At 37.4% G+C, this 216393-nt stretch carries 211 protein-coding genes, 5 tRNA genes, 1 riboswitch and 1 other annotated feature; of the genes, 192 read left to right on the plus strand and 24 right to left on the minus strand.

What is annotated here, in order from left to right; genetic code table 11:
* Nucleotides 1-9 precede the first annotated feature (9 nt).
* From LQZ75_RS02960 to LQZ75_RS02985, 6 genes are all read left to right on the plus strand, one after another.
* Nucleotides 10-81, plus strand: a tRNA-Glu gene (locus tag LQZ75_RS02960).
* A 44-nt stretch (nt 82-125) separates the two neighbouring features.
* A tRNA-Ser gene (locus tag LQZ75_RS02965) sits at nt 126-215 on the plus strand.
* 25 nt (nt 216-240) lie between these two features.
* Nucleotides 241-314: transfer RNA gene (locus LQZ75_RS02970), tRNA-Met, on the plus strand.
* A gap of 154 nt (nt 315-468) precedes the next feature.
* On the plus strand, nt 469-981 hold the full coding sequence (locus tag LQZ75_RS02975; protein WP_230096371.1) for a cell wall elongation regulator TseB-like domain-containing protein: 513 nt from the start codon (nt 469-471) through the stop codon (nt 979-981).
* A gap of 123 nt (nt 982-1104) precedes the next feature.
* Nucleotides 1105-2400 carry an asparagine--tRNA ligase gene (asnS, locus tag LQZ75_RS02980; protein ID WP_230096372.1) on the plus strand — a complete coding sequence of 432 codons (1296 nt, stop codon included), beginning with the start codon at nt 1105-1107 and terminating at the stop codon, nt 2398-2400.
* Between the two features lie 99 nt (nt 2401-2499).
* Nucleotides 2500-3210, plus strand: coding sequence for a DnaD domain-containing protein (locus LQZ75_RS02985; RefSeq protein WP_230096373.1), 711 nt, complete (start codon nt 2500-2502; stop codon nt 3208-3210).
* Nucleotides 3211-3249: 39 nt separating this feature from the next.
* Here the strand turns inward: LQZ75_RS02985 and LQZ75_RS02990 are convergent, their stop codons facing one another.
* Nucleotides 3250-4863 carry a gluzincin family metallopeptidase gene (locus tag LQZ75_RS02990; RefSeq protein WP_230096374.1) on the minus strand — a complete coding sequence of 538 codons (1614 nt, stop codon included), beginning with the start codon at nt 4861-4863 and terminating at the stop codon, nt 3250-3252.
* Between the two features lie 168 nt (nt 4864-5031).
* On the opposite strand from LQZ75_RS02990, the gene LQZ75_RS02995 reads away from it, so the two are divergent.
* The 31 genes from LQZ75_RS02995 (at nt 5032) to ileS (ending at nt 37565) form a co-directional block, all read left to right on the plus strand.
* On the plus strand, nt 5032-5580 hold the full coding sequence (locus LQZ75_RS02995) for a GNAT family N-acetyltransferase (RefSeq protein WP_230096375.1): 549 nt from the start codon (nt 5032-5034) through the stop codon (nt 5578-5580).
* Nucleotides 5581-5709: 129 nt separating this feature from the next.
* The gene (gene hrcA / locus LQZ75_RS03000) at nt 5710-6756 is read left to right on the plus strand and encodes a heat-inducible transcriptional repressor HrcA (protein ID WP_230096376.1); all 1047 of its coding nucleotides are present in this window, start codon (nt 5710-5712) and stop codon (nt 6754-6756) included.
* A 10-nt stretch (nt 6757-6766) separates the two neighbouring features.
* A complete protein-coding gene (grpE, locus tag LQZ75_RS03005; protein WP_230096377.1) occupies nt 6767-7351 on the plus strand; it encodes a nucleotide exchange factor GrpE in 585 nt (194 codons plus the stop codon).
* 36 nt (nt 7352-7387) lie between these two features.
* A complete protein-coding gene (dnaK, locus tag LQZ75_RS03010) occupies nt 7388-9214 on the plus strand; it encodes a molecular chaperone DnaK (RefSeq protein ID WP_230096378.1) in 1827 nt (608 codons plus the stop codon).
* A gap of 93 nt (nt 9215-9307) precedes the next feature.
* The gene (gene dnaJ, locus LQZ75_RS03015) at nt 9308-10417 is read left to right on the plus strand and encodes a molecular chaperone DnaJ (protein ID WP_230096379.1); all 1110 of its coding nucleotides are present in this window, start codon (nt 9308-9310) and stop codon (nt 10415-10417) included.
* A 368-nt stretch (nt 10418-10785) separates the two neighbouring features.
* Nucleotides 10786-12132, plus strand: coding sequence for an amino acid permease (locus tag LQZ75_RS03020; RefSeq protein ID WP_230096380.1), 1347 nt, complete (start codon nt 10786-10788; stop codon nt 12130-12132).
* Nucleotides 12133-12231: 99 nt separating this feature from the next.
* Nucleotides 12232-13509 carry a dicarboxylate/amino acid:cation symporter gene (locus LQZ75_RS03025; RefSeq protein WP_230096381.1) on the plus strand — a complete coding sequence of 426 codons (1278 nt, stop codon included), beginning with the start codon at nt 12232-12234 and terminating at the stop codon, nt 13507-13509.
* Between the two features lie 148 nt (nt 13510-13657).
* Nucleotides 13658-14224 carry a 5-formyltetrahydrofolate cyclo-ligase gene (locus tag LQZ75_RS03030; RefSeq protein WP_230096382.1) on the plus strand — a complete coding sequence of 189 codons (567 nt, stop codon included), beginning with the start codon at nt 13658-13660 and terminating at the stop codon, nt 14222-14224.
* A complete protein-coding gene (locus tag LQZ75_RS03035) occupies nt 14208-14876 on the plus strand; it encodes a rhomboid family intramembrane serine protease (protein WP_230096383.1) in 669 nt (222 codons plus the stop codon). Before LQZ75_RS03030 ends, LQZ75_RS03035 begins: the two co-directional genes overlap by 17 nt.
* 17 nt (nt 14877-14893) lie before the next feature.
* Nucleotides 14894-15103 (plus strand): YqgQ family protein, encoded by a 210-nt coding sequence (locus LQZ75_RS03040; RefSeq protein WP_230096384.1) that lies wholly within the window; start codon nt 14894-14896, stop codon nt 15101-15103.
* A gap of 188 nt (nt 15104-15291) precedes the next feature.
* Nucleotides 15292-16320: a zinc-binding alcohol dehydrogenase family protein gene (locus tag LQZ75_RS03045; protein ID WP_230096385.1), complete on the plus strand. Its 1029-nt coding sequence runs from the start codon at nt 15292-15294 to the stop codon at nt 16318-16320.
* 124 nt (nt 16321-16444) lie between these two features.
* The gene (locus tag LQZ75_RS03050; RefSeq protein ID WP_230096386.1) at nt 16445-17428 is read left to right on the plus strand and encodes a mannose/fructose/sorbose PTS transporter subunit IIB; all 984 of its coding nucleotides are present in this window, start codon (nt 16445-16447) and stop codon (nt 17426-17428) included.
* Between the two features lie 57 nt (nt 17429-17485).
* The gene (locus tag LQZ75_RS03055; protein ID WP_230096570.1) at nt 17486-18289 is read left to right on the plus strand and encodes a PTS mannose/fructose/sorbose transporter subunit IIC; all 804 of its coding nucleotides are present in this window, start codon (nt 17486-17488) and stop codon (nt 18287-18289) included.
* Nucleotides 18290-18303: 14 nt separating this feature from the next.
* The gene (locus LQZ75_RS03060; RefSeq protein ID WP_230096387.1) at nt 18304-19242 is read left to right on the plus strand and encodes a PTS system mannose/fructose/sorbose family transporter subunit IID; all 939 of its coding nucleotides are present in this window, start codon (nt 18304-18306) and stop codon (nt 19240-19242) included.
* Between the two features lie 89 nt (nt 19243-19331).
* On the plus strand, nt 19332-19688 hold the full coding sequence (locus tag LQZ75_RS03065; RefSeq protein ID WP_230096388.1) for a DUF956 family protein: 357 nt from the start codon (nt 19332-19334) through the stop codon (nt 19686-19688).
* A 6-nt stretch (nt 19689-19694) separates the two neighbouring features.
* Nucleotides 19695-20771 (plus strand): M24 family metallopeptidase, encoded by a 1077-nt coding sequence (locus tag LQZ75_RS03070; protein ID WP_230096389.1) that lies wholly within the window; start codon nt 19695-19697, stop codon nt 20769-20771.
* A gap of 271 nt (nt 20772-21042) precedes the next feature.
* Nucleotides 21043-23274, plus strand: coding sequence for a RelA/SpoT family protein (locus LQZ75_RS03075; protein WP_230096390.1), 2232 nt, complete (start codon nt 21043-21045; stop codon nt 23272-23274).
* Between the two features lie 107 nt (nt 23275-23381).
* Entirely contained in the window at nt 23382-23828 is a 447-nt protein-coding gene (gene dtd / locus LQZ75_RS03080; protein ID WP_230096391.1) for a D-aminoacyl-tRNA deacylase, read from the plus strand.
* Between the two features lie 23 nt (nt 23829-23851).
* Nucleotides 23852-25654, plus strand: coding sequence for an excinuclease ABC subunit UvrC (uvrC, locus tag LQZ75_RS03085; RefSeq protein WP_230096392.1), 1803 nt, complete (start codon nt 23852-23854; stop codon nt 25652-25654).
* A gap of 55 nt (nt 25655-25709) precedes the next feature.
* The gene (locus LQZ75_RS03090) at nt 25710-26879 is read left to right on the plus strand and encodes an FtsW/RodA/SpoVE family cell cycle protein (RefSeq protein WP_230096393.1); all 1170 of its coding nucleotides are present in this window, start codon (nt 25710-25712) and stop codon (nt 26877-26879) included.
* 11 nt (nt 26880-26890) lie between these two features.
* Nucleotides 26891-27208: a YlbG family protein gene (locus LQZ75_RS03095; RefSeq protein WP_230096394.1), complete on the plus strand. Its 318-nt coding sequence runs from the start codon at nt 26891-26893 to the stop codon at nt 27206-27208.
* A complete protein-coding gene (gene rsmD / locus LQZ75_RS03100) occupies nt 27208-27765 on the plus strand; it encodes a 16S rRNA (guanine(966)-N(2))-methyltransferase RsmD (protein WP_230096395.1) in 558 nt (185 codons plus the stop codon). The genes LQZ75_RS03095 and rsmD overlap by 1 nt, the downstream gene beginning before the upstream one ends.
* A 5-nt stretch (nt 27766-27770) precedes the next feature.
* Nucleotides 27771-28253, plus strand: a complete 483-nt coding sequence (coaD, locus tag LQZ75_RS03105) for a pantetheine-phosphate adenylyltransferase (RefSeq protein ID WP_230096396.1) — start codon at nt 27771-27773, stop codon at nt 28251-28253.
* Nucleotides 28254-28269: 16 nt separating this feature from the next.
* The gene (locus LQZ75_RS03110) at nt 28270-29307 is read left to right on the plus strand and encodes a SepM family pheromone-processing serine protease (RefSeq protein WP_230096397.1); all 1038 of its coding nucleotides are present in this window, start codon (nt 28270-28272) and stop codon (nt 29305-29307) included.
* Between the two features lie 264 nt (nt 29308-29571).
* Entirely contained in the window at nt 29572-30945 is a 1374-nt protein-coding gene (ftsA, locus tag LQZ75_RS03115) for a cell division protein FtsA (RefSeq protein WP_230096398.1), read from the plus strand.
* Nucleotides 30946-30962: 17 nt separating this feature from the next.
* Nucleotides 30963-32219 carry a cell division protein FtsZ gene (gene ftsZ / locus LQZ75_RS03120; protein WP_230096399.1) on the plus strand — a complete coding sequence of 419 codons (1257 nt, stop codon included), beginning with the start codon at nt 30963-30965 and terminating at the stop codon, nt 32217-32219.
* A gap of 17 nt (nt 32220-32236) precedes the next feature.
* The gene (locus LQZ75_RS03125; protein WP_432443439.1) at nt 32237-32683 is read left to right on the plus strand and encodes a cell division protein SepF; all 447 of its coding nucleotides are present in this window, start codon (nt 32237-32239) and stop codon (nt 32681-32683) included.
* An 18-nt stretch (nt 32684-32701) separates the two neighbouring features.
* Nucleotides 32702-32971, plus strand: a complete 270-nt coding sequence (locus LQZ75_RS03130) for a YggT family protein (protein WP_230096401.1) — start codon at nt 32702-32704, stop codon at nt 32969-32971.
* Between the two features lie 24 nt (nt 32972-32995).
* Nucleotides 32996-33793, plus strand: a complete 798-nt coding sequence (locus LQZ75_RS03135) for a YlmH family RNA-binding protein (protein ID WP_230096402.1) — start codon at nt 32996-32998, stop codon at nt 33791-33793.
* A 10-nt stretch (nt 33794-33803) separates the two neighbouring features.
* On the plus strand, nt 33804-34529 hold the full coding sequence (locus tag LQZ75_RS03140; protein WP_230096403.1) for a DivIVA domain-containing protein: 726 nt from the start codon (nt 33804-33806) through the stop codon (nt 34527-34529).
* A gap of 237 nt (nt 34530-34766) precedes the next feature.
* The gene (gene ileS / locus LQZ75_RS03145) at nt 34767-37565 is read left to right on the plus strand and encodes an isoleucine--tRNA ligase (RefSeq protein ID WP_230096404.1); all 2799 of its coding nucleotides are present in this window, start codon (nt 34767-34769) and stop codon (nt 37563-37565) included.
* A gap of 170 nt (nt 37566-37735) precedes the next feature.
* Here the strand turns inward: ileS and LQZ75_RS03150 are convergent.
* Nucleotides 37736-37809, minus strand: a tRNA-Arg gene (locus LQZ75_RS03150).
* Between the two features lie 151 nt (nt 37810-37960).
* Entirely contained in the window at nt 37961-38143 is a 183-nt protein-coding gene (locus LQZ75_RS03155) for a DUF3042 family protein (protein ID WP_230096405.1), read from the minus strand.
* Between the two features lie 111 nt (nt 38144-38254).
* Here LQZ75_RS03155 and LQZ75_RS03160 point away from each other — a divergent pair, with 111 nt between their 5' ends.
* The 5 genes from LQZ75_RS03160 to obgE all read left to right on the plus strand — a co-directional run bounded on the left by LQZ75_RS03160 (nt 38255) and on the right by obgE (nt 43257).
* Complete coding sequence (locus LQZ75_RS03160) at nt 38255-38989, plus strand: glycerophosphodiester phosphodiesterase (protein ID WP_230096406.1); 735 nt, start codon at nt 38255-38257, stop codon at nt 38987-38989.
* Nucleotides 38986-39921, plus strand: coding sequence for a tRNA (adenosine(37)-N6)-dimethylallyltransferase MiaA (gene miaA, locus LQZ75_RS03165; RefSeq protein ID WP_284707358.1), 936 nt, complete (start codon nt 38986-38988; stop codon nt 39919-39921). The genes LQZ75_RS03160 and miaA overlap by 4 nt, the downstream gene beginning before the upstream one ends.
* A gap of 94 nt (nt 39922-40015) precedes the next feature.
* Nucleotides 40016-40369, plus strand: coding sequence for a MerR family transcriptional regulator (locus LQZ75_RS03170; RefSeq protein ID WP_230096407.1), 354 nt, complete (start codon nt 40016-40018; stop codon nt 40367-40369).
* Nucleotides 40370-40371: 2 nt separating this feature from the next.
* On the plus strand, nt 40372-41718 hold the full coding sequence (gene glnA / locus LQZ75_RS03175) for a type I glutamate--ammonia ligase (RefSeq protein ID WP_230096408.1): 1347 nt from the start codon (nt 40372-40374) through the stop codon (nt 41716-41718).
* A gap of 225 nt (nt 41719-41943) precedes the next feature.
* Nucleotides 41944-43257, plus strand: a complete 1314-nt coding sequence (obgE, locus tag LQZ75_RS03180; protein WP_230096409.1) for a GTPase ObgE — start codon at nt 41944-41946, stop codon at nt 43255-43257.
* 97 nt (nt 43258-43354) lie between these two features.
* On the opposite strand, the gene LQZ75_RS03185 is transcribed toward obgE, so the two are convergent.
* Nucleotides 43355-43690 (minus strand): DUF1516 family protein, encoded by a 336-nt coding sequence (locus tag LQZ75_RS03185; protein ID WP_230096410.1) that lies wholly within the window; start codon nt 43688-43690, stop codon nt 43355-43357.
* A 131-nt stretch (nt 43691-43821) separates the two neighbouring features.
* On the opposite strand from LQZ75_RS03185, the gene LQZ75_RS03190 reads away from it, so the two are divergent.
* The 6 genes from LQZ75_RS03190 (at nt 43822) to LQZ75_RS03215 (ending at nt 49336) form a co-directional block, all read left to right on the plus strand.
* Nucleotides 43822-44109, plus strand: coding sequence for a hypothetical protein (locus LQZ75_RS03190; protein WP_230096411.1), 288 nt, complete (start codon nt 43822-43824; stop codon nt 44107-44109).
* 61 nt (nt 44110-44170) lie between these two features.
* Nucleotides 44171-44241: transfer RNA gene (locus tag LQZ75_RS03195), tRNA-Gly, on the plus strand.
* Between the two features lie 261 nt (nt 44242-44502).
* On the plus strand, nt 44503-46194 hold the full coding sequence (argS, locus tag LQZ75_RS03200; RefSeq protein ID WP_230096412.1) for an arginine--tRNA ligase: 1692 nt from the start codon (nt 44503-44505) through the stop codon (nt 46192-46194).
* Nucleotides 46195-46355: 161 nt separating this feature from the next.
* The gene (locus LQZ75_RS03205; RefSeq protein ID WP_230096413.1) at nt 46356-46817 is read left to right on the plus strand and encodes an arginine repressor; all 462 of its coding nucleotides are present in this window, start codon (nt 46356-46358) and stop codon (nt 46815-46817) included.
* A gap of 20 nt (nt 46818-46837) precedes the next feature.
* The gene (locus LQZ75_RS03210) at nt 46838-48928 is read left to right on the plus strand and encodes a transglycosylase domain-containing protein (RefSeq protein ID WP_230096414.1); all 2091 of its coding nucleotides are present in this window, start codon (nt 46838-46840) and stop codon (nt 48926-48928) included.
* 66 nt (nt 48929-48994) lie between these two features.
* Entirely contained in the window at nt 48995-49336 is a 342-nt protein-coding gene (locus tag LQZ75_RS03215; protein WP_230096415.1) for a YlbF family regulator, read from the plus strand.
* 162 nt (nt 49337-49498) lie between these two features.
* On the opposite strand, the gene LQZ75_RS03220 is transcribed toward LQZ75_RS03215, so the two are convergent.
* Entirely contained in the window at nt 49499-50446 is a 948-nt protein-coding gene (locus LQZ75_RS03220; protein ID WP_230096416.1) for a C40 family peptidase, read from the minus strand.
* Nucleotides 50447-50718: 272 nt separating this feature from the next.
* On the opposite strand from LQZ75_RS03220, the gene yidC reads away from it, so the two are divergent.
* From yidC to LQZ75_RS03295, 15 genes are all read left to right on the plus strand, one after another.
* Complete coding sequence (gene yidC, locus LQZ75_RS03225) at nt 50719-51666, plus strand: membrane protein insertase YidC (RefSeq protein ID WP_230096417.1); 948 nt, start codon at nt 50719-50721, stop codon at nt 51664-51666.
* Nucleotides 51667-51772: 106 nt separating this feature from the next.
* On the plus strand, nt 51773-52540 hold the full coding sequence (locus LQZ75_RS03230) for a TrmH family RNA methyltransferase (protein ID WP_230096418.1): 768 nt from the start codon (nt 51773-51775) through the stop codon (nt 52538-52540).
* 215 nt (nt 52541-52755) lie between these two features.
* Complete coding sequence (gntK, locus tag LQZ75_RS03235) at nt 52756-54297, plus strand: gluconokinase (RefSeq protein WP_230096419.1); 1542 nt, start codon at nt 52756-52758, stop codon at nt 54295-54297.
* Between the two features lie 89 nt (nt 54298-54386).
* Complete coding sequence (locus tag LQZ75_RS03240; RefSeq protein ID WP_230096572.1) at nt 54387-54860, plus strand: HD domain-containing protein; 474 nt, start codon at nt 54387-54389, stop codon at nt 54858-54860.
* A gap of 128 nt (nt 54861-54988) precedes the next feature.
* Complete coding sequence (locus LQZ75_RS03245; RefSeq protein ID WP_230096420.1) at nt 54989-55324, plus strand: winged helix-turn-helix transcriptional regulator; 336 nt, start codon at nt 54989-54991, stop codon at nt 55322-55324.
* Between the two features lie 93 nt (nt 55325-55417).
* Nucleotides 55418-55635, plus strand: a binding site (T-box leader).
* Between the two features lie 55 nt (nt 55636-55690).
* Nucleotides 55691-56722 (plus strand): phenylalanine--tRNA ligase subunit alpha, encoded by a 1032-nt coding sequence (gene pheS / locus LQZ75_RS03250; protein WP_230096421.1) that lies wholly within the window; start codon nt 55691-55693, stop codon nt 56720-56722.
* Between the two features lie 14 nt (nt 56723-56736).
* Nucleotides 56737-59160: a phenylalanine--tRNA ligase subunit beta gene (gene pheT, locus LQZ75_RS03255; protein ID WP_230096422.1), complete on the plus strand. Its 2424-nt coding sequence runs from the start codon at nt 56737-56739 to the stop codon at nt 59158-59160.
* Nucleotides 59161-59172: 12 nt separating this feature from the next.
* Nucleotides 59173-60330, plus strand: coding sequence for an endolytic transglycosylase MltG (gene mltG / locus LQZ75_RS03260; protein WP_230096423.1), 1158 nt, complete (start codon nt 59173-59175; stop codon nt 60328-60330).
* Between the two features lie 248 nt (nt 60331-60578).
* Nucleotides 60579-62450 (plus strand): ribonuclease J, encoded by a 1872-nt coding sequence (locus LQZ75_RS03265; RefSeq protein ID WP_230096424.1) that lies wholly within the window; start codon nt 60579-60581, stop codon nt 62448-62450.
* A 70-nt stretch (nt 62451-62520) separates the two neighbouring features.
* A complete protein-coding gene (locus LQZ75_RS03270; protein WP_230096425.1) occupies nt 62521-63432 on the plus strand; it encodes a hypothetical protein in 912 nt (303 codons plus the stop codon).
* Between the two features lie 205 nt (nt 63433-63637).
* Nucleotides 63638-64825: an elongation factor Tu gene (gene tuf, locus LQZ75_RS03275; RefSeq protein WP_230096426.1), complete on the plus strand. Its 1188-nt coding sequence runs from the start codon at nt 63638-63640 to the stop codon at nt 64823-64825.
* Nucleotides 64826-65057: 232 nt separating this feature from the next.
* On the plus strand, nt 65058-66359 hold the full coding sequence (gene tig / locus LQZ75_RS03280; protein WP_230096427.1) for a trigger factor: 1302 nt from the start codon (nt 65058-65060) through the stop codon (nt 66357-66359).
* Nucleotides 66360-66549: 190 nt separating this feature from the next.
* Nucleotides 66550-67800 (plus strand): ATP-dependent Clp protease ATP-binding subunit ClpX, encoded by a 1251-nt coding sequence (gene clpX, locus LQZ75_RS03285; protein WP_230096428.1) that lies wholly within the window; start codon nt 66550-66552, stop codon nt 67798-67800.
* A 250-nt stretch (nt 67801-68050) separates the two neighbouring features.
* Nucleotides 68051-68677: a ribosome biogenesis GTP-binding protein YihA/YsxC gene (gene yihA / locus LQZ75_RS03290; RefSeq protein WP_230096429.1), complete on the plus strand. Its 627-nt coding sequence runs from the start codon at nt 68051-68053 to the stop codon at nt 68675-68677.
* A gap of 2 nt (nt 68678-68679) precedes the next feature.
* Nucleotides 68680-68973: a nucleoside triphosphate pyrophosphohydrolase family protein gene (locus LQZ75_RS03295; RefSeq protein ID WP_230096430.1), complete on the plus strand. Its 294-nt coding sequence runs from the start codon at nt 68680-68682 to the stop codon at nt 68971-68973.
* A gap of 38 nt (nt 68974-69011) precedes the next feature.
* Here the strand turns inward: LQZ75_RS03295 and LQZ75_RS03300 are convergent, their stop codons facing one another.
* A complete protein-coding gene (locus LQZ75_RS03300) occupies nt 69012-69167 on the minus strand; it encodes an SPJ_0845 family protein (protein ID WP_230096431.1) in 156 nt (51 codons plus the stop codon).
* A gap of 177 nt (nt 69168-69344) precedes the next feature.
* On the opposite strand from LQZ75_RS03300, the gene trxA reads away from it, so the two are divergent.
* From trxA to pepT, 10 genes are all read left to right on the plus strand, one after another.
* Nucleotides 69345-69662 (plus strand): thioredoxin, encoded by a 318-nt coding sequence (trxA, locus tag LQZ75_RS03305; RefSeq protein WP_230096432.1) that lies wholly within the window; start codon nt 69345-69347, stop codon nt 69660-69662.
* Nucleotides 69663-69776: 114 nt separating this feature from the next.
* Nucleotides 69777-70427 carry a ComEA family DNA-binding protein gene (locus tag LQZ75_RS03310; protein WP_230096433.1) on the plus strand — a complete coding sequence of 217 codons (651 nt, stop codon included), beginning with the start codon at nt 69777-69779 and terminating at the stop codon, nt 70425-70427.
* Between the two features lie 74 nt (nt 70428-70501).
* The gene (locus LQZ75_RS03315; protein WP_230096434.1) at nt 70502-70975 is read left to right on the plus strand and encodes a ComE operon protein 2; all 474 of its coding nucleotides are present in this window, start codon (nt 70502-70504) and stop codon (nt 70973-70975) included.
* Nucleotides 70976-70997: 22 nt separating this feature from the next.
* Complete coding sequence (locus LQZ75_RS03320; protein WP_230096435.1) at nt 70998-73223, plus strand: DNA internalization-related competence protein ComEC/Rec2; 2226 nt, start codon at nt 70998-71000, stop codon at nt 73221-73223.
* Between the two features lie 6 nt (nt 73224-73229).
* Entirely contained in the window at nt 73230-74246 is a 1017-nt protein-coding gene (gene holA, locus LQZ75_RS03325) for a DNA polymerase III subunit delta (protein WP_230096436.1), read from the plus strand.
* A 135-nt stretch (nt 74247-74381) separates the two neighbouring features.
* Nucleotides 74382-74651, plus strand: a complete 270-nt coding sequence (gene rpsO / locus LQZ75_RS03330; RefSeq protein WP_168722447.1) for a 30S ribosomal protein S15 — start codon at nt 74382-74384, stop codon at nt 74649-74651.
* A gap of 62 nt (nt 74652-74713) precedes the next feature.
* The gene (gene rpsT, locus LQZ75_RS03335) at nt 74714-74968 is read left to right on the plus strand and encodes a 30S ribosomal protein S20 (protein ID WP_230096437.1); all 255 of its coding nucleotides are present in this window, start codon (nt 74714-74716) and stop codon (nt 74966-74968) included.
* A 149-nt stretch (nt 74969-75117) separates the two neighbouring features.
* Entirely contained in the window at nt 75118-75795 is a 678-nt protein-coding gene (locus LQZ75_RS03340; protein WP_230096438.1) for a tRNA (adenine(22)-N(1))-methyltransferase, read from the plus strand.
* Complete coding sequence (locus LQZ75_RS03345) at nt 75792-76598, plus strand: Nif3-like dinuclear metal center hexameric protein (protein WP_230096439.1); 807 nt, start codon at nt 75792-75794, stop codon at nt 76596-76598. Before LQZ75_RS03340 ends, LQZ75_RS03345 begins: the two co-directional genes overlap by 4 nt.
* A 23-nt stretch (nt 76599-76621) precedes the next feature.
* A complete protein-coding gene (gene pepT / locus LQZ75_RS03350) occupies nt 76622-77851 on the plus strand; it encodes a peptidase T (protein ID WP_230096440.1) in 1230 nt (409 codons plus the stop codon).
* Nucleotides 77852-77893: 42 nt separating this feature from the next.
* Here the strand turns inward: pepT and LQZ75_RS03355 are convergent, their stop codons facing one another.
* Nucleotides 77894-78076 carry a DUF2929 family protein gene (locus LQZ75_RS03355; RefSeq protein WP_230096441.1) on the minus strand — a complete coding sequence of 61 codons (183 nt, stop codon included), beginning with the start codon at nt 78074-78076 and terminating at the stop codon, nt 77894-77896.
* Nucleotides 78077-78213: 137 nt separating this feature from the next.
* Here LQZ75_RS03355 and dnaE point away from each other — a divergent pair, with 137 nt between their 5' ends.
* Together dnaE and pyk are read left to right on the plus strand one after the other, a co-directional pair.
* The gene (dnaE, locus tag LQZ75_RS03360) at nt 78214-81561 is read left to right on the plus strand and encodes a DNA polymerase III subunit alpha (RefSeq protein ID WP_230096442.1); all 3348 of its coding nucleotides are present in this window, start codon (nt 78214-78216) and stop codon (nt 81559-81561) included.
* A gap of 102 nt (nt 81562-81663) precedes the next feature.
* Entirely contained in the window at nt 81664-83100 is a 1437-nt protein-coding gene (pyk, locus tag LQZ75_RS03365; RefSeq protein WP_230096443.1) for a pyruvate kinase, read from the plus strand.
* 53 nt (nt 83101-83153) lie between these two features.
* Here pyk and LQZ75_RS03370 read toward each other — a convergent pair whose 3' ends face one another.
* The gene (locus tag LQZ75_RS03370; protein ID WP_230096444.1) at nt 83154-83603 is read right to left on the minus strand and encodes a Fur family transcriptional regulator; all 450 of its coding nucleotides are present in this window, start codon (nt 83601-83603) and stop codon (nt 83154-83156) included.
* A gap of 121 nt (nt 83604-83724) precedes the next feature.
* Between LQZ75_RS03370 and LQZ75_RS03375 the strand changes: the two genes are divergently transcribed.
* The 4 genes from LQZ75_RS03375 to LQZ75_RS03390 all read left to right on the plus strand — a co-directional run bounded on the left by LQZ75_RS03375 (nt 83725) and on the right by LQZ75_RS03390 (nt 87182).
* A complete protein-coding gene (locus LQZ75_RS03375; protein WP_230096445.1) occupies nt 83725-84432 on the plus strand; it encodes a VIT1/CCC1 transporter family protein in 708 nt (235 codons plus the stop codon).
* Nucleotides 84433-84441: 9 nt separating this feature from the next.
* Complete coding sequence (locus LQZ75_RS03380; RefSeq protein ID WP_230096446.1) at nt 84442-85116, plus strand: VIT1/CCC1 transporter family protein; 675 nt, start codon at nt 84442-84444, stop codon at nt 85114-85116.
* A gap of 230 nt (nt 85117-85346) precedes the next feature.
* The gene (locus LQZ75_RS03385; RefSeq protein ID WP_230096447.1) at nt 85347-86705 is read left to right on the plus strand and encodes an Nramp family divalent metal transporter; all 1359 of its coding nucleotides are present in this window, start codon (nt 85347-85349) and stop codon (nt 86703-86705) included.
* A gap of 27 nt (nt 86706-86732) precedes the next feature.
* Nucleotides 86733-87182 carry a universal stress protein gene (locus LQZ75_RS03390; RefSeq protein ID WP_230096448.1) on the plus strand — a complete coding sequence of 150 codons (450 nt, stop codon included), beginning with the start codon at nt 86733-86735 and terminating at the stop codon, nt 87180-87182.
* 42 nt (nt 87183-87224) lie between these two features.
* Here LQZ75_RS03390 and rnhC read toward each other — a convergent pair whose 3' ends face one another.
* Nucleotides 87225-88139 carry a ribonuclease HIII gene (gene rnhC, locus LQZ75_RS03395; RefSeq protein ID WP_230096449.1) on the minus strand — a complete coding sequence of 305 codons (915 nt, stop codon included), beginning with the start codon at nt 88137-88139 and terminating at the stop codon, nt 87225-87227.
* Nucleotides 88140-88317: 178 nt separating this feature from the next.
* Here rnhC and LQZ75_RS03400 point away from each other — a divergent pair, with 178 nt between their 5' ends.
* From LQZ75_RS03400 to rpsP, 20 genes are all read left to right on the plus strand, one after another.
* Complete coding sequence (locus LQZ75_RS03400; protein WP_230096450.1) at nt 88318-88584, plus strand: cell division protein ZapA; 267 nt, start codon at nt 88318-88320, stop codon at nt 88582-88584.
* A gap of 3 nt (nt 88585-88587) precedes the next feature.
* Nucleotides 88588-89133: a CvpA family protein gene (locus LQZ75_RS03405; protein WP_230096451.1), complete on the plus strand. Its 546-nt coding sequence runs from the start codon at nt 88588-88590 to the stop codon at nt 89131-89133.
* Nucleotides 89134-89153: 20 nt separating this feature from the next.
* The gene (locus tag LQZ75_RS03410) at nt 89154-91529 is read left to right on the plus strand and encodes an endonuclease MutS2 (protein WP_230096452.1); all 2376 of its coding nucleotides are present in this window, start codon (nt 89154-89156) and stop codon (nt 91527-91529) included.
* Between the two features lie 198 nt (nt 91530-91727).
* The gene (locus LQZ75_RS03415) at nt 91728-93560 is read left to right on the plus strand and encodes a DUF2207 domain-containing protein (RefSeq protein ID WP_230096453.1); all 1833 of its coding nucleotides are present in this window, start codon (nt 91728-91730) and stop codon (nt 93558-93560) included.
* A 65-nt stretch (nt 93561-93625) separates the two neighbouring features.
* The gene (locus tag LQZ75_RS03420; RefSeq protein WP_230096454.1) at nt 93626-94069 is read left to right on the plus strand and encodes a GatB/YqeY domain-containing protein; all 444 of its coding nucleotides are present in this window, start codon (nt 93626-93628) and stop codon (nt 94067-94069) included.
* A 195-nt stretch (nt 94070-94264) separates the two neighbouring features.
* Entirely contained in the window at nt 94265-95167 is a 903-nt protein-coding gene (gene rsgA, locus LQZ75_RS03425) for a ribosome small subunit-dependent GTPase A (protein WP_230096455.1), read from the plus strand.
* Nucleotides 95168-95182: 15 nt separating this feature from the next.
* A complete protein-coding gene (gene rpe / locus LQZ75_RS03430; RefSeq protein WP_230096456.1) occupies nt 95183-95839 on the plus strand; it encodes a ribulose-phosphate 3-epimerase in 657 nt (218 codons plus the stop codon).
* A gap of 177 nt (nt 95840-96016) precedes the next feature.
* Nucleotides 96017-96679, plus strand: a complete 663-nt coding sequence (locus tag LQZ75_RS03435) for a thiamine diphosphokinase (protein ID WP_230096457.1) — start codon at nt 96017-96019, stop codon at nt 96677-96679.
* A gap of 204 nt (nt 96680-96883) precedes the next feature.
* A complete protein-coding gene (gene rpmB, locus LQZ75_RS03440) occupies nt 96884-97084 on the plus strand; it encodes a 50S ribosomal protein L28 (protein ID WP_168722469.1) in 201 nt (66 codons plus the stop codon).
* Nucleotides 97085-97288: 204 nt separating this feature from the next.
* Entirely contained in the window at nt 97289-97651 is a 363-nt protein-coding gene (locus LQZ75_RS03445) for an Asp23/Gls24 family envelope stress response protein (RefSeq protein WP_230096458.1), read from the plus strand.
* Between the two features lie 30 nt (nt 97652-97681).
* On the plus strand, nt 97682-99367 hold the full coding sequence (locus LQZ75_RS03450) for a DAK2 domain-containing protein (protein WP_230096459.1): 1686 nt from the start codon (nt 97682-97684) through the stop codon (nt 99365-99367).
* Nucleotides 99368-99494: 127 nt separating this feature from the next.
* Nucleotides 99495-101549: an ATP-dependent DNA helicase RecG gene (gene recG / locus LQZ75_RS03455; protein ID WP_230096460.1), complete on the plus strand. Its 2055-nt coding sequence runs from the start codon at nt 99495-99497 to the stop codon at nt 101547-101549.
* Between the two features lie 27 nt (nt 101550-101576).
* A complete protein-coding gene (plsX, locus tag LQZ75_RS03460; protein ID WP_230096461.1) occupies nt 101577-102614 on the plus strand; it encodes a phosphate acyltransferase PlsX in 1038 nt (345 codons plus the stop codon).
* A gap of 4 nt (nt 102615-102618) precedes the next feature.
* Complete coding sequence (gene acpP / locus LQZ75_RS03465; RefSeq protein ID WP_230096462.1) at nt 102619-102870, plus strand: acyl carrier protein; 252 nt, start codon at nt 102619-102621, stop codon at nt 102868-102870.
* A 140-nt stretch (nt 102871-103010) separates the two neighbouring features.
* Nucleotides 103011-103760, plus strand: a complete 750-nt coding sequence (gene rnc, locus LQZ75_RS03470; RefSeq protein ID WP_284707353.1) for a ribonuclease III — start codon at nt 103011-103013, stop codon at nt 103758-103760.
* Between the two features lie 7 nt (nt 103761-103767).
* Entirely contained in the window at nt 103768-107319 is a 3552-nt protein-coding gene (gene smc / locus LQZ75_RS03475; protein WP_230096464.1) for a chromosome segregation protein SMC, read from the plus strand.
* Between the two features lie 17 nt (nt 107320-107336).
* Nucleotides 107337-108785 (plus strand): signal recognition particle-docking protein FtsY, encoded by a 1449-nt coding sequence (gene ftsY, locus LQZ75_RS03480; RefSeq protein ID WP_230096465.1) that lies wholly within the window; start codon nt 107337-107339, stop codon nt 108783-108785.
* Nucleotides 108786-108799: 14 nt separating this feature from the next.
* Nucleotides 108800-109141, plus strand: coding sequence for a putative DNA-binding protein (locus tag LQZ75_RS03485; protein ID WP_230096466.1), 342 nt, complete (start codon nt 108800-108802; stop codon nt 109139-109141).
* Nucleotides 109142-109154: 13 nt separating this feature from the next.
* A complete protein-coding gene (gene ffh / locus LQZ75_RS03490) occupies nt 109155-110633 on the plus strand; it encodes a signal recognition particle protein (RefSeq protein WP_230096467.1) in 1479 nt (492 codons plus the stop codon).
* Between the two features lie 344 nt (nt 110634-110977).
* On the plus strand, nt 110978-111250 hold the full coding sequence (rpsP, locus tag LQZ75_RS03495) for a 30S ribosomal protein S16 (protein WP_168722487.1): 273 nt from the start codon (nt 110978-110980) through the stop codon (nt 111248-111250).
* Between the two features lie 92 nt (nt 111251-111342).
* On the opposite strand, the gene LQZ75_RS03500 is transcribed toward rpsP, so the two are convergent.
* The gene (locus LQZ75_RS03500; RefSeq protein WP_230096468.1) at nt 111343-111510 is read right to left on the minus strand and encodes a hypothetical protein; all 168 of its coding nucleotides are present in this window, start codon (nt 111508-111510) and stop codon (nt 111343-111345) included.
* Nucleotides 111511-111716: 206 nt separating this feature from the next.
* On the opposite strand from LQZ75_RS03500, the gene LQZ75_RS03505 reads away from it, so the two are divergent.
* The 13 genes from LQZ75_RS03505 (at nt 111717) to LQZ75_RS03565 (ending at nt 125436) form a co-directional block, all read left to right on the plus strand.
* Complete coding sequence (locus tag LQZ75_RS03505; RefSeq protein WP_230096469.1) at nt 111717-112181, plus strand: C40 family peptidase; 465 nt, start codon at nt 111717-111719, stop codon at nt 112179-112181.
* A gap of 207 nt (nt 112182-112388) precedes the next feature.
* The gene (purE, locus tag LQZ75_RS03510) at nt 112389-112874 is read left to right on the plus strand and encodes a 5-(carboxyamino)imidazole ribonucleotide mutase (protein WP_290368220.1); all 486 of its coding nucleotides are present in this window, start codon (nt 112389-112391) and stop codon (nt 112872-112874) included.
* A complete protein-coding gene (purK, locus tag LQZ75_RS03515; RefSeq protein WP_230096470.1) occupies nt 112867-113988 on the plus strand; it encodes a 5-(carboxyamino)imidazole ribonucleotide synthase in 1122 nt (373 codons plus the stop codon). Before purE ends, purK begins: the two co-directional genes overlap by 8 nt.
* A 4-nt stretch (nt 113989-113992) precedes the next feature.
* The gene (gene purC / locus LQZ75_RS03520) at nt 113993-114715 is read left to right on the plus strand and encodes a phosphoribosylaminoimidazolesuccinocarboxamide synthase (RefSeq protein WP_230096471.1); all 723 of its coding nucleotides are present in this window, start codon (nt 113993-113995) and stop codon (nt 114713-114715) included.
* A 16-nt stretch (nt 114716-114731) separates the two neighbouring features.
* Nucleotides 114732-114986 carry a phosphoribosylformylglycinamidine synthase subunit PurS gene (purS, locus tag LQZ75_RS03525; protein WP_230096472.1) on the plus strand — a complete coding sequence of 85 codons (255 nt, stop codon included), beginning with the start codon at nt 114732-114734 and terminating at the stop codon, nt 114984-114986.
* 10 nt (nt 114987-114996) lie between these two features.
* Nucleotides 114997-115680 carry a phosphoribosylformylglycinamidine synthase subunit PurQ gene (gene purQ, locus LQZ75_RS03530; RefSeq protein WP_230096473.1) on the plus strand — a complete coding sequence of 228 codons (684 nt, stop codon included), beginning with the start codon at nt 114997-114999 and terminating at the stop codon, nt 115678-115680.
* Nucleotides 115680-117893 carry a phosphoribosylformylglycinamidine synthase subunit PurL gene (gene purL, locus LQZ75_RS03535; RefSeq protein WP_230096574.1) on the plus strand — a complete coding sequence of 738 codons (2214 nt, stop codon included), beginning with the start codon at nt 115680-115682 and terminating at the stop codon, nt 117891-117893. The genes purQ and purL overlap by 1 nt, the downstream gene beginning before the upstream one ends.
* Nucleotides 117878-119377, plus strand: coding sequence for an amidophosphoribosyltransferase (gene purF, locus LQZ75_RS03540; RefSeq protein ID WP_230096474.1), 1500 nt, complete (start codon nt 117878-117880; stop codon nt 119375-119377). The genes purL and purF overlap by 16 nt, the downstream gene beginning before the upstream one ends.
* Nucleotides 119347-120384 (plus strand): phosphoribosylformylglycinamidine cyclo-ligase, encoded by a 1038-nt coding sequence (purM, locus tag LQZ75_RS03545; RefSeq protein WP_230096475.1) that lies wholly within the window; start codon nt 119347-119349, stop codon nt 120382-120384. The genes purF and purM overlap by 31 nt, the downstream gene beginning before the upstream one ends.
* Entirely contained in the window at nt 120374-120946 is a 573-nt protein-coding gene (gene purN / locus LQZ75_RS03550) for a phosphoribosylglycinamide formyltransferase (protein ID WP_230096476.1), read from the plus strand. The genes purM and purN overlap by 11 nt, the downstream gene beginning before the upstream one ends.
* A 16-nt stretch (nt 120947-120962) precedes the next feature.
* Complete coding sequence (gene purH / locus LQZ75_RS03555; protein WP_230096477.1) at nt 120963-122492, plus strand: bifunctional phosphoribosylaminoimidazolecarboxamide formyltransferase/IMP cyclohydrolase; 1530 nt, start codon at nt 120963-120965, stop codon at nt 122490-122492.
* A gap of 10 nt (nt 122493-122502) precedes the next feature.
* Nucleotides 122503-123750 carry a phosphoribosylamine--glycine ligase gene (gene purD / locus LQZ75_RS03560; protein ID WP_230096478.1) on the plus strand — a complete coding sequence of 416 codons (1248 nt, stop codon included), beginning with the start codon at nt 122503-122505 and terminating at the stop codon, nt 123748-123750.
* Nucleotides 123751-123774: 24 nt separating this feature from the next.
* On the plus strand, nt 123775-125436 hold the full coding sequence (locus tag LQZ75_RS03565) for a formate--tetrahydrofolate ligase (protein ID WP_230096479.1): 1662 nt from the start codon (nt 123775-123777) through the stop codon (nt 125434-125436).
* A gap of 133 nt (nt 125437-125569) precedes the next feature.
* Here the strand turns inward: LQZ75_RS03565 and LQZ75_RS03570 are convergent, their stop codons facing one another.
* The 3 genes from LQZ75_RS03570 to LQZ75_RS03580 form a co-directional block, all read right to left on the minus strand.
* Complete coding sequence (locus LQZ75_RS03570; protein ID WP_230096480.1) at nt 125570-125845, minus strand: hypothetical protein; 276 nt, start codon at nt 125843-125845, stop codon at nt 125570-125572.
* A 253-nt stretch (nt 125846-126098) separates the two neighbouring features.
* Nucleotides 126099-126437 (minus strand): heavy metal-binding domain-containing protein, encoded by a 339-nt coding sequence (locus tag LQZ75_RS03575; RefSeq protein ID WP_230096481.1) that lies wholly within the window; start codon nt 126435-126437, stop codon nt 126099-126101.
* A 68-nt stretch (nt 126438-126505) separates the two neighbouring features.
* Nucleotides 126506-126979 (minus strand): glutathione peroxidase, encoded by a 474-nt coding sequence (locus LQZ75_RS03580; RefSeq protein ID WP_230096482.1) that lies wholly within the window; start codon nt 126977-126979, stop codon nt 126506-126508.
* Between the two features lie 428 nt (nt 126980-127407).
* Between LQZ75_RS03580 and LQZ75_RS03585 the strand changes: the two genes are divergently transcribed.
* The 4 genes from LQZ75_RS03585 (at nt 127408) to LQZ75_RS03600 (ending at nt 130296) form a co-directional block, all read left to right on the plus strand.
* On the plus strand, nt 127408-127920 hold the full coding sequence (locus LQZ75_RS03585) for a GNAT family N-acetyltransferase (protein ID WP_230096483.1): 513 nt from the start codon (nt 127408-127410) through the stop codon (nt 127918-127920).
* Between the two features lie 90 nt (nt 127921-128010).
* Nucleotides 128011-128199: a CsbD family protein gene (locus tag LQZ75_RS03590; protein WP_230096484.1), complete on the plus strand. Its 189-nt coding sequence runs from the start codon at nt 128011-128013 to the stop codon at nt 128197-128199.
* Nucleotides 128200-128375: 176 nt separating this feature from the next.
* Nucleotides 128376-129287: a DMT family transporter gene (locus tag LQZ75_RS03595; RefSeq protein ID WP_230096485.1), complete on the plus strand. Its 912-nt coding sequence runs from the start codon at nt 128376-128378 to the stop codon at nt 129285-129287.
* Nucleotides 129288-129363: 76 nt separating this feature from the next.
* Entirely contained in the window at nt 129364-130296 is a 933-nt protein-coding gene (locus LQZ75_RS03600; RefSeq protein WP_230096486.1) for an aldo/keto reductase, read from the plus strand.
* Nucleotides 130297-130363: 67 nt separating this feature from the next.
* On the opposite strand, the gene LQZ75_RS03605 is transcribed toward LQZ75_RS03600, so the two are convergent.
* Complete coding sequence (locus LQZ75_RS03605) at nt 130364-131194, minus strand: LysR family transcriptional regulator (protein WP_230096487.1); 831 nt, start codon at nt 131192-131194, stop codon at nt 130364-130366.
* Between the two features lie 215 nt (nt 131195-131409).
* A complete protein-coding gene (locus tag LQZ75_RS03610; RefSeq protein WP_230096488.1) occupies nt 131410-131595 on the minus strand; it encodes a hypothetical protein in 186 nt (61 codons plus the stop codon).
* Nucleotides 131596-131859: 264 nt separating this feature from the next.
* Here LQZ75_RS03610 and kdpA point away from each other — a divergent pair, with 264 nt between their 5' ends.
* The 6 genes from kdpA to LQZ75_RS03640 all read left to right on the plus strand — a co-directional run bounded on the left by kdpA (nt 131860) and on the right by LQZ75_RS03640 (nt 140160).
* Complete coding sequence (kdpA, locus tag LQZ75_RS03615) at nt 131860-133518, plus strand: potassium-transporting ATPase subunit KdpA (RefSeq protein WP_230096489.1); 1659 nt, start codon at nt 131860-131862, stop codon at nt 133516-133518.
* A gap of 24 nt (nt 133519-133542) precedes the next feature.
* Entirely contained in the window at nt 133543-135558 is a 2016-nt protein-coding gene (gene kdpB / locus LQZ75_RS03620; RefSeq protein WP_230096490.1) for a potassium-transporting ATPase subunit KdpB, read from the plus strand.
* A gap of 11 nt (nt 135559-135569) precedes the next feature.
* A complete protein-coding gene (locus LQZ75_RS03625) occupies nt 135570-136106 on the plus strand; it encodes a potassium-transporting ATPase subunit C (RefSeq protein ID WP_230096491.1) in 537 nt (178 codons plus the stop codon).
* A 15-nt stretch (nt 136107-136121) separates the two neighbouring features.
* A complete protein-coding gene (locus tag LQZ75_RS03630) occupies nt 136122-138737 on the plus strand; it encodes a DUF4118 domain-containing protein (RefSeq protein ID WP_230096492.1) in 2616 nt (871 codons plus the stop codon).
* Entirely contained in the window at nt 138730-139437 is a 708-nt protein-coding gene (locus LQZ75_RS03635) for a response regulator transcription factor (RefSeq protein ID WP_230096493.1), read from the plus strand. Before LQZ75_RS03630 ends, LQZ75_RS03635 begins: the two co-directional genes overlap by 8 nt.
* Before the next feature lie 87 nt (nt 139438-139524).
* Nucleotides 139525-140160, plus strand: a complete 636-nt coding sequence (locus tag LQZ75_RS03640) for an NAD-dependent epimerase/dehydratase family protein (protein WP_230096494.1) — start codon at nt 139525-139527, stop codon at nt 140158-140160.
* A gap of 121 nt (nt 140161-140281) precedes the next feature.
* Here the strand turns inward: LQZ75_RS03640 and LQZ75_RS03645 are convergent, their stop codons facing one another.
* Nucleotides 140282-141529 carry an ammonium transporter gene (locus LQZ75_RS03645; RefSeq protein WP_230096495.1) on the minus strand — a complete coding sequence of 416 codons (1248 nt, stop codon included), beginning with the start codon at nt 141527-141529 and terminating at the stop codon, nt 140282-140284.
* A gap of 280 nt (nt 141530-141809) precedes the next feature.
* Here LQZ75_RS03645 and LQZ75_RS03650 point away from each other — a divergent pair, with 280 nt between their 5' ends.
* The 4 genes from LQZ75_RS03650 (at nt 141810) to LQZ75_RS03665 (ending at nt 144039) form a co-directional block, all read left to right on the plus strand.
* Entirely contained in the window at nt 141810-142064 is a 255-nt protein-coding gene (locus tag LQZ75_RS03650; RefSeq protein WP_230096496.1) for a KH domain-containing protein, read from the plus strand.
* 19 nt (nt 142065-142083) lie between these two features.
* Nucleotides 142084-142590: a ribosome maturation factor RimM gene (gene rimM, locus LQZ75_RS03655; protein ID WP_230096497.1), complete on the plus strand. Its 507-nt coding sequence runs from the start codon at nt 142084-142086 to the stop codon at nt 142588-142590.
* Entirely contained in the window at nt 142590-143336 is a 747-nt protein-coding gene (trmD, locus tag LQZ75_RS03660) for a tRNA (guanosine(37)-N1)-methyltransferase TrmD (protein WP_230096498.1), read from the plus strand. The genes rimM and trmD overlap by 1 nt, the downstream gene beginning before the upstream one ends.
* Before the next feature lie 187 nt (nt 143337-143523).
* Nucleotides 143524-144039 carry a DoxX family protein gene (locus LQZ75_RS03665; protein ID WP_230096499.1) on the plus strand — a complete coding sequence of 172 codons (516 nt, stop codon included), beginning with the start codon at nt 143524-143526 and terminating at the stop codon, nt 144037-144039.
* A gap of 87 nt (nt 144040-144126) precedes the next feature.
* Here LQZ75_RS03665 and LQZ75_RS03670 read toward each other — a convergent pair whose 3' ends face one another.
* Nucleotides 144127-145467: an aspartate kinase gene (locus LQZ75_RS03670; RefSeq protein WP_230096500.1), complete on the minus strand. Its 1341-nt coding sequence runs from the start codon at nt 145465-145467 to the stop codon at nt 144127-144129.
* A 175-nt stretch (nt 145468-145642) separates the two neighbouring features.
* Nucleotides 145643-145825, plus strand: a riboswitch (Lysine riboswitch).
* A 133-nt stretch (nt 145826-145958) separates the two neighbouring features.
* Between LQZ75_RS03670 and alr (LQZ75_RS03675) the strand changes: the two genes are divergently transcribed.
* The 14 genes from alr (LQZ75_RS03675) (at nt 145959) to LQZ75_RS03740 (ending at nt 158658) form a co-directional block, all read left to right on the plus strand.
* Nucleotides 145959-147074 carry an alanine racemase gene (alr, locus tag LQZ75_RS03675; protein ID WP_230096501.1) on the plus strand — a complete coding sequence of 372 codons (1116 nt, stop codon included), beginning with the start codon at nt 145959-145961 and terminating at the stop codon, nt 147072-147074.
* Nucleotides 147075-147091: 17 nt separating this feature from the next.
* The gene (gene lysA / locus LQZ75_RS03680) at nt 147092-148390 is read left to right on the plus strand and encodes a diaminopimelate decarboxylase (RefSeq protein ID WP_230096502.1); all 1299 of its coding nucleotides are present in this window, start codon (nt 147092-147094) and stop codon (nt 148388-148390) included.
* A 36-nt stretch (nt 148391-148426) separates the two neighbouring features.
* A complete protein-coding gene (gene dapD, locus LQZ75_RS03685) occupies nt 148427-149137 on the plus strand; it encodes a 2,3,4,5-tetrahydropyridine-2,6-dicarboxylate N-acetyltransferase (protein WP_230096503.1) in 711 nt (236 codons plus the stop codon).
* A gap of 4 nt (nt 149138-149141) precedes the next feature.
* Nucleotides 149142-150326, plus strand: a complete 1185-nt coding sequence (locus LQZ75_RS03690; RefSeq protein ID WP_230096504.1) for an N-acetyldiaminopimelate deacetylase — start codon at nt 149142-149144, stop codon at nt 150324-150326.
* A 3-nt stretch (nt 150327-150329) separates the two neighbouring features.
* On the plus strand, nt 150330-151205 hold the full coding sequence (gene dapA, locus LQZ75_RS03695; RefSeq protein WP_230096505.1) for a 4-hydroxy-tetrahydrodipicolinate synthase: 876 nt from the start codon (nt 150330-150332) through the stop codon (nt 151203-151205).
* On the plus strand, nt 151205-151897 hold the full coding sequence (locus LQZ75_RS03700; protein WP_230096506.1) for a 4-hydroxy-tetrahydrodipicolinate reductase: 693 nt from the start codon (nt 151205-151207) through the stop codon (nt 151895-151897). The genes dapA and LQZ75_RS03700 overlap by 1 nt, the downstream gene beginning before the upstream one ends.
* Nucleotides 151898-151913: 16 nt before the next feature.
* Nucleotides 151914-152801, plus strand: coding sequence for an aminotransferase class I/II-fold pyridoxal phosphate-dependent enzyme (locus LQZ75_RS03705; RefSeq protein WP_230096507.1), 888 nt, complete (start codon nt 151914-151916; stop codon nt 152799-152801).
* A 63-nt stretch (nt 152802-152864) separates the two neighbouring features.
* The gene (locus tag LQZ75_RS03710; protein ID WP_230096508.1) at nt 152865-154076 is read left to right on the plus strand and encodes an aminotransferase class I/II-fold pyridoxal phosphate-dependent enzyme; all 1212 of its coding nucleotides are present in this window, start codon (nt 152865-152867) and stop codon (nt 154074-154076) included.
* Nucleotides 154063-155127 (plus strand): aspartate-semialdehyde dehydrogenase, encoded by a 1065-nt coding sequence (locus tag LQZ75_RS03715; RefSeq protein WP_230096509.1) that lies wholly within the window; start codon nt 154063-154065, stop codon nt 155125-155127. Before LQZ75_RS03710 ends, LQZ75_RS03715 begins: the two co-directional genes overlap by 14 nt.
* Before the next feature lie 129 nt (nt 155128-155256).
* Nucleotides 155257-155610, plus strand: coding sequence for a 50S ribosomal protein L19 (gene rplS / locus LQZ75_RS03720; RefSeq protein ID WP_168722536.1), 354 nt, complete (start codon nt 155257-155259; stop codon nt 155608-155610).
* 253 nt (nt 155611-155863) lie between these two features.
* Entirely contained in the window at nt 155864-156979 is a 1116-nt protein-coding gene (gene alr, locus LQZ75_RS03725; RefSeq protein WP_230096510.1) for an alanine racemase, read from the plus strand.
* A 62-nt stretch (nt 156980-157041) separates the two neighbouring features.
* Nucleotides 157042-157716 carry a YjjG family noncanonical pyrimidine nucleotidase gene (locus LQZ75_RS03730; protein WP_230096511.1) on the plus strand — a complete coding sequence of 225 codons (675 nt, stop codon included), beginning with the start codon at nt 157042-157044 and terminating at the stop codon, nt 157714-157716.
* A gap of 104 nt (nt 157717-157820) precedes the next feature.
* On the plus strand, nt 157821-158336 hold the full coding sequence (locus LQZ75_RS03735; RefSeq protein ID WP_230096512.1) for a type 1 glutamine amidotransferase domain-containing protein: 516 nt from the start codon (nt 157821-157823) through the stop codon (nt 158334-158336).
* A gap of 97 nt (nt 158337-158433) precedes the next feature.
* On the plus strand, nt 158434-158658 hold the full coding sequence (locus LQZ75_RS03740) for a YdbC family protein (RefSeq protein WP_230096513.1): 225 nt from the start codon (nt 158434-158436) through the stop codon (nt 158656-158658).
* Between the two features lie 75 nt (nt 158659-158733).
* On the opposite strand, the gene LQZ75_RS03745 is transcribed toward LQZ75_RS03740, so the two are convergent.
* Nucleotides 158734-159780: an AI-2E family transporter gene (locus LQZ75_RS03745; protein ID WP_230096514.1), complete on the minus strand. Its 1047-nt coding sequence runs from the start codon at nt 159778-159780 to the stop codon at nt 158734-158736.
* A gap of 261 nt (nt 159781-160041) precedes the next feature.
* Here LQZ75_RS03745 and LQZ75_RS03750 point away from each other — a divergent pair, with 261 nt between their 5' ends.
* The 5 genes from LQZ75_RS03750 to LQZ75_RS03770 all read left to right on the plus strand — a co-directional run bounded on the left by LQZ75_RS03750 (nt 160042) and on the right by LQZ75_RS03770 (nt 161932).
* Nucleotides 160042-160239, plus strand: a complete 198-nt coding sequence (locus LQZ75_RS03750; RefSeq protein WP_230096515.1) for a hypothetical protein — start codon at nt 160042-160044, stop codon at nt 160237-160239.
* Nucleotides 160239-160442 (plus strand): hypothetical protein, encoded by a 204-nt coding sequence (locus LQZ75_RS03755; protein ID WP_230096516.1) that lies wholly within the window; start codon nt 160239-160241, stop codon nt 160440-160442. The genes LQZ75_RS03750 and LQZ75_RS03755 overlap by 1 nt, the downstream gene beginning before the upstream one ends.
* A 14-nt stretch (nt 160443-160456) precedes the next feature.
* Nucleotides 160457-161158, plus strand: coding sequence for a demethylmenaquinone methyltransferase (locus LQZ75_RS03760; protein WP_230096517.1), 702 nt, complete (start codon nt 160457-160459; stop codon nt 161156-161158).
* A 155-nt stretch (nt 161159-161313) separates the two neighbouring features.
* Complete coding sequence (locus LQZ75_RS03765) at nt 161314-161676, plus strand: type II toxin-antitoxin system RelE/ParE family toxin (RefSeq protein ID WP_230096518.1); 363 nt, start codon at nt 161314-161316, stop codon at nt 161674-161676.
* Nucleotides 161666-161932 carry a helix-turn-helix domain-containing protein gene (locus LQZ75_RS03770; protein ID WP_230096519.1) on the plus strand — a complete coding sequence of 89 codons (267 nt, stop codon included), beginning with the start codon at nt 161666-161668 and terminating at the stop codon, nt 161930-161932. The genes LQZ75_RS03765 and LQZ75_RS03770 overlap by 11 nt, the downstream gene beginning before the upstream one ends.
* A 92-nt stretch (nt 161933-162024) precedes the next feature.
* On the opposite strand, the gene LQZ75_RS03775 is transcribed toward LQZ75_RS03770, so the two are convergent.
* The 3 genes from LQZ75_RS03775 to LQZ75_RS03785 form a co-directional block, all read right to left on the minus strand.
* The gene (locus tag LQZ75_RS03775) at nt 162025-162183 is read right to left on the minus strand and encodes a hypothetical protein (protein ID WP_230096520.1); all 159 of its coding nucleotides are present in this window, start codon (nt 162181-162183) and stop codon (nt 162025-162027) included.
* A gap of 98 nt (nt 162184-162281) precedes the next feature.
* Nucleotides 162282-164186 carry an acyltransferase family protein gene (locus LQZ75_RS03780; RefSeq protein WP_230096521.1) on the minus strand — a complete coding sequence of 635 codons (1905 nt, stop codon included), beginning with the start codon at nt 164184-164186 and terminating at the stop codon, nt 162282-162284.
* Between the two features lie 271 nt (nt 164187-164457).
* Nucleotides 164458-164604, minus strand: a complete 147-nt coding sequence (locus LQZ75_RS03785) for a hypothetical protein (RefSeq protein WP_230096522.1) — start codon at nt 164602-164604, stop codon at nt 164458-164460.
* A 306-nt stretch (nt 164605-164910) separates the two neighbouring features.
* Here LQZ75_RS03785 and LQZ75_RS03790 point away from each other — a divergent pair, with 306 nt between their 5' ends.
* The 35 genes from LQZ75_RS03790 (at nt 164911) to rfbD (ending at nt 200191) form a co-directional block, all read left to right on the plus strand.
* Nucleotides 164911-165663, plus strand: a complete 753-nt coding sequence (locus LQZ75_RS03790; RefSeq protein WP_230096523.1) for a LytR/AlgR family response regulator transcription factor — start codon at nt 164911-164913, stop codon at nt 165661-165663.
* A 74-nt stretch (nt 165664-165737) separates the two neighbouring features.
* Entirely contained in the window at nt 165738-167081 is a 1344-nt protein-coding gene (locus LQZ75_RS03795; protein ID WP_230096524.1) for an FAD-dependent oxidoreductase, read from the plus strand.
* Between the two features lie 458 nt (nt 167082-167539).
* Nucleotides 167540-168730 (plus strand): serine hydrolase domain-containing protein, encoded by a 1191-nt coding sequence (locus LQZ75_RS03800; protein WP_230096525.1) that lies wholly within the window; start codon nt 167540-167542, stop codon nt 168728-168730.
* Nucleotides 168731-168825: 95 nt separating this feature from the next.
* A complete protein-coding gene (locus tag LQZ75_RS03805) occupies nt 168826-169992 on the plus strand; it encodes an MFS transporter (protein ID WP_230096526.1) in 1167 nt (388 codons plus the stop codon).
* 180 nt (nt 169993-170172) lie between these two features.
* On the plus strand, nt 170173-171063 hold the full coding sequence (locus LQZ75_RS03810; RefSeq protein ID WP_230096527.1) for an ABC transporter ATP-binding protein: 891 nt from the start codon (nt 170173-170175) through the stop codon (nt 171061-171063).
* Nucleotides 171060-171908, plus strand: a complete 849-nt coding sequence (locus LQZ75_RS03815; protein WP_230096528.1) for an ABC transporter permease — start codon at nt 171060-171062, stop codon at nt 171906-171908. Before LQZ75_RS03810 ends, LQZ75_RS03815 begins: the two co-directional genes overlap by 4 nt.
* Before the next feature lie 30 nt (nt 171909-171938).
* Complete coding sequence (locus LQZ75_RS03820; RefSeq protein WP_230096529.1) at nt 171939-172391, plus strand: LytTR family DNA-binding domain-containing protein; 453 nt, start codon at nt 171939-171941, stop codon at nt 172389-172391.
* 10 nt (nt 172392-172401) lie between these two features.
* Nucleotides 172402-172812, plus strand: a complete 411-nt coding sequence (locus tag LQZ75_RS03825; RefSeq protein ID WP_230096530.1) for a DUF3021 family protein — start codon at nt 172402-172404, stop codon at nt 172810-172812.
* A gap of 322 nt (nt 172813-173134) precedes the next feature.
* Nucleotides 173135-173734 (plus strand): sugar transferase, encoded by a 600-nt coding sequence (locus LQZ75_RS03830; RefSeq protein WP_230096531.1) that lies wholly within the window; start codon nt 173135-173137, stop codon nt 173732-173734.
* A 63-nt stretch (nt 173735-173797) separates the two neighbouring features.
* A complete protein-coding gene (locus LQZ75_RS03835) occupies nt 173798-174946 on the plus strand; it encodes a glycosyltransferase (protein ID WP_230096532.1) in 1149 nt (382 codons plus the stop codon).
* A 12-nt stretch (nt 174947-174958) separates the two neighbouring features.
* Nucleotides 174959-175720: a glycosyltransferase family 32 protein gene (locus LQZ75_RS03840; RefSeq protein WP_230096533.1), complete on the plus strand. Its 762-nt coding sequence runs from the start codon at nt 174959-174961 to the stop codon at nt 175718-175720.
* 20 nt (nt 175721-175740) lie between these two features.
* Complete coding sequence (locus LQZ75_RS03845) at nt 175741-176724, plus strand: glycosyltransferase family 2 protein (protein ID WP_230096534.1); 984 nt, start codon at nt 175741-175743, stop codon at nt 176722-176724.
* A gap of 13 nt (nt 176725-176737) precedes the next feature.
* Nucleotides 176738-177850 carry an EpsG family protein gene (locus LQZ75_RS03850; RefSeq protein WP_230096535.1) on the plus strand — a complete coding sequence of 371 codons (1113 nt, stop codon included), beginning with the start codon at nt 176738-176740 and terminating at the stop codon, nt 177848-177850.
* 18 nt (nt 177851-177868) lie between these two features.
* The gene (locus tag LQZ75_RS03855; protein WP_230096536.1) at nt 177869-178927 is read left to right on the plus strand and encodes a polysaccharide pyruvyl transferase family protein; all 1059 of its coding nucleotides are present in this window, start codon (nt 177869-177871) and stop codon (nt 178925-178927) included.
* Nucleotide 178928: 1 nt separating this feature from the next.
* On the plus strand, nt 178929-179873 hold the full coding sequence (locus tag LQZ75_RS03860; protein WP_230096537.1) for a glycosyltransferase: 945 nt from the start codon (nt 178929-178931) through the stop codon (nt 179871-179873).
* A 42-nt stretch (nt 179874-179915) separates the two neighbouring features.
* A complete protein-coding gene (locus LQZ75_RS03865) occupies nt 179916-180929 on the plus strand; it encodes a glycosyltransferase family 2 protein (RefSeq protein WP_230096538.1) in 1014 nt (337 codons plus the stop codon).
* Nucleotides 180930-180947: 18 nt separating this feature from the next.
* Nucleotides 180948-182339, plus strand: coding sequence for an oligosaccharide flippase family protein (locus LQZ75_RS03870; RefSeq protein ID WP_230096539.1), 1392 nt, complete (start codon nt 180948-180950; stop codon nt 182337-182339).
* A gap of 178 nt (nt 182340-182517) precedes the next feature.
* A complete protein-coding gene (locus tag LQZ75_RS03875) occupies nt 182518-183006 on the plus strand; it encodes a PTS sugar transporter subunit IIA (RefSeq protein ID WP_230096540.1) in 489 nt (162 codons plus the stop codon).
* A 14-nt stretch (nt 183007-183020) separates the two neighbouring features.
* Nucleotides 183021-184529: a PTS transporter subunit EIIC gene (locus LQZ75_RS03880; RefSeq protein ID WP_230096541.1), complete on the plus strand. Its 1509-nt coding sequence runs from the start codon at nt 183021-183023 to the stop codon at nt 184527-184529.
* 30 nt (nt 184530-184559) lie between these two features.
* Nucleotides 184560-186203 carry an alpha,alpha-phosphotrehalase gene (locus LQZ75_RS03885; RefSeq protein ID WP_230096542.1) on the plus strand — a complete coding sequence of 548 codons (1644 nt, stop codon included), beginning with the start codon at nt 184560-184562 and terminating at the stop codon, nt 186201-186203.
* A 199-nt stretch (nt 186204-186402) separates the two neighbouring features.
* Nucleotides 186403-186975, plus strand: coding sequence for a sugar transferase (locus LQZ75_RS03890; RefSeq protein ID WP_432443438.1), 573 nt, complete (start codon nt 186403-186405; stop codon nt 186973-186975).
* Nucleotides 186976-186980: 5 nt separating this feature from the next.
* Nucleotides 186981-187748: a tyrosine-protein phosphatase gene (locus LQZ75_RS03895; RefSeq protein ID WP_230096544.1), complete on the plus strand. Its 768-nt coding sequence runs from the start codon at nt 186981-186983 to the stop codon at nt 187746-187748.
* Between the two features lie 12 nt (nt 187749-187760).
* Nucleotides 187761-188708: an LCP family glycopolymer transferase gene (locus LQZ75_RS03900; RefSeq protein ID WP_230096545.1), complete on the plus strand. Its 948-nt coding sequence runs from the start codon at nt 187761-187763 to the stop codon at nt 188706-188708.
* A gap of 20 nt (nt 188709-188728) precedes the next feature.
* Nucleotides 188729-189604: a YveK family protein gene (locus LQZ75_RS03905; RefSeq protein ID WP_230096546.1), complete on the plus strand. Its 876-nt coding sequence runs from the start codon at nt 188729-188731 to the stop codon at nt 189602-189604.
* 10 nt (nt 189605-189614) lie between these two features.
* Nucleotides 189615-190349: a CpsD/CapB family tyrosine-protein kinase gene (locus tag LQZ75_RS03910; RefSeq protein WP_230096547.1), complete on the plus strand. Its 735-nt coding sequence runs from the start codon at nt 189615-189617 to the stop codon at nt 190347-190349.
* A 91-nt stretch (nt 190350-190440) separates the two neighbouring features.
* Nucleotides 190441-191616, plus strand: coding sequence for a beta 1-4 rhamnosyltransferase Cps2T (cps2T, locus tag LQZ75_RS03915; protein WP_230096548.1), 1176 nt, complete (start codon nt 190441-190443; stop codon nt 191614-191616).
* Complete coding sequence (locus tag LQZ75_RS03920; RefSeq protein WP_230096549.1) at nt 191617-192489, plus strand: LicD family protein; 873 nt, start codon at nt 191617-191619, stop codon at nt 192487-192489.
* 2 nt (nt 192490-192491) lie between these two features.
* A complete protein-coding gene (locus tag LQZ75_RS03925) occupies nt 192492-193379 on the plus strand; it encodes a glycosyltransferase (RefSeq protein ID WP_230096550.1) in 888 nt (295 codons plus the stop codon).
* The gene (locus LQZ75_RS03930; protein WP_230096551.1) at nt 193376-194920 is read left to right on the plus strand and encodes a lipopolysaccharide biosynthesis protein; all 1545 of its coding nucleotides are present in this window, start codon (nt 193376-193378) and stop codon (nt 194918-194920) included. Before LQZ75_RS03925 ends, LQZ75_RS03930 begins: the two co-directional genes overlap by 4 nt.
* Nucleotides 194920-196029, plus strand: a complete 1110-nt coding sequence (locus tag LQZ75_RS03935; RefSeq protein ID WP_230096552.1) for an EpsG family protein — start codon at nt 194920-194922, stop codon at nt 196027-196029. The genes LQZ75_RS03930 and LQZ75_RS03935 overlap by 1 nt, the downstream gene beginning before the upstream one ends.
* A gap of 36 nt (nt 196030-196065) precedes the next feature.
* Entirely contained in the window at nt 196066-196716 is a 651-nt protein-coding gene (gene tmk, locus LQZ75_RS03940; protein ID WP_230096553.1) for a dTMP kinase, read from the plus strand.
* A gap of 76 nt (nt 196717-196792) precedes the next feature.
* Nucleotides 196793-197668: a glucose-1-phosphate thymidylyltransferase RfbA gene (gene rfbA, locus LQZ75_RS03945; RefSeq protein ID WP_230096554.1), complete on the plus strand. Its 876-nt coding sequence runs from the start codon at nt 196793-196795 to the stop codon at nt 197666-197668.
* Between the two features lies 1 nt (nt 197669).
* Nucleotides 197670-198263 carry a dTDP-4-dehydrorhamnose 3,5-epimerase family protein gene (locus LQZ75_RS03950; protein ID WP_230096555.1) on the plus strand — a complete coding sequence of 198 codons (594 nt, stop codon included), beginning with the start codon at nt 197670-197672 and terminating at the stop codon, nt 198261-198263.
* An 18-nt stretch (nt 198264-198281) separates the two neighbouring features.
* The gene (gene rfbB / locus LQZ75_RS03955) at nt 198282-199316 is read left to right on the plus strand and encodes a dTDP-glucose 4,6-dehydratase (protein WP_230096556.1); all 1035 of its coding nucleotides are present in this window, start codon (nt 198282-198284) and stop codon (nt 199314-199316) included.
* Nucleotides 199317-199354: 38 nt separating this feature from the next.
* Nucleotides 199355-200191: a dTDP-4-dehydrorhamnose reductase gene (gene rfbD / locus LQZ75_RS03960; protein ID WP_230096557.1), complete on the plus strand. Its 837-nt coding sequence runs from the start codon at nt 199355-199357 to the stop codon at nt 200189-200191.
* 166 nt (nt 200192-200357) lie between these two features.
* Here rfbD and treR read toward each other — a convergent pair whose 3' ends face one another.
* Nucleotides 200358-201080 carry a trehalose operon repressor gene (gene treR, locus LQZ75_RS03965; RefSeq protein WP_230096558.1) on the minus strand — a complete coding sequence of 241 codons (723 nt, stop codon included), beginning with the start codon at nt 201078-201080 and terminating at the stop codon, nt 200358-200360.
* Between the two features lie 257 nt (nt 201081-201337).
* On the opposite strand from treR, the gene LQZ75_RS03970 reads away from it, so the two are divergent.
* The 9 genes from LQZ75_RS03970 (at nt 201338) to LQZ75_RS09755 (ending at nt 209161) form a co-directional block, all read left to right on the plus strand.
* Nucleotides 201338-202948: an alpha-amylase family glycosyl hydrolase gene (locus LQZ75_RS03970; protein WP_230096559.1), complete on the plus strand. Its 1611-nt coding sequence runs from the start codon at nt 201338-201340 to the stop codon at nt 202946-202948.
* A gap of 119 nt (nt 202949-203067) precedes the next feature.
* Complete coding sequence (locus LQZ75_RS03975) at nt 203068-203637, plus strand: TetR/AcrR family transcriptional regulator (protein ID WP_230096560.1); 570 nt, start codon at nt 203068-203070, stop codon at nt 203635-203637.
* A gap of 1 nt (nt 203638) precedes the next feature.
* On the plus strand, nt 203639-204694 hold the full coding sequence (locus tag LQZ75_RS03980; RefSeq protein ID WP_230096561.1) for an ABC transporter permease: 1056 nt from the start codon (nt 203639-203641) through the stop codon (nt 204692-204694).
* Between the two features lie 3 nt (nt 204695-204697).
* Complete coding sequence (locus tag LQZ75_RS03985; protein ID WP_230096562.1) at nt 204698-205381, plus strand: ABC transporter ATP-binding protein; 684 nt, start codon at nt 204698-204700, stop codon at nt 205379-205381.
* 251 nt (nt 205382-205632) lie between these two features.
* The gene (locus LQZ75_RS03990; RefSeq protein ID WP_230096563.1) at nt 205633-206919 is read left to right on the plus strand and encodes a hypothetical protein; all 1287 of its coding nucleotides are present in this window, start codon (nt 205633-205635) and stop codon (nt 206917-206919) included.
* Between the two features lie 41 nt (nt 206920-206960).
* Nucleotides 206961-207362 carry a WxL domain-containing protein gene (locus LQZ75_RS09805; RefSeq protein ID WP_349304972.1) on the plus strand — a complete coding sequence of 134 codons (402 nt, stop codon included), beginning with the start codon at nt 206961-206963 and terminating at the stop codon, nt 207360-207362.
* Nucleotides 207363-207515: 153 nt separating this feature from the next.
* The gene (locus LQZ75_RS09810; protein WP_354002016.1) at nt 207516-207776 is read left to right on the plus strand and encodes a WxL domain-containing protein; all 261 of its coding nucleotides are present in this window, start codon (nt 207516-207518) and stop codon (nt 207774-207776) included.
* A gap of 66 nt (nt 207777-207842) precedes the next feature.
* On the plus strand, nt 207843-208913 hold the full coding sequence (locus LQZ75_RS04000) for a WxLIP family cell surface protein (RefSeq protein ID WP_230096564.1): 1071 nt from the start codon (nt 207843-207845) through the stop codon (nt 208911-208913).
* Nucleotides 208914-209035: 122 nt separating this feature from the next.
* Nucleotides 209036-209161, plus strand: a complete 126-nt coding sequence (locus LQZ75_RS09755; protein ID WP_284707349.1) for a hypothetical protein — start codon at nt 209036-209038, stop codon at nt 209159-209161.
* A gap of 145 nt (nt 209162-209306) precedes the next feature.
* Here the strand turns inward: LQZ75_RS09755 and LQZ75_RS04005 are convergent, their stop codons facing one another.
* Together LQZ75_RS04005 and LQZ75_RS04010 are read right to left on the minus strand one after the other, a co-directional pair.
* Nucleotides 209307-210308: an FUSC family protein gene (locus LQZ75_RS04005; RefSeq protein WP_230096565.1), complete on the minus strand. Its 1002-nt coding sequence runs from the start codon at nt 210306-210308 to the stop codon at nt 209307-209309.
* 160 nt (nt 210309-210468) lie between these two features.
* Nucleotides 210469-211821: a sugar porter family MFS transporter gene (locus tag LQZ75_RS04010; RefSeq protein ID WP_230096566.1), complete on the minus strand. Its 1353-nt coding sequence runs from the start codon at nt 211819-211821 to the stop codon at nt 210469-210471.
* Between the two features lie 525 nt (nt 211822-212346).
* Between LQZ75_RS04010 and LQZ75_RS04015 the strand changes: the two genes are divergently transcribed.
* From LQZ75_RS04015 to LQZ75_RS04025, 3 genes are all read left to right on the plus strand, one after another.
* Nucleotides 212347-212655, plus strand: a complete 309-nt coding sequence (locus LQZ75_RS04015; protein WP_230096567.1) for a helix-turn-helix domain-containing protein — start codon at nt 212347-212349, stop codon at nt 212653-212655.
* 83 nt (nt 212656-212738) lie between these two features.
* On the plus strand, nt 212739-213764 hold the full coding sequence (locus tag LQZ75_RS04020) for a DUF916 domain-containing protein (RefSeq protein WP_230096568.1): 1026 nt from the start codon (nt 212739-212741) through the stop codon (nt 213762-213764).
* Nucleotides 213765-213960: 196 nt separating this feature from the next.
* The coding region (locus LQZ75_RS04025) for a hypothetical protein (protein WP_230096569.1) at nt 213961-216393 on the plus strand (2433 nt) is incomplete at its 3' end.

Raw genomic sequence — 216393 nt, forward strand, 5'->3', positions numbered from 1 at the left:
TAATTTTTTGTCCCGTTGGTCAAGTGGTTAAGACACCGCCCTTTCACGGCGGTAACATGGGTTCGAATCCCGTACGGGACATTTACAATTGATGTAAATGTCGGTTGTATAGTTGCATATTTTTTGGAGGATTACCCAAGTCTGGCTGAAGGGAATGGTCTTGAAAACCATCAGGTCGGGAAACCGGCGCGAGAGTTCGAATCTCTCATCCTCCTTATTGAGTATCATAAATAATATTATCGCGGGATGGAGCAGTTCGGTAGCTCGTCGGGCCCATAACCCGAAGGTCGTTGGTTCAAATCCAGCTCCCGCAATCATTAAAAAAGACTAGGCTAATGCCTAGTCTTTTTTTGTATTAACTAAAGGATTGTTGTAATATTTGGGGAAAAAAGGGAAAATGGTAGTTAAAATAGGCTTTTTTTTGATATAATAATAAACTAGTTGGATATAATGAAAAGGGGAAGTAATATGCAATTACGCCAAAATATTTACCATCGTAAATTTAAAATAAAACCAAGCATGGTAATTATTAGTGGATTATTAGTAATCCTCCTTGCAATTATTGTGATATTTCAAATTGCTTTAAGTCCGGCCAAAAGGGCCCAGAATACCTATGAAGCAATTGCTAAAAATAATGGTATTACAAAAACAACTTCCTTTTTAGTCTCAAAACGAGCTAAAGTTTACTATTCAGTAGTTGGTAAAAATAAGAAAAATCAAAATATTGCGGTTATTATGCATGCTAATGATAAAAAATTTAAGCCAGTTGTTTTAAAAATGGCAGATGGTTTATCAGAATATCAAATTAGAAGTTTAGTTCAGCAACGATATAATCCACGGAAAGTGTATTCTGCAGCGCTAACGATTTATGAAGGCGCGCCAGCATGGGATGTTTCATATTTAGATCAAAAGAATAATCTTAGTTTTGCAACATTGCAGTTTACAAATGGAAAACAATTAAAATTAATTCAAAACTTGTAGAGGTACATTTTAGATGTTAAAAAGTATCGATTGGACAGGTTATGTCAATCTGGTGGTCATTACATTGAAAATAGTGTAATGACCCCAAAATAGCCAAGAATATCAAATTAAAGGATGAAAAAAATGGAAAGTATTAACATTATTGATGCAGGGAAACATGTTGACGAAGAAGTCGTGATTGGCGCTTGGTTAACAAATAAACGTTCTAGTGGTAAAATTGCGTTCTTACAATTACGTGATGGTTCAGCTTACTTCCAAGGAGTAGTAATTAAAGCTAATGTCAGTGAAGATATTTTTGAATTAGCTAAAGAATTGAAGCAAGAAACTTCAATTAAGATTACTGGAACAATTCATGAAGATCAACGGTCACACTTTGGTTACGAAATTGAAATTTCAAATATTGAAGTAATCGGTGAATCTGATGAATATCCAATTACACCTAAAGAACACGGTACTGATTTCTTGATGGATAACCGTCACTTGTACCTTCGTCACCAAAAACCATTTGCTATTATGAAAGTCCGTAACGAAATTATTCGGGCGACTTACGAATTCTTTAACAACGAAGGCTTTACTAAATTGGATGCACCAATTTTAACTGGTTCAGCTCCTGAAGGAACAACTGAATTATTTGAAACGGATTACTTTGGTCAACCAGCTTTCTTATCACAAACTGGTCAACTATATGCTGAAGCAGGAGCGATGGCATACGGTAAGGTCTTTACTTTTGGACCAACTTTCCGTGCTGAAAAATCAAAGACTCGTCGTCACTTGACTGAATTTTGGATGATTGAACCAGAGATGGCGTGGATGCATCAAGAAGATAGCCTTGAACTTCAAGAACGCTATATTGCTTTCTTAGTTCAAAACGTGATTGATCACTGTGCATATGAGTTAAAATTACTTGATCGTGATATTGAAACTCTTCGTAAGTACACACAATTGCCTTTCCCACGTCTTTCATATGATGATGCTGTTGAATTATTAAAAGACAATGGTTTTGATGTCGAATGGGGAGTTGATTTTGGCTCACCAGAAGAAACTTTCTTAGCAAATCATTTCGAAAAACCTGTCTTCATTGTTAACTTCCCTAAAGCAATTAAAGCATTCTACATGAAGCGGCACCCACTCCGTGACGATGTTGTTATTTCAGCTGACTTGCTTGCACCAGAAGGTTACGGTGAAATTATTGGTGGTTCAGAACGTGATACTGACTATGAATACTTAAAAGCGCGTATTGAAGAACAAGGTTTAAGCCTTGACGAATATGGCTGGTATTTAGATTTACGTAAATATGGTTCAGTTCCTCACAGTGGTTTTGGTTTAGGATTAGAACGTGCCGTTACTTGGATTACTGGTACAGAACACATTCGTGAAGCAATCCCATTCCCACGTACAATTACACGGATTCGCCCATAATTAAAGAGACAACTAAGTAGCATGGTAGATTCTTATTTTGAATCTACCATGCTTTGTTATTATAATGAATTAGTAAAGCAATTGAATGGAGGGTAGCTGATGAAACCAGAAGCAATGGATGCGTTTATTAAAGCAGGTAGTGTCACAATCAGTAACTATCTATTAGAACACTATCAAGACATTGGTATGAATAATGAACAGTTACTAGTATTTATTCAATTAAAAAAAGCATTGGAACGGGGGCAAGATTTACCAGATTTAACCATTATTGCGAAATTTTTACGGATGACAAAAAATGCCGTAGCAAATGTTTTACAAAGTATGGTTGCTGGGGGCTTCGCCGAGATTAAAACTAGTACAAACGAATTTGGTCAAAAAATTGAGCAACTAAATTTTGATGGGTTATATACTAAGCTGTTAGGTGAGGTAAAGAGTGAAACGCCAATCGTTACAGCACAGCAGTCGAGTCAAGCGACCCGTCAAGAAGTATTTGCGACGATTGAAAGTGAATTTAGACGGCCGCTATCAACGTTTGAATTACAAACCGTAAGTAAATGGTTAGATGATGAGAATTATATCCCAGAAACGATTTTAATGGCCTTAAAAGAAGCCGTCTTAAACAACGTCTATAATTTTCGCTATATTGAGCAGATTTTAGTTAGTTGGCGTCAAAAAAATATTCAAACGGAGATGGACGTGGCTCAAAATAGAAATGCTCGCCAGCAAAAAATGAATACGGAAAAAGCACCTGATAACATGCGAATTCGTAATATTCCATATATTGATATTATGAATCTTGAAAATAATTAATAATAAAAACGCCAATCAAATTTTCGATTGGCGTTTTTATTATTTTTGTTCAACTGAATTGGCAACTAAGTGTTGTACATAATCATTAATCGTATTTAATAATGAGGGTAACGTTGCTGACGCAAAAGGTGATTCAATTTCGCAAAGCTGTAAGAGATTTAGTAAGCTATCTTGTGAACTATTCTTAGCAAATTGGATATATTTATTAATGATATCTGGATTACCTTGTTCCGCATTTGGTTGCCAAAATTGCATACCAATAATAATACTCAAAAGCTTATCAAGCGCATTATCTGGTTGGCAAATTAAATCGGCATCTAGTAACCAAGTTGGTAAATCGTCTGGTTGATTAGTTTGTTTGGACCAGAGTATGTTAAGGTCGTTAAAATTGGCCACAGTAGGTTGATATAACTGGGTGGCAAACTTAATTTGTTTCGCGTGATAATTTAATACCGTTAAATTACGTTCAAGCATTAGAGTCCGTAAGTTGGCCGCTTCATTACCAACTAGTAAATGTAGCCAAGGCCAACAAAGGAATTCGAAACCTTTAGCAAGGACGGCTTGAGTATCATGAAATGAAAAGATTAAATTACCAGATTTTAGTCCACGAATTGAAAAAGCTTGGAATGCTTGCCCAATTTGATTAAGTAAAAAATCACTTTGATCGGGTAAGCAATCAAGATTAATCGTAAGTTCAGGTAATTGTTTACTAATAACAAACGTTGATAAACTTGGAATTTTACAATGGGCGTTATTAGTGAACGTTAAACTGTCATGTTCAATTAGATAATCATAAAAACGAGCTGTTGCTGGGCTAAGACTTTCAAGTAAATTTTTCAAAGCGCTTGAAATGTCAGTGGCCGTTAGCTTACTATCATCCACTAAGGGGTGGCTGATTGGTTCTAAGCTAACCGGTGTCGTTGCTAAAATCGTATCACACAGTGATAAAACTTCGGTAAATGAATAATCAAAATGATTATGACTAGCCATGCTAAGTTCACTGTAAGTGTCGTAGTTAAGGATGCGAGCTTGTTGATTACGATTTTGGGCAAGTTGTTCAAAAAGAGTAATTAACGTAGCTTGATTGGCTGTTAAGAAAGTTTTGGTAGTATCTGTAATTAGTAACTGTTCTTCAGTAGTGTACATTGTTGGTTTTTGTAGGGCAGTTGCTAACGATATAATATGTCCCCCAATATTAATCGTTGCCGTTGACAATATACTTTGGTATTCATTAATGATGGCTTGTTCTTGTAATAATAGATCATCAATATCGTTTGAATACGTTTTAAGTTGATTTTCAGCTAATTTGAATTTTGTCAAAGGTAAGGCAATTTCTAACTGATTACGAAATTTTGATTTAACTAGGCTATTAGCAAAGCGATATGCCAAATCTTTTAATAGTGGCATGTTTAAACGCCATATAGCTATCTCAGCTTGATAAACTTCATCAGTCGGATTTTGCGTAGCAAGCGTTTGTAAAATTTCGTAGGTTGATATTAGGGAGTCGTTGAGATTATCTAGATTTTGCACAGTCATTTGGGCAATATTAACCGATTCAGCTTTTTTAAATTTTTGAACGGCAGCAATATATTCCAAACGAAGGGCATCAAAATCTGGTCGAACATACTGTAGCGCTTGTAATTTTTGGGCCATAATATTCTCCTAAATTCTAATATTCTTTTAATCATAACACAGTTAAACACCAGATATGGCACATAAACTACAAGAAAAAGTTATTTTATGATTTAAACGAGGTAATATCAGTTTAGCGCTATGATAAACTTAAAATATAACAACATAAGTTAAAGAGGTAAAAATACTATGATAATTCGTGAAGCGCGCATAACTGACCAAGATGCGATTAGTCAGTTAATTCTAACAATCATTAATCAAATGGAACTCCCTGAATTACAAATGATGACTGATTCTGAAAAAATCAAGCTAATAACATCGGCCTATGATTTAGCAAAATTATTACCGTATACCAGTTTCGTCGTTGCTGAAATTGATAATAAAGTGACGGGGGTTAGCTATTCATATGCTTACGATGTTGAAATGCAAACGCATACGGATATTTTGGCTGGAACAAAGGGCATTGATTTACATCCTAATCAAGAGGCCTGGCCAAATGAGTGGTATTTAGAAATGCTATCAGTTGATACTAATTATCGTGGACACGGAATTGGTAAAGCATTAATGGCAGCTAGTGAAACTATTGCTAAACAACAAGGATTCCTTAATATCAGTTTAAATGTTGATAACGAAAATCCGCGTGCAGAAAAGTTATATCAGCTGCAAGGCTATCAAACCGAAAAAGAAATTCTAATTGGTCAACATGCATATAAGCATATGTTAAAAACCTTGAAATAAAGGCTTTCGGTAATTTTAGTGTCAATTTTGTGAATTTTTTTGTGGAAATGTTTGACATTCTTTGACTAAAGAGTATTATATTAATTGTTAGCACTTGAAGGTTATGAGTGCTAAAGTGAGGTGAAAGGTATGTTAACAGATCGCCAGAAATTAATTCTCCAAGCGATTGTACTTGCTTACACTGAAACCGGACACGCGGTTGGTTCCAAGAAGCTTGTTGAAATGCTTAAAATCACGGTTAGTTCCGCAACAATTCGAAATGAAATGGCAACATTAGAAGAATTTGGCTTAATCCAAAAAGAACATACTAGTTCTGGACGAATTCCTTCATTGGCTGGGTATCGATATTATGTCGATCATTTAAAACATCGGGATATTCTCGTTGGTAAGAATGATATGTCATTGATTCGGCAGTCATTAGATGGTTCATATGCCAAAGTCGATGAAATAATAGCCAGTTCAGCGAATATGTTATCGCAACTAACATCTTATACCGCATTAGCAATCAAACCTGAAAGCGGCGATGTAAAGTTATCAGGTTTTCGACTAGTGCCCCTTGGTAACCATCAAGTATTAGCAATATTAGTCACAGATAGTGGTGAAGTTGAAAGTCAGCAATTTGCAATTAATAAGGATGTCAGTGGTGATCAACTAGAGGCGATTGTACGTTTAGTAAATGAGCAATTAGTTGGTCAGTCATTACGAATCGTTTTACAACGTTTGTTAACTGATATTCCGACACAGATTGCCCAGTACTTATCAACACCGGATGGCTTTTTACAAACTTTTGGTCAAGCATTGGATCGCGCAGCGTCTGATCAGTTCTTTGTTGGCGGTCGGTTGAATTTACTCGATTTTAGTAGTATTGATAATCCGACAACCCTTAAAGATTTGTATCAGTTATTAAGTAATAAAACTGATATGCACGATATGATGATCCCTAGTCAAGATAACACGGAAGTGTCAGTCAAAATAGGTGATGAAATTGCCAATGATTTGTTAAAAGATTATTCGTTATTGACAGCAACATATGATGTCGGTAATCATGGTCGTGGTATGATTGCGATTCTTGGTCCAACACGGATGTCGTATTCACGTACGATTGGTTTACTTGGAGCATTTAGACAAGAGCTAACAAACAAACTAATAAATTATTATCAATTTTATGATGAGTAGGAGGTGCTAGATGGCCGAGGAAAAGAAAAGCGTAGACGAACAAATTGATGATGCTACGCAAGCGACTGCAAGTGAAAATGTTGAGGGTAACGAAACACGTGGCGCTGAAGCAGACGCAACAGTTGACCAAAATACACCGGAAACAAATCAAATTGCTGATTTAGAAGCAAAATTGGCAGCAATGGAAGATAAATTCTTACGCAGCCAAGCCGAAATTGCTAATATGCACACTCGTTTTAAGAAGGAACAAGAAACGATGCTTAAATATGAGGGTACTAAATTAGCCAAAGCGGTTATTCCTGCAGTGGATAATTTAGAACGTGCTTTAGCAGTTCCAGCTGAAGGTGAAGCAGCTGAAAAGTTGAAGACTGGTGTCGAAATGGTCTTAAAGACTGTTAACCAAGCACTCGAAAGCAACGATATTAAAGCGGTTGGTGAAGTTGGTGAAACTTTTGATCCAACTTGTCACCAAGCAATTCAATCAGTTCCAGCTGATGAACAACATCCAGCTGATACGGTTGTCAACGTGCTTCAAAAAGGATATATGTTAAAAGATCGTGTTCTCCGACCAGCAATGGTTAGTGTCGCACAATAAAAATTACAAAATTTAATTAAAAGAGGTAAGGATATAATGTCAAAAATTATTGGTATTGATTTAGGTACAACTAACTCTGCTGTTGCTGTCTTAGAAGGTGGTAAAGCAAAAATTATTACTAACCCAGATGGTAACCGCACAACTCCATCAGTTGTTGCATTTAAGAACGGTGAAACTGTTGTTGGTGACACTGCTAAACGTCAAATGGTGACTAACCCTAACACAATTGCATCAATTAAGCGTCACATGGGTGAAGCTGGTTATAAAGTTGATGTTGAAGGCGAATCATACACACCAGAACAAGTTTCAGCAATGGTGCTTCAATACATTAAAAAGTACGCTGAAGACTACTTAGGTGAAGAAGTTACACAAGCTGTTATTACAGTACCTGCTTACTTTAACGATGCTCAACGTCAAGCAACTAAAGATGCTGGTACAATTGCTGGTTTGAAGGTTGAACGGATTATTAACGAACCAACTGCAGCTGCTTTGGCTTACGGTATGGATAGTGATGACCGCGATGAAAAAATCTTAGTATATGACCTTGGTGGTGGTACTTTTGACGTTTCAATCCTTGAATTAGGAGATGGTGTGTTTGACGTTCTTTCAACTAATGGTGATACACACCTTGGTGGGGATGACTTTGATAACAAGATTATTGATTGGTTAATTGCTGATTTCAAGGCTGAACACGGTGTTGATTTATCATCTGACACACTTGCAATGCAACGTTTGAAGGATGCCGCTGAATCAGCTAAGAAGACACTTTCTTCTTCAACTGAAGCACAAATTGACTTGCCATTTATTGCCTCAAGCAATGAAGGTCCATTACACATTCAAACTTCACTTTCACAAGCTAAGTTTAACCAATTGACTGTTGATTTAATCGAACGTGCTGAAGAACCAGTTCGTAACGCTTTGAAGGATGCTGGTCTTACAATGGCTGATATCGACCAAGTTATCTTAAATGGTGGTTCAACTCGGATTCCAGCGGTTCAAGAATCAGTACGTAAGTTAACTGGTAAGGAACCTTCACACTCAATTAACCCTGATGAAGCGGTTGCACTTGGTGCAGCAGTTCAAGGTGGGGTGATTACTGGGGATGTTACTGACGTCGTTCTTCTTGATGTGACACCACTTTCACTTGGTATCGAAACTATGGGTGGTGTATTCACTAAGTTAATCGACCGTAACACAACAATTCCAGTTTCTAAGTCACAAACTTTCTCAACTGCTGCTGATAACCAACCAGCCGTGGATATCCACGTGTTGCAAGGTGAACGTTCAATGGCTGCTGACAACAAGACTTTGGGTCGTTTCCAATTGACTGACATTCCTGCAGCTCCACGCGGAATCCCACAAATTGAAGTTACTTTCGATATCGATAAGAACGGTATTGTTAACGTATCTGCTAAGGACCTTGGTACTAACAAAGAACAAAAGATTACAATCAAGTCAAACTCTGGTTTAACTGATGAAGAAATCGAACGTATGATGAACGATGCCAAGGCCAATGAAGAAGCCGATGCAAAACGTAAGGAAGAAGTTGACTTGCGTAATGAAGTTGATCAATTAATTTTCCAAACTGAAAAGACATTGAAAGAAGTTGGCGATAAGTTACCAGAAACTGATACTGCGGCAACTAAAACAGCGCTTGAAGACTTGAAGAAGGCTCAAGCAGACGACAACATCGATGACATGAAAGCTAAGAAAGATGCTTTAAGTGAAGCCGCTCAAGAATTAGCTGTTAAGTTATATCAACAAAGTGAAGCTGCTCAAGGTCAAGCTGGTGAAGCTGACGGTAAAGCCACTGATGGCAAAACTGTTGACGGTGACTTTGAAGAAGTTGATCCTAAGAAGTAATTATGAATTGACCTAGTGGGTTTGGGAAATTTCCCAAGCCCGCTTTGTCTATCAAGTATTTAGTCATGCGATGTATTAAGAAGGGACGAAACGATGGGCAATAATCCATATGAAACATTAGGTGTTGATAAAGGCGCCTCACAAGACGAAATTAAAAAAGCATACCGAAAATTGTCAAAGAAGTATCACCCTGATATTAACCATGAAGCGGGGGCCGAAGATAAGTATAAAGAGGTCCAAGAAGCTTATGAAACAGTTGGGGATGAACAAAAACGCGCTAACTTCGATCAATATGGTTCTGCTGATGGTCCGCAAGGCTTCGGTGGCTTTGGTGGCGGTCAAGGCGGCTTTAGTGGCGGTCAAGGTGGTTTTGGCGGCTTTGAAGATATCTTTGGTCAAATGTTTGGTGGTGGCGGTAGTCGCCGGCGTGATCCTAATGCACCTCAAGCCGGGGATGACATTGAGCAAGTTGTTGATTTAACGTTTGAAGAAGCAGTATTTGGTAAAACGGTACGGGTTAAGTATCAACGTGATGAAGAATGCGAAACATGTCACGGTTCCGGTGCGAAAGCTGGTACATCACCTGTAACGTGTCACAAATGTGGTGGTTCAGGGGTCATCAACGTTGTCCAAGACACGATGTTTGGCCGAATTCAAACCCAAGCAGCCTGTGATGTTTGTCATGGAACGGGTAAAGAAATCAAAGAAAAATGTGAAACATGTCATGGAACAGGCCACACACGTGAAATGCACGAAGTTGATCTTCCAATTCCAGCAGGGGTTGAAGACCATGTTCAAATGCGTTTCACAGGCCAAGGTAATGCCGGGGTTAATGGTGGACCTTACGGTGACCTATATGTAAGTTTCAACATTGCTAGTTCAGCAGACTTTGAACGTCAAGGTTCAGATATCTACAGTACCCAAGCAATGACTTTCTCACAACTTGCCTTAGGTGATGAAGTCTTAATTAAAACTGTTCACGGTGATGTTAAGATGAAGATTCCAGCTGGAACGCAACCTGGTACAAACTTCCGCTTACGTGGTAAAGGAGCACCTGTATTCCGTGGCCATGGGAACGGTGATCAACATGTAACAGTAACTGTTAAGGTGCCAACAAACTTGAACAAGGGCCAAAAAGAAGCGCTTAAAGCTTTTGCAATTGCCAGTGGTGATAAAGCTCCTAAAACAGGTTTCTTTAAATAAAATTGATATTGCTTTAATGTGTCATGGATATAGTGACAGCATTATGACGAGTAATAAAAAAGTGGTACGGTGATAGCCATTAGGTAACATCAAGAAGTACTAGTAAAAGCCCAGGAAAAATACTTTTTTCCTGGGCTTTTTGTGTATGGTACGAATACAATGGTCCCTTAGGAGTGTGGACGGGCGATAAATTACTAGTAAAAGTTGGTTATGGTATAAGCCCATTTTTGTTATTTATGGTTTAAATCAAACAATTCAATCAAAAGATGAAAGTATTTCATCTTTTGATTGAATAAGAGTCGTTTGATTCATGTTGTAAGAAACGGTAAACTATTGTTATCGATAAAATAGAGAGTAGGTTATCAATTATGGATAAACAAGAAGTAGAGATGGCACGAGACCTTAAGGGTCGCCATATTCAATTGATAGCTCTGGGTGGAACAATTGGAACAGGGCTATTTATGGGAGCGGGTTCATCAATTAAGTTAGCGGGTCCCGGAATTATTTGGATTTATATGTTAACAGGTGTATTTGCTTTTTTAATTATGCGGGCGCTAGGGGAATTGTTACTTTCTGATACTAGCCAACATAGTTTTATTAATTTTATTGAACGTTATGTTGGTGTTGATGCAAGTTACATTGCTGGTTGGACATACTGGATTAGTTGGATCACGATTGCGATGGGAGATTTAACGGCAACAGGAATCTACATTCAATATTGGTTTCCCAGTATTCCGCAATGGATTCCGGATTTAATATTCTTATTAATTATCTGGGGTTTAAATTCAATTACGGTCAAAGCGTTTGGTGAAACCGAATTTTGGTTTGCTATGATAAAAATTGTCGCCATTATTGCCTTAATTGTGTTAGGAATTGTCTTAATCGCTGTGCACTTTAAAACGCCAATGGGGCATGCATCATTAGCTAATTTGGTTAATCATGGTGGTTGGTTCCCAACTGGACCTAAAAATGCAATATTAGCTTTTCAAATGGTCTTTTTTGCGTTTGTGGGAATTGAAATTGTTGGGGTAACGGCGTCAGAAACTAAAGATCCAAAGAAAATTATTCCTAAGGCCATTAATGATATTCCAACACGTATTTTATTATTCTATGTTGGTTCATTGTTTGTTGTAATGAGTATTTATCCTTGGGTAAATTTCTCTGGTACTGAGTCACCATTTGTTAAAGTGTTTGCCGCAGTGGGTATTCCAGCCGCCGCAGGAATTATTAATTTTGTGGTTTTAACTGCTTCAGCATCAGCATTGAATAGTTCAATTTTTACGACTAGTCGCATGATTTATGCTTTAACTGATGATCGTAATTATTTCCATAAATTATCACGGGCGCAAGTCCCTACACGTGCCGTAAACATGTCAGTAGCAATTATTAGTTTGGCAGTGCTGTTAAACGGTGTTTTACAAGGTAAAGTATTTGGCTTTATTACTAGTGTCGCAACAACAACTTTTATTGTTATTTATGCGTTAGTAATTCTAGCGCATATTCAATACCGAAAATCATTAAAAAGCCCATTAGCCGCTGATACATTTAAGTTACCAGGAGCGCCAGTTACTGATTATCTGATTTTAGCATTTCTTGCCTTTGTCTTTGTTGTGTTATTTATGCAAACAACAACAATGTACGCTGCAATAGGAACAATAATTTGGTTTATTGTCCTAATTCTTTGGAGAATTAGAGAAAAAAAACAAAAAAAATAAAAAATGTTCGTAAAAAGCATTTACAAGTACCTTGAATTCATTCTACAATATAAACTAATGATATTTTAATTTTTTAATGTACAAGTAGAGGAGCATAGGATGAAGATGAATAAGAAGGTAATGCGAGTCTCGCTAGGCTGGCGAATTTTAATCGGGCTAGCAGTTGGGATTATCCTTGGAGTTATTTTTTATAAAAACCAAGGCTTTATCGTTTTTGCTCAAGGTGTTGGTAAATTTTTCATTAACATGATTTCAATGATTGTGTTACCAATCGTTGTAACTAGTTTAACCGTTGGGATTGCTAATATTGGTGATATTCATAAGTTAGGCCGTGTAGGTTGTAAAACAATTTTATACTTTGAAATTGTTTCAACCATTGCGCTAATTTTAGGTTTATTAGTGGCTAATGTGACAGACATTGGACATTTCGTGAATTTAAAAGGCTTGGAAGCAGCTGATATTTCAAAATATGAAGCAACCGCCAAAGTAGCAAGTCACAATGGTTTGGGATCAATTTTAATGTCGATTGTGCCAACAAACATTTTTGCAGCATTGAGTGCAGGTAATATGTTACCGGTCATCTTTTTCTCAGTGTTCTTTGGTCTTGGTCTCTCATCAATTGGCGAACGTGGCCAAATTGTAGTTGATTTCTTACAAGCAGTTTCAGAAGTGATGTTTAAAGTTACTTCTTGGGTGATGAACTTTGCACCATTTGGGGTTGCTGGTTTAATCGGGGTGACTGTTGCGCAATTAGGATTAGATTCTCTAAAACCATTAGGGCTCTTTATCGGAGTGGCCTACTTAACGATGGCAATTTTTATTATTGTTGTACTTGGAGCAATTGCGGCAATTTATAAGATTAATATTTTTGATGTTTTAACAGTCTTCAAAGATGAATTGGTACTAGCGTTCTCAACTGCGAGTTCAGAAGTAACTTTACCAAAATTAATTGAAAAGACACAAAAAATGGGAGTTTCAAAAGGGGTAGTATCTTTTGTTATCCCCACAGGTTATACATTTAATTTGGATGGGTCAGCAATTTATCAAGCACTGGCAGCGGTCTTTATGGCCCAAGCCTACCACATCCATTTATCAATCGGCCAACAACTTACATTGTTAGTGGTCTTAATGGTTTCATCTAAAGGGATGGCAGGTGTTCCAGGAGCGTCATTTGTGGTGCTATTAGCAACGGTATCAACAATTGGTGTTCCAGTATCTGGTTTGGCCTTGATTGCCGGAATTGACCGTTTAGTTGATATGGGACGGACGGCAGTTAATGTGGCTGGTAATGGATTAGCAACAATTATTATTGGTAAGTCTGAAAAAGAATTTGACCATGATAAATACGTTGAATATGTTGCAAGCTACAAAAAATAATTAAATAACATTAAAGTCGAATGGTTAGCCATTCGACTTTTTTTATGAATTAAATGAACAGCAATAGTCATAATGTTCTATAGGGAGTTCAGTTATCATATCTTAAAAAATGGTATAATACGGTATTAATAAAAGTTGGAGGCTAGCAGTGGATAAAGCAACATTACGGCAGGATGCGTTGGCATGGTTGGAAACATTACCACCGATTGCTAAAGCTCAAATTATGGCTGATAATTTACGCCAACTAAATGAATTACCAGAATGGCAAGGAGCACAAAAAATCGGGATTACATATAGTATGCCCAATGAATTACCAACACAAATGATTATTGAAGCCGCTTTAAAGCAAGGTAAAGAGGTCTATTTACCTAAATGTTTACCTCAGCGGCGCCTAGTTTTTTTACCTTATCGCACCAATGATGTACTTATTAAAAGCGCTTTTGGAGTTTATGAACCACAAGGAAATCAGCGTGGGGAAGATGTTAAGCTAGATTTATTAATTGTGCCAGGTTTACGTTTTGCCATCGATAGTGGTATGCGGGTGGGCTTTGGTGGTGGCTATTATGATCGTTTTCTTGCCCAATTTACTGGAAATACAGTGGCATTAAGTACGGCAAAATTAGTTGTTAAACAGGCTGATTGGCCAGTGGAAATTTTTGATCAAGCTGTTGATAAAATTTTAATCGGAGTAGAACAGAATGCAAATAACAAATAAGAAACCGTACGTAACATATACGCTCGTAGCAGTAAACGTACTTGTTTTTATTATCATGACCTTTAGTGGGGGCACAACCAATGTCGCTAATTTATTAAGATTTGGTGCTAGTTTTCAACCGTACATATTGGTCGGTCAATGGTATCGACTAATAACGCCGATGTTTATTCATATTGGTTTTGAACACTTATTTTTAAATATGTTAACGCTTTATTTTTGTGGTATTTTTTTAGAACAATTATTTGGGTGGTGGCGCTTTAGCATAATTTATTTTATTGCAGGAATCGGTGGTAATCTATTAAGTGCGGCGTTAGCGCCAACGACGGTTTCAGCAGGTGCTTCAACCGCAATTTTTGGGATGTTTGGGGCGTTTGTAATGCTTGGAGTTGTCTATCGCGAGTCCGCTTATTTCCAAGCGTTAGGACGGCAATTTGGAATTTTGATTGTTTTAAACTTAGCATTTGCATTGTGGCCTGGTACGGGAATTGATATTTTGGGGCATGTTGGTGGCTTAATTGGTGGCTTTTTAGCAGCTTTAATGGTCGGTACACCACGCTTACTAGGGCCTAATAATCGGCGTTATCAATTAATGGGGATGGTCGCATTGATAATTTATACAACGGGTACAATCTGGTGGCTAGTTAAGGGCTAAAATGATAGGTGGAATAAATGAATACGTATTATGATATTTTACAATATTTAAAACAATTCGATGTTTATATTTATGTTGGGAGTCGGTTAGGCGATATAGAATTAGCAGCGTTAGAAATTGATAATTTATATCGGTCAGGTGTGCTTGATGAGCAACGTTATGCTAAATTTAAGCTGATTTTACGTCACGAACACACTCTTGAGGAACAACGTCAAAAAATTAAGTAAAAGAAAGTTAGTTAAAAAAGCGCTAAAAGCTGTTGGAATTTAATTCTGACAGCTTTTTTAGGTATATTAGCTAAATTTTATTAGTAAATCAAAATTTTGGGAATTTATTTTTTAGAAATAAAGACCCAAAAAATTTATAATAAGGATGACCCATAAAAGATACTTTGTTCACATGAGGAGGAATTTAAATGAATACGCAGAATTTAGCAATTGGTGCCTATCAGGGTTTGCCTATCAATGAAGAGCAAAGCCTTGAATACATTGAATTACCAGTTCCGAACCCAGTCGGTCATGATGTTTTAGTCAAGATTAAAGCCATTTCGGTTAATCCGATTGATACTAAATTACGGCAAACATTAGTAAGTTCAACAACACCTAAGATTTTTGGCTATGATGCCGTTGCTGAAGTTGTCGCATTAGGTCCAGATGTTACGAAATTTAAAGTTGGTGATCGTGTCTATTATGCCGGCGATGCTACTCGAGCTGGTAGTAATGCGACATATCAAGTAGTCCGTGAAGAAATCATCGCCTTAGCACCGACAACGTTATCTGATGAAGAAGCTGCAGCCATGCCGTTAACGTCATTGACCGCCTATGAATTACTTTTTGAAAAGTTACATTTAACCCCACAAGCGGATGCTCATGACGGCGAGACTATCCTAGTAATTAACGGAGCTGGCGGTGTGGGCTCAGTTTTAATTCAATTAGCTAAGTGGATTGGGATGACCGTAATTACGACGGCTTCACGGCCTGAAACAAAAGCATTTGTTGAAAAGATGGGTGCAGACTATGTCGTCAATCACCGTGATGATTATGTTAATGAAGTTCAGGAACTTGGGTTTGAAACAGTTGATAACGCTGTTATTTTAAATGCAACGGCAATGCATTTTGCGAATGTCGCCACTTTAATTGCCCCCTTTGGTCAAATTGGTGCGATTGCAGCAAGTGCGGAATTGTTACCAATGAATTTAATTAAAAACAAGAGCGTGAGTTTTTCCTGGGAATTCATGTTTGCGAAAACGCAGTATGATTTTCAAATTGAATCTCAAGGTGAATATTTACAACAAATCGCACAATTACTCGATGAAAAAATAATTCAAACAACCCTTACAAAAGAATTAACGGGGATTAGTTTAGCTAATTTAAAACTAGCGCATCAATTGGTGGAACAAGGGGCAATGATTGGAAAGTTAGTTATCACAGGTCCTGTTAAATAGTCAATACAAAAAAGTAAAAAAAAGATAATATCTTTTTAATGAAAGCGCTTTACAAGATGATAAAAATTAACTATTATTTAGGTATGTTCACAAGTAAGTGAATGATGAAAGGAAGGAAATTAACATGGTCGGAATTATTATTGCAAGCCACGGTAAATTTGCCGAAGGTATCAAGCAATCCGGACAAATGATTTTCGGGGAACAAGAAAAGGTTCAAGTTGTTACTTTCATGCCTGATGAGGGGCCTGATGATTTAATGGCTCACTTAGATCAAGCTATCAAAACATTTGATGAAGGTGACGAAGTATTATTCTTAGTTGACTTGTGGGGGGGCTCACCTTTCAACGCAGCTAATCGGATTCAGGCGGTAAATCCTGACAAGACAGCAATTGTTACAGGACTTAACCTACCAATGCTGATTGAAGCGTATGGGGCACGTTTTTCAATGCAAACAGCTGAAGAAATTGCCCACTATCTTGTCGGTGTTGCTCGCGATGGTGTGAAGAGTATTCCAGAAACTGTCGATGCTGCGCCAACACAAACAGCAGCGGCTGCAGTCGAAGAAGCACCAAAAGTATCTGCAACTGCGCCAGCTGAACATACGGGTAAAATTGAGTTTGACGTGCTCTTGGCACGGATTGATTCTCGGTTATTACACGGTCAGGTGGCAACTGCTTGGACTAAATCAGTCAGCCCAAATCGGATTATTGTTGTATCTGATGGTGTATCACATGATGAATTACGGAAGACGTTGATTACACAAGCTGCACCTTCAGGGGTTAAAGCGAATGTTATCCCAATCGATAAACTAATTGAAGTTTATGATGATCCACGTTTCCGTTCGGTAAAAGCCTTATTCTTATTTGAAAATCCGCAAGATGTTAAGCGGGTGGTTGATGCCGGTGTGGTTTTTGATGAAGTTAATATTGGTTCAATGTCATTTAGTGATGGTAAAACAATGGTTACTAACACGATTGCCGTTGATCAAGCCGATGTTGATACTTACAAGAGCATGGCTGAAAAAGGGGTTAAATTCGAAATTCGAAAAGTTCCAGCAGATTCAAGTGAAGATTTGTTTGCGGTGCTTAAGAAAAAAGGTATGGCCTAAGCTAGTTTACAAGATTGAATTTATATAATTATCTTAATTATTCTATATGGAGGAATTATTATGTCAGCATTTTTTGTTGTCTTGTTTGCCTTCTTAGCCGGGGTTGAAGGAATTCTGGATGAATTCCAATTTCACCAACCAATTGTTGCTGCTGCATTAATTGGTTTGGCTAATGGACATTTAATGGAAGGGGTTGTTCTTGGTGGAACACTCCAATTGATTGCTTTAGGTTGGTTTAACGTTGGGGCCGCTGTTGCGCCTGATGCGGCTTTGGCATCTGTTATTTCAGCTTACTTAGTTACAGGACCTGCTCAAGTTGATGTGCATACTGGGATTGCCGTTGCGATTCCACTTGCCGTTGCTGGTCAAGTTTTAACAATCTTTGTTCGGACACTTACTGTTGCCTTAGCCCACACCGCCGACCGGTATGCCGAAAAGGGAAGTCTTCGCGGAGTTGAAATGGTTCACGTACTTGCTCTTATTATTCAAGGACTTCGCATTGCTATCCCAACAATGATCGTTATGGCTGTTGGGGCTGGCCCAGTGCGTGATGCTCTTGGTGCTATTCCTAAGGTTATTACTGGTGGATTAGGTGTTGCCGGTGGTTTCATCGTGGTTGTTGGTTACGGAATGGTTATTAGTATGATGGCTACTCCACAATTATGGCCATTCTTCTTCCTTGGTTTTGCCCTTTCAGCAGTAACGCAATTAAACTTGATTGCGATGGGTATTATTGGGGTTGTTATCGCCTTACTTTACCTCCAACTCTCACCTGAATTCAATGGTCGTGGTGGTGGTTCATCAAATGGTGGCTCATCAAATGGTGGCGACCCTATTGATGATATTTTGAATAACTACTAAGGGGGAATGAAATCATGGCTGATAACGAAAAAAAATTAACAAAACGCGATTTAATCACCGTTTGGTGGCGTAGTTTCTTCCTTCAAGGTTCATGGAACTATGAACGGATGCAAAACCTCGGTTGGGCATATGCAATGATTCCAGCGATTCGTCGCTTATACAAGACTAAAGAAGAACGAATTGATGCTTTGAAGCGTCACTTGGAATTCTTTAATACTCACCCATACTTGGCATCACCAATCTTAGGGGTTGAACTTGCCTTGGAAGAACAACGTGCTAACGGAGCTGACATTAATGACGAAACCATTAATGGGGTTAAAGTTGGGATGATGGGACCACTTGCCGGTGTTGGGGATCCCGTTTTCTGGGCAACCATTCGACCAGTTCTTGGAGCTTTCTGTGCTTCACTTGCTTTAGCCCAAAACGTTCTTGCACCAATTATCTTCTTCGTTGTTTGGAATGCTATTCGGATGGGTTTCCTCTGGTACACTCAATCATTTGGTTACAAACAAGGGGTTAACATCACGCAAGATTTATCTGGTGGAATGTTACCAAAGATTACTCAAGGGGCTTCAATTCTTGGGATGTTCGTCTTAGGGGTATTGGTTCCTCGTTGGACAACAATGAACTTTGTTCTTGAAGTTTCAAAAGTTAAAAACCAAGCCGCAAACGTGGTTGATTTGAACAAATTAACTGATGCTGCAAACAACGGTAAGTTGCATGTTGATCAAGTACGTAATGTTATCGATCAAGTGGTTGCTGGTAAAACAGTAGACACATTTAAAGTCACTACATTACAAGATACTTTAAACTCACTTCTACCAGGTCTTGCACCACTCCTTCTCTTACTAATCGTTCTATGGTTACTTAAGCGTAAGGTGAACCCAATCTGGATTATCTTCGGTTTATTCATCGTTGGTATTCTTGGATACTGGGCTGGTATCTTAGGTTAATAAAAAAAACCGGGCAACCGGTTTTTTTTATGCGCTACATTCTTAAAAATGCTAAAATGATAATAAATTAATAGATTGGGGATAGCGATATGGAAGCATTAAATCGGCAAGTTGATTTAGAGGTAAAAGCTAATTCAATGTATACTTCAATGATTCCTAAGCCAGGTGTCTTATTCATTGGTGATCGAGGACTTGAATTTCGTGGTGAAGGTCAAGGGTATATTCAAATCCCCTATAAAGAAATTGTTAGTGTTAGAGCACAACTTTTCTTTGGTCGTCGGTATGTACGGGGCTTTTTTGTAGATACCAAATCAGGTTCATTTAACTTTGTTGTTAGTAAAGGTCGTCTTGCTTTACAAGCGATGGGACAACATTTACCACATAATATATTTACACGTAATGTTAGCTCATTTGAAAGTATGTTTAAAAGGATAACCAAAAGGTAAAAGTATATGTATCAAAAAAGAGTTACAAAGTTACAAAAATTACTCCAAATGAGTGAATTAGACGGTATTATCATTGCTAATGGGGCAAACATGCGTTACTTAAGTGGCTTTCTTGGTGGCGATGGTGATGGGGTGGTGGTTGTTACATTGGCCGGATTAACAGTTGTCACGGATGCACGTTATGAAGAAGAATTGACCCACTTGATGGATGCAGACGCAGCATTAGTTATTACGCGTAACTATTATCAAGCAGCTGCAGATATTATTGAAAAGCAAGCCCTCCAGCGGGTGGGATTTGAGGATGATTTAGCATTTAAAATTTTTGATTTATTAGATGAATTAATTGTTGCTGAAGAATTCTTGCCAGTCCCAGGCATTGTTGAAGCGATGCGCGAAATTAAAGATACCGCTGAATTACAAGCTATTCAAAAAGCATGTGACGTTTCGATGGCAGCTTTCAATGCGGTTTTACCTAAAATTAAACCTGGAATGACTGAATTGGAAATTAGCAATGAACTTGATTATGAGGCGCGCAAGCGTGGGGCACAAAAAGCATCCTTTGATACGATTGTTGCTAGTGGTTGGCGAGGAGCGTTACCGCATGGTTTAGCTTCAGACAAGCCAATTGCTAATGGAGAATTAGTGACCGTTGATTTTGGCTATTATGTAGATGGATACACTTCTGATATTACACGGACATTTGCCGTGGGTGATATTGCACCAGAACTTGAAAAAATTTATGAGATTGTCCAAGTGGCTCAAAAATTAGTTGTCGAGGCTGTTTTTAATGGTGTACCAAGTAGTGAGCTCGATCGAGTTGGCCGTGACTATATTACTAGTACAGGTTACGGCAAAGAGTTTAATCATGGTATGGGACACGGGATTGGCTTAGCAATTCATGAAGGACCTAACATTGGGAGAACATTAACTGATGAAATGGTTACTAATAATTTGTTGACAATCGAACCAGGAATTTATTTGCCTAACGTTGGTGGTGTGCGGATTGAAGATGATATTGTTGTTACTGAAACGGGCTATCTTAATTTAACGGCGGGATTAACAACGGATTTAATTCATATTTAGTACGATAAATTTATCAAATAGGCTTACTTTAAATTAAGTAATTAGAAAAATCGTGGACAATTGTCCACGATTTTTGTGTTTTAATCAAAAAAATATAGTATATGACAATCTTTTATGAGATAAAGGACATATTAGCTAATATTTAAGATTTAGAACAGTACATTTTAGGAATATTTTACGTTATAATATACATTAATTTAAACATGCAAGGTAATTGTCTGCTATTGATACCGAATCGGACATTTATCTTACCGAAAGTAAGGTGAAAGTAATGCCAAAACAAAAAAATTGGACAGCTGATGAAGTTCATCAGGCAGTGACAACGTACATGAATCCCGAGCATGTTGCGTTTGTTGATAAAGCATATGAATATGCCGCTTCTTTGCATAAGGATCAAGTTCGTAAATCAGGTGAACCATATATTATTCACCCAATTCAAGTAGCTGGTATTTTAGCCCAATTACATATGGATCCGGAAACAATTGTAGCCGGTTATTTACATGATGTTGTTGAGGACACCGACGCTACGATTACCGATTTACAACAAAAATTTGGCGATAATGTGGCGTTAATTGTCAATGGTGTTACTAAGCTTGGTAAAATCGAATACAAGAGTAGTCAAGAACAATTAGCCGAAAATCACCGTAAATTATTACTCGCTATGTCAAAAGATATTCGAGTAATTATTGTTAAATTGGCGGACCGGTTACATAATATGCGGACGATACAACATTTACGCCCAGAAAAGCAACGGCGTATTTCAGCTGAAACTTTGGAAATCTATGCCCCATTAGCTGATCGATTAGGAATTAGTACAATTAAATGGGAGTTGGAAGATACTTCATTGCGATATCTAAACCCTGAGCAATATCACCGTATTGCGCATTTGATGGATAGTCGTCGTGATGAGCGGTTGGAATATATTCGTGATGCCATTGACTACATTACGAATGCAACTGATGAATTAGGCTACCATAATGTAAAAATTTATGGTCGGCCAAAGCACATTTATTCGGTCTATCGTAAAATGGTCGATAAGAAAAAGCAATTTGATGAAATTTATGACTTATTGGCAATTCGGATTGAAGTTAATACAATTCCGGAAACGTATGCTGTTTTAGGAATAATTCATTCTAAATGGACACCAATTCCAGGACGGTTTAAAGACTACATTGCCTTACCTAAAGCGAATGGGTATCAAAGTTTACACACAACGGTTATCGGTCCTGAAGGAAAACGTCTGGAAATTCAAATTAGGACGCATGAAATGCACCGCATTGCTGAATATGGGGTTGCTGCGCACTGGGCTTATAAAGAAGGTAACTTCGAAGGAGCCAATGTTCAAAGTAATGACCAACAAAAATTAAATATGATTCAAGGTATTTTGGAACTGCAAAAGGAATCTAAAGATGCGGATGATTTTATGGATTCCGTTAAAGGAGATTTATTTACAGACCGGGTATTTGCCTTTACCCCTAAAGGGGATGTATATGAATTGCCTAAAGGTGCCGGACCGTTAGATATGGCTTATACAATTCATACTGAAATTGGTCATAAAACGACTGGGGCCCGCGTAAATGGTAAGATGGTGCCACTTAACTACGAACTTAAAACGGGTGATATTGTTGAAATTATTACAAGTAACACTGGCCGCCCAAGTCGTGACTGGTTTAATATTGTTTCAACTCGGCGAGCTCGAAATAAAATTCGCCAGTACTTCCGGAAGCAAAATCGGGAAGAAAACATTGAAGCTGGTAAAACATTAATTATTGATTTTTTACAAAGTGAAGGCTTTGATCCCGAAGAAATTTTGACGGAAGAAAATGAAGAACGAACAATCAGTAAATTACATGTCATGAGTATTCCAGACATGTTTGCTTCGTTAGGTTTTGGTGATTTATCACCTCAAGGGGTCGCTAATAAATTAACGGAAACTAAGCGTGCTGAATTAGAAGCAGATCGAATTAAGCAACAACAACGTGAATTGTTAGAAGAACATAAGCAAATGGACGTTGCGTCTAAATTTGCCCAAAAACGGAGTAATTCTTCATCCGAAGGGGTCATGATTCAAGGCGTCGATGGTTTATTGGTTCGTTTAAGTCATTGTTGTACACCAATTCCAGGTGATGAAATTGTTGGGTACATTACAAAAGGTCGCGGGGTTTCAGTTCACCGCGCTGATTGTCCAAATGTGCGTGATGCCGAAAATAATGGGCAACGTCTAATTGAAGTTTCTTGGGAAAATCCGGAAGGTGAACGGCCAAATTATGATGCTGACTTAACAATTAGTGGTAACAATCGCAATGGCTTATTAAATGATGTTATTAAAATATCAAATAATAATACTAAGTATTTAACATCAGTTAATGGGCGGGTTGACCATAATGGCTTAGCACTAATTTCATTGTCTGTTGGTGTCCGTAATAAAAATCATTTAGATCAATTAATGAATGGATTAAATAACATTCCAGATGTTTACGATGTAAAACGTGCACTCCATTAGACACGTCATATAGGTAAATGCTATTTTTTAAGTTTAAATAATAATCAAAACTAGAGGATGGGATGCAAACTGCGGTTTATTCCATCCTCATTTTTTTAGGAGAAATAATGCGCATAATAGTTCAACGTGTTACTCAAGCACAAGTTACCATTGAAAATAAGCTCCAAGGGGCCATTAAAAACGGAGTAGTATTGTTAGTGGCAATTAAAGATAGCGATACCCAAAAAGAGCTAGATTATCTCTGCCGTAAAATTTTGAATTTACGAATTTTTGAAGACGCAGATGGTAAAATGAATCAATCATTGTTAGATATTAAAGGTGAAATCTTATCTGTTTCACAGTTTACGTTGTACGCTAAAACACGTAAAGGTAACCGACCAAGCTTCACTGATGCAGGCGCACCCGCATTTGCTAATGAAATGTACCAAAAATTAAATGATCAACTTGCTATTAGTGGTTTAAAAGTCGCAACTGGTGTTTTTGGTGCGGACATGCAAGTCGCATTAACTAATGACGGACCAGTCACCATTATTTTAGATACAGAAATGGATTAATTAACAAAGAGGGGGGATTCAAAGTGGCATCAGAGCACATTGAAAATAAATTAGCCCTATTACCTAATGAACCGGGTTCTTATCAGATGAAAGATAAGAACGGTAAAATTATATATGTCGGTAAGGCCAAGAACTTACGTAATCGGGTCCGGTCGTATTTTAAACTTGAACATAGCGGTAAGACAGCTGAATTAGTTAAGAATATCGCTGATTTTGAATTTATTGTAACAAATTCTGATAAAGAAGCATTTCTACTAGAAATAACGTTAATTCAAAAGTGGCAACCGTACTATAATATTCGGTTAAAGCGTGGAACTGGTTATCCGTATATTAAGATTTCAAACGAGCGTGATCCGCAGTTGATTTTAGTTAGTGAAGTAAAAAAGGATGGAGCTTTTTATTTTGGACCGTATCCAAATGTCTATGCGGCTCAAGAAACATTGCACTTTCTACAAAAAGTGTATCCATTACGGCGGTGTAATGGATTTCAAGGGCGTCCTTGTTTGTATTACCATATGGGCCAATGTTTAGGTGCCTGTTTTCGAGAAGTTCCAACCAGTGAATACACGGTAGAAATTAAAAAAATTAAAGCATTTTTAAATGGAAATACGAGTGCGGTTAAGAAAAAATTAACGGCTAAAATGGAAACGGCCGCTGAAAATTTAGCCTTTGAACAAGCCGCTGATATCCGTGACCAAATTCAATTTATTGATGCCACTGTTGAAAAGCAAAAGATTATTTCACAAGATGCTACGCCACGCGATATTTTTAATTATTATGTCAAAGATGGTTGGCTTTCAGTTCAAATTTTCTTTATCCGCCAGGCACGCTTAATTAAACGTGAAAAGCGTATTTTTGCCGTTGTTGATGATCCAGCTGAAGAGATGGTAAGTTTTATCCTACAATTTTATAATCGTAAAAACATCAAATTACCAAATGAAATCTTGGTGCCAAGTATGCTTGATCGAGAAGTGTTAGCCCAAATTTTGCAAGTTAATGTTAAAACCCCGCAGCGTGGTACTAAAAAGGACCTGCTGGATTTAGCAGCCAAAAATGCCCAAATTGCTTTGGACGAAAAACTTAGGTTAATGTTGTTAAATGATCAAAAGACAACGGGGGCGATGCAAGAATTAGCGACGGTACTTGATATTCCAGTAGGTCATCGGATTGAAGCTTTTGATCATTCACATACACAAGGGGTTGATATTGTATCAGCGATGGTCGTTTTTGAAGATGGTATGCCAGCCAAGAAGTTATATCGGAAGTTTAAACTCAAGTCGATTGATCATGCTGATGAAGCCGCAGCTACGCGTGAGGTAATCCGCCGTCGATATACGAGATTATTGAAAGAAAAAGCTCAATTACCGGATTTAATTTTAGTTGATGGTGGTGAAATTCAACTTGATGCCGCTAAAGATGTTCTTGAAAATGAACTTGATTTAGCAATTCCAGTGGCGGCAATGGTCAAAAATGATCATCACAAAACGGCTGATTTAATTAAAGCATCTGGGGATGAGCATTTGAATCTTGACCCACATTCGCAAGCTTTTATGTTGATACAACGGATTCAAGATGAAGTCCACCGCTTTGCAATTACTTTTCACCGCCAATTACATGGAAAAAACACCTTGGCATCGCGACTTGATGAGATTCAAGGAGTGGGACCAAAAACTCGCCAAAAACTATTGAGTCACTTTGGCTCCTTGAAAAAAATTAATCAAGCTTCACTTGAAGAAATTGAAGCACTGGGAATTAATAATAAAATAGCCAATTTAATTAAAGTTTCTATCGCAGCCACATTACGAGCTAATGAATTAAAAAAGTAAGTGGTATGATATTATTATGATAGATAATTAAAAGATGAATGTATAGGAATTTAAAATGACAGAAAATAAATCAAAGAAAATAAACTATTTGGATTGGTATATTGCCATTCCAAGTCTTTTATTGTCCTTATTTGGAATAGTAAATGTCTATTCCGCAAGTTCGAATATGGCATCAGGTTCGGCTTTAAGTTACTTAATTAAGCAAGTCATTTTTGCAGCCGTTGGTATTGGTAGTGCAGCATTCATGTTCAGTATTAATTTGGATCATTTACGAAATACCAAAATTCGAAGAATCTCGATTGGATTTTTAATATTTTTACTTTTGGTTGCTCGTTTTGTTTCACCAGAGATTAACGGGGCGCACGGTTGGATTATGCTAGCTGGATTTGGCTTGCAACCTGCTGAATTTGCCAAGGTACTCCTAGTGTTATATTTTGCTAATTTTTTTGAGCGGCGACCTTATGATCCTAATCGATTAGGGGCAACAACATTCAATTGGCAAAGGTGGGTGTGGCCAGTTTTGATTGTGGGTATTATCTTTTTGATGCCCGACAATGGGAATGCGGCGATTTGTAGTTTTATTATTTTAGTGATGTTAGTATCTGTAGGTTTTAATTACTTATGGGCATTGGGAATGTTTTTAGCCGGAATTATTGGTTGGGCATTTTTGCCGCTTTTAGTTAAGGCATTACATATTGACCCAACTCACTATACACTAGCTCGTTTGGTGGCGTTTGTTAATCCGTGGGAATATATCCAAACATCGGGTGCCCAATTAATTAACTCATACTATGCGATTAGTAATGGGGGACTTTTTGGTGTTGGTTTAGGAAATTCAATTCAAAAGACCGGCTACTTACCAGAACCGAACACTGATTTTATTATGGCCGTTATTGCTGAGGAATGGGGTGCAGTTGTGGTTGTGTTAATTCTTGCAATGCTAGCCTGGATTATTGGCCGGATGGTTCAACTATCAAATCACACGGATAATGTGTTTATGCGGACGATTTTGATGGGGGCAAGTGCCTACATTACGATTCAAGTGTTATTTAATTTAGGGGCGGTATCTGGATTACTACCAATTACTGGGGTGACATTCCCATTTATGTCTTATGGTGGTTCATCAGCATTAGTTATTGGGACAATGATTGGATTAGCACTAAATGCAAGTGCCACAATTAATCGCCAACGAGACAATGGCAAATTAAAGGCAGTACATGCATAGGAGGAGTTTCAATGGAGCAAACATTTAATGCTACAACACGTCGAAGCTTGATTGTGTATATGCGTAATTTACGTCAGGTTCGTAACTTACGTCGGTATGGCAATGTTGAATACGTATCACGTCGGATGCGGTATGTTGTGTTATATATGAACGATGAAAAATTATTAGCAAATCAAGATAAAATTGAACAATTAGGATTTGTTTTACGCACACAAATTTCAGTGCGCCCAGATTTAAATGTTAATTTACAAGCCGACAATGAAGATCGTGGCTTTTCACTGGAAGATACTGAAACATTAGAAGTTCCAAATGAGGGAGTAGAGATTTAATGCGAATTATTGCAGGAGAATTTGGGGGCCGACCTTTAAAAGCGGTACCCGGTATGGCAACACGACCAACAACTGATAAGGTTAAAGAAGCAATGTTTAGTATGATTGGTCCATATTTTGATGGTGGTAATAGCTTAGATTTATTTGCCGGTTCAGGTGGTTTATCAATTGAAGCTGTTTCACGTGGAATTGAGCATGCGTATTTAATTGATAAACAATTTGCAGCGATTAAGACCATTAAAGAAAATGTTGCTGTGACAAAAGCACCTGAACGGTTTACGGTAACTAAACGTGATGCGCGGGCTGCTTTACAAGAATTGAGTGGACAAGGGTTACAATTTGATTTGATTTTTTTAGATCCACCGTATGCTAAACAGCAAATTTTAAAAGATATTGAGTTAATGGTGCAATTAAATCTATTGGCAGATAACGCAATTATTGTTGCAGAAACTGATCAAAAAGCAGATTTGTATGACGAAATTGCGCATTTTTCAATTACACATCAAAAGAATTACGGTATTACAGAAGTAACGGTATATCAATTTGAAGGGATGTAAATATTATGAAGATCGCATTGTATCCAGGGAGCTTTGATCCATTAACGAATGGCCACTTAGATATTATTCAACGCGCGAGTAATTTATTTGATCACTTAATTATTGGTGTTGGAACAAACACAAGTAAGAAACCTTTATTCTCAACATCAGAAAAGATTAAGCTAATCAAAGAGGTCACAGCGATATTTAAGAATGTGGATGTCATTGAAATTAGTGGCTTAACCGTTGATGTGATGGATAATTTGAATGCTAATTATTTAGTACGTGGTTTGCGTAACGAAAATGATTATTTATATGAACGGGACATTGCCGAGATGAATCGTAGTTTACGCCCAGATATTGAAACGGTTATTTTAATGGCCCATCACGAGAATCAAAATATTGCCTCAAGCATGATTAAAGAAATTGCCCATTTTGGTGGGGATGTTTCCACGTTAGTTCCTAAAGCCATTAATGATGCTTTAGAAGATAAACACACGCATAGTTAAGTGACGGGGATGATTAATGAAAAAAAAGCATAGATTTATTAAATGGGGCTTACCGTTTATTTTGGTAATCGGATTATTAGCAGGCTTTTTTTGGCCGATTAATTCATATATTGAAACACCGGGAGGAGCTAGTGATTTAAAACCATTTGTTCAAATCGCAGGGCATCCTGATAAGACCAAAGGTAAATATATGATAACTTATGTGCAATTGGCAGGGGCAACACCGTTTAAGTTATTAGCAGCCCATTTTGATCCCCATGCATCAATTGATAAGGCGCAAGATATTACCGGTGGTGTTGATAATGCCACGTATAATCAAGTTCAAAATTTTTACATGCAAAATGCCATTAATGAAGCGGTAGCAGTTGCATTTAAGGCGGCGGATAAGCCAGTAACTTCAAAGTATATTGGTATTTTTATTACTGATATTAATCCCAAGTCACATTTTAATAAAACGTTAAAAGTGGGCGATACCGTTACCAAAGTTGATGGACAACACTTTGATAATGCCAAAGGCTATCAAACATTTTTAGCGACTAAGAAGCCTAATGATGAGGTTACGGTAACGTATATTCGAAATCAAAAGATGCATACAACCACGCAAAAGTTAATGGATATTGGTGGCCGTGCGGGACTGGGGATTGTCTTAGCTGATAATGTTGACGTTAGTACGACACCAACTGTAAAAGTCGATCCTGGTTCAATTGGTGGTCCTTCAGGAGGATTGATGTTTAGTCTTCAAATTTATGATCAATTAACGGGTAAAAATATTCGTAATGGTCGAAATATTGCAGGGACTGGTACCATTGCACTAGATGGTTCAGTTGGTGAAATTGGTGGTATCGATAAGAAAATTATCGCTGCTAAAAATGCAGGCGCCACGATATTCTTTGCTCCGTATATTCCGCCAACTAAAATTAATAAATTAATTGATGGTGGGGCCACTAATTATCAAGTTGCTGTGGCGACAGCCAAAAAATATGCACCCGATTTAAAAGTGGTACCAGTAACCAATTTTGCAGAAGCTATAAAGTATCTCGAACAAACTAAATAAGTTGATGCTAATGCTGAATGGCTGAATGGATTACAGGTCCTCTGAGATGAAAAATAAATAAAAAAAGCGTATAGTTAAGGCCTAACTGTACGCTTTTTTTATAGTACAATTCTTGATAAGAACTATTTAAATAAATGTCAATAAATATAGCTGTATATCACAAATTTTTGTCCATTTAAATAGAAATCTATGCTAAAATTATACAGTATATAATATTACAAACTTAACTTAAAAGTGTTGGAACTTAGGGGGGGATTACCTCAGATGCATAACAATGAAATTTACGTTGGCCTAGATATTGGAACAGCAATGATAAAGGTAATTGTTGTTGAAACACAAGCTAGTCAGGTGAACGTTATCAGCGTTGGTAACGTACCGTCACAAGGCGTTAAACGTGGTGTGATTGTCGATATCAACGAGACAGCAGCTGCAATTAAAGCAGCTGTTGAGCAAGCAGCAACAAAAGCAAATATTCAAATTGACGAGGTTGTGGCAGGAATTCCAGCCAACCAATTAAAAATAGAACAAATTCAAGGTATGACAGCCATTTCTAATGAAAATAAGCGAATTTCTTATGATGATGTTCGTGAAGTAGCACGCCAAGCGTTAATTAGTAATTTACCACCAGAACGGGAAATTATTGATGTGCTCCCATCAGAATTTATTGTTGATGGTTTTGATGGCATTAGTGATCCGTATGACATGGTCGGTGTTCGATTAGAAATGCGTGGAATTGCATTTACTGGTCCCAAAACGATTACACATAATGTGCGTATGGCGGTTGAACGTGCAGGCCTTAAACTTCGTGAATTTGTGGTAACCCCCTTAGCCGTTGGTCGGACTGCCTTAAATGACGGTGAACAAGACTTTGGGACAGTTTTAATTGATATGGGTGCTGGTCAAACGACTGCAACAGTTATTCATGATCACCAATTAAAATTTATTACGGTTGACCAAGAAGGTGGTGAATATATCACACGTGATATATCAACCGTCTTGAATACAACCTACGAATACGCTGATAAAGCCAAACGTGATTACGGTTGTGCTGATCCAACGTTAACGTCAGAAGAAAATGAATTTTTAATTGAAAGTGTTGGTCAACATGAACCAATGCGTGTTTCTGAAAAATATTTATCAGAAATTATTGAAGCACGGGTAGATCAAATATTTTCAAAATTATTCAAACAGCTTCAACCTACAGGAGCACTTGAGATGCCTGGTGGAATCGTCTTAACCGGTGGCTCATCACTATTAGGTGGAGTTCCCGAATTATTACAACAGATGTTTGGAATGAATGTTCGTATTGAAGTTCCAAGTCAGATTGGTATTCGGCACCCAAGTTATATTGCAGGATTTGCAATTGCCCGCTATGCAGCGGCACAATCGCAAACAGAACGCGTTGTTAAAGAAGTTATTTTTGGGAATCAGTTAACAACTGCACAACAAGATCAACCTGTGTTAGGGAAAGAAAAAAAACATGGCTTCTTCTTGTCAAATAACAGGGACGAAGATAAAAATCAAACGGAATCAAACACGTTTGATGAACAAGCCATGGAAGAAAATGATTTTCAACATGAACCACAAAAAAATGTGAAGGACAAAGTCAGAAATTTCATTGCGAATTTCTTTGACTAAAAATTGGAGGAAATAACATGGAATTCATGGTAGATGAAACCGAGCAATTCGGCGCAAAAATCAAAGTAATCGGTGTCGGTGGTGGTGGATCAAACGCCGTTAACCGGATGATTGAAGAAGGGGTTTCAGGAGTTGAATTCGTAGTTGCTAATACTGATGTCCAAGCTCTTGAAGCTTCACGGGCAGAAACTAAAATTCAATTGGGACCTAAACTTACTAAAGGTTTAGGTGCTGGCTCAAATCCAGAAGTTGGAACAAAGGCGGCCCAAGAATCTGAACAAGATATTGCAGAAGCACTTGCCGGTGCCGACATGGTCTTTGTTACTGCCGGAATGGGTGGGGGTACTGGTAACGGTGCGGCCCCTGTTGTTGCTCGCATTGCCAAAGAACAAGGTGCTTTGACTGTTGGGGTGGTAACACGACCATTTACTTTTGAAGGACCTCGTCGTGGTCGTTATGCGGCTGAAGGTTTATCAAAGTTAAAGGAAAATGTTGATACTTTAATTGTGATTGCCAATAACCGTTTATTGGAAATTGTTGATAAAAAAGCCCCAATGATGGAAGCTTTTAAAGAAGCAGATAATGTTCTTCGTCAAGGGGTTCAAGGGATTTCTGATTTGATTATGAACCCTGGATTCATTAACCTTGACTTTGCCGATGTTAAGACGGTGATGTCAAACCAAGGAACTGCATTGATGGGAATCGGTGCTTCTAATGGCGAAAATCGTGCGTCAGAAGCAACTAAAAAAGCAATCTCATCACCATTACTTGAAGCTGAAATTGCTGGTGCTGAACAAGTGTTGCTTAACATTACTGGTGGCCCTGATATGTCACTTTATGAAGCCCAATCAGCATCTGATGTTGTTGCGCAAGCTGCTGGGACAGAAGTTAACATTATTTTCGGAACGTCAATTGACATGGAAATGAATGAAGAAGTACGGGTAACTGTAATTGCAACTGGTATTGAAAATGGTAAACCAGCCTCAACGCAAAAGACCGTTTCAGTATTTGAACGTGCAACAGAACCACTTCCAACTGAAAATATGCAAGCTCCTGAACCAAAGCAAGCGGCACCGGCAAATCAAGATCGCTTTGAGGGTTGGAATGATTTACAATCACGCTCAGTCTTAGACGATCCTGAAACAAACAATCAGTTTTCAGGAATTGAAAAGCCTGAATTTAAAGTATTCAATACCAATGAAGCAACGTCACAAGCTGACGACAATGATGAAGGTGATTTAAGTACCCCAGTATTTTTCAAGCGTCGGAAGTAATTTAAAAACGAACAGGAGTGGTAATGGCAATTAATTTACGCAATTTTTTTAATTTAGGTGATGACTTCGATGATGAACCAGTGCGGGAAAACTTTGAAACAGGATCTCAGCTAAATAATGCTGCTAAGCAAGAGCCAGCTCGTGTTCGTCGACAAAATGTAGTATCAATGGCTGAAAAAAGGGGCTTAGCAAGCGATGAAAATCGTAAGATCGTGCTTTTTGCCCCCAAAGCATATTCAGACGTTAAAGAAATCACAGACAATTTATTGTCAAATCAAGCTGTAATTGTTAATTTTTCAACGATTGATGATGCGCAAGCAAAACGGATTGTTGATTTTTTAACCGGAGCTGTTTTTGCAATTAATGGTGAAATTCAACGAGTTGACGATGCCATTTTCTTAGTAACACCACCTAACTATGTTATAAGTGGTGAAGTTTCATCGACTAATCACTTGAATGATTAGTCTTTAGGGAGAACGTGCATGATTTTTTACACAATCTTAAATCTTATTAACATAATTATCCAAGTGTATACGTGGTTAATTATTGCGAATGCGTTAATGAGTTGGTTACCAGGTGCTTATCAATCAAAACTTGGGCAACTTATTACGCGGTTAGTACGACCATTTTTAGATATTTTTCGATTTATACCAACCTTTGGAGGCATTGATTTTTCTCCACTAGTTGCCATTATCGTGCTAGAAATGGCCCAATACGGATTAATAGCGGTATTTCGCTTACTTATAAATTAATATTTACTATGAAAGGTGAGTCAAATGGTTGACGATACAAGGATTACGCAGCATTTTCGTTCGGATGAAATCGGTTTTATCGAGCAAGTTCAAGGATGGATTCGCCAGGCAAATGATGAGTATCGCCCAATTTTGACTCACTTTTTAAATCCACGTGAACGCTTAATTGCAACTAGCTTAGTCAATCGTGAAGATGAACTTAAATATGCGACTAATGGTGGTTTTGCAAATGCTGAAATGCAACGGATGTTAATTTATCCAAGCTATCATGTCGTTGAAATCGCTGATTTTGAATTACAAGCATTACAAATCGTTTATCCAGTTAAGTTTGCAGAAATTAAACATCATCAAATTTTAGGCACCCTAGCTAATCAAGGGATAGAACGAAATGTCTTTGGTGATATCGTAGGCAACGATGACATTTGGCAATTTGTTGTTGAAAAGAAAATGGTTGATTTTTTCAATCTACAAATTGATCATATTGGTAAAATTAAAGTTCATTTAACGCCGATTGAATTAGCTGCTGTCAACCAACCAACAGATGATTGGGAAGCAATGACAACGACAGTAGCATCACTACGGCTAGATACTGTAATTTCAACGTGCTTTAATTTTTCGCGTAGTCGGATTAAAGAACATATTGAATCTGGTAATGTACGTGTTAATTGGCGTGAATTGAATAAGCCGGATTATGAATTAGCGGTTAGTGATGTCGTTTCGGTTCGTGGATTTGGCCGTTTGCAAATCACAGAAGTGAATGGTTTAACTAAAAAAGATAAAATAAAGATAACAGTTGCGATAATTCAAAATAAAAAGAAGTGAGGAAGAATTAATGGCATTAACACCAATTGACATTCAAAATAAAGAATTCACTAAAGTTGGCCGTAAAGGTTATGAGGCGGCTGAAGTTAATAACTACTTAGATGAAGTTATTAATGACTTTGCAGCGGTTGTTGAAGAAAATCAACAGTTGAAGACGCAAGTGGCTGATTATGAAGCTAACGATACGCAAATTGAAGAAATGAAACAATCAGTAACACAATCAATTTTAGTTGCTCAAGAAGCCGCTGATCGTTTGAAACGGACGGCAGATGAATCAGCTAAAAAAACATTAGCTAAGGCCCAAGAAGAAGCCCACCGCTTAGTCGAAGAAGCTTTAACTAAATCTAATGCAATGCTTGCAGATGCTGAAAGTAAATCAACTGAGATGTTGTCTAAAGCAGCACTTGAAAATGAAAAGTTGATAGTTGAAACTGATGCAATTAAGCGTGATACCTTAGAATTTAAGGATAAGTCTTTGGCGCTTTTACAAGCACAAATGGAAATGATTCAAAGCCAAGATTGGGCTGGACTTACAACTGAACAAGGATTTACGAATGCACCAGCAACTCGTAAATATCTTGAAGAAAATGAAACTAAAGTTATTGACATTCCAGCAGAAGATAGCGTAAACTCAAACTTGGCAACTGACGTTACGCCAACTGATGATGTTGCAGATGATCAAAACTCAAAAACATTCATCGTTATGCCAGATGTTACAGCTGGCGATAAAGATTAAACAATACGAAGCATGTTAGTGCAAATGACAATTAATATCCTTTAGTGAGCTAAGAGTAAGTGAAAACTTAGTAGGCCCTATTAATTCGTGATTATCAATTCGTATTTTAACAATTGCATACTTTAATGAGGGCTTTTTAGCCGAATTAGGGTGGTACCACGATTAAAAAGTCGTCCCTGTGTTCAATTTTTGAACGCGGGGGCGTTTTTATTTAATAAAAAACAAGGAGAATTGTAGATGAGAGTTAAAGATACTTTAAACCTTGGTAAGACAAAATTCCCAATGCGCGGTAGCTTACCAACTAAAGAACTTGAACGTGAAAACGTTTGGTTTGAAAACAATGTCTATGAAAAACGACAAGCATTAAATGAGGGCAAGCCAAGTTTTGCCTTACATGATGGTCCTCCATATGCGAATGGGAACATTCACATGGGTCACGCATTAAACAAAATCACAAAAGACTTTATTGTCCGTTATAAGTCAATGAATGGTTTCTACTCACCATACGTACCAGGCTGGGATACACATGGTTTACCCATTGAACAGCAATTAACCAAAGCTGGTCACAACCGTAAGGAATTAAGTAAGGTTGAATGGCGGAAACTTGCTGAACAATTTGCTCGGGAACAAGTTGCTACACAAATGGCTGACTTTAAGCGTTTAGGAGTAAGTGCTGAATGGGATAAACCATACTTGACCCTTAATCCAGAATTTGAAGCCGCCCAAATTCGAACATTTGGTGAAATGGCTAAAAAAGGCTACATTTACAAGGGTAAAAAACCAGTTTACTGGTCATGGTCATCAGAATCTGCCTTAGCAGAAGCTGAAATCGAATACCACGACGTAACGTCACCAACAGCCTTTTATGCTGAACAAGTTGTAGATGGTCAAGGAGTCCTTGATACTGATACATACATGGTTGTTTGGACAACAACACCTTGGACAATTCCTGGTTCACGTGGGATTACTATTGGTGCTAAGTACGAATATTCAGTGGTTAAGCCAGCTAATGATGATCGCAAATTTGTGATTGCTACTGACTTAGTTGCCAAGGCGGCTGAAAACTTTGGTTGGGATGAATACAGCATTGAAAAGACGGTCAAAGGGGCCGACCTTGAAAATGTAATCGCGCAACACCCATTCTATGAAGATATTAAGCTTGTTACCATGCTTGGTGATTTTGTAACGCTTGATGCCGGAACTGGTTTAGTGCACACGGCCCCTGGTTTTGGGGAAGATGACTTCTGGGTTGGTCAAAAATACGGCCTTGAAGTGGCCGTGCCAGTTGATGACCAAGGGAAGATGACTGAAGAAGCTGGGGCTGATTTTGAAGGCGTCTTCTATGAAAAAGCAAATGCCATTTCATTGCAAAAACTTGCTGATTTAAACTTACTTTTAAAACAAGAAGATATTACACACAGCTACCCATTTGACTGGCGAACTAAAAAGCCAGTTATTTTCCGGGCCGTGCCACAATGGTTTGCTTCCGTTGAAGCGTTCCGTCAACAAATTCTTGACTCGCTTGATGATGTTGAATTTGTGCAAAAATGGGGTAAAACACGCCTCTACAATATGATTCGTGACCGTGGTGACTGGGTAATTTCACGTCAACGGGTTTGGGGTGTGCCATTGCCAATCTTCTATGCTGAAGATGGTGAAGCCATTCTTACTGAAGAAACCATCAACCACGTGGCAGATTTATTTGCTGAATTTGGTTCAAATGTTTGGTTTGAACGCGAAGCTAAGGATTTACTTCCAGAAGGCTTCACTTCTGAACACTCACCAAATGGCATCTTTACTAAAGAAGAAGATATCATGGACGTGTGGTTTGATTCTGGTTCATCACACCAAGCAGTTATGGCTGCCCGTGACTACTTACCTGATCAAGCTGATATGTACCTTGAAGGTTCTGACCAATATCGTGGTTGGTTTAACTCTTCATTAATCACTTCAGTTGCCGTGACCGGTAAAGCGCCATATAAAGCATTATTATCACAAGGATTCGTCCTTGATGGTAAAGGTTTGAAGATGTCAAAATCACTTGGTAACATTATTTCTCCAAACGATGTTATTAAGCAAATGGGTGCTGAAATTATCCGTCTATGGGTTGCTTCAGTTGATACTGACAGTGATGTACGCGTATCAATGGAAATCTTGAAACAATCTTCAGAAACATACCGTAAGATTCGTAACACCATGCGTTTCTTATTGGCTAACACGGATGATTTTGATGCCACTAAGGATGCCGTTGCATTTGCTGATATGCCACAATCAGACCAATACTTCTATGCATTGGTTAATGATTTGACAGCTGAATTATTAAACGACTACGAAACTTATAACTTTGTTAGTCTCTCAAAACGTTTAGTTAACTTCATCAATGTTGATTTATCAGCTTACTACTTAGACTATGCTAAAGATGTTGTCTATGTTGAAGCTCCGGATGGCTTACAACGTCGTTCAATGCAAACGGTAATCTACAAGACTTTGGTAAACTTAACTAAGTTACTCTTGCCAATCTTGCCACACACTAGTGAAGAAATCTGGGAATACTTACCAGCTGAAACTGAAGAGTTTGGTTACTTGTCAGAAATGCCAGTCGTTGAAGATTTAGGTGATACTACTGAATTAGTTACTCATTGGGCTGCTTTCCGTGACTTACGAGACAATGTCAATAAAGCACTTGAAGAAGCACGTGATGAAAAATTAATTGGTAAACCAGCTGAAGCAGCGGTAACACTATACTTGAATGATGACCAAAAAGTGTTGATTGATAGCTTGGATGTTGATGTACGAGTGATGTTATTAGTATCACAATTACACTTGGCAGCGAGCGTTGATGCACCAGCTGATGCCAAAGACATTGAAGGTCTTAAGTTGGTAGTTACTCATGCTGAAGGGGAAGTTAGTGCTCGTGACCGTTTATACCACACTGATTTAGGGGCTGATGAAGCCTTCCCAATGTTGAGTAAACACGAAGCTGATATTGTTCGTCAATATTATCCAGAAGCAGTTACTGAAGGCTTTGAAGAATAAAGTATTTAGTAAGATTAAGGTTAGTTTTGACTTAACAGTAAAAGATTAGTAAAAAAGCTACAAGAAAAGGCGGAAAAGTTATTTTCCGCCTTTTTTGTAGCTTTTTATTTAAAATAAAAACCACGACACGATAGGTAAGCATGCCATGGCTTTTAGCCCGGTTGATATGATGTCGAGCATGGGATTCGAACCCATGACCTACAGTTTAGAAGACTGTTGCTCTATCCAGCTGAGCTAGCCCGACACAATAATTAAAATTATAATTGTTTCACATACAATAGTCAATATTTGTCTGATTTAATCCAACTATCTTGTGACAAGTAGATGGTAATTAGGATGAATCCTTAGTAAAAAAATAAAGTCTGAGCAAGTTAGCTCAGACTTTATTTTTTATTTTAGTAACGTGGGCTGTGAGCTTGTTGGGCTTTACGAGCTGATTGAATACGAGTTGAATCAAATTTTGCTTCTTCTTCTTCAATTGGTTTTACAACCTTTTGTTTAAAGCCAAGAAAGGCACCAACACCAGTGGCAACAGTAGCAACAACTCCCACAACAATACCGATTCCAAATTTTTTCATAATAAATAGCCTCCGTAGTTTATAATTAAGTATACTAATAGTCCTACTAATAAATTATATATGAAAGCTTGATGAATTTGTTAGGATTTGGCTAATTTTAAGGGAGAAATTATGCGGACGCAAATTGTTGCCCACCGTGGTGATCGCAAGAATGCACCAGAGAATACGTTAATTGCATATCGGCAAGCATTGGCTTTTGATGAATTAGATATCTTGGAAATCGATGTTCATTTAACAAAAGACCGGCAATTGGTGGTGATTCATGATGAAAAAATAGATCGCACAACGAATAAGCATGGTTATGTGCATGAGTATACGTTAGCGCAATTACAAGCAATGGATGCCGGTAGTTGGTTTGATACGCAATATGCGAATCAACATATTCCAAGCTTAGAGGAAGTATTGGCGTTACTTCGAGAGCATAATTTCAAGAAGACGTTATTGATTGAAGTTAAAACGGACCATATTGAGTATCCGGATATTGAAGCATATTTATTAAAACGGATGCAACAAGAACAGCCTGAATATCAAGTTATTTATCAAAGTTTTAATTTAAATACTCTAATCAAGTTATATCAGTTAGATCATACATTGATTTTGAATGCATTGGTTTTTTATCCGAACATCAAAGTTTTAAAACTGTATCGAAAAGGGATAATTAAAGCCATCAATCCAGATAATCGTTGGTTTATTAATCGCTTGTTTTGGTATAAAAAAGCTTCCGTATCACCTTGGACTGTGAATACGGAAGCGGCAATGCGTACAATTTTTAAGGCGCAACTTGGGCGCATTATCACTGATGATGTTGCTTTAGCAATTAAGCTAAGAAAGGAAATTCAAAATTGAAAAAAATTATCGTAATTGTCGGACCAACGGCGGTGGGGAAGACAGCGTTGTCAATCGCGATGGCCCAACAATTGAATGGGGCCGTAATCTCAGGAGATTCGATGCAAGTATACCAAACGCTTGATATCGGGACCGCTAAAGCGACCCCAACTGAACAGGCAGGTATTAAACATTACTTATTGGATACAAAAAAGATTACGGATACTTTTACCGTTGCTGAATGGGTTAGTGAAGCGCGTCAAGCAATTGATGAGATTATAGCTCATGGTCAAGTGCCAATTATTGTTGGGGGGACTGGATTTTATATTGCTGCCCTTTTAGGTGATATGCCGTTGGGTGGTAATGAAGCGGGTGCCGATGAGATGATCAGAGCCAAATGGCAAGCGTATCTAGATGAATTTGGTTCCTTAGCGCTTTGGCAAGAATTAGCTAAAGTTGATGCGGCAGCAGCAGAAAAGATCCCAGTTAATAACAATCGGCGGATTATTCGTGCGTTGGAAGTGTTTGAATTAACGGGAGTCCCATTTTCAAAACAGCCACGCACAGTTGGTCAGCGTGAGTATGATGCTTTTATTATTGGTTTAAATACCGAGCGTGAAGTTTTATATCAACGAATCAATGCCCGGGTGGATGAAATGTTGACACTTGGACTGGAAGCAGAAGCGCGCCAATTATTTTTAGCTGGGGGGCCGGAATTGCAAAGTGGTACGGGGATTGGTTATAAAGAGTGGTACCCATATTTTGAAAATGACGGGGATTTGACGAGCACAATCGACCTTATTAAACGTAACTCAAGGCGATTTGCTAAACGCCAGTTAACTTGGTTTCGACATCAAATTGAAGCGATTAACTGGTTTGATTTAGTTCAAAACCCACAACAAATGCCGGAAATTATTAATGAAGTACGAGCATTTTTAAAAATAAAAGAATAAAATGTATTCTATGTCAGGAAACATGACATCAAAGATTGTAGTTTCTTGATGGTCTGTTAAAATGAACTTATCTTAATAAACGGAGATATAACGAATGGCTGAAAAAGAATTGCGACGCAATATGGCCGTGTTACCAATTGGGACGGTCCGTAAATTGACAGATTTAACTGACCGGCAAATTCGCTATTATGAAGCACAAGGATTGATAACACCAGCCCGGACGGCAAGCAATCAACGGATGTATTCGTTAAATGATATTGATCGTTTACTTGAGATAAAAGATTATTTGTTAGTTGGTGATTCAATTGCAAATATTAAAAGAATATATGCAAAACAAGCACAGCATGAGAGTGATAATATTAGCGCTCATCAGGCACGACAAGCATTGCAATCAGAATTTTTGAATTTAGTTGGTTTTAAAGTTAATCAGAATAGGAAGGGCCTCTAATAATGCCAAAGCACGACTACACTAAAGATGATATCCGTAACTTAATTAAATCAGAAAACGTTGAATTTTTACGTTTAACATTTACTGACATGTTTGGAATGATCAAAAACGTTGAAGTACCAGTATCACAACTTGAAAAAGTTTTGAGTAATAACATGATGTTTGATGGTTCTTCAATTGATGGATTTGTTCGCATCGAAGAATCAGATATGTACTTATATCCTGATTTATCAACGTTCATGATTTTCCCATGGGCAACTGATTCACATGGTGGTAAAGTTGCACGTATTATTGCTAGTGTTTACACAGCTAACCGCGAACCATTCATGGGCGATCCTCGTAATGTTTTAATTAAAAACATTGAAAACATGAAAGCGGCTGGTTTTGATGCCTTCAATATTGGACCAGAACCAGAATTTTTCTTGTTCAAACTTGATGCTGATGGTAAACCAACTACTCAATTAAACGATACGGGTTCATACTTTGATTTAGCACCGCTTGATTTAGGTGAAAACGTGCGTCGTGAAATTGTTTTAACTTTAGAACAAATGGGCTTTGAAGTTGAAGCGGCACACCACGAAGTTGCCCCTGGTCAACACGAAGTTGACTTTAAGTATGCTGATGCACTTGAAGCAGCAGATAACATTCAAACATTTAAATTGATTGTTAAGACAATTGCTCGTAAAAATAATTTATATGCAACATTCTTACCTAAGCCAGTATCAGGAATTAATGGTAGTGGGATGCACATTAACATGTCATTATTTGCTAACGGTCAAAACCAATTCTTTAATGAAACTGATGACATGCAACTTTCACCAATTGCTTATAACTTCCTTGGTGGAGTATTGGACCACGCGATTAACTTTGCCGCCTTTACTAACCCAACAGTTAACTCATACAAGCGCTTAGTACCTGGTTATGAAGCACCGGTATATGTTGCTTGGTCTGGTTCAAATCGTTCACCAATGGTTCGAGTTCCTGCAGCTCGCGGCCAATCAACACGTCTTGAATTACGTGCCGTTGACCCAACTGCAAACCCATACCTAGCCTTGTCAGCAATTTTGGCTTCAGGACTTAGTGGAATTCAAAAGCACGTTGAACCAATGGCATCTGTTGACCGTAACATCTACTTGATGGATGAAGCTGAACGTCAAAAGGCTGGTATCTTTGATTTACCAGATACATTGCTTGCAGCGGTTGCTAACCTTGAAACTGATGATGTGGTTAAAGAAGCAATCGGTTACGACTTGACACAACAATTTATTGATGCCAAGAAGATTGAATACCGTGCATATCGTCAGGAAGTTTCAAAGTGGGAAATCGATAACTACCTTGATATTTACTAAAATAATTAATAAAAATCAGCTCAAATATTTTTGGGCTGATTTTTTTGTATTAATCTTACAAAATAGCATAATAGAGGTAGTAAACTAAGGAATATTTGATAACTATTGCTTTGGCTACTTTACCCATTTACATTTAACTAGTATACTAAATAGTGGAATTTTGCGCGATATAGCTGTGGAAATATTATAAGATAACAATCAAAAATAGATTGGTGGAGGAAATAAATGGCATTTGTCGATCAAGTTAAGATAGAAGTTAAAGCCGGAAGCGGTGGTGATGGGATTGTCTCATTCCGTCGTGAAAAGTTTGTTGATATGGGTGGTCCTTTTGGTGGTGATGGTGGCCGTGGTGGTTCAATCATTTTAAAAGTTGATGAAGGATTACGGACTTTGATGGATTTTCGCTACAAGCGTCACTTTAAAGCTGAAAACGGGGCTAAGGGTGGTACTAAAGGAATGACTGGTCGTTCTTCTGAGAATTTGTATGTTAAGATTCCACAAGGGACAACTGTGACTGATGCGGAAACTGGTGAAGTATTAGCCGATTTAACAACTAACGGTGAAGAATTCGTAGTTGTGAAAGGTGGCCGTGGTGGGCGTGGTAACATGCGCTTTGCGACCCCTAATAATCCCGCACCGGAAATTGCCGAAAATGGTGAACCTGGTCAAGTGCGGACTATCAAACTCGAATTAAAAGTGTTGGCCGATGTTGGTTTGGTTGGTTTGCCATCTGTTGGTAAATCAACATTACTTTCAATTGTAACGTCTGCTAAGCCTAAAATTGCGGAATACCACTTTACAACGTTGGTACCAAACTTAGGAATGGTTCGTTTGGATGATGGTCGTGACTTTGTTATGGCTGACTTACCAGGATTGATTGAAGGGGCCTCACAAGGAGTCGGTTTAGGGATTCAATTCTTGCGGCACGTTGAACGGACGCGGGTTATTTTACACCTCATTGATATGAGTGGTATGAATGAAACTGATCCATATGAAAGCTTTGTGAAAATTAATGAAGAATTGAAGCAATATGATCCCGCCTTATTAGATCGGCCACAAATTATTGTGCCATCTAAAATGGATATGCCTGATTCAGCTGAAAACTTAGCTAAGTTTAAGGAAGAATTAGCAGCTGGTAATTACCTTGAACACGAACCTGAAATTATGCCAATTTCAGCTATTACACGGACTGGTTTAGAACCATTACTTAACCGTACGGCAGATCTTCTTGATGTCACACCTGAATTCCCAATGAAGGATATGATGATTGAAGACGATCCAACCATTGCACACTACGAATTTGAAGAGGATGATGAACCAGCCTTTACAATTTCAACTGGTGAATATGGTGAATGGGTATTGAGTGGTGAAAAGATTGAAAAACTCTTCCGTATGACTAATACGGCCCACGATGAAAGTGTCCTTCGTTTTGCTCGTCAATTGCGCTCAATGGGTGTTGATGATGCACTTCGGGCTGCTGGGGCTGAAAATGGAGATGAAGTTGCTATCTTGAACTTCCGCTTTGAATTTAGTGATTAAAATAAGCGTGCTTCCATAAGCACATAATAAAAGCCATGGAAAATAAGATTTTCCATGGCTTTTTTGTAGCAGTTAGGGTGCTTATGTTAAATTAAAGTTAGTGAAGCATAAAACCTAAAGTGATGACTAAAATGAATAAAATGGTCACAGGCAAGATTTGCCGAATCCCAATGGTGGCTTGGCCTTTATGGGCGCCTAATACTTCTATTGTACCGATTAAACCAAGAGCAACTAAAAGTTTACTAATAGTTAGGATTGGGTGCTCTGAAAATGTGAAAAATGCTAATCGAATCCCAGTTACTAATAAGAACAAATATAAAATGCGACTAATAACCATCAAGGAACCAAGTTGTTTATTAGTCCGTGCTAAAATAATCCCGATAACTAAAAATAATAAAACAATCGCTGAAATTAGATGAATTGAAACAATCATGTAGCGCCACCTTCCAAAGTTTATTAGCTTGATTATAGCATATTACATTTATTTTAACGGTTAAAAATTGTTGCTATTTTGTAGTGAGTTTGATAGTATATATCGGATAGTTATATACTCGGAGGCGTGAAATGGCAGTAGAAGAAATTATTAATGATTCAGGTTTTAACATTGGTGACTTTGTTGCGGCTAAGAAATTCGCCAACTTTGAACACGATTTTAAAGGTGTAGTTGAAAAAATTTACGAACACTCATTACTTGTGCTTGTAACTGAAAATGATCCTGAAGATCAAGCAACAGTTAATGAATACAATCACCGTGCAGTTGTTCGGATGAGTGAAACTAAAGTTTTAATTGCGGCTGAAGTACCTGAAAAGCCGGTAGATGAAGCAGAAACAACTGATACTTCTGCGGAATAAGCTTAAATTCTGGATTAGTTATTGCATATTTTAGGTAATAGGCTATAATTAATCTTGTATTGCGAAGTTAGTTTAGTGGTAAAACAATAGCTTCCCAAGCTGTGGTCGCGGGTCCGATTCCCGTACTTCGCTTTGTCAGATGATTCGTTATTGGTTAAAGGAAGATAGTTGATATTTTGTTTAGCAAGTTTGGGATGATGGAAGCCAAATCAAAATAACTATTAGGCGCGTTAACTAATTTTAAAATTACATATCTTTGAGTGGAATTTTAAATTCAATTAGAGTGGTACCACGGGTGAAGGCTCGTCTCTTGCAGTAATGCGAGTGACGGGCCTTTTTCGTATGAATCTGACCCAACTTTCATTATAATCAAAATAAAAAAGGGGATATAACATGGATAATAAATTACAAGTTGCCAATGCTTTAGCGACAGTTTTAAAAGACCAACTTAGTGTTACTGATATTCAAAATAAGATTGAAATGCCTAAAACTTCAGATTTGGGGGATTTAGCGTTTCCAACTTTTATGCTTGCCAAAGCATTGCGGAAGGCACCACAACAAATCGCTGCTGATATTGTTGCCGAAATTGACCAAACTGGCTTTGAAAAAGTTGTCGCAACAGGCCCATATGTTAACTTCTTCCTTGATAAGGAGTTAGTAGGTGCTAATATTTTACACGAGGTCCTTACTGAAGGGGCAGCCTATGGTAATAATACTGACGGTAACAAGCGGAATGTTCCGATTGATATGTCATCACCAAATATTGCTAAACCAATGTCAATGGGGCACCTACGCTCAACCGTTATTGGGAACGCATTAGCTAATATTCTTGTTAAAAACGGCTATAACCCTGTCAAAATTAATCACTTAGGTGACTGGGGTACCCAATTTGGTAAATTAATGGTTGCCTACAAAATGTGGGGTTCAGAAGCTGAAGTTAAAGCTGATCCAATCAATACATTGGTAGCATACTACGTTCGTTTCCACGAAGAAGCTAAAGCCAATCCAGAACTTGATGATCAAGGCCGAGCTTGGTTTAAGAAACTTGAAGATGGTGATGCTGAAGCTCAAAAACTTTGGAAATGGTTCCGTGATGAATCTTTACAAGAATTTTTGAACATCTATGACCAACTTGAAATTACATTTGATTCATTTAATGGTGAAGCTTTCTACAATGATAAGATGGATGAAATTGTTAACTTACTTGAAGACAAAGGTCTTCTCGTTGAATCTCAAGGTGCTCAAATCGTTGATCTTGAAAAATACAACTTACCAGTGGCAATGATTAAACGGACCGATGGGGCAACGCTTTACATGACACGTGATTTGGCAGCGGCAATGTACCGTAAGCGCGAATACGACTTTGATAAAAGTTTCTATGTCGTTGGTGGTGAACAACGTGAACACTTCCAACAATTAAAAGCAGTGCTTAAAGAAGCTGGCTTTGCATGGTCAGATGATATTGAACACATTCCATTTGGTTTGATTACAGTTGATGGTAAGAAGTTATCAACGCGTTCAGGTCGGATTATCTTATTGCAAGATGTATTGGACGATGCTGTTAAATTAGCGAATGAACAAATTAATGACAAGAACCCTGATTTAGCTAACAAAGAACAAGTTGCTAAAGAAGTTGGGGTTGGGGCAGTTATTTTCCATGATTTACAAAATGAACGGATGAATAGTTTTGATTTTAACCTAGCTGAAGTGGTCCGCTTTGAAGGTGATACCGGTCCATATGTACAATATTCAAACGCCCGTGCCAACTCAATTTTACGTAAGGCTGGTAATCCAGATCTTACAACCGCAGAATTAAGCTTAACAGATTCAGCAGCTTGGGATACCTTGAAGTTGTTGGGTGAATTCCCAGCGACTGTGCGCCGGGCTTTAAATGATCGTGAACCATCTGTAATTGCCAAATATGCATTGCACTTATCACGTGCATATAATAAATATTATGCAAATTCTAAAATTCTTGTAGAAGATAGTGAAAAAGATGCGCGTTTGGCATTAGTTCAAGCAGTATCAATTGTCTTAACTGAAAGTTTACGTTTGCTTGGTGTACATGCTCCAAAAGAAATGTAATAAAAAAATCGATCGTTAGATCGATTTTTTTATTTGCGTAAGTTGTACAATTACAAAGTTGTTTAAAATAATTATTTATTTACAGTGTTTTTTGATAGAATAGTCTCTAACAATGTATAATTGCTTTGTTTGACTTAATAAAGGGAGTAAGAGTAGGACGTATGATGAATAAAAAACAACGGTTAAAAATTATAAAAGAAGTACTCGAACAAGAAAATATTGCTAGTCAAAAAGGTTTGATAGCAGCATTACATCAACGTGGGATTGAAGTTAAGCAGTCCGCTATTTCAAGGGATTTAAAAACGTTGAATTATGTAAAGGCTACCGACCAACATGGTAATTTACGGTATCAAGTTGTTAACAACCTTGTAAATAATAAAGGCAATCAATTACACGAATTAATTAGCGAGGTGATGATAAGTATTACTCGTGTCCAGTTCATGAATGTGATTAAAACATTGCCAGCTAATGGGAACTTATTAGCCGCTTTAATTGATGACCAACAGTTACCGGATGTCTTGGCAACATTAGCCGGACATGATACGATTTATGTTACTAGTCCCGACGAAGCTGCAGCAGAACGTCTATATGCGCTCTTGGCCGGAGAAATAAATTATAAATAATAAGTTAAAACGGAGTTAAGATGAGAAAGACAAAAGGATGGATTTGGCTTAGCAAAGTTGGCCAAAAAATTGATGGAATATTTGGACCGTTTTGGCGCCGTTTTCAAATTAATCGTTGGGTAATTGTTATTATTCTAGGATTGATATTTGTAAGTAGCGCGTATTTAACATTTGAAGCCAAAACGGCTAATGTACGCGGCTTGAAAGCTGCTTTATCACAAACAACGATTGTGTATGATAAAGATAATGATAAGGCCGGCACATTATATTCCCAAAAGGGTACGTTTGTTAATTTAAACCAAATTTCACCAAATCTGCAAAATGCCGTATTATCAACTGAAGATCGTAATTTTTATCAAGAATATGGCTTTTCAGTTAAAGGAATTGGTCGGGCAGTATTATTAGCAGCAAAAAATAAAATTTTACGCCGTGACTATATTTCTGGTGGGGGTTCAACTATTACCCAGCAATTGGTCAAAAATGCCTTACTTTCACAAAAACAAACTCTCGATCGTAAAGCACGCGAAATTTTTCTTTCAGTTGAAGTTGAAAATATTTATACTAAACAAGAAATCTTGTCGATGTATTTAAATAATGCGTATTTTGGTCGTGGGATTTGGGGGGTTGAAGATGCCTCAGAACGTTACTTCGGAGTGCATGCTAGTCAATTGAGTGTGCCCCAAGCGGCTATGTTAGCAGCCATGTTACGTTCACCGGTTATTTATGATCCAATTGGCAATCCTAAAAATGCGATGTCCCGGCGTAATTTGGTTTTAGATTTAATGACGGATAATAAGAAGTTATCCGCTAGCGATGCTAAAATGTATCAGCGGCAACCAATTGAAATTGAAAATAACTATAAACGAGGGGCGACATATCAATATCCATGGTTCTTTGATGCAGTTATTGATGAAGCTGTTAATCGTTATGGTATCAGTGAAGCAGATATTATGAATCACGGTTATAAAATTTATACCACCCTTGGTCAACGAGTCCAAACAGCAATGCAGACACAATTTGATGCACAATATAATTATCCGACACAAAATGTGCAAGCTGCGTCAGTCGCCGTTGATCCAAAAACGGGGGGGGTATTAGCCGTTGTTGGAGGCCGTGGTGAACACGTTTTCCGTGGCTTTAATCGTGCAACGCAAATGAAACGCCAACCAGGTTCAACGATGAAACCACTAGCAGTATATGCACCAGCAGTTCAAAACGGATATACGTATGATTCTAAATTGAATGACCAAAAGAATTCGTATGGCTCAAATAATTACACGCCAACTAATGAAAATGGTCTGTATCAAGAAAGTATGCCAATGTATCAAGCACTTCAACAAAGTATTAATGTTCCAGCGGTGTGGTTATTACACAAGATTGGTATTGATACCGGTTTTGCGATGGCCCAAAAATTTGGGATGAATCTTAATGATAGTGATAAAAATCTATCATTAGCGCTTGGGGGTACACATTCCGGGGTATCACCATTACAACTAGCGCAAGCTTATGGCACATTTGCAAATAATGGGGTTATGCAACATACTTATTTGATTCGTAAAATTGTTGATGCATCCGGCAACGTTATTGTTGATAATTCTCATCCAAGTTCAACACGGGTAATTTCACCAAATACCGCTAATAAGATGACTAGTATGTTACAAGGTGTCTTCACATATGGGACGGGATCAACATCTAAGCCATATGGGTATGCGGTTGCTGGTAAAACGGGAACAACTGAAGATACTAAGAGTGGTAATGGTGGTTCTAATGATAAATGGGTCGTTGGTTATACGCCGGATATTGCAGTTGCTACTTGGGAAGGTTATGACAATAATAAAGCTGGTCAAAGTTTATCAGTTGATCCTTCACAAAATGTGGGGGTCCTCTTTAAAGCCGAGATGTCAGCGATGTTACCTTATACTAAAGGAACCAAATTTAGTGTTCCAGACGTTAATACATTGGTAGCTAAACAAGATGCTGATGATGACTCAACAGGTGGGTTTATCAGTGACTTTACGAACAATGCTAAGAAAACGGTTGAACAAGGTGTCGATAAAGTCAAAGATCAAGCTAAAGATGTATGGAATAAGGTTAGCGGATTATTCAAATAAATTAGTAGAATCTAGCGTGTAAGACGTGTTATCATTAAAGTATAATTTTAGAAAAAGGGTGATAATATGACTAATATCTATGATACAGCCAACCAATTGGAACGCGATTTGCGGACTACGGAACAATACCAAACACTTGAAAAGACTTTTACAGCGATGAAAGCTGATGAAGTGTCATACACAGTATTTAAGGAATTCCAAAGTGCTCAACTTGAAATTCAACGGATGATGAGTCAAGGTGAAACACCTGACGAAACTAAAATGCAAGAATGGCAAGGAATTGCAGCCAAGTTAGAAGAATATCCATTAGTTAAGGACTTGATGACTCAAGAACAAGCAATGGATACATTGATGCGTGAAATCAATGAAATTGTAACAAAGCCAATGGCCGATCTTTACAAACAATAGTAAATATAGGTAACTGTAAAAGTAACCAAGTAGTTTAAAAGCTAAAAAAGCCACCTTGAAAATTAACTTTTCGGGGTGGCTTTTTGTATACGTCCTTAATACACGACAAAAAACGGTTGAAGTTTAACTTCAACCGTTTTTATTAACGTTATTTAGATATTATTAGATACGACCAGCAAAGCTAGCAGGTGCAGCCATACCACCGTAAACAACACCACTTTGTGGGTTCAAGGCGTTTACGTAGTTACCGTTACCAAGTGAGATAGCAACGTGGTAAACATCACCACTACCGTTAGTCCAGAATAATAAGTCTCCGGCTTGGGCTTGTGAAGTAGGGATGCGAGTAGTTGCCGCAGCTTGAGCACCAGATTGGTGTGGTAATGAGATACCAACGCTTTGGAACGCAGCCACAACAAGACCAGAACAGTCAAATTGGTGGGCACGGACGTTAGCAGCACCCCAAATGTATGATGAGTTACCAACGAATTGACGTGCATATTGAGCAGCTTGAGCAGCAGAACCTGAAACAGGTGTTGAAGCTGGTTGAGCAGGTGTTACGTTAGCAGCAGCTTGAGCAGCAGCTGAATTGTTAGGGCGTGCTGTTGCACCAGCTACTGGTGGCACTTGTTGTTGAGCAGGCGCTTGTTGAGCAGGTGCTTGTTGAGCAGGTGCTTGTTGTTGAGCAGGTGCTTGTTGTTGAGCAGGTGCTTCTTTGAGAACAAGTGTTTGACCAACAGCTAAGATATTAGGGTTGCTTAAGTTATTAGCATTTGCAAGACCACTAACAGTTAAATCGTATTGTTGGGCAATAGTAGAAAGCGTGTCACCAGCCTTAACAGTAACAGAAGTTGGTACAGTTGCTGTTTTAGCAGGTGCAGTCGTAGTACCATTGATGTTGATTTGTTGACCAACGTAGATCAAGTTAGGGTTAGCAATTTTGTTGGCAGCTACTAATTCAGCAACAGTAGTGTTGTTTGCTTTAGCAATACCTGAAAGTGTGTCACCACTTTTAACAGTTTGAGCGTCGGCGTTTGCAATGCTAGCAACACCACCTAAGGTAAGCAATGTGGTTAACGAACCGATAATTGAGGATTTTACTGATTTTTTCATATTTAAGATAGTCTCCTTGAAATTTATGATGCGGATAAATTTCTGTTTTTTTATGGTAGGTTTGCATCTGAAAGTAAATATACTCTTTGAATGTTACTAATAAACGATTATAAGGTTATTATTTTATGACATATATTTCACAAATGTTTCATTTTGAAAAATAATCAAAATATGTTACTATCTATAGACTATAGCATTGTTATTTAGCCCACAATTATGTAGAATAATATGGAGTGAATTTTTAAAGAACGCAGTAAAAGGAAGAAATATTAATGAAAAAAAAGCAAAAGCTGGGTATGATCGCAATTATCGCGATGATGCTAGTATTTCTAAGCGGATGTGTCCGAGTTAAAAATGTTAATCATGAAGAAATTCCTTACGGATTTATTTGGAATTATCTTGGTCACCCCCTTGAACAATTAATGAACATGATTGCTGGCTTCTTTGGTGGTGTTCATGCACCGAATGCTGTTGGATTTGCAATTATGATTCTTACAATAATTGTGCGTTTAGTATTGTTACCGATGATGGTTTCTCAGCAACATAAGACAACTATCCAACAAGAAAAAATGGGGATGCTACGGCCCCAACTTGAAAAGTTACAAGATTTGGCTAAAAATGCAACAACCCCTGAACAACGGACAGCGGCTTCAGCAGCTACGATGCAAGTTTATCGTGAAAATAATGTTTCATTGACCGGTGGAATTGGTTGTTTACCATTGATTATTCAATTACCAATTTTTTCTGGATTGTATGCCGCTATTCGGTACTCACCATCATTATCAGATTCATCATTCTTTGGGATTGCGTTAAAGCACTCAAGCCCAATTTTGGCTATTTTAGCCTTTGTTGTTTATTTGGCCCAAGGTTATTTGATGATGTTAGGTGTTCCTGAAGATCAAAAGAAGATGATGCGGACAACAATGTTGCTTAGTCCCGTGATGATTCTAGTCTTTTCATGGACAACAAGTGCGGGACTAGGATTGTACTTCTTTATTGGTGGACTATTTGCGATTATCCAAACCTTAATTATCAATATTTTACGTCCACGTATTAAAACACACGTGGCTGAAAACTTTGAAGTTAAGAATGTCGCCGATGACATCATTAAAGATATTCAAAGCCAAGCATCAACAACTACCACGAATACGGTACCCAAAAATGATACACCTACAAATGATAATGCTAAGCGAAATGCAGGCAAACAAAATCATAAGTAGCAGTTCAATAGAAATTTAGAAATTCGCTAGATTCCTGTGAATCTAACGAATTTTTTATTGTTAGAATATGTTAAACTAGCACTAACGAAAAGGACGGATATAAATAATGGAAAAAATCACAAGTAAACAAAATGCACGTGTTAAGGCATGGGCTAAATTAGCAACTAAAAAAGGGCGTGAAGCCAGTGGCACATACTTATTAGATGGCTGGCACTTAGTACAAGAAGCGTTGAACCACAAAGCAAAATTACATGCAATTATTGTAACTGACGAATTACTTGCTGAACATGAAGAAGACTTTCCTCTAGGTGTTCCAGTTTTTGTAGTACCAACTGATATTGCAAAATTGATTGGTGATACGGTAACGCCTCAAGGTATCTTTGCTGAAGTAACATTACCAGAAAAGACTTTTGATCCAAGTTACGTGCACGATGGTGCATGGTTGTTACTCGATGCAATTCAAGATCCAGGTAACATTGGTACAATGGTACGGACAGCTGATGCAGCTGGATTCCGTGGGGTTGTGCTTGGTGATGGTTCAGCAGATGTCTTTGGACCAAAGGTTGTCCGTGCAATGCAAGGAAGTCAATTCCACTTAGAAGTTTTAAAAGGTGACTTAACGACTTGGACCGATGCATTACAAGCAAACAATATTCCAGTTTATGGTTCTGAATTAAATCCAGAAGCTAAAAACTATCGTGAAATTGATCCAACCCTTGATTTTGCCTTAATTATGGGTAATGAAGGTCAAGGAATGGATGCTGAATTAGCAAGCAAAACGACTGCTAACTTGTATATTCCAATTACTGGTGATGCTGAATCACTTAATGTTGGGGTGGCAGCTGGGGTCTTAATGTTTGCGTTGAAACTTTAATTTTAAGTATATTGAAACCTGAATGAATTTTAAATTCATTCAGGTTTCTTTTGTTATTTTAAGGGTTTGCGGATGACTTACTTTGATATTTTGGTAAATGAACGATCTCGGCTAGGTCTTTTGGTTAACATATAGTACCATTAGATATGAGAGATACTAAGAGAATTAATAAAAATTAGATTTAATAAAATTTATTTTGAATTGAGGTAGGTAACATGGAATTTATTATTGGGGTAGACTTAGGAACTACATCAACCAAGGTCGTTTTGTTTGATTTAGATGGGCAGGTACACGGGTACGCCAATAAATTGTATCCATTGTATCAAGAACTACCCGATATGGCCGAAGAGGATCCGGAAGAAATTTTTCAAGCGGTCCTTGAAGGAATTCGTGAAGTTATCCAAAAAACTAATTTCCAGACTGATAGCATTCGAGCAGTTTCATTTTCAAGTGCGATGCATAGTTTAATTGCATTGGATGAAAATTATCAACCGCTAACACGTGTTTTGACATGGGCTGATAACCGGGCGGAACAATATGCAAGTGATTTGAAAGCCAGTGGTATTGGGCAAGAAATATATGCTAAGACAGGCACACCAATTCACCCAATGGCCCCATTAGCGAAATTATTATGGCTTAAAGCTGAAAAAACAGCTATTTATCAAAAAGCTGCGCATTATATGGGAATTAAAGAATACGTTTTTTATCGTTTATTAGGGGTTAATAAAGTAGATTATTCAATTGCTAATGCGATGGGGATTTTTAATATATTCAATATGGATTGGGATGAACAAGCCTTAGAATTAACAGGCATAACCCCGGCTCAATTACCCGAATTAGTTGCACCAACGGACTATGTATGTGGTTTGAAACCAGAATTAGCCCAATTTATGAACTTGCCAATCGATGTACCATTTGTCTTTGGGGCATCGGATGGAACCTTATCAAATTTAGGGGTTAATGCTATTAAGCCAGGGGTTGTTGCAGTGACAATCGGTACATCTGGTGCGGTTCGTGTTGTGACAGATAAACCAGTTATTGATCCGAAAGGTCGCACATTCACATATTACTTAGATAAGGATATGTGGGTTGTTGGCGGACCGGTTAATAATGGAGGGGTTGTCTTTCGATGGGCCCGAGATAATATGTTTGATGCTGAAAAAAGCACGGCTAAATTATTAGGTTTGGATGCGTATGACTTATTAACCGATATTGCTGCAAAAGTACCAGCCGGGGCTGATGGATTAATTTTTCACCCATATCTTGGCGGGGAGCGGGCACCGATTTGGGATGCTAACGCACGGGGATCGTTCTTTGGTTTGACCCAAAAACATACTCGGGCGCATATGTTGCGTGCTGTCCTAGAAGGGATTGTTTATAATTTGTATTCTGTAACTTTGGCGTTAGAAGAAGTTGTTGGTAAGACAACTGCTATTCAGGCCACTGGTGGGTTTGCACGCTCTGCTTTATGGCGCCAAATGTTAGCAGATGTCTACGAACAACCGGTTACTATTCCAGATTCATTTGAATCATCTGCTTTAGGAGCTGCGGTAGTGGCAATGAAGGCCCTTGGAATTATTAATTCATATGACATTATGGATAAAGTAATTGGGGCGACGAAAACCTATCAACCAGAACCAGCTAATTATGCGGCATATCGGGATTTGATGCCGATTTATATTCGCCTTGATCGTCAGTTGAAATCTGAATATGAGGCAATTGCTGACTATCAACGTAAACATGTTAACGCAAAATAAACACAAGTGTTGGCTTTAGCAAATAGATATTGTATCATTGCCTCAGTGGGAAACTCCACATGCGAAGGTGAGGTACAAATTTGAAAAAAATGAATTGGCAAGAAGATCAAGAATACAATCTGTATGTGGCTGATTTATTAGTTCGGCCGGAAGTTTTACGGTTGCAAAATTATGTGCAACACCACCATTCTGATCGGTTAACACACTCGATTTCAGTCTCATATCAAAGTTATCGTTGGGCAAAAAAATTAAATCTCGATGCTAAAGCGGTTGCTCGTGCAGGCCTATTACATGATATGTTTTATTATGATTGGCGCGAAACTAAATTTGAGTTGGGAACGCATGCTTACATCCATCCACGTGTTTCATTACGCAATGCGGAAAAGTTAACACCGTTGAGTCCGATGGAAAAAGATATTATTTTAAAGCATATGTTTGGGGCAACACTTGAGCTACCACAATATCGAGAAAGTTTCTTAGTTGATATGGTAGATAATGTGGCGGCGGTGCAAGAATACTTTGCGCCAAAATGGCAAGCGGTTAAAGCGCGCTTTAACTCATAACTAATATTGTAATAAAATAAACGTTTTAAAATTTTAGCAATGTAAATTTTTTTCATGCGTGCTATAATCATAGTTGACTAAAAGTAAGTAACTTGCTTGAAGGTATATTATGATAGAAAGTTGTAGGTATGAATGAGATGGAAACTAAAGAAGATACTAAACTTTGTCCTAAGTTCATGAAAACTTTCGAAATTCTAGGTCGTAAATGGAATGGGCTCATTATTGAAGTGCTTTTGAATAATGGTCCATCACGTTTTAAAGATTTGACAGGAGCAGTTTGTACATGCTCAGATCGAGTTTTGGTAGAGCGATTGAAAGAATTAGAAGAAGGTTTAGTTGAACGCCGGACATACGTGGATTCAGCATTAATTGAATATGCATTAACGGAGCGTGGTGAAGCGATGCGTCCTTTAATGGATGAAATTCACGAATGGGCTGATGAAACATACGGTGCAAAAGCTTAGTTAAAGACCGACGATTTTAGTCGGTCTTTTTTAGTGCTTGAAAAAATTAAGCTGAAGGCCCTTTCAAGATGTGTTATACTTATCGACGTATATATATTAGCGTTGAAAAGAAATAGTAAAATTAATTATTAATGCAGGGAGTTGTTAGCATGACTGAAACTAACAATATTAACATGATTAATTTGAATTCACTCTTGGAGCAACAATTGGAACGAATCGTTCGGTAACAATTGTCGGATGTCACCCGTTACGTGGTAAATGAGTAGTCATATGACTAAAAATGGGTGGTACCACGGTGAAGCGTCCCTGTGTAATTTTTTACACAGGGACTTTTTTTGTCGCTATAACAATTAAAAGGAGCCTTATATGTCACTTCAAGATCGTTTAAATGAACTAAAAGCAAATGTATTAACACAAATTAAAGATACCAAGCACTTGGATTTACTTAATGAAATTCGCGTTAACACGTTAGGTAAGAAAGGACCAATTACTGAAGTCCTTCGGGGAATGAAAGATCTTTCAGCTGAAGAACGACCAGTGATTGGTGCGTTTGCCAATGAAATTCGTGATCTATTAAAAAATGCGTTGGAAGAAAAGAAAGCTGAATTAGAAGAACTTGCATTAAATGCGCAACTTGCAGCTGAAAAGATTGATGTTAGCTTACCAGGAGCTGATTTTGAACCTGGTCATGCGCATGTTATTCAACAAATTATTGAACAACTTGAAGATCAATTCTTAGGTATGGGTTACCAAATTGCTGAAGGACCCGAAGTCGAAGAAGATAAATATAATTTTGAGATGATGAATTTACCTAAAGATCACCCGGCGCGTGATATGCAAGATACATTCTACATTACTCCAGAAATTTTAATGCGAACGCAAACATCTCCCGTTCAAGCACGGACGATGGAACAGCATGACTTTTCACAAGGGGCCTTGAAGATGATTTCACCAGGGCGTGTATATCGGCGTGATACTGATGACGCAACCCACTCACACCAATTCCACCAAGTTGAAGGGCTAGTAATTGATAAGCACATTACGATGGCTGACTTGAAAGGAACTTTGCTTAAAGTCGCCCAAGAGTTATTTGGTGAAAAGCACCAAATTCGGTTACGTCCTTCATACTTCCCATTTACAGAACCTTCTGTTGAAGTTGATGTGTCATGGAATGACGTTGATGAAAATACAAAACCAGAAGATATTGAATGGATTGAAGTATTAGGAGCCGGCATGGTTCATCCTAATGTCTTGAAAATGGCTGGGGTAGACCCAGAAGTATATGGTGGTTTTGCCTTTGGGCTTGGACCTGATCGTTTTGCAATGTTGAAATATGGCGTTGATGATATCCGTAATTTCTATTTAAATGATGTACGGTTCTTATCACAATTTAAATAAAAGGAGTCAAACAAGTGAAAGTATCTCTTAATTGGTTAAAAGAATATTTAGAAATTACTGGTGATCCAAATGTGTTAGCAGAACGGATTGCCCGAACTTCTGTTGAAGTTGAAGGTGTTACTCAACCAGGTGCTGGTATGAGTGGCGTTGTGGTTGCCAAAGTATTATCAGTTGAACCACACCCTGATTCAGATCACATGGTAATTACCCAAATTGATGCGGGTGAAGATGAACCAATCCAAATCGTAACTGGTGCACCTAATGTTGCTACCGGTCAGTTAGTTATTTTGGCTAAACATAATTCACGCATCGCAGGTGGTAAAAAGATTAAAAAAGGTAAGTTACGTGGGGTAGCCTCAAACGGGATGTTGTGTGCCCTCCAAGAACTTGGCTTTGATGAAAAAGTATCACCAAAAGACTTTGAAGACGGTATTTGGGTCTTCAATGAAGCGGATGGAGTTAAACCTGGAGATGATGCCCTTGAAGTATTAGGAATGGATGATTTCATTTTTGAAATGGGGATTACACCAAACCGTGCGGATATGCTATCAATGAATGGAACGGCATGGGAAGTTGGGGCGATGTTAGATCAAACGCCTAAATTACCAACGGTTGAGGTTGTTGAAAATGGTTCAAAAGCTGCGAGTGAATTAATTAGTGCTACCGCTGATGCTACTTTAGCGCCTAAGTATAAAGTACGGGTGATTGAAAATGTCACGGTCCAAGATTCACCATTATGGTTACAACGGAAATTGTGGAATGTTGGTATGCGGCCAATTAATAACATTGTTGATATTACTAACTATGTTTTGATGACATTTGGGCAACCCATGCATGCGTTTGACTATGATAAGTTAACGACTAAACAATTACATGTTCGTTTGGCTACTGAAGGTGAAACGTTAGTAACGCTTGATGGTGAAAAGCGTGATTTACGTGCGAACCAAGATATCGTAATTACTGATGGTGATACGCCAATAATGTTAGCTGGTGTCATGGGTGGTCAATCTACCGAAATAGATACTACTTCAACAACTGTAGTACTTGAAACTGCTAATTTTGAACCCCGCAATATTCGTTCATCTGCTCGCCGTCATGACCTACATTCAGAAGCATCACAACGTTTCGAACGGGGGATTGACTGGAATGCAACTGAACAAGCGCTTGATTTTGCAGCCCAATTAATTGCCGAACTTGGTAATGGTCAAGTGCAACCAGGTATAGTAGTGGCCACTGATACTGCTAAGGAAAAAGTTGAAGTTAGTGTCACATTAGCCCGTATTAACCACGTCTTGGGATTAGAATTAAGCGTAGCCGATATTACTGCAATTTTTGCTAAGCTTCAATTCCCAACGCAAGTTACAGATGAAACCTTTACAGTGACAATTCCAAGTCGTCGTTGGGACATTAGTATTCCAGCTGATTTAATTGAAGAAGTTGCGCGGATGTATGGTTATGATAATATTCCAGCAACGTTACCAGTTACGACAGCTACAGTTGGTAAGTTAACTTATAAACAACAAGTTATTCGTAAGTCACGTCATTTCCTTGAAAGTCTTGGCTTAAACCAAGCAATTTCATATGGTTTAACTACTGATGAAAAAGCCCAAATGTTTAGCCTTGATACAACAGCGGCAATCACAAAATTAGATTACCCAATGACGCAAGAACGTACAGCAACTCGGATGAGTTTGGTAACGGGCTTACTTGATGATGTTGCTTATAACGTTGCTCGTAAACAACAAGATGTTGCGTTATATGAACAAGGACGGGTATTCTACCGTTTTGGGGATGCTGTACGACCAACTGAAGTTGAACACATTGCTGGTGCAATCGCTGGTAAATTTGGTCATGATACTTGGCAAGGCAAAGCAAAAGAAGTTGATTTCTACACGGTGAAAGGTTTAGTAGACGCATACTTAAACCAATTTGATTTTGTAGCACCAATTTCATACCAAGCCAGTGCCGAATTTAAAGAAATGCACCCTGGTCGGACTGCTGCGATTTACGTTGGTGAACAAATGGTCGGATTTGTTGGTCAAGTCCACCCAACAGTTGCTAAAGCATTCAAGATTAAAGCCACATTTGTCTTTGAACTTGATTTACAATTATTACTTGATTTAGCTAAAAATGATCGTGGCTATGCACCAATTTCTAAGTTCCCAGGAATGAGTCGTGATATTGCAATCTTAGTTGATGAAAATGTTGCGTATGCTCAAATTATTAATGTAATTCATGAAAATGGGGGCCAACACTTGGTAAAAATTGAATTATTTGATGTTTACCAAGGAGATAATGTTGCCACAGGTAAAAAATCATTGGCATTTACATTGACATACCAAGATGTAAATAAGACACTAGTTGAAGAAGAAGTTAATACCGCATTTGCTAACGTCGTTACTGCGTTAGAGGAACAACTTGCGGCCGAAATTCGCTAGGGGAGAATTGTTTTGAAAAATAACGATAACTTTGATAGTTCATTAACACGTAGTTCGGGAATCAAAGGCGGGGGGCATAGTACCAAACTTCGCTGGATAATTATCGGAATTATTGGCTTAGTCGTTGTGGCCTTGTTAGCTGTGGGGGGAATTTACTTACATCAACGAAGTGACTTTAGTGCTAAGGATCCTAATAGTTCAAAAATTATTGAAATTAAGGTGCCACAAGGTGCTAATGCAACGTCAATTGGTAAGCAATTACAAAATGCCGGGGTTATTAAGCATGCAAGTGCTTTTAAAAACTATGTCGATGCACATAGTGTAAATAACTTAAATGCCGGTTATTTTGCCTTATCACCTAAGATGGATGTGGGTACGATTGTTGCACGTCTTCAGAAGCCGGGTGCGCTAACACCAAATGATGGTGTCTTACAACCAGGCTTTGTCTTGATGCGTGAAGGTGAAAATGCTGCTCAATTTGCACAAAATGTCGCTAAGCAGACTAAGTTTTCAGCTAAAGACTGGTTGGCTACGTTGAATGATAAATCATATTTGGACAAATTAGCTAAACAATATCCAGATTTACTCAGCTCAGCGATTGATGCGCCAACACGTTATAAGTTAGAAGGATATTTATATCCTGCTACTTATGATGTTCGAAATGCTAAAACACCGCAAGACATTACAACACAAATGGTTGCGAAAATGAATCAAGTATTACAACCATATTTTGCTGATATTAAGAAGCAAAATTTAACGGTACAACAAATTTTGACATTGGCATCATTAGTTGAACGTGAAGCCATTACGCCGCATGATCGTGGCGTTGTTGCCGGGGTATTTTTAAATCGGATTGATGACAAAATAACTTTGGGTTCAGATGTTGCGGTTAAATATGCTTTGAATACTGATAAAACTAACTTATCGATTGCTGATACGAAGGTTGATTCACCATATAATCTTTACAAAAACCAAGGCTTTGGTCCAGGGCCATTTAATTCGCCATCATTGTCGGCGATTTTAGCGGTGTTACATCCAATTGATCGTGATAAGAAATATTTATTCTTTATTGCTAACTTAAAAACAGGTAAGGTTTACTTTACTCAAACGATTCAAGAGCATGATGCATTAAATGCCAAATTGCTAGAACAAAATAACAACACTAAGTAATAAAAAATGGTCCCTAGAAAGTTTTCTAGGGACCATTTTTATTACCTTATAAATGTTAACGTTGTCGCTATATGCTGTATGTGTTGTTTTTAAAGTATTTTGAAGCATAATTAAAAAGTTGATTTTACGTTACTTAATAACGTTTGATTGTTTATACATACAAAATTATGCTAAAATTATAGCTAGAATATTTTGTACGAGTAAAAGTGAGTTTATAACTCACAAAAAAATTTTTTTAGAGGTAAACGATGACGAATAAATTATCAATTATTCCGTTTGGGGGAGTACGCGAAAACGGAAAAAATATGTATGCAATCACGTATAATGATGAAATTTTTATATTTGATGCAGGGTTGAAGTACCCAGAAAATGAATTATTAGGGATTGACGTTGTGATTCCTGATTTCCAGTATTTAGTCGATAACGCAGATAAAATAGCCGGGGTCTTTTTAACACACGGACATGCTGACGCTATTGGAGCATTACCATATTTATTAGCACAAATTAATGTACCGGTATTTGGTTCAGAATTAACGTTAGCATTGGCAAAGTTAGCTGTAAAAGCTGAAGAACTAACTAAAAATTTTGATGATTTTCATGTTGTTAATGAAAATTCAATTATTGACTTTGGCAGTGTTAAAGTATCATTTTTCAGTACAACCCATAGTATCCCGCAATCATTAGGTTTAGTTTTAGAAACACCTGAAGGCCAGATTGTTTATACAGGGGATTTTAAATTTGATCAAACAGCCAAAGCCGGTTATCGCACAGATTTAGCTCGGTTAGGTGAAATTGGTAAAAATGGTGTGCTAGCCTTATTGGCCGATGTTGCCGGTGTCGCTGCTGGTGGTGATTCAGTAAATGAATCAGTGATTGAAGAATATATTTTGGATACATTCCAAAATCACCAAGGCCGGATTATTGTTGCGATGGTGGCATCAAATATTCAACGAGTTCAACAAATAATTAATGCAACTTACGCAACTGGTCGGAAAATTGTTCTTTCAGGTAATGACTTAGAAAAAGTTGTGCGGACGGCTTTGAAACTCCACATGATTGAATTGCCAATTCCAGAAAATGAATTGTTTGTCTCATTCAAAAATTTAAATAAATTAACACCAGAAGAAACGGTTATTCTAGAGACTGGTCGGATGGGAGAACCTATCAAGCATCTTCAAAGAATGGCCAATGGTGATGATCGCCATATTAAAATTACTGAAGGAGATTTAGTATTTATTACTACAACACCATCATCAGCAATGGAAGCCTATGTGGCACGGACACGCGATTTATTATTTAAAGCTGGTGCTAATGTAAAAGCAATTTCACAAGACTTACGCTCTTCAGGGCATGCATCAGGTAATGATTTGCAATTAATGTTAAACTTTATGCGTCCAAAGGTTTTCTTGCCAGTTCAAGGTGAATATCGTGTCTTAAATACTGGAATGCATTTAGCCATGGAAGTTGGTATTCCTGAAGATCACATTTTTATCACTAAAAAAGGTGATCAACTCCAATATGATGGCGAAAATATGTATTTAGCTGGATCATTTGAAGTTAACAACACGATGATTGATGGTTCAGGAATTGGTGATATCGGTAATATTGTTCTTCGCGATCGCAAAGTCTTATCAGAAGATGGGGTTTTTGTAGCAGTTGTAACAATTGATCGTCGTCGTAAGAAAATTGTTGCCAAACCAAAAATTACATCACGTGGGTTTGTGTATGTTAAAGCATCACGGGATTTAATTCGCGATAGTAGCGATATTGTTGAAAAAACAATTTTGGACAATCTCGCCAATGTGAAGGATTTTGATTGGACAACTTTAAAAACTGCTGTTCGTGATAATTTAAGTCATTTTCTTTACGAACAAACACGTCGCCGCCCGGTTATTCTACCAGTAATCATGGAAGTTAACCAAAATGGTGGTCGTTTGGCTCGGCATAACCGCACAAGTAAGAGCGGTGAAGGCAAAGCGAAAGTTAAAAAGTTGCCTAATGCTCCAAAACAAGGTAATCAAGTTGAAAATGGTGGTGCTGAAAAGCCTAAAAAAGCTAAAAAGCCTCGCCGTCGTAAGCCAAAGCCTGCGCAAGGAGCAACTGAAACTTCAAATAATTAATGATGGCGAAGAGATTGATTTTGTGTAAGTCAATCTCTTTTGTTTGTCTAAAGAAAAGGGAGTGGCCTAAATGGAAGAAAATAAGCAAGACTTATTGTTATTGCAAGCACAACAGGCGGTAGACGAACGCGCATGGTCACAAGCATTAGCTTTATATGAAGAACTTTATCAACTGGAACAAAATTTAGCAGTTAATCAACAACTAGTTAATTTAGCGGTTCGTCTAGAACAATTTCAATTAGCACAACAATACTTACTAGATTATGTTGAAAAGTATCTCAGTACAAGTGATGACGTTGATAATGTAATTTTAATTTTCACGAAAAATCAAAATTATATTATCTGTCATGAAGTTATTAATAAAATCACTGGTCCAACGCTTTATCAGCATGCCCAGCAAGAATTAGCGTTGAAAGAAGATGAGGCACGCTTGATTTTACAAGCAACATTTAAGGCGCGCATGCGTGAATTTAAGTATTTGGGAATTCATGATTTTGCGGCACAATACCATAGTTATCAAACCGGCTTACAATTGCCACTAAGAGAACATATCGCCATTGCCAAAACATTGTTACTTGATGAAGACGTCAGTGATTTAGTTCGGATTACAATTTTAGCGTCATTTATGGCGTTGAAAATTAAAGAAGATGTGAGCTTTCTTTGGCTAGATAATGAAATTTATACACGTAAATTTAGTGATTTAGTGCCACCATTGGCAACTGAAACGGCATTTATTATCCAAGATACGCTGTATGATGAGCTTGGTGATACTGATCCAGTGACATTAGCAGGATTAGAGCAAAATATTATTTTACGTATTAAGGCCGCTTTCCCGTTTGTTGAACAGGTGATTACTGATCCAGTGACTTGGACTAAATATCAAATAGCCCGTTTTCGGGGTGAAGAATTACCCGATTTGAATGAAAATGATATCCGTTGGTTACTAAAATTTGATGCATTATTTGCAAAAATTGGTAATTAATGTAAAAAATATGTGGATTTTCATTTTTACGGTATGTTTTTATTTACAAAGCTAGATGGTATTTATATAATAATTAAGGCTTTCCAAAAGATATCAACGAGAAAATTCAATTTTCCTGTTTGTGTTCTTGGTGGATTGTAGTATAATTGAACGCATAGGATTGAAATAAATCAATCGCTTTGCAAATTTTAGGAGGATTTTCATTTTGGCTAAAGAACATTATGAACGCACAAAACCACACGTTAACATCGGTACTATCGGACACGTTGACCACGGTAAAACTACTTTAACTGCTGCTATCTCAAAGGTATTGGCTGACAAAGGTTTGGCTAAGCAAGCTGACTTCGCAGCTATCGATGCTGCTCCAGAAGAACGTGAACGTGGTATCACTATCAACACTGCTCACATCGAATACGAAACTGAAGCACGTCACTACGCTCACATCGATGCCCCTGGACACGCCGATTACGTTAAGAACATGATCACTGGTGCTGCACAAATGGATGGTGCCATCCTTGTTGTTGCCGCAACTGATGGTCCTATGCCACAAACTCGTGAACACATTCTTTTGGCTCACCAAGTTGGTGTTGACTACCTTATCGTATTCTTGAACAAGACTGACCTTGTTGATGATGAAGAACTTATCGACCTTGTTGAAATGGAAGTTCGTGAATTACTTAGCGAATACGATTTCCCAGGTGACGATGTTCCATTTATCCGTGGATCAGCTCTTGCTGCCCTTAACGGTGATGCAGAACAAGTTAAAGTTATCGAAGAACTTATGGATACTGTTGACTCATACATCCCAACTCCAGACCGTGACACTGACAAGCCATTCTTGATGCCAGTTGAAGACGTATTTACTATCACTGGTCGTGGTACTGTTGCATCAGGTCGTATCGACCGTGGTGTTGTTAAAGTTGGTGACGCCGTTGAAATCGTTGGTTTGAAGGACGAAGTTTCTTCAACTACTGTTACTGGTGTTGAAATGTTCCGTAAGACTATGGACATGGGTGAAGCTGGTGATAACATCGGTGCATTGCTCCGTGGTGTTTCACGTGAAGACATCGAACGTGGTCAAGTTTTGGCTAAACCAGGTTCAATCCAAACTCACAAGAACTTCAAGGCTGAAGTCTATGTTCTTTCTAAAGAAGAAGGTGGTCGTCACACTCCATTCTTCTCAAACTACCGTCCACAATTCTACTTCCACACTACTGACGTTACTGGTGTTATCGAATTGCCAGAAGGTGTAGAAATGGTTATGCCTGGTGATAACGTTACTTTCACTGTTGAATTGATCAGCCCTGTTGCCATTGAAAAGGGTCTTAAATTCACTGTTCGTGAAGGTGGCCGTACTGTTGGTGCCGGTGTTGTTTCAGAAATCGAAGACTAATCTTTTAGTTTAATCGGTTCTTGATTTAACAAGACCAACATTTTAAAAAGGATTTGCATTTTTTGCAAATCCTTTTTTTATATAAAAATAACAAAAAAACGCCGAAAAAGGGGTCTATTACTGGTTTTATATTTGCATATAATAGCCAGTATGTTAAACTATTATTCGTATGTATTAAACATTGAAAACAATGAATTAGCTGCAGCAATTCATTTATTGGAGGAATTAACATATGGTTGCAACAAACGCACAATTTACTAAGGGTGATGGTAACAAAGGTACATTATCTTTTGAAATCCCAGTTGAAGTATACACTGATGGTATTGACAAGGCTTTTGATCGTGTAAAGGGTCAAGTTAACATTCCTGGTTTCCGTAAAGGTAAGATGCCAAAATCACTCTTCATCAAGCAATTTGGTGAAGAATCATTATACCAAGATGCATTGAACATCGTTTTAGGTGACATCTATGAAGCCGCTGTTCTTGAAGCTGGTATTAACCCAGTTGGCCAACCAAATATTGACGCAGATTCAATGGAAAAGGGTCAACCTTGGAAGTTGCATGCAGACGTTGAAATTGCACCTGAAATTGAATTAGGTGAATACAAAGGTTTAGCTGTTCCTAAGCAAAGCACACGTGTAACTGCTAAGGAAGTTGATGCTGAAATCGAAAAATTACGTGCTTCTCAAGCTGAACTCGTATTGAAGGAAGATGCAGCTGCTGAAAATGGCGATACTGTTGTTATCGATTTTGATGGTTCTGTTGATGGCGTACACTTCGATGGTGGTAAGGGTGAAAACTTCTCACTTGAATTAGGTTCAGGTCAATTCATTCCTGGTTTTGAAGACCAACTTGTTGGTCACAAAGCCGGTGAAGATGTAAACGTAAATGTTAAGTTCCCTGAAGATTACCAAGCTGAAAACTTAGCTGGTAAAGATGCTTTATTCGAAGTTAAACTTCATGAAGTAAAGACTAAAGAATTGCCTGCTTTAGATGATGAATTTGCTAAGGATGTTAACGAAGATGTTGACTCACTTGACGAATTGAAGACTGTTACTAAGGCTAACTTGAAGGAAGCTAAGCAACAAGCTGCTAAAGACGCAATTGAAGAAGCTGCAATTACTAAGGCCGTTGATAACGCAACTGTTGTTGGTGGTGATGTTCCTGCTGCTATGATTGAAGCTGATGTACACCGTCAAATGGACCAATACCTTGGTAACATGCAACAACAAGGTATTAACCCAGAAATGTACTTCCAATTAACTGGAACTACACAAGAAGACTTGCACAAGCAATTCGAAGAAGGTGCTGCTAACCGCGTTAAGACTAACCTTGTTTTAGAAGCTATCGTAGTTGCTGAAAACGTTGAAGGTACTGATGCTGATGTTGACGCTGAAGTTAAAGACTTGGCTGCTCAATACGGTATTGATGAAGAAGCTGTTCGTCAAGCTTTAACACCTGCAATGTTGAAACACGATATCGCAATCAAGAAGGTTGTTGACTTAATCGTTGAATCAGCTAAGGAAGAAGCCTAATTAGCTTTTATTCGTTAGCATATATTTGATAATTTAACCCCACATAATCCGTTTGGATTAATGTGGGGTTTTTAATAACAAAATTGCGAATTATTACCACTAAATGTTATGAATGTTTTTAATAGTAGTTAACTTTAGTTGTGGTATGGTACAATTTAACTAATGAATTTTTTGACAGGAGGCATTGCTAATGCTTGATACGACTGATCCAATGGGACCAATTATCTGTTCATTTTGTGGTAAATCACAAGATGAAGTGCAAAAGATAATCGCTGGTCCAGGGGTCTTCATTTGTAATGAATGTATTACCCTTGCAAAATCAATTATTGATGAAGAAGTTCGCCATGATGCAACTGAAGAGGTAATTGATTTACCAACACCACGTCAAATTGTGGATGCTTTAAATAAATATGTTGTTGGTCAAGAAGATGCTAAACGGACATTAGCGGTTGCGGTGTATAATCACTACAAACGGATAAATGACACGTTAGTTGGTGAAGGTGATATTGAATTACAAAAATCAAATATTGCCGTTATTGGACCAACAGGATCTGGTAAAACTTACTTGGCGCAAAGTCTAGCACGTATTTTGGACGTGCCATTTGCAATTGCAGATGCGACGACACTAACCGAAGCTGGATATGTCGGTGAAGACGTTGAAAATATTTTGCTTAAATTATTACAAAATGCAGATTACGATGTCGACCGTGCACAACGTGGAATTATCTACATTGATGAAATTGATAAGATTGCTAAAAAATCTGAAAATGTTTCAATTACACGGGATGTTTCCGGTGAAGGTGTCCAACAAGCGCTTTTGAAAATTCTAGAAGGTACGATTGCCAATGTACCACCTCAGGGTGGTCGTAAGCACCCGCAACAAGAGTTTATTCAAGTGGATACAACCAATATTTTATTTATTGTTGGTGGTGCTTTTGATGGTATCGAAACAATGGTTAAAGAGCGGCTTGGTGATAAAGTAATTGGATTTGGTACTGATACTAGTAAGCTAGCCCAATTACACTCATTGGAAGAAAAAACCATCATGCAACAAGTTATTCCAGAGGACTTGATGTCATTTGGATTAATTCCAGAATTTATTGGCCGTTTGCCAATTTTAACGGCGCTTGAAAAGTTAGATGAAGACGACTTAGTTCGGATATTAACTGAGCCTAAAAATGCTTTAGTGAAGCAATATGTGGCCTTAATTGGTATGGAAGATGTTGAACTTGAGTTTACAACAGAAGCCTTGCACGCAATGGCACATTTAGCGATTACACGTAATACAGGGGCTCGGGGACTACGGTCAATTATTGAAGAAGTAATGCGGGATATTATGTTTGATTTACCTAGTCGTGATGATATTCAAAAGGTGATTATCGACGAAGACACGGTTAGTCGACATGCAGAACCACAATTAGTTTTAGCAGCTAACGAATAAGTTTAGGATTACCCATAAACGCATATTATTTATAAATATTGCTAATAAAACAGCTTGGAAATTGGATTTCCAAGCTGTTTTATTAGTTTTTAATTTCGGTGAATTATGATTGTAGGTCAATGATTTTTGTATTTCTCTTGGCTTCGACCTTAAATAATCAGCAATATGGTAAAATTGTCTGGTATACTAGATAGGTTAATTTAAATCGATATTATTATAATCAAATTTAGAACATAGATTGGAGAAAATCATGGAAGTACACAATGTTGCCTTGACTATTAGTGCCGTAGGGCCCAAACAATACCCAACCAATGAATTACCTGAAATTGCTTTAGTAGGACGTTCAAATGTTGGTAAGTCATCTTTGACAAATACCTTGATTAACCGTAAGAGCTTTGCCCGGACGTCTTCACAACCAGGTAAGACGCAAACTTTGAACTTTTATAACGTTGAAGATCAAGTTTATTTTGTCGACGTTCCAGGATACGGCTATGCTAAAGTATCAAAATCAGAACGTGAAAAATGGGGCTTTATGATTGAAGAATACTTGAGCACCCGGGCACAGTTACGTGGAGTTGTAAGTCTAGTGGATGCTCGTCATGCGCCTTCAGAAGATGATATTAATATGTATAATTGGTTATTATACTTTGATATTCCAGTGTTAGTTGTGGCGACGAAAGCGGATAAAATTGCCCGTGGAAAGTGGAACAAAGCAGAATCAACAATTAAAAAAGCATTACAATTTGATAATTCAAAAAGTGATTTTATGATGTTTTCATCTGTTACTAAAGATGGTAAAGATGCTGTTTGGGGTTGGATTGAAGATCGTATGGCTGATGAAATTGTCATTGAAGATGTCGCTGAGGAGCGTGATTAACTATGGAATTTAATGATTATCAAAAATCTGCTAACCGAACATTATTTGGTACGGAAACAGTTTTAACTAATTTAGGCCTCGGACTTGCATCTGAAACCGGTCAAATTACTTACATGATGAAACGTTATAGCTTTGAAGGAGCGCGCTTAGATAAAGAGGCGCTAACGCACGAAATTGGCGATGCGTTATGGTATCTTTCGCAGATTGCTGAGTGGGCTGATATTGATTTTGAAGCGGCAGCACAAGAAAATCTAGCGTCTTTAAATAAACGCTATCCAGATAATAAAGTTAATTAAAAAGAACGAGAGCATATGCTCTCGTTCTTTTTAATTAATTATGCTTTTTTATCAGTAGTGGTTGATGAAGATTGTTGTTCGTTACGTCCGAGTGCTTTGTTTTTAGCATCTTTATCAGCATCATCAAGTGGTAATGTGATAAAGTCGCCAAGCATTTTATCAAAATTAGTTTCGCGTTTTACAGTTAAGGCCATATTAAGTAGCACTCCTTTAAATTGGTATTGGCCTTAGTGTAGCATTTTTTTGGTTAAAATGGTATGGAAAAAGTATTACAAAATATTACTAATTTTTTGTAAGCAGAAGTCTAGATTAATTTTGAAAACGATGATAGAATTATACTCAATCGAAAGATAATGACGGAGGAAATTAAAATGGCTGTTTTAGAAACTACTGATGCAACATTTGAAAAAGATACTGCGACTGGCGTAACGCTTACTGACTTTTGGGCTACTTGGTGTGGACCTTGTCGGATGCAAAGCCCAGTAATTGATGCTTTATCAGAAGAATTAGGTGATAAAGTTACTTTTAACAAGATGGATGTTGATGCTAACCAAGCAACACCACAAGAATTTGGGATTATGTCAATTCCAACTTTACTTGTTAAAAAAGATGGTGAAGTTGTGGAAACGATTATTGGTTACCATTCAAAAGAACAACTTACACAAGTCTTAGATCAATATATTGATTAATGAAATCTAAGTTATTATGAAAAAGAATCAAAATCTACAAGATTTTGATTCTTTTTTTGTTGCTATTCCAATTTTTTGCGTACTGTATTTTTATGCAAAGGAGGTAGAATACAAATGAAATGCTGGCAAGTGCTGAAACAACAGTATCGTTTGATTACAGTAGGGTTAATTGGCATCTTTTTAGTGGTAAGTGTGTTAATTGGAATGTTAAAGCCGGGCCAGAGCGCGACACCACGAAATGATTTTAAACCCACAAGTATATCAAGTAATGCCGCTAAAGCACATAGTAATCAAGGCGCTGGAGCAACGAGTACGAAAAAGGATAACTTTATTTACGTCGATATTAAAGGCGCTGTTTTACACCCTGGAGTATATCAGGCAATGAATAACGTTCGTGTCGAAACCGTATTAGGATTGGCCGGTGGGACATTAGTGGAAGCTGATTTAAGGCAAATTAATTTAGCGCAAGCAGTTAAAGACCAACAGATAATTTATATTCCACATAAAGGTGAACAGTTACCGACACAAACGCAAGGGAGTCCTGAAGTAAGTCAAGTCAGTGACAGCACACATAAAATAGTTAATTTGAATTCAGCAACGAAAGAGGATCTGCAAACGCTGACGGGCGTTGGTGCACGTAAAGCTGAAGTAATTTTACAATATCGGCAGCAACACGGAAATTTTAAGAAAATTGAAGAAATCCAACAAGTCGATGGTATCGGTGAAAAAACCTTTCAAAAATTAAAGCCATTTCTAGCAGTGTGATGGCGTAAGGGTATCTTTGAAAGGTTGTAATTTGATATAATAAGGCCATTATTTAGTTAACAGGAGATTGAAGCATGCAAGAACGAATTTCATGGGATGAATATTTTATGCTACAAGCAGTTGCGTTAGCATCACGTTCAACGTGTAATCGCTTATCAGTTGGGGCAGTATTAGTTCGTGATAAACGCCTAATTGCTAGTGGCTACAACGGCTCGGTAGAAGGAGATGCCCATTGTATTGATGAGGGTGATTTAATAGTTGATGGTCATTGCATTCGGACAATTCATGCTGAACAGAATGCGTTATTGCAATGTGCCAAGTATGGTGTACCAGTTGATGGTGCTGAAGTATACGTAACGGATTTTCCGTGTGCTAATTGTACTAAGATGTTGTTACAAGCTGGTATTAAAAAGATTAATTATCTTCGTAATTATCGAAATGATGATTTTGCGATGCATTTAATTAACTTGAAAAAAGTCGAATTAAATCAGGTTCATTTTTCACCAAATTCACAGGACGCTGTGGATTTAGCTAAGTTTACCAATTAAGCAACGTTGGATATTTCCAGCCTTGGCAACAATTACCATTTCAGTCGTGATCCTCGGCCATAATTGGTGGGCAATTGGGGCCTTATTTATCATCTTACTACGTATATATTTTTTAAAAGAACCACAGGTTTTAATTGTCACATTAATTACATGTGGCTTTTTTTATTACTGGTTGGATACGTTTAAGCAACATAATCAAGACTTGCAACAACAAGTTCAACAGCAGCTTGATCAAAGTGTTGAGTTTGATTTTACCGCTTGGGCAGATGAACTAGATGTTGATGGTAATATTTTAAAAACTGTAGCGACACTCCCTCAAACGGACACTAAAATTTTAGTTAATGCGGTTATAGGTGATAAAACAACTAAAGAACAGCTTGAACAGGTGACGGGCCGCATTGTCTTAAATATCCGTGGTAATATTAAATTGATTGATGAAGCAACTAATCCAGGACAATTTGATAGTCGTAAATTTTATGCCTTGCAACAGATCAATGCAACCTTAAGTAAAGGTCAAGTTAAAGTAGTTCAAAAGCTAGGTGATACTGCTACGCTGATTGGCTGGGTGCATAAATTACATCAAAAGGTTATCGCGTATTTTGAAACCCTACCATCAAACTTACGATTTTATGGAGAAACCTTGATATTAGGATATATTAGATCCGATTTTTACCAAGAAAATCAAGGAATTCGTGAGCTAGGATTATTACACTTGTTTAGTATTTCTGGCTTCCAAGTGGTCATGTTTATTAAGTTACTTCGCTGGTTTTTTAACCAATTGCGGATTCCAATTGAAATAACAGCAATCCTAACGTTGCTACTGTTACCACTATATTTTCTGTTTTCGGGCAGTATTCCTTCACTAATTCGGGCAATTATTGTCGGTATGGTAGCACAAGGTTTGTTAATTATTAAGTCGCGCTTAACAACGTTAGATAGTTGGAGTCTTAGTTTATTAGGTGGGGTTGTGATTGAGCCTGGAATTTTAGAAATGCTAGGTGGACAATTGTCATATTTATTAGCATTGGCATTAGTTTTTGTACGGGGTTTGAAATTTTGGCAAGAAATTATTATGATGAATTTGATTATTCTGCCGCTCTTGTTAGCCACCACTTATCAGACCCATTTATTAGCTTTTTTGGCTAATTTTATTTTCATTCCGATATTTACGCATTTAATGGTGCCGTTGACAACGATAGGCGTACTGATATTCCCAATCTTTCCGGTATTATCAAACGGAATTGATTATATAATTGCGGAACTTAGTACATTAATAACCTGGTTAAGTAAGTTGCCTGGAAATATTATTTTTGGCCACTTTAACATTGGATTAGCTTTATTGGCTACCGGGATGACGTTTTATTTAATGCAAAATTTTAAGAGTCGCCGAGGCTGGTTAATTTTATTGAGTATTTATTTCGTGGGCTTTGTTGGCCTTAAAATACCTTTGCATGGTAGCGTTGCCTTTGTCGATATTGGACAAGGCGACAGTATTGTCATTCAAATGCCATATCACCGTGAAGTGACGATAATTGATACTGGTGGTCGATTGGCGATGCCACTTAAACAGAGTTGGCAACGACGTCAGAAACAGGCTAAAACCAATGCTGATATGTTTTTAGTACCGTATCTAATGTATCAAGGAATTGCTAATATCAAGCAAATTATTCTAACGCATGCGGATGCTGATCATGCAGGGGATGTTGAAATTCTCTTAAAAACTTTTAAAGTTCAACATTTATACGTCGGTCAAGAGATGGAAAAGATGCCTAAGTATCAACAATTGGCCAATAAATATCACGTTGATTTAGTGGGGGTTCATGCTGGGCAAAAATTGCCAGGGCTACCGTTAGAGATTTTATGGCCAATTGTTAGCGGCCAAGGGAAAAATGAAGATTCGGTTGTTACTCGTGGCTCGTTTGGAAAATTAAATTTTTTGTTTATGGGTGATCTTAATCGAGAAAATGAATTAAGGTTACCAACAAAGGCAATTTCAGCAACACAAGTAATTAAATTGGGCCATCATGGTAGTAAGACCAGTAGTGATGAACGTTTTTTACAAGCGGCTAAACCTGAGATAGCAATTATATCTGCTGGTCGCAATAATCGTTATCATCATCCACATCAAGAAACGTTGGCAACTTTAGCAGCTAATAAAATTTCTTATTTTAGTACTGCTAGAGATGGTATGATTAAATATGAATGGTCCCTATTTGGTGGCCACTGGTCGAAAATGAAAAGTGAGTAATAGTTTATGAACATACAGAATTTAACCCAACAATTAACCAGTTCACCTCAGCCAGTGTATCTAATACAAAGTGAACAATTATATATTCTCGAAAAAGCCCGCCAAGCATGTAAAGGATTAATCGCATTAGAAGAACAAGCAATGAATTATGCTAGTTATGATATGGACGATGTTGATTTAGAAGTCGCTTTAGCTGATGCAGCTACGATTCCATTTTTTGGTGAGCGGCGAGTTGTCGTTTTGGAAAAGCCACTTTTTTTAACTGGTGAAACGAAAAAGCAACGTGCCAATCATAATTTGGATGCCTTATTAGCATATTTAGAGCGGCCAGAACCGGATACAACATTAGTGTTTTTAGCCCCTTATGAAAAGCTTGATAAGCGTAAAAAGGTAGTTAAAGCCCTTTTGAAAGTCGCTGAAGTATTTGATTTTGGAGTGATTTCCGAGCGTGACATCCATGAATTAATCAATACCGATATGCGGGAGCATGGCTTCAAGATTGAACCAGCTGCGATGAATGTTTTGATTCAACGGACGAACGCTGATTTAACAATTATTATGCAAGAACTTGGTAAACTATATTTATATTGTTACCAAGAAAAAGTAATTAATCGGGCAGCCGTTGAAGATTTGGTGACTAAGTCGTTAGGTGAAAATGTTTTTGATTTAGTGACGGCTGTATTAGCTAGAAAAACCACGACGGCATTAACGCTTTATCACGAATTACGTATTAATGGGGAAGAACCATTAAAAATGAATGCCTTACTAATCGGTCAATTTCGCTTGTTGTTGCAAGTTAAGGGGTTAATGCCAAAGGTGCGCAACGAAAAGGAATTAGCCACGCAACTTAAGGTGCACCCTTATCGGGTCAAATTAGCTAATCAAGCTAGTAGTCGCTTTACGATGCAAGATTTAAGCCGGGCATATTTAGGATTATTTGATTTAGAAAAGCAATTGAAGAGTACTCAACGTGATCCTGAAATCTTATTTGAATTATTTATGATTAATTTTGTAAATAAATAATATTTTACTTGCATTAACAAGAAGTAACGTGTAACATTATAAAAGTGCTAAAGAGCACAGCCTCTTACTTAGTTTATCGGTTCACCGTCGATTTACTCGGTTTTTGGAATAAATAAAGAAAGGTGGAAATAACCCATGGCTATTTCACAAGCACGTAAGAACGAACTTATTAAGCAATTTGGTCGTCACGAAGGCGATACTGGTTCTGTTGAAGTTCAAGTTGCAGTCCTTACTGAAGACATCAACGAATTGAACGCTCACTTCTCAATTCACAAGCACGACTTCCACTCACAACGTGGTTTAATGAAGAAGATCGGTCACCGTCGTAACTTATTACGTTACCTCCGTAACTCAGATGTTCAACGTTACCGTGAATTGATTAAGGCACTTGGTTTACGTCGTTAATATTTACATTAACCACTAAATTAACTGCTATATAACAGAAAAAAGACCAGGAGGAATTATCAATGCCAGTTATTGAATCTTCAATCCAACGTGTCCGCACTAACGAAAAGGCGCAAGCTCGTCGTGCTTCTCAATTGAGCTCATACCGTACTCAAGTTAAGAAGTTCGTTGCCGCTGCTGCTGCCGGTGCTGACAATGCCCAAGACTTATACGTTGCTGCTTCTTCAGCAATTGACAAAGCCGTAAGCAAGGGTTTGATCAAAAAGAACAAAGCATCACGTGACAAGTCACGTTTGGCTGCTAAGTTGAGCAAGTAATTGCAATTTAAGAAGTTCTATGATGAATTATTTCATCGTAGAACTTTTTTTGTATAATAATGATTTTAATTGACTATACCGGTTGCCCAGACTTTCGTTTTAATGATACTATTTTAAGTAGAAATTAAAAGAAATCAGGGATACATATAATGTATGGACACAAACTTTCGCAACGCCTTGCTGCAGTTGCACAAATGGTACCACAAGGTGCACGGGTTGCTGACATTGGTTCTGATCACGCGTATTTGCCAGTCAATTTACTTTTAAATAAAAAAATTGATTTTGCTGTTGCTGGTGAAGTTGCAGTCGGCCCAATGAAAAATGCCGCATCGGAAGTTAATAAGCAAGGCTTTCAAGATCGGATTATAGTTCGCTTAGCAGATGGACTTGCAGCAATTGAACCAATCGATGCAATCGATACGGTTGTTATTGCTGGAATGGGTGGAATCTTGATTAGTAAGATTTTAGATGCTGGCCCACGTTTTGAAACATTAATCTTACAGCCAAATACTGATGAAGCAACTGTTCGAGAATGGCTAGAACAACATGCGTATCAAATTGTGGCTGAAGATATTGTGGCTGAAGATAATCACACATATGAATTAATTAAAGCAATACCAGGGGATATGACACTATCAGCACATGATAAACAATTTGGACCATATCTTAGTGAGATACAATCTGATGTTTGGCGTGCTAAATGGGAACATGAATTAGATCGTAAGGAAAAAGTACTAGGTTTCTTACAAGCAGCCACACCAGTTCATGAAGATCGTATTGCTGAAACACAAGCTGAAATAGCGACGATTCAAGAGGTACTAAAATGACAGTCATTCGCGGATATGAACTTGTAAAACGAATTGAAGAATTTGCGCCACTAACGCTAGCTGAAAGTTGGGATCATAGTGGTTTACAAATTGGGGATTTAAAAAAACCAATTCATAAAGTTATGACCACTCTTGATGTGCGACCTGAAGTGGTCCAAGAAGCAATTGCCCAAGGAGTTGATTTTATTTTGGCACATCATCCGATAATGTTTAAACCAGCTTATGATTTAGACTTGGCTAATCCACAAAATCGGATGTATGCAGATTTATTACGCCATAATATTACCGTATACGCAGCACATACTAATTTGGATAAAGTTAGTGACGGGATGAATGACTGGTTAGCACAAATTATTGGTTTACCAGACACAACACCATTAATCCCAGAACCAAACCAACCTGAAATTGGTTTGGGGCGAATTGGTAACTTACCAGCCCCAACTTTATTAAAAGACTTTGCTAATCGGTTATGTCAAACTTTTAAAGTTGAGCATGTTCGATTAATTACGACAGATACTGATCAATTCATTAAACGTGTCGCAATTGTTGGTGGCTCTGGGTCTGAATTTTATGCTGAAGCAAAAGCACAAGGTGCCGATGTCTTAGTAACAGCTGATGTTAGCTATCATGTAGCACATGACATTTTATCAAGTGGCATCTCTGTGATTGATCCGGGACATCATATGGAATTTTGGATGAAAACAGCAATGCAACAATTTATTAAGGATTGGTCAAATGATGCCGAATGGGAGCTAGATGTAGTACAATCTAATATAAACACGGATCCATTCCGATTTGTTTAAGTCAAAGAAAGAGGTATAAGCAATTGGCTAAATACGAAAATTTAGTACCACGTTTTATCAAATATGCGAAAGTTAACACTCGTTCAAACGAAGAATCAACAACTATTCCATCAGATCCAAAGGAAGTCGCTTTTTTAGCAGATTTAGCAACTGAATTAAAGGAAATGGGTTTGCAAAATGTGCGAACTATGAAAGATGGTTACGTTTTTGCTGAATTAGCAAGTAACATTGATAAAGATGTACCAACGATTGGTTTTATTTCACACGTTGATACTGCCGATTTCAATTCTGAAAACGTGCAACCACAAATCCACGAAAACTATGACGGTAAGTCAGATATTAAGTTGAGTGATGAATGGACTTTAAGTCAAGCTGAATTCCCTAACATGAAGAACTATGAAGGTCACACTTTGATTACTTCAGATGGTAGCACTTTACTTGGTGCTGATGATAAAGCCGGGGTCGCAGAAATTATTGCTGCTATGGAATACTTGATTGCTAATCCGGATGTTAAGCACGGTACTATCAAAGTTGCTTTTGGTCCTGATGAAGAAATCGGAATTGGTGCGGACAATTTTGACACTAAAGAATTTGGTGCTGATTTTGCCTACACTGTTGATGGTGGTCCATTAGGTGAATTAGAATGGGAAACTTTCAATGCTGCTGATGCAAAAATCTCAGTTCAAGGTAAGAATGTCCACCCTGGTTCAGCTAAAGACACAATGATTAACGCAATCCAAGTTGTCATGGATTTCCACGCCGCTTTACCAGAACATGATCGTCCAGAACACACTGAAGGAACTGAAGGTTTCTGGCACGTAATGCAAATTAGTGGTTCACCAGAATCAGCTACAAGCCGTTACATTGTCCGCGATCACGATCGTCAAAAGTTTGAAGAACGTAAGCAATTATTACTTACAATCGCTGACAAAATGAATGCGGACTTTGGTACTAACCGGATTAACGTTGAAATCAAAGACCAATACTTTAACATGGGTGAAGTATTAAAAGACGACATGCGTTCAGTTGACTTAGCAGCTGACGCCATGAAGGCTCTTGATATTAAACCATTAATCGAACCTGTTCGTGGTGGTACTGATGGTTCTAAGATTACTTTCCTTGGCACACCAACACCAAACCTCTTTGCAGGTGGTGAAAACATGCACTCACGGTTTGAATTTGTGTCTGCTCAAGTAATGGAACAAGCAGTTGATACATTATTAAAAATTTCAGAATTAAACATTACTGATTAATTAATGGTAAATAAAAAAAGTTCGGGATATCCCGAACTTTTTTTATTGTTGTTTGTTGGCACCAGTTGAAATTTTTGAAAAGATAATTGCACCAGCAAGTCCAATAATAATCGCCCAAATGGCAATAAAGACTGGTGAATAAGTACCACCTTCAAGTGCGTGACCAATGTAACCAATAATTTCACCGAAAATCAATGCCCATAAAGCACCCATAAAGTATTTCATAATGTACACCTTTTCGTTTATTCATAATTTCACTATTAGTTTACGCTCTCTATATTTAAATGCAAGTCTAAATGTTTTTGATATAATAAGAGTAACAACTTTGACGATGGCTTATATAAATGAAAAGGGGGACTGTAATGAGTTATTTTCCAATCCAAGCATTAAGTGCATATAGTCTATTAAAAAGTCCAACAACCCCTAAAGGTTTAGTAACTAAAGCCAAAGCGCTTGGTTATCAAAATATCGCTTTAACAGATATCGATGTTATGTATGGTGTCGTTGATTTTTATAATGCCGCTATTGAAGCAGAAATGAAACCAATCTTAGGTTTAACGTTAAAAATTAATGGGCTTGTTAACCAAAGCACAATTGGAGCAATCGTGCTAATCGCTAAAAATAGCCAAGGTTATCAAAATTTAATGAAAATATCATCCTATAAGATGACTTTAACAAATCCTAACGAAGCTAATTTTGGTGCGATTAAGGATTTTTTAGCCGATTTAATTGTGATTAGTCCAGTAGGTGGTGAAGTTGATCAACTTATTCAACAAGGGCAGTTAGCATTGGCCCAACAAGCTACTACCGAGTTACAACATTTATTTGATGCGAATGCACTTTATCTAGGGATTAATTTGCAACAGTCGAGGGAACAACGTACGAAATTACAAAATTTTAGTACGCAGGTAGACATCCCATTGGTTGTTGACGAACCGGTCCATTATTTGGAGCCTAATGATTATTTTGCAAGTAAAGTTTTACAAGCAATTGATGCCAACGTGGTTTTAACTAATTTAGGACAGGTGCGGAGTGAAGTTGGTAGTGCTTATTTAAAACCATTAGCAAAAATTCAGATGGCTTATATGGAAGCTGGTCTAGCAACTGCTTTTGAAAATAATGAAAATTTAGCTGCGACAATTAATGTTGAATTAAAGTTTAAACAACCACAATTACCAACGTTTCCGTTACCTGTTGGGACTGATACACGAGTGTATTTAGCCCAAATTAGTCAGGCTGGGTTAGCTAAACGCGGACTAAATACGCAAGCATATCAAGAACGGCTTGACCACGAATTAACGGTAATTAATCAATTAGGCTTCAACGATTATTTTTTAATCGTATGGGATGTCATGGAATGGGCCCATCAGCAAAATATTCAAACGGGTCCTGGGCGGGGATCAGCTGCTGGTTCTTTAGTTGCCTATGCGTTGACGATTACAGATGTCGATCCATTAAAATATGATTTATTATTTGAACGTTTTTTAAATCCAGATCGAGCGCAAATGCCTGATATAGATCTTGATTTACCTGATAATCGACGGGAAGAAGTATTGAATTATGTCCATGATAAATATGGTCATACCCACGTGGCACAAATTATTACGTTTGGAACTTTGGCAGCTAAACAAGTTATTCGTGATACAGGCCGTGTTTTTGGGTATACCCAGCCGCAATTAGGGCAATTAGCCAAAGCATTACCTAATGTCCCCCATTTTACATTGGCAAGTGCAATCGAAAATTCACGAACTTTTCAAAACATAATTAATGATTTACCCAATGGGAACTTATTATTAAATGTCGCGCAACAATTAGAAGGATTACCACGTAATTATAGTACGCATGCTGCAGGAGTGGTTATCTCACAAGAACCTCTAACCGACATTGTACCGGTACAAACGGGACCTGATGAGCGGTTAATGACGCAATTACCCAAAAATCCGGTTGAATCACTAGGATTGTTGAAAATGGATTTTTTGGGGTTACGTAATTTAACTCTATTAGCAACAACATTAAGTTTGATTCATGAATCAGAACCAACGTTTACGTTAGACACAATTGCATACGATGATCAAGCAACTTTGAAGATATTTCAGCAAGCGAAAACGAACGGTATTTTTCAATTTGAATCAGAAGGTATTAAAAAAGTCCTCCGACAATTACAGCCAGATTCATTTGAAATGATTGCTGCCGTTAATGCATTATTCCGCCCCGGACCAATGGAAAATATTTCGCAATTTGTGGCGCGTAAACATGGTCAAGAACCGGTAGCTTATCCAGATCCAGTGTTGCAGCCAATTTTAGCACCAACTTTTGGGATTATTGTTTACCAGGAACAAGTTATGCGTGTAGCTTCAGCGTTAGCCGGTTTTACGTTGGCCCAAGCCGATATGTTACGCCGGGCAATCAGTAAGAAAGATGCTAATAAAATTAGTGTTTTACGGCAGCAATTTATTAATGGCGCAACCGCATTAGGACATGCAGAAACAGTCGCAGTAACGGTATATGACTATATTGAAGCCTTTGCCAATTACGGCTTTAATCGCTCACATGCGATTGCATATTCCAAAATGGCCTATCAATTAGCATTTTTAAAAGTGCATTTTCCACGTGAATTTTTTATTGCGCTAATTAATGCCAATGCTGGTAATGACGCTAAAGTTGGGGTCTATATTCAAGAGTTACGTCAAGCTGGAATTGCCGTTGTTGGTCCAGATATTAACCGGAGCATGCGTGAATTTGCGAAAGCCGATGGGGCGGTTCGCTTTGGGTTGACCGCTATTAAAGGGTTACGGAGTGATTTTATTAATGAATTGCTCCAAGAACGTGATGCTCATGGCCGTTTTGATAGTTTGGCTAATCTTATTAGCCGCTTGAGTGATAAATGGCGTAATGAGACGTTATTTACGGCGTTAATAAAAGCCGGTGCTTGTGATAACCTAGGGTACAATCGCAAAGAGCTACTCCAAGCTTTAAATGGTATTCTCGAAGCAGTTGGCTTGTCAGGTAGTTCAATGTCATTGTTTGCTACGATGGCGCCTAAAATCGCAAAATTACCAGATTTTACATTGGCAGAAAAACTAGCGATGGAAATTGAAATGTTAGGGGTTTATATTTCCGCGCATCCGGTTGAACAATATCGTAAGTTGGCCCAACAAATTGATTTAACAACGATTAATCAATTACAGGTGGATGATAAGGTTAATCTAGTGATTTTAATCACAAAGGTCCATGTGATTCGAACAAAAACCGGTCAGGAAATGGCATTTGTGACGGCGACAGATCAAACTGGTGAAATTAGTATTACAATTTTTCCACGGCTATATAACCAACTTAAAATGCAAATTAGTGCGGGTAAAGTTTTTGTTTTACAAGGAAAAGTTGAACAAGGCCGCGAGTTGCAAATCATTGCAGATTATTTACAATTAGCTAGTGATATTAAAGTTAAAAATAATGATAACATAAGCGAAAAACCGCAAGGTAAATGGTTTTTAAAGCTAACAAAAGAAAAAAATCAAACTGAGACTGAAAATAAATTACGGCAGATTTTACAAGCAAATGTAGGGCCTAATCCAGTGATTTTAGTATATGAAATTGATAATCGGAAAATTTTAATGTCAAAAGAGTGGTGGTTGAAAAAAAATACCACTTTAATGGAATCGCTTACATCCTTATTAGGTCAAGGAAATGTATTTTTTAGGGATAATTAACTAGGATTTTTTGCCTAAGAAGGTTCATATTTAACAAAAAAATGTGTTATCATACACAAGGAATGAAAATTTAAAGTTATATCTAAGGAGATATGTTACGTCATGAAAAAGACCAAGATTGTTGCAACACTTGGACCTGCAAGTTCTGATGTCGACACTATTGTTAGCTTGATTGAAAACGGTGCAAATGTTTTCCGTTTCAACTTCTCACACGGTGACCACGAAGAACACCTCGGCCGTATGAACGCTGTTCGTGAAGCTGAAAAGATCACAGGAAAGACTGTTGGTTTCTTACTTGATACTAAGGGTGCGGAAATCCGTACTACAAAGCAAGGTACTGAAACTGGTAAGATCGAATTTAACGCCGGCGACCAATTGCGTATTGGTATGGATGCTACTGCTGAAAAGCTTGGTAGCAAAGAAAAGATTTTTGTTACTTACGAAAACCTTTTTGACGACGTTCAAATCGGTGGACACGTTCTTTTCGATGATGGTCGTATCGACATGCAAATCGACTCAAAGGACGATGCAACTCGCGAATTAGTTGTAACTGTTCAAAACCCAGGTCTTCTTGGTTCACGTAAGGGTGTTAATGCACCTGGTGTTTCAATTAACTTACCTGGTATTACTGAAAAAGATGCTGATGACATTCGTTTTGGTCTTGACCAAGGAATTAGCTTCATTGCGGCTTCATTTGTTCGTAAACCTGAAGACGTGCTCGAAATTCGTGCATTGTTGAAGGAAAAGAACAAGGAAGACGTTCAAATCTTCCCTAAAATCGAATCACAAGAAGGTATCGATAACTGGGCTGAAATCGAAAAAGTTTCAGATGGTTTGATGATTGCTCGTGGGGACATGGGTATCGAAATTCCACCTGAAAATGTTCCTTTGGTTCAAAAGGACTTAATCCGTTCAATGAACGCTGCTGGTAAGGCAGTTATTACTTCAACTGATATGTTGGACTCAATGCAAGAAAAGCCACGTCCAACACGTGCCGAAGCTTCTGACGTTGCCAATGCCGTATTTGATGGTACTGATGCAACTATGCTTTCAGGTGAATCAGCTAACGGTAACTACCCTAAGGAAGCTGTTGCTATGATGTCAAACATCAACATGAAGGCCGAATCATCATTGGCTCAAAATGGTCGTATGGTTGACAACTTGTTTGATGCTACTGACGTTACTGAATCAGTTGCTGCTGCTGTTGCATCTGCTGCAAAGAACTTGAACATCAAGACAATCGTTGCTGCTACTGCTTCAGGTTACACTGCAAAGATGATTTCTAAGCACCGTCCAAATGCTGATATCTTGGCAATTACTTTCAGCGAACGTGTACAACGTGCCTTGACTATGTCATGGGGTGTTGATCCAGTGATCACTGAAGAACCTGCTAACACAGATGAAATGATTGCTTTAGCTAAGAAGGTTGCGGTTGAACGCGGTCTTGCTAAGAAGGGTGATAACATCATCGTTACTGCTGGTATTCCAGTTGCTACTACTGGTACTACTAACATCATGACTATCCAAACGATTGATTAATTAAAATAAATTGATGATTGCTTCATAGCAACCATCAAAAAAGCCGATTACGATTAGTAATCGGCTTTTTTATTAAGTTTAATTTGACAATTTGGACATACACCAAAGACCTCAACGGCAGCATGGTTAATTTGGTAATTAGTGTTTGTTTGAGCGTGTTTTAACAGTGGTTCAAAGCTGAAGTCAAATACATCTTCAATTCGGCCACATTCGCTACATATGACGTGATAATGGGGATGTGCAAAATAATCAAAATGCTGTTTGTCGTCATTGCCCGGTAAATTTACGACAAGATGATGTGTAATAAATAAGTCTAAAGTATTGTAAACTGTGGCAAGACTTAAATTTGCATCCGATGATTTTAAGGCGTTGAAAATCATTTCAGCAGTCGGGTGATTTTGTTCGGTTATTAAATAGTTTAAAATTTGTGAACGTTGACTTGTAATCCGGAGTCCTTTTTGACGGAGAAAATCAATTGCGTTTTCAAGTTCGTGATTTGCCAAAAGATGACCTTCTTTCGTTTAAATATTACTTGTACTTTTATACAAAAGTGTTATTATTTAATTAGAATAATTCTAAATAAGTAATTATCCTATATCAATTATAGCTCAAGAAGGTGGGAAAATGAACGTAAAAGAAAATAGCCTTAAGCCGGTTAAGAAAATTAGTTTAGCACAAAAAATTAACGTTTTACGTGCCAGTGTCATGGGTGCGAATGATGGTATTCTATCTGTTGCGGCTATTGTTATTGGTGTAGCAGGTGCCCGCACAAGTAGTTTTGCAATTTTAGTTTCGGGTTTAGCGGGGATGTTAGCCGGTACAGTTTCAATGGCCATGGGTGAATATGTATCAGTTAATTCGCAAAAAGATGCACAAAGAGCGGCCACTAGTAAACAAGCCACCGCTTTAGAGCAAGATTATGCCAGTGAATATCAGTTTGTTGAGCAAAAATATATTGCACAAGGTATTTCACCAAAATTAGCACAAAAGGCAACTCAAGAAATGATGAGTGGAGATGCATTAGCCACTGTTGTTCGTGAACGGTATGGTTTTGAAATTGATGAATTTACGAATCCGTATGCGGCGGCTGTGGCGTCAATGATTTCTTTCCCACTTGGCTCGATTCTACCACTGGTGGCCATTACCTTACTACCAAAATCAATTAATATTGTTGGGACGTTTATCGCGGTTGCTTTAGCACTTTTAATTACAGGGTATTTAGCTGCAAAGTTAGGTAATGCTGATCCTAAGCGCGGTATGTTACGGAATTTTGTCAGTGGTGTAATAACCATGTTAGTAACCTTTTTAATGGGTTACCTTGTAAGATTATAGGGGGAAATCATGGCTAAGAAACAAAATATGGATGAACGCTTAAATGCTATTCGTGCCGGTGTGTTAGGATCAAATGATGGTATTTTAACAGTTGTTGGGGTGTTATTTAGTGTTGCGGCAGCAACGCCTAATCGGTTTACAATTTTGTTGGCGGGGTTCGCTGATTTAGTTGCTTGTGCTTTTTCAATGGCTGGTGGAGAATACGCCTCTGTTAGCTCACAAAGTGATACCGAAAAAGCCGCCGTAGCACTAGAAGAACAGAATTTAAAGCATGATTATCAAAGTCAAATTGAAAGTGTCAGTCAACACTATGTTGATCGCGGGGTCACTCAAGCGACCGCAACGGCGATTGCAGAGGAGTTATTGACTAAGGCCCCATTAGCCACCGTTGTGAATGTTAAATATAATATTGATTTAGGACATTATATGAATCCGATTGAGGCCGCGGTTGCATCGCTTGTTTCAGCAGCACTTGCAGGATTATTACCTTTAATTGCGATGCTTTTTTTACCAGAGAGCTTACGTTTTTTTGGCACAATTGCGGTGACGGCTTTAACTGCCGGAGTAATTGGTTATTTAAGTGCTAAAATTGGTCAAGGATTAGTTAAACGAGCCATTATTAGAAATATTATTATCAGCCTTATTACAATTGCAATTCACTACGGGATTGGGTTACTTTTTTAAAAGATCTGCATGATTTCTGTTTCGTTTTGGTAATATATTTTACAACAACTAGCATTATTCGGTATAATTGTTGTTGTCGTAGAAACTTACGATGCAGAATATCTGAAAGAGATCGTAGTCTGTCTGCAATTGGAGTTATGCAACGAATGTCCTAAGAGTGCATTAGATTGCAAAGTAATTTGCTTTGTCCGACACGTACTAGGGATTTCCTTTCAAAGAAGGAGGAGTTCATGACGAAAGAAGAAACACAAAACAAGTTCGCATTGGATAGTGACGCAGCTAGTTTGGAGGAAGTCAACGGAAGTGTTGAAGTACCAAAAAATGCTGGTTTTTGGCGCACACTATTTGCTTTTAGTGGTCCAGGTGCGTTAGTTGCCGTTGGATATATGGATCCAGGTAACTGGATTACCTCAATTGTTGGGGGGGCACAGTACCGTTATCTACTCCTATCCGTTGTTATTATTTCCGGAATTATTGCCATGATTATGCAATATATGGCGGCTAAATTAGGAATTGTTACACGTATGGATTTAGCGCAAGCAATTCGGCATAAGACTAACAAACCAATTGGCTTTGTTTTATGGATTATGACGGAACTCGCAATTATGGCGACTGATATTGCCGAAGTTATCGGGGGGGCAATTGCCCTTAATTTATTATTTGGCTTACCATTAGTTGTTGGGGTTATGTTAACCGTTTTAGATGTTTTCTTATTACTATTATTAACAAAATTAGGTTTCCGTAAGATTGAAACGATTGTTATTACTTTGATTTTATCAATTCTTGGTATTTTTCTGTATTTAGTAATCCTTTCAAAGCCAAGTCTTTCAGGGATTGCGGGTGGTATTTTACCACGTGCTGAAATTTTCCACCATGATCAATTATTATTAGCATTAGGTATTATCGGTGCCACAGTTATGCCCCACAATCTCTATCTACACTCATCAATTGCTCAAACGCGGGCCATTAATCATGACGACCCAGCTGAAGTACGTAATGCGTTACGCTTTACGACATGGGATTCTAATATTCAATTAATTGGTGCGACGTTTATCAACGCTTTATTACTTATTTTAGGAGCTGCTTTGTTCTTCGGTCACGGTGATCAATTGCAAGCGTTTGGGGATTTGTATCGCGCATTGAGTGATAATAATATTGCCAAAGGGATTGCTTCACCAGTTCTTTCAACCTTGTTTGCGGTTGCTTTATTGGCATCCGGACAAAATGCAACTATTACGGGAACTTTAACTGGGCAAATTATCATGGAAGGTTTCATTCACTTGAAGATTCCAATGTTGGCTCGGCGGTTAATTACCCGTTTGATTGCTGTTGTTCCAGTAATTGTAGCTGCCGTTATTTGGGGTGGTACAGAAGGAGCAATGGATAAGTTATTGGTTTACTCACAAGTATTCTTATCAATTGCATTGCCATTTACAATGATTCCATTGATTTGGTTTACAGGATCAAAGAAAATGATGGGGGAATATGTTAACCCATTGTGGATTTCGATTGTGGCATGGGCTTCAGCAATCTTATTAACAGTATTGAATGTGCAATTAGTTATTAACATTATTCAACAATTGGCATAACTCTTTTAGGAAAGAAGGTCATGATAAATGGGCGAAACTTTTTCATTAGCAAAGCATAAAAATATTTTAGTAGGGGTTGATGATTCAGCGGATGCGCAACTTGCATTTTTAAATGCGGTCAGTCATGCGGTAGACGATGATTCATTGTTACATATTGTAACAGTCCTTGAAACAGATTCATTGAATGTATTTGAAGCTTTAGACAAAGAAAAGCTAAAAGAGAAGCGAGTAAAAATTGAACAACGATTGCACGACTATAAGCAACAAGCCTTAGAAGCAGGAGTCAAAGAAGTTCACGTTGTGTTTGCAGAAGGTGAACCAGGTGAAACGATTGTTAAGGATGTAATTCCTGATGTCCAACCAGATTTAGTTGTGGTTGGCGCGTCTGCGGCTAAAAAAGGCCTTGGAAAATATATGGGAAGTCAAGCTGGATATGTGGCAAAATATGCGCCAGTATCAGTCTTGGTAGTTCGTTAATAAAATAAAAGAGCTAATCATTAATTGATTAGCTCTTTTATTTTATTTTTTTGCAATGGCATGCGCTTTTTGCGTATTTGCAAAATGTAATTTTGCAAATTGGCCTAAATCCAGACCTTCTTGGATAAGAGTAGCGGCAATCTTGTCAACGTTTTTACCAGCCCCAACTGGTAGCTGGCAGTTAGCTTGTTTACTAAGTTCTTGCATTGCCTTAAGTTCAACGTAGCGGGCAATGATGGAGGCGGCCGCAACGGCCACATGCAGTTGTTCCGCTTTTGTAGCAAAATAGACGTGATCTTTGACGACATAATCTAGTTTGCTTAAATAGCGCCAATAAGTCGCTGCCGGGGTAAATTGATCAATTAAAATGGCGTCGGGGGTTTTAGGGGTGATCTTACTTAATACAGCTCCTAAGGCCCGATTATGACCATGGGCTTTGATTTCATTAGCGTTGAGAGTTTGATTATATTGATTGTATGCGGGGGGCATAATATTAACGATATGATACGTAAGAATACCAATTAAACGCTCGGCTAAGGTGATGATATTAGCATCAGTTAAAGTTTTGGAATCGGCAATTCCCCACTGCTTTAATGTTGGAATTTGTTCTTTGGCGACATAAACCGCCACAACGGTTAACGGTCCAAAATATGAACCGGTCCCAACTTCATCTGAGCCAATAACGCTTAAATTACTAAGATTTGAGGGCAATACAGGGGTGGGCTTAGAACTTGTACCTGCTTTTTTAATGGTTGGTGAGGCGGTTGCTTGCCATTTTTGAGCTTCGCTAGTTTCGTTTTGTCCTTGAAACATAATTTTACCAGATTTATATCCAGTTACCATAACTCCTGAGCCTTTATGGCGAAAAATGGCCCCTGCCGGGATTGTGGTATTTGTCGGATAATGTTTAGCAAAAGTCAAGACTTCTGCAGGTGGCGTTTTAATAATAATCGACATCGAATGGACTCGCTTTCTGGTAGTTTGGTATAAGGTCAATTATACACAACAAAACAAGTTAAAATTGACCTTTATCTCGATTATGTTTGGTTCAAAGGCGTTTTTTTTTGTATAATTGAATTCAGGTGTGTGGTAAAGATGATAATTTACTACCAAGATAATAAAGGACGGTTTGAAGATGGCAGATGAAAAACGTAGATATCGGGCTCGCTTAGGTGATCGCGATTTTACGATTGTCGGTAATAGTAGCGTTGAGCATATGGCCGCAGTTACAAAAAAATTAAATAATGAACTCGACCAAATTCAAAAACTGGCCCCAAAATTATCACGACAAGACCAGGCGTTGTTATTGGCCTTTAATTCGATTTCTGATCAATTAAAAATCCAAGAAACATTGGAAGAGTTAACTGCGCCAGATGATGTGAACCTGATTGATGGAGAATAATTAATGATATTAGGAATTATATTTGGATTGGCTTTAGTATTGGCATTTATGCAAGGATATCGGTATGGTTTAGTCAATACAATTGCCCGAGTAATTGGGTACTTTATTTTAGGAGTTGTAGCACTGTTATTTGCGCATCCTTTAGGAATAATAATTAATAATTTTTTAGGTGATGCGCTTGTGGCATTTCGTCCAGGAGCACCTAACCAATTAGTTAACCAAGGAACACAATTCTTAGGGGCTGGTTTAGGGTTTACAGTAATTTATTTAATTGGTGGTTTTTTTGTTCACTCAATTTTAAAAAGTTTACATTTTATAAAAAAAATCCCAATTGTTAGTACAGTTAATGCCTTGTTAGGTGGGATATTAAATTTAGTTTTAACGTATATTATCTGTTTCTTTACGTTACAACTATTATCAGTGATGAACATTGCATGGGTGCAACAGCAATTTGTAGCTGCCCCATTTTTGAATAGAATTTTAGATCAAACGCCGATTTTATCTAATACCATCTACCAATGGTGGTTAAATGGAAATTTTCGCCTTTGATTAATTGAAAGGGTTAAATTGTGAATAAACGAGTATTAGAAACATTAGAATATGAAAAGGTTAAGGCGCAGTTAGCAAATTACTTGACGTCTGAGGCTGGCCAAACTGAATTAACAAACTTACAACCAACCAATAATCCCGATTTAATGCGGAAGTGGTTGGCAGACACGCATGATGCGGTTTTGATTTATCGTGTCGCTGGGGGGATTATTTTACCCAAATTAATGAATATTACACCCCACATGAAGCGTTTAGAAATGGACGCTAGTTTGAGTGGGACGGAATTAGCCCAAGTTAGTCGCGTATTACAAGCATCAGGTAGTATGGTGCATTTCTTTGATGAATTACGGGATGATAAAAATTTAGAACTATTACGCTTGTACGATTTGGCAGCTAAAATTATTACCTTACCCGATGTAACTCGTCGCCTAAATACTGCTATTGAACTAGATGGTCGCATTACGGATGAGGCATCGTTTGAATTGAAGCAAATTCGGCAAAAAATTACGACAACCGAACAAGCAATTCGCCAAAAGATGCAGGAATATACGCGCGGAAAATCAGCAGATTATTTAACCGATGCTTTAATTACAATGCGTAATGAACGCTATGTTTTACCGGTAAAGGCTGAGTACCGTAATAAATTTGGTGGTGTTGTGCACGATCAATCGCAAACAGGCCAAACTTTGTATATTGAACCGCAAGCGGTTGTTGATATGAATAATCACCTACGTCAAGCTCAAGTTGCTGAATTACATGAAGAACACCGAATCTTACTCGAATTGTCAGAGTTAATTCGACCAATGGCAAGTGATATTTTGAATAATGCGGTTATTTTAGGCCATTTTGATTTTGTGAACGCTAAAGCGATGCACGCATATGCGATGAAAGCTACGGAACCACTGGTTAGTGATGATAACCATATAAACTTACGGCAAGCCCGTCACCCGTTAATTGATCAAAATAAAGTTGTTGCTAATGATATTGTTATTGGTGAGGATTACCAAGCGATTATTATTACCGGACCAAATACCGGTGGTAAGACCATTACAATTAAAACGTTAGCGACATTACAAGCAATGGCCCAATCAGGTCTTTATATCACAGCTGATGAATTTTCAACTGTTGGTATTTTTGATGAAATCTATGCTGATATTGGGGATGAACAATCAATTGAACAATCATTATCAACATTTAGTTCACACATGGTCAATATCATTGATATTTTAAAACATGCTGATGACAAATCGTTAGTAATTGTCGATGAACTAGGAGCGGGGACTGATCCGCAAGAAGGGGCTTCGTTAGCGATTGCCATTTTAGATGCACTTGGTGAAAAAGGCAGTTATGTGGTTGCAACGACCCACTATCCTGAATTAAAAGCGTACGGCTTTAATCGCGCACAAACGATTAACGCCTCAATGGAATTTGACGTGGAATCATTAAAGCCAACATATCGCTTTATGTTGGGGGTACCAGGTCGTTCAAATGCGTTAGAAATTTCAAAACGCCTAGGTCTTGATCAAAGTATCATTGATGAAGCACGCTCATTAACAAGTCAAGATTCACAAGACTTAAACGAAATGATTGCCGATTTAGTCGCTAAACGCCAAGAAGTTATTGCCAAAGTGGCCGAACTTGATGAGCAATTAGCCCAAGCTAATGAACGGGCCGCAACGTTGGAAACGCAACAAGATAAGTTTGAACGGGCCAAAGATCGTGAATTAATTGATGCCAAAAAGGAAGCCAACCATATTGTGGCGGACACTAAGAAACGGGCTGATAAAATTATTAGCGATTTACGTAAAATGCAACTTAATGCCGGACAAAATGTTAAAGAAAATGAGTTGATTGCGCAAAAAGGTGCGATTAATTCATTGCACCAAGACGTTGATCTTAAGAAAAACAAAGTGTTGGCGCGTGAAAAACGGAAACATGAATTTAAAGAAGGCGATGATGTCTTAGTTAAATCATATGGCCAACAAGGGGTCTTATTGAAAAAACATGGAGCAGATGCTTGGCAAGTCCAAATGGGAATTTTGAAGATGGTGGTTGAAACCGAAGATCTTGAAAAGCAAAACTTACCCAAAGAAGCTAAGTCTAAAGCAGCACCTAAACAACGGGCAACAGTTAAAGGTGGCGTGCGACAACGAATTAGTGCGTCACTTGATTTACGCGGTAAACGCTATGATGCTGCAATGGGTGAAGTTGATCGTTATATCGATAGTGCGGTTTTAAGTAATCTTGGAACAATTGAAATCATCCACGGTAAAGGGACCGGCGCCCTCCGTAAAGGGGTCCAAGAATTACTACGTTCTCACCCACGGGTTAAGTCATTTAATTATGCTAACGCCAATGCTGGTGGTGATGGAGCGACAATTGTCACGTTGAAATAGTTGTAATTAATAGCTTTTGAACTAACAATATTTTTATGTCATATATAAGAGCAGCTTGGAATGTATTATTTTCTAGGCTGCTTTTATTATTTATTGAAGTTAGTGATGTACCAATTTAATCAGCGAATATAAGGATAATTTGTGACGAATACCGGAAAATTAGGTATGATAATGATAGGAAAGAATGAGGAGTGGGTTATGAAAAAAAGATACTTAATATTATTGAGCATGATTTTAAGCATATTTGTGTTTCATATGAAACCAGTTCATGCAGATGATAATTATGAAATTACACACTTTAATGAACAAATTAATGTCCAAACTGATGGGAGTGCGGAACTAAATTATCAGTTGACTTATAAATTTGACGATGCCATGCATGGTTTTTTAATTAAGCAAGGCTTGGAAAAGGGCCTACAAGTTAATGGCCCGGTTACAGCTAAAGTTAATAATCAAGCAATCGACAAGTATGTTGGTGGTAATCAAGGATTAGAAATTGTTAATGCCGATGCTTCACAAACTTATAAAATCCACTACCCAATTAAAGCTGGGCAAACTTATCAACTTGATGTTCAATATCGTTTAGCCAATTTTGCTAAACGTTATCGTGATATTGGTGAATTAAATAATTTTGTGATTGGTGAAAATTGGGATGTTGATTTAAATAATGTCGCAATTACGGTCAATTTACCACAAGCACAACAGCATTTATTTGGTACATATACACATACCAATAGTGATGCTAAATTTATTGGTAATGCGGCTAAAGGTGTATACAAGTTAACAAGTCCGGCTATAAAAGCTGGTCAATCAGTTGAATTGCATAGTTATTTTGATCAACAAACACTTGCGCAAGCGCCACAGATTAGCCAAACGCAACTACCAAAGTTTAAAGCAGTTGAAGCAGCAATTGCAAACAAGTCCGCTGCTGCACGTAAAACGACTAATATTATTCAATGGATAGCTAGTATTTTAGTGATTCTTGGGCTTGTTTGTGCTATCTATGCCCGTCAATATTGGGTTAAGCACCGTAATAAAGCACTTGGGAATTATGTTACATTGCATAATTATGAATTGCCCAGCCAATTACCACCGGCAATTGTTGCTAGTCAACTTTATGCTTTCAAATTTGATGTTAATGAAGCTTTTAATGCAACGATGATGGATTTGACTGCCCGCCATTATTTACAAGTTAGTCAAAAAGAAGCAACGGGTTTATTCGGTCATGCACGTAAAATCAGTGATGCTTTAGAATTTACCCTCATTAAGGTTGATGATCAATTATTACCGTTTGAATTATTAGTTTTACAAATTTTATTTGGTGATGATTATCGTAGTAATGAAAGTAGCACAATTGCTGTCAAAGATTTCAAACGGCCGCATAGCGCAGTTGTAAAACGGTATAGTAAATATTTTAATAAATTAACTAATACCATGTATAGTGATGGCAAGGCTTATCAACTTATTGATAAGCGTGCAGATTCATTCTATCGTAATATGAAAGGTTTTGGAGCAACTTTAGCAACAATTGGTGCGATCACTTACTTGGGAGTAATCCTATTAAGTGTTGCTATGCAGGTTAATAGCCAAACGATTGCGCTTTTAGCAATTTATAGTATTGTCGCAATCGGATTAATTATCTACGCTTGTCGGCGTTCGATGATTTACAAAATTGACGATTGGCGAACTGCTCAAGATTGGTTTGATTTTGGATCAATGTTGAAAAATGTTGGTGAATTTGATATTAAACAAGTCCCAGATGTTACTTTATGGGACCGTTATATGGGGTATGCTGTTATTCTAGGTGCTGGGACCGAAGTTATGCACGCCCTTGCGAAATATGTCCCAAGTGAGAACGTCACAAATAACGATAACCTGATACCGATGTATATTGCTTTTAACGCGATGAATACCAATAATGCGTATGTTGGCTCTACGCTTGCAAGTAGTGGTTCAAGTAGTAATGGTGGTTTAGGTGGAGGTATGTCATCTGGTGGCGGTGGTGCAAGTAGTGGTGGTGGCGCTTTCTAGATGCTTGCTAATCATAATATTTTAGTCTAAACTGAGAGTAATAATTAAAAAATAGAGGTGGCATAATGAGCGTGTTAGCACAATTAACAGAAGACATGAAAACAGCAATGAAGGCAAAGGATAAAGAAACTTTATCAACTGTTCGGATGCTTAAATCAGCAATTCAAAATGAACAAATTAATGCTGGTCATGATTTAGATGATGAAGAAGAATTGACAATCATCGCACGTGAAATGAAGCAACGCCGGGATTCAATGGCGGAATTTAAAGCCGCTGGTCGTGAAGACTTAGTTGCCCAACTTGAAGCTGAAATTGCGGTTGTTGCTAAGTACATGCCTGCACAAATGTCAGAAGCTGAAATTAAGCAAGTTGTTGCTGATACAATTGCAGAAGTTGGTGCAACATCAAAAGCTGATTTTGGTAAAGTAATGGGTGCTTTGATGCCTAAAGTTAAAGGTAAAGCTGACGGAAAAATCGTTAACGAAACAGTTAAAGCACTCCTTGGCTAATTGCTGAGTAGTTGATTATACAGGCCGGTATATCGGTAACTATAAAAGGCTGGAAGAAAAATTCTTCCAGCCTTTTTACGTTTGTATGAACACGATTAAGTATGTTGATTTTATGGGGATTGCTAGAAATTTAGGGCTATTTAAAGTACAATAAAGGATGTATTAATAATCAAACACCTTAAAGGGGGCAAGTATTTGGCAACAGGACAGATTCGACAATTATTAGCGGGATATTACGATGTCGCAACTAGTGACGGGACGATTTATCGGACGCGAGCACGTGGAAATTTTCGAAAGCGTGGTATTACACCATTAGTTGGTGATTTTGTTGATTTCCAAAGTGATAATCAAGAAGAAGGCTATATTCTTGAAGTGCATTCACGTAAGAATAGTCTCGTTCGGCCACCAGTTGCCAACATTGATCGTGCGATTGTTGTAACGGCTGCTGCTGAACCTGATTTTTCAGATAATTTACTTGATCGCCAATTAGTTGCGGTTGAAGAAATGAATATTGAACCAGTTATTTACTTCACAAAGACTGATTTATTATCTGATGAACAATTGGCGCATTTACGCACAGTTGCTGATGGTTATCGTAAGATTGGGTATCAGACTTTGGTACCAGATGATGCGTTTGCACCAACAGCATTAGCCGAATTAAGTGCTGAATTTACTAATCATTTATCCGTCTTTATGGGGCAAACTGGGGCCGGTAAGAGTACTTTATTAAACCATATTTTACCGGATTTGAATTTAGCAACGGGTGAAATTTCACAAGCCCTTAGTCGTGGGCGCCACACAACACGGATGGTGGGATTGCATGAAATTAACGGTGGGTTAGTTGCAGATACGCCTGGATTTTCATCATATGAAGTCTTTAAAATGCCTGCTAATGAACTAAGTCACTTCTTTCCAGAATTTTTAGAAGCTAGTGCAAGTTGTCGCTTCCGAGGCTGTGTGCACATTAACGAACCTGGTTGTGCCGTTAAAGATGGCCTTGAACAGGGTGAATTTATGCAATCACGTTACGATAACTATCGGGCCTTTTATGATTTGATTGTTAACCAAAAACCAGATTATCGCAAAAATAAAAAATAAATAGGAGTCTTTCTTATGTCAATCAAAGTAGCACCTTCAATTCTCTCTGCCGATTACGTCAACTTACAACGGGATGTTGAACTCGTTGAAAAAGCTGGTGCTGAATACGTGCACATCGATGTGATGGATGGTATGTTTGTGCCTTCAATCTCTTACGGTGCCGCATGGGTTAAAGCATTAAAGCCCGTTACTAACATGGTTTTGGATGTTCACTTGATGGTGGTAAACCCAGAACGTTACATCAATGAATTTGCAGATGCGGGTTCAGATATTATTGGTGTACACTACGAAGCGACACCACACATTCACCGTGCTTTACAAATGATTAAAGCCAAAGGGGTTAAAGCTGAAGTTGTTATTAATCCAGGGACAGCGGTTGAATTGATCAAACCAGTTCTTCACATGGTTGATCAAGTGTTGATTATGACAGTTAATCCTGGTTTTGGTGGTCAAAAGTTCTTGCCAGAATCAATTGATAAGATTAAGCAATTGGCAGCTATTAAAGCTGAAATGGGTCTTGATTTTGATATTGAAATCGATGGTGGTGTTAATGGTGATACGGTTAAAGCCGCTTATGATGCTGGTGCTACGGTTGCTGTGGCCGGTTCATATGTTTATGATAAAGTGGATCCAGCAGCTAAGATTGCAGCAATGAAAGACTTAACAAAATAAGTTAAGCTAAAAGATAAGACTCTGTGACATAGTGCTGTGTTTCAGAGTCTCACTTTTTTGAAATTTACGCTAGAATGGCTGGGAAATTGATTTTCCTGGCCATTTTGTGAATAGTTTGGAATTAATTTTATCGGTTCTGCATGATTTTGCTAGTGTAGGATGGGGAGGAATAGCGATATGCAACGATTAAATATTTTGGTTGGCGGACCAATTGATTTGTGGCCGCAGGAGCTAGTAGAAGGTAACATTCCAGGTGAATGGCTAGGGGTTGATCGCGGGGCACTACGCTTAATGGAACATGGCATTAAGCCGTTAGTTGCAATTGGGGATTTTGACTCAATTAGTGGCGATGAAAAAGCACTAGTGGCCAAGCAACTAGCCGACATTCGTGTTGCACGACCAGAAAAAGATGATACAGATACCCAATTGGCATTAACAATTGCTATGGATGAATTTGATGCCACTGAAATTTTTGTCTATGGGGCAACTGGTGGCCGCATTGATCATTTTTTGGCTAATGTTTGGACAGTAACTGAACCGCGCTTTGCAACGATTGTTGAGCGAGTTCGGATGGTCGATAATGGTAATACACTAAGATTTTACTTACCAGGTGAACATGCAATAATCAAAGAAGCAGGTAAAAAATATTTAGCTTTTATGAATTTGACGCCGGTCGAAAATTTAACTTTGATTGATGAACTATACCCATTGACGAATTGGAGTTCAGTTGCGCCTAAAGCATGGACGTCTAATGAATTTACGAGCGATGTTAATCACTTTAAATTTGATAGTGGGATTATGTTAGTAATGCAATGCCAAGATGTTCAAAAAATTTTTTAATAAATAATATTTTAAATTAATGGTGCTTAAATATCGGCATGACGCGGATACAATCGGATTGTTGTACTAAAAATAGCTGTAAAGTTATTTTACTTTACACTTTTTTATTGCAATGTGCCGCTAGGTCTGATAATATTATCCAGTAATGAAATTTAATAAATTAGATTTCTAAAATCGATAGAATAGACAAGGAGGGTTATACTCATGGCAGTTGATGCAATTACTGGTAAGCGTACTCGCTTCGGTAACAAACGTTCACACGCCCTTAACTCAAGCACACGTAGTTGGAAGCCAAACTTACAAAAGGTTACTGTTCGTATTAACGGAGCAGCTCCTAAGAAGGTTTACCTTTCAGCACGTACTTTGAAGGCTGGTTTGAAGAACGGTTCAATCGAACGTGTTTAATAATGTTTTAGCAATTGGCCACCATCTTGGTGGCTTTTTTGTTGCAAAAAAGTTGCAATCGATGTATATTTTCTAAACGTGCGTTAGTCGATTTTTCAAGAATGTGGTAAAATTTAGTAGATATACAATAAAAGAAAAATTAGATGCTAAGCGGTTAATATCAAGAAATTAATATTAGCACGAGCTAACTGAGGAGGAATTCAGATGGCGGTAAAAATTAAGTCACAACACGGTACAATTGATATCAACAATGATGTAATTGCAACAGTTGTTGGAGGTTCTGCAACCGAACAATACGGTGTTGTTGGGATGGCTTCAAAAAAAGCCTTGCGTGATGGGTTTAACCAAATCTTGAAGCGTGCTGATTATACACGCGGCGTGGTCGTTCGCCAAGAAACAAATGGCATCTCAGTTGATGTTTATATTGTTGTTGGTTATGGTACCAAAATCTCAGAAGTTTCAAAGAGTGTTCAAGCAAAAGTTAAATATAATTTGAATGCAATGCTTGGGATTGCCGCAAATGAAGTTAATGTAATTGTACAAGGAGTGCGAGTATTAGCTGATTAATATTCGTTTACCCTCTAGGAGGATAAGAGTTTGGAAGTTGTAACAAAGATTACGAATATCGAGTTCGGGTCAATGGTTAATGCTGCCGCACAAAAATTGACCGAGAATGCCGAAAAAATTAATAAATTAAACGTGTTCCCTGTGCCAGACGGTGATACTGGAACTAACATGTCACTTTCAATGAATAGTGGTGCACAGTACGAACGTGACGCCGTTGATACAACGGTTGGTGCTTTAGCGCAAGCGACAGCTAAAGGATTGTTGATGGGTGCCCGTGGTAACTCTGGGGTTATTTTGTCACAAATTTTCCGGGGATTTGCTAAATCTGTTGATGGTAAAGCAACGTTGACTGCTCGTGATTTGGCAGATGCCTTGATGTCAGGAGCCGAAACTGCATATAAAGCCGTTATGAAGCCAACAGAAGGAACTATTTTGACCGTTATTCGTGAAGCTGCCAGTGCAGCTAATCAAGCGGCTAAGCATTCAGATGATGCTGTTTTAGTGATGAGTCAAACTGTTGAAGCCTCAGAAAAGGCATTAGCTTCAACACCTGATTTACTACCAGTGCTCAAAGAAGTTGGGGTTGTTGATTCAGGTGGTCAAGGTTTAGCATTTGTGCTTCAAGCGTTTTACGAAGCATTATCAGGTGAAATTGCAGCAAGTGATATTCAAATACCTGATAACGCTGAATTAGAAGAAATGGTCAAAGGCTTACACGCTGGGGCCCAAGCACAACTCGATCCAGCCGATATTGAATATGGTTACTGTACCGAAGTGATGGTGCAAATTGGTAAGGGAACAACGTTTGATCATACTTTTGATTATGATGAATTCTATGCATATTTAGCTGGATTAGGTGATTCATTATTAGTCATCAATGATGATGAAATTGTGAAGATTCACGTGCATACTGAAGATCCAGGTGCTGTTATTTCATGGGGTACACACTATGGTTCATTAGTGAAAGTTAAAGTTGATAACATGCGTGACCAACAACAAGCAGTTATTGATGCACAACATACTGAAGATGCCAAAGAAGCACAAGCAGCAAAGGAAGCGCCTGAAACTGCTATTTTAGCGGTCTCAGCCGGAGAAGGATTATCTGAGCTTTACTTAGCATCAGGGGCAACGGGCATTATTGATGGTGGTCAAACCAATAATCCTTCAACCGCTGATATTCTAGCTGCTGTTGAAGCAAGTGGTGCTAAGCAAGTAATTATTTTGCCAAATAATGGTAATATTTTCATGGCAGCTGAACAAGCAGTTGAAGTTGCTGAAATACCAGTTCAAGTGGTACACACTAAAACATTACAACAAGGTTTGACGGCATTGTTTGCATATAATCCAATGAATGATTTGGATACTAATGTTGCGGCAATGGAAGAGAACAAGTTGACGGTTACTTCTGGTCAAGTAACGACAGCAGTTCGTGAAACAACAATTGATGGTCTTGAAATCCATGAAGGTGATTTCATTGGTATCATTGATGGTAAGTTACAAATCGCGGCAGCTGATTTACAAGCAGCAAGCATCCAAATGGTGCAAAAAATGCTCGATGAAGATTCAGAAATTATTACAATTTTATACGGTGCCGATGCAACCGAAGCTGATGCAGAAACATTCGCCGCAGCAATTGCAGAAATTGATGAAGATCTTGAAGTAGAAATTCATCAAGGTGGTCAACCTGTTTACCCATTCTTGGTAGCAGTTGAATAAGGATATATTTAAGATCTTTGCTATCGTTTCGATAGTAAAGATCTTTTTAGTATGCGACATGAAGTTCGTGCCGCAAACGCATGTTCGTTTGGTATAATGAATATACTAATAGACCGGAGGAAAATTGATGAGTGAGTCAGCAAAAATAGCCCCATCCCTTGAAGATAATATTACTGTTTTAAGTGGAGTCGGTGAAAAACGGGCCCAAGCATTAAACGCCTTGGGAATCTTTACCATTGCCGATTTATTGGAATATTTTCCTTTTCGTTACGATGATTTAGCTGCTAAAGTTCCAACAGCAACCCAAGATGGTGAAAAAGTAACTTTTAAAGGGATTGTTTCATCTGAGCCGGTTATGGTTCGGATGGGGTATAAAAAATCCCGGTTAACTTTTAATATTTTAATTGGTTATGAAAATGTAAAAGTTAGTTTTTTTAATCAACCATGGTTAAAAGAAAAAATTAAACTTGAAAGTGAGATTGCCGTCTATGGTACATACGATGCGATTCATCAAAGTTTAGCTGCCATGAAAGTCATTCAACAAGAAGCTGATAGTTTGGCTGGGATTTATCCAGCCTCAAAAGCGGTGCAAGCTAAGACCATTCATAGCTTAATTGAACAAGCGTACGGAAAATATCACCAATTAATTGATGACTTAGTACCGCAACCATTACGGCAAAAATATCGGTTACTTAATCGGCAAACGATGATTCGTGATATGCATTTTCCAGCTGATATGCCGGCTGCCCATGCTGCTCGTCGGACAGCTGCTTTTGAAGAATTTTTCTTATTTCAGATGAATTTGCAACTAGTTAAAATGGCGGATACTAAGAATCATGGGCGAAGTATTGAATTTGATAATCAATTAATTCAAGCATTTATTAAGACACTCCCATTTGAATTAACAGCTGCCCAAAAAAAGGTCGTTAATGAGATTGCGTTTGATATGAAAAGGCCAATTCACATGAATCGCTTACTTCAAGGGGATGTTGGTTCAGGGAAAACCGTTGTTGCGGCTATTGAAGCATATGCTGCTGCGACAGCAGGTATGCAAACTGCAATTATGGCCCCGACTGAAATATTAGCGCAGCAACATGCTAAGAGTTTTGGTAAGTTTTTTGCGACAATTCCAGACATCCGGGTTGAATTATTGACTGGTGCGACCAAAGCTGCCGCTCGTCGGCAAGTGTTAGCCGATTTAGTTAGTGGTGAAATTGATATGATTATTGGAACGCATGCGTTAATTCAGGATGGAATTGAGTTTCATAATCTTGGTTTAGCAATTATTGATGAACAACATCGCTTTGGTGTTAAACAACGGGCCGTGCTACGTGAAAAAGGGATGAATCCCGACATTCTAGCGATGACGGCCACCCCAATCCCCCGGACATTGGCGATTACCGCTTACGGTGAGATGGATGTTTCAATTATTGACCAGTTACCAGCTGGTCGAAAACCAATTGAAACTCGGTGGTTAAAGACGGATGCGTATGACCAAGCAATCGCTTTTATGCGTCAGGAAATTAAAGCCGGTGCTCAAGCTTATATTGTCACACCGTTGATTGAAGAATCGGAAGCTCTTGATGTTCAAAATGCTACCGCTATTTATGAAGAATTAGCTGATTTTTTAGCGCCTAACATCAAAGTGGGCTTATTGCATGGGCGAATGAAAAATGATGAAAAAGATGCTGTGATGCAAAAATTTAAGGCTAATGAATTTCAAGTCTTAGTCGCCACGACCGTGATTGAAGTGGGGGTTGATGTACCAAATGCAACGGTAATGTTGATTTTGGATGCCGATCGCTTTGGCCTTGCGCAACTACACCAATTACGTGGCCGCGTAGGTCGGGGTGATAAACAATCATATACGTTACTACTAGCAGATCCTAAAACCCAATATGGTAAGGATCGAATGGATATTATGACCAAAACAACGAATGGTTTTGTCTTAGCGCAAAAAGATTTAGAGTTACGTGGTCAAGGGGATATTTTAGGTCAAAAGCAATCAGGAATGCCTGATTTTAAAGTTGGCGATCCGGTCGCTGATTTAAAGATGTTAGAAATTGCCCAACAAGAAGCAATTACAATTATTACCCAACCTAACTGGGACAGTGTTCAAACGAACGCAGCTTTGGTACAATATTTATCAAACAGAATGGCACGCTATCGTAACTTAGATTAGTGCTGGTTAAATGGAGAAGAGAAGACGATGAAAATTGCAGTTGATGCGATGGGTGGCGATTACGCCCCCTTGGAAATTGTTAAAGGGGTTGAAAAATCTCGTGATCAATTTAGTGATATTGAATTTATTTTATTTGGGGATGAAGCAAAAATCAAAGCAGTCTTAAAAGATGATACGCGAGTAACCATTCAGCATACTGACGATATGATTGAAATGGGTGAAGAACCCGTTCGAGCTATTCGACGTAAAAAGAATTCATCAATGGTGTTAGCTGCAAATGCTGTTAAAAATGGTGAGGCGGATGCATTTTTCTCCGCCGGTAATACTGGGGCGATTTTGGCTGCTGGGATTTTTATTGTTGGTCGGATTAAAGGAATTGATCGGCCAGCCTTAGCGACTGTTTTACCATCAGTTAGTGGCCCCCATGATTCATTTGTGATGATGGATATGGGTGCCAATGCCGAATCAAAAGCCGCCCACCTCTACCAATATGGTTTCTTAGGTGATTTCTATGCTGAAAAAGTGCTTGGCTTTGAAAACCCTCGCGTCGGTCTTTTGAATTTAGGAACTGAAGAAGATAAAGGTGACGAAGTTCATAAAGAAGCTTGGCAACTTTTGAATAAAGCACCTAAATTGAACTACATTGGTAACGTTGAAGCCCGGGAACTCCTTAACGGAGCCGCTGATGTGGTTGTTACCGATGGTTCAAATGGGAACACCGCTTTAAAAGCCATTGAAGGTACGGCCTTGACGATTATTAACTTGTTAAAAGAGTCAATCCTTGGTGGTGGTGTTAAAGCCAAGCTTGGGGGCTTATTAATTAAAGATGCTTTACGTGGAATGCGTGATAAAATGGATTATACTAAAGCTGGTGGGGCAGTTTTACTAGGGGTAAACGCACCAGTTGTTAAGACCCACGGTTCAGCTAAAGAACAAGAAGTTGCCAATACATTTGCACAAATTCATACGATGGTGCAAAATGGACTAGTACCAGCAATTCAAGATTACATTGCTAATCATGCCGATGTAATTAAGGCTACTACAACTGAAGAAGATAAAGGATAATCAAATGACTAAACAAGATATTTACAACACTATTAGTGCTTCAATTATGGAACAATTTAGCTTAAGTGCAGATAAAATTAACCCATCATTGAATTTTTTGAATGATATTGATGCAGATTCAATTGACTTTGTAGAATTGGTATTAGATTTAGAAGATCACTTTGATGTTGAAATTCCAGATGAAGATGCGGAAAAGTTAGTTACTTTACAAAGTACGGTCGATTACATTGCCGATAAAAAAGGTATTACAGCTTAAATTACAATAAAAGGATTAGTTAATGACTGTCGGTCGTTAACTAATCCTTTTTTACTAAAAAAATGTCTGATAGGCTGGATTATCCCAAGTAACTACGCAATTAACAAGAAATACAAGCTTAATTAATGTTATAATTTAATATGGCATTTGTATGCATTTTTATTGCCTACTATGGGAGGAATAAGGACGTGTTAGATAAATTACACACACAATTAGAAAAACAATTTGGAATTCGGTTCAACAACCAAAGTTTATTAGTTGAAGCCTTTACCCAAGGAAATTATTTAAACGAACATCCAAAATTTAAAGGCCGTGATTATCAACGGCTCGAGTTTTTAGGGGATGCGGTTATGCAATTGCAAACCGCGCAATATCTATATAAAAATTATCCATCGTGGGATGAAGGTCAATTAACTGAATTACGGATTGCGATGGTCCAAACACGCTCCTTTGCGTTGTTAGCTAAAGAATTATCATTTAATGAGTACATTCTTTTAGGACATGGTGAGGAACTAAATGGTGCCCGCAATCGTGATTCACTGTTAGAAGATGTATGGGAAGCTTTTATTGGAGCTCTGTATCTTGATCAAGGTGCTGATGTTGTCACTGCCTTTTTGACACAACATATGTTTAACAAAATTCAAACAGGTTTTTATGATCAATTTATTGATTATAAAAGTAAATTACAAGAATTGTTACAAAAAAATGGAGCAGTTCAGATTAAATATCAAAAACTTAGTCAATCAGAACTCGATGAACATAATCAACAACGCTTTACAGTTGCAGTTGAGGTTGAAGGAAAAGTTTTAACAACTGGTAATGGTAGCTCATTAAAAAATGCTGAAAAGGCCTCTGCACGTGCAGCCTACCAACAATTAACGCAAAAGTAGGAACATTATGAAGCTCAAGTCTTTGGAAATCAGCGGCTTTAAATCATTCGCTGATAAAACAAAAATTGAATTTAAACCAGGTATGACTGGGATTGTTGGGCCTAATGGGTCTGGTAAATCTAATATTATCGAAGCAATTCGGTGGGTAATGGGTGAACAATCAGCTAAAGGTCTGCGTGGTGAAAAAATGCAAGATGTTATCTTTGGTGGTACGAGTAAACGTAGCCCGTTAAATCGCGCCGAAGTAACGATTGTCTTTGATAATAGTGATCACTATTTAAAGACAGATTTTACTGAAATTCGGATTAGTCGCCGTTTGTATCGCTCCGGTGAATCAAATTATTTAATCAATGGACAAGATGTCCGTTTGCGAGACATTGTCGAATTATTCATGGATACTGGTCTGGGACGGGAAAGTTTTTCCATTATCTCACAAGGTCGAGTTGAGGCTATTTTTAATTCTAAGGCTGAAGATCGCCGAACAATTATTGAAGAAGTTGCTGGAGTTTATAAATATAAACAAAATAAAGAGCGGGCCCAAAAAGAACTTAAGCAAACGCAAGAAAATCTTGATCGGGTTGAAGATATTTTGCAAGAAGTTGCTGATCGCGTTGAACCACTTAGCCGACAAGCAGCGGTTGCCCAAGATTATATAGCACAAAAGCAGCAATATGATGCCCTTGAGAAATCTCGTTTAGTTATTGAAATTGATGAATATCAACATATTCAAACAGCTAGCGGACTAAAAACAGCCCAATTAGATACGATTATTACTAATCAACAGGCTGAGATTAATCAAAAGTCCCGACAATTAAAAGAACTTAAAAATAATCAACAAGCTTTGCATATTGAACGTGAACAGTTACAAACACGTTTGGTTACGTTAGCGCAAACTAGTGAACGCTTAAATGGATTACAAAATATTACTGCTGAACGTGAGCAAACCCGAACGAGCAGCATTCAAGAATTGACGGGCAGTTTAAAACAAGTTACCAATAATCTCGCTCAAGTTAAGGCTAAACTAGCTGATAAGCAAGGAGCCTTAAGCGAGCAAGAAGCCGAAATTAAAACAGTGGAAGCGGAATTAGGACAGTTAAGTAATCAAACGGCTGCTAGTCGGATTACACAATTACAAGCAGAGGTTACTGCTGCTGAACAAGCGCATTTTACAGATTTAAAAACGCAAGTTACATTACAAAATGCAGTCCAAAATGCAGTCCATAATTTAAAACAAGCCACAACAACCAATTCAGATGGACAGGCGCAATTAGTGACTAGTCAGTCCAAATTGGCACTTGTTACTGAAGAACACCAATCTTTAGAACAACAATTAAAGACGGCACAAGCTATTCAGCAAAAAACGCAAAAAGAATTTGATAGTTTAACAAATGACTACCAAGTTGCACACCAACAACAAAAACAAAATCAACAAGCGTGGTTAGATGGACTAGCTTTAGTTAAACAAGCTCAAGCCCGCTTAGAATCCTTGCAAACGTTGGATAATGAGTATACCGGTTATTATCAAGGGGTTCGTAATTTAATGCGTCAGCGTGAGCAATTCCCGGACATTGCAGGCGTTGTCGCTGACCTACTACATGTGCCGGCTAATTTTAGTAAAGCAATTGAAGTTGCCTTAGGTGGTGCACTACAACAAGTAGTGGTAACTAATGAACAAGCGGCAAAAGTTGCGGTTGAATTTTTAACTAAACAACGCTTAGGCCGAGTGACGTTTTTACCTTTAAATGTTATCAAGGGCCGGAATTTATCGGAACACCAAGTGCAAGCAATTAAATCATTGCCGGGCTTTGAAGGAATTGCAAGTGATTTAATAAGTTGTGAGCCGAGTTACCAAAAGATTTTAACGCATTTATTAGGGACCACCGTAATTGCAGCTGATTTAGATAGTGCAACTGCTATTGCACGTATCGGGCAACACCGCTTTAAAATTGTAACTTTGGATGGTCAAGTAATTAATCCAGGGGGTTCAATTACTGGAGGAGCACAACGAAATGATAATAATGGAGTTCTCCAACAAAAAACCGAAATTGATCAATTAACTAAAGCGGTTGGCACGATGCAAGCAGAGCTAGCTAGTTCTGAAGCTAAAGTACAAGCATTTGATCAACAAATTAGTGATTTAACGGAAGCTGGTACAGCAAAACGTTCAGAATTGGCAATTTGCAATGAAGATGTTCAGATTTTAACTTCTAAGGTTAAACTAGCACTTGAAAATGTTAACCATGTCCAAAATCAAGTTGAACACTTAATGCATCAACAAAAGTCATTTAGTGATAATGTATCTACAATTACACAGAATGATGCCGATAATAAAGCTAAACTTATGGCTTTGGATGACCATATTAAACAACTAGAGACCAAAATTACCGCCGCAAAAGCTGAAATTGAGGCCTTATCACAAAGTCAAACGACTTTAAGTGAACGGATTTTTGCGAAACGAGAATGGCTTGCTGGACAACGAGCCACAGCTACGGCCTTAGCTAGTGATGTGACCTCATTAGAACAACAAGTTGGAACCTTAAGTAAAAATCGCCAACAAATGGAACAACGCCTTGCGTTATTTACGGCGGGGGGCGATGAATTAGAACAAGCTCGTGAACGCGCGCAACAGGAATTAGTGGTTGCACAAGCCGATTATCAACAGGCAACAACTGATTTGGCAGTAATCAAAACCAAGTTAACGCAAACCGATAGTACAATTAACATTGTGGAGCAAGAACTTGATCGCTTACAAGGCACGCAACAATTAAGTCAACAGGAATTAAGTACGCTTACGGCCCAACAAGCACGTAATAGTGCCTTGCTAGAGCAAGCCCAAAAGCAATTAATGGCCGATTATGACTTAACAATCGAAGCGGCTAAGACCGAATTAGTTAACATGCCGATTGCTGAAATCAAAACGCAATTGAAGCTCATTAAGCGAGGATTAGATGAGCTAGGCGATGTTAACTTAGGTTCAATTACTGAATATCAAGAAGTGGCAAGCCGCCATGAGTTTTTAAGTAAGCAACAAGCCGATTTAGTTGCGGCTCGTGATAATTTGTTTGCAACAATGACTGAAATGGATGGTGAAGTGACACAACGCTTTAAAGCAACCTTTGATGCTGTCGCTAGTCAATTTAATGCGATTTTTGGTCGAATGTTTGGTGGTGGTAAAGCCGAGTTACGATTAACTGATCCAGAACATTTATTAACCACTGGAATTGACATTATGGCCCAGCCACCTGGCAAAAAGTTCCAACAAATGTCATTGCTTTCCGGTGGTGAAAAAGCATTAACCGCTATTACGTTACTTTTCTCAATTTTGGCAGTACGACCAGTACCATTTGCGATTCTTGATGAAACCGAAGCGGCCTTGGATGATGCGAATGTGACCCGTTTTGCCCAGTATTTACACACATTTGAAAATGATACGCAATTTATCGTGATTACACACCGTAAAGGGACAATGGTAAATGCAGATATGTTATACGGAATTACTATGCAAGAATCAGGAATTTCAAAACTTGTCGCGGTCAACTTAGCTGATATTAAGCAATAAAAAAGTGAGGAAATAAAATGGGATTATTTGATATTTTCCGTAAAAAAGAAGAAAAACAACCTGAAGATGTTGTTGCACCAGTTCAAGAAACACCAGCGACTGATTCAAATGGCACACCTAGTGACAGTGAAGCAACTACAAATGATGAACCTGCAGTTAAGATTACCAATGGAATCAAGATTCCCATCAGCAAACCGGTTACGGAAGCGAATAATGAAGTCTCAGAGGAGCCAGTTGAACAGGTAAACCCAGTAACTGTCGAAGCGCCAGCACCTGAAACCCCAGTTGAAGAAGTAGGTCCAACAACTGTTGAAGAGCTAGCACCTGAACCCCCAGTTGAAGAAGTAAGCCCAGTAACTGTTGAAGAGGTAGCACCTGAACCCCCAGTTGAAGAAGTAAGCCCAGTAACTGTTGAAGAGGTAGCACCTGAAATACCAGTTGAAGATGTCAACCCAGCAACTGACGAAGAGCTAGCACATGAAATACCAGTTGAAGATGTCAACCCAGCAACTGACGAAGAGCTAGCACCTGAAACCGAGGAAGCAGCATATGATAAAGGTTTGGAAAAATCACGAAAATCATTTGGAGAGCGCTTGAATGCTTTCTTTGCTAAATTCCGTTCAGTCGATGAAGACTTTTTTGAAGATCTTGAAGATACGTTAATTCAAGCGGATGTTGGTTATCAAACAGCAATGCAAATTAGTGATGAATTACGGGATGAGGTTAAGTTAAAAAACGCCAAGAATAAAGAGGCAATTCGCCAAGTCATTGTTGATAAATTGATTGAAATTTATGAAGCTAGTGGTAATGGTGAAGATAATTCGATGCATTTTGCACCAGAAGGGCCAACCGTTATTTTGTTTGTGGGAGTCAATGGGGTTGGTAAAACAACTACGATTGGTAAGATGGCTAATCTTTACAAGTCTGAAGGTAAAAAAGTCTTACTTGCAGCGGCAGATACTTTTCGGGCTGGGGCAACCCAACAATTACAAGAATGGGGTCGACGTGATGGGGTTGATGTAGTCGCAGGACCTGATCGAATTGATCCAGCATCAGTTGTGTTTGATGCAGTTAAAAAAGCCAAGGCCGAAAATTATGATGTTTTATTTGTTGATACAGCTGGACGTTTGCAAAATAATGTTAACTTGATGCAAGAATTGGCAAAAATGAAACGGATTATTAGTCGCGAATTGCCTACTGCACCACATGAAGTCCTAATTGTATTAGATGGGACAACCGGTCAAAATGCATTACAACAAGCTAAATTATTTAAAGAATCAACGGACGTAACGGGGATTGTCCTTACTAAGCTTGATGGAACTGCCAAAGGTGGGATTATTTTAGCAATTCGCAATGAAATGCATTTACCGGTCAAATGGGTCGGTCTTGGTGAACAAGCGACTGATTTACGTAAATTTAGTCCTGATCAATTTGTGCAAGGCTTATTTAAAGGTTTAATTGATTAAAAACGAGGCCACTAATGGAAATTGAAAAGAATAATCGGGTTAATTTATTATTTGAATTTTACCAACCGCTTTTAACAGTTAAACAAAATGAATATATGGAATTGTATTACGGTGACGATTATTCTTTAGGTGAAATTGCTGAAGAATTTACTGTTAGCCGTCAAGCAGTTTATGATAACCTCAAGCGGACCGAAAAATTATTGGAAAGCTATGAGGCCAAACTTCACATGTTGGCTGATTTTGACCGTCGTACCAATGGCTTACAACGGTTAAATCAATATATTAATGAACACTATCAATCAGATGAACAATTACGGCAAATTGTTGCAGAAATTATCAAAATAGATGAAGAATAAATGAGGTATAAAAATGGCTTTTGAAGGACTAACTGAACGTCTCCAAAAAGCAATTTCAGGATTACGCCGCAAGGGTAAAGTGACTGATGCTGATTTACGTGAAACAATGCGTGAAATTCGCTTAGCTTTACTTGAAGCCGATGTAAACTTTGAAGTTGTTAAAACTTTTATTAAAACAGTTCGTGATCGTGCTGCTGGTACTAATGTCTTAGAAGGACTTAATCCAGCCCAACAAATTGTTAAAATTGTTGATGAAGAATTAACTAAAATGATGGGGGAAGAAGCCGTTCCTCTCAATAAAAGTCCAAAGGTCCCAACGGTTATTATGATGGCTGGGCTCCAAGGGGCTGGTAAAACAACCACTGTTGGTAAATTAGCTTTAAAGCTTAAAAATGAACAAAAAGCGCGGCCATTATTGATTGCCGCCGATATTTACCGTCCTGCGGCCATTGATCAATTAGAAAAACTTGGTCATGACATGGAAATCCCAGTCTTTAGTATGGGAACCGGTGTTAATCCACGTGATATTGTTAAGCAAGGATTAGCACAAGCGGCCGAAAATAAAAACGACTATGTCTTTATCGATACGGCTGGTCGATTACAAATTGATGAACTACTAATGGATGAATTGGCCGATATTAAGACCATTGCGCAACCAGATGAAATCTTATTAGTAATTGATGCTATGACTGGGCAAAATGCGGTTCAAACGGCTGAAGGTTTTGACCAACGACTCGATGTGACTGGGGTTGTCTTGACCAAGTTAGATGGTGATACGCGTGGTGGGGCAGCGCTCTCAATTCGTGCAGTTACCGGTAAACCAATTAAATTTGTTGGTCAAGGTGAAAAAATGACGGATCTGGATGTTTTCTATCCTGATCGAATGAGTTCACGGATCTTGGGGATGGGAGACATGTTAACGCTGATTGAAAAAGCGCAACGTGACTTCGATGAAAAACAAGCCGAAGAACAAATGCAAAAGATGAAGGAAAATACTTTTGACTTCAACGATTTCATTGAACAATTAAACCAAGTTCAAAGCATGGGACCATTGGAAGATATCATGAAGATGATTCCAGGAATGGCCAACAATCCAGCGCTTAAGAATATGAATGTTGATCCTAAAGATTTAGAACACATTAAGGCGATTGTCTTTTCAATGACGCCTGCTGAACGTGAAAATCCTGATTTATTGAATCCAAGTCGTCGCCGTCGTTTAGCGGCAGGTTCAGGCCGGCCAGTTGTTGAAGTTAACCGGATGATCAAACAATTCATGGAAATGAAAAAGATGATGAGCGGTTTAATGAATGGTAAGATGTCACCACAAATGCAAAATATGATGAATATGATGGGTCAAGGTGGTGGTATGCCAGGCATGCCAAATATCCCAGGTATGGGAGGCGGCTTTGGTGGTAAAGTTGCTAATGGGTTAGGAAACTTAGCAATGAAACAGATGGCTCGTAAGCTAAAAAAGGCTAAAAAACGGCGCTAATCTCGTTTTTAGTGATTAATATCGTGGCTAATATTAAAATGCTTTTGATTTTTAAATTAAAAGCATTTTTTATTTAAGCATATTCTAGAAGGCCTAAATTAGCCGTTATAGCCGTTTATACAATGCTTTGAATAAAAGATCTAAAAGGATACTTAGTGTTAAATAACAGCCTTTTTGAGCGATATTAATAGGGTTTAAGAATTGACAACTACTAATTACGATTATTAGGAGCTAGATTTACTAAAAAATAAAAAAATTACATGTGTAAAGTAAAAAGGCTTTACACGTGTTGAATTATTTGGTATATTATTACTCGTAGATAAATTACAGGAGGAAATTATATTATGGCAGTTAAGATTCGTCTTAAGCGTATGGGTTCTAAGAAGCGCCCATTTTACCGTGTCGTTGTTGCTGACTCACGTTCACCACGTGATGGTCGCTTCATCGAAACTGTTGGTACTTACAACCCATTGGTTGAACCAGCAGAAGTTAAGTTGGAAGAAGAAAGCATCATGAACTGGTTGAACAACGGTGCTCAACCTTCAGATACTGTAAAGAACCTTCTTTCAAAAGCTGGCATCATGAAGAAATTCCACGATGCAAAGTTTACTAAGTAATTTAAATCATATTTAATGGTTGGGTTAAGCTCGCTTAACTTTAATTACTAAAAAAAGACCCTTAATTCAATTGAATTAAGGGTCTTTTTTGTTTAATAATTTTCGTGGCGATTATTCCAAAGATAGACAATTGTTAATAAAACAACGCCACCATTACTAGCAATAATAGCAAGTTCGGGTTTATTTACAACCCAGCTAATAAGTGAAATAAAAACTAGAATAATAGCAATAGAAACGAAGATTAAATCTTTTTTACGCATAATAAGCTCCAATCAAAAGTATTTAACGATTAGAATAAGTTATACCAAAATAAGGTTGTAAATGCGAATTATGTGTTTTACACAATGGTAAAAATAGTCAACATAACCGTTGCATGTTTGTAATCAAATCGAAATTTTCCTTTAGTAATATATAGCCTATCATAAAAAAGTAAATGAAAATTTAAATAGTTAAAGGAAAATATAAAATGAAAAAATTACGAACATTAATCTTATCTGTTGCTGTTGTTTTAGGAATCAGTGCAACAACGCTTACGAACGTGGCAACAACTGCTAGTGCAAGTCAATTTAATAATTCGCAAGCCCGCAATGCCCAAGCTGCTAATTATGGCCGCCGCTTTATGGGTGTCCGCTATGTTTGGGGTGGTACGACACCACGTGGGTTTGATTGTTCTGGATTTGTACAATATGTGTTTAAAAATGCTGCTAATAAAAACTTACCACGAACCGCACAACAACAGTCATTAGCCGTACAACCAATTAGTGTTCGCGATGCTAAAGCAGGTGATTTATTATTCTGGGGTAGTCGTGGCCATGTATATCATGTTGCCATTTCGTTAGGTAACGGTAATTTTATCCATGCTATGAATCCACGGTTTGGGGTTAATATTAACCGTATGAGTGCACCTACCTTTGCCGGTCGCGTAAAATAAAAGTTATCAAATTATAAAAATTAGAAAAGGTTAATCTTTTACGGAAGATTAGCCTTTTTTCGTGCTTTTTAAGTTATTTTTTACCTAAAAACGAACTATATTTTATTTCATTATCTTAAATGTATTGATTTAAGCTCTATTATTGGTTATTATAAATTTATTAATTAACGATTTTAAAAAAACACGAACTATAAAAGGAGAAGCAAAGTGAAAGTTGCGGTTATTATGGGATCGGTTTCAGATTGGCCAACAATGAAGTTAAGTACGGAAATTTTATCGGAATTGGGGATTGAATTTACCAAACATGTAATTTCAGCACACCGTATGCCCGCAGAATTACAAACATTTGGGGTTACAGCACGTGAAAATGGTTATCAAGCCATTATTGCCGGTGCCGGTGGGGCAGCGCATTTACCTGGAATGTTAGCAGCGAATACCACTTTGCCAGTAATTGGAGTACCAGTACAGTCTAAAGCACTTAATGGATTAGATTCATTACTATCAATTGTACAAATGCCGGCAGGGGTTCCGGTGGCAACTGTTGCAATCGGGACAGCCGGTGCTAAAAATGCAGCTTTACTAGCGGCTCAAATTGGATCAATTACGGATGAACAAATTGCATTGAGCTTAACTAATTTCAGACAAAAGCAAACAAATGCTGCCATTGAAAGTGAGGCGCAACTAAATGACTAAGGTAATTTTGCCACCTAAAACTATTGGAATTATCGGTGGGGGTCAATTAGGCCAGATGTTAGCATTAAGCGCTAAGAGTATGGGCTATCATGTGGGTATTCTTGATCCAACACCAAGTTCACCAGCCGGTCAAGTAAGTGATTTTCAAATTGTAGCCGCATATGATGATCAAGCAGCATTAGTTGAATTTGCTAAAAAAGTAGATGTGTTAACTTATGAATTTGAGAATGTTGATTTAGATGCTTTAAATGGTGTTGCGCAGTTAACTGAAATTCCACAAGGAACGGAACTATTACGCTTAACACGTAATCGGTTAGTTGAAAAAAATAATTTGCGTTCACTGGATATTCCAACCGTTAACTTTATTGAAATTTCAGCAACTACTTTAGCTGAAAATGAAAAAGAGATTATGCAATGCTTACCAGGAATTCTTAAAACAACTACTGGTGGCTATGATGGTCACGGTCAACGGGATGTGAATACGGTTGCTGATATCGTGGCTGCTGCTGAATTGTATCAAGATGCGCCTGCTATTTTAGAGCAACGAATTAGTTTCGATAAAGAAGTATCAGTAATGGTAACGATTGATGGCCATGAAGATGTCCGAATTTGGCCAGTAGTTGAAAACATTCATGCTAATCATATTCTACAAACAACGCTTGCTCCCGCTCAAGTCAGTGACGAAGTTAAAGAACAGGTTGATCAAATTGCCCAAGTTTTAGCCCAATCATTTAACTTACGTGGTGTTTTGGGAATTGAAATGTTTGTTACGGCTTCGGGAAAAGTTTTAGTTAACGAATTGGCACCACGCCCCCATAATTCTGGCCACTATTCAATTGAAGCAGTTAACGTTTCACAATTTGAAGGCCATATTCGTAGTATTACCGGCTTACCAATTGCGCCATTAGAAATGCCGTTACCTGCGATGATGCATAACTTACTAGGGAGCCAATTAGAAATTGCGCGTGCCCAATTAGCACAACATCCAGAATGGCATTTTCATGATTATGGTAAAGCAGAAATTCGACCAGCCCGTAAACTTGGCCATTATACCGTTTTAGGCGCGGCCAATATTAATAAAAATGCAACGTGGCTAACAGACATTGAGGAGTAAAGACATGGAAAAGGGTTCACTTTTATACACTGGTAAAGCTAAGAATGTTTATACAACCGATCAAACAGGAATTTTATGGGTTGAGTACACTAATCAAGCAACTGCATTAAATGGTAAGCGGAAGGAACAAATTACCAATAAAGGCCAGTTAAATAGTGCTATTTCGGATTTATTATTTAAATATTTAACGCAGCAAGGCATTGTTAATCATTATGTTGAGCAAATCTCACCAGTCGTGCAGCTAGTTAAGCAAGTTACAATTTTGCCAATTGAAGTTGTTGTTCGAAATTATGCTGCTGGCCATTTTGTAACTAAGTACAATGCCCCTGAAATGAAGCATTTAGTGCCAAGTGTGCATGAATTTTACTTTAAAGATGATGCCTTAGATGATCCATTTATGAATGATGAACAAATTATGGCTTTAGATATTGCCACAGAAGCGGAATTAGTGACGATGCGTAGTGAAGCTAATCGTGTTAATAAACTTTTGAGTGATATCTTTAAAAAAATTGGGATTACATTAATTGATTTTAAACTTGAATTTGGGTACACCGCAGAACAGCAACTTATTTTAGCCGACGAGTTATCACCAGATAATATGCGGTTGATTGATGATGTCACTGGTGATTCTTTGGATAAAGATGTTTTCCGTAAGAACCTTGGCGATGTCACCGTTGGTTATCAAATTGTCTTAGATCGTTTACAAAAATTATTTACAGAAAAATAACTGAGGAGAACAACTAATGTTTTTAGCTAAAATTTACGTAACTTACAAACCATCAATTCTGGACCCTAAAGGTGAAACAGTGAAAGATGCCTTACAACGCATGGACTTTACTGGTGTTGAAGATGTTGTCATGGGGAAATACTTTGAAATTAAAATTGCAAGTGATGATCGTGCAAGCGTAGAACAAGAGGTTCAAGCGTTTAGCGAGAAGTTATTAATCAACGTAAATATGGAAGTTTTCCGTTACGAAATTGAAGCCATTACTGAATAGGAGTGAATTAATGAAAGCCGCTGTAATTACGTTTCCTGGTTCTAATTGTGATTTAGATATGTACCATGCCCTTGTGGATGAGTTTCAAGTTGATACTGAAATTATTCCAGCAACGGTAACTGATTTGAGTCAATATGATGCGATTTTTATTCCTGGAGGTTTTTCATACGGTGATTACCTTCGGACAGGTGCTATTGCCCGCTTTGCGCCGGTTATGGCTGCAATTAAAGAGGCCGACAATCAAGGTAAATTAATCGTGGGAATTTGTAACGGATTCCAAATTTTAACTGAAGCCGGTTTACTTCCCGGGGCTTTACAAACGAATACTAAGCCAGGATTCATTTGTGACACAACTGGATTAAACGTTGTTAATCAGACGTCAAAATTTACCAATGCTTTTACTAAGGCTACTGTGAAATTCCCAATTGCACATGGTGAAGGTAACTATTTTGTTGATGATGCTACCTTGGCTACTATGCAGGCAAATCACCAAATTTTATTTACTTATACTGACAACCCTAATGGGTCAGTTGCGGATATTGCCGGGGTAACTAATGCAAATGGGAATGTCTTTGGTATGATGCCACACCCTGAACGAGCGGTTGATGAATTAATTGGTAACATCGATGGTCGGGCATTTTTTGCCTCAATTATTGCAAGTTTAGTAAATCAACAGGAGGCCACTAAGGCATGATGCAAACGTACAAAGAACCAACGCCAGCAGAAATTCGCGACCATAAAATTTATTTACCATGGGGTTTAACTGAGGCCGAATATGAATTAGTCTGCCAAAAATTAGATCGTTTACCAAATTATACAGAAACTGGGTTGTTTGCAGCAATGTGGAGTGAACACTGTTCATATAAAAAATCAAAACCAGTTTTACGGACATTTTGGTCAAAAAATGAACGTGTATTACAAGGACCTGGGGAAGGGGCCGGAATTTTAGATATTGGTGATAATCAGGCTGTGGTATTTAAAGCTGAAAGTCACAACCACCCATCAGCTGTGGAACCTTACGAAGGGGCAGCAACTGGGGTTGGTGGTATTTTACGGGATATTTTCTCAATGGGCGCGCAACCAATTGCCGTATTAGATAGTTTGCGCTTTGGTGAAATTGATAACGAACGGACTAAATATTTAATTAATGAAGTAATTGCTGGAATTGCTGGTTATGGTAATGCAATTGGGATTCCAACAGTTGGTGGTGAAATTGCTTTTGATAAAACGTATGCTGGGAATCCATTAGTTAACGTAATGGCGGTTGGATTACTTGATCAAGATGCTATGAAGGTCGGTCAAGCCCGGGGAGTGGATAACTCAATTTTATACGTTGGTGCCAAAACTGGTCGGGATGGTATTCATGGAGCAACATTTGCTTCAGCGGCGTTTTCTGATGAAGAAGAATCTGATCGTTCAGCGGTTCAAGTTGGTGATCCATTTACAGAAAAGTTAGTGATGGATGCAACGATTGCGATTGTTAAACGCTATCCGGAAGATGTTATTGGAATTCAAGATATGGGGGCTGCTGGTCTTGTTTCATCATCAGCTGAAATGGCTTCTAAAGCTGGGATGGGGGTTCATTTGAACCTTGATTTAGTACCCCAACGTGAAACGCAAATGACACCATATGAATTAATGCTTTCTGAATCACAAGAACGGATGTTATTAGTTATTAAAAAAGGTAGTGAAGCCAAAGCTGTTGAATTATTTGCAGAATACGGTTTAGATGCGGTTGTTATTGGAAAAGTTACGGATGACGGTATGTACCGTCTTGATTTTAATGGTGAAGTTGTCGCTGAAATTAACGCCCAAGATTTAACAACTGCACCTAAATATAATTTACCAGCGCTTAAACCAGAACGCTTGAAAAATGCCGATAAAAACCAATTTGTACCAAAAATTGAAGATTTGAAACAAACATTTTTACAAATTTTACAACAAGCGACGATTGCTTCTAAGGCTAGTCTTTACCGTCATTTTGATTCGATGGTTCAAACTAACACAGTTGTTAATCCAGGTAGTGATGCCGCAGTTGTGCGTATTCGAGGCACTAAAAAAGCCCTCGCAATGACAACTGATGTAAATGGACGTTACTTGTATCTTGATCCATTTGTTGGTGGACAAATGGCGATGGCTGAAGCAGCCCGTAACATTATTGCATCAGGGGCCTTACCAATTGGAATTACGGATTGTTTGAATTTTGGTAACCCAGAAAATCCAGAAGTATACTACGAATTAGCCCAATCTGTGGCAGGAATTAATAAAATGGCACAAGCATTAAATACGCCGGTTATTTCTGGAAATGTTTCGTTATATAACGAGTACAATGATGAAGCAATTTACCCAACACCAATGGTTGGAATGGTTGGTTTACATACGGATAACCACACAATTACAACGCAAGGATTTAAACAAGCTGGGGATGCAATTTATGTTGTTGGTGAAACCACAGCGGCGTTTAACGGATCTGAAATTCAAAAGATGCAAACCGGTTCAGTTGCAGGTCAATTATTTGCTTTTGATGCTGATGCCGAATTGCGTAATCAAAAATTAGTTTTAACAGCAATTGAAGCTGGATTAGTAGCAAGTGCCCATGATTTATCAGAAGGTGGTTTAGCAGTTGGTTTGGCAGAAGCGGCTTTTGCTAAACATTTAGGTTTTGATGTCCAGTTTGATTTAAGTGATGACTTACTATTTAGTGAAACTCAAAGTCGTTTTGTTATCTCAGTTACCCCAAGTAAACAAGCTGCTTTTGAAGCACTTATGGCTGCTAATGCTCAGTTAGTAGGACAAGTTACAGATACACCAAGTTTTAAGGTAACAACACAAACAAGTACCGTTGAAATTTTAGAAAATGAAGCTTATACAAGCTGGAAGGACGCAATTGGATGGTTACTAAAGTAATGCAAACCGAAGTTAATGGTTTGAATGAAGAATGTGGTATTTTTGGAATTTGGGGCTCAACAGAAGCGGCCGAAGTTACTTACTATGGCCTACATGCTTTGCAACACCGTGGCCAAGAAGGTGCTGGTATCGTCGCAAATATTGACGGTCGTCTCCGACAAGAACGGGGGCTTGGTTTACTCGCGGATGTCTTTAGTAAAGGTGATAGGCTTCGTGATTTAATGGGCGCAACTTCAGCTATTGGACATGTACGCTATGCTACATCAGGTTCAAATAGTATTGAAAATATTCAACCGTTATTAGCGCACTTTAGTGATAGCCAACTTGCTTTGGCTCATAATGGAAATCTTACTAATCAAGTGACGTTACGGCGTAAATTAGAAGACCAAGGTGCTATTTTTCAATCAACTTCCGATTCTGAAATTTTAATGCATTTAATTCGACGTTCTCAAGCACCAACATTTACGGATAAAGTTAAAGATGCACTTAATCAGCTTCGGGGTGGATTTGCTTTCTTGTTATTAACACCAGATGCTTTGTATGCGGCTTTAGATCCACATGGCTTCCGACCATTTGTAATTGGTCAATTACCAGCTGGTCAATATGTGGCAGCTAGTGAAAGTGCGGCTTTAAACGTCGTTGGAGCTAAGTTAATTCGTAACGTCCAACCAGGTGAATTAATTAAAATTGATAATGCTGGTATGCACATTGATCATTATACAGATAAGACTGATTTACACATCGACGCCATGGAGTATATTTATTTTGCACGGCCCGATTCTGATATTTATGGAGTTAACGTGCATACCGCGCGTAAACGAATGGGTGCGAATTTAGCTGCTGAACAACCAGTTGAAGCTGATATCGTTGTTGGTGTACCAAACTCATCACTATCGGCTGCTTCTGGCTTTGCTGAAGCCCTTCATTTACCGAATGAAATGGGCTTAGTGAAGAATCAATATATTGCGCGGACATTTATTGAACCGACTCAAGAACGGCGTGAACATGCAGTCAAAATGAAATTAGCTGCGGTTCCGAGTGTGGTTAAGGGCAAACGTGTTGTATTAGTTGATGATTCAATCGTTCGCGGGACAACATCAATGTACATTGTCCGGATGTTACGTGAAGCTGGGGCCAAAGAAGTCCATGTCCGCATTGCTTCACCGGCCTTTAAGTACCCATCATTTTACGGGATTGATATGCAAACAACCTCAGAATTGATGGCGGCTAACTATTCTTTAGCAGAAATGACCACTAAAATTGAAGCTGATAGTTTAGCATTTTTGAGTGTTGATGGTCTCGTTGATGCCATTGGTTTACAAGGTAAATCCAACGGTACGGGATTAACAACTGCGTACTTTGATGGACATTATCCATCACCAATTTATGATTACGCTGAATCAATGCAATCTTTTGAAGACGCTCATTTAGTTGATTACATGGAGGAACCCACATGCAAGATGCATACGCTGCAGCCGGAGTAGATATTGCGGCTGGAAACCAAGCCGTCGAACTAATGCAAGATGCGGTTAACGCAACTCAAAATGAAAATGTTTTAGCTGGCCTTGGCGGATTTGGGAGTTTGTTCAAATTACCAACTGGCTATACGCAACCGGTATTAATTTCTGGTGCTGATGGGGTTGGCTCTAAATTACTTTTAGCAATTGCTGCTAATCGACATGCCACTATTGGCCAAGATTTAGTTGCAATGGTTGCAAATGATATTTTAGCGCAAGGTGCTAAACCGTTATTTATGCTTGATTACATGGGAATTAATACGGTTGAACCAGCGAAAGTTGCTGAGATTGTAACTGGAATCGCCCAAGCATGTCAGCAAGCTCAAATGGCATTAATTGGTGGTGAAACCGCCGAATTACCTGATCTATATGCCCAAAACCATTATGATTTAGCTGGTTTTGCCGTTGGAGTTGCTGATCAAGAAAAATTACTAAATCCTGAAAATGTACAAGAAGGTGATGTTGTTTTAGGCTTAGCATCAAGTGGTTTACATTCAAATGGTTACTCACTAGTTCGTAAGTTGTTATTAACTGACCAAAACAAAACATGGGATGATTTAAGTAATGATCAGCAGACAACTTTACTAACACCAACTAAGTTATATATTAAAGCCGTTTTACCCCTCATCGAACAAGGGCTAGTGGTCTCTGCTGCCCATATTACTGGTGGTGGCTTACTTGAAAATCTACCTCGTGCTTTAGGAGCGCATTTAGGAGCGCATTTGGATAGTCAAAGTTGGCAAATTCCCGCAATCTTTAAGCAACTTGGTCAATTAGGTGAGTTGTCAACGATTGAAATGTTGCGTACTTTTAATCTGGGGATTGGGTTTACACTAGTTGTCCGGCCAGATGATGTTGCTAAAGTTAGTCAACAATTAGTAGAAAGCGGTGAGCAAGTAACAGTTTTAGGTCAAGTTGTTGCTGATGACACACACCAAGTAAAGATTCAAGGAGCTTTAAATTATGACAACTAAATTAGCTGTCTTTGCTTCAGGAACTGGCACAAATTTTGTGGCGATTGCTGATGCTATTACTGCCAATCAATTGGATGCCGAAATTAAAGTATTAGTTGTTGATAAAATTAATGCGCCCGTCGTTACACGTGCAAAGGAACGTAACATCCCGATTTTTCATTTAAAGTATAAAGATTATGATACCAAAGAACTTGCCGAGGCTAGTTTAGTAACGGAACTTAATAAGTATCAGATCGAACTTATTGCTTTAGCTGGGTTTATGCGAATCATTACACCAACTCTTTTAGCAGCCTATCCTAATAAAATAATTAATATCCATCCCTCACTACTACCGGCTTTCCCCGGGCGGCACGGGATTGATGATGCCTTTACTGCTAAAGTTCCGCAAACTGGGGTCACAATTCATTATGTTGATAGTGGCATTGACAGTGGTTCAGTAATTGCCCAACAAGTAGTGCCTATCGAACAGACGGATACGTTAGTTTCATTAGAGGCCAAAATACATGCCGTTGAGCATGTTTTATATCCAACAACATTAGCCCAATTAATTAACCACAACTAAAAGGAGAATCACAATCATGAAACGAGCACTTTTGAGTGTTTTTGATAAAACAGGTATTGTCGAATTTGCCACTAAATTACAAGCACAAGGTTTTGAATTAGTTTCCACTGGTGGGACCTTGAAAACCTTAGTTGGCGCTGGTTTGCCTGTGATTTCAATTGATGAAGTCACAGGCTTTCCAGAGATGCTTGATGGGCGGGTGAAGACTTTACATCCGAAAGTGCATGGTGGTTTACTTGCCCGCCGAGATGTACCAGAACATATGGCAACGATTGCCGCTCATGATATCCAACCGATTGATGTTGTAGTTGTTAACTTGTATCCATTTAAAGAAACTATTGCACAACCGGATATTACTTTTGCGGAAGCCATTGAACAAATTGATATTGGTGGCCCATCAATGTTACGTTCAGCAGCTAAAAATCATGCAGCTGTGTTACCAATTATTGATCCTGCTGATTATGAACGGGCAGCGGAATTATTGGCTAACGATGGTTTAACAGCGGCAATTCGCCGTGAATTTGCAGCCAAAGTGTTCCAACACACTGCGACTTATGATGCGCTAATTGGTGAATACTTAACAACGGCCGAATTTCCGGATAATTTGGCATTAGGCTATGATAAATTTGATACGTTACGCTATGGTGAAAATAGCCATCAACAAGCAACGGCATATGTTAGTCAACAACCAGAAGCGTATTCAATTCTAAGTGCTGAAATTATGCATGGTAAGAAGCTATCATACAACAACTTGCGTGATGCAGATGCAGCCTTACGAATTGCTGCTGATTTTAACAGTCAACCAACTGTGGTAACTGTTAAGCATATGAATCCTGCAGGAATTGGTCAAGCAGATACGATTTTAGCGGCTTGGGAACGTGCTTTTGCAGCTGATGATATTTCAATTTTTGGTGGTATTGTGGTCTTAAATCGAGAAGTTGATTTAGCAACTGCTGAAGCAATGCACAAAATTTTCTTAGAAATCATTATTGCACCGAGCTATACAGATGAAGCCTTTGCCGTACTAGCTAAGAAGAAAAATTTACGAATCTTAGCATTACCAATGGATCAAGCAGTTGCTCCAGTTAAAGATGTAGTTTCAGTCTTAGGCGGAATTTTGGTTCAAGATCGTGATCTTGTATCAGAAGATGTGGCTGATTTTGAAGTTGTCTCAGAGGCACAACCAACGCCGGCACAATTAGAAGCCATGGTCTTTGCCCAACGAGCAGTTAAGCATGTTAAGTCAAATGCGATTGTTGTCGCTAATGCACAACAAACTCTTGGTGTGGGAGCTGGGCAACCTAACCGAATTGATTCAGTTAAGATTGCCGTGACTAAAGCGCAAACTAAGCCTGGATTTGCAGATGCGGTCTTGGCGTCAGATGCCTTTTTCCCAATGGGTGACTCGGTAGAATTTGCCGCTCAAAATGGTATTACAGCAATTGTTGAACCAGGGGGCTCAATTAAAGACCAAGATTCAATTGATATGGCTAATAAGCTTGGTGTGGTCTTAGTATTCTCAAAGAACCGCCACTTCAAACACTAGTGAGGGTGATATGGCTAAAGTATTAGTAATTGGAAACGGGGCGCGGGAACACGTTTTTGCCCAAAAGTTAATTAGCAGTCCCACTGTTGAACATGTTTTTGTAGCACCTGGTAATCCTGGTATGCAAACTGCCGGAATTTCAACAATTAATATCGCCGTTGATGCCATTACGGAATTAGTTGCATTTGCACAAGAAAATACAATTGATTTAACGTTGGTAGGGATGGAAAATGCCCTTGTTGCTGGTGTAGTTGATGCCTTTAGGGCCGCTGATTTAAAAATTTTTGGTCCAACCAAGGCTGCAGCAATGTTAGAAGGTTCAAAATCATTTACCAAAAATTTGTTGGCTAAATATGGGATACCAACTGCGAAATATGCAATTTTTACAGATTATCAGGCATCATGGGCATATATTCAACAACAAGCAATGCCGATCGTTTTAAAATTAGATGGATTAGCTTTTGGTAAAGGTGTGACAATTTGTCAAGATTTAGTAACGGCCAAACAATTTTTGCAAGAGGCATATGCTTTAAAAGAAGATGCACGGATTGTGGTGGAAGAATTTTTAGCCGGTGAAGAGTTTTCAATCTTTACGTTTGTTGGTAAAAATCAAAGCGTAACTACCCCAATTGCTCAAGATCACAAACGGTTGTTAGATGGTGATAAAGGGCCAAATACTGGTGGGATGGGTGCATACAGTCCGGTGCCACACATTAGTGACGAAGTTGTTGAAACAGCGATTACCACGCTAGTGCAACCAACCATTGCAGCAATGGCTGCTGAAGGAACCCCATTTACCGGTATTTTATATACCGGTGTTATTTTAACGAGTAATGGTCCAAAAGTAATTGAATTTAATGTGCGATTTGGTGATCCTGAAGCACAAGTCGTTATTCCTCAATTAACAAGTGATTTTTATCAATTACTAGACGGTTTAGTAACGGGTCAGCCAATAGCGGCCGCTTGGCAGACTGCTGATATTTACTTAGGCGTTGTCTTGGCGGCCCCTGGTTATCCAACTAAACCAGAAGCAGGCCATCTTGTACCAATGAGTGTGCCAGCTCCACTAGCAATTAATTTTGCCGGCGTTAAAATGGTTGATAATCAATTACAAACTGCTGGTGGCCGAGTTGCAACTATTGTTGGCCATGCAAAAAGTGTTTTTGAAACCCAACAGGTAGTATATAATTATTTAAATAAGCTTGATATTTCATTGCAGTACCGCCAGGATATTGGCGCAAAAGCACTTGGAAAATAATTTCAGCTCGTAAAGGAGTCTTACATGTTAACAGATATTGAAATCGCGCAAGCCGCAGAGATTGAACCAATCGTTAAGATTGCTGAAAAACTTGGATTAACTGAAGATGAAATCGAACAATATGGTAAATATAAGGCTAAGTTAGACTTATCAAACCGTAAAGATGCACCATTAGATGGTAAATTAATCTTGGTAACATCAATTAACCCAACCCCAGCTGGTGAAGGTAAATCAACCGTAACTGTTGGGTTAGGGGATGGACTAGCTGCAATTGGTAAAAAGCCAGTGATTGCTTTACGTGAGCCATCACTTGGACCAGTCATGGGGATGAAAGGTGGCGCAACCGGTGGTGGATATAGTCAAGTAATTCCAATGGATGACATTAACCTGCACTTTACAGGTGACTTCCATGCACTTACATCAGCGCACAATACATTAGCAGCGTTAATTGATAATCATTTACATCAAGGGAACACGTTGAACCTTGATCCACGACGAATCCTTTGGAAACGTGTCTTAGATATCAACGACCGGGCATTACGAAATATTGTGATTGGTATGGGTGGTCCCACAAGTGGGGTTGTTCGTGAAGATGGCTTTGATATTACCGTAGCATCTGAATTGATGGCAATTTTGACATTATCAACTGACTTAACTGATTTAAAGGCCCGTATTAATCGGATTGTGATTGGTTATACCTATGATAAAGCACCGGTAACGGTAGCTGATTTAGGAGTTGCTGGTGCTTTAACAGTGCTATTAAAAGATGCGATTAAGCCTAACTTGGTACAGACTTTGGCACACACTCCCGTGATTATTCATGGTGGCCCATTTGCTAATATTGCACAAGGTACTAACTCAATTCAAGCAACGCGTGCAGCAATTCAATTAGGTGATTATGCTATTACTGAAGGTGGTTTTGGAGCTGACCTTGGTGGTGAAAAATTCTTGGATATTAAAACACCATTGCTTGGTAAGACACCAGACACTATTGTAATTGTCGCAACTATTCGTGCGCTTAAATTACATGGTGGGAAGCCATTGAAAGAATTAAATACCGAAGATTTAGCAGCCCTTGAAGCTGGTCTTGCTAACTTAGGTAAGCATATTCAATCAATGCAACGTTTCAATGTGCCAGTAGTAGTTGCAATTAACCAATTTACAGCTGATACCGATGCGGAAATTAAATTAGTACAAGAATATACGCAACAATTCGGAGTTGATGCTGTGCTCGCTAACGTTTGGGGCCAAGGTGGTCAAGGTGCGCTTGAACTGGCCCAAGCAGTTGTTGATAGTTGTGAAAAGGCGTCAGAATTTACACCACTTTACGCCGCTGATGATGAATTAACAACTAAGATTGAAAAAATTGTGACAGAAATTTATGGTGGTCGTGATATTGAACTGGCACCTAAAGCGAAAACTCAATTGAAACAATTTACAGCTCAAGGTTGGGATAAATTACCAGTTGTCATGGCCAAAACCCAATATTCTTTGTCAGATAATGCGAAGTCCTTAGGTGCACCAAAGGACTTTACAATTCATATTCGTGAATTCGTGCCTAAGCTTGGTGCCGGCTTTATTGTTGCAATGACTGGAAATATTTTGACAATGCCAGGACTACCTAAAGTTCCAGCAGCCAATAACATCGATATTGATGAAAATGGTAAAATTACTGGTTTGTTCTAAAGTGAAATTGAAGCAGTAGTATGTGTTAATTAACAATAATAAAAAGAGCCTAGAAAATTATATTTCTAGGCTCTTTTTATGTACTTCTCAAAATATTATAATTTGTTCATTAGACTCGATGCTTGATCTTAGGCTAATTAATTAAGCGAAGTAATAGACTTACGATTAGAAAAGTAACTGACATTGCCATGATTACCAAAATACTACCATTTTTAGGGAATAGCCGTGATTGTAAGCCTGTTGCCACTAGCCCAAAGCCAACGATGGCAGTAAGTGATAAAAGGAGCTCAAAGAGGCTAATTTGCGTACCATGATCACTTAAGGGTAAGATGGCAAACGTGGCTAAAAATGCCAAAATAATCCCAAATAAAACGGCAGCAACAATGCCTGATTTTAAATTATTAAACATTAATGGATACCTCTAAAATTTGAAAATGGTATTTTAATTGTAGCATGGAATAACTGTTAATTTTAAAAATAGGATGAAATATACTATAAAATAGCCGTTTTAATTAATTTGATTAATCAATAAGTTGATAAATTTGTAATTTTTAAATGAATATAAATTTTAATATGTTGTTAAATAAAAAACCATCTTGGAAATTTAATCTTCCAAGATGGTTTTTGTATTAAACGATACGGGTGGCTATTTTAAACATAAATCAAGCAATGGGTTCAATTAACACAGCAGTACCATAAGCGGCTACTGAATCCCCAATTTGACTTGAACTTGTATCAAAGCGAAACATAATAACCGCATTAGCACCTAATTCGGTTGCTTGTGCTTGCATACGCGCTAAGGCTTCAAACCGGGCATCATCTTGTAGTTGGGTATAGCCACGAATTTCACCACCAACAATACTTTTTAATTGCTGTCCGATATTTGAAAAAATATTTCGTGAACGAGTTGTTTGGCCAAAAACCTCACCAAATGTTTGTGTAATCCGATAATTAGCGATATTTTCAGATGTGACAACGAGTACTTTATTTGTATTCTGCATACCTAAATCCCCCTCTATTAATTAACTTTGACAGGTTGATTATAGCATGAAGTCAGCTGGATTTTAGCCTAAAGAATATTTTGTAAATCAGGTTCAATTTTAATGGGTTCAGTTTGCGGTGCATAACGTTTGATAACCTGACCATCTTTATCAACGAGGAATTTAGTGAAATTCCATTTAATTGCCGCACCAAGGGTTCCATGTTGTTCACTTTTCAAGTATTTGAATAAAGGATGAGCATCGTCACCATTAATTTGAATGATTTCATGCATGGGGAAAGTAACCCCATATGTCATCCGACAAGCTTTTGCCGCTGCGGCAGTCGAATCTTCTTCTTGTTTGAATTGATTTGATGGGAAGCCAAGGACCACTAAACCTTGATTAGCATATTTTTTATACAATGCTTCAAGATCATTAAACTGAGGTGCAAAACCACATTTTGTAGCGGTATTGACAATAATCATTGGTTGACCTTTGTAACGGTCAAGTTGGTAGGTGTGGCCTTGTTCATCGGTAACGGTAAAATCGTAAATAGATGTCATGAGATTCCTCCTCAAAATTAATAGCAAGTAGTTTTGATCCAAAGCATTGAGCAAAATATTTGGCCCTAAAGCTACTAAGTGCTATATTATGGTTGTGACCAAGTCACACTCTAGATAGTCTCCAAGCTAACTATATGTTGATTTCCTCCTACTAGTTGTTGGGTAGGAGGTTTTTGTTTACATAAAGTAAGTATACACTTACTCAATTAAATATAACTAATTGGTCAATAATAGTCAAAGGTTAAATGATTAATTTTTATTAAATTAAAAGTGATTTGACGCTAAAATCTAATCGTGATATGTTTAAGCAGTGTTATGTTTGAAAAATTTTATATTTATTTTATTTTATGTAAGTATGCTGAATTTAAAGTTAGCTATTGTAGGACCAGACAACAGTTAATTAACAAATTATATTAGAGGAGTTAATTATGATTATTCGTCCGTTAGAAAAACGCGATTTACAATATATTTATCGTCAAGAAAATGCTCGTCGGGTAATGGCATTATGGTTTGAAGAACCATATACGTCGTTTGATGAATTAGAAATTCTCTACGATAAACACGTCCTTGATCAGTCACAACGTCGTTTTGTGATTGATATTGATGGTCAGTTTGCGGGAGTTGTTGAATTGATGTACATCGATTACTTACACCGTAATACCGAAATTCAAATTATTGTCGATAGTAAGTTCCAAGGACAAGGGTTAGCGCAAGAGGCCTTATCAAAAGGGGTTGAGTATGCCTTTAAGGTTTTAAATATGCATAAAGTTTACTTGTATGTGGATGTTGATAACGCTGCGGCCGTTCATATTTATAAAAAACTTGGATTTACTGAAGAAGGTCGTTTACGGAATCACTTTTTCGCCGAAGGTTGTTACCACGATAGTTTTGTGATGGGATATTTAATTGATGAATATACGGCCAAACAAAAACGTGGTTGAGCAGATTAATTGGGTTTAAAGAGCGTTAATGCGATAATATAGTTGTTCTACAATGTTAAAATGAAAATTATTAATAATGGGGGAACTATTATGGCTCTAGAAGATAAATTAGAAAACGCAAAAGACAAAGTAGTCGGCAAAGCAAAAGAGGTTGAAGGTTCAGTAACGGGTGATACTGCTCGTGAAGTTGAAGGTAAGGCACAAGGTCTATTTGGCAAAATCAAAGATAAAGTTGAAGATGCCGTTGAAGATGTAAAAGAAAAATTTGATAAAGATTAATAGTCTTAATGTTTATTTAACAAGCAGAAACGCTTTCTCATATGAGAGGGCGTTTTTATTTTACTAAAAGTAATAAATTATTGAAAATAGTTCAATAAAGTAATATGTCGGTAAACCTTTAACTGGTATAATAATAAAGTTTATTATTGTCAATTTTTAATTACTTGGAGTATGAAATGAATTCAAAATATTTAGGAATAACGTTAGCAGCCTTTGGTGCAACTTTTTTTGGGATTAGTGCGGTATTTTCAAGTTTATTATTTAAGCATCTTGTCGTTGCCCCAGAATGGTTAGTATCAGTGCGAATGTTTGTTACAGGGGTTATTTTATTGACTTATTTATTAATTAGTCGTCAGCCAATTTTTTCAATTTGGCGCCATAAACGTGATGTTTTATTATTAGTATTATTTGCAATTTTTGGTGTTTATGTATCACAAACGGCGTTTATTTTTTCAGTTTATTACGGTAATGCAGCGGTTGGAACAATTTTGCAAGCGCTTGCACCTGCAATTATTGTTATTGCAATTCTACTAATTAAACGGACTTTACCTCAGGTTAGTGAACTATTAGCTATCGGTATTTCATTAATTGGTGTTTTTTTATTAATTACTAACGGTAATCTAGCACAATTAGTAGTTCCAAAAGCGGCTATTTATTGGGGGCTTATTTCAACTCTTGGTACAGTGGCATACACGTTAGTACCACGGGGATTATTACAACGCTATTCACCATTATTAATTGTTGGCTGGGGGATGTTAATTGGAGGTGTTTTTTCAAATTTCCAACATCCAATTTGGGCAATGCCAAGCCATTTTGATATGCGGGCAGCTATTTACGTGATGGTTATTGTGATTGTGGGGACATTACTGTCATACGTATGTTATTTGATGAGCTTAAAATATTTATCAGCGGCATTAGTAAGTATGTTAGGGACATTTGAACCATTAGCGGCAACGGTATTAGCGGTCATTTTATTAAACATTGGTTTACAATTTTGGCAAATTATCGGTACCATTTTAGCTCTCGGAGCAGTTATTATCATTAATTTACCGGCCGAAATAAAATGGCGTACATGGATTCATAAATAAGTATTTAGTTATCCTTAATTAGTCCTATTTTTGCGAGAAAAGATTAAAAGAATGCTAATTGTATGGGAGTAGATTAATGGAACAAATACGTATTGGAAAAACAAATGTTGTTACTACTAAGTTGGGTTTAGGAACAAATAAGGTGGGTGGGCATAATTTATTTGACCACTTAGTGGATGATGATGGTATTAAAGTAGTCCAGGCGGCTTTAGATAGCGGGATTACCTTACTTGATACCGCTTTTGTGTACGGTTTAGGTCAATCCGAGAAGTTAATTGGTCAAGTATTGCGTGATTATGATCGTTCAAAAATCACCATTGCGACTAAAGCTGCACATGATCCACAAAATAATTTGCAGTTAAATAATCACCCAGCATTTTTAACCCAAGCCGTTGATGAAGCCCTTCAACGTTTACAGACCGATTATTTGGATATCTTTTATATTCATTTTCCCGATGAAACGACGCCCAAAGCAGAAGCAGTGGGTGCTTTACAGAAATTAAAAGAAGCCGGTAAAATTCGTGCGATTGGAATTTCAAATTTTAATTTAGATCAAGTTAAGGAAGCCAATATTGATGGCTATGTTGATGTTGTTGAAGATGCTTATAGTCTAGTAGAACGGCAAGCAGAAACAACATTATTCCCATATTTAGCGGCTAATGATATTTCCTTTGTCCCATATTTCCCACTTGCTTCGGGTTTGTTGACAGGTAAATATACGGCGACACAAGAATTTACCGCTGCTGACTGGCAATTTAACCGGCCTAATTTTCAGAACCCACGCTATCAACAAATTTTAGCAGCTGTTGATCAAGTTAAGCCCATTGCGGGTAAATACGAGGCAACTGTTTCCCAAATTTTATTGGCCTGGTATTTACATAATCCCGCAGTTACTGCGGTGATTCCAGGTGCTCGGGTTGCAACTCAAGTTTTAAGCAATGCTAAAAGTGCCAGTTTACATCTTACAACAACTGAGTATCAGCTAATTGATCAACTATTTAAATTTTAATAACCACTAAAAAAGCTGGAAGAAATTTTCTTCCAGCTTTTTATTAGGTCTGCATAGACCTTTTTCATTAATTATTTGCGTTATGTTGATATTTATCAGCAATCGCATTAATTGCCGTTGCAATTATTTGATCAGAAGCTTGTTTAGGATAGGCTAAATAAATTGGTCGTGAATAATTATTATCTAACTTATTAGTAGTCATTGAACTAGTGGTTAAGGCCTTTGAAAGGATGGTTTTACCAACATGATGGGCAACCAGACTTAAACGGGTAAAATCATCATTAACATTGATAGAGTCGTCGATAAATAAATCATTTTCCCGGAAATATAATTGGAAAAAAGGATAATCGGGATGACTTAAATTAGGAACAATCCATTCAGTAGCATTAGCATCACCAACTAAAACTAATTCATCATTAAAAGCAGGTAGACACTCAAAATTAGCATGATTAATCATTTTTTCTGAAAGAAATAAATCAAACTGCTGATTATCTAATTTGCTACTAATATCATCACTTGCAGCAATCGTGATTTGATAAGCTAATGTTGGTACGGTTTGCTTGATTAGAGCGATAATATCAGGTAAGAAAGTGCTACTAGCTAATTCAGTTGTAATGATACTAAGGACACTTTTGGCTTGTTGATCCTGAGTAATTTCAAAAATAGCCTTCCGCCACTCAATTTGTAGTAAAAGTAACTTCTGATATAATTTTTCACCATTCGGAGTTGGTACGATTTCAGATCGGCCGTTACGTTCGAAGAGTTTCATATGTAGTTCAGCTTCAAGTTGACGAATATGTACAGAGACTGTCGGCTGTGATATAAATAATTTTTCAGCTGCTTTGGTGAAGCTCCGACCTTCAAAGACTACAAAAAACGTTTCTAAATGCTTAAACATTAAATAATTCCTCGCTGTTAAAGTTATTGCTCTATTTTTTAAGTATACTTAGTAATTTTTGAATGTCTATATATTTGTATATACCAATTGAGAATTAGGGGTATCAACAGCTTTAAAAAGTAATAAAAGTAAAGCTAAATACAAAATATTAAAGGAAATAAAACGGCTGAAAGAAAACTTCTTCCAGCCGCTTAATATATTTGAAAATTTGAGGTTTAGCGGGTGTAATTACGGATATATGAAAGATTAATTAATCCTGTAATAACGATAATTAAGCCGGCTTTTAAAGCACTATCTGATTGCAAGCCATTTTTGCACATGTCGACAAATGGACTAATCACTAAAATGAGAGCAGTAAGATCGATGATTGTCAGGATGGTAAGAATCCACTTTCGACGCATGTATAATACCCCTTTAAATTACTGATGTATTGTACATTCTAGCATATGTTATCTGCAATGTTAAATATTTTATTAAATTTTTTAAGAATCAACTAGTAACCTGAGCTTGTTTTTTTACACCAATTTAACATCACACTTGTTAGGATGATGTATATCAATTTTTGGAGGAACAAAAGCAATGGTAATTTTTTTATGGCTTGGCTGTGGGTGTATTGTTGGGCTAGTTGCTTATTTATTTTATATTTTAATGCGGGGTGATCGAGCATGATTTGGGTTCGCGATGTCGTAATTATTGCATTTATTTGTTTATTAGCAATGCCAATTGGAAGCTATATTTATCGGGTTTTAAATGGTGAGCGGACCTGGTTAACACCTGTGGTACAACCACTTGAATGTTTAATTTATCGAGGGTTAGGATACCACGATAACCAACCAACTGCCATGTCGGCTAAAACGTATGGCGGTGCGGTACTTAGTATTAGTAGCTTAAGTTTTATCGTTGTATTTGGCTTACAATTACTACAAAAATGGTTACCTTTAAACCCGAATCATGTTGGGAACGTTAAGTGGGATTTGGCATTTAATACCGCCGTTAGTTTTGTCACTAATACTAATTGGCAAGCCTATAGTGGTGAAACCACGATGTCATATTTAACGCAAATAATTGCCTTGACCACCCAAAATTTCTTATCACCAGCAGTGGGTGTGGCGTCTTTATTAGTGATTATGCGTGGCTTTAAACACACTCATGCGACAACGGTGGGAAATTTTTGGCAAGATATTATCCGGTTCATTTTATACGTATTAATGCCACTGGCTTTTGTGCTTGCAATTATAATTATTGCTTGCGGTGGGTTCCAAACCTTACACGCTAATATTGAAGCCGGTCGGACGCTAATTCCCCTTGGACCAGCGGCTAGCCAATATGCCATTTCATTACTTGGTAGTAATGGTGGAGGCTTCTTTGGGGCTAACGGAGCGATTGCGTTTAGTAACCCCAATGCACTCAGTAATTTCTTTGAAATGGTGGCCATTTTGTTAGTACCAGCCGCATTAGTTGTGACGTTTGGTCGGTTTACTGAAAAACGCCAAGCTCGATTAATTTTTACCGTGATGTTAATATTTTTAAGTTTAGCGATTATCGGGACAACTTTAGCTGAATTACACACGGGCATTAAATTTGCGGGCGTTACTGGAACCAGCGTCTTAGAAGGCAAGAATGTCATCAATGGCATCGGTAATTCAAGTCTTTGGACGGCACTTTCAACGGCGGTATCAAGTGGCTCAGTTAATGCTAATTTGGATAGTTTTACCGCTTTAGGTGGTTTGATTCCCTTATTATTAATTCAATTAGGTGAAATTATCTTTGGTGGGATTGGTTCTGGTTTGTATGGGATGTTGGCCTTTGTCCTCTTAACGGTCTTTATTAGTGGTTTAATGGTTGGTCGCACACCAGAATATTTAGGTAAGAAAATTGAACCATATGAAATGAAAATGGTCTCATTAGCCATTTTATTTCCCCCAATTCTGTCATTAATTGGGACGGCTATCGGGGTCAACTTACCGCATATTCAAGCTAACTTAACTAATCACGGTGCGCATGGGTTTACTGAAATTCTATATGCCTTTGCATCAATGGCTAATAATAATGGATCAGCTTTTGCTGGCTTTAACGCTAACCAAATTGGGGTTAACTTAGTTGGTGGTTTAGCGATGGCAGTAACCCGCTTTGTGCCATTAATTGCAATGATTTTAATGGGTGGAAGTTTGGCTACGAAGAAATTGGTTGCCAAGGGCGCCGGAACATTACGAACAGATACCGTTTTATTCGGTGTTTTGTTAATTTTTATTATCTTATTAATCGGGGCGTTAAACTTTGTGCCCGCACTAGTACTTGGCCCAATTGCCGATTTTTTAGGCTAATGAGCGATATTTAGGAGTAGTAACATGGAAAATGTTGTTTTAGCAATCAAAAAACTTTCACCACGGGTTCAAGTGAAAAATCCGGTGATGTTTGTGGTCTATATTGGGGCCATTTTAATTAGTTTATTATTTGTGGCGGGCTTTATGGGGGTTAATCCTGGTAATGGAGCGTACACATTTAGTATTGCGATAATTTTGTGGTTAACTGTGCTATTTGCCAATTACGCCGATACCATCGCTGAAGGTCGCGGTCGGGCCCAAGCGGATAGTTTAAAAAAATCAAAACAAGATGTTGTGGCATATCGGCTTACAAATGAAGCAACCCAAGCCACAGAAGAAATCATTTCAAGTCAATTAGTGCCGGGGGATGTTGTCTTAGTGACTGCTGGTCAACAAATTCCAATGGATGGGGAAGTCATTCAAGGTACTGCAGCAGTTGATGAAAGTGCTATTACTGGTGAATCTTCACCCGTTGTGCGGGAAGCTGGTGGTGACCGGAGTGCCGTTACCGGTGGAACAATGGTTTTGTCAGATGTTTTGGTGATTCGCATTACTGCTAAAGCCGGTGAAAGCTTTCTGGATCAAATGATTAATATGATTGAAGGGGCGCAACGGAAAAAGACCCCGAATGAATTAGCGCTCCAAATTTTATTAGTAACGTTAACGATTATTTTTTTAATTGTTGTCGCAACTCTGTATCCGTTTAGTAATTTTGCAAATTACGCCGCTAATCAAACGGTTTCAGTAACTAATTTAACGGCCTTGCTAGTTTGTTTAGCCCCAACAACCATTGGTGCATTACTTTCAGCCATTGGGATATCAGGGATGAGCCGGCTAAACAAAGAAAACGTTATGGCTAAGAGTGGTCGGGCGATTGAAGCCGCTGGGGATGTCGATGTTTTATTACTTGATAAGACCGGTACGATTACTTTAGGAAATCGGCGGGCAGTGGCTTTATATCCGGTTAATGGGGTTGATGCCCAACAATTAGCAATGGGTGCTTTGTTATCTTCAATTGCTGATAGTACCCCGGAAGGTCGCAGTGTCGTTGAATTAGTCGCCGAACAATTTAAGTTAACGGCCGCTGACTATGACACAACTAACGCTGAATTTGTACCATTTACGGCCAAAACCCGGATGAGTGGGTTAGACCTTGATGATCATACCTACCGTAAAGGGGCGACGGATTCAGTTAAAGCGTTTGTGGAAAGTAGTCACCACGCTTGGCCAACTGATACGGGTATGATTGCCGAACAAATTGCTAAAGATGGTGGTACGCCATTAGTTGTGGTTGCCGATGGCGAAGTATTAGGTGTTATTCATCTTAAAGATATCATCAAAGAAGGTGTGCAAGAACAATTTGAAGCCCTTCGTAAAATGGGGATTAAATCCGTCATGATTACGGGTGATAATCCGTTAACGGCTGCAGCAATTGCCGCTGAGGCCGGCGTTGATGATTATATTGCGGAAGCCGTTCCTGAATCGAAATTACAAGTGATTAAAGAATACCAAGAAAATGGGCACTTAGTTGCTATGACTGGGGATGGTACTAATGATGCGCCGGCATTAGCCCAAGCCGATGTTGCCGTGGCTATGAATACCGGAACCGTTGCGGCCAAAGAAGCCGGGAATATGATTGATCTTGATTCAAGTCCAACTAAATTAATTAAAATTGTTGGCGTTGGAAAACAACTTTTAATGACCCGTGGTGCGTTAACGACGTTTAGTGTGGCTAATGATGTGGCTAAATATTTCGCAATTTTACCAGCCTTGTTTGTCAGCGTATATCCACGCTTAAGCAGTTTGAATTTTATGCATTTAACTAGTCCCAAAACGGCGATTCTCTCAGCGTTGATTTACAATGCGTTAATTATTATTGCATTGATTCCCATCGCATTACGGGGCGTTAAGTATAAGGAAATGAATGCTAACCAATTACTCCGACAAAATTTATTGATTTACGGACTCGGGGGCTTAGTCTTACCATTTATCGTAATTAAAATTTTTGATATCGGATTAACTTTACTTGGAGTAAAATGAGGTAATTAAAAGTGAAAGTTTTATTTAAGCAAGCAGCTATTCTTATCGGCTGCCTAATTATTGGAACCTTAGTATATACTGGGATTACAACGGTGGTTGCGCAAACGGTATTTCATCAATCAGCCAATGGTAGTTTGATTTATCAAAATAACCATGTTACTGGTTCGAAATTAATCGCAACGGATACTGTTAACCCTAAATTATTTGTTGGTCGGGTGAATGTTGCCAGTAATTTAGCTCCCAACAGTCGGACTGAAAAAGCTGCGGTTGCCAAACGAGTGGCCCAATTACGTGCCCTTGATCCAACTAATAAGCAACCAATTCCGGTTGACTTAGTAACTGGTTCAGCCAGTGGGAGTGATCCGTATATTAGTGTTGCGGCAGCTAAGTACCAAATTACACGGATTGCCCATGCTAATAATTTAAGTACGGCGCAAGTCCAAACAATCATTAAGGATGCGACCACCAGTCGTTTAAGTAATTTATTAGGTACACCGGCTGTTAATATTGTTACAGCTAATTTGGCATTACAAGCAAGTGTTAAGTAAGAATAGAGGTTGAAAATGGTTAAAGATGCCCGCACATGGCTAGATGAAATTAATGCTTCGGCAACTAAACGCGGTCGATTGAAAATTTTCTTAGGATATGCTGCGGGAGTTGGTAAAACCTATCGGATGCTCGAAGAAGGTCATGCCTTATTAGAGGCGGGTGTTGATGTTGTTATTGGGTATATCGAAACCCATCAACGGGTTGAAACCCAAGCATTAGTTGCCGGTTTTGAAGTTGTGACTGGTACTGATCATCAGTATCGGGAAACGGTTATTACTGAGTTATCAGTTAAAAACATTATTGTGCGCCAACCAGATGTGGTTATCATTGATGAATTGGCGCATACCAATAGTAGTTCATGGAATCGAAAACGATATCAAGATATTGAAGAAATTTTATCTTCAGGAATTTCGGTTTATACGGCCTTAAACGTCCAACATCTGGAAAGTTTACATGAATTAATTAAGTTAATTACGAATGTTGATGTTAAAGAAACGGTGCCGGATAGTTTTATTACCCAAGCGGATAATTTAGAATTAATCGATATTGAACCACGGGTTCTTTTAAATCGCTTAGAAGCCGGGAAAATATATCGTAAATTGCAAGCTCAATTAGCGGCGCAAAATTTCTTTAAACTGGCGCATTTAACGCAATTACGTGAAATTGCCTTACAACAAGTTACGCGCCAAGTTAGTCAGCATAATTCAAAAAATGGCCAGCAAACACGGCACTTTTTAGTGGCTATCAGCGAATCACCGAATGCAATTAATGCCATCCATTGGGCCTATCGGCAAGCCCAGGCTTTTGATGCACCATGGACGGCGGTCTATGTTAATACCCATGAGCATTATTTACCCACGGATACTTTAAAAGCCAATTTAAAAGTGGTTCAAGAATTGGGTGGGGAAGTCGCCATGCTAACTGGCGCATCGGTTAGTGATGCTTTAATTCAATACATGCAAGAAATTAAAATTTCTAATTTAGTGATTGGTAAGCATACGCAACGTAATTGGCAGGGCATCTTTCAACAAAATATTGAAGGTAAAATTATGAATGCGATTCCATTTGTGGATATTCAGATTATCCCGGGAATTACGCAACCAACTACTTGGCAGGCCCGTTGGTTACCAATTCGTAACAAATTAAAACAAATTCAGATGACTGATTTTGTAGTTGCGGGAACTTTTTTAATGTTAGCCACCGTGGTTAATTTGATGTTGCATAGTTTAGTAGCCGAAAATTCGATTAAAATCATGGTTTATTTTAGTGCGGTGGTACTAATATCACGCTTTACGAAGGGGTATGTAGCTGGAATTATTAGCAGTTTAGTTAGTGTCGCGTTATTTGATTATTTATTTGTGCAACCGGTGTTTTCATTAAAAATTGCCCAAAGTTACTATGGGATTGTCTTTGTGATCATGATTGTGACGACTAATATTATTAGTGGTTTAACGTCAAAATTAACGGCGCAAATGAAATATTCCGTTAAGGAAGCCAAGCGTAGTGCAATTCTATCTGACTTGAGTACGACATTAATTGGTTTAAATGAACCCCAAGCGATGAGTCAAAAATTGGCCGATGTTTTAAGTGAATATTTTGGCCATCACGTGCAAATTTATTATAGCCGTAATCAATCCGTTGTCAGTCACCACTCACAAACGCAAGAATTTGTATTAGACGCGAATAACCATGAAATAATTCAGTGGGTTTGGCACCATAATCAGGCCGCTGGGAACGGCACGGAAACCTTAAGTGGCCGTAAATTATTTTACTTACCCATCAGTTTTAAGCAACGTCCCTTAGCCGTTTTAGTTGTTAATGGCCGTGAATTTAATTATCGGGAACGGTTAGAATTAGGCATATTTTTGTTTCCATTAGCCTTAGCGCTAGATAATTATTATTTAGAGCAAGAGAAACACCGAATTGCGCTTGATAATGCCAATAATCAATTAAAAAGTGATTTATTACGGTCAATTTCACACGATTTGCGCACGCCGATAACGAGTATTATTGCGAGCACTGATCATTTATTAACTAGGGATAATTTAACCGCTGATGATCAATTATTACTTAAAAATATCAATAAAGAATCTAATTGGTTGGTTCAAATGATTGAAAATATTTTGACAATTACTAAAATTAGCCAGGGAAAGGTTAACTTAAAGCGCACGCCAGAGGTCTTAGAAGACGTCATTTTTGCAGCTGAAGAAAAATTTAAGTGGATTAATCCGGGTTTTAAAATGCAATTCAAAGTTCCTGATCAGTTAATTTGGTTAGACATTGATAATAATTTATTTCAACAAGTGCTAATAAATCTGTTTGATAATGCCCAAAAACATGGGGATGACAGTCAGGTCGTTAATGTTTTGGTACGGCCACATCTAACCACGGTTGATATCGTAATCCAAAACTACGGCGCACACTTTTCAGAACAACAGATGCAGCAGCTAGGGAGGATTCAATCAGAATTGAATAGTCAAAAATTAGATAAAAAACGGGGCTTAGGAATTGGATTATTCTTATGTCAAACCATCATTCACTTACATCATGGTCAATTGACGTTTAGTAATTGGCAAGCAGGACCGCAAGTGATTATTACATTACCCATCAAGGAGCCAAGTGATGCTTAAAAAAACGATGTTAGTCATTGAAGACGATCAATCAATTCAAGATATTCTCAAGTTAACTTTGCATACGGCTAATTTTGAAGTTTTACAAGCCTTTAATGGTGCCCAAGCGCAAAATTTGTTACAAGCAGCGAAGGTCGATTTAATCATTTTAGACTTAGGGTTACCAGATATTGATGGGGCCGAATTATTAGTGCAATTACGCAAGACAACCGCCGTTCCGGTGCTTGTCTTGACTGCACGAACAGAGATTAATGATAAATTAACGTTATTTAGCAACGGGGCCGATGATTATATCACCAAACCTTTTGAAGAAGCTGAATTGGTAGCTCGCGTAATGGCCATTATGAAGCGGACGTACAATGTGACAGGGTATGGCCGAGGCTCATACCAAAGTGGTGCGCTAGTAATCAATTTAGAACAACAGGTCGTTTATAAGGATAATCAAGAATTACATTTGACCAAAAATGAATATGCCTTATTAAGCAGCTTATTACAAAACCCGCAAGTCGTAATGGATTATGCCACATTAATTAAAAATGTTTGGGGTGCCCAAACATTACCAACCCAAAATGAAACTTTAAGGGTAACCACGGCGAATTTACGGCGAAAACTCGGCACATATCAAGACGAGCAATATATTGGGACCGATATTGGTGTTGGTTATCGTTGGAAGTTGGATACTCAGATGACGGAAGTTTAATTTACCAGGCAATCAAAGTTAAAGCCCCCCAATTGTTGATAACAACAGGTATAATGGAGTTACAAAATTATATTCGGAGGGTTTGGTATGAAAGTGGTTATTTTCGGTGGCTCAGGTTTTTTAGGAACAGGACTTGTAACGCAACTATTAAAGGATCCGGCAAATGAAATAACCATTATTTCACGCCACGATAAACCAGATAGTCAACCTAAAACAGTAGCTTGGGTTAAAAGTGATTTATTACGCGATGCAAATTGGCATCAAAGTGTTCAAGCGGCCGATTGGGTTATTGATTGCATTGGGATTTTACTGCCTAACTGGAAGCATCACGTTACCTATCGCAACGGGATTTTTCGTCCAGCCCAAGTTATCATTGATTTTTTAACGATTTTACCGATCGAAAGCCGGCCTAAATTTATGTTCATTTCAGCTAATCGCAGCCCATTTTTTATGGCACCATACATGCATGCCAAACGCCAAGTTGAGCAGTTAACGACAAAATTACCGGCAGAGCAAGTCAAAATTGTTTATCCAACAGTCATGTATGATCGATCACGACCATATAGTGTTGTCATGGCATTAGGAATGGGCATTTTAACTTTAATTCCCGGGATCAAGATGCTAATGCGCGGCTTTGAACCGATGAAGCGTAGTCAAGCAACAAGTGAGATTGTGAAATTATTACATGGCGAAAAGTCGTTCATTGCAGCTCGACGTAAATGATTTAGTACAGGTACCTAAAATTAATTTTTTAAAATAGTGACCAAAAAAGGACCAAAGATGGTTAACTTTTGGTCCTTTTTGTTGATTAAATATTTTCCTGTAACAGGATTGATAATATTAATTATGAATTTTGTTTGGCCCGGACATGTTGACTAAATTGCGGTGAACTAATAATACTAATGTATTCTCCATGTAGTTCGTGGTCAATACCATTTTGTTCAACACTAGCTGGAATACGTAATGGAATAATCAGGCTAATTAGTTTACCAATTAGCCATGTTATGCCAGCTGCCAAAATTACAGTTAAGATAATTGCCAAAATTTGGATACCTAGTTGTTTGAATGAACCTGTTGCAACTAAACCATGAAAATCCTTTTGTGCAAATATGGCTGTAAGTAAGCCACCAACAATCCCACCGATGCCATGAAAGCCAAATGCATCCAAGGTATCATCATATTGAAATTTAGTTTTTAAGTAATCTACTAAGAAATAGACAATAGGGACAGCAATGATACCCATTAAAATTGCACTTGTTGGGGTAACAAAGCCTGCTGCCGGTGTAATAACGACTAACCCAACTAACCCCCCAGATAGGGCGGCAGAAATGCGTGCTTTACCCGTTTTAACAAAATCAATGACAAACCACGTTGTTAGGGCTGCAGCAGCTGCAATATTAGTATTAATAAATGCTAAGATGGCCGTTTCATTAATTGCTAGTGCAGAACCGCTGTTAAAACCAAACCAACCAAACCAAAGTAAGGCGGCCCCAATAAGCACATGTGAAATGTTATCAGGGGTACTACTTTCGGTGCTGAAATGTTGGCGGCGACCAACTAAAATGGCTAAGGTTAATCCAGAAACCCCCGAAGAAATATGGACAACATCTCCACCAGCAAAATCAAGGGCGCCCATTTTTTGGAGGATACCACCACCCCAAACCATGTGTGCAAGCGGGACGTAGACTAAAATGAGCCATAATGGGATAAATAGCAAGATTGCTTTTAAGTTCATCCGTCCGACAACTGATCCGGTGATAATAGCGACGGTAATGATGGCAAACATCCCTTGAAATAGCATGAAAGCAGCATCGGGAATATGTAAGTTTAACGTGGAATGATTATATGCAAGGTTGTTTAGGAGAAAATGGTGCAAGTTTCCAATAATTAAACCTTGGCCCGAAAAAGCTAAGCTATAGCCTAAAATAACCCAGACTAGTGGGACAATTCCTAACACAATAATAGAAAGAAAAACGGTATTACTTGCAAAATTCCGATTAGCAAGGCCACCATAAAATAACGCGAGCCCAGGGGTCATTAACCAAACCAGGGCAGCTGAGACTAAAATCCAAACGACATCACTCGTATTCATAATGTTTTTCTCCCATCTGTAAAAAAGCAAGTATTTAAGTTACTAAATAGCATAATGAATATGTTAAAAAATTTATATACTTTATGTCAGCAAAACTAACACTATTGTTAATTTATGACAGGTTGGATAAGCATAATATTAGAAGTTTTACTATGAAAAATGCAGTCCCAAGTGAAAATATGTTACAATAGTAACTTATGAAATAGGCCTAAATAAAGGCTTGTCCAATTTGAATTAATAAACAAGGAGCTCATTTTGAGCATTTTTGGTAAAATATAAAATGAACGAAGAAGCACTAAGAAATTTAGTAAGTACGATTATTAAACCGTTAATTTCAAAACCTGATGTAATGACCATTACATTAACTGAATCGACTACGACCGTTAGCTGTGTTGTTTCTGTCGATGCCACTGATTTGGGTAAGTTAATTGGCTATGGTGGGACAACTATTCATGCCATTCGCGAATTAATATTTTCAGCTCATTTGAGTGCTGGTAAAAAAGTGTATATCGAAATAGAAGCACTAAAAAAGTAATTAAGAAGAGGATCGAGATATGGAATTCTACAAAGTTGGAACAATGGTCAACACCCACGGAATTCGTGGTGAAGTACGTGTAATTGCAATCACGGATTTCCCAGAAGAACGTTTTCAAAAGGGTAACCAGTTATTTATTGATAACAATGAAAAGACGCCGGTAACGATCGCCACCGTTCGTAACCACAAGCAATTTATTTTAGTGTCATTTGTTGATAAACAAAACATCAATGATATTGAAAAGTACAAAGGTATGGACTTATTAGTCGCAGATGCTGATTTAGAAACGCTTGAAGATGGCGAATACTACTACAAAGACATTATTGGTGCGAAAGTTATTACCGAAGACAATCTTGAAATTGGTAAAGTTAAAGAAATTTTTGAAACAGGTGCTAATGATGTGTGGGTTGTTACACGTCCAGGCAAAGATGATTTATTATTGCCAATGATTGACGATGTCATTAAAAATGTCGACGTTGAAAATCAATTGATTACAATCGATTTATTAGAAGGGTTGGATGATTAATGCGTATTGATGTTTTAAGTATTTTCCCGGATATGTTCAAGCCGATGACGGAATCAATTATTGGAAAAGCAGTTAATCGGGGCTTGCTTGAATTTTCAGTTACAGACTTCCGTGACTTCACCAATAATAAACATAATAACGTTGACGATACGCCCTTTGGTGGCGGGGCGGGAATGCTGTTAACTCCGCAACCAATCTTTGATGCGATGGATGACATTAAGGCTAAAGCCGGTGATTATGGTCGTGTAATTTTACTTGATCCTGCCGGTATTCCGTTTAATCAAGCGGTAGCTGAGGATTTGAGTAAGGAAGAACATTTGACGTTTATTGCTGGTCACTATGAAGGGTATGACGAACGAATTCGCGAACTCGTAACTGATGAAATCTCATTAGGTGATTACGTCTTGACTGGTGGTGAACTGGGGGCAATGGTGATTGTTGATGCGACGGTGCGTTTGATTCCAGAAGTTTTGGGGAACCGCGAATCAGCCATTGGCGATTCATTTTCAACCGGATTATTGGAATACCCACAATACACCCGACCAGCTGATTTCCGTGGTCGCCAAGTACCAGAAGTTTTGACTAGTGGTAACCATGCTAAAATTGCCGAATGGCGGATGAAAGAATCATTACGGCGCACATATTTACGCCGTCCAGATTTATTAGAAAAGATGGAACTATCAGAGCAACAAGTTAAGTTACTTGCCGAAGTTAAAACTGAGGAAGCTACTAATAAGTTAGATTAAGTGCATATCGTAGAATTTAATACAAAAAGCCATTGAAAAAATTTTTTCAATGGCTTTTTTTGGCCAACAAGTAGTATGTTTGTGAACTAATCTTAAGTTATAAACAATAGCGCTGTAATATTCCTTTGCCAAGCTACTAAATAAAGTTTTATGCTCACACAGACTAGTAAAGGGGTACGTGATGATAATGCAATTTTTACGAACGAACCAAGCGATAATGTATGGAGCAACTGTTCTAAGAGTGTGGTTAGGATATTTATGGTTAATCAGTGGAATTGATAAAATAATGCACGGCTTTTCAGCGCACAAGTTTATCAATATGGCCATTAAAAATCCAGTGCAGGGTTTACATGGTGAGCAATTTCCATGGTTTACCACCTTCTTAAAAATTACTACGGCTAATGGGACCCAAACAAAACTATATTCATGCATAGTACCATGGGCGGAAATTTTGGTTGGATTAGGGTTAATTATTGGCTTATTTACGCTAATAGCAGCTTTCGGTGGGTTAATAATGAATTTTGTTTTTATATTTGCCGGTACAATTTCGAGTAATCCGCTATTTATCATTGCTGAAATGCTTATACTAGTGATTGGTAGTAGCGCTAGCCGGTTAGGATTAGATTATTGGGTATTATCGTGGCTACATCGACATCTCTTGTCCAAGTCACGACCCTATGAACCGTACGAGCCACATTTTTAATGATAACGAGGTTTGAATGACGCATATTAAAAAATTCGGATGAAATTTGTTGTTTTTCATCCGAATTTTTTAGTTAATCTATCTTAATTAGTTTGTAAAATCTGTATAGATGGCAGCAACGGCATTAGCAGCATCAGCCTGAGCGACGCCTAACATGACCGCGATACGTGAAGCCCCTTGATTAATCATTTTCACACCGATATTACGGGTTGAAAGGGCATTGAGAATGTCAGTTAAGACACCAACATGATTACGCATTCCTTCACCAACAACCATGATAATAGCATAATCTTCATACCATTCTAAAATATCAGGCTTAACCGCTTGTTGAATCTCGGCCATTGCTAATTGGATGATTTGGGAATCAATTTGGCTTTTATCTAAAATAATAGTTAAATCATCAATCCCTGAGGGCATATGTTCGTAACTAATGTTGTATTTTAACAAAATTTGTAAAATTTTTAGGGTAAAACCAACTTCTTTGTTTAAAAGATAACGGTGTAAATAAATTGCCGCAAAGCGATTTGAATTAGCTACACCGGTGATTTTATGTGATGTCGTAAGTTCGGTGTCAGGAACAATTAATGTTCCTGGTGCACTAGGATCATTAGTATTTTTAACGTTAATGGTAATCTTACCTTGAATTGCGGGAATAAGCGCTTCATCATTAAAAACTTGGAAACCAGCATAGGCTAATTCTCGCATTTCCTTATAACTCATTTGTGAGATTGCCCGGGGGTGAGCAACGATATTGGGATTAGCTGCATAGATAGCACTAACATCAGTAAAGTTTTCATATAATTCGGCATTTAGACCGCGGGCCATGATAGAACCAGTAATGTCAGAGCCACCACGAGCGAAAGTTGCAATTTGATCATCGGCCGTATAACCGTAAAAACCAGGTACAATTAGGTACTCTTCATCAAATGGGAAGCGTTTAATATTTTGATATGTGAATTCACTAACTTGTGCACTATCGGCGGTCCCAGTTACTAAAATACCTAACGCTTTTGGATCAGCATAAATAGCAGGAAGTCCTAAGTGATTAAAAATTAAGGCAATTAACATGGCATTTAATTTTTCACCGTGTGCTTTAAAGGCCGCTAATTGATCGGCTGCGTTAACAAAATTGGTCTGCGCAAGTTTGGTAATTTGGGCTTTGATTTGGGCAAATTTTTCGACTGGTAAGCCAAAATATTCTGCAATTTCCCAATAGCGATCATAGATTTTTTTTTGTAAAATTTCACTGCTTGGATCGCCAGCATATTGTATTAATAAATCAGTGACTTTAATATCTTCAGCAGAACGTTTTCCAGGTGCAGAAACCACCAAGATTTGCCGTGCAGAATCTGCTTGCATAATATTAATAACTTTTTCTAATTGGGGTCCATTAGCTAACGAACTACCACCAAATTTAACAACTTTCATGTCTTTACTCCCTGAATTTTAATCTTGTTTGCGATTTTAACCTTGATTGATTAAAAAAAGCAAGTCTAAAATTAGAAGTGTGTGAATGTTTCAAATTAAAGCAAGCCTAAATTTAGAGTTTTTTAATAATAAAGGTTGACCTTTTGTAAATATTTGATATGATTATTGTAATTTAATAATTCAAAGAGGTTGCAACCAACAAGATTACAGCAAGTGAGTACTACTATACGATGAACTTGTTCGAAAGGGGCGGTTGCCGAAGGAAGACTATTTAAGTAGGATAGTGGACTTGGGCCGGTGTTTAAGAGATATCGGACTGTCGTAGCAAGAATGTCGGCTACGGGGCGCTTTCGACAACATGATTTTTTTGTGGTATTAACGATACAGCAAACAAAAATGTGCTTAAGTGCAAACATTTTTGTTTGCTTTTTTTGTACATAAAATCACCGAAGAGCGTTGAATTAAATCTAAAAATAAAGAGGGTTCAACCTATGGTAGTCGCACAAATGCGTGCAAGTCGAATTGAAATTTCACAGCATGCAATTAATCAAAATATCCAAGTAACGATGGAAACTAGTCATGCTAAGCACATGTTTTTAGCAATTAAAGCGAATGGATATGGGCATGGTCTACTTGAAATGGCTCGAGCAGCTAAGCAAGCCGGCGTTTATGGTTTGGCAGTTGCCGTTGTAGATGAAGCATTAGCAATTCGACAAGCCAAATTAGATATGCCGATTTTAATTTTGGGTTATACTGAGCCACAATATGCGGAGTTTTTGGCACAGTTTAAAATTATTACAACCGTACCTTCAGTTGCTTGGCTAGAAGAAGCTCAAGGATTTTTAACTGGTAATCAACCACTATTAGTGTCACTAGCCGTTGATACAGGGATGAATCGTATTGGGATGCGGACAACAGCTGAAGTTCAAGCAGCGGTTGCCTTGATGCAAAACCATGCTAATTTATTTACGTGGGAAGGGATTATGACGCATTTTGCAACCTCTGATACTGCTGAAACAGATTATTTTGAAATGCAACTAGACCGGTGGCATGCAGTAATTGATGGGTTGCCTTCCCTCCCACCAATGGTCCATGTCGCTAATTCAGGGGCTGCTATGTATCATGCTGATGAAGTGCCAACTGATTTTATTCGGGTTGGGACCGTTGTGTATGGTTGGGAACCATCTGGTAAAGAATTAAACCCTGGAACGGATTTAATTCCGGCGATGACAATTAAATCTGCCTTGAGTTTTGTTAAACAAATCCCGGCTGGAGAGGGTGTTAGCTACGGTCATTTGTATCATACGACAGGTGACGAGTGGATTGGCACGATTCCAATGGGATATGGGGATGGCCTTACGCGTGCAATGCGTGGTTATAAAATCTTGGTTGGTAACGAATGGTGTGAAATTATTGGCCAAATTGCCATGGATCAAATGATGGTTCGCTTACCACATGCAATGCCCGTAGGTACGCCAGTAACCATCTTGGGAACTAACGGAACACAAACAATTGACATTTGGGACGTGTGTGCTCATTGCCACTTACAACCATGGGAATTTGCCAACCAATTAAGTGATCGGTTGCCCCGATATTTAGTTGATTAGAGAAAGAGGAATAAAAGATGCAAGCAGAATATACAGTTAACCCGGCCGGCCACTTAACAATTGGCGGTTGTGATGCATTAGATTTAGCACAAGAATTTCAAACACCACTCGTTGTCTATGATGTCAGCAAAATTCGGCAAACATTTCAGGAATTACATGCAACCTTTGAAGCAGCCAACGTTGATTATGTGATTAGTTACGCATCAAAGGCTTTTGCAACTATTGCGATGTATCAAGTTGTCAAACAAGAACATGCCCATATTGACGTTGTTTCCGGTGGTGAATTATTTACTGCGATGCAAGCTAATTTTCCAATGGCTAATATTAGTTTTCATGGCAATAATAAGAGTTACGAAGAATTAACGATGGCTGTTGATCAAGAAATTGGCATGATTGTTGTTGATAATTTTACAGAAATAAAAATGCTCCAAGAAATTTTACGAACCCATGCTACTACGGCTAATATTCTTTTACGGATTACCCCAGGGATTTCGGCGCATACACATGAATATATTCAAACTGGCCAAGCTGATAGTAAGTTTGGGTTTGACTTAGCTAGCGGCCAAGCGGACCAAGCACTACAAGAAGTATTAGCAGATGAACATTTTAATGTGTGTGGTATTCATGCGCATATTGGTTCCCAAATTTTTGAAAGTACGGGTTTTGTTGAGGAAGCCAAAATTTTAGTTAAAACATTAGCTGAGTGGCAAACAAAGTATCAATTTGCAGCTCAAGTCTTAAATCTCGGTGGTGGTTTTGGAATTCGCTATACTCAAGCTGATGAACCACAAGCGCCACAGGCAATGTTGACAACGGTGATTAATGCCGTTAAAGCGGCTGTTAATGAGGCAAACCTTACGATGCCAGCAATCTGGATTGAACCTGGTCGAGCAATTGTTGGGCCAGCCGGCTATAGTCTATATCAAGTGGGTACACGTAAAGATGTCCCAGGGATTGAACCATATATTACGGTTGATGGGGGGATGGGTGATAATATTCGCCCAGCTTTATATCAAGCAGAATACGAGGCCGTCTTAGCAAAAAGTCCTCAAGCACCAACAACCCAAACAGCCCGATTAGCAGGGAAGTATTGTGAATCAGGGGATATTTTAATTGAACATCAAGCGTTACCGAATGTTAGTCAAGGCGATATTATTGCGATGCTTGCTACTGGTGCTTATGGCTACTCAATGGCCTCAAATTATAACCGTAATGGTCGTCCAGCCGTGGTATTTGCTGAAAATGGCGTTGCTAAGGTGGTAGTTAGGCGTGAATCATATCAAGATTTAGTTGCACTAGATGTTAGTTACGAATAAATAAAAAAATGTGCTTTATATAGAAGGAGAAATTAAATGTCAGAATTAAACGCTCAAGAAATTATCGATTTTATTAGTAATGCTAAAAAGCAAACACCAGTTAAGGTGTACATTAATGGTGAATTAGACAAACTTGAATTTCCTACAACAATTGAAGCGTATGTTACTGGTACGACCGGTGTGTTATTTGGTGATTGGGCTGTTGTTGAACCATTTTTAGCAGAAAATAACAATGTTATCACGCAATTGCGAGTTGAAAATAACGCCCGTAATTCAGCGGTCCCTTTACTTGACTTAAAAGGCATTCATGCGCGGATTGAACCAGGAGCGATTATTCGTGATCAAGTTACAATTGGCGATAATGCGGTGATTATGATGGGGGCTTTAATTAATATTGGGGCGGAAATTGGTGAAGGGACGATGATTGACATGGGCGCAGTCCTAGGTGGTCGCGCAATCGTCGGTAAACATGCCCATATTGGTGCTGGGACAGTTTTGGCCGGAGTAGTAGAACCCGCTTCTGCAACGCCTGTGATTGTGGAAGATGATGTGTTGATTGGGGCAAATGCGGTTGTTATTGAAGGTGTCCGGATAGGGCAAGGTGCCGTTGTGGCTGCTGGTGCGGTTGTCATTGAAGATGTTGAGCCTTACACCGTCGTTGGTGGCGTCCCCGCTCGAGTAATTAAAAAAGTCGATGATCAAACATCAATGAAGACGGCCTTATTAGATAGTTTACGAAAGTTGTGATGATATGTTAATTGATGATTTGCAGGTCACAAAGGAGTGTCTAACAGCGCCCCAATTACTGACAATTCGCCGTTATTTACACCAAATACCGGAATTGGCATTACAAGAATATGAGACGAGTGAAACTTTAAAAACAATTATTGCTCAATTTGACCAACAATATTTAGAAGTTATCACCGTTCCTGATTTACCAACGGCGGTACTTGTGAAAGTTCAGGGGAAGAATGCACGACGCACACTTGGCTATCGGACTGATATTGATGCGTTAGCTGTTACTGAAGACAATGATTTAGCGTTCAAGTCAATTCATCCTGGTAAGATGCATGCATGTGGACATGATATTCATATGACGGTTGCCTTGGGGTTGTTGAGCTACTTTGCTAGTCATCAACCAACTGACAATATCATTTTTATTTTTCAACCAGCTGAAGAAAATTTTGCTGGGGGGATGCGTCTATATCAAAGTGGTATTTTGAGTGGCCCTAACCACATTGATGAATTGTATGCGTTACATACTAATCCCGATTTAGCGGCGGGTACAATCGGTTGTCGAAATGGGACCTTATTTGCTGGTACAACAGAAATCCATGCCGAGTTTACAGGTATTAGTGGGCATGCCGCTTTTCCACATCAAGCCAATGATATGGTCGTTGCACTGAGTCAATGGCTTGTTCAATTACAAACGATTGTGGCCCGCAACGTTGATCCAATTAAAGGTGGTGTCGTCACAATTGGCAATGTGAGTGCGGGAACCGCTAATAATGTGATTGCGGGTAGTGCGCAAGCCCATGGGACAATTCGGGCGTTACAACAGGATACAATTGATTTAATTAAGATGCGGGTTGAAGCAATTACCATGGGAATTGAAGCTAGTTTTGGTTGCCAGATTGAACTAACTTTGAATCAAGATGGATATTTTCCGGTGGTTAATGAATCTAAAATCACGCAACGCTTTATCAAGTATGTTGAGAATAATCCTGAAATTAAATATATTGAAACCCAACCAGCGATGACAGGTGAGGACTTTGGGTATTTATTATCTAAAATTCCTGGCATGATGTTTTGGTTAGGCGTTGATTCACCAGCGTCATTACATTCAAGTAAGTATGTTGCAAACGAAGATGCTATTATGACGGCAGTTAAAACGATGATTGGCTTTATCGAAAGCCGAATGAAAGAAGAGGATTAGTTCATGTTATTAAAGGAAGCACGGGTTATTACGGCAATTATTACGCCCTTTACAGCGGATAATAAAATTGATTTTCCAGCTCTCGAAACTTTGACGAATCACTTATTAGCTCATGGAAGTGATGGTTTTGTTATTGGTGGTACGACTGGTGAAGGCGCAACGATGTCTGATCAAGAGAAAATCGAATTATATCGAGAATTCGTGAAAATTGTGGCTGGCCGTGGTCCAATTATTGCTAATATTGGAACTAATAACACAGCCGCAACGATTGAATTTGGTCAAAAAGTTGCTCAAATACCAGGAATTGATGGTGCTTTAGCAGTAGTGCCATACTACAATAAACCTAATCAAAAGGGGTTAATTGCCCATTTTACAGCAATTGCTGATAATGTTGATTTACCACTTATGGTTTATAACATCCCCGGTCGTTCAACGGTGAAAGCAACCGTTGATACTATTTTAACGTTAGCTAAACACCCTCGAATTACAGCACTTAAGCAATGTACAGACTTGGATGAATTAGCAGCGATTATTGAAAATGCACCAGCTGACTTTGCTGTTTATACTGGTGAAGATGGGCAAGCCTTAGCAGCGAAAGCTTTAGGTACAGTTGGTGTGGTTTCGGTCGCTAGTCATTTATATGGTGATGAATTTCAAGCGCTATTTACAGCATTAGATGCGGGGGATGTCGCTGAAGCCGGTCGAATTCAACGTTTTTTGAACCCTAAAGTAGCTACTTTATTTAGCTATCCATCACCAACTCCCGTTAAAGCCGCTTTAACTGCCGCTGGATTTGCAACGGGGGGCGTGCGTTTACCGTTAGTTGATTTGGATGATGTTGAAACAGCTGAAATTTTGGAAAAATTGGAGAAAAACTAATGTTAAGATTAATAATTTCTGGTTTTAATGGCAAAATGGGGGTCGAAGCTGTTAAAATGGTGACTGAATGTTCAGATTTTGAGCTTGTTGGTGGTTATTCACCCCGTGGGAAAGCGACTGATTTGAATGTCCCAGTATTTACAGAATTGGCAGCAATTCCTAATCGCTTCGCTGATGTTTGGCTTGATTTATCTGTTCCAAGTGCGGTTTTTGCTAATGCCCAAGCTGCTCTGCAAAAAGGTATGCGGCCGTTAATTGGTACCACTGGCTTGACACCTGAACAGATTACGGAATTACAATCCTTAGCCCAAGCCCACAAGCTAGGGGGGCTAATTGTACCTAATTTTAGTGTTGCAGCGGTCTTGATGATTCAATTAGCGCAACAAGCGGCGCAATACTTACCGGATGTTGAAATAATTGAAATGCATAACATTAAAAAAGTTGATGCACCTTCAGGGACTGCTAAATATACTGCTAGCAAAATTAAGCCCGAAGGCAACGTCCCAATTCATTCAGTTCGTTTACCTGGTTTGGTCGCACATCAAGAAATTTTATTTGGTGGGACCGGTGAAATGTTAACAATTCGACATGATTCATTTAATCGCGAATCATTCATGCCAGGGGTTAAATTAGCATTACAAAAAATTTCGACCCTTGATCAATTAGTTATTGGCTTAGAAAATATTCTATAAGTGAGGTGGCGTTACGATGCCCGAAATTTCAGCAACTCTTTTGAACCGAATTAATCCTATCATGGATACGTTAAAACCCGCCGCAATTCGTGCTTTTGATGCTCAAGTTTCTGATGTTCCTGGGATTATTAAATTAACCATTGGTGAACCTGATTTTGATGCACCCGCTAAAATTAAAGCTGCCGCAGTTGCTTCAATTAAAAATAATGAGTCACATTATGGTAAAACTCGAGGATCGTTGGCACTTAGACAAGCAATAAGTGATTTTTTACGGCGTAAATATGAGCTTGATTATAGTGCTGATAGCGAAATAATTGTTACCGTAGGAGCGATGGAAGCGCTAGAAACATCATTACGGACAATTTTAAAACCCGGAGACGAAGTTATTGTACCAACTCCAGGTTATCCGATGTACCTATCAATTTTGAAAAGCTTAGGGGCGGTACCAATTTGTGTTAATACAGCCGTTAATGGCTTTAAGTTAACACCACAACAGTTGGCTGATGAGTTATATCATCACAATGCTAAAGCAATTATTTTTAATTTTCCTTCAAATCCAACTGGAGTTACTTATACCGCTAAAGAGTTAGCTGAATTGGCAGCAGTAATGCAACAACATGATATATTCGTCTTGGCTGATGAAATTTATAGTGAATTTACGTATGCAGATCACCATGTTTCCTTAGCAAAGTACTTACCAAATCAAACAATTTTAGTAAGCGGTGCCTCAAAAGCATATGCGATGACCGGCTACCGGGTTGGCTTTGTATCTGCTCCAGCACCCTTAATTAATGAAATAACTAAATTTCACCAGTATACGGTGACCACCCATATTAATAGCTCAATGGCCGCAGCAACCGTGGCGTTTAACGAATGTGATGCCGCAATTAGCCTTGGCGATTGAAAGGCTGCAAGCTTTCTTAGCGACTAATTAAACTTATATTGAGTACATGAAGAGGTAAATAAAATGCCAGTTATTACAAATGATTTATTAAAAAAAATCAATCCAGTAATGGATCAATTACAACCAGGCTCAATTCGCGCATTTGATGAACAAGTTTCTGAGATTGAGGACATTATTAAATTAACGTTAGGGGAACCTGATTTTGATGCACCAGAAAAAGTAAAAGCAGCAGCAATTGCCTCAGTTGAAAATAATGAATCCCATTATGCTAAGACGCCTGGAAATATTGCCCTCCGTGAAGCAATGGCAGCTTTTTTGAGCCGTAAGTATGACTTGAACTATGAGCCAGCGACCGAAATTTTAGTAACCTTAGGTGCGACGGAAGCTATTCAAATTTCATTAGCGACTATTTTGGAACCTGGCGATGAGGTAATTATTCCAACACCAACTTTTCCATTATATGAGTCTGATGTAATTAGTTTAGGTGGGGTACCGGTATTTGTTAATACACAACCTGATGGCTTTGTCTTAACCCCAGAACGGTTAGCAGCAACATTGGCAGATCACCCAACTGCAAAGTGCTTAGTGTTTAACTATCCTTCAAATCCAACGGGAGTTACATATACGGCTACCCAGTTAGAAGCGTTAGCAAATATCATTAAACAGTATGATGTTTTTGTGATGTCAGACGAAATTTATAGTGAACTTACTTATACGCAGCAACATGTATCAATGGCACAATACTTACCTGAACAAACCATTTTAATCAGTGGCGCTTCTAAAGCGTATGCTATGACTGGCTATCGAATTGGTTTGTTAGCTGCGCCGGCTGCCTTGGTTAAACACATTACTAAATTACACCAGTACGCAGTAACAACACATGTTAATAGTGCCATGGCAGCGGCTACGGTGGCCTTTAATGAGTGTGATGATGAAATCGCCGTGATGCGTGATGCCTATCAGACTAGGCGTGAAATGTTAGTGCATGCCTTTACTGATATGGGGCTAACAGTGGCTAGTCCAGATGGGGCCTTTTACTTATTTATTAAAATTCCAGCTGCTTTTGGGGATGATGACTTCAAATTTGCGGTTACTTTGGCTCAAGAAGCTAAAGTTGCTTTAATTCCGGGTAGTAGTTTTGGCCCGGGAGGTCAAGGATATGTCCGCTTATCATATGCTGCAAGTGAGGCTAAGTTAAATACAGCTGTTGAGCGGATTCGAATTTATTTAGAGGGGATGAAAAAGCGTGAAGGAGAGCAATATGCGAGAATATAATGTAGCAATTTTAGGAGCAACTGGTGCCGTTGGTAATCGAATGATTGTTCAATTGGCGCAATCAAGTATTCCAGTTAAGAGTATTAAGCTCTTGGCTTCGAAACGGTCAGCGGGTAAAACTTTGATTTTTCGGGATCAAGCGGTAGTCATTGAAGAAGCAACTCCGGATAGTTTTAACGGCGTTGATTTAGTATTTGCTTCAGCAGGAGGTAGTATTTCACGTCAATTATTACCAGAAGCAGTTAAACGTGGTGCAGTGTGTGTTGATAATTCAAGTGCCTTTCGGATGGATCCAACGGTACCTTTAGTTGTGCCAGAAGTTAATTCTAATGACTTAGCAAAGCATCAGGGAATTATTGCAAATCCAAATTGTTCAACAATTCAAATGGTAGTTGCTTTGAACCCTATTTATCGGCAATATGGATTGAAACGAGTTATTGTTTCAACGTATCAAGCGGCAGGTGGTGCCGGTCAGAGTGCTTTAGATGAATTGAATAACCAAAGTCAAGCGATTTTAAATGGCAAAACGCCAGTGGCTAATATTTTGCCAGTCAAAAGTGCCGCTAAACATTATCCGTTAGCATTTAACTTAATTCCTCAAATTGATGTCTTTGATGACCAAGATTATACATATGAAGAATGGAAAATGACGCATGAAACAAAGAAAATTTTGTTAGGTGATCCAGAAACTAGTGCGTTAGCAGTTAGTGCGACATGTGTCCGGGTACCGGTGCCAATCGGCCATGGGGAATCAGTATATTTTGAAACACAAGATACTAATGTCACACCGGCTGAATTAAAAGCATTATTGGCAAGTGCGCCAGGGGTTGTCTTGCAAGATAATCCAGCCCAACAAATTTATCCAATGCCGATAAATGCCGTTGGTCAACAAGAAACCTATGTTGGGCGGATACGTGCTGATTTAGATCAACCAGGTGGTTTTCATGCGTGGGTTGTGGCTGACAACCTTCTAAAAGGGGCAGCTTGGAACGCTATTCAAATTGGGGAATGTTTGGTTGAACAAGATTTAGTTCATGCAGCAATTAACTAGTGTCAAGAAGTTTCACTTGTCAATCAGTCAAGGCTATGATAAGATAGTCGTTGGCTATTAAGTCGATAAATTAACGATGTTGCGCTGCCGAATATGAGGTAATCAATGTCGAAACAGGAGAAATTTATTATGAAGCAAAACCAATTGCTAGAATTGATCACTAAAGACCAATTACGTACAGATATTCCAGAATTCCGCGCCGGTGATAACGTCCGCGTTCACGCTCGTATCGTTGAAGGTACTCGCGAACGTATCCAACTTTTCGAAGGTGTTGTTATCAAGCGTAAGGGTACTGGTATCCAAGCTACTTACACTGTTCGTAAGATTTCTAACGGTGTTGGTGTGGAACGTACTTTCCCATTACACTCACCACGTGTAGACAAGATTGAAGTTACTCGCTTCGGTCGCGTACGTCGTGCTAAGTTGTACTACTTACGTGCATTGCACGGTAAGGCTGCCCGTATTAAGGAAGCCCGTCGCTAAGATGTACTTTAGACAAGCTAGGTTCCCTAGTTGTCTGGAAAAAGAGATGAACTCAGGTTCATCTCTTTTTTTGTGCTTAAAAGCATCAATTAGCTTAAATGGTGATATAACGAAGTTGAAATTGATGTAGATTAAAATTTGATGTATCATTAATTAAAATAAACTAATTAATGCTATTGCAATTAAGATACGAGCATTGACACGCCGATGCCTAAGTAAAATTGTAATAATGCAGAAAAGGACAAGGTTAATTATGGCAATAAATATCCGGGCAACTCATTTGGAAATTTCAAGACGCGCATTGGCTCAAAATATTACTTATGTTCGTGAAGTTAGTGGTGCCAAAAAAATATTTTTTGCTGTTAAAAGTAATGCTTATGGTCATGGCCTTGACGTAGTTGCACCAACCGCTTTAGCCCTCGGCGTTGATGGATTAGCCGTAGCAATTGCTGAAGAGGCATTACATCTACGTTCTTTGGGAATTACTGCTCCAATTCTAATTTTAGGTCATACTGATTCCAATTATGCGTATTTATGTGCAGAAGCTGAAATCATTACGACGGTACCTTCGTTGGCATGGTTAGAAGCAGCCCAACCACAACTTGAAGCACATAACCAAAAATTATTGGTTTCACTGGCCATCGATACTGGTATGAATCGAATTGGGATACGAACAAAAGAGGAATTGTTAGCGGCAATTGAATATATTAATACTCATAGTGCTAACTTTGAGTGGTATGGTTTAATGACGCACTTTGCGACGGCTGATGTTCCTGAAACTAGTTATTTTCACAAGCAGTTAAACCGTTGGCATGCAATCGTTGATGATTTACCTAAGTTACCGCCGATGGTTCATGTTGCTAATTCTGGTGCTACATTATATCATCATACGGAAGTACCGACCGAATATGTTCGTGTTGGTTCATTATTGTACGGTTGGGAACCTTCAGGGAAAATACTTACTGATGGTCATAATTTACAACCAATTGGGGGTCTTTATTCAGCACTGAGCTTTGTGAAAGAAATTCCGGCTGGTGAAGGTATTAGCTATGGGCATACTTATATTTCAGCGACTAATGAGTGGATTGGAACTATTCCAATCGGCTACGGTGATGGTTTGCCCATTCAATTACAAGGTTTTGAAGTGTTAGTTGGTGAAGAACGGTGTCCGATTGTCGGTGAAATCGCAATGGATCAATTGATGGTACGCTTACCAAAAGAAATGCCAGTCGGAACAAAAGTCACCTTTATTGGGCAGACTGCAACTGATAGTATTGATATTTGGGAAATTGCCCATTATTGTAAACTCGAGCCATGGAATTTTATGAATTTACTAACAAGTCGTGTTCCACGGGTATTGGTTGATTAGAGTTCTGACGAAAATAATGGTAAAATAACCAAATATTATTAAATTTGTGAGGATTTCTTTATATGTACAAGGCACTATTATTTGATTTAGATGATACATTATTAGACTTTAAGGCAGCAGAAGACTTTGCATTTAAACAATTAATGCAAGAATCCAACGTACCATATACCCAACAACTTTTTGTACAGTATGATGAAATTAATCAACAACTGTGGCGGCAATTAGAACGCCAAGAGATTACGAAACAATATTTATTAGATCAACGTTTTACACGTTTTTTTGCAGCCCTTGGTTATGATAATCTGGATGGGATTGCTGCTGAAAGACGTTTTCGCCAATTGTTAGGTGAAGGAGCATTTTTGATGCCGAATGCTAAAGAAACCTTAACAGTGTTAAAACATGCCGGTTATCAACTATATACAGCATCAAATGGGGTTTACCAAACTCAAATTCGGCGGATGCAAGCGACCCAAATTTTAGATTTTTTTGATGGCCATTTTATTTCTGAAACCGTTGGCTATGAGAAACCCAATGTTAAGTTTTTTGAGTATATTTTGAATGAATTAAAGATCACCAAGCAGGATGTTTTAATGATTGGGGACGGACTTAATTCAGATATTAAAGGTGCTTTGGCAAGTGATATTGATTGTGTGTATTATGACTATGCCAACCGCCAACAAGCCAATGATGCGCAATATACGGTTACTGATTTACTTGATTTACCATCAGTATTTTAGGGCGTTAACTTTTTTATTGCTATTTGAATTTAGGTTGGTTCCTTTGTTAGAATAAGGGTGTCGCAAAAGATTATCACAACGGAAATAACTGGAGGATATATTTTATGGCTAAAATTATTGCAATTGCAACCGATGATTTTGAAGATAGCGAGTTAATATCACCCAAGGAAGCCTTAGAAAATGTTGGTCATACAGTGGATGTTGTTGAACATACTGCTAAAAAAATAATTACCGGTAAGCATGGTACAGAAGTGATTACAACCAAAGGAATTGACGACGCTAAGTTAGCTGATTACGATGCTTTACTGATTCCAGGCGGCTTTTCACCCGATAAATTACGTATTGACGAGCGTTATGTGAACTTAACTAGAGCATTTTTAGAAAGTGATAAACCTGTTTTTACAATTTGCCATGGTCCACAGCTTTTTATTCAAACGGGAATTACCGATCAGTTAACTTTAACGGCTTATCAATCAGTTCAACCGGACTTAAAATATGCGGGGGCGAATGTTAAGGATGCGCAAGTTGTTATTGATGATGAGCATCAATTGATTTCAAGCCGGACTCCTAAAGATTTACCGGCTTTCAATGCGGCAATTATCAAGGCGTTGGCGAAGTAAAAAGAATTATGTTAATAAGTGAGTTGACACCGTATGATATTTCGTACGGTGTCTTAATCTTTAGAATGTTACGAGCAAAAATAAGAGGAGTATCTAAATGGCTGAATTAAAGTATGAAATCACAGAAAAAATAGCAACATTATCCACGAATGCCAAGGGTTGGAGCCTAGAGTTAAATAAAGTTTCTTGGAATGAACGTGAACCTAAATTTGATTTGCGGACGTGGGATGCTGATCATACTAAAATGGGTAAAGGAATTACGTTTAATGAAGCCGAAGCACGGGAATTATTTACGGGCTTAGGGAAGTTTTTAGAACAATAAGCCAAATAAGAAAGCACCCTAGAAAATATAATTTTCTAGGGTGCTTTTGTGTATTTAAATGCTTTTAATTAGTTGTTATTCTTCCACAGCATGATGGAGAATCGGGCCATTTTTATCGAAGCGGTGAATGTTCATAACATCCATAAAGAAGGCAACGATTGGAACTCCGACGATTAAGCCCCAAGTACCAAGGATGTGCTCCATGATAATTAATGCTGCAAATGTAACGAAAATCGGTAATTCTGCACGTGATGACATCAATTTAGGATGTAAAACATACGCTTCAAATGCGTGCATAATGCAAATAAGGATAATCAATTCAATAGCTGTTTTGACACCCCCCATTGAAAATGCAATTAAGGTTAATGGAATACTTGAGATTAAGACCCCAGCAACAGGTACTAAGCCAAAGACAAAGACTAACATCCCAAGGACAAAGGGACTTGGCATTCCTAAAATAGTTAAACCAATTAGCATCAAGATAGTATTGATGATGTCAATTACAAGTTGAACTTCAATGATTTGGCCCAAAATAAAAATAAATTTACTAGTAAGTTGGTACACGATTTTGAAAAATTTAGGAAAATCAGAATGTTCGAATTGTTTACCGAATGTTTGTAACTTTGGAAAAGTAATCGTAAAGATTAAACTTAAGAAGAAAGCTAAGGCTACGCGAACGAAAACATCGCCAACAGTTGTAATTGCTGTTAAGCCATTGACTAATATTTTTTGCCAGTTAGTACTAATTTTATCGACTAAATCAAATTTATCCATATAGGTACTAACATAATGATTAATTTGCGGATATTCACGGAGTCCTTTTATGATTGCATCATATAAATTTTGACCTTCGCGCGCAAACACAGGAATTATGAAGGTAATGATACCGGCTAAAACTACTAGAACTAGTGCATAAAAGATGATTACCGAAAGGACGTACGGAATTCGGGTGAATTGGCAAATTTTCCGTGACGCATGAACACCAAAATATGCGAAAATCACAATTAAGAGAATGCTACTTAGAAAACCATGAATTAAAAATAAAAAAACAATCATTACCAATAAGGTAAGGTATACTTGGGTTTGACTTTTTTTGAAAAAACGAACTAAACTATCGTACATGAAAGTTCTCCTTTAGTAGCGTTGGCGTTGTCTGCTGGTTGCAAATTAGCAAAGTTTTATTATCTAATTGTAGCGTTAAACAAACGTCATATAACAATTAGTCTATCTAAGTCGATAAGGGGTGTCAACTATAAAACGGGGCGATATCACTAATTTATTAAAATAAATTAATTTAACGATATAATCACAAGAGAGATGCTTTATTATATGCGTGAACTTATGTACAATAAGATGAATAACAACAGAGGATAGGTAAGAATTATGTATCAAATTGATGATAATCAAAAACATCAAAATGTTAAGTTTGCTCAACGTAAGCAAGACGAATCAACGCGTGAACTTGGCAAGAAAACAATGAAAAAATTTGTGCGTGACTACGCTAACAAAGAAGAAATGTTAGCATTAATTGATAAATATAATGAACGTCCAGATGTAACTCCAATTGAGGTGATTGAATAATGGCAATATCAAAGAAAAAAGCACTCCATGCCTTCAAGGCTACTCAAAAACCACAAGAAGAAGATGCCGTAACTAAATTAATGCGGGCTTCAATGGAATATGTTACTGAATTTGCAACACGTGAACAAATGCTTCAATTTATCAAACAGTTTAATGAAGCCCAAGATGAAATTATTGAAATTAAAACACCAACAGTCAAATAAAAAGGTGGCATATTGTGACAGATAAGAAACAAACCCCACAAGAAATTTTTAATACAATTGCTCCAAATTATGATTACATGAATAATGTGATTAGTTTAGGTACGCATAAGGCTTGGCGGAAAAAGGTGGCTAAAACAATGCCAATTCCAAAAGGAAGTTATGTTCTTGATTTATGTTGTGGTACCGCTGACTGGACGATTCACCATGCCCAAACCGTTGGACCAAGTGGTCATGTGGTGGGGTTAGATTTTAGCGGAAATATGTTAAAGATTGCCGATCAAAAGGTGGCTGAATTACATCTTGGAAAAGAAATCACCTTGGTCCAAGGTGATGCGATGGCGACAACATACCCAGATAATACGTTTGACTATGTGACTATTGGTTTTGGGTTGCGTAATTTACCAGATAAAATTGCGGGGTTAAAAGAGATGTATCGGGTGTTAAAGCCCGGTGGTTCAGTTATCATTTTAGAAACATCACAACCTGATAATCCTATTGTCCGACCAGCTTGGCGTTTTTATTTTTCAAAAGTGATGCCATTACTTGGTAAAGTTTTGACTAAGCAACAAGCTGAGTATAAATATTTGGATGAAACAACAGAAAAATTCATGTCATATCAAGAATTAGTTGACGTTATGACAGAAATTGGGTTTAATGAAGTTCACTTTGAACGTTACAATCTTGGTGCAGCAGCCGCTCACTTTGGTACTAAATAATAAAAAAGACTGAAAAAATTTTTCAGTCTTTTTTTGTTGGAAGGGTTAAATTAATTATATTTATACCGATATTCGTGTATATAAATAAATCTTATTGCTAAATCGAGATATTGGGATGATATTAAGTTTAGTGACTCTAAAGATGGGTGTAATGGATGAAGAGTAAGAAAAAACTTGGCATGTTTATTGATCAAAATGGACACAATTACTTTGCTGAATATTATTGCCAACTTTCACAACGTGAACGTGAGAAGTTTATGGCTTTGATGATGCAAATACAAGAAGTAAATTTATTAATTGCGCAACGGCAATTATGGATTCGGCGAGTTAAACGTGATTTTTATGAACTAAGATGTTATATCGATAAAGGTATTATTCACTGTGCATATTTTTTTGTTACCGATGATGAATATGTTTTAACACATGCCTATTTAAAAACTGATAAAGAGCAAGTACATCAGGAACAATTAGTTGCTGAAAAGCTACAACAAGAATGGAGATTTATGAATGCTAATTGAGGAATTATTAGTAGCAGAAAAGCATGATAAAACATTTGTGCAAGGGTATCAAATGGAGAAGGCTAAATTGGCAAGTGCGGTGTCGTTATATCTAGCACGTGAGGAAGTGGGATTAACGCAAGTTGAATTAGCCGAAATGGCTGGGACAACACAAGCTACGATTGCACGTATTGAACGGGGGGACAATGTTTCTTTTGAAAAATTATCTCAATTGGCGCAAGCAATGGATAAACAATTGCGGGTTGAATTTATTTAGTGAAAAAAGGCTGGAAGATGATATCTTCCAGCCTTTTGTTGTTTGTAAATATGTTGTGATGTTTCGAGTGTTGAATGTCCATAAAAGAGACATTATTGGCGATGGTTTTGATTACGTGGGTGATTACTTTTAATCGTAATAGGCACCATGCGTGTTCGATAGTTAGTTGTGTTGATAACACGATTAAGTAAAATCGCTACAACTACTAACATTAGCAACGTAATGATTACAATATTAATTAGTAAAAGCATTCAGATACCTCCATTTAATTTAGAAACAACAATGCGATGAAATCGCTTGCGTATCTCTATTATACATAGCGTTTGATTAAATGAATATTAAGGCCCATTTAATTGTTTTTAGGTACGGTAGTCGCAATCGTACTACCAATTAAATGAGCTAAATATTTATCACCAAGTTCATTAGGGTGAATTTGATCGGGCCCTAACCAATCTGCATGATTTTGAACTTGTTGGTGCCAATCAATTAGATGGAAATTTGGATAAGTTTTACTTGCTTGTAAGTACACCTGTTCATTACCTGGAATCCAACCCCGGTTTTGAACATAATTATTAACCCAAAACACTTGGCGGTTGGTACCAACGATATTCATAACTTGGCTGATCGTTTTAGGAGTAACCGAACCATTTGTCCCAAGCATAATTAAAACATTATCTGAGAGTTGATTAGCGCCTTTGATTGTTGTAAGTAAATCCGGTGCTGTCGAAGGTTGGCGACCAACTTTTCCATTAGCAACTACGGGCATAAGCTGTTGTAAAGTTGGACCGATATTGACTAGCATTGAATCTCCAATGGCACTCACTGGAGTTTGTTTGAGAGTACTTATTTCTTGAGCAGTTAACTGATACGTTGTTGCAAGTTTAGCATCCTCATCAGACAGTGTACTACTACTTGCTGCACTTGCGTCATTTTTTGCATTTTTTTTTGCTTTTTCAGCAGCCTTTTGTTTTGCAAGGATTTTTGCATTAGCATCTTCGGTCTTTTTTTCACGCTGTGCTAATTCCTTTTCCAAAGGTGGTTGATACGTACTAGCAGCCTCTGGTGCAGCGAGACCAAAGCTAGCAACTAATACTAAGAGTAGTGTAATACCAAGTTGACTAAGGCTACGATAATTCAACATCGTAATACGCTGAATGAACGCTTTACAATCTCTAAACGTGATGTGGCGTAGTGGCTGTTCAAGATAACGATAGCTAAATTCACTAATGAGCCCAATTATTATTAGTTCAATAATTAATAATAAGGCACTAAGATGGGGATGCTTTAACTTGAGTTGATCAAAAAAAACTAAAACCGGGTATTGATATAAATAGATACCGTATGAACGAGTACCAATCCAACGAAATACTGGTAAATTAAACACTTTAACAAGCCAAGTACCAGGTGCTGCAATGGTGGCGACTAATAACATCCCCATTATGGTAAAGACAAACATCCCACCATAATACGTAACGGGACTTTGACCATTTAATGTTGCAAAACCAATCCCGAGACCAACAAGGCTTCCCCAACTGACGTAGTTAAGGACTCGTTGGTTTTTAGGCATCATTGAATGGGTTAACTGTGATGATGGCCAAATATAAGCTAACATGGCGCCTAAAAGGATTGCAAATAAGCGGGTATCGGTGCCATAATAGGCCCGATTAATTGAGTTTGGATCAAAAGTAATGCCTAGCATAATGGCAGAAATAAACGCAGCGATACCTAATCCAAGTGCAACATGGCCACGTGATACTTTTAATTTAGCTAGTAATAAGACTAATAGTGGCCAAATAAAATAAAATTGACCTTCAACTGATAAGGACCATAAGTGGGTAACCGGACTTGGAGCGCTGAATTGTTGAAAATACGATTGTCCATGTCCAATTGCCCAGAGATTATATACATACAAAAGATTGGTTACCACAGCAGTTCGAATATTTAGTAATGCTCCCCGATCGAAAAGGGTGATAAAAGCTAGTGTGATTAATAGCATAAAAACCAATACAGGATATAAACGCTTAATTCGGCGTAAGTAAAACGCTTTAATATCAATGGTATTTTTTCTAATGTATTCTTGGCGTAGTAAATCAGTAATTAAATAACCAGAAACCACAAAAAAAATCGAAACCCCAAGATATCCCCCACTAAAAGTATTTGGTAAAAAATGATACAAAATAACGGCTATTACGGCTAAGGCGCGAATACCATCAAAGCCTAGAATATAGCGCCGTTTAGAAGAACGTAACTCCATATTTAAAAAACTCCCCAATGATTAATGTTATCTTAATGTTACAGTATTGTAATAAATTTTACAATGAAATTTGGGTTAAAAAAGCAATTAAAAAAAGCCTTTAAATCAGGCGATTGAAGGATATTTAGGTGGCTTTAAACAATGGAAAATTTATCTTGATTTGTCATTAAAGTAACTAAAAAGACTGGCAATAATATGCCAGTCTTTTTTAGTCATAGAAGGTAAAAGTATGCTATCTTTTATGACTCGATTAAATGTGAAATTACCGCAATTAATTTTCGTGCTTAAACTTATCTTCTAAATCACGGAGATGAGCAAATCCACTTTCATGCTTTTGAGTAGCATGTTCCTTGGCGCGACGTTGAAGTTCTTGTTCTGCAAGTTCCTTGCGTTCACTCTTACTTAACTTATTTGCCATGATGGTAGCTCCTTTATTGAATTAAAATTGATGAAAGAATTCATCTACACTTATAGTATAGTCCTTTTATAGGTGTGCTACTATATATTCGCAATGTTTTATAAAACTAAATAAAAATGAAACTATTTCTTATATATGTTTAGTCCTTTATGGACAAAAAAGGTCGTGATATATTATGTTTGGTAATGAACAAATTAAAATTTTGAATTTAACAAATTTCTGCTTAATGGACATGGTATTATGGAGTTAAAATAATATATTTCAATAAAATAGTATTATGTTTCACAAGTATAAAAGGAGATTTATATGCGGATTTATATATTAGATGATCAATTTGTCATATTAGATAAAATTAAACGATTAGTAACTGAAATAACACATGAACTTGATATTGATGCGCACATAAAAATATTTACCAATACCGATGACTTAGAAGAAGTTGTTTTTAACCAGGGACAATATGCGGATGTGTATTTTTTAGATTTGGACCAAAATGGCGTCAAACTATCTGGGGTCGCATTTGCTAAGCAATTACGACAATTTGATATTGAAGCGACAATTTCATTTATATCTAAATTTCCAATGCTTATGCAACAACTTTTTGCTAATAATATTGGGGCCCATGATTTTATTAATAAAAGCCAAGCAAATAATGTATTAAAGGGGTATTTAGCGCAAACGATAAAGTATCGGCAGCGTTTTTTTGCCCAAATAAAACCACAGCAAAAACTATTAATTAATGCGGTTAATCAAGTTTACTTAGTTAAACCACATGAAATAATCGCTATTGAAACGACAGCCACGGCGCATCAACTTAAGTTAACAACAAAGCACGATGATATTTTATTTTATGAGCGCTTAAATGATTTACAAGGTCGGCTACCACAGTTATTTCGTGGCCACCGAGCTTGTTTAATTAATCTTGACTATGTAACGCAAATTAAGCTCAAAGAACGTTTAGTAGTCCTAGATAATCACCTTGAATTACCAGTTTCACGAACTAAAATAAAGAGTCTTTGTGAATTAATTACGATTAATGATTTAAGCGTGACCATTTAGGAAAATAACGGTTTAATGTTTGTGAAAATATTATAATTGTAAGCATAATACAATTTAGATATTGGAGATAAACGATGAAAGTAATAGTTGTTGGATCAACCCACGCAGGAACAACTGCGATTAATGAAATTAAAGCCCAAAGCCCAGATGTAGAAGTTGTGGTTTACGAACGCAACGATAATGTTTCGTTTTTGTCATGTGGGATTGCCTTGTACCTTCAAGGTGAAGTTAAGCATGCTGAAGAATTATTTTATTCAAATCCTGAAAAATTAGCCGCTTTAGGAGCGGATTTGCGAATGCAACATGAAATTTTAGCAATCGATAGTGCTAATAAGCAGGTTCAAGTTCGTAATCTAGTAACAGGGGAAGAATTTTCAGATAGTTATGACAAATTAGTTATGACGACTGGTTCAATTCCAGTTAAACCTAATATTCCTAGAATTGATAATAAAAATGTCTACTTCTGTAAAAATTATACCGATGCCCAAGTTTTATTTGAAAAGACGGATCATATTAATTCAGTGATAATTATTGGTGCTGGTTATATTGGTGTTGAACTTGCAGAAGCGTTCCAAACGCATGGCAAAGAAGTTACCATAATCGATGGCATGCCCACGATTATGAATAAGTACTTCGATGAACCATACACTAAACGAGCGACTGAATTATTTGAAAACAATGGGATTAAAGTCGTAACGGGTGAAATGGTACAAGGTTTTGAAGGCCAAGAGCAAGTGACAGTCACAACTGATAAACAAAGTCATCAAGCGGATATGGTTATTTTAGCGATTGGGTTTAAACCAAATACGGATTTGTTAAAAGATCAAATTAAAATGTTACCTAATGGGGCAATTGTAACTAATGAGTACATGCAAACCTCAAATCCAGATATTTATGCAGCTGGTGATTCGACGGCGGTCTTTTACAATCCAACACAAACACATGAATATATTCCGTTGGCAACTAACGCTATTCGCCAAGGAAAATTGGTTGGTCAAAATATTGTTGAAAATAAAGTTAAATACATGGGGACCCAAGCGACATCAGGGTTACAACTTTTTGGGATGGATTTTGTTGCTAGTGGCTTAACGGAGTCAGCGGCACAAGCACGCGGAATTGATTTTAGTAGCGTCACAATGGAAGATAATTTTCGACCTGAATTTATGGCAACGACAGAACCAGTTTTAATGACTTTAATCTGGGAAAATAGAACCCACAAAATTTTAGGTGTTCAATTAAGTAGTAAACATGACATCTCAGCTGCTGCTAATGGTGTATCAATTGCAATGCAAGCAGGGTTTACAGTGGAGCAATTGGCTATGGTGGATATGTTGTTCCAGCCATGGTTTGATCGCCCATTTAATTATTTAAATATCTTAGCACAGGCTGCGCTTGATAAAGCTCGTGTTATTGATTGATAATGCATATTAGGATAAAGGACTGCAAGCGTATTGCTTGTAGTCCTTTATTATTTTGCGCTGTGGATGGAATAAAATGACTGATGGTCGGAGAATATTAATAGATATTTTAAGTGAATGAAAATTTTTTTATGTTAGAATGAAGTACGTAGTTATTTAACTAATTATGGATATACTTTATCTACATAGTAAACGATAATTATTTAAACGATTATCGTTGCATCTACTGCATATCTAATGAACTTACAACTTTTTATATTATTATATAAAAAATATACGTGGGCGTTGGCATTTGCTCAGCTAACTCGTATAACAAGGGTACTGATTACTTAGTAGTGACTAATCTAAGTATGTGTTCTCTAATGAAATTTAATAAAAGACACGGGTTAGTTGACCGTGTCTTTTATTAATTAGAAATAATAGTTAATTTTATAATCTGTAAACACTGGAGAAGTATTTTGAAAATTGTACACAAAATTGCGAGTAAAAAAATATCTATCATTATATTGATTAGTTTGATTATTGTTATAGCACTTGCCCGTATTTACTTAGTACCGTCTGTCAATAAAATAATAAAAATAGGTGATAAATGGGAGAGTACCGCATCAAGACAAGTTGTTACCAAAGTTGATAATATTCAAAAAATAAATTTTTCACATGAACCAAATGTTTTACAACAACAATTGCAAGCATATCTTAAAAATAATAACTTGAATGCGGTGGCAGTAACGACGGCTACGGGTTCAAAAAAACCGTTAGTAATTGCTAATGGTAATTTGAGTAGTTTTTCAAATGATAAATTAGATGAAAATTCTGAATTTCAAATTGGATCTATTCAAAAAATATTTACAGGGATTATTATTCAAAAATTAGTTGAAGAAGGTAAAATTAATTTAAAAACACCATTGAATAAATATTATCCTAATATTCCATATGGTGATAAATTGACGGTATGGAACTTATTGACGCACACCAGTGGAATACTTGATGGAAGTACTAAAAAAATCCGAGCAGTATCCGGTGAACAAAATCAAGTTAATTATGTTTTACAACATATGACATCAACCCCCCCACACTATGTCTATGCGAGTGCTAATTTTTCGTTGTTAGCTGGGATTATTATGCAAGTAACACATGAAAGTTACCGTCAAAATGTGATTGATAATATTTTTAAGCCGTTGGGGATGAATGATACATATTTTTATCAGGATCTTCCTATTGGGGCTAAATTAGCATACCCACCGTACGTTAAAACTCGTGTTCAACAAGCTTACTACACGTATGATATTAGAAAGCAAATGTCACTATTGATTGGTGCAGGGCAAATATACTCAACACCAGCTGACTATTTTAAATTTGTAGATGCTTTAATGGATGGTAAGTTAATTCCAAAAAGTGATTTTGCAACGTTTCTTCCACGGCAAAATCATGATTACTATAACGGTTTGTATAATTTTTATGGCGTTTATGAAGCGGGTGGCTCGCAAAGTGGATATAATTTGTGTTTCGTATTTAATCCAAAGACACATTCACAAACTGTGCTATTTTCTTCAAATTATATGATTGTGCCAAATAAAACATTGGCTTGCCAATTTTTTGTTATTGCTAACCGAACATCAGATATCATACATTGGATTCCACAATTCTAAAATTAATAACGCAACTGGTTGACGTTGTTTAAGGAATATCGATATAATAGTAGGATTAAACATAAAAATTCTACATAAATTGAAGGTGGTATTACATGAACGCAGCAACCAAGCGTGCAATTTTTATATTAGTGCTTAGTGAGTTCTTAGTCTGTTTAGGTGTAACCCTTGTAATTCCGGTTATGCCATTTTTAAAAAATGAATTACATTTTAGTGCCGCTGATATGGGTTTTATGACGGCATTATATGCATTCGCTCAATTTATATTTTCACCATTAGTCGGAATTTTATCTGACAAAATTGGTCGTAAACCATTATTGATTGTTGGTTTGCTGTTGTTTAGCTTCTCTGAAGCAATTTTTGCGTTAACTAATCAATTATGGTTATTGGATGTTTCCCGGATAATTGGTGGGTTATCAGCTGCTGCTTATATCCCAACGGCCATGGCGATGGCTGCTGATATTACAACCAATAGTCAACGGGCTAAAGTTATTGGCTGGATTTCGGCATCATTTAGTGGTGGGCTAATTTTGGGCCCCGGAATTGGGGGCGCATTAGCCAGCATTAGTTATAAAATGCCTTTTTGGTTTGCAAGTGGCCTTGGTTTAGTGGCATTATTAGTATTAGTAAGTCTACTACCAAGTGAGCAACAATTTGAACACCATATTGTGAAAAACAATCAGGCAACAGATGATGCTAATTGGCGGGATGTATTGACTAAGCCCGTTGTATTATTATTTACGCTGATTTTGATTTCAGCTTTTGGGTTAGCTGGGTTTGAAGGGGTTTACTCGATTTTTGTTAATGAAGTATTTAATTTTGACATGAACGATTTAACTGTCGTGTTAATTATCAACGGGATTATTTCATTGATTTTACAAGTGGTCTTCTTTGAACGACTTGTCTTATGGTTTTCAGAAATTAAGTTAATTAGATATTGCTTTGTTTTAAGCGCCGCAGGGGTTGCGTGGATATTAGTAACGCACAGTAAATTGTCAGTGGTTATTGCAACCTTAATCGTTTTTTCAGCAATGGACATTATTCGGCCAGCAATTACAACTTATTTAACAAAATTCGGTGAAAGTAAGCAAGGGTTAATGAATGGTTTGAATATGTCGTTGACAAGCATTGGAAATGTTGCCGGCCCAATCATGGCTGGGATATTATTAGATATTAATTATCACTATCCATATGGAATTGTCCTCGGGTTTATGTGTTTATCAATCGTTATGACATTCTTTATTAGCAGTTTAAAAAAATAAGTTAGTAAAACAGCTTGGAAATTTATTTTCCAAGCTGTTTTTGTATTAGGAGAATTCACCTAATTTTTATTAGACGAAAATAACCATATATTAGTGAATTTTAGCCACTTGTACCTTTTGAGCACGAACATATTCGCTTTTTATGTATACTAAAGGCATACATAAAAGGAGAATATAATCATGAAAGAACTAGTGGTACGGCATTTGGTCAAGCGTTACCAACAAAAAATTGCCGTTAATGATTTATCGTTAAAGATTAAAGGTGGGCAGTTTGTCGCTTTTTTAGGTCCTAATGGTGCAGGAAAATCAACAACAATTAATATGCTTACGGGGATGTTGCAACCAACAAGTGGTGAAATAACCATTGATGAATTACCCCCAACAAGCCAAAAATATCGGCAAAAATTAGGCGTCGTGTTTCAAAATAGTGTTTTAGATGATGATCTTAGCGTTCAGGCGAATTTAAAAATACGTGCGGGGATGTATCACCATGTTGCCTCAGGATGGCTCGATGAACTAATTACAGCTTTTCAACTACAAGAAATTTTAAAGCAAAAATATGGTAGTTTATCTGGTGGTCAGCGCCGTCGAGTTGATATTGCACGAGCACTGATCAATAAACCAGAAGTTTTATTTTTAGATGAACCATCGACAGGCTTAGATATCCAGACCCGGCAACTAATTTGGCATGTTTTGGATGCTTTGCGGGTTCAAAATGCGATGACGGTTCTGCTGACAACCCATTATTTGGAAGAAGCCCAAACGGCTGACATGGTCTATGTGATTGATCATGGAGAGCTACTAGTTGCTGATACCGTTACTAATCTTGAAAAAGGCATCTTAGGTGGCCGCTTAACTTTATTTACAAAGGAAACTGCTACTTTGAAGCAATCTTTAAGTAATAAAACGATAGAAGTTACAAATGATGGTGTAGTGGTACAAAATATTGAAAGCCACGAAGTAATCGCACTATTAAATGCAAATCAAGCAATAATCGATGATTTTGAATATCAAAGGGTAAACTTAAATGACATTTTTATTCAATTAACTGGTGAAGGGGTACGCAAATGATTTGGATGGTACGGCGGAATTTACAACTATATTTTAGTAAAACTAGCAATGTTTTGTTATCACTCTTAGGGGCGATTATTTCAATTGTGCTATATCTGGGTTTTCTAAAGGAAAATTTAAGTAGCGATTGGGCCACTTTACCGAATGCAACGACAATTCTTGATTGGTGGCTAATTGGTGGTACACTGGCAATTACCGCATTAACCACAACCTTGAATAGCTTAAGTGTTTTTGTACGTGATCGTGAGCAAAAAACATTTCGTGATTTAGCGCTGACTGATGTTAGCCCATTTAATTTAGTGCTAGGCTATTTAGGAGCAACCTTAATCATCGGTATCGTTATGCAAGCGGTGATGTTTACGCTATTGGTAATTTACTTTGGGGTTACTGATGGACTAGCCATGCAATGGGACCAACTAATCAATGTCATTGGGGTTATTGTATTGTCGAGTTTTGTTTGGACGTCGTTTAATCTATTAGTGACTAGTTTTATTAAACGCATTGATAATTTTGGTAAGGTTGGCACAATTTTAGCTACGGCAGCCGGCTTTTTTGTTGGTGTATATGTGCCATTTGGGATTTTATCAAAAACGGCCAATCATATTATTCAATTAACACCAGCCCCATACAATTCGGCACTTTTTCGACAAGTGTTACTAAAACAGCCAATATTAGCTGCGCATTTACCAAATACTACTGTCATGGAATTAAAACGTAAGTTGGGAATTGATATTGTTTGGCATACTACTGCAACCACAGAATTGGGAAATGGCCTCATTTTAGTAGCATTTACAGTAATCTTTGTATTTTGTGTTATGATATTTGCACGTAAACATTTAAATTAACACGATAAAATGGAAGGATAAGATTACTAAATGAAAGTAAACTTTACGTCCAATGAAGAATTGGCGCCTGATGACATTGAAGTTGTCGTCTCAGCGGCTATTATGAATGGTGAAGTTCTAAGTTTGATGCAACAAATTCAAAATTTAACGCCACCTAGTACAACTTTACCGATAACACTTGAAGATCGGGTTGTTTTATTACCAATCAGTGACATAATTTCAATTGAAGTCTTTGGGACTGAAATTTCAGTTCAAACAGTGGGAAAAAGCTATACAACAAAAGGGCAATTGAAGAAATTTCATGCCCGATTACCACAAAAGACATTCATTCAAATTAGTAAGAGCGCTTTGATAAATATTGAGCACCTTGAATATTTGGAAGCAGGTTTCTCAGGTAATATGACGGCTTTTTTAACAAATAATAATCGCGCCAGTGTTAGTCGCAAATATCTACCAGATTTAAAGCAAACATTAGGTTTATAGGAGTTACAGGATGGATATACGAAAATATATACGCCATGGTTTATTAGGTATGGTAATAAGTGCGGCGTTCACAATGATGGCGGCCTTAATTGAGTGGCATCCGTTAGTAATAACACCTGAACAAATTGTTGGGACTTTTGTTCTAGGGATTGTTGTTGGTGAAATTTCATTGATTTTAGAATTAGAAATTGGGTCATTTACAATCCGATTATTGCTACATATGTTATTAACATTAGGACTAGTATTAGTGTTTGATTGGTATTTCAAATCACTTACTTTTATCATGGCGCATCCCATCGAATTTGTCATTGAATTTTTAATCATCTATTTAATTGTTTGGCAAACCGTTCGGCTCTCAACTAAAAATGACGTTGATATGATTAATGAAAAATTAGCGCGTAAGCGGCAAATAAAAAAATGAAGTTTAGGTCGATCAGAATGATTTTCTGGTCGATTTTTTCATGTTAAGTAATTGATATAACTACACGTTTGTAAAGTGTGAGCTTAAGATTTACAAGTAATTAAAGTAAGCTATGGTATAATACTTGGATGTAGATAAATTAGAAGTTTAACAATCAAAATGAGAAGATATAGGTTTAAAGCTTAGTAAATATAAATACCCTTGTCTTTTGATGCTGTATATTCTATGGTATTATCTATAATAAGGTTGAGTTACTATATTGTAATTAAAAAAGTAAACGTGACGTAAAAATGCTTTACAAAAAATGGGAGGCAAAGTTCAGATGTATAGTGGCTTTGGCAAACGCATAATAGATATTATTTTAGCAGCAATTATTTTGGTCATTACATCACCAATGATATTGATTGTTGCAATTGCAATTAAACTTAGCTCAAAGGGACCGGTTATCTTTAGACAGTACCGTATGGGCCAGAATCATCGTCCGTTTAAATTATATAAATTTAGATCGATGCGTATCGATACACCCGAAATCGCATCAAATGATTTAAATGGTGAAGACTATCATACTGCAGTTGGGAAATTCATTCGTAAATTTTCAATTGATGAACTACCACAGCTGTTTAATGTCTTAAAAGGGGATATGAGTATTATTGGACCTCGACCAGTGATTCTCAAAGAGACAGAATTAATTGAGTTGCGGCATCAAAATGGTGCTGAAAATGTACGCCCAGGAATTACGGGATTAGCACAAGTTAATGGTCGTGATGTTTTATCAGATGAACCAAAAGCACGATATGATGCACAGTATGCTAAGACTGTGTCATTGAAAAATGATAGTAAAATTTTTATGCAAACAATTTTGTACGTCATTAAGCGCAATGGAGTTGTTGAAGAACAAATTGATGATGAATCTAAAGAATAAAATAATCTAATTTATTCTTAGACAAAATTCAATCAAATTTCAAATAGTATTGGATGTTTTATAATGAAAAAAGTTTTAATTGTTGCTGCTAAAGCGAATATGATTCGGCAGTTCAATCAACATAATATTTTAATATTAAAAAAGCTAGGTTTTGAAGTTCATGTGGGAACCAATTTTAAAGAATTTGGATCAATGGATAATAAGGAAAATGAAAAATTGATTCAATGGCTCGAAGAGCATGATGTTGTCAGTCATCAAATTGATTTCGGTCGTAAATTAGGTTCTTTTAAAGCTAATTTTGTGGTAATTAAGCAATTAAGAGTAATTATGCGTAATAAAGATGAATGGGCATTTATGCATGCACATTCTCCAATTGGGAGTGTTTTAGGTCGGCTTGCAGCTAAATCGCAAGGAATTAAAACAATTTACACTTCTCATGGGTTTCACTTTTTTAAAGGTGGACCAGTAAAAAATTGGCTAGTATTCCCTATTGAATGGATCTTGGGTTTTATTACTGATCAGTTAATTGTTATTAATTCTAATGATTTAAAAATAACTAACTATCTGCCTATTGAAAATGTAGAGTATATACCAAGTGTTGGAGTTGATGTAAAAAAAATGATGGACGTTACCCCAGAAAAACGGGCTGCTCTCCGCGAAAGTATAAGAGCTGAATTGGAAATTGGTAATGACGATTTTCTTTTGTTAAATGTGGGTGAATTAAGTAATTTAAAGAATCAACGTGTCGTTATTGAAGCTATGGGCAATATTAATAATCCTAATTTAAAATTTATCATAGCGGGTGTCGGCCCTAATCATGATGAATACTTAGCTTTAGCCAAAAAGCTAAATCTTGAAAAGCAAGTTAAACTTTTAGGTTATCGAAATGATATTCAAGCATTGCATTTTGCATCTGATTTATTCGTCTTTCCATCTCGACGGGAAGGATTTGGTCTCGGTGGTTTTGAAGCAATGGTTGATGGATTGCAAGTCATCGGTACCAAAAATACGGGGATGAAGGATTTTATTATTGGTCCAGCATATGGTGTCTTACTTGATACCAGTAAAATAGATGAAGTTACAACGGCAATTGAAATGTTTATGGCTGAAAAACATGAACCAGGTTTAGGGATGGATAAAGAATTTATTGCCACTTTTGATAGTTCAAATGTGAACCGTATTATGGAGTCCGTCTATCGTAAATTTAAGTAAGTGGAGTTAAAAATGATACCAAAAATTATTCATTATGCATGGTTTGGTGGTGAAAAACCGGAAAAAGTCCAAAAATGTATTGCTAGTTGGCATCGCTTAATGCCTGATTGGGAATTTATGGAATGGAATGAAAAAAATTGGGATGTCAGTAAATATGCCTTTTCTCAAGAGATGTATACTGAAAAAAATTGGGGCTTTTTAAGTGATACGCTTCGATTTGATGTTGTTTATCAACATGGTGGCTTCTATTTTGACACGGATATGTTGATGACAAAACCAATTACCGATGATTTTCGCGATGCCCAAAATATGTTTTGCTTCATGTTTGATAATGCGTTACATACAGGTTTGTTTGGTGCCGAACAAAATTCACCTGTATTGGCAGAGATTCTCAAAATGTATCGTGAAGAAAAATATGAAAATGTGTCTTCATTAATTCGGGTAACTACTAATAATCCTATTATCACTAGAATGATGATGATTTTATATCCAGAATTTAAACTTAATAACACTAAGCAAATTTTGGGAAAGATGCATAATGAAGTTGTTATTTGGCCTAAAGAGTATTTCGTGTATCCATCATTTAATCGAAAAATTAGTTATACGGAGCATCTGTTTACCAATTCTTGGAGTACTACTAACCTTGGTGCTTGGGGGATGCTTAAAGCAATGTCAAAACTTGCGTTAGGGAAAACTTTTTATGGAAAAATCAGTGCTTACCGAGGGAAAGTTAAACCACATAAAGGTGGAGTAATCATCGAGAAAATGAAATAAAGAGAAGTAGGGAAATTATTATGCCTGATGTGTCAGTGATTATACCAATTTATAATGGTATTAAATTTATTGATCAATTGATTGATAGTTTAAAGCAACAAACTTATAAAAATGTTGAGTTTATTATCGTTGATGATGGGTCAACTGATGGGACAACTGCATGTTTAAAGCAATTAGACATTGATTCTCGTTTTAAAATATTGCATAAAAAGAATGGTGGCGTATCAGCAGCCCGTAATTTTGCTATTGAGCATAGTAATGGGACATATATTATGTTTATTGATGCTGATGATATACCATTGCCAACGATGGTTGCTGCCTACTATGAAAAGATCCGCACATCAAATAATGATTTTGAATTTTTTGAGAGTCAGAAAGTTGATTTTGAAGGTACTAATCTTGGACCAATTGGTGACTACCATGATATTCAGCTAAATCGTAGTATTAATCAAAGTGAAATGTTTGAGTATATTGGTCAGCAATTTGTATTTGGATATCCATTCTTGTCAATTTCAAAAGCAGAGCTTTGGTCAACAGATGCTTTTGATCCGACAATAAAATATCAAGAAGATACTTTAGCATTAGCTAAGATTTTGGCTGAGAATGCTGATTTTACGGCAGGCTTTAATAAAGAAGTACACTACTTGTATTTACAAAATCCTGATAGTGCATTACATCAAATGCCCATTTCTGGATATATTGATATTTTAAAGGTTTCAAATTTAATTATTAATTATGCTAAACAAGCGCATATTGCAGCTGAAAGTTTAAAAATTTTAAATGGCCTTAAAATAAGTGGCTTAGTTTCAATATTGGCAGTTGCCGCTTTGACAAATGATAAGGCAACTTTTAAAGAGTATCGACCAATTTATTTACCAGAATATCGGAATACTATTTTTCCAGAACCAAAAGTTAAACTACGAAAAGCAATTCAGTATTATGCCGTGTTGTTTAATATCAAAGCAGTTTTAGTGTCGGCATATAAAAATATTTATAAAGTATAGGGATAGGTAGTTTATGGTATATCTTTTATCAGTTATTAGCTCACTTCATTTAAGTTTCGTTAAAAATAAAAAACAAGTATTATTATCATTTTTACTAGTGCTTTATTTAGCTTTTTTAGCCGGAATTGTAACGTCACCGCATTCATTTGATACATATGCATATCAATTAACTTATTCATGGACCCCAGCTTCACATAGATATGAACCGGGATATATTTATTGGTCGTATGCCTTTTATAAACTAGGTATTCCATATGTGGTTTTTCGACTTACATACTATATAAGTGCGATGTTAGTCATGTGGTGGGCAGTAAAACGTTTTGGTGGTAATTTATTAACGTACTTTAGTATTTTTGCGATTTATCCTTTTTTAGTCGAAATTACACAAGTTCGTAATTTCGGAATGATTGCGGTTGTTGCTTTAGCATTTTCGTTTATCAAAGAAACGTCTAAATGGCAATGGTTATTGGGCTTTGTAATTTTAATTATTGCATTTAATTTTCAAGCAGCGGGTCTTTTATATTTATTAGTACCATTCATTTTTATGTTGGATAGTAAATTACTTCAAAAAATAGTTGAACGTGGTTATTGGATTCTCTTAATATTAGCTACAGGTATTCATTACTTCATTCCGGTTACGATTGCTAATCGATTAGTTTTAGCAGCTTTTAATATTGTTGGTCGCAAGCAGTCAGATGCATTTGCGCACTTTGGAGCTGGAAGTTCTTTTTCAGTTGCAATTGGTTATTTTATTTTTTTAGGGATAATGATCTATGTTTGGAAATATTTCATTAATCGAACACCTGACTTGTTAACATATCGTCGCTACAAAATTCTGTATTCAGTATTAGTTATATCGGTGATTGATATCTTACTTATTACATCAGCGATTGATTTTGAACGCTATATCCGTGACGGTTTTACTTTATCATTAATTGCCTTTTCAATGTATGAACGCGATTATATCAATAATATTCGTATTAAACGTATTTTTTGGCTGCTTATGGGAATTTTGATAATTGTTGCTACAATTATTTATCGGTATTGGAACATTTCTCAAGACGGTCGTATGCAGTATTTATTATATATTACACAATTTATGCCAAATATTAATTGGCCAGTCTAAATAAGTGAGGCTCATTTTTTGAATATACAATATTTTAAAACACGATTAATTTATAAAATTCGTTTCAAATTACAACACCGATTACCGGTTAATGCAATTAAGGAACACAAAAAAGGCCCTAAAAATTATTTGCTAGGGACGATTGAGCATATGAACTATGGTGATCAAGCAATCAATATTGGTGAAAGTAAGCTATTGAATGATGTTGGGTTAGATGTTATTAATATTCCAGAATCTTTTATTGATGAGGCACTACCATTAATTAAAGCTAGTATAAAGCCAAATGATGTTATTTATTGCCATGGTGGTGGTAATATGGGCGACGTTTGGCCAGAACAAGAAGTCTGGCGACAAAAAATTTTTAAGGCTTTTCCTGATAATAATATAGTTGTTTTTCCACAGTCGGTTAATTACAAAGAAAAATCGACATTATTAAAAGCAACAATTGAAGTTGCTAAATCTAATAAGGACTTGACTATCTTATTACGTGATAAATTTTCCTATCAATTCGTTAAAGATAATTTTCCAGAGAATGTTAACGTTCAATTAGTACCCGACATTGTAATGACATTGGATAAGTCTAACAGTAAGATTGAACGAAAAACAAAAGTTACGGCATTTTTAAGGCGCGATATTGAAAAATTAACAGATACAAGAATTGAAGTTCTTTTGAAAAAGTTGCAGTCTAAGTATGCGATAGAATATAGCGATACTGTATCAGATAATTGGTTTTATATTAATGAAAATAATCGTGAATCTTTTCTTGATGCTAAATTGGTTGAATTTCAAAGTTCTAGAATGATTATTAGTGATCGGCTACACGGGATGGTTTTTGCAGCCATTACAAAAACACCCGCAATTATTTTTGATAATAACAATCATAAAATTAAAAATTTATATAATACTTGGTTACGAGATTCGAAGTATATTAAATTTGTAGATACTTCGACGACTGAAAATGAAATCGATGAAATATTGCAGCAACTTGAGAAAAATCAAATTTTTAAACTTGAACAAACTGAATTTAAAAATAAAATCATTGCAGCCATTCCAACATTGGAAAGAAGTATCAAATAATATGAATAAGCCAAGTATTTCAATAATTATACCAATCTATAATGTTGCTGAATTCTTATCTCAAGCAATTGAATCAGTGATTAAGCAAACTTATACAAATCTCGAAATTTTACTAATTGATGATGGATCAACTGATAATTCTGGCAAAATTGCTGAATCCTTTGCCCAGCAAGATGCCCGAATTAAAGTCTTTCATAAAAAAAATGGTGGTTTATCTGATTCCCGTAATTTTGGTTTAAAGCGAGCAACAGGGGAATATATTTATTTCTTTGATTCAGATGATGTGTTGAATCTGAACTTTATGAGTACTGCAATGCAAGATCTTACGCGAACAGGTGCAGAGATATTTAGCGGAAATTACTGTTTAATAGATGAACAAAACAGAGCAAGCTCGATTGGTCGTAAACGTGGGGCAAGTGATGAAGTACTTACCGGAGTTGATAGTTTAACATTGTTACTTGAAAATTATATGGATAGTTATGTCTGGCAATTTGTCTTCAAACGAAGTATTTTAACGGAAATACCATTTAAATTTGAGAATATGTTGTACGAAGATTTAGTAGCTACTCCACAATTATTAATTCGTGCAAATAAAGTTGTTTTTAATAGTCAGCCACTCTATCAGTATCGGATTCGGCAAACATCAATTGTGCATAGTACTTCTTTGAGAAAGTTAAATGACTTACAAGTGGGCGTTGAATATTTCACTGCTTTTATGCGGGATAGGCTACAAGCATCAACGACTGATCTTAATAAATGGCGTTTTCCCTTATTATTAACCTTATACGTTGGCTTTATTAAGTTTCGTAAAGATATCACTTCAACCCAGTTAAAAGACCTCAAACGTGATATTATGGCCGCAAAAAAAGATGTAACAAATATTTCAAATATTGAAAAATTAAAATTTTATCTAATCAAATTTAATTTAATTAAATTTGTAAGATAAAATTTTTCTACTTTAAAAAAGAATTTATAGAGGTAAGATTTGATGCAAACTGAAGTTTCCTCACCGTTCTATCAACAACCATTAGTGTCAATTGTGGTACCTATTTATAATGTTAACAAATTTCTCAAACCAGCTTTGGCAAGTGTTCAAGCCCAAACTTATCAGAATTTAGAAGTATTATTAATTGATGATGGTTCAACCGATGATTCGGGTGAAATTGCCGACGATTTTGCAAGTCGAGATTCACGTTTTGTTGTGCATCATGTTAAAAATGGGGGACTTTCATCCGCACGGAATGTTGGAATTAAACATGCAACCGGTGAATTTATTTATTTTTTTGATTCGGATGATCTTATCAAAGAAACTTTAATTGAAAAGGCAGTTAAATTAGCGATAAAGAATAATTGTGCAGCCGTAATCTTTGATTATGAACAAATTGATGAATCTGGAAACATTATTCCGAGTGCATATGGGCACGGTGATGTTTATCAGACGCAGCAACTTTCTAATCATGTAGTTTTAGCACATTTATTCCAACAAGATATTATCATTACAGCATGGTCATATCTTGTTAAACGTAATGTCATTACTGATAATCATATCGAATTTACGGTAGGCCGCCTGCATGAGGATATGAATACAACCCCATTGGTATTGTGGTATGCTGACAATATTGGTGTTTTAAATGAACGTTTATATCAATATCGGGTTCGGCAAGGATCAATTATGAAAGATTTGAAACCGAAAAATTTGATTGATTCCGTTTGGATGCTTAAACAAATTGAAAATTTTTTGAAACAAAATAATCTGCTTAATGAACAAAAGAATAAATTTGCTTGGCTAGTCCATCAGACTCTCCTACCATATGTTTTCAACATCTCAGATAAATTCTTACGTGAAAATCCAACAACTAAAAAGGATTATTTTTACTTGTTAGAAAGTGCCTATCAAGAAATTGAAATTGACAGTCGCACAATGCGTAAATTAAAATTATCAAAAATACCCGGTGTGAGTGGCTTAAAGCGTTGTTTAAAGCACCAATCAAGTATTTTCTAATTAGAAAAGGACGACAATATGTTTTCGAACAGTGTAAAGCGGTTATTTAGTAACTCGCTAATTTTTTCAATTGGAACATTGGGAACTAAAGTAATTGGCTTCTTGATGGTTCCTTTCTACACGTATTTTTTAACAAAAGGGCAGTTTGGGGTTGTTGATTTAATATCAACAACCGTCGCAATGCTAACTCCGGTTGTCACTTTAAGTGTTTTTGATGCGATTTTTCGCTTTACAATGGATAAGAATTTTGAGAATAAAATTTTATTCTCAAACGGGCTAGTTATTACGCTGCTAGGTAGTCTTATTACCTTGATAGTTGGTGGAATTGCCCAAGGGGTAGGCTACCAATATGGAATTTTATTAGCAATTTTATTAGTGCTAAGTGTTGTCAATTCATTTTTGCAATATTTTGTGCGGGGAATTGGCTATGTAAAGTTATTTGCTGTTACTGGAATTGTTGGGACGTCATTATCAGCGATATTGAATATTTTATTCATCTGGTATTTTAAGTTAGGTACTAACGGATACCTATATGGGATGGTTGGCGCCCAATTAGGGTCTTTAATATTAATCGTAGCAGTTATTAAGCCGTGGCAATATGTTGACTTTAATTTAGTATCAACGGCTAATGCGCTTAAATTACTACGTTATAGTGTGCCAATGATTCCCAATGCTTTTGCATGGTGGTTTACCAATGATGCCAATCGTTTCTTTATTTTGTTTTTCTTAGGCGCATCAGCTAATGGTATTTACGCAGTTGCTAATAAAATTCCGTCAATTTTAACAATTTTCTTTACGGTCTTTAACCAGGCATGGCAAATTTCAGCTGTTGATGAATTTGAATCTGAAAATAATTCAACGTTCTATAGCATGGTTTTTAATAATTTGATTCATTTTTCTTTTCTAGTGATGGCTGGATTATTATTGATTTTAAAACCATTAATGCACGTTTTAGTTGCTCCAAGCTTTTATTCAGCCTGGGAATTTGTACCATTTTTGATGTTAGCGATGATTTTTTCAAATTTATCAGGGTTCTTAGGGAGCACGTATATTGCTGCTAAAATGACAACGAAGTTATTTTCAACGACGATTTATGGAATGTTGACTAATATTGCTTTTAATGCATTATTAATCCCATTAATTGGGCTAAATGGAGCTGGATTAGGAAGTGCTCTAGGTTTCCTAGCGGTAATGATTATTCGATTGAAGCAAACAAAAGCATTTGTCACAATAAATGTGAATTGGGTGCCTTTGACGATCCATTTAATCATGACAGCCTTGATGTATGCAACTTTGCACATTGAAAATCAGTTTTTGATGTTTAGTTTGTTAATTGTCTTTTTTGGAATTACAGTCGCTTTAGCTGGAAAAGATGTCTTCGTATTTTTAAAGCGTCGTAAAATCAGTTAAGTAGTAAAATAAAAATAAAAAGCAGCTTGGAGAATAAAATCTTCCAAGCTGTTTTTTAGTCTATTAAAAAAATATTCAATTCCAAAATGTAAACGCTTGCAAAAAATAAAAAAGATGTTATATTAAGTATATAAAAGTTGTACGTACAAGTTAATAGACATTATTTAGGAGAATTATTATGTTTGGAATTGGAAAGAAAAAAGCACAGTTGATTGAAGATACTAAGTTATACGCTCCCATAGATGGTCAAATAATTGAATTAGCTTCCGTTTCAGATCCGGTTTTTGCTAAGAAGATGATGGGGGAAGGTTTTGCGATCACACCAACTGGAAGCCAAGTAGTGTCTCCGGTTGCGGCGACGGTCACAATGATTGAAGGGCATGCAATCGGATTGAAACGTGCGGATGGCTTAGAAGTTTTAGTCCATTTAGGCCTTGATACAGTGACACTAAATGGAGCGCCATTCAACGCACTTGTTAAGGCTGGCGATGTTGTTGAAGGGGGCACGCCCGTCATAGAAGTTGATTGGGAAGCCGTTAAGGATGCGGGGTTAGAAACAACAACGATGATTGTATTTACAAATACTAATGACGTATTAGCAGATTTTGATGTTCAATACCAAGTGGTAACGGCCGGTGAACAAATCGGTAGTGCAACTGTTAAATAAAAGGGGAATGGCTAATGGCAGATTACAAAGAACTTGCAAGTAACATTATTGAAAATGTTGGTGGTGCGGGTAATGTGGATAAAGTAATTCACTGCATCACACGGTTACGGTTTTACTTAAAGGATGAAAAGAAAGCTAATGATGCGGCCTTTGAAGATATGGCTGGGGTCGCTGGATCACTATACAATAAAGGATTAGGTCAATACCAAGTTGTAATTGGCCCAGCTGTGGCTGATGTCTACGATGAAGTTGTTGCTCAATTAGGTGATCGGGTTGTCGATGTGGAAGCGACTGAGAATGCGACCGCTGAAGCTGAAGGTGTAAACAATAACAAACCGACTAATTTATTTGGTTGGCTTGCATATGGCTTTAAAGTTTTGATTGGGACAATTACGGGTTCAATGATCCCTGTAATTGGGTTATTAGCCGCTGGGGGGATGTTGAATGGGTTCTTGACGATTTTATCAGATCCAAAATTACTTGGTTGGGTATCACCAACATCAACAACCTTTACATTAGTTCAATCAATGGCAATGGCACCATTCTACTTCTTACCAGTTTTAGTTGGATTCACCGCAGCCCAACACATGAAGTCAGATCCGTTGACAGTTGCAGCCATTGGAGCGTTGCTTATTAAGCCAGAAGTTGTGGCGATTGCCACTGGTAAGGCAACTTCACATTTACTTGGTATGCCCATTAATGCCTCATTCTTTGGCTTACCAATAACTGTCCCTAACTACGCCTACACAATTTTTCCAATTATTTTTGCGGCATGGTTAGCTCGTCCGGTTGGTAACTTCTTCAAAAAACACTTACCAGTTGCTATCCGCTCAATTTTCCAACCATTATTTACTATCTTTATCGTTGGTTCAGTGGTGCTTGTTATTATGGGACCAGTGATTACATTACTTTCATCAGGAATTTCAGTGGCGGTTAATGCCTTGATTAACTGGAATTACGCTTTATCAGGTTTAATTATTGGTGGTTTGTACCAAGTGCTTGTTATCTTCGGGTTACACTGGATGGTTGTGCCTTTGATTGCGAATGAAATCGCCCAACAAGGCCAATCACCATTAAATGCATTAGTTAATTTCACAATGATTGCCCAAGGGGCTGGAGCACTTGCAGTCTTCTTTAAAACTAAGAATGCTAACCTTAAAGGACTTGCCGGAGCAGGTACCTTATCAGCCTTTGCTGGAATTACCGAACCTGCGATGTATGGAATTAACTTGAAATATGGGAAAGTTTTCTGGACAGCCAATATCGGTGGGGCCGTTGGTGGTTTGATTGCTGGTCTCTTCCACCTACACATGTACGGATTTACTGGTTCACTAGTTGGTTTCCCATCATTTGCATCATCAAAAGATAACCCTCATAACTTATTGATTTTCGTTATCGCATCAATTGCAACTATCGTAGTTGGTTTCTTATGCACTTACTTCTTTGGTTTTAGTGATAAAGACCTTGATAAGAAAACGAAAACCGTTGCTAAGAAAAATGTCTTTAAAGACGCTGTCCAATAATGTTCACATTGCATGAGGAGAATATAGAATATGTTAGATTTAACCAAACAAGTTGTATATCAAACTTATCCAAAGTCGTTTAAAGACTCAAATGGTGATGGGGTTGGAGATTTACCAGGAATTATTGAAAAATTACCTTATTTAGCTGAATTAGGAATTGATTTTATCTGGCTCAATCCATTTTACCCATCACCACAAAATGATAATGGCTATGATATTAGTGATTATTGTGCAGTGGATCCCTTATTTGGGACGATGGCTGATTTTGAACACTTGGTTAACGAAGCGGCAAAACTAAATATCAAGGTCATTATTGATATGGTTTTTAACCACGTTTCAACTGAGCATGTCTGGTTTCAAAAGGCGCTAGCAGGGGATAAACAGTACCAAGATTACTTTTTATTACGCCAACGTCAAGCTGATGGTAGTCATCCTAACCACTGGCAATCAAAGTTTGGTGGTTCAGCGTGGGCGCCATTTGGCGATACAGAATATGATTTTCTACATTTATATGACCCAACACAAGCTGACTTAAACTGGCGTAATCCAGCCGTGGTTGCCGAACTCAAGCATGTTTTGGATTTCTGGCTAGCTAAGGGTGTCCGGGGCTTCCGCTTTGATGTGATTAACGTAATTGGTAAGGATCCAGAATTACTTGATTCACCAGCGGGGACCAATGAAAAGTTAATGTATACGGATAAACCTATTGTGCATGATTACATTCGTGAATTAAACGAAGCAACATTTGGTAAGTATGCAGATGTGATTACCGTTGGGGAATTGAGTTCAACAACGATTGAAAACGCTAATCTATATACGCGTCCTGATCGCCATGAACTATCAATGTCATTTAGCTTTCACCACTTAAAAGTTGATTACGAAAATGGTGAAAAATGGACTAATATACCATATGACTTTGAAGCTTTACGCACATTGTTACATCAATGGGGTACAGGAATGGCAGCTGGTGGGGGGATGCCAGCGTGGTTTTGGAATAATCATGATCAACCACGCGGTTTGAATCGGTTTATCTTAAATCCCCAATATTACAGCCAAGGAGCACGTTTACTAGCAATGGTAGTGCACTTGAATCGCGGGGTGCCATATATATACATGGGTGAAGAAATTGGGATGCGTGATCCAGAATTTACTAGTATCGAGCAATATAATGATGTTGAAGCGCATAATGCGTATAAGATGTTGCTAACGCAAGGTAAATCTGTTGCCGAAGCATTTGCAATTGTTAAGACGAAAGCCCGTGATAATGCACGGACGCCAATGCAATGGGATACATCCGCTCACGCTGGCTTTACTACGGGGACACCATGGTTGGGATTAGCTGATTATACAGATATCAATGTCGCAACTGAATTGGCAAAGCCTAATAACTTGTATACGTTCTATCAAAAGTTGATTCAGCTACGTAAAACACAAGCTACTATTGCTGATGGCAGCTATCAGGTAGTTTATACCACGATACCAGAAGTATTTGCTTTCATTCGCGAAATAAATGAAGAAAAAATATTGATGGTTGCTCACTTTGGTGAAAAACCAACGGTAATTGATCTTGGTGAATTTAGTGATGGTGAATTACTGATTAGTAGTTATGAAAAAGTCCGTTTAGAACAGGATTATGCACTACGGCCATATGAAGCATTAGCGATTAGGATTTAATAATAGAAGGTATGTTAGGAGTTAATTAAGCTCTTAACATATCTTTTTTATTTTGAATAAATACATATTAAAACTTAATACGTTATTTATTTTTCTTGAATTTAGTGATAAAGTTATAAATGTTAATTTTTTAAAATATTCATAAGAAATAAGTAATTGTAAGGATGAGATGTTTATGTATATCAAAATAGGAAAGAGAATGGCGGATACTTTATTCGCAGTTATTTTATTAATTTTAACTTCGCCAATTTTACTAATTACGGCATTAGCTATTAAGCTTAACTCACCAGGTCCAATTATTTTTCGGCAACAACGAGCAGGATTAAATTCACAACCATTTGAATTGTATAAATTCAGATCAATGAAGATTGAAACACCGGAAGTTGCCTCAAATGATTTAAATGGTATGGATTACAATACATCAGTAGGTAAATTTATTCGTAAGCTATCAATCGATGAATTACCGCAATTATTTAACGTTTTAAAAGGTGATATGAGTGTAATTGGTCCACGGCCGGTAATTTTGAAGGAAACACATTTGATCGGATTACGGCAGCAAAAACATGCTGATGGTGTTAAGCCAGGAATAACGGGCTTAGCGCAAATTAATGGTCGTGATGATATGGATGATGATACTAAGGCTGACTGGGATGAAAATTATGTTAAAAATCTTACTATGAATTTAGACATTAAGATTTTTATTAAAACAATTATTTCAGTTATTAAGCGTGACGGAATCGTTGAAGAAAAAATAAAAGATGAGGTACGGTAGAAAGAATGATTGATATACATAGTCATTTGCTTCCAGGTATTGATGATGGTAGTCAAAACTGGGAAACATCATTAGATCTCGCTCGTCAAGCTGTCAATGACGGTATTGAAGTTGCCTTGATGACGCCACATCATCGTAATGGTAGATATGATAATCCAGCAGAACAGGTAACTAAGTTAACAGATGAATTTCAAATATTATTAACAGAAAATAATATTCCTTTGAAAGTATTTCCATCACAAGAAGTTAGAATCAATAGTGAGATACTAGCTGATTTAAAGGCTGGTGAAATTCTTGGTACCGATGAAGCTGCCAAATATTTTTTACTAGAGTTTCCAGACAATTCAGTTCCAAGCTTCACGAATGATTTAGTATTTCGAATTTTGCAAACCGGAGTTACGCCAATTATTGTCCATCCAGAACGGAATACCGCATTGATGGCCCGTCCAGAGGAATTGTTTGAACTAATTAATCAGGGGGCAATCTCACAAATAACTGCTAGCAGTTTAGTTGGAACTTTTGGTAAATCTGTTCAAGCCTTTACGCAAGATATCATAAAAAATGGTTTGACGCATTTAATTGCATCGGATGCCCATCATTTACCTGGACGTAAGTACGAAATGACAGCCGCCTTTAATGCTTTAGAAAATTTAATTGATCACCGCCATGTCCGTGCTTTCAAGCATAATGCCAAAGCAGTTGTGAATGGCGATTCTATTATACGCTTTGATGAAACATTAATAAGAAAGCGGAAACTCTTTTCAAAATATTAAAAGGAAGAAATTATGAGAAATTCTAGAAAAAATCATAAACACCATACAAAGCATAAGGCATTAAAAATTATCGCCATCTTAATGGTTTTAGTTGTCGTGGCAGCGGGATCAGTCTTTGCCATTTATTACCATAATGCGCGTAGTTTATTTGAAACTAGTTATGCCCCATCACATGGTAAAAAACTCCGTAATAGTGATTCGTTAGTTGATAATAAGAAACCGATATCAATCCTACTACTAGGTACTGATACTGGTGCTTTGGGGCGTGATTACAAGGGACGGACTGATAGTATGATGGTGCTAACTTTAAACCCAATCAAGCAATTAACAACCATCACTAGTATTGCCCGTGATACCCGGACTGATATCGCCGGTTATCCAGAGTTTAGTCCATCTAAGATTAATGCAGCTTATGCCTATGGCTCAGCAGGAACAGCAATGACAACGGTCCAAAATTTAATTGGTAATCCAATTGATTTCTATGTGTTAATTAATATGGGGGGGCTTGAAAAGGTAATTAATGAAGTTGGAGGAGTTGATGTTATGTCACCATTAACATTTAACTTTGCGGGATATTCCTTTATAAAGGGACAAACATATCATATGGATGGAAATAAAGCATTAGAATTTTCACGGATGCGGCATGAAGATCCGCAAGGTGATTATGGTCGTCAAAATCGACAACGATTAGTCCTTATGGCCCTTATCGATGAACTTAAAAAGCCATCAAATCTTGCCGATACTAAATTGTTAAGCATGTTTACTAAGAATGTACGAACTGATTTACAGTTTAATCAATTACAGGACTTAATTATTAATTATCGTGATGCTTCAAAAACAGTTACACAAGATCATATGCAAGGTAATGGCCAGATGATTAATGGACAATCATTTGAAGTTGTTCCAACAGCAGAAAAAAATCGTGTTTCAGCAGAAATTGCTAAGGCACTAGAACAATAGATTGAGGAAATATCAACAAAATGGAAAATGTTATTGATTTACAGAAATTGTGGAAGTTATTTAGAAAAGGATGGTTGTTAATATTTATATTAGCAATTCTTTTTGGAGGGTTATCTTTTTTCGTTAGTAAGTTTGTATTAAATAAAGAATATGCATCTACAGTATCTTTACTTGTTAATCGTGTTGATAATAATAATAATATTGGTGCCCAATATGGTGCTCAACAAGCAGACGTTCAGTTAATTAGTACTTATAAAAATATTATCACTCAACCTATTATTTTGAATAATGTTGCTAAAAATTTATCAACAAACCAGAAAATTATTGTGTCACCTGCAAAAGAACCAGAATACGGTCGTAATCGTTTTGGTGAAAAAATCATATTAAAAGAGGGAAAGTCAGCTGTATATCGTTATCAGCCAGCTAAATATAAAATTGATGCTAGTACTTTAGCAAAATCAATTAGTATTACAAGTGATGTAAATTCACAGGTTTTTAACATTACTGTTAAAAATAAAAATTCTCAAGAAGCAGCTGATATTGCTAATGAGATAGCCAAAGTATTTAAAAATAAGATTGTAAAATTAATGAGTGTGAAAAATGTATCAATTGTATCAAAAGCATTAGTAAATAATAAACCAATATCTCCAAATATGAAATTAATTACATTATTGGGTTTTGTTTTTGGTGCCATTATAGGATTTATGATTTTAGTTGTTAGGGAAATTACAGATAGATCAGTTAAGTCAATTGATTTTTATACGAATGATTTAAATATAAATGATTTAGGTACGCTTTTCATGGTAGAGAAGGTTCCAACATATCGAGAGTATATTCAAGAAAATTTGGATAAAAAAATTATGAATGACAAAAAGATGCATCGTCGCAGAGTATAAAGAGGAAATTATGAATTTATTTAATAAACGCAAAAAATTAAAAAAGGTTGATAAGTATACACAAAAATTTGGGACACGACTAGTTAATTTTGTAGATTCCAAGAGTGTTGCAGCCGAACAAGTTCGAATGATCAAAACAAATATTGAATTTGCGTCTGTTGCTCGTGAAAAAATGAAATCTATAATTGTAACATCTCCAGAAATGTCAGATGGAAAGTCAATGGTTAGCGCAAATCTTGCAACAGCATGGGCACAATCAGGTAAAAAAGTATTGTTTATTGATGTAGATTTACGACGTCCAACTTTACACGCAACTTTTGATTTTGAAAATATTCAGGGCTTGACTAACTTCTTGTCAGGACAGACAAGTTTAGAAAATGTAATTAAAGAAACAGCTATAGATAATTTAAGTGTTATTACCAGTGGGCCAATTCCACCAAATCCAGTTGAGTTGCTTGGTAGTAAGAAAATGGCTGATTTTTTAAATGCTGTTGAAGATATGTATGATATCGTTATTTTAGATACTCCACCAGTTACTTTGGTAGCTGATACTCAGATTTTAGCTACCAAAGTGGATGGAGTGGTTATTGTTGTTAAATATGGTAAAACAACAAAGTTAGCTTTAAAGAGAACTGTTGAGTTAATAAAGCATGTAGAAGGATCAATTTTAGGGATTGTTACGCGTACAGAGCCCAAAGAAAGTGTTGGCTATGGCTATGGCTATGGCTATGGTGATATTAAATAGAATTAATAAATTAGATTATGATTTGAAGATTAGGGAGTGGAAGATAAGTATATGATATATAAACAGTTTGTAAATGGGGTAAATGTACAATATGACTAAAAATGTTTTTATTGTTGGGTCTCGAGGTATACCAGCAAAGTATGGTGGATTTGAGACCTTTGCTCAAGAACTCGTTGAAAACAGAGAAAGCACAGAAATTAAATATTTTGTGGCTAGTCAAAGAAAAAACAGTACTCCTATTATAGAAGAACCTACTTTTGAGTATCATGGTGCAACTGTATTCCAAATTGATGTAGGTGAATTTGGTCCTACCACACCAATTATGTATGACATAAAATCCATTTTATGGGTCATTAAATATGTTAAAAAACATTCAATTCAGGGATCAATAATCTATATTTTAGGGAATACTATTGGACCATTATTACAATTTTTTGTACCAACCTTTAGAAAATTAGATATTCAGGTATTCGTTAATCCTGATGGATTAGAATGGAAACGAGCGAAATGGATTAAACCAATCCGTACTTATTTAAAAGTGGCTGAGTCAAGTATGGTTAAAACGGCAGACTTAATTGTTTCTGATAATCCTGGTATTGAAGATTATTTACGAAAGGTTTACGTTGACGTTGATTTCACGTCAAAATATATTGCTTATGGTGTAAAGAAACCCAAAGTGGGGAGTGATTCACTTCACCGTAAAAGATTAGATTGGTTACAATTACATAATATAAGTGAAAATGATTATTATTTGGTTGTTGGTAGATTTATACCTGAAAATAATTATGAAACAATTTTAAAAGAATTCATACGTTCTAATACAAATAAAAAACTCGTTATTATAACACGCCCTGAAGGTAAATTTTTTAATGATTTAAAAAATAAGACTGACTTTGAACGAGATCCAAGAATCATATTTGCGGGTACTGTCTATGATCCCGAATTGTTATCTTCTATCCGGACGTACGCCTATGCATATATTCATGGACATTCAGTAGGTGGTACCAATCCTAGTTTATTGGAAGCACTCAGTACAACAAAATTAAATTTACTATACGACGTTAATTTTAATCATTATGTCGGACAGGACTCGTCATTGTATTGGACGTTGCAAGACTTTAGTTTGGCTCATTTAATTGAAACTGCAGATAAATTGAATAGTGACCAAATCAATGAGTATCATCATCTAGCTCAGAAACGTGTGGAAACTGAATATGATTGGAAAAAGATTAGTCAACAATACGAAACTTTGTTTTTGGAGAGATGAATGATGGATAGTAAGATACTTAAAGACGCTTTAAAGGATACTAGTCAATTACCACTCCTTCAAAAAAGTCAAGTTACTCTAATGGCTAGTATGATTGAGTTTTTTCAAAAAAATAAGTTAACCTATTTTGTAACTGGCGGTACAGTACTAGGAACTAAATATTATCAAGGATTTATACCATATGATGATGATGTTGATATTGCAATGCCTCGAAAAGATTTTAAAATATTTTTAGACATGGTAAAGAAACAAAAATTTCAATTGGAAAACGATGATATCTGCTATAACGTGAAGCATTTTTCTATGGATGATAAATTTAAATATACTATCGCGCGCGTGGAAAATTTAAATTATGATGTGATTGACATCATGGATTTAAAGAATCAATCAGCTCACCCGTCAATTGATATCGCACCAATTGATGGATCACCTAATAATCGCTGGGTACGTAAACTTTTTTTTAATAAATTGTATGTCCTCCGTGGTTTACTAACGATTACTTACGCCGATACGATTAATCCGATTCGTCGTCAGACTATGATTCATAAATTCCAAACAGAGATAGCGCAACTAGTGAGTCATTTTTTGCGCTTAAATCCAACGAAAATAAAGCAAAAAATTGAGAAAACTCTCTCTCGCTATGATATGGATAAAAGTAATTATAGTGGTACTTATATGGGTACTTATCGAGAAAAGGAAATGATACCAAGTTATGTCTGGGGAAATGGCTCCAAAGGGATATTTAATGATATTACTGTTAACTTACCTCAATATTCTGATGAGTACGTGATGAAGTTATATGGTGGATTTCGATACTACGCAGACGAAGAGTTATTAAAGGACAGGCATTATATTATTAAGGAGAAAATTTGATTATGACGGAATCCCAAAGTATTGGTGCAATTATTGTGACGTATAATCCTGAAATTGAGAGATTAACTCAAAATATTTTAGCGGTGCTAAATCAGTTTAATGATGTTTTGATTGTTGACAATTGTTCTCAAAATATTAATGAAATTAAAGCTATTGCGAAGAATAAAAATGTAGTCATTATTGCCCTTGATAACAACATGGGAATTGCTTATGCACAAAATGTTGGGGTAAAACATTATCAAGATAATGGTAACAAATGGGTTTTGATGTTAGATCAAGATACTATTATTCCTGAAAATACGTATCTCAAAATGACTAATTTACCACAATTCCAGAGCAAAACTACAGGAATACTTGGCATGCGTTATTTACCACGTGAAGGTGACTTGGATGTACATAAGGTGACTCGCATTATCGCATCAGGAAACCTAATTAATATTGGGGCATGGGATAAAGTTGGGGGCTTTGATAACGATTTATTCATTGACCAAGTTGATTTTGATTTTAATTATAAATTACAGTTGACGGGATATGATATTTGGCAAATTGATTCGCTTAAGATGAAGCATGATGTTGGGAAACAGCCGACCAATATAAAATATGCAAGATTTCTTAGTAATCTGTTTAATCTCAATAATATTACAGAGCACTCTGAAATGCGGCAGTATTACATTTATCGTAACTCTATAATTATTAGGAAACGATATCCTGAATTTTTTAATAATATAGGTGTTGTAAAATTCACACTAAAAATGATTATATTAAGTTTTGCTTATGAGCACCCGTTCAAAAAAATAACGGCAGCTTTGAAAGGTATTTCTGAAGCAATTCGGTATAATCCGGTAAAAGATGATAAATTTCAATTCTTTAAAAAAAGTGTGACTAAATGATTAAGAGCAAGAAAGAATGGATTAATTCAACTACACGAAGTGACGCAGCTAAAATAAATGTAATAGTCGCTACATTTAGCCAACCAATAATGTTACTACTAAGTTTCATCACGAGGGCTATTTTTATAAATACTTTGGGTAACACCTATAATGGTCTTAATGGATTATATACTAATTTACTTAGTGTTTTGTCATTTGCGGAGTTAGGTATTGGTAGTGCTATTACGGCGGCAATGTATATACCTGTATCAAATAAACAATATGATCTTATTAATGAGTTATTACATTTTTTTGAAAGAATATATCGACTTATAGGGCTGGTTGTTTTAGTACTGGGGTTTGTATTGAGTTTCTTTTTAGGATATTTCATTAAAGGTAAATTACCAGACTTCGCACAATTTGGATTCATATTATTTGTGTTTAATTCGGCACTCTCTTATTGGATGGTGACGAGTCAAACGTTATTAGCATCTGACCAAAAAAATTTTGTTAACGTTGGATTGAAATTTATATTTGCAACGTTGTTCCAAGGACTGCAAATTTTTGTCTTGATACAGTGGCATAATTTCATACTATATTTAATAGTCCAAATAATTAACACTTTTACTCTAAATCTAGTTATAACACTTTTGGTGAGAAAACATTATCCTTTTACAAGGAATAAGACCTCGTATGTGATACCTAAAAACATAGGGGATACGCTAAAAAAAAATGTATTTGGTATGATGTCTGCAAAATTTGGTGGGATTATCTTATCTGGATCAGACAATATCATTTTGTCTACGTTTATTGGCTTGGCTCTTGTAGGACAGTATAGTAATTATATGATTATTATTGCAGGTATTATTTCATTAATGAATGCGATTCAATCAGGTTTAACTGCGTCAATAGGAAATCTACGTGCTAGTAATTCTATAAAGAGACAGACGGATATTTTCTTTCAGTTGTTTGCTGGAAGTAGTCTACTTACGGTGTCTCTAGTCTTAGGGATGTCATTATTTTTTGATAGTTTAATTCAAATTTGGCTTGGCCCTAGTTATATTTTTGACTCCACTACCACGATACTGTTGATCATAACCTTTTATACTAATCAAATTCGGCAAATATCAATATCGTATATTACGGCTTATGGTCTATTTTGGCCATTAAGATATAAATCTTTGATTGAGGCAGGGGTGAATTTATTATTATCGTTAATTTTAGTCGTAAAATATAAATTTGGGGTTAACGGAGTCTTAATTGGTACCATTGTAGCTAATGTTGGTATTAATTTTATTTGGGAAGGCTATATTGTACAACGCTTGGCTTTGAAAAATAATTTAAAAATTTACCTTTTAACATTGATAAAGGTGACGGTAATCACCTGCTTAGCAGTATTTATAGGTACTATGGTTAAACAAGATATTGAGATTAATCAAACATGGATAAAGTTACTAGTATTGATTGGTATCTATGTAACAATGCTATTTGTCATAGTATTGCTATTTTTGTGTGTTATACCCCAAAGTAGACAGTTATTAAAGAGGGCTTTACGAAAATAATGTTATATATTATCAGTATCATTTTAAATTTTATTGTAGGGGCCTTGAAACCTAAAAGGAATCAGTTAATCGGATTATGCGGATTTGGAGTATTAGCGTTTTTAGCTGCTAATGTAGATCCTTACACCACAACAGATTACGCAAATTATCAAGCTGGTTATGTTTCTGCTCCATTAGGTATTCCTTCTGTCTTTGAATATGGGTACACTCAATTGGGGATACAGGCATACCGTTTAGGACTGGGGTATTCCGAATTCCGAGCAATATTCACTTATGTTGCTTTTTTAATTTTAGTAATCGCCATTATGAGATTTACTTCGAATATATCGATTGTATCTGCTCTATTTGGAATTATGTTATTTTTTAATTTAACAACTCAAATTAGAAATCTCATGATGATTGCACTTGTATTATTAGGGCTTAGTTTTTTAAAAAGTAAGACACCTATAGGTATTCTCATATTCATTGTATTAGACATTGCCGGAGCTCAAATACATACATCTGGGTACTTTTTTTTGTTTATAGTACCGTTTATCTTAGTCCCCCAACGCTTGTGGAACCGCTTGTTAATTATTATTGCTGTTATAACAGGCATCATTGTGGGTATTGTATTAGTCGGCGGTAATAACCTATTTGTTAGTTTGATAACTACCTCATTAAGTTTTGTGGATAAGGGAAGTCTGATGCACCGGCTTACAACTAGTTATAGTAGAGGGACAAGAATTTCAACTCAGTTACTGATTATTATAACGAGTACTGGCACATCATGGATTGCGAAAACTATTACCAGTCAATATCAGGTAATGGTAGGTGATGTTAAAACGGGACAAAAGTTAAGTGTATTAGCAGTTGCATCATGGATGTCATTATTGTCTATCCCGTTAATATTATTAGCACCAGATTATTCTCGTATTCCCCGTGAGTCAATGATTTTTTTAATATTAATTGTGGCTATTTATTTTGAAAAAGCAAGTCAATTTACCTCACATGCAAAGCAAATTATATTTTGGTTTATGTTATTAGTCCCTATTTTTATTTATACCCATCTAATAATTTGGGGACCCCAATTTATTGAGTCTATTCCCTATTTAGCACACTTGTCATTCTGATAAATAATTTAGTAAATAAACAGGAGAAATAATATTATGAAAGAAAGTGGCATATTAATATCATTTGAAGGGCCAGATGGTGCTGGCAAAACTTCCGTTTTAAGAAGGATAATGCAACGTTTAACTCCTATACTTGGTGATCGGTTACTGTTTACTCGTGAACCAGGTGGTACTAACAATAAGACAGCGGAATCTATTCGTGAGTTGGTGCTTAATTCAAGTTCTGATGACATGGATGATCGTACAGAAGTCTTGTTATTTGCTGCAGCACGACGACAACACGTTGTGCAAACTATTCTACCAGCTTTAGAAGATGGGAAGATAGTTATAACGGATCGTTATGTTGATAGTTCTGTTGCCTATCAAGGGGGTGGTAGAGAAATTGGTATGGATACGGTGATAGATATTAATAAGTTTGCTATCGAAGGTACTTTACCAGACTACACAATTTATTTTAATGTTAGGCCCGAAATAGGTATTCAGAGAATTAAAAATACTCGAATGAACGAAGTGAATCGTTTAGACGAGGAAACACTTGCCTTCCATCAGCGTGTAAGTGAATCTTATCTAATCATTGCTAATGATAATCCAGAGAGATTTAAGATTATCAACGCTGATAACGATATTGATGATGTTGTTGAAGAAACTTGGCAAGTTATTCAAACAATTTTACAGACAAAATTATAGTCTATTAGTCTTTGAATAGATAATAGATTCGAGATACAGAATAACATAATTTAATTTGAACGATTGAGGAGAAGAAATGAAAGGAATTATTCTAGCCGGAGGTTCAGGAACAAGACTTTACCCGATCACTAAAGCAACAAGTAAACAATTGGTACCAATCTATGACAAGCCTATGATTTATTATCCATTATCAGTATTGATGTTGGCAGGTATCAAAGATATTTTGTTAATTTCAACACCAGAATATGTTGGACAGTTTGAAGAATTATTCGGTAATGGTAATCAGCTTGGTATAAATATTGAATATTCTATTCAAGAAGAGCCACGTGGTTTGGCTGATGCATTCATTATAGGTGCTGATTTTATAGGTACTGATTCAGTGGCTTTAGTATTGGGAGATAATATTTTTTATGGTGCTACTCTTTCTGAAAAATTACAATCATCCGCTTTGAAAACATCTGGAGCAACGGTCTTTGGATATCAAGTTAAGGATCCTGAACGGTTTGGGGTGGTTGAATTTGATGGAAATGGTAAGGCTCTATCGATCGTCGAGAAGCCAGCCGAACCCAAGTCTAATTACGCTGTGACGGGACTTTACTTTTACGATAATGACGTTGTTAAAATAGCAGCTAAAGTGCAGCCATCAGCACGTGGGGAAATTGAAATTTCTGATATTAACCAAGCGTATTTGGATCGTGGAGATTTGGATGTTCAAGTTATGGGACGTGGTTATGCTTGGTTGGATACTGGAACACATGATTCTTTACTAGAGGCATCATCTTTCATTGCAACCATTCAGAAGCAACAAAATTTGAAGGTGGCCTCACTGGAAGAAATCGCGTATCGGATGAGATACATCGATATTAACCAACTGGAAAAACTTGCCCAACCATTGAAGAAAAATGATTACGGACAATATTTGATGCGAATTGTTGCAGAAGGGAGAAAGTAAGATGACTGATACATTTTTTGAAAAAGAATTAGCGTCACGCCCAATTGAGTCTATTCCTGGATTGATTGAGTTTGATATTCCGGTTCATGGTGACAATCGTGGGTGGTTTAAGGAAAATTTCCAAAAAGAAAAGATGATACCATTAGGTTTTCCAGAATCATTCTTCAAAGCTGATAAATTACAAAATAATGTCTCTTTGTCACGAAAAGGTGTTCTGCGTGGTCTCCATGCTGAACCATGGGACAAGTATATTTCTGTCGCTGACAACGGCCGCGTCCTTGGGACTTGGGTTGATTTACGCGAGGGTAATTCTTTTGGTCATGTTTACCAGACGATTATTGATGCTAGCAAGGGGATCTATGTACCACGTGGAGTTGCTAATGGGTTCCAAGTTTTGAGTGATACTGTTTCATATTCTTATCTTGTTAACGATTATTGGGCATTAGAATTAAAAACTAAATATGCTTTTGTAAATTATGCTGACCCAACCCTTGGAATTACATGGGATGACGTTGATAATGCTGAAGTTAGTGAAGCAGATAAGCAACATCCCCTCTTAAAGGATGTTCAACCACTTAAACCAGAGCAATTGTAAATAGGAGGATAATTAATAATGGAATATAAAAATATTTTAGTAACCGGTGGAGCTGGATTTATTGGGGCCAACTTTGTCCGTTATATTATTGACGAACATCCCGATGTTTTCGTCACGGTTCTTGACAAACTAACATATGCTGGTAACAAGGAAAATTTAGCTGGTTTACCAACCAATCGCATGGAGTTAGTCGTTGGTGACATTACAGATGCTCCATTAGTGGATAAGTTAGTAGCGAAGACAGATGCTGTTATTCACTATGCCGCAGAAAGTCATAATGATAATTCACTTAAAGATCCATCACCATTCTTACAAACGAATATTATTGGAACGTATACATTGATTGAAGCAGCGCGTAAGTATAACAAGCGCTTCCATCATGTTTCAACAGATGAAGTCTATGGTGATTTACCATTACGAGAGGATTTGCCGGGTCATGGTGAAGGTATTGGTGAGAAGTTTACTTCTGAATCACAGTACAAGCCTTCAAGCCCTTATTCATCAACCAAAGCTGGTTCTGATTTGTTAGTTCGTGCGTGGGTTCGTTCATTTGGATTACAAGCAACCATCTCAAACACTTCAAATAACTATGGACCATATCAACACATTGAGAAGTTCATTCCTCGGCAAGTAACTAATATTATTTCAGGAAGCAAGCCTAAGTTATACGGTTCTGGTAAGAATGTCCGTGACTGGATTCATACTTATGATCACGCCACAGCTGTTTGGGCTATTTTGACCAAGGGTAAAATAGGCCAAACCTACCTAGTGGGTGCTGATGGAGAAAAAGATAATCTTAGCGTTCTACATGACATCTTAAAGGACATGGGCAAAGATGAAAATGATTTTTACTTTGTTCAAGATCGTGCGGGTCATGATTTACGTTATGCCATTGATGCCACTAAGATTCGTGAAGAGCTTGGTTGGGAACCAAAATACACTGACTTTGCAACTGGTCTGGCAGATACAATCAAGTGGTATAAAGAGCATCAAGCATGGTGGCAAGATGAAAAGGCTGCAGTTGAAGCAAAATATGCACAGAATAATCAATAATAAAAAAAACGCATAAGCTGACTTTTTTCGGAGGAACCATGAAATACTTAATTACAGGAGCACATGGCCAACTAGGTCAAGAATTGCAACAACTTCTACAAAAACGTGAGTTATCATTTGTTTCATTTGATTCTAACCAGTTAGATATTACTAATCGCACAGCGGTAATGGATGCTTTTGCGACAGAGAAACCAGATGTTGTTTTGCATGCAGCTGCGTATACCAAGGTCGACTTGGCAGAAGACGAGGGACGCGCTATCAATTGGCAAGTCAACGTCGATGGAACTAAGAATGTTGCGGATGCGGCCAAGTTACATGGGGCTAAACTAGTCGCAGTGTCAACGGACTATGTCTTTGATGGTCTTAATAATGGTGAGTATCGTGAGATTGATGCGGTTAATCCTCAAAATGCATACGGTCGAGCCAAATTAGCTGGTGAATTAGCAGTTATCGAAAGTGGAGTAGATGCCTATATCGTGCGTACCAGTTGGGTATTTGGCGAGTTCGGTAATAATTTTGTGTACACGATGCAGAAATTAGCTGCTAACCATTCAAAACTTACGGTGGTTAATGATCAAGTTGGTCGGCCAACTTGGACACGTACATTAGCAGAGTTCATGCTTTATCTTATAGAAATTAAAGCTGATTTGGGAATTTATAATTTATCAAATGATGAGACAGCAACATGGTTTGAATTTGCTAGTGAGATTCTAAAGGATACACCTGTAGAGATTGTACCAGTATCAAGCGCAGATTTTCCACAAAAAGCCTATCGACCTAAGCATTCAGTGATGAGTTTGGATAAGTCAAAGGCATTAGGTTTTGATATACCTAGTTGGCGTGATGCATTACAAGAATTTTTATCTGAAATTTAAGTGTTTATCATTAAAATGATGGACTCATATCCGTAAATTTACTTAAAATACACAAATAAAAAGACTAGTTTCCTATTAACTGACACCCATGACTTAAGTCATGGCCATCAGTACCAAAAAGTATAGAACCAAAAAAACGACTGAAAATATATTTTCAGTCGTTTTTTTAATAACTTTGACGTCGAGCAAACTCTTCGAACTTAAATTGATCTGGGCGGTGTTTACTTAATGTATGTTGAAAGAGAGTTGTATCTGCTAAATATGAGCTACTTTCAACTTGAATAACCCGGTTTTCTTCGGCAGGGAGGTCAGTCATTAATTCACGGTCTTGCGAAGACAACAATGGACAAGTAATTTGCTTTTCAGAATAGCCAATTTGAAGCTGTAATTGACCTTCAATGTATGCGTATAATGATTGACTGGCAATTGTTGCCGTCAATCCGGGGATTAAGTCAACCGCAAGGTAATCAATATCAATAATATTGGGAATACCGTTGATATCACGAACCCGAACAATATGATAAATCTTCGAATTCAAGGCAAAACCAGTTAATTTGTGGAGATGTTCATCAACCGTGACTATTTCAAAGGTTTTAACGTGGGTCTGTGTATCAAGTTGTTGAATAGTTTTAACTTCTTGATAACTAGTTAGACCATTTAGTGGAAATGTTCGTAACTTATGTTGTAAGACTTGTGAACCACGGCCCCGCTGTTTTTGGATATAACCTTCCGCTTCTAGTGCTAAGAGTGCCTTACGGATAGTATCACGTGAGCAATTATGGGTTGTAGCTAATGTGCTTTCACTTGGCAAAAAGCTCTCAGCGGGGTATTTTTCGTCTAAAATGGCATCTTTTAATTCCTGATAAATTTGTTTATATAAGCCGGCCATCAATTACCTCCAGTACACATGTTTTTCATATATATAAGTATAACCTATGTTACAAAAAATCCGTTTAACGAATTGTAGATTCATGAGGATTATCAATAACCATCGGTAAAATTACGTTAGCTATGGTATTATTAATAATGTAAATCTTATCATATAACATGAACCGTAATTAAGCTTAACGATGAGCAATGTATTTAAAATAATTAGTTAGAAATCACTGTTTGCGATAATTGCAAAATAGTCAAAGGAATTGAGCTATGGAAAAAGCAGTTGAAAAAGTAACCTATGAAATTTATATAAAATCGTTTTATGATAGTAACGACGATGGTATTGGTGATTTAGCTGGGATAACAACCAAGCTAAATTATTTAGCACGCCTCGGTGTTGATGCCATCATGATTGATGGTTTATTAGTTGACCCACACCAAACTGTGAATGCCAGTCGGTCGTTTTGTGACATTAATCCAGTTTACGGGACGCTAGCGGATTTTGATGAATTAGTGGCCCGCGCACAACAATTAAATATTGCTGTTGGGATTAAATTCTCAATTAATCATACAGCGCTTGATCATCCGTGGTTCCAAGCAGCTAGTGCGGGTGATAATAAATATCAGAATTACTACTTAGTTTGTCCACAAGAGCACATCACCGCAAATAGCAATCGTAATTGGTTGCCTTTGGGGACAACTGGCTACGATTACCTACATATTAATAAACTTGGTCAAGCCGACTTAGATTGGCGTAATCCAGACGTAGTGGCCGAATTTAAAGCGATTTTTGAATTTTGGCTTGAACATCAAGTAAGTATCTTCCAATTACAAGACGTTGAATTAATTGGTAAAGACCTACAGTTAGGCTCACCGGCCAAATTAGTCGATCGGACCGCCTTGCGACAACAGCTCGTCGTGGAATACTTAGATATATTGGATAATGCCGTTTTTCAACGCTTCCCGCAAGTGCTAGTTATTATTGAACAACTTACGCATGCGAGTGCTCGGACAAGCTTTAAGAAAATTTGGGCTAAGCCTAATTTTGTGACCTATACCGATACGCATTTGTTAATTGATTATCAAAAAGACGACCGCTGGACGCTAGTGCCATACGATTTTGAAGACTTACGTCATGTGATTCACAGTGGCGGGGTTGCCCATCAGACTGTGTTACGCCAATCCGTGTTATTTTGGGATAATTCAGAGCAATCGCGGGCCTTGAATCGCTTTATTCTCCAACCAGAATATTACAAAGACGGTGCTAAACTACTAGGGATGATTCTCTTAGCTGGTCAAGGAGTACCGATGTTATATATGGGAGAAGAAATCGGGATGGAAGATCCGGCTTACACCCATATTGAACAATATCAAGATGCTGATACTCAGGCGGCATACAGCCACTTGATAGCGAAAGGTTATACGCCTGAGCGGGCCTTTGCAGTTGTCCGTAATCGTAGTAGTGACAATAACCGCGTGCCTATGCAATGGGATGCTAGTGAATATGGTGGGTTCTCAAATGTTGCCCCTTGGATGACTCCGGGTGAGTATGACAAAATTAATGTCAGTTATGAGATTGAAAAAGACGATAGCGTCTTTGCGTTTTATCACAATATGATTGCACTTCGCAAAAAATCGCTAAGTTTACAACATGGTGAATATCAGCCCGCATATGAACAAACGCCCGAGTTATTTGCGTTTATTCGCCATTATGGTAATGAAAATTTGTTAGTTTTAGCGCACTTTGGTAGTGAGACGGCGACAATTGAATTACCTGCGGATCGTGATGATTGTGAAGTTCTTTTGAGTAATTACTTCACTACGGAACTCACGCAAAAATATCGCTTACGTCCGTATGAAGCCTTAATTATTAAATATTAACTTAAAAAATCCGATAAAGAATTGTAACTTTGTTGGATTTTTTATTTGCATTATTTTTTATCACGTGATAAAGTTTTATCAACCAATCAAGTTTATCACGCGATAAAGAAAGGAGCACTATGGCTACTAAAGATGTCCGTCAAGCAATATTGACTACTGCAACGAGCTATTTTATGCGTACGGGTTATACTAGTACATCCACACGGCAAATTGCCGATCAACTTGGTATTAAGCAACCTGTTATTTACTACTATTTTAAGAACAAAATTAATTTATATCGAGAAGTTTTGACTAGTTATTCACAAGCAATTGGTCAAGAATTAGCTGAGATTTCGCAAACATCAGGTACGGTTGAAGAACGTTTAATTGCGATGAGTTTGTATCTAGTTAATGAATCTCACATTAACTTGGGGCAGATGATGCATGATACGATGGCTGTTTTTGGTAATGAAGCTGATCATGCTGAGATGTTTCGGATGTGGCATCAAAGTTATTTTGCACCATTTGAACGAGTCTTTGCCGAAGTGAAAAATGTCCGCACTGATATTACATTAAGCAATATTTCACGACATTTTTTACGAATCTTAACGGCGTACTTAGGTGATAGTCATATGCCGACTTCAGACCAAGAAATTATCGAAACGGTACAAATATTTATGCGTGGAATAAGCGCTTTGGAGGAAAAATAGGATGTTTTTAGCAATTAAGGAAATTAAGCATGAAAAGCTCCGGTATGCGTTAATCACGGGGATGATTATGCTGGTGAGTTATTTAGTATTCATCTTGTCGGGGTTATCATCGGGCTTGCAAACCCTAAATAGTGCGGCGATTGATACATGGGGAGCTAATGCAATTGTCTTGAATAAAGATTCACAGTTGATCTTACCGCAATCAGTCGTTGCACCAACAGATGTTAAGCGTGCTACCGCAGCTGGCGGCGCTAAGTTAGTTCAATTTGGTGGTTTAGTCAAAGATAGTTCTGGCCATAAGGAATCAGTTCAAACGGTCGGGATTGACCCAAATGAATTTATCTACAAAGACTTAAAAATTGAAACGGGTAAGACGATTACCGCTGATAATCAAGTCGTGGTCTCAGATAACTTAAAAGTTGATGGCTTCAAGCTAGGAGATACCATTAAGTTTGCTAATACGGATGTTTCTGCTAAGATTGTAGGTTTCACCAAAAATGCGAACTTAAATATTGCCCCAGTCGTTTATACGACAATCACAACAGCCCAAAAAATTACAGAACGTCCAGGGGTAGTTAACGGGGTGGTCTTTAAGGATGCCAAGCCTGATGTGAGTGGATTACGAACAAGCCAGGTGTATGGTATTGATGAATTTGTTAATGCCTTACCCGGAAACAGCGCGCAAACCATGACTTTTAACTTTATGATTGGTTTCTTGATGGTAATTATCTTAATTGTGATTACAATCTTCTTGTACATCTTAACAATTCAAAAATTACCAAACTTTGGGGTTCTTAAAGCCCAAGGGGTCGCTACAAAATACTTAGTTAAAAATACTTTATTCCAATCATTCTTAATTGCAGTGATTGGGGTTGGAATTGCCGTTATCTTAACAACAATTACCGCGGTCATCTTGCCTGCTCAAGTCCCAATTTTCATCTCAGCAAGCTATGTGGCGGTAACGGCAGTGTTAATTATTGTTATGTCACTTCTAGGATCACTTATTCCAATTCGTGAAATTGTAAAAGTTGACCCATACACCATGATTGGAGGCTAATTAATGGCTAACTTAGAATTAAAAGATGTTTCAAAAGTATATGGATCAGGTGTTAGTCAATTAACCGCCCTTGATCACGTTAACTTTTCAGCACATGAAGGTGAGACAGTCTTAATTGTGGGTCCGTCTGGTTCCGGGAAAACGACTTTTCTAACGATTGCTGGGGGGTTACAGACACCTTCAACGGGGGAAGTCTTAATTAATGGGAATGGTTATTCATCAACTAATAAGCATGCCCAAAGTGATTTACGCTTGCATAAAATAGGCTTTGTGTTGCAAGCATACAACTTAGTCCCATTCTTAACAGTGGCCGAACAATTTGAACTAGTTGATAAAGTTAAGCAAAATAATATGTCTGCGGAACGGTTTGAAGATGTGTTAGATACATTGGGAATCAAGGATTTACTTGCGAAATACCCTAAGGAATTGTCTGGTGGTCAACGTCAACGGGTTGCTATCGCACGAGCATTGTATGCTGATCCAGAATATATCCTTGCTGACGAACCAACCGCAGCCTTAGATACGAATCGCTCACTTGAAGTTATGAGTTTGTTTAATCAATTAGCACATAAGTACCAAAAAGCGGTGATTGTGGTAACTCATGACCAACGATTGGAAGCAAAAGCCGACAAAGTTTATCAAATTATTGATGGTAAAATGAGTTTGTTAAGCAACAATATTGAATAGAATAATTAAAAGCACATCAACTATGTTGATGTGCTTTTTTTGTATAAACAAGTCCGGTTATTATTAAACTATTAATTAATTTGTGATATAAGGTATAAAATAGCCTATTTATTTAATTAAATATAATTTATTTTTTAAATAAAATCAAAAACTTATTGATTTTAGATAAATTTTAAAATAAAATATAAATCGTTGAATTATTTTATACATTTATTTATGCATAAGGAGGTGTTTAATTGAGGATGATAAATATGAGAAAGATTGGGCTAATATGCATTATTTTTGTAATAGTAGAATTATTAGTAACGCCTGTTATTGCCGAATCTTTTGAGGCCCCGAAATATTATCCGGGTGGTGGAGTAGAAATAACGGTTACGAAAATTTCGCTGGATGATATTACACAAAACGTTGATCTTTCGGCGCAACATTTATCAAATGAGCTAAAAATAGATGATGTAAAAGATATTCAGTGGCACATTACACAGATGCACAATACAAGACAGTTTGGTACTATTAATTATCTGTCCCCCGTTTCTTTAAGTGATTCCTGGAAAATGGAAATTAATAGTGGCCAGCTTAAAGGTCAAAGTTTAAATCCGGCGATTTTTTACCAAAATAAAGATGGTAAATATGTTCTGTTAGAACAAGCAACTCTACAGCCAGACAACAAAACTGTAAATTTCAGTAGACTATCTAAGGAAAAAAGTTTAGAAATTTTAAATAATTTTTCTTCAGATACCTCAGATACCAGTAATCCAAAAATTAACACATATAAACTGTTTATTGGCTATATTCTGAAAGAAAATAATAAAGAATCAGTGTATATTCAAAGTTCTATGCAAATTGGCCAATATAAATTAGCTCCATTTGAACCGACTTTTGATGGCCAAAATAACCTAATAGGCAAGGCATTTCAAAAGGGTGATAAGATTACGATTAAGGTGGGCGATAAAGAAGTTAGTTCGACAGATTCGGCTAAAGAAGACGGTAGCTGGAGGATTGATAATTTGCCAGTTAATTCCCCTTATACGATTACAGAGAGTAATGATTGGGGAGATGTATCGATACCGATATCAATGCCGAAAACTACCAATAATCAGAATAAGGCGCAGCAGAACCAAGCTTTTAGAATTACCAAGATTGATCCTATCGATTTTGGAACGGTTGACTTAACCAGTTATCCCACAATTGCAAGAGACATTCACATATGGGGATTAGAAGTTTCCAGACAGGGCCCGTATAGTAGTTGGGCAATATCAGCCCAAGTTGGCGAGCAGAGCCCTGGGATGAATATGTTTTATATTGACCATCAGTATAAATGGCGGTGCTTAAATACGTCACAAAAAATATTTAGTAATAGTGATGATCAAAGTACGACACACGTCAAGGAATTAGGGAATAACAAATTCCGTATAGAAATTTCTTCCGGAATTATTAGAGAAAAAACGCCCGGTTTTGGGGTACACATAGATACTGGCACAATTGGCCTCGGTCCAAAAAAAGCAACAATAAATCTAACATTAGCAAGTACACCATAGTAAAGTAATAATTTAATCGCAAATATTGAGGAGAATATAACATGAAAAAATCAATTATCGCAACTTCATTGGTAGCCTTATTGGCACCATTAGCAATCCAAACTGCTGTTTTGGCAGATGATAATACAACAAATGCTTCTGTAAAAATTAACGCCGGAACATTACCAAATAACCCAGTTGATCCAACAAACAATAAAGACTGGGGTAATGGGAGTAGCGAAAATCCTAACGATCCAACTCGTAGTTTTAGATTAATGCAAGTACCTAGTCACTTTAAGTTTAAGGATACTGATGTAAAAAGTAGTAATCAAGAAACGAGTGTCGAAAAGTTTGAAGACATTGATGTTAAACGTACAGACAAGAAGCCAATTTATGATGGGCAAGTTCAAGTTGGTGATTTACGTGGAACGGGTGCTGGATGGACCTTAAGTGCGACATTATAATCATTAACATCAGAAGAACATAATGAACTTAATAATCAAAATTTACCTGATAAAGCCACGCCGGCCAAAATAACATTTAGTGATCTTAACAATACAGATAATAGTAGCAAACGTGGATTATATAATACCGTTGGCAATGGAGATGGACAGAAAATTGGTCCAGAGTGGCTAGTAAAAAATAGTGATAAATATAGTATTGATTTAGTGGCTAATGGTGATTCTAAAAACATCCTTACACCAGGTACGAAGCAAGGTATGGGAATTACTACTTTACGTTTTGATGACAGTAACGTTCAGTTAACTATCCCAGCAGCACAACAATTAGTAGGAACGTACAGTGGATCTATCACTTGGACGCTGACTCCTGGAACTATTCCAAATACTCTCACCAAAACAAATAAACCTGTAAAATAATTAACAAAAATGGAATTAATCCACATAGGGATTAGTTCCGTTTTTCATTAAAAAAATGAGGTAATAATGAAAACCTATCTTAAATCTATTTTAGCGACGCTGTTTGTTGGAGTCACATTAATTAGTACACCATTTTTAGGGGCCAAAGCGGCTAACGTTAATAATTTCTATGTCGAACCACAAATTCCCGCTAATCAATTAGAAAGTGCTAAAAATCAACAGCATTTTGAACTAAATATTAGTAAAGGCCTTGGTCAAACAATCAAAGTTAAAGTCGTTAACGGTGAGGACCACCCGATTAAAGTCCAACAACGAATCAACAATGCCACAACGTCTGATAACGGGGAAATTGTGTATGATGTCCGGAAGTCAGACTTTAAAAACGATGCCACATTGCAGTATCCATTATCAACCTTAGTTAAGTTAACTTCTCCAGAGGTTTTAGAGATTGCGCCACATAGTTCCGTTGAAGCAACCGCTGAACTTGCTGGGAATGTGAATGCTGATTTTGCCGGTGTTATTTTAGGTGGTTGGAATTTCTTAAAATTAGCCGATGAGACCCAACCTGATAAAAAGCAACTTAACAAAGTTTCAATTACAAGCTTGTATGCTTATAATGTACAGATTATGTTAGCTAAGGATCGGTATGTACAACCAATTCTTAAATTACCCAAGATTAAAGTTGGGGCACATAACTATACGCACGCTGTTTTAGCTAATCTGCAAAATGCTTCAGCAACGATTATGGGCGGCTTAGATATTGATGCCCAAGTCTCAAAGGCTAATAGTAAGAAAGTTATTATTGAGCAAAAACAAGCCGGGGTAAGTATTGCCCCTAATACCAACTTTAATTATGCGATTCCGTATAAGAATTTGAATCCAGGGAAATACCATTTACACTTGCATGCGCAAAGTGGTCAATTCAAGTGGGATTTTGACCAAGACTTTGTCGTTACGGCAAGTGATGTTAGGCATGCTGATAAAGCTGCATTATATGACGCAAAACCCGGCCTTGCTTGGTGGATTATTGCGTTAATTATTGCCTTAATTATCATTATTTTAGCCTTAATTATTTTCATTATCTTGCTCTTACGTAGAAAAAAAGACGATGAAACTGACGAAACCGAAGCTGTATAAAGTAACAAGATAGCCTACCTTATTAAAGGAAGGCTATTTTTTTCGTCGTTATACCGATGATAACTTTTTGACATTAAGCCTTTAAAAGCGTAACAATAATTGATTATTTAGAGGGGGATGTTATGCATAAAATAGTTATTCTAGGAGCTAATGGGAATATTGCCCGCTTCGTTAGTGCCGCCTTAGCTGATCTAGGGGAATTTGAAGTTATCAAAACTAGTCGGCATGCGCAAAGCCTGCTTTTGTGAACATAAAAATCCTCCAGATATTCGAAGTTATATAGTTTAGCATATCAATTTAAATTTATAGCTTTGATAATTTTATTGTTATTTTATTTTAGGATAATAAAAAAGCGGCCTTACTAAGTCAAGTTTAGTAACACCGCTCGTATTATTAGTTGATTTCGTAGTCTTTAAAATCAAATGTTTTTTGTTTCTTCATTAGATGATCGAAGTAAATAATTCCCAGTAAACCAATTGTCGTCCCAACAACGATGGCTAATAGCCGAAATTCAATCAATGAATTACTAATATGTGGGAGAGCTAATTTAAATAGAATCAACGCAATCGGAGTGGTAAAGAAATTCCCAATCATGTAGTTACGGTTAATTGTTAAGCAAATAACCCCTAGTAAAAGAATGGCAATAATTGCCAGAATAATCGGGTTTCCGACTACTTCATAGACCACCCAAGCGAACAAACAACCAACAATGGCAGCAATCACGTAGTCAAATTGTCGTTTCCGGGCATGGACAAAATTTTCACCTTGGAGAACTGAAATGGCCCCAACTAAGAACCAATAGTAATTAGGCAAGTGCAAACTATAACCGATAAAGTAGGCAATAAAGGCAAAAATGGCATAAACTAAACTTTTAACGGCAATTTGTAAGTTATCAGATTCAAAAGTTAAATTAAGCTGCATACTTAATGGTTGTCCCATTAATTTGGGTTCAATAATACTAAATAGAAATGAAAGCAGTGTCCCAATAATCGCATATATGGCTAACATAAGAGTGAAATGTAATGGAAAACGGTTCAAACTAGCAATCATCCCGTTAATCATCATTAAGAAAAAGGCCCCGGGTCCAATGAATTTACCACTCGTGAGCGTGTATTGAATTAGATAAGCTAATAGGCCAATCCAGAGGACACTGATCCAAGGAACACTTGAGCTAAGGGCACTGATTGGGAAACTAACAATTGAAATTCCAGTTACCAATACCATTTGTGTGAAGGTCCGTTCACGATTGACGGGTACATAATACATAAAGATGAGCGACCCAAAGGCTCCCATGACACCTAACCAATAATTGTGAATGGTCATCCCAATAATTAAAGGAATGGCAATATTAAGCATGCCAAATCCGGCGTGAGCTAAACTTGCTTTTGAAAACATAAATCTCCTCCGAAAAAATCAAATTTTAACATCCTAACATATTTTGACGGGTTGATGCAAGCCTATCAAAACGATAATGGCTATTTGCTATAAAAATACCAGTTTCTTAAGTAAAACGCAAAAAAACCAATGCCGTTCAGCACTGGTTTTTTCAGATATATTAGTTATTGTGACGCATTTCAAGTTCGATTTCTTCCAATGATTTACCACGTGTTTCAGGAACAAGGTACTTAACGAAGAAGATTGAGATGAAGGCGAAGATACCAAAGACTCCAAATGGGCCCCCCACGTTGTTGTGGAATACGGCAAGCAATACCAAGAAGAATTGAGAAACGATGAAGTTACCAATCCAGTTAGCAGCAGAACCAATTGATGAACCAACTCCACGAACTGAAAGTGGGAAGATTTCACCGATAAGTAACCAAGCAATTGGACCCCATGAAATGGCGAAACCAAAGATATAAGTAGCAATAAGAAGCATTGTAGGAATAGCAGCAGTTTTAACATCAACTGTGTAGTTAAGGATTGCTAAAACAGCAAGTGAAATTGTCATAACGATTGAACCAAAAGTAAGTAAAGCTTTACGGTTGTATGAATCCATAATCATTGTTGCAAGAATTGTAACGACGAAGTTAACAATCCCGATACCAATTGAGATCCAGATGGCATTTGAAGCATCAAAGCCAAATCCTTTAATAAATACTTGTGGTAAGAAGTAAATAACTGAGTTAATACCAACTAATTGTTGTAAGAACATGATACCAACGGCAACGATAACGGCAGGACGAGCAAAAGTGAAAAGTTCTTTTAAGCCACCTTTTGGTTGGTTTAACACTTCACGCATTTCAGCTAATTCAGCATTAACATCTTCACCATGTTTAGCACGAAGGTGTGTAAGAACTGCTTTAGCTTCAGCTTCTTTACCGTGAGCCATTAAGAAACGTGGTGATTCAGGTAATAATAAACCACCGATGAACAAGGCAAGGGCTGGAATCAAGGCTGATCCAAGCATCCAACGCCAGTCAGTAATACCAAGCAAGTTACGACCAAGGAAACCAAGGTTAGAAACATAAGCAAGTAAAATTCCTAAAGTAATCATTAATTGGAATAAAGTTCCAAGTGAACCACGGAATTTAGCAGGTGCAAGTTCAGCAAGGTAAGCAGGTGTCAAAGCTGAAGCAGCTCCCACAGCCAAACCAAGGATAATCCGAGCAAAGACCATCATTGCAAAACCGTTTGCAGCAGCAGTCAAAATTGAACCAGCTACGAAGAACAAAGCAGCGGTGATAAGAAGTTTTTTACGACCAAACTTATCAGCCAAACCACCAATTGATAATGCCCCAGCAGTAGAACCAATCAACACTGATGAAGTGATGAAACCAGTTTCAGCAACTGATAAGTGGAAGGTGTTTTCAATAAGTGGTGAAGCACCAGAAATAATACCTGTATCAAAACCGAATAATAGACCACCAAGGGCCCCAAAAATAAAAATAAACATAACGTTAATCTTCATAATAATATAGTCTCACAATCTATAATCTAAAATATTTATCTGTATTTCGAAATTGTTTTTGTAAACGCTTTCTTTCAACGCTATTTATCATAGCAAGGTTAAATTAATTGTGCAATAGCCTTATTTAGTGTATATGAAAGCCTTTTCAGAAAAAATGCCCAAGTCAGTAGTTATTGGCATATACAATTTTAAATAAAAAATTTTGTAAAATTGGAAAATCTTTTAATTCACTGCAAAAATAATGATAGTTTCATACGAAATTTGTATTGTAGTTTATTGTAAAATATCATTTTGCTTATTTTGACCACAATCTGTGGCTGAGGCAAATAATAGCTGGAACTAAGTTAATAATTTAACTAAAGTTATTACGTTCACAATATTTATTTACGAATAATCTAAATAATAGGTGGAAAATGTTGATTTTGAAAATCAATGAGTTATACTTATTGTGAAATACAGAACAAACATTTAAAGTAAAGAAATTAAAAAATGTATTAGTTACTTATAATTTAAAGAGGTGGGGCCATGTTAGCCAATATTGATGTTAATTTAAAAAATCTGCGCATTTCAAAGCACTTATCACAGCGGCAGTTAGCCGAAATGCTAGCAATCAATCCGTCGGCAATTTCGGCTTGGGAATCAGGTCGGAATTTACCTAAGTATGATCACATTGAAAAATTAGCAGCAATTTATGAAATCGATGTAAACCGGTTATTTGGGGATGATGTGATTCAAATTGGTGATATTTGTTCTCTATATAAGGAGTTAAGTGTGATTAACAAGGAAAAATTGTTTATTTTTGCCCAAAAATTATTAGCTAGTGAAGCAGAATAGTTGAATATAATTAAATAACACTAACAAAAATTAATGAATAATTATATAATATATTTATTAAAATTAATGTTAGTGAGTGCAATATGTTAAAACCAAAATTAATTATTTTTAGTATTATATGTGGTCTTTTTTGGCCACTGACGATTCATGCTGCCAATGATCAGGCGCCTAGTTATGCTATAAATCCACAATTTACGGCGACACAAGTTAGTGGTCAAACGGGTTATTTTGACATCAAGGTTGTCCCAGGTAAGCCTCAGACAATCTCGACAATTATTAGTAATTCCGGTAATCGGCCAATCTATGTCCGCCATAAATTCAATAGCGCTTATACTACCGACAGCGGTCTGGGCTATGTACCTACTAACAAGCCGATTAAACCAGATCCTAGTATGCGCTATCCGTTGACCAAAGTAGCGACCGTTGATGGTGATGATGTGGTGTTTATTCCTGCGCACCAATCCAAAACTGTCACGGCCCAAATTGATGCTGCCAAAATTGCTAAGGATTTTCACGGGATTATTTTAGGCGGATGGTATTTTGAAAATATTGATAAAAAGCCTAATGCTGCGGCCAATAGTAATAAAGACAATAGCGTTGGTGTCAACTTTACATACTCGTATTTAACGGGCGTTGTTTTAGAAGTTGGTGAACCAGTTAAACCCAAATTAGCACTTGGTGAGTTGATTTACGATGGTAAGGCAAAACAACCAGCGTTGAGTGTGAAGCTGATTAATTCAGAAGCGGCCATCTTACGGCATGCTAAGGTGACAGTGAGTGTGACAAAAAATCAGCAACCAGTTACTAAACATACGTATACGGATATCACATTGGCGCCAAATTCAAATGTTGAGTATCCGTTAAATGGGTTAAAAACGTTAACTCCTGGAAAATACATTGTCACCATAGTTGGTGAAAATGGACATCAAAAAGTAACGAGCCACCAAATGGTTACATTGACACAACAAGCTGAATCTAAGCCTTTACATGCAACAATCAAGCCATTAACTGAAACTAAGCCTAATTATCTTGAGTGGGGAATTGCAATCGGAATTTTATTAGGAACGATTGGTATCGGTAGTTACATCTTTTGGTATCGAAAAAAATGAAAAAGTACCGTGTATTTGAAAAAATCACGGTACTTTTTTAATTTATACTAAATTGTTAATCAAATATTAGTGATTTAAGCAAATTTGTAAAGGGATTGAAATAATTATTGAGCCCAAATTTTAGTAAAATTAAAGAATACTATCTATATTTTAAAATAAAATAAGAAAACTAACAGTATAAAGGGTGGAAGAAGATATGAAGAAAGGAACAATTTTAGTCGGCATGGCAGTCTTGCTAACGACTACTATCGGGACATCAATAGATAGTCTGTCAGTGAAAGCCGCTCGAACTGGGGTTGACTGGTCATTAAATAATGGCCCTGGGGGTGCTTATCTTGGTTATGGATCTGTTAATGATGCATTTATGGTCTCACAAGTTGGTGGGGTAACAGGCTGGAATAGTAACGGGACGCCCCGGATATATGAGCAATCATCTTATCGCCCACAAGTTACAAGTGCCTTATCACAAGGCAAAGCGGCGCATACATATATTTGGTTTCAAGTTGGTGGTGATACACGGTTAGGTAATCTAGCAATGCAGCACTTTTTGTCAGAAATAGCGACACCAAAGGGATCGATTGTAGCGATTGATTATGAAGCTGGAGCTAGTGCGAACGTATCAGCAAATACGGCGGCAGTTATTTCAGCAATGGAGATGGTTAAAGCGGCAGGTTATACCCCAGTGTTGTATAGTGGTGTCGATTATTTTAAGAATCATTTGGATGTCAATACCATTGTTCAACAATTTGGTTTTACCCTCTGGGATGCTGATTATCCATTAAAAGGTGCGGTTCATGAACCTCCAATGTGGTATCTTACAGGTGAAAACTCACCATATCCAGGTTACCAATTACCATACATACCAGGTTTGGCGATTTGGCAATTTACTGCAACATATGGTGGTCACAGTCTTGACGGAAATACGGATTTAACAGGGATTACGAATAACGGTTATACACAAAATGCCATTGCTAATTATAACAGCGCAAAGTTAAATGGTTCAGCGCTTGCAACGGGTTACATTAATATTCGCCAATATACGAATACGTATGCAAAGATTGTTGGTAATTTACGGACCAACCAAAGTGTCAATATTACGGCGCAGATTACTAATGGTCAACCAGTTGATGGTAATTCAACTTGGTATCAAATTGATAATAATGGTTGGGTAGCTGGTGCATTATTGACTAACGTTAATGTGAATGTAGCTAATTCTATAATTATTCCACAAGCCGTGAAAGTTACTTTAATGAATGCGATTAACGATGCTAGTGAATACACAGCATCATACTATACTAAAGAATCATTCAATAATTTACAAACAGCATTGCAGAATGGTCGTAACATTCAAGGTACAACTAATGCGACTGAGCAACAATATCAACAAGCAACACAACAGTTACAAAATGCGATGAATAATATTGTCCGCTTGCCAATTAACATTGATCCTAGTGTCCGGGGTGGGTTAGCGAATGCGATTAGCAATGCCAGTCAGTATACTGGATCATATTATACCAAGGAATCATTCAATAATTTACAAACAGCGTTGCAAAACGCCCGTAATACGCAAGGCTACTGGCCATCTACACAAACCCAATACCAACAAGCAACGCAACAGTTACAAAATGCGATGAACAATATTGTCCGCTTACCAATTAACATTGATCCTAGTGTTCGAAGTGGCTTAGCGAATGCGATTAGTGATGCTAGTGAATACACTGAACGCTACTATACAGCGGCATCATTTGCTAATTTACAAACAGCATTGCAAAACGCCCGTAACACACGAGGCTACTGGCCATCCACACAAGCACAATATCAACAAGCAACGCAACAGTTACAAAACGCGATGAATAATATCGTTCGTTTGCCAAATAATATTGCCCCTAGTGTTCGGAGTGGCTTAGCGAATGCGATTAGCGATGCTAGTGAATACACTGAACGCTATTATACAGCGGGGGCATTTGCCAATTTACAAGCAGCATTACGCCAAGCCCGTAATACGCAAGGCTACTGGCCATCTACACAAGCCCAATACCAACAAGCAACGCAACAGTTACAAAATGCGATGAACAATATCGTCCGCTTGCCAATTAACATTGACCCTAGTGTTCGAAGTGGCTTAGCGAATGCGATTAGTGATGCTAGTGAATACACTGAACGCTACTATACAGCGGCATCATTTGCTAATTTACAAACGGCATTGCAAAACGCCCGTAACACACGAGGCTACTGGCCATCTACACAAGCACAATACCAACAAGCGACGCAACAGTTACAAAATGCGATGAATAATATCGTCCGCTTGCCAAATAACGTTGACCCTAGTGTTCGGAGTGGCTTAGTGAATGCGATTAGCGATGCTAGTGAATACACTGAACGCTATTATACAGCGGGGTCATTTGCTAATTTACAAGCAGCATTACGCCAAGCCCGTAATACGCAAGGCTACTGGCCATCCACACAAGCACAATATCAACAAGCAACGCAACAGTTACAAAACGCGATGAATAATATCGTTCGTTTGCCAAATAATATTGCCCCTAGTGTTCGGAATGGCTTAGCGAATGCGATTAGCGATGCTAGTGAATACACTGAACGCTATTATACAGCGGGGTCATTTGCCAAT

Source organism: Periweissella fabaria (assembly GCF_918814575.1).
GTDB lineage: Bacteria > Bacillota > Bacilli > Lactobacillales > Lactobacillaceae > Periweissella > Periweissella fabaria.

Coding starts and splice junctions, on each gene's coding strand:
- purL (WP_230096574.1), top strand. CDS start 115,680: ATGCAAACGTACAAAGAACCAACGCCAGCAGAAATTCGCGACCATAAA.
- LQZ75_RS03590 (WP_230096484.1), top strand. CDS start 128,011: ATGGCTCTAGAAGATAAATTAGAAAACGCAAAAGACAAAGTAGTCGGC.
- LQZ75_RS03905 (WP_230096546.1), top strand. CDS start 188,729: ATGGAAAATGTTATTGATTTACAGAAATTGTGGAAGTTATTTAGAAAA.
- rpsT (WP_230096437.1), top strand. CDS start 74,714: ATGCCAGTTATTGAATCTTCAATCCAACGTGTCCGCACTAACGAAAAG.
- rnhC (WP_230096449.1), bottom strand. CDS start 88,139: ATGTCGATTATTATTAAAACGCCACCTGCAGAAGTCTTGACTTTTGCT.
- LQZ75_RS03810 (WP_230096527.1), top strand. CDS start 170,173: ATGAAAGAACTAGTGGTACGGCATTTGGTCAAGCGTTACCAACAAAAA.
- LQZ75_RS03355 (WP_230096441.1), bottom strand. CDS start 78,076: ATGAAATACTTTATGGGTGCTTTATGGGCATTGATTTTCGGTGAAATT.
- LQZ75_RS03845 (WP_230096534.1), top strand. CDS start 175,741: ATGCCTGATGTGTCAGTGATTATACCAATTTATAATGGTATTAAATTT.
- LQZ75_RS03205 (WP_230096413.1), top strand. CDS start 46,356: ATGATGAATAAAAAACAACGGTTAAAAATTATAAAAGAAGTACTCGAA.
- purN (WP_230096476.1), top strand. CDS start 120,374: ATGACAACTAAATTAGCTGTCTTTGCTTCAGGAACTGGCACAAATTTT.
- LQZ75_RS03485 (WP_230096466.1), top strand. CDS start 108,800: ATGGAAATTGAAAAGAATAATCGGGTTAATTTATTATTTGAATTTTAC.
- LQZ75_RS03040 (WP_230096384.1), top strand. CDS start 14,894: ATGAATACGTATTATGATATTTTACAATATTTAAAACAATTCGATGTT.
- LQZ75_RS03870 (WP_230096539.1), top strand. CDS start 180,948: ATGTTTTCGAACAGTGTAAAGCGGTTATTTAGTAACTCGCTAATTTTT.
- LQZ75_RS03745 (WP_230096514.1), bottom strand. CDS start 159,780: ATGTACGATAGTTTAGTTCGTTTTTTCAAAAAAAGTCAAACCCAAGTA.
- LQZ75_RS03865 (WP_230096538.1), top strand. CDS start 179,916: ATGCAAACTGAAGTTTCCTCACCGTTCTATCAACAACCATTAGTGTCA.
- asnS (WP_230096372.1), top strand. CDS start 1,105: ATGGAAAGTATTAACATTATTGATGCAGGGAAACATGTTGACGAAGAA.
- LQZ75_RS03820 (WP_230096529.1), top strand. CDS start 171,939: ATGAAAGTAAACTTTACGTCCAATGAAGAATTGGCGCCTGATGACATT.
- alr (WP_230096510.1), top strand. CDS start 155,864: ATGGCAATAAATATCCGGGCAACTCATTTGGAAATTTCAAGACGCGCA.
- LQZ75_RS03950 (WP_230096555.1), top strand. CDS start 197,670: ATGACTGATACATTTTTTGAAAAAGAATTAGCGTCACGCCCAATTGAG.
- LQZ75_RS03980 (WP_230096561.1), top strand. CDS start 203,639: ATGTTTTTAGCAATTAAGGAAATTAAGCATGAAAAGCTCCGGTATGCG.
- pyk (WP_230096443.1), top strand. CDS start 81,664: ATGAAAAAGACCAAGATTGTTGCAACACTTGGACCTGCAAGTTCTGAT.
- rfbB (WP_230096556.1), top strand. CDS start 198,282: ATGGAATATAAAAATATTTTAGTAACCGGTGGAGCTGGATTTATTGGG.
- rfbD (WP_230096557.1), top strand. CDS start 199,355: ATGAAATACTTAATTACAGGAGCACATGGCCAACTAGGTCAAGAATTG.
- yihA (WP_230096429.1), top strand. CDS start 68,051: ATGGAAGTACACAATGTTGCCTTGACTATTAGTGCCGTAGGGCCCAAA.
- rpsO (WP_168722447.1), top strand. CDS start 74,382: ATGGCTATTTCACAAGCACGTAAGAACGAACTTATTAAGCAATTTGGT.
- LQZ75_RS03890 (WP_432443438.1), top strand. CDS start 186,403: ATGGCGGATACTTTATTCGCAGTTATTTTATTAATTTTAACTTCGCCA.
- LQZ75_RS03665 (WP_230096499.1), top strand. CDS start 143,524: ATGCAATTTTTACGAACGAACCAAGCGATAATGTATGGAGCAACTGTT.
- trxA (WP_230096432.1), top strand. CDS start 69,345: ATGGCTGTTTTAGAAACTACTGATGCAACATTTGAAAAAGATACTGCG.
- purC (WP_230096471.1), top strand. CDS start 113,993: ATGGAAAAGGGTTCACTTTTATACACTGGTAAAGCTAAGAATGTTTAT.
- rsmD (WP_230096395.1), top strand. CDS start 27,208: ATGCGAATTATTGCAGGAGAATTTGGGGGCCGACCTTTAAAAGCGGTA.
- LQZ75_RS03860 (WP_230096537.1), top strand. CDS start 178,929: ATGAATAAGCCAAGTATTTCAATAATTATACCAATCTATAATGTTGCT.
- rpsP (WP_168722487.1), top strand. CDS start 110,978: ATGGCAGTTAAGATTCGTCTTAAGCGTATGGGTTCTAAGAAGCGCCCA.
- LQZ75_RS03405 (WP_230096451.1), top strand. CDS start 88,588: ATGATATTAGGAATTATATTTGGATTGGCTTTAGTATTGGCATTTATG.
- LQZ75_RS03505 (WP_230096469.1), top strand. CDS start 111,717: ATGAAAAAATTACGAACATTAATCTTATCTGTTGCTGTTGTTTTAGGA.
- acpP (WP_230096462.1), top strand. CDS start 102,619: ATGACTAAACAAGATATTTACAACACTATTAGTGCTTCAATTATGGAA.
- LQZ75_RS03390 (WP_230096448.1), top strand. CDS start 86,733: ATGGGCGAAACTTTTTCATTAGCAAAGCATAAAAATATTTTAGTAGGG.
- LQZ75_RS03765 (WP_230096518.1), top strand. CDS start 161,314: ATGAAGAGTAAGAAAAAACTTGGCATGTTTATTGATCAAAATGGACAC.
- obgE (WP_230096409.1), top strand. CDS start 41,944: ATGGCATTTGTCGATCAAGTTAAGATAGAAGTTAAAGCCGGAAGCGGT.
- LQZ75_RS03500 (WP_230096468.1), bottom strand. CDS start 111,510: ATGCGTAAAAAAGATTTAATCTTCGTTTCTATTGCTATTATTCTAGTT.
- LQZ75_RS03835 (WP_230096532.1), top strand. CDS start 173,798: ATGAAAAAAGTTTTAATTGTTGCTGCTAAAGCGAATATGATTCGGCAG.
- LQZ75_RS03135 (WP_230096402.1), top strand. CDS start 32,996: ATGGTTGACGATACAAGGATTACGCAGCATTTTCGTTCGGATGAAATC.
- LQZ75_RS03295 (WP_230096430.1), top strand. CDS start 68,680: ATGGAATTTAATGATTATCAAAAATCTGCTAACCGAACATTATTTGGT.
- rpe (WP_230096456.1), top strand. CDS start 95,183: ATGTCAATCAAAGTAGCACCTTCAATTCTCTCTGCCGATTACGTCAAC.
- dnaJ (WP_230096379.1), top strand. CDS start 9,308: ATGGGCAATAATCCATATGAAACATTAGGTGTTGATAAAGGCGCCTCA.
- LQZ75_RS02995 (WP_230096375.1), top strand. CDS start 5,032: ATGATAATTCGTGAAGCGCGCATAACTGACCAAGATGCGATTAGTCAG.
- ffh (WP_230096467.1), top strand. CDS start 109,155: ATGGCTTTTGAAGGACTAACTGAACGTCTCCAAAAAGCAATTTCAGGA.
- LQZ75_RS02975 (WP_230096371.1), top strand. CDS start 469: ATGCAATTACGCCAAAATATTTACCATCGTAAATTTAAAATAAAACCA.
- purM (WP_230096475.1), top strand. CDS start 119,347: ATGCAAGATGCATACGCTGCAGCCGGAGTAGATATTGCGGCTGGAAAC.
- LQZ75_RS03755 (WP_230096516.1), top strand. CDS start 160,239: ATGGCAATATCAAAGAAAAAAGCACTCCATGCCTTCAAGGCTACTCAA.
- lysA (WP_230096502.1), top strand. CDS start 147,092: ATGCAAGCAGAATATACAGTTAACCCGGCCGGCCACTTAACAATTGGC.
- LQZ75_RS03795 (WP_230096524.1), top strand. CDS start 165,738: ATGAAAGTAATAGTTGTTGGATCAACCCACGCAGGAACAACTGCGATT.
- LQZ75_RS03160 (WP_230096406.1), top strand. CDS start 38,255: ATGCGGACGCAAATTGTTGCCCACCGTGGTGATCGCAAGAATGCACCA.
- gntK (WP_230096419.1), top strand. CDS start 52,756: ATGGAATTTATTATTGGGGTAGACTTAGGAACTACATCAACCAAGGTC.
- ftsY (WP_230096465.1), top strand. CDS start 107,337: ATGGGATTATTTGATATTTTCCGTAAAAAAGAAGAAAAACAACCTGAA.
- LQZ75_RS03595 (WP_230096485.1), top strand. CDS start 128,376: ATGAATTCAAAATATTTAGGAATAACGTTAGCAGCCTTTGGTGCAACT.
- LQZ75_RS03025 (WP_230096381.1), top strand. CDS start 12,232: ATGAAGATGAATAAGAAGGTAATGCGAGTCTCGCTAGGCTGGCGAATT.
- LQZ75_RS03210 (WP_230096414.1), top strand. CDS start 46,838: ATGAGAAAGACAAAAGGATGGATTTGGCTTAGCAAAGTTGGCCAAAAA.
- treR (WP_230096558.1), bottom strand. CDS start 201,080: ATGGCCGGCTTATATAAACAAATTTATCAGGAATTAAAAGATGCCATT.
- cps2T (WP_230096548.1), top strand. CDS start 190,441: ATGACTAAAAATGTTTTTATTGTTGGGTCTCGAGGTATACCAGCAAAG.
- LQZ75_RS03640 (WP_230096494.1), top strand. CDS start 139,525: ATGAAAGTGGTTATTTTCGGTGGCTCAGGTTTTTTAGGAACAGGACTT.
- LQZ75_RS03415 (WP_230096453.1), top strand. CDS start 91,728: ATGAAAAAAAGATACTTAATATTATTGAGCATGATTTTAAGCATATTT.
- LQZ75_RS03730 (WP_230096511.1), top strand. CDS start 157,042: ATGTACAAGGCACTATTATTTGATTTAGATGATACATTATTAGACTTT.
- LQZ75_RS03060 (WP_230096387.1), top strand. CDS start 18,304: ATGGCTGATAACGAAAAAAAATTAACAAAACGCGATTTAATCACCGTT.
- LQZ75_RS03985 (WP_230096562.1), top strand. CDS start 204,698: ATGGCTAACTTAGAATTAAAAGATGTTTCAAAAGTATATGGATCAGGT.
- LQZ75_RS03045 (WP_230096385.1), top strand. CDS start 15,292: ATGAATACGCAGAATTTAGCAATTGGTGCCTATCAGGGTTTGCCTATC.
- LQZ75_RS03190 (WP_230096411.1), top strand. CDS start 43,822: ATGGCAGTAGAAGAAATTATTAATGATTCAGGTTTTAACATTGGTGAC.
- rplS (WP_168722536.1), top strand. CDS start 155,257: ATGAAGCAAAACCAATTGCTAGAATTGATCACTAAAGACCAATTACGT.
- LQZ75_RS04010 (WP_230096566.1), bottom strand. CDS start 211,821: ATGAAGATTAACGTTATGTTTATTTTTATTTTTGGGGCCCTTGGTGGT.
- ftsZ (WP_230096399.1), top strand. CDS start 30,963: ATGGAATTCATGGTAGATGAAACCGAGCAATTCGGCGCAAAAATCAAA.
- rpmB (WP_168722469.1), top strand. CDS start 96,884: ATGGCAGTTGATGCAATTACTGGTAAGCGTACTCGCTTCGGTAACAAA.
- ileS (WP_230096404.1), top strand. CDS start 34,767: ATGAGAGTTAAAGATACTTTAAACCTTGGTAAGACAAAATTCCCAATG.
- purQ (WP_230096473.1), top strand. CDS start 114,997: ATGAAAGCCGCTGTAATTACGTTTCCTGGTTCTAATTGTGATTTAGAT.
- recG (WP_230096460.1), top strand. CDS start 99,495: ATGAGTGAGTCAGCAAAAATAGCCCCATCCCTTGAAGATAATATTACT.
- LQZ75_RS03990 (WP_230096563.1), top strand. CDS start 205,633: ATGAGAAAGATTGGGCTAATATGCATTATTTTTGTAATAGTAGAATTA.
- LQZ75_RS03690 (WP_230096504.1), top strand. CDS start 149,142: ATGTTAATTGATGATTTGCAGGTCACAAAGGAGTGTCTAACAGCGCCC.
- LQZ75_RS03090 (WP_230096393.1), top strand. CDS start 25,710: ATGACAGAAAATAAATCAAAGAAAATAAACTATTTGGATTGGTATATT.
- LQZ75_RS03670 (WP_230096500.1), bottom strand. CDS start 145,467: ATGAAAGTTGTTAAATTTGGTGGTAGTTCGTTAGCTAATGGACCCCAA.
- LQZ75_RS03830 (WP_230096531.1), top strand. CDS start 173,135: ATGTATAGTGGCTTTGGCAAACGCATAATAGATATTATTTTAGCAGCA.
- coaD (WP_230096396.1), top strand. CDS start 27,771: ATGAAGATCGCATTGTATCCAGGGAGCTTTGATCCATTAACGAATGGC.
- LQZ75_RS04015 (WP_230096567.1), top strand. CDS start 212,347: ATGTTAGCCAATATTGATGTTAATTTAAAAAATCTGCGCATTTCAAAG.
- LQZ75_RS03140 (WP_230096403.1), top strand. CDS start 33,804: ATGGCATTAACACCAATTGACATTCAAAATAAAGAATTCACTAAAGTT.
- LQZ75_RS03895 (WP_230096544.1), top strand. CDS start 186,981: ATGATTGATATACATAGTCATTTGCTTCCAGGTATTGATGATGGTAGT.
- LQZ75_RS03775 (WP_230096520.1), bottom strand. CDS start 162,183: ATGCTTTTACTAATTAATATTGTAATCATTACGTTGCTAATGTTAGTA.
- LQZ75_RS03740 (WP_230096513.1), top strand. CDS start 158,434: ATGGCTGAATTAAAGTATGAAATCACAGAAAAAATAGCAACATTATCC.
- LQZ75_RS03445 (WP_230096458.1), top strand. CDS start 97,289: ATGGCGGTAAAAATTAAGTCACAACACGGTACAATTGATATCAACAAT.
- grpE (WP_230096377.1), top strand. CDS start 6,767: ATGGCCGAGGAAAAGAAAAGCGTAGACGAACAAATTGATGATGCTACG.
- LQZ75_RS03880 (WP_230096541.1), top strand. CDS start 183,021: ATGGCAGATTACAAAGAACTTGCAAGTAACATTATTGAAAATGTTGGT.
- ftsA (WP_230096398.1), top strand. CDS start 29,572: ATGCATAACAATGAAATTTACGTTGGCCTAGATATTGGAACAGCAATG.
- LQZ75_RS03710 (WP_230096508.1), top strand. CDS start 152,865: ATGCCAGTTATTACAAATGATTTATTAAAAAAAATCAATCCAGTAATG.
- trmD (WP_230096498.1), top strand. CDS start 142,590: ATGCGTATTGATGTTTTAAGTATTTTCCCGGATATGTTCAAGCCGATG.
- LQZ75_RS03920 (WP_230096549.1), top strand. CDS start 191,617: ATGATGGATAGTAAGATACTTAAAGACGCTTTAAAGGATACTAGTCAA.
- LQZ75_RS03790 (WP_230096523.1), top strand. CDS start 164,911: ATGCGGATTTATATATTAGATGATCAATTTGTCATATTAGATAAAATT.
- purF (WP_230096474.1), top strand. CDS start 117,878: ATGGTTACTAAAGTAATGCAAACCGAAGTTAATGGTTTGAATGAAGAA.
- LQZ75_RS03610 (WP_230096488.1), bottom strand. CDS start 131,595: ATGCGTCGAAAGTGGATTCTTACCATCCTGACAATCATCGATCTTACT.
- LQZ75_RS03110 (WP_230096397.1), top strand. CDS start 28,270: ATGAAAAAAAAGCATAGATTTATTAAATGGGGCTTACCGTTTATTTTG.
- LQZ75_RS03240 (WP_230096572.1), top strand. CDS start 54,387: ATGAATTGGCAAGAAGATCAAGAATACAATCTGTATGTGGCTGATTTA.
- pheS (WP_230096421.1), top strand. CDS start 55,691: ATGTCACTTCAAGATCGTTTAAATGAACTAAAAGCAAATGTATTAACA.
- LQZ75_RS03805 (WP_230096526.1), top strand. CDS start 168,826: ATGAACGCAGCAACCAAGCGTGCAATTTTTATATTAGTGCTTAGTGAG.
- smc (WP_230096464.1), top strand. CDS start 103,768: ATGAAGCTCAAGTCTTTGGAAATCAGCGGCTTTAAATCATTCGCTGAT.
- LQZ75_RS03075 (WP_230096390.1), top strand. CDS start 21,043: ATGCCAAAACAAAAAAATTGGACAGCTGATGAAGTTCATCAGGCAGTG.
- LQZ75_RS03185 (WP_230096410.1), bottom strand. CDS start 43,690: ATGATTGTTTCAATTCATCTAATTTCAGCGATTGTTTTATTATTTTTA.
- LQZ75_RS03785 (WP_230096522.1), bottom strand. CDS start 164,604: ATGGCAAATAAGTTAAGTAAGAGTGAACGCAAGGAACTTGCAGAACAA.
- LQZ75_RS03840 (WP_230096533.1), top strand. CDS start 174,959: ATGATACCAAAAATTATTCATTATGCATGGTTTGGTGGTGAAAAACCG.
- LQZ75_RS03385 (WP_230096447.1), top strand. CDS start 85,347: ATGACGAAAGAAGAAACACAAAACAAGTTCGCATTGGATAGTGACGCA.
- LQZ75_RS03600 (WP_230096486.1), top strand. CDS start 129,364: ATGGAACAAATACGTATTGGAAAAACAAATGTTGTTACTACTAAGTTG.
- LQZ75_RS03130 (WP_230096401.1), top strand. CDS start 32,702: ATGATTTTTTACACAATCTTAAATCTTATTAACATAATTATCCAAGTG.
- rimM (WP_230096497.1), top strand. CDS start 142,084: ATGGAATTCTACAAAGTTGGAACAATGGTCAACACCCACGGAATTCGT.
- yidC (WP_230096417.1), top strand. CDS start 50,719: ATGAAAAAAAAGCAAAAGCTGGGTATGATCGCAATTATCGCGATGATG.
- LQZ75_RS03650 (WP_230096496.1), top strand. CDS start 141,810: ATGAACGAAGAAGCACTAAGAAATTTAGTAAGTACGATTATTAAACCG.
- LQZ75_RS03735 (WP_230096512.1), top strand. CDS start 157,821: ATGGCTAAAATTATTGCAATTGCAACCGATGATTTTGAAGATAGCGAG.
- clpX (WP_230096428.1), top strand. CDS start 66,550: ATGCTTGATACGACTGATCCAATGGGACCAATTATCTGTTCATTTTGT.
- LQZ75_RS03270 (WP_230096425.1), top strand. CDS start 62,521: ATGGAAGAAAATAAGCAAGACTTATTGTTATTGCAAGCACAACAGGCG.
- LQZ75_RS03220 (WP_230096416.1), bottom strand. CDS start 50,446: ATGAAAAAATCAGTAAAATCCTCAATTATCGGTTCGTTAACCACATTG.
- LQZ75_RS03435 (WP_230096457.1), top strand. CDS start 96,017: ATGCAACGATTAAATATTTTGGTTGGCGGACCAATTGATTTGTGGCCG.
- LQZ75_RS03315 (WP_230096434.1), top strand. CDS start 70,502: ATGCAAGAACGAATTTCATGGGATGAATATTTTATGCTACAAGCAGTT.
- LQZ75_RS03065 (WP_230096388.1), top strand. CDS start 19,332: ATGGAAGCATTAAATCGGCAAGTTGATTTAGAGGTAAAAGCTAATTCA.
- LQZ75_RS02985 (WP_230096373.1), top strand. CDS start 2,500: ATGAAACCAGAAGCAATGGATGCGTTTATTAAAGCAGGTAGTGTCACA.
- LQZ75_RS09805 (WP_349304972.1), top strand. CDS start 206,961: ATGAAAAAATCAATTATCGCAACTTCATTGGTAGCCTTATTGGCACCA.
- LQZ75_RS03930 (WP_230096551.1), top strand. CDS start 193,376: ATGATTAAGAGCAAGAAAGAATGGATTAATTCAACTACACGAAGTGAC.
- rnc (WP_284707353.1), top strand. CDS start 103,011: ATGGCATTTGTATGCATTTTTATTGCCTACTATGGGAGGAATAAGGAC.
- LQZ75_RS03020 (WP_230096380.1), top strand. CDS start 10,786: ATGGATAAACAAGAAGTAGAGATGGCACGAGACCTTAAGGGTCGCCAT.
- hrcA (WP_230096376.1), top strand. CDS start 5,710: ATGTTAACAGATCGCCAGAAATTAATTCTCCAAGCGATTGTACTTGCT.
- LQZ75_RS03565 (WP_230096479.1), top strand. CDS start 123,775: ATGTTAACAGATATTGAAATCGCGCAAGCCGCAGAGATTGAACCAATC.
- LQZ75_RS03215 (WP_230096415.1), top strand. CDS start 48,995: ATGACTAATATCTATGATACAGCCAACCAATTGGAACGCGATTTGCGG.
- LQZ75_RS03770 (WP_230096519.1), top strand. CDS start 161,666: ATGCTAATTGAGGAATTATTAGTAGCAGAAAAGCATGATAAAACATTT.
- LQZ75_RS03850 (WP_230096535.1), top strand. CDS start 176,738: ATGGTATATCTTTTATCAGTTATTAGCTCACTTCATTTAAGTTTCGTT.
- kdpA (WP_230096489.1), top strand. CDS start 131,860: ATGATTTGGGTTCGCGATGTCGTAATTATTGCATTTATTTGTTTATTA.
- LQZ75_RS03570 (WP_230096480.1), bottom strand. CDS start 125,845: ATGTTTAATAATTTAAAATCAGGCATTGTTGCTGCCGTTTTATTTGGG.
- LQZ75_RS03095 (WP_230096394.1), top strand. CDS start 26,891: ATGGAGCAAACATTTAATGCTACAACACGTCGAAGCTTGATTGTGTAT.
- LQZ75_RS03885 (WP_230096542.1), top strand. CDS start 184,560: ATGTTAGATTTAACCAAACAAGTTGTATATCAAACTTATCCAAAGTCG.
- LQZ75_RS03035 (WP_230096383.1), top strand. CDS start 14,208: ATGCAAATAACAAATAAGAAACCGTACGTAACATATACGCTCGTAGCA.
- glnA (WP_230096408.1), top strand. CDS start 40,372: ATGCCAAAGCACGACTACACTAAAGATGATATCCGTAACTTAATTAAA.
- LQZ75_RS03230 (WP_230096418.1), top strand. CDS start 51,773: ATGGAAAAAATCACAAGTAAACAAAATGCACGTGTTAAGGCATGGGCT.
- LQZ75_RS03580 (WP_230096482.1), bottom strand. CDS start 126,979: ATGACATCTATTTACGATTTTACCGTTACCGATGAACAAGGCCACACC.
- dnaE (WP_230096442.1), top strand. CDS start 78,214: ATGAGTTATTTTCCAATCCAAGCATTAAGTGCATATAGTCTATTAAAA.
- LQZ75_RS03300 (WP_230096431.1), bottom strand. CDS start 69,167: ATGGCCTTAACTGTAAAACGCGAAACTAATTTTGATAAAATGCTTGGC.
- LQZ75_RS03700 (WP_230096506.1), top strand. CDS start 151,205: ATGTTAAGATTAATAATTTCTGGTTTTAATGGCAAAATGGGGGTCGAA.
- LQZ75_RS03605 (WP_230096487.1), bottom strand. CDS start 131,194: ATGTTTAAGCATTTAGAAACGTTTTTTGTAGTCTTTGAAGGTCGGAGC.
- LQZ75_RS03715 (WP_230096509.1), top strand. CDS start 154,063: ATGCGAGAATATAATGTAGCAATTTTAGGAGCAACTGGTGCCGTTGGT.
- LQZ75_RS03900 (WP_230096545.1), top strand. CDS start 187,761: ATGAGAAATTCTAGAAAAAATCATAAACACCATACAAAGCATAAGGCA.
- dapD (WP_230096503.1), top strand. CDS start 148,427: ATGTCAGAATTAAACGCTCAAGAAATTATCGATTTTATTAGTAATGCT.
- purH (WP_230096477.1), top strand. CDS start 120,963: ATGAAACGAGCACTTTTGAGTGTTTTTGATAAAACAGGTATTGTCGAA.
- LQZ75_RS03630 (WP_230096492.1), top strand. CDS start 136,122: ATGGTTAAAGATGCCCGCACATGGCTAGATGAAATTAATGCTTCGGCA.
- LQZ75_RS03645 (WP_230096495.1), bottom strand. CDS start 141,529: ATGAATACGAGTGATGTCGTTTGGATTTTAGTCTCAGCTGCCCTGGTT.
- LQZ75_RS02990 (WP_230096374.1), bottom strand. CDS start 4,863: ATGGCCCAAAAATTACAAGCGCTACAGTATGTTCGACCAGATTTTGAT.
- LQZ75_RS03575 (WP_230096481.1), bottom strand. CDS start 126,437: ATGCAGAATACAAATAAAGTACTCGTTGTCACATCTGAAAATATCGCT.
- LQZ75_RS03780 (WP_230096521.1), bottom strand. CDS start 164,186: ATGGAGTTACGTTCTTCTAAACGGCGCTATATTCTAGGCTTTGATGGT.
- dnaK (WP_230096378.1), top strand. CDS start 7,388: ATGTCAAAAATTATTGGTATTGATTTAGGTACAACTAACTCTGCTGTT.
- LQZ75_RS03310 (WP_230096433.1), top strand. CDS start 69,777: ATGAAATGCTGGCAAGTGCTGAAACAACAGTATCGTTTGATTACAGTA.
- LQZ75_RS03050 (WP_230096386.1), top strand. CDS start 16,445: ATGGTCGGAATTATTATTGCAAGCCACGGTAAATTTGCCGAAGGTATC.
- holA (WP_230096436.1), top strand. CDS start 73,230: ATGAACATACAGAATTTAACCCAACAATTAACCAGTTCACCTCAGCCA.
- plsX (WP_230096461.1), top strand. CDS start 101,577: ATGAAAATTGCAGTTGATGCGATGGGTGGCGATTACGCCCCCTTGGAA.
- LQZ75_RS03345 (WP_230096439.1), top strand. CDS start 75,792: ATGACAGTCATTCGCGGATATGAACTTGTAAAACGAATTGAAGAATTT.
- LQZ75_RS03705 (WP_230096507.1), top strand. CDS start 151,914: ATGCCCGAAATTTCAGCAACTCTTTTGAACCGAATTAATCCTATCATG.
- LQZ75_RS04005 (WP_230096565.1), bottom strand. CDS start 210,308: ATGTTTTCAAAAGCAAGTTTAGCTCACGCCGGATTTGGCATGCTTAAT.
- argS (WP_230096412.1), top strand. CDS start 44,503: ATGGATAATAAATTACAAGTTGCCAATGCTTTAGCGACAGTTTTAAAA.
- LQZ75_RS04020 (WP_230096568.1), top strand. CDS start 212,739: ATGTTAAAACCAAAATTAATTATTTTTAGTATTATATGTGGTCTTTTT.
- LQZ75_RS03910 (WP_230096547.1), top strand. CDS start 189,615: ATGAATTTATTTAATAAACGCAAAAAATTAAAAAAGGTTGATAAGTAT.
- LQZ75_RS03340 (WP_230096438.1), top strand. CDS start 75,118: ATGTATGGACACAAACTTTCGCAACGCCTTGCTGCAGTTGCACAAATG.
- alr (WP_230096501.1), top strand. CDS start 145,959: ATGGTAGTCGCACAAATGCGTGCAAGTCGAATTGAAATTTCACAGCAT.
- LQZ75_RS03420 (WP_230096454.1), top strand. CDS start 93,626: ATGAGCGTGTTAGCACAATTAACAGAAGACATGAAAACAGCAATGAAG.
- purS (WP_230096472.1), top strand. CDS start 114,732: ATGTTTTTAGCTAAAATTTACGTAACTTACAAACCATCAATTCTGGAC.
- LQZ75_RS03970 (WP_230096559.1), top strand. CDS start 201,338: ATGGAAAAAGCAGTTGAAAAAGTAACCTATGAAATTTATATAAAATCG.
- dtd (WP_230096391.1), top strand. CDS start 23,382: ATGCGCATAATAGTTCAACGTGTTACTCAAGCACAAGTTACCATTGAA.
- LQZ75_RS09755 (WP_284707349.1), top strand. CDS start 209,036: ATGCATAAAATAGTTATTCTAGGAGCTAATGGGAATATTGCCCGCTTC.
- LQZ75_RS03815 (WP_230096528.1), top strand. CDS start 171,060: ATGATTTGGATGGTACGGCGGAATTTACAACTATATTTTAGTAAAACT.
- LQZ75_RS03170 (WP_230096407.1), top strand. CDS start 40,016: ATGGCTGAAAAAGAATTGCGACGCAATATGGCCGTGTTACCAATTGGG.
- LQZ75_RS03265 (WP_230096424.1), top strand. CDS start 60,579: ATGACGAATAAATTATCAATTATTCCGTTTGGGGGAGTACGCGAAAAC.
- LQZ75_RS03400 (WP_230096450.1), top strand. CDS start 88,318: ATGGCAGATGAAAAACGTAGATATCGGGCTCGCTTAGGTGATCGCGAT.
- tmk (WP_230096553.1), top strand. CDS start 196,066: ATGAAAGAAAGTGGCATATTAATATCATTTGAAGGGCCAGATGGTGCT.
- LQZ75_RS03935 (WP_230096552.1), top strand. CDS start 194,920: ATGTTATATATTATCAGTATCATTTTAAATTTTATTGTAGGGGCCTTG.
- LQZ75_RS03585 (WP_230096483.1), top strand. CDS start 127,408: ATGATTATTCGTCCGTTAGAAAAACGCGATTTACAATATATTTATCGT.
- LQZ75_RS03375 (WP_230096445.1), top strand. CDS start 83,725: ATGAACGTAAAAGAAAATAGCCTTAAGCCGGTTAAGAAAATTAGTTTA.
- LQZ75_RS03875 (WP_230096540.1), top strand. CDS start 182,518: ATGTTTGGAATTGGAAAGAAAAAAGCACAGTTGATTGAAGATACTAAG.
- LQZ75_RS03380 (WP_230096446.1), top strand. CDS start 84,442: ATGGCTAAGAAACAAAATATGGATGAACGCTTAAATGCTATTCGTGCC.
- LQZ75_RS03825 (WP_230096530.1), top strand. CDS start 172,402: ATGGATATACGAAAATATATACGCCATGGTTTATTAGGTATGGTAATA.
- LQZ75_RS04000 (WP_230096564.1), top strand. CDS start 207,843: ATGAAAACCTATCTTAAATCTATTTTAGCGACGCTGTTTGTTGGAGTC.
- LQZ75_RS03245 (WP_230096420.1), top strand. CDS start 54,989: ATGAATGAGATGGAAACTAAAGAAGATACTAAACTTTGTCCTAAGTTC.
- LQZ75_RS03635 (WP_230096493.1), top strand. CDS start 138,730: ATGCTTAAAAAAACGATGTTAGTCATTGAAGACGATCAATCAATTCAA.
- tig (WP_230096427.1), top strand. CDS start 65,058: ATGGTTGCAACAAACGCACAATTTACTAAGGGTGATGGTAACAAAGGT.
- LQZ75_RS03155 (WP_230096405.1), bottom strand. CDS start 38,143: ATGAAAAAATTTGGAATCGGTATTGTTGTGGGAGTTGTTGCTACTGTT.
- LQZ75_RS03070 (WP_230096389.1), top strand. CDS start 19,695: ATGTATCAAAAAAGAGTTACAAAGTTACAAAAATTACTCCAAATGAGT.
- LQZ75_RS03925 (WP_230096550.1), top strand. CDS start 192,492: ATGACGGAATCCCAAAGTATTGGTGCAATTATTGTGACGTATAATCCT.
- LQZ75_RS03975 (WP_230096560.1), top strand. CDS start 203,068: ATGGCTACTAAAGATGTCCGTCAAGCAATATTGACTACTGCAACGAGC.
- LQZ75_RS03750 (WP_230096515.1), top strand. CDS start 160,042: ATGTATCAAATTGATGATAATCAAAAACATCAAAATGTTAAGTTTGCT.
- rfbA (WP_230096554.1), top strand. CDS start 196,793: ATGAAAGGAATTATTCTAGCCGGAGGTTCAGGAACAAGACTTTACCCG.
- purK (WP_230096470.1), top strand. CDS start 112,867: ATGACTAAGGTAATTTTGCCACCTAAAACTATTGGAATTATCGGTGGG.
- kdpB (WP_230096490.1), top strand. CDS start 133,543: ATGGAAAATGTTGTTTTAGCAATCAAAAAACTTTCACCACGGGTTCAA.
- purD (WP_230096478.1), top strand. CDS start 122,503: ATGGCTAAAGTATTAGTAATTGGAAACGGGGCGCGGGAACACGTTTTT.
- dapA (WP_230096505.1), top strand. CDS start 150,330: ATGTTATTAAAGGAAGCACGGGTTATTACGGCAATTATTACGCCCTTT.